General features: G+C 34.7%; 151 protein-coding genes and 1 tRNA gene (1 of these 152 only partly in view). 50 read left to right on the forward strand and 102 right to left on the reverse strand.

Annotated features, from left to right (window positions below; genetic code table 11):
- Together BMX64_RS11330 and BMX64_RS11335 are read right to left on the reverse strand one after the other, a co-directional pair.
- Positions 1-395, reverse strand: the 5' portion of a protein-coding gene (locus tag BMX64_RS11330; RefSeq protein WP_091171919.1) for a GTP cyclohydrolase. 724 nt of this gene lie to the left of the window's left edge; only the first 395 of its 1,119 coding nucleotides appear in the window; the start codon lies at positions 393-395; the stop codon falls past the left edge of the window.
- A gap of 21 nt (positions 396-416) precedes the next feature.
- Positions 417-1,352, reverse strand: a complete 936-nt coding sequence (locus BMX64_RS11335; protein WP_091171921.1) for a transporter — start codon at positions 1,350-1,352, stop codon at positions 417-419.
- A gap of 124 nt (positions 1,353-1,476) precedes the next feature.
- Here BMX64_RS11335 and BMX64_RS11340 point away from each other — a divergent pair, with 124 nt between their 5' ends.
- From BMX64_RS11340 to BMX64_RS11360, 5 genes are all read left to right on the forward strand, one after another.
- Complete coding sequence (locus tag BMX64_RS11340; protein ID WP_091171923.1) at positions 1,477-1,758, forward strand: DUF4834 family protein; 282 nt, start codon at positions 1,477-1,479, stop codon at positions 1,756-1,758.
- 48 nt (positions 1,759-1,806) lie between these two features.
- On the forward strand, positions 1,807-4,212 hold the full coding sequence (locus BMX64_RS11345; RefSeq protein ID WP_091171925.1) for a YfhO family protein: 2,406 nt from the start codon (positions 1,807-1,809) through the stop codon (positions 4,210-4,212).
- Positions 4,213-4,276: 64 nt separating this feature from the next.
- Complete coding sequence (locus BMX64_RS11350) at positions 4,277-5,566, forward strand: glycosyltransferase family 4 protein (protein ID WP_091171927.1); 1,290 nt, start codon at positions 4,277-4,279, stop codon at positions 5,564-5,566.
- Positions 5,567-5,608: 42 nt separating this feature from the next.
- The gene (locus BMX64_RS11355) at positions 5,609-7,069 is read left to right on the forward strand and encodes a lipopolysaccharide biosynthesis protein (protein WP_091172197.1); all 1,461 of its coding nucleotides are present in this window, start codon (positions 5,609-5,611) and stop codon (positions 7,067-7,069) included.
- 195 nt (positions 7,070-7,264) lie between these two features.
- Positions 7,265-7,564 carry a hypothetical protein gene (locus BMX64_RS11360; protein WP_091171929.1) on the forward strand — a complete coding sequence of 100 codons (300 nt, stop codon included), beginning with the start codon at positions 7,265-7,267 and terminating at the stop codon, positions 7,562-7,564.
- Positions 7,565-7,568: 4 nt separating this feature from the next.
- On the opposite strand, the gene uvrA is transcribed toward BMX64_RS11360, so the two are convergent.
- A complete protein-coding gene (gene uvrA / locus BMX64_RS11365) occupies positions 7,569-10,364 on the reverse strand; it encodes an excinuclease ABC subunit UvrA (RefSeq protein ID WP_091171931.1) in 2,796 nt (931 codons plus the stop codon).
- A 186-nt stretch (positions 10,365-10,550) separates the two neighbouring features.
- Here uvrA and BMX64_RS11370 point away from each other — a divergent pair, with 186 nt between their 5' ends.
- The 9 genes from BMX64_RS11370 to BMX64_RS15725 all read left to right on the forward strand — a co-directional run bounded on the left by BMX64_RS11370 (position 10,551) and on the right by BMX64_RS15725 (position 25,730).
- The gene (locus tag BMX64_RS11370) at positions 10,551-13,352 is read left to right on the forward strand and encodes a helix-turn-helix and ligand-binding sensor domain-containing protein (protein WP_317614720.1); all 2,802 of its coding nucleotides are present in this window, start codon (positions 10,551-10,553) and stop codon (positions 13,350-13,352) included.
- A 237-nt stretch (positions 13,353-13,589) separates the two neighbouring features.
- Positions 13,590-16,637, forward strand: a complete 3,048-nt coding sequence (locus BMX64_RS11375) for a SusC/RagA family TonB-linked outer membrane protein (protein WP_091171934.1) — start codon at positions 13,590-13,592, stop codon at positions 16,635-16,637.
- Positions 16,638-16,648: 11 nt separating this feature from the next.
- Positions 16,649-18,130, forward strand: a complete 1,482-nt coding sequence (locus BMX64_RS11380; RefSeq protein WP_091171937.1) for a RagB/SusD family nutrient uptake outer membrane protein — start codon at positions 16,649-16,651, stop codon at positions 18,128-18,130.
- Between the two features lie 19 nt (positions 18,131-18,149).
- Complete coding sequence (locus tag BMX64_RS11385) at positions 18,150-19,745, forward strand: PKD domain-containing protein (RefSeq protein ID WP_091171938.1); 1,596 nt, start codon at positions 18,150-18,152, stop codon at positions 19,743-19,745.
- A gap of 89 nt (positions 19,746-19,834) precedes the next feature.
- Positions 19,835-21,478, forward strand: coding sequence for a family 16 glycosylhydrolase (locus BMX64_RS11390; protein ID WP_091171941.1), 1,644 nt, complete (start codon positions 19,835-19,837; stop codon positions 21,476-21,478).
- 72 nt (positions 21,479-21,550) lie between these two features.
- Complete coding sequence (bglX, locus tag BMX64_RS11395) at positions 21,551-23,851, forward strand: beta-glucosidase BglX (protein WP_091171943.1); 2,301 nt, start codon at positions 21,551-21,553, stop codon at positions 23,849-23,851.
- Between the two features lie 6 nt (positions 23,852-23,857).
- Complete coding sequence (locus BMX64_RS11400; protein WP_091171944.1) at positions 23,858-24,613, forward strand: glycoside hydrolase family 16 protein; 756 nt, start codon at positions 23,858-23,860, stop codon at positions 24,611-24,613.
- A 335-nt stretch (positions 24,614-24,948) separates the two neighbouring features.
- Complete coding sequence (locus tag BMX64_RS11405; RefSeq protein WP_091171946.1) at positions 24,949-25,533, forward strand: RNA polymerase sigma factor; 585 nt, start codon at positions 24,949-24,951, stop codon at positions 25,531-25,533.
- Positions 25,534-25,586: 53 nt separating this feature from the next.
- A complete protein-coding gene (locus BMX64_RS15725; RefSeq protein WP_167543057.1) occupies positions 25,587-25,730 on the forward strand; it encodes a hypothetical protein in 144 nt (47 codons plus the stop codon).
- A 110-nt stretch (positions 25,731-25,840) separates the two neighbouring features.
- Here the strand turns inward: BMX64_RS15725 and BMX64_RS11410 are convergent, their stop codons facing one another.
- Positions 25,841-26,491 (reverse strand): endonuclease III domain-containing protein, encoded by a 651-nt coding sequence (locus BMX64_RS11410; RefSeq protein WP_091171948.1) that lies wholly within the window; start codon positions 26,489-26,491, stop codon positions 25,841-25,843.
- Positions 26,492-26,580: 89 nt separating this feature from the next.
- Here BMX64_RS11410 and bcp point away from each other — a divergent pair, with 89 nt between their 5' ends.
- Complete coding sequence (bcp, locus tag BMX64_RS11415; protein WP_091171950.1) at positions 26,581-27,033, forward strand: thioredoxin-dependent thiol peroxidase; 453 nt, start codon at positions 26,581-26,583, stop codon at positions 27,031-27,033.
- Positions 27,034-27,220: 187 nt separating this feature from the next.
- On the opposite strand, the gene BMX64_RS11420 is transcribed toward bcp, so the two are convergent.
- A complete protein-coding gene (locus BMX64_RS11420; RefSeq protein WP_091171952.1) occupies positions 27,221-28,681 on the reverse strand; it encodes a TonB-dependent receptor in 1,461 nt (486 codons plus the stop codon).
- A 94-nt stretch (positions 28,682-28,775) separates the two neighbouring features.
- Between BMX64_RS11420 and BMX64_RS11425 the strand changes: the two genes are divergently transcribed.
- Together BMX64_RS11425 and BMX64_RS11430 are read left to right on the forward strand one after the other, a co-directional pair.
- Positions 28,776-29,540: an MBL fold metallo-hydrolase gene (locus BMX64_RS11425; RefSeq protein ID WP_091171955.1), complete on the forward strand. Its 765-nt coding sequence runs from the start codon at positions 28,776-28,778 to the stop codon at positions 29,538-29,540.
- An 11-nt stretch (positions 29,541-29,551) separates the two neighbouring features.
- Complete coding sequence (locus BMX64_RS11430; RefSeq protein ID WP_091171956.1) at positions 29,552-30,052, forward strand: hypothetical protein; 501 nt, start codon at positions 29,552-29,554, stop codon at positions 30,050-30,052.
- Between the two features lie 58 nt (positions 30,053-30,110).
- On the opposite strand, the gene BMX64_RS11435 is transcribed toward BMX64_RS11430, so the two are convergent.
- From BMX64_RS11435 to BMX64_RS11450, 4 genes are all read right to left on the reverse strand, one after another.
- Positions 30,111-30,758, reverse strand: a complete 648-nt coding sequence (locus BMX64_RS11435; protein WP_091172199.1) for an alpha/beta hydrolase — start codon at positions 30,756-30,758, stop codon at positions 30,111-30,113.
- A 5-nt stretch (positions 30,759-30,763) separates the two neighbouring features.
- Entirely contained in the window at positions 30,764-31,123 is a 360-nt protein-coding gene (locus BMX64_RS11440) for a hypothetical protein (protein ID WP_091171958.1), read from the reverse strand.
- Between the two features lie 4 nt (positions 31,124-31,127).
- The gene (locus tag BMX64_RS11445; RefSeq protein WP_091171960.1) at positions 31,128-32,381 is read right to left on the reverse strand and encodes a dihydroorotase; all 1,254 of its coding nucleotides are present in this window, start codon (positions 32,379-32,381) and stop codon (positions 31,128-31,130) included.
- A gap of 122 nt (positions 32,382-32,503) precedes the next feature.
- Positions 32,504-34,432, reverse strand: coding sequence for a BatA domain-containing protein (locus BMX64_RS11450; protein ID WP_091171963.1), 1,929 nt, complete (start codon positions 34,430-34,432; stop codon positions 32,504-32,506).
- A 182-nt stretch (positions 34,433-34,614) separates the two neighbouring features.
- Between BMX64_RS11450 and BMX64_RS11455 the strand changes: the two genes are divergently transcribed.
- Positions 34,615-35,727 (forward strand): lactonase family protein, encoded by a 1,113-nt coding sequence (locus BMX64_RS11455; protein ID WP_091171964.1) that lies wholly within the window; start codon positions 34,615-34,617, stop codon positions 35,725-35,727.
- 60 nt (positions 35,728-35,787) lie between these two features.
- On the opposite strand, the gene BMX64_RS11460 is transcribed toward BMX64_RS11455, so the two are convergent.
- From BMX64_RS11460 to BMX64_RS11495, 8 genes are all read right to left on the reverse strand, one after another.
- The gene (locus tag BMX64_RS11460; RefSeq protein ID WP_091171966.1) at positions 35,788-37,140 is read right to left on the reverse strand and encodes a DEAD/DEAH box helicase; all 1,353 of its coding nucleotides are present in this window, start codon (positions 37,138-37,140) and stop codon (positions 35,788-35,790) included.
- Positions 37,141-37,229: 89 nt separating this feature from the next.
- Complete coding sequence (locus BMX64_RS11465) at positions 37,230-37,601, reverse strand: response regulator transcription factor (RefSeq protein ID WP_091171968.1); 372 nt, start codon at positions 37,599-37,601, stop codon at positions 37,230-37,232.
- A gap of 11 nt (positions 37,602-37,612) precedes the next feature.
- Positions 37,613-39,781, reverse strand: coding sequence for a DUF4838 domain-containing protein (locus BMX64_RS11470; RefSeq protein WP_244273288.1), 2,169 nt, complete (start codon positions 39,779-39,781; stop codon positions 37,613-37,615).
- Between the two features lie 69 nt (positions 39,782-39,850).
- A complete protein-coding gene (locus BMX64_RS11475) occupies positions 39,851-41,122 on the reverse strand; it encodes a YaiO family outer membrane beta-barrel protein (RefSeq protein ID WP_167543058.1) in 1,272 nt (423 codons plus the stop codon).
- The gene (locus tag BMX64_RS11480) at positions 41,119-42,561 is read right to left on the reverse strand and encodes a glycosyltransferase family 2 protein (RefSeq protein ID WP_091171972.1); all 1,443 of its coding nucleotides are present in this window, start codon (positions 42,559-42,561) and stop codon (positions 41,119-41,121) included. The genes BMX64_RS11475 and BMX64_RS11480 overlap by 4 nt, the downstream gene beginning before the upstream one ends.
- A complete protein-coding gene (locus BMX64_RS11485) occupies positions 42,561-43,622 on the reverse strand; it encodes a HEAT repeat domain-containing protein (RefSeq protein WP_091171973.1) in 1,062 nt (353 codons plus the stop codon). The genes BMX64_RS11480 and BMX64_RS11485 overlap by 1 nt, the downstream gene beginning before the upstream one ends.
- A 71-nt stretch (positions 43,623-43,693) precedes the next feature.
- The gene (locus BMX64_RS11490; protein ID WP_091171977.1) at positions 43,694-44,458 is read right to left on the reverse strand and encodes a TIGR02757 family protein; all 765 of its coding nucleotides are present in this window, start codon (positions 44,456-44,458) and stop codon (positions 43,694-43,696) included.
- A 138-nt stretch (positions 44,459-44,596) separates the two neighbouring features.
- Entirely contained in the window at positions 44,597-45,259 is a 663-nt protein-coding gene (locus BMX64_RS11495) for an ABC transporter ATP-binding protein (RefSeq protein WP_091171979.1), read from the reverse strand.
- A gap of 247 nt (positions 45,260-45,506) precedes the next feature.
- On the opposite strand from BMX64_RS11495, the gene msrA reads away from it, so the two are divergent.
- Both msrA and BMX64_RS11505 read left to right on the forward strand, forming a co-directional pair.
- Positions 45,507-46,055, forward strand: coding sequence for a peptide-methionine (S)-S-oxide reductase MsrA (gene msrA, locus BMX64_RS11500; protein WP_091172202.1), 549 nt, complete (start codon positions 45,507-45,509; stop codon positions 46,053-46,055).
- A gap of 47 nt (positions 46,056-46,102) precedes the next feature.
- Complete coding sequence (locus BMX64_RS11505) at positions 46,103-46,402, forward strand: hypothetical protein (RefSeq protein WP_091171981.1); 300 nt, start codon at positions 46,103-46,105, stop codon at positions 46,400-46,402.
- A gap of 16 nt (positions 46,403-46,418) precedes the next feature.
- Here BMX64_RS11505 and BMX64_RS11510 read toward each other — a convergent pair whose 3' ends face one another.
- The 5 genes from BMX64_RS11510 to BMX64_RS11530 all read right to left on the reverse strand — a co-directional run bounded on the left by BMX64_RS11510 (position 46,419) and on the right by BMX64_RS11530 (position 50,604).
- Positions 46,419-46,721: a DUF6787 family protein gene (locus BMX64_RS11510; RefSeq protein ID WP_091171983.1), complete on the reverse strand. Its 303-nt coding sequence runs from the start codon at positions 46,719-46,721 to the stop codon at positions 46,419-46,421.
- Between the two features lie 32 nt (positions 46,722-46,753).
- Positions 46,754-47,188, reverse strand: coding sequence for a DUF6146 family protein (locus BMX64_RS11515; protein ID WP_091172204.1), 435 nt, complete (start codon positions 47,186-47,188; stop codon positions 46,754-46,756).
- A 120-nt stretch (positions 47,189-47,308) separates the two neighbouring features.
- A complete protein-coding gene (locus tag BMX64_RS11520; protein ID WP_091171985.1) occupies positions 47,309-48,259 on the reverse strand; it encodes a D-2-hydroxyacid dehydrogenase in 951 nt (316 codons plus the stop codon).
- Positions 48,260-48,381: 122 nt separating this feature from the next.
- On the reverse strand, positions 48,382-49,452 hold the full coding sequence (gene serC / locus BMX64_RS11525; RefSeq protein ID WP_091171987.1) for a 3-phosphoserine/phosphohydroxythreonine transaminase: 1,071 nt from the start codon (positions 49,450-49,452) through the stop codon (positions 48,382-48,384).
- A 93-nt stretch (positions 49,453-49,545) separates the two neighbouring features.
- Positions 49,546-50,604, reverse strand: coding sequence for an acyl-CoA reductase (locus tag BMX64_RS11530; protein WP_091171989.1), 1,059 nt, complete (start codon positions 50,602-50,604; stop codon positions 49,546-49,548).
- Between the two features lie 138 nt (positions 50,605-50,742).
- Here BMX64_RS11530 and BMX64_RS11535 point away from each other — a divergent pair, with 138 nt between their 5' ends.
- Entirely contained in the window at positions 50,743-51,093 is a 351-nt protein-coding gene (locus BMX64_RS11535) for a 4Fe-4S dicluster domain-containing protein (RefSeq protein WP_091171992.1), read from the forward strand.
- Positions 51,094-51,161: 68 nt separating this feature from the next.
- On the opposite strand, the gene BMX64_RS11540 is transcribed toward BMX64_RS11535, so the two are convergent.
- Entirely contained in the window at positions 51,162-51,698 is a 537-nt protein-coding gene (locus BMX64_RS11540) for a hypothetical protein (RefSeq protein ID WP_091171994.1), read from the reverse strand.
- A gap of 153 nt (positions 51,699-51,851) precedes the next feature.
- A complete protein-coding gene (locus tag BMX64_RS11545; protein ID WP_091172206.1) occupies positions 51,852-54,614 on the reverse strand; it encodes a TonB-dependent receptor in 2,763 nt (920 codons plus the stop codon).
- Between the two features lie 300 nt (positions 54,615-54,914).
- Between BMX64_RS11545 and ychF the strand changes: the two genes are divergently transcribed.
- From ychF to BMX64_RS11570, 5 genes are all read left to right on the forward strand, one after another.
- Positions 54,915-56,009, forward strand: coding sequence for a redox-regulated ATPase YchF (gene ychF / locus BMX64_RS11550; RefSeq protein WP_091171996.1), 1,095 nt, complete (start codon positions 54,915-54,917; stop codon positions 56,007-56,009).
- Positions 56,010-56,335: 326 nt separating this feature from the next.
- Complete coding sequence (locus tag BMX64_RS11555) at positions 56,336-56,866, forward strand: NADPH-dependent FMN reductase (protein ID WP_091171998.1); 531 nt, start codon at positions 56,336-56,338, stop codon at positions 56,864-56,866.
- Between the two features lie 121 nt (positions 56,867-56,987).
- Entirely contained in the window at positions 56,988-58,853 is a 1,866-nt protein-coding gene (locus BMX64_RS11560) for a DNA topoisomerase IV subunit B (protein ID WP_091172000.1), read from the forward strand.
- 13 nt (positions 58,854-58,866) lie between these two features.
- Positions 58,867-59,973: a PDDEXK nuclease domain-containing protein gene (locus BMX64_RS11565; RefSeq protein WP_091172002.1), complete on the forward strand. Its 1,107-nt coding sequence runs from the start codon at positions 58,867-58,869 to the stop codon at positions 59,971-59,973.
- Entirely contained in the window at positions 59,973-62,666 is a 2,694-nt protein-coding gene (locus BMX64_RS11570) for a DNA gyrase/topoisomerase IV subunit A (protein WP_091172004.1), read from the forward strand. Before BMX64_RS11565 ends, BMX64_RS11570 begins: the two co-directional genes overlap by 1 nt.
- 35 nt (positions 62,667-62,701) lie before the next feature.
- Here BMX64_RS11570 and BMX64_RS11575 read toward each other — a convergent pair whose 3' ends face one another.
- From BMX64_RS11575 to murQ, 5 genes are all read right to left on the reverse strand, one after another.
- Complete coding sequence (locus BMX64_RS11575) at positions 62,702-63,475, reverse strand: TerC family protein (protein ID WP_091172006.1); 774 nt, start codon at positions 63,473-63,475, stop codon at positions 62,702-62,704.
- 25 nt (positions 63,476-63,500) lie between these two features.
- Positions 63,501-63,875 carry a DNA topoisomerase IV gene (locus BMX64_RS11580; protein WP_091172009.1) on the reverse strand — a complete coding sequence of 125 codons (375 nt, stop codon included), beginning with the start codon at positions 63,873-63,875 and terminating at the stop codon, positions 63,501-63,503.
- Between the two features lie 83 nt (positions 63,876-63,958).
- The gene (locus BMX64_RS11585) at positions 63,959-64,531 is read right to left on the reverse strand and encodes a pentapeptide repeat-containing protein (RefSeq protein ID WP_091172010.1); all 573 of its coding nucleotides are present in this window, start codon (positions 64,529-64,531) and stop codon (positions 63,959-63,961) included.
- Entirely contained in the window at positions 64,531-64,752 is a 222-nt protein-coding gene (locus BMX64_RS11590) for a DUF6095 family protein (RefSeq protein WP_091172011.1), read from the reverse strand. Before BMX64_RS11590 ends, BMX64_RS11585 begins: the two co-directional genes overlap by 1 nt.
- Before the next feature lie 73 nt (positions 64,753-64,825).
- Positions 64,826-65,641 carry an N-acetylmuramic acid 6-phosphate etherase gene (gene murQ / locus BMX64_RS11595; RefSeq protein WP_091172013.1) on the reverse strand — a complete coding sequence of 272 codons (816 nt, stop codon included), beginning with the start codon at positions 65,639-65,641 and terminating at the stop codon, positions 64,826-64,828.
- A 211-nt stretch (positions 65,642-65,852) separates the two neighbouring features.
- Here murQ and BMX64_RS11600 point away from each other — a divergent pair, with 211 nt between their 5' ends.
- A complete protein-coding gene (locus BMX64_RS11600; RefSeq protein ID WP_091172015.1) occupies positions 65,853-66,995 on the forward strand; it encodes a helix-turn-helix domain-containing protein in 1,143 nt (380 codons plus the stop codon).
- A gap of 156 nt (positions 66,996-67,151) precedes the next feature.
- Positions 67,152-69,542, forward strand: coding sequence for a TonB-dependent receptor (locus tag BMX64_RS11605; RefSeq protein ID WP_091172017.1), 2,391 nt, complete (start codon positions 67,152-67,154; stop codon positions 69,540-69,542).
- Positions 69,543-69,599: 57 nt separating this feature from the next.
- On the opposite strand, the gene BMX64_RS11610 is transcribed toward BMX64_RS11605, so the two are convergent.
- The gene (locus BMX64_RS11610; RefSeq protein ID WP_091172019.1) at positions 69,600-70,268 is read right to left on the reverse strand and encodes a ZIP family metal transporter; all 669 of its coding nucleotides are present in this window, start codon (positions 70,266-70,268) and stop codon (positions 69,600-69,602) included.
- Entirely contained in the window at positions 70,269-71,033 is a 765-nt protein-coding gene (locus BMX64_RS11615) for a class I SAM-dependent methyltransferase (protein ID WP_091172020.1), read from the reverse strand. It lies immediately after the preceding gene.
- A 95-nt stretch (positions 71,034-71,128) separates the two neighbouring features.
- Here BMX64_RS11615 and BMX64_RS11620 point away from each other — a divergent pair, with 95 nt between their 5' ends.
- Positions 71,129-72,304, forward strand: coding sequence for a THUMP domain-containing class I SAM-dependent RNA methyltransferase (locus BMX64_RS11620; RefSeq protein WP_091172022.1), 1,176 nt, complete (start codon positions 71,129-71,131; stop codon positions 72,302-72,304).
- Positions 72,305-72,361: 57 nt separating this feature from the next.
- On the forward strand, positions 72,362-72,598 hold the full coding sequence (locus BMX64_RS11625) for a hypothetical protein (RefSeq protein WP_091172024.1): 237 nt from the start codon (positions 72,362-72,364) through the stop codon (positions 72,596-72,598).
- Between the two features lie 84 nt (positions 72,599-72,682).
- Here the strand turns inward: BMX64_RS11625 and BMX64_RS11630 are convergent, their stop codons facing one another.
- From BMX64_RS11630 to BMX64_RS15920, 4 genes are read right to left on the reverse strand one after another with little or no spacing between them, the layout of a single operon-like run.
- On the reverse strand, positions 72,683-73,516 hold the full coding sequence (locus tag BMX64_RS11630) for a DUF6048 family protein (protein WP_091172026.1): 834 nt from the start codon (positions 73,514-73,516) through the stop codon (positions 72,683-72,685).
- On the reverse strand, positions 73,488-74,009 hold the full coding sequence (locus BMX64_RS11635) for a DUF6452 family protein (RefSeq protein WP_091172208.1): 522 nt from the start codon (positions 74,007-74,009) through the stop codon (positions 73,488-73,490). Before BMX64_RS11635 ends, BMX64_RS11630 begins: the two co-directional genes overlap by 29 nt.
- Positions 74,010-74,046: 37 nt before the next feature.
- On the reverse strand, positions 74,047-75,459 hold the full coding sequence (rlmD, locus tag BMX64_RS11640) for a 23S rRNA (uracil(1939)-C(5))-methyltransferase RlmD (protein WP_091172028.1): 1,413 nt from the start codon (positions 75,457-75,459) through the stop codon (positions 74,047-74,049).
- Between the two features lie 53 nt (positions 75,460-75,512).
- Positions 75,513-75,647: a hypothetical protein gene (locus BMX64_RS15920; RefSeq protein ID WP_262987366.1), complete on the reverse strand. Its 135-nt coding sequence runs from the start codon at positions 75,645-75,647 to the stop codon at positions 75,513-75,515.
- 193 nt (positions 75,648-75,840) lie between these two features.
- Here BMX64_RS15920 and BMX64_RS11645 point away from each other — a divergent pair, with 193 nt between their 5' ends.
- Positions 75,841-76,251: an OsmC family peroxiredoxin gene (locus tag BMX64_RS11645; protein ID WP_091172030.1), complete on the forward strand. Its 411-nt coding sequence runs from the start codon at positions 75,841-75,843 to the stop codon at positions 76,249-76,251.
- 68 nt (positions 76,252-76,319) lie between these two features.
- Here BMX64_RS11645 and BMX64_RS11650 read toward each other — a convergent pair whose 3' ends face one another.
- Positions 76,320-77,012: an SGNH/GDSL hydrolase family protein gene (locus tag BMX64_RS11650; protein ID WP_244273289.1), complete on the reverse strand. Its 693-nt coding sequence runs from the start codon at positions 77,010-77,012 to the stop codon at positions 76,320-76,322.
- A gap of 123 nt (positions 77,013-77,135) precedes the next feature.
- Positions 77,136-78,023 (reverse strand): cysteine synthase CysM, encoded by an 888-nt coding sequence (gene cysM, locus BMX64_RS11655; RefSeq protein ID WP_091172034.1) that lies wholly within the window; start codon positions 78,021-78,023, stop codon positions 77,136-77,138.
- A 392-nt stretch (positions 78,024-78,415) separates the two neighbouring features.
- Between cysM and BMX64_RS11660 the strand changes: the two genes are divergently transcribed.
- Positions 78,416-79,114, forward strand: a complete 699-nt coding sequence (locus tag BMX64_RS11660; protein ID WP_091172036.1) for a DUF1003 domain-containing protein — start codon at positions 78,416-78,418, stop codon at positions 79,112-79,114.
- Positions 79,115-79,149: 35 nt separating this feature from the next.
- Here the strand turns inward: BMX64_RS11660 and BMX64_RS11665 are convergent, their stop codons facing one another.
- A complete protein-coding gene (locus BMX64_RS11665; RefSeq protein WP_091172038.1) occupies positions 79,150-79,428 on the reverse strand; it encodes a DUF2752 domain-containing protein in 279 nt (92 codons plus the stop codon).
- 101 nt (positions 79,429-79,529) lie between these two features.
- Between BMX64_RS11665 and BMX64_RS11670 the strand changes: the two genes are divergently transcribed.
- Positions 79,530-79,712 carry a hypothetical protein gene (locus BMX64_RS11670; RefSeq protein WP_091172040.1) on the forward strand — a complete coding sequence of 61 codons (183 nt, stop codon included), beginning with the start codon at positions 79,530-79,532 and terminating at the stop codon, positions 79,710-79,712.
- On the forward strand, positions 79,705-80,256 hold the full coding sequence (locus BMX64_RS11675) for a Smr/MutS family protein (RefSeq protein WP_091172042.1): 552 nt from the start codon (positions 79,705-79,707) through the stop codon (positions 80,254-80,256). The genes BMX64_RS11670 and BMX64_RS11675 overlap by 8 nt, the downstream gene beginning before the upstream one ends.
- A 142-nt stretch (positions 80,257-80,398) precedes the next feature.
- Here BMX64_RS11675 and BMX64_RS11680 read toward each other — a convergent pair whose 3' ends face one another.
- Complete coding sequence (locus BMX64_RS11680) at positions 80,399-81,346, reverse strand: hypothetical protein (RefSeq protein WP_143056078.1); 948 nt, start codon at positions 81,344-81,346, stop codon at positions 80,399-80,401.
- Positions 81,347-81,550: 204 nt separating this feature from the next.
- Here BMX64_RS11680 and BMX64_RS11685 point away from each other — a divergent pair, with 204 nt between their 5' ends.
- Positions 81,551-82,468 carry an EamA family transporter gene (locus tag BMX64_RS11685; protein ID WP_091172045.1) on the forward strand — a complete coding sequence of 306 codons (918 nt, stop codon included), beginning with the start codon at positions 81,551-81,553 and terminating at the stop codon, positions 82,466-82,468.
- Between the two features lie 20 nt (positions 82,469-82,488).
- Positions 82,489-83,613, forward strand: a complete 1,125-nt coding sequence (locus BMX64_RS11690; protein WP_091172047.1) for a cysteine desulfurase family protein — start codon at positions 82,489-82,491, stop codon at positions 83,611-83,613.
- A gap of 66 nt (positions 83,614-83,679) precedes the next feature.
- On the opposite strand, the gene BMX64_RS11695 is transcribed toward BMX64_RS11690, so the two are convergent.
- The 36 genes from BMX64_RS11695 to truA form a co-directional block, all read right to left on the reverse strand.
- Complete coding sequence (locus BMX64_RS11695; RefSeq protein WP_091172049.1) at positions 83,680-85,896, reverse strand: glycosyltransferase; 2,217 nt, start codon at positions 85,894-85,896, stop codon at positions 83,680-83,682.
- 11 nt (positions 85,897-85,907) lie between these two features.
- Positions 85,908-86,945: a glycoside hydrolase family 130 protein gene (locus tag BMX64_RS11700; protein ID WP_091172050.1), complete on the reverse strand. Its 1,038-nt coding sequence runs from the start codon at positions 86,943-86,945 to the stop codon at positions 85,908-85,910.
- Between the two features lie 50 nt (positions 86,946-86,995).
- Positions 86,996-87,985, reverse strand: a complete 990-nt coding sequence (locus BMX64_RS11705) for an MlaD family protein (protein ID WP_091172053.1) — start codon at positions 87,983-87,985, stop codon at positions 86,996-86,998.
- A 7-nt stretch (positions 87,986-87,992) separates the two neighbouring features.
- Entirely contained in the window at positions 87,993-88,745 is a 753-nt protein-coding gene (locus tag BMX64_RS11710) for an ABC transporter ATP-binding protein (RefSeq protein WP_091172209.1), read from the reverse strand.
- 5 nt (positions 88,746-88,750) lie between these two features.
- Entirely contained in the window at positions 88,751-89,533 is a 783-nt protein-coding gene (locus BMX64_RS11715; protein ID WP_091172055.1) for an MlaE family ABC transporter permease, read from the reverse strand.
- A gap of 297 nt (positions 89,534-89,830) precedes the next feature.
- On the reverse strand, positions 89,831-92,434 hold the full coding sequence (locus BMX64_RS11720) for a cation-translocating P-type ATPase (RefSeq protein ID WP_091172056.1): 2,604 nt from the start codon (positions 92,432-92,434) through the stop codon (positions 89,831-89,833).
- An 11-nt stretch (positions 92,435-92,445) separates the two neighbouring features.
- Positions 92,446-93,444, reverse strand: coding sequence for a sodium:calcium antiporter (locus tag BMX64_RS11725; RefSeq protein ID WP_091172059.1), 999 nt, complete (start codon positions 93,442-93,444; stop codon positions 92,446-92,448).
- 136 nt (positions 93,445-93,580) lie between these two features.
- Positions 93,581-94,414: a universal stress protein gene (locus tag BMX64_RS11730; RefSeq protein WP_091172061.1), complete on the reverse strand. Its 834-nt coding sequence runs from the start codon at positions 94,412-94,414 to the stop codon at positions 93,581-93,583.
- A 199-nt stretch (positions 94,415-94,613) separates the two neighbouring features.
- Positions 94,614-94,901 carry a chaperone modulator CbpM gene (locus BMX64_RS11735; RefSeq protein WP_244273290.1) on the reverse strand — a complete coding sequence of 96 codons (288 nt, stop codon included), beginning with the start codon at positions 94,899-94,901 and terminating at the stop codon, positions 94,614-94,616.
- A 2-nt stretch (positions 94,902-94,903) separates the two neighbouring features.
- Positions 94,904-95,809 (reverse strand): DnaJ C-terminal domain-containing protein, encoded by a 906-nt coding sequence (locus BMX64_RS11740; RefSeq protein ID WP_091172065.1) that lies wholly within the window; start codon positions 95,807-95,809, stop codon positions 94,904-94,906.
- A gap of 75 nt (positions 95,810-95,884) precedes the next feature.
- Entirely contained in the window at positions 95,885-96,457 is a 573-nt protein-coding gene (locus BMX64_RS11745; RefSeq protein WP_091172067.1) for a YceI family protein, read from the reverse strand.
- Between the two features lie 249 nt (positions 96,458-96,706).
- On the reverse strand, positions 96,707-97,768 hold the full coding sequence (locus tag BMX64_RS11750) for a reverse transcriptase domain-containing protein (RefSeq protein ID WP_091172069.1): 1,062 nt from the start codon (positions 97,766-97,768) through the stop codon (positions 96,707-96,709).
- Between the two features lie 483 nt (positions 97,769-98,251).
- Entirely contained in the window at positions 98,252-99,406 is a 1,155-nt protein-coding gene (locus tag BMX64_RS11755; protein ID WP_167543060.1) for a phospholipase D-like domain-containing protein, read from the reverse strand.
- On the reverse strand, positions 99,393-100,496 hold the full coding sequence (locus BMX64_RS11760; RefSeq protein ID WP_091172074.1) for a site-2 protease family protein: 1,104 nt from the start codon (positions 100,494-100,496) through the stop codon (positions 99,393-99,395). The genes BMX64_RS11755 and BMX64_RS11760 overlap by 14 nt, the downstream gene beginning before the upstream one ends.
- A 66-nt stretch (positions 100,497-100,562) precedes the next feature.
- Entirely contained in the window at positions 100,563-101,552 is a 990-nt protein-coding gene (locus BMX64_RS11765) for an NAD(P)-dependent oxidoreductase (protein WP_091172077.1), read from the reverse strand.
- Between the two features lie 2 nt (positions 101,553-101,554).
- The gene (locus BMX64_RS11770; protein WP_091172080.1) at positions 101,555-101,800 is read right to left on the reverse strand and encodes an acyl carrier protein; all 246 of its coding nucleotides are present in this window, start codon (positions 101,798-101,800) and stop codon (positions 101,555-101,557) included.
- Positions 101,797-102,966: a dihydrolipoamide acetyltransferase family protein gene (locus BMX64_RS11775; protein WP_091172083.1), complete on the reverse strand. Its 1,170-nt coding sequence runs from the start codon at positions 102,964-102,966 to the stop codon at positions 101,797-101,799. The genes BMX64_RS11770 and BMX64_RS11775 overlap by 4 nt, the downstream gene beginning before the upstream one ends.
- Positions 102,959-103,957, reverse strand: coding sequence for an alpha-ketoacid dehydrogenase subunit beta (locus BMX64_RS11780; RefSeq protein WP_091172085.1), 999 nt, complete (start codon positions 103,955-103,957; stop codon positions 102,959-102,961). Before BMX64_RS11780 ends, BMX64_RS11775 begins: the two co-directional genes overlap by 8 nt.
- A 19-nt stretch (positions 103,958-103,976) precedes the next feature.
- Positions 103,977-104,249 (reverse strand): zinc ribbon domain-containing protein, encoded by a 273-nt coding sequence (locus BMX64_RS11785; RefSeq protein WP_091172087.1) that lies wholly within the window; start codon positions 104,247-104,249, stop codon positions 103,977-103,979.
- Positions 104,250-104,393: 144 nt separating this feature from the next.
- Positions 104,394-104,654, reverse strand: coding sequence for a zinc ribbon domain-containing protein (locus BMX64_RS11790; RefSeq protein WP_091172089.1), 261 nt, complete (start codon positions 104,652-104,654; stop codon positions 104,394-104,396).
- Positions 104,655-104,672: 18 nt separating this feature from the next.
- Positions 104,673-105,662, reverse strand: coding sequence for a pyruvate dehydrogenase (acetyl-transferring) E1 component subunit alpha (pdhA, locus tag BMX64_RS11795; RefSeq protein WP_091172091.1), 990 nt, complete (start codon positions 105,660-105,662; stop codon positions 104,673-104,675).
- 11 nt (positions 105,663-105,673) lie between these two features.
- Positions 105,674-107,191 carry a trypsin-like peptidase domain-containing protein gene (locus tag BMX64_RS11800; RefSeq protein ID WP_091172093.1) on the reverse strand — a complete coding sequence of 506 codons (1,518 nt, stop codon included), beginning with the start codon at positions 107,189-107,191 and terminating at the stop codon, positions 105,674-105,676.
- A 46-nt stretch (positions 107,192-107,237) separates the two neighbouring features.
- The gene (gene acsA / locus BMX64_RS11805; protein ID WP_091172095.1) at positions 107,238-108,971 is read right to left on the reverse strand and encodes an acetate--CoA ligase; all 1,734 of its coding nucleotides are present in this window, start codon (positions 108,969-108,971) and stop codon (positions 107,238-107,240) included.
- Between the two features lie 57 nt (positions 108,972-109,028).
- The gene (locus BMX64_RS11810) at positions 109,029-109,487 is read right to left on the reverse strand and encodes an OsmC family protein (RefSeq protein WP_091172097.1); all 459 of its coding nucleotides are present in this window, start codon (positions 109,485-109,487) and stop codon (positions 109,029-109,031) included.
- A 31-nt stretch (positions 109,488-109,518) separates the two neighbouring features.
- The gene (locus BMX64_RS11815) at positions 109,519-110,274 is read right to left on the reverse strand and encodes an SDR family oxidoreductase (RefSeq protein WP_091172099.1); all 756 of its coding nucleotides are present in this window, start codon (positions 110,272-110,274) and stop codon (positions 109,519-109,521) included.
- A 12-nt stretch (positions 110,275-110,286) separates the two neighbouring features.
- On the reverse strand, positions 110,287-112,707 hold the full coding sequence (gene ppsA, locus BMX64_RS11820; protein WP_091172101.1) for a phosphoenolpyruvate synthase: 2,421 nt from the start codon (positions 112,705-112,707) through the stop codon (positions 110,287-110,289).
- Positions 112,708-113,269: 562 nt separating this feature from the next.
- A complete protein-coding gene (locus tag BMX64_RS11825) occupies positions 113,270-113,944 on the reverse strand; it encodes a hypothetical protein (protein WP_091172103.1) in 675 nt (224 codons plus the stop codon).
- A gap of 353 nt (positions 113,945-114,297) precedes the next feature.
- Positions 114,298-114,882, reverse strand: coding sequence for a fasciclin domain-containing protein (locus tag BMX64_RS11830; RefSeq protein WP_091172105.1), 585 nt, complete (start codon positions 114,880-114,882; stop codon positions 114,298-114,300).
- 346 nt (positions 114,883-115,228) lie between these two features.
- Positions 115,229-116,296, reverse strand: coding sequence for a calcium:cation antiporter (locus BMX64_RS11835; protein WP_091172210.1), 1,068 nt, complete (start codon positions 116,294-116,296; stop codon positions 115,229-115,231).
- 642 nt (positions 116,297-116,938) lie between these two features.
- A complete protein-coding gene (locus tag BMX64_RS11840; protein ID WP_091172107.1) occupies positions 116,939-117,958 on the reverse strand; it encodes a DUF6414 family protein in 1,020 nt (339 codons plus the stop codon).
- Between the two features lie 379 nt (positions 117,959-118,337).
- Positions 118,338-119,252: a cysteine synthase A gene (gene cysK, locus BMX64_RS11845; RefSeq protein ID WP_091172109.1), complete on the reverse strand. Its 915-nt coding sequence runs from the start codon at positions 119,250-119,252 to the stop codon at positions 118,338-118,340.
- 5 nt (positions 119,253-119,257) lie between these two features.
- On the reverse strand, positions 119,258-120,094 hold the full coding sequence (locus tag BMX64_RS11850) for a serine O-acetyltransferase (protein ID WP_167543061.1): 837 nt from the start codon (positions 120,092-120,094) through the stop codon (positions 119,258-119,260).
- A gap of 279 nt (positions 120,095-120,373) precedes the next feature.
- Entirely contained in the window at positions 120,374-121,159 is a 786-nt protein-coding gene (locus tag BMX64_RS11855; RefSeq protein WP_091172110.1) for a hypothetical protein, read from the reverse strand.
- A 230-nt stretch (positions 121,160-121,389) separates the two neighbouring features.
- Positions 121,390-122,778 (reverse strand): dihydrolipoyl dehydrogenase, encoded by a 1,389-nt coding sequence (gene lpdA, locus BMX64_RS11860; RefSeq protein ID WP_091172113.1) that lies wholly within the window; start codon positions 122,776-122,778, stop codon positions 121,390-121,392.
- Positions 122,779-122,991: 213 nt separating this feature from the next.
- Positions 122,992-124,746, reverse strand: a complete 1,755-nt coding sequence (locus BMX64_RS11865) for an ABC transporter ATP-binding protein (protein ID WP_091172211.1) — start codon at positions 124,744-124,746, stop codon at positions 122,992-122,994.
- Between the two features lie 86 nt (positions 124,747-124,832).
- Complete coding sequence (truA, locus tag BMX64_RS11870; RefSeq protein WP_091172212.1) at positions 124,833-125,573, reverse strand: tRNA pseudouridine(38-40) synthase TruA; 741 nt, start codon at positions 125,571-125,573, stop codon at positions 124,833-124,835.
- Positions 125,574-125,819: 246 nt separating this feature from the next.
- Here truA and BMX64_RS11875 point away from each other — a divergent pair, with 246 nt between their 5' ends.
- Positions 125,820-126,317 (forward strand): metallophosphoesterase family protein, encoded by a 498-nt coding sequence (locus BMX64_RS11875; protein WP_091172115.1) that lies wholly within the window; start codon positions 125,820-125,822, stop codon positions 126,315-126,317.
- Here the strand turns inward: BMX64_RS11875 and BMX64_RS11880 are convergent.
- From BMX64_RS11880 to BMX64_RS11890, 3 genes are all read right to left on the reverse strand, one after another.
- Positions 126,292-127,995: a tetratricopeptide repeat-containing sensor histidine kinase gene (locus BMX64_RS11880; protein WP_244273291.1), complete on the reverse strand. Its 1,704-nt coding sequence runs from the start codon at positions 127,993-127,995 to the stop codon at positions 126,292-126,294. The two genes, BMX64_RS11875 and BMX64_RS11880, sit on opposite strands and share 26 nt — an antisense overlap.
- Before the next feature lie 92 nt (positions 127,996-128,087).
- The gene (locus BMX64_RS11885; protein WP_091172119.1) at positions 128,088-128,750 is read right to left on the reverse strand and encodes a response regulator; all 663 of its coding nucleotides are present in this window, start codon (positions 128,748-128,750) and stop codon (positions 128,088-128,090) included.
- 160 nt (positions 128,751-128,910) lie between these two features.
- Positions 128,911-129,324: a DUF4293 family protein gene (locus BMX64_RS11890; RefSeq protein WP_091172121.1), complete on the reverse strand. Its 414-nt coding sequence runs from the start codon at positions 129,322-129,324 to the stop codon at positions 128,911-128,913.
- 182 nt (positions 129,325-129,506) lie between these two features.
- Between BMX64_RS11890 and rho the strand changes: the two genes are divergently transcribed.
- Entirely contained in the window at positions 129,507-131,279 is a 1,773-nt protein-coding gene (gene rho, locus BMX64_RS11895; protein ID WP_091172123.1) for a transcription termination factor Rho, read from the forward strand.
- A 138-nt stretch (positions 131,280-131,417) separates the two neighbouring features.
- Here the strand turns inward: rho and BMX64_RS11900 are convergent, their stop codons facing one another.
- The 3 genes from BMX64_RS11900 to BMX64_RS11910 all read right to left on the reverse strand — a co-directional run bounded on the left by BMX64_RS11900 (position 131,418) and on the right by BMX64_RS11910 (position 136,268).
- Positions 131,418-132,674, reverse strand: coding sequence for an RsmB/NOP family class I SAM-dependent RNA methyltransferase (locus tag BMX64_RS11900; RefSeq protein ID WP_091172126.1), 1,257 nt, complete (start codon positions 132,672-132,674; stop codon positions 131,418-131,420).
- A 141-nt stretch (positions 132,675-132,815) separates the two neighbouring features.
- Positions 132,816-134,777: a KUP/HAK/KT family potassium transporter gene (locus tag BMX64_RS11905; RefSeq protein WP_091172127.1), complete on the reverse strand. Its 1,962-nt coding sequence runs from the start codon at positions 134,775-134,777 to the stop codon at positions 132,816-132,818.
- Between the two features lie 117 nt (positions 134,778-134,894).
- Entirely contained in the window at positions 134,895-136,268 is a 1,374-nt protein-coding gene (locus BMX64_RS11910) for a hypothetical protein (protein ID WP_091172129.1), read from the reverse strand.
- A 117-nt stretch (positions 136,269-136,385) separates the two neighbouring features.
- Here BMX64_RS11910 and BMX64_RS11915 point away from each other — a divergent pair, with 117 nt between their 5' ends.
- A complete protein-coding gene (locus tag BMX64_RS11915) occupies positions 136,386-137,450 on the forward strand; it encodes a WD40/YVTN/BNR-like repeat-containing protein (protein ID WP_091172131.1) in 1,065 nt (354 codons plus the stop codon).
- Positions 137,451-137,630: 180 nt separating this feature from the next.
- Positions 137,631-138,926 (forward strand): TIGR00341 family protein, encoded by a 1,296-nt coding sequence (locus BMX64_RS11920; RefSeq protein WP_091172213.1) that lies wholly within the window; start codon positions 137,631-137,633, stop codon positions 138,924-138,926.
- A gap of 45 nt (positions 138,927-138,971) precedes the next feature.
- Here the strand turns inward: BMX64_RS11920 and BMX64_RS11925 are convergent, their stop codons facing one another.
- The 7 genes from BMX64_RS11925 to BMX64_RS11955 all read right to left on the reverse strand — a co-directional run bounded on the left by BMX64_RS11925 (position 138,972) and on the right by BMX64_RS11955 (position 144,639).
- Positions 138,972-140,030, reverse strand: a complete 1,059-nt coding sequence (locus BMX64_RS11925; protein WP_091172133.1) for an ArsO family NAD(P)H-dependent flavin-containing monooxygenase — start codon at positions 140,028-140,030, stop codon at positions 138,972-138,974.
- Positions 140,031-140,042: 12 nt separating this feature from the next.
- Positions 140,043-141,089 (reverse strand): ACR3 family arsenite efflux transporter, encoded by a 1,047-nt coding sequence (gene arsB / locus BMX64_RS11930; protein WP_091172135.1) that lies wholly within the window; start codon positions 141,087-141,089, stop codon positions 140,043-140,045.
- Entirely contained in the window at positions 141,089-141,724 is a 636-nt protein-coding gene (locus tag BMX64_RS11935; RefSeq protein ID WP_208858975.1) for an arsenate-mycothiol transferase ArsC, read from the reverse strand. Before BMX64_RS11935 ends, arsB begins: the two co-directional genes overlap by 1 nt.
- 15 nt (positions 141,725-141,739) lie before the next feature.
- A complete protein-coding gene (locus tag BMX64_RS11940; protein ID WP_091172138.1) occupies positions 141,740-142,210 on the reverse strand; it encodes a DUF6428 family protein in 471 nt (156 codons plus the stop codon).
- Between the two features lie 19 nt (positions 142,211-142,229).
- Positions 142,230-142,562: an ArsR/SmtB family transcription factor gene (locus tag BMX64_RS11945; protein ID WP_091172140.1), complete on the reverse strand. Its 333-nt coding sequence runs from the start codon at positions 142,560-142,562 to the stop codon at positions 142,230-142,232.
- 113 nt (positions 142,563-142,675) lie between these two features.
- Positions 142,676-142,936 carry a hypothetical protein gene (locus BMX64_RS11950; protein ID WP_091172142.1) on the reverse strand — a complete coding sequence of 87 codons (261 nt, stop codon included), beginning with the start codon at positions 142,934-142,936 and terminating at the stop codon, positions 142,676-142,678.
- Positions 142,937-143,118: 182 nt separating this feature from the next.
- Positions 143,119-144,639 carry a succinate CoA transferase gene (locus BMX64_RS11955; RefSeq protein ID WP_091172144.1) on the reverse strand — a complete coding sequence of 507 codons (1,521 nt, stop codon included), beginning with the start codon at positions 144,637-144,639 and terminating at the stop codon, positions 143,119-143,121.
- 157 nt (positions 144,640-144,796) lie between these two features.
- Between BMX64_RS11955 and BMX64_RS11960 the strand changes: the two genes are divergently transcribed.
- The 7 genes from BMX64_RS11960 to BMX64_RS15925 all read left to right on the forward strand — a co-directional run bounded on the left by BMX64_RS11960 (position 144,797) and on the right by BMX64_RS15925 (position 151,993).
- Entirely contained in the window at positions 144,797-145,615 is an 819-nt protein-coding gene (locus BMX64_RS11960; RefSeq protein ID WP_091172147.1) for a helix-turn-helix domain-containing protein, read from the forward strand.
- Positions 145,616-145,823: 208 nt separating this feature from the next.
- On the forward strand, positions 145,824-147,128 hold the full coding sequence (locus BMX64_RS11965) for a TolC family protein (protein ID WP_244273292.1): 1,305 nt from the start codon (positions 145,824-145,826) through the stop codon (positions 147,126-147,128).
- 35 nt (positions 147,129-147,163) lie between these two features.
- Positions 147,164-148,216 carry an HlyD family secretion protein gene (locus BMX64_RS11970; protein WP_091172150.1) on the forward strand — a complete coding sequence of 351 codons (1,053 nt, stop codon included), beginning with the start codon at positions 147,164-147,166 and terminating at the stop codon, positions 148,214-148,216.
- Positions 148,217-148,220: 4 nt separating this feature from the next.
- On the forward strand, positions 148,221-149,804 hold the full coding sequence (locus tag BMX64_RS11975) for an efflux MFS transporter permease (RefSeq protein WP_091172218.1): 1,584 nt from the start codon (positions 148,221-148,223) through the stop codon (positions 149,802-149,804).
- A gap of 160 nt (positions 149,805-149,964) precedes the next feature.
- Positions 149,965-150,330, forward strand: a complete 366-nt coding sequence (locus tag BMX64_RS11980) for a hypothetical protein (protein ID WP_091172151.1) — start codon at positions 149,965-149,967, stop codon at positions 150,328-150,330.
- 43 nt (positions 150,331-150,373) lie between these two features.
- On the forward strand, positions 150,374-150,979 hold the full coding sequence (locus BMX64_RS11985) for a DNA polymerase ligase N-terminal domain-containing protein (RefSeq protein WP_091172153.1): 606 nt from the start codon (positions 150,374-150,376) through the stop codon (positions 150,977-150,979).
- 888 nt (positions 150,980-151,867) lie between these two features.
- The gene (locus tag BMX64_RS15925; protein WP_262987367.1) at positions 151,868-151,993 is read left to right on the forward strand and encodes a hypothetical protein; all 126 of its coding nucleotides are present in this window, start codon (positions 151,868-151,870) and stop codon (positions 151,991-151,993) included.
- A gap of 283 nt (positions 151,994-152,276) precedes the next feature.
- Here the strand turns inward: BMX64_RS15925 and BMX64_RS11995 are convergent.
- The 14 genes from BMX64_RS11995 to BMX64_RS12060 form a co-directional block, all read right to left on the reverse strand.
- Positions 152,277-152,361 (reverse strand) — tRNA-Ser (locus BMX64_RS11995).
- A gap of 165 nt (positions 152,362-152,526) precedes the next feature.
- A complete protein-coding gene (ribB, locus tag BMX64_RS12000; RefSeq protein WP_091172157.1) occupies positions 152,527-153,660 on the reverse strand; it encodes a 3,4-dihydroxy-2-butanone-4-phosphate synthase in 1,134 nt (377 codons plus the stop codon).
- Between the two features lie 8 nt (positions 153,661-153,668).
- Positions 153,669-155,102 (reverse strand): LptF/LptG family permease, encoded by a 1,434-nt coding sequence (locus BMX64_RS12005; RefSeq protein ID WP_091172159.1) that lies wholly within the window; start codon positions 155,100-155,102, stop codon positions 153,669-153,671.
- A gap of 8 nt (positions 155,103-155,110) precedes the next feature.
- On the reverse strand, positions 155,111-155,791 hold the full coding sequence (locus BMX64_RS12010) for an outer membrane lipoprotein periplasmic chaperone LolA1 (RefSeq protein ID WP_244200113.1): 681 nt from the start codon (positions 155,789-155,791) through the stop codon (positions 155,111-155,113).
- A 4-nt stretch (positions 155,792-155,795) separates the two neighbouring features.
- Positions 155,796-158,243 (reverse strand): DNA translocase FtsK, encoded by a 2,448-nt coding sequence (locus BMX64_RS12015; RefSeq protein ID WP_091172163.1) that lies wholly within the window; start codon positions 158,241-158,243, stop codon positions 155,796-155,798.
- A gap of 18 nt (positions 158,244-158,261) precedes the next feature.
- Positions 158,262-158,636: a diacylglycerol kinase family protein gene (locus tag BMX64_RS12020; RefSeq protein WP_091172164.1), complete on the reverse strand. Its 375-nt coding sequence runs from the start codon at positions 158,634-158,636 to the stop codon at positions 158,262-158,264.
- Between the two features lie 10 nt (positions 158,637-158,646).
- Positions 158,647-159,144: a thiol peroxidase gene (gene tpx / locus BMX64_RS12025; protein ID WP_091172166.1), complete on the reverse strand. Its 498-nt coding sequence runs from the start codon at positions 159,142-159,144 to the stop codon at positions 158,647-158,649.
- Positions 159,145-159,331: 187 nt separating this feature from the next.
- A complete protein-coding gene (locus tag BMX64_RS12030; RefSeq protein WP_091172168.1) occupies positions 159,332-159,589 on the reverse strand; it encodes a DUF6952 family protein in 258 nt (85 codons plus the stop codon).
- Between the two features lie 133 nt (positions 159,590-159,722).
- The gene (locus BMX64_RS12035; RefSeq protein ID WP_091172170.1) at positions 159,723-160,031 is read right to left on the reverse strand and encodes a thioredoxin family protein; all 309 of its coding nucleotides are present in this window, start codon (positions 160,029-160,031) and stop codon (positions 159,723-159,725) included.
- Between the two features lie 126 nt (positions 160,032-160,157).
- Positions 160,158-160,796, reverse strand: a complete 639-nt coding sequence (locus BMX64_RS12040; protein WP_091172172.1) for a peroxiredoxin — start codon at positions 160,794-160,796, stop codon at positions 160,158-160,160.
- A 140-nt stretch (positions 160,797-160,936) separates the two neighbouring features.
- Positions 160,937-162,547, reverse strand: coding sequence for a glycoside hydrolase family 3 protein (locus tag BMX64_RS12045; RefSeq protein WP_091172174.1), 1,611 nt, complete (start codon positions 162,545-162,547; stop codon positions 160,937-160,939).
- Positions 162,548-162,705: 158 nt separating this feature from the next.
- Complete coding sequence (locus BMX64_RS12050) at positions 162,706-163,980, reverse strand: AmpG family muropeptide MFS transporter (RefSeq protein ID WP_091172176.1); 1,275 nt, start codon at positions 163,978-163,980, stop codon at positions 162,706-162,708.
- 26 nt (positions 163,981-164,006) lie between these two features.
- A complete protein-coding gene (locus BMX64_RS12055) occupies positions 164,007-165,536 on the reverse strand; it encodes a glycoside hydrolase family 10-like protein (RefSeq protein ID WP_091172179.1) in 1,530 nt (509 codons plus the stop codon).
- Positions 165,537-165,916: 380 nt separating this feature from the next.
- Positions 165,917-167,125, reverse strand: coding sequence for an anhydro-N-acetylmuramic acid kinase (locus BMX64_RS12060; RefSeq protein WP_091172181.1), 1,209 nt, complete (start codon positions 167,123-167,125; stop codon positions 165,917-165,919).
- 337 nt (positions 167,126-167,462) lie between these two features.
- On the opposite strand from BMX64_RS12060, the gene BMX64_RS12065 reads away from it, so the two are divergent.
- The 3 genes from BMX64_RS12065 to BMX64_RS15930 form a co-directional block, all read left to right on the forward strand.
- Positions 167,463-170,378: an FAD-binding and (Fe-S)-binding domain-containing protein gene (locus tag BMX64_RS12065; RefSeq protein WP_091172182.1), complete on the forward strand. Its 2,916-nt coding sequence runs from the start codon at positions 167,463-167,465 to the stop codon at positions 170,376-170,378.
- 275 nt (positions 170,379-170,653) lie between these two features.
- Positions 170,654-172,573 carry an amino acid permease gene (locus BMX64_RS12070; protein ID WP_091172184.1) on the forward strand — a complete coding sequence of 640 codons (1,920 nt, stop codon included), beginning with the start codon at positions 170,654-170,656 and terminating at the stop codon, positions 172,571-172,573.
- 684 nt (positions 172,574-173,257) lie between these two features.
- A partial coding sequence (locus tag BMX64_RS15930) for a beta strand repeat-containing protein (RefSeq protein WP_091172187.1) occupies positions 173,258-177,356 on the forward strand: 4,099 nt, incomplete at its 3' end.

The raw sequence follows: 177,356 nt of genomic DNA on the forward strand, positions 1-177,356 counted from the left end.
ACTTTATCTAGATTTGAAAAGCCCATTGGACCTTCAACATATTCTAAATTGTTTTTTCGACCCAATTCATATACTTTTTCTAAAAGTGCTTTGGTAACTTCAATGTCGTCAATAACATCAAACCAGCCAAAACGGACTTTCATCTTTTTTTGGTCATTCACTTCGCTCCAATTGATGATTGCAGCGATTCTACCGACTATTTCAGTATTTTTTTTGGCAACGTAAAAATATGCTTCTGCAGTCTCAAAAGCAGGATTTTTAGTTTTGTCAAATCCTTCGAGTTCTTCGGCAATTAATGGCGGTACCCAATTTTTATTGTTTTTGTATAAAGAAAAAGGAAATTTGATGAAATCAGTTAGTTCACTTTTTGTTTTGGCTTCTTTTATAGTAATCATTGTGCTTTTTAAATTCTATGTTTATCCCTTTTTTACCTTTTTTGCTTTTTTCATCGCTTTACTTTTTGAATCTCCCTTGTCTATATTCATTCTCACTTCTTTATAATTACCGTCATATCGCCAAGAAAAACCTATTCCGCCATAGAGGATAGAGGGAGTGTCTTTAAAATTTGTGCTTACGGAAGCATCAAGTTGCATGTTTTTGTTTAATAAATAGGCAGCTCCACCTCTTAGAATTGAATCGCTATAATAATCACTTTTAAAGCCCTGATTCTCTATGAACCCAGACCATTTGTCATTAAAACCTCTTGTTAAAGTCAATACATAGCCATAACTTGGGAAATCAGTTCCAATATAATCGGCAATAATATTGGTTACAAAAACCCATTTTCCGTCGCCCAAATGATTTTGAGTAATCAACATGATTTTTGGAGAAATCTGACCTTCTGTCGAGAAATAATATGGATTGTCTGAAAAAGTAAGATTAGCACCTGCAAATACGGAGACAACAGGGATTAATTGGCGCCATCTGAAACCGTGATTGGCTTTCCAGCTATAAAGATTTATTTTTTTTTCGTAGTTTTTGAAAGGGTCATATAATAAATACTTTGCTCCTAAAACGGTTTGTTTTAATGCACCTTTTTTAGTTATCATAAAAGGAGCGGTGACTTCTTCATTTTGATATTGTAAGTCAGCAATTAATTCTAGTTTTTCACTAAATAATCCCCATCTTACCATAAAGTCAGCTCCAAATCCATTGGAATCATAATTCAATAAATCATGCTTTTGTTTTATACCATAAATTCCAGTTTCAACTTGTATGACAGATTTTCCTACTGAAAAAGCTGACATTGTTTCTCCCGGTCTATTTGAATTGATTACATCTGTATGCTGACCATAATGAAGACTTGGTATTGCGAAAAGGAGCACAATAAGTAAGGTTTTGAATTTGAACATAGTATTTATTTGAGTTAAAAAAGTAATAACGCTTTTCAAATGTACTATATTTTATTATTTATTTAAGAATGATATTTTAATTTTGAACGTTGGATTTATTATTTTTGAAAAAAATTACATATTTATGCAAACAGCTTCTTTTACTGGTTTTATAAAAGCAATATTCTATATGATTGCTTTCTACTATATTTTCAGATTTTTGGCAAAATTATTTTTGCCTTTACTGGTTAAAAAAGTAGTTGAAAAAGCGGGGCAAAATTTTCAGCAACAGCAGCAATATCAGCAACAAACTACTTGGAAGAAAACCCAGTCTAAGGATGAAATAATTTATAATATAGAGAATACCAAAAATCCGCGCGAAACCAAAAAAGTGGGGGATTATGTTGATTACGAAGAAATAGATTAAATTTGTCGTTATTAACAAGCTTTTTACTCTAATCCAAACTTTTTTAAATTGAAAATAATAAATAGGTTCTATCCGCACGCCCTTGCCATACTTGGTTTTGTTGTAATTTCTCTCCTTTATTTTTATCCCGTGTTGCAAGGAAAACAAATTTTCCAGTCTGATATCGTGCAGTACACCGGAATGGCTAAAGAACAAAATGACTTTAGAGCCACGGATGATATCGAACCGTATTGGACTAATTCAGCTTTTGGTGGAATGCCAACGTATCAATTGGGAGCAAAATACCCACATGATTATATTGGAGCAATAGACGATGCTTTACGATTTTTACCGCGCCCTGCTGATTATTTATTTTTATATTTTCTTGGGTTTTATGGTTTGATGCTCGTTTTAAAAGTGGATCCTTTGAAAGCCTTTTTTGGAGCATTAGCCTTCGGCTTATCTACTTATTTGATTATTATTCTTGGAGTTGGTCATAATGCGAAAGCGCATGCAATTGCTTATATGCCGTTGGTTATTGCCGGATTTATTCTGGTGTTTCAAAAAAAATATATTCTGGGAGGTTTGATTACGCTTTTTGCGACAGCATTAGAAATCAATGCGAATCATTTCCAAATGACCTATTACTTATTGATTTTCCTATTGATTCTTTCCGCTTATTTTTTATATCAGCAAGTAAAAGAGAAGGAATACAAATCCTTGTTGTATTCGTTTGGAATATTAGCAGCAGCAGGAATTTTAGCTATTGGTGCCAATGCTACGAATCTATTAGCCACTTCTGAGTATGCTGATTTTAGTATTCGTGGAAAAAGCGAATTGACTTTCAATCCAAACGGTTCAAAAAACGAAACTACTTCTTCAATGTCTAAGGACTATATCACGGAGTACAGTTATGGAGTGATGGAAAGTTTTAATCTTATTGCACCCCGACTTTTTGGGGGTTCAAATAATGAGGCTGTTGGCAAAGATAGTAATATGTATGAATTCATGATAGGTCAGGGAGTCCCAGAAGATCAGGCAACTGATTTTGTTTCGGGAATGCCAACGTATTGGGGAGATCAACCTATTGTGGCAGCTCCTGCATATATTGGAATCGTAGTATTCTTTTTGGCAATTTTGGCTTTATTTATCGATAAACGCAAAATTAAATATGTATTTCTATCCGGTTCAATAGTTGCGTTAGTTCTCTCATGGGGTAAAAACTTCCCTATTTTGACGGACTTTTTTATTGATTATGTTCCAATGTATGATAAATTCAGAGCGGTATCTTCAATCCAAGTTGTGTTGGAATTGTGTTTCCCCGTTTTGGCTATTATGGGATTGCAGTCTTTCTTCAGATTAGACAAAAAACTGCAATGGAAAGCATTGTATGAAACGACAATTTTAGGTTTAGGAATTATTTTGATTTTATTTTTAAGCAAAAGTATGTTCAGCTTTTCTGGAGGAAACGATGCTTATTTTCAAGAAAGTTACGGTCCCGAATTTGTAAATGCGCTTAAGCTGGATCGAATGAGTTTGTATAGCGCTGATTTATTGCGTTCAGGCTTTTTTATCGTGTTGACATCCGGCGTTTTATGGTTGTTTATTAAAGATAGATTTGCTCAAAATACTGCCATTATAATTGTAGGTTTATTGATGGTGTCTGATTTGTTTTTTGTGGATAAAAAATATGTTTCCGGGAAAGATTTTGTAAGCGGAAGTCAAGTTGAAGTGCCTTTTCAAGAGTCACCTTCGGATACTGAGATTCTAAAAGACACCGCTAATTACCGCGTTTTTGAAGTAGGCGATATCATGGGTGCAAGAGCTTCTTATTTTCATAAATCTATTGGTGGTTACAGCGCCGTAAGACCTAGAAGAATGCAGCAATTGATTGATTATCAGATTTCCAAAAATAATATAGAAGTGCTTAATATGCTTAATGTTAAGTATGTTATCCAAAAAGACAAAGAAGGAAAAGAATTCCCAGTATCAAATCCGGATGTTAATGGAAATGCATGGTTTGTGAGCCAAGTAAAATTGGTCAATTCTGCTGATGAAGAAATGAAGGCGTTGGATAGTTTGGATTCTAAAAATGTGGCGGTTGTAAATAGTAAAGATTTTCAAATTAAAAATACGGCTTTCGTCAAAGATAGTTCAGCGACTATAACTTTAGAAAATTACAAACCTAACTACTTGAAATATGTATCTAACAATTCAAATGAAGGTTTAGCCGTTTTCTCTGAAATGTATTATGGAAAAGGTTGGAATGCGTATATTGATGGAAAAAGTGTAGATCATATTAGAGTTGATTACGTTTTAAGAGCTTTAAATATTCCAGCAGGAAAACAAACTATTGAATTCAAGTTTGAACCTCAAGTGATAAAAACTGGAAGCATGATTACGTTGATAAGTTCCATAGGAATGCTGTTGCTTCTATTAGGCGGGATTTATTTCGAAAGGAAGAAAAAGATTTAAGATTGTTGATTAACGAATTTTGATTTTAGATTTTAAATTATCGTATTAAAACAAATCCTTAAACTTGAAACCGAAGAAAATTTTAATAATTACCTATTATTGGCCACCGGCTGGAGGACCAGGCGTGCAGCGTTGGCTGAAGTTTGTTAAATATTTACCGGATTTTGGCATTCAGCCTGTTGTTTATATTCCGGAGAATCCGACGTATCCTATTATTGATGAAAATTTGGTTAAAGAAGTTTCGGATAAAGCGATTATTCTGAAACAGAAGATTTTTGAACCGTATCAATTGGCTTCTTTTCTTTCGAAAAACAAAACTAAAAAAATCAGTTCAGGAATAATTCCAAATCAGAAAAAGCAATCTTTTCTGGACAAAACCTTTCTTTGGATTCGCGGGAATCTTTTTATTCCGGATGCACGCGTTTTTTGGGTAAAACCATCGGTTGCTTATCTGGAGAAATACATTGTTGAAAATAATATTGATACCATTGTTACTTCCGGACCACCACACAGTCTGCATCTTATTGGATTAGAATTAAAACAAAAATTAGATTTGAAATGGTTTGCTGATTTCCGTGATCCGTGGACCACTATTGGTTATCATAAATCCTTGCGATTGTCTCGTTTTGCTGCTAAAAAACACAAAGCACTAGAATACCAGGTTTTGAATTCAGCCGATACAATTATAGTCACGAGTAAAACCACTAAAACGGAATTTCAAGCGATTACTAGTAAACCAATTGCGGTAATAACGAATGGTTATGATACGGAGCAAGTCGAAAAACAAACTTTAGACACTAAATTTAGCTTAGCACATATTGGTTCTTTTCTTTCTGAGAGAAATCCTTTGATTTTATGGGAAAGTTTGGTTGAATTGCTACATGAGATTCCAGATTTCAAATCACATTTAGAAATAAAACTTATCGGAGCAGTCAGTCAGGAAGTTTTGGAAACGATTACTCAATTTGGACTTAATTCCTATTTGAGTAATTTGGGTTATGTTTCGCATTCAGAAGCGATTGCACACCAGAGAAAATCGCAGGTTTTGTTGCTTATCGAAATCAATTCTGAAGATACCAAAAGCATTATCCCCGGAAAATTATTTGAATATATGGTTTCAAACCGACCAATTATCGCCATTGGACCAAAGGATTCTGACTTTGCAGAAATTATTACGAATACCAATACAGGGGTATTTTTTGATTATTCGGAGAAAATGAAACTTAAAAGTGTAATTTTGGACTTTTATAATCAGTTTTTGGAAGGTAAATTACAATCTAATGGAGTTGGTTTGCAAAACTATTCCAGAAGAAACCTAACCAAAGAATTGGTTGAATTGCTTAACAAAATTTAAACTAAAAAGTGAGGTTTCTTAATGCCTCGCAATGATAAAATAATGGGAATAGTATTAAATCAATCTTTAAAGAATACGATAATTACCTATTTGGGTTTTGGAATTGGCGCCATAAACACACTTTATTTGTATCCCTTTTTTTTAGGAACGGTATTTTATGCTTTAACAAACTATATACTTTCTTGGGCAAATATTATTATGCCTCTATTGGCGTTTGGGATGCAAAATACTTTGGTGAAATTTTATACGCAGTATAAAACGGAAGAAGAACGCTCTCAGTTTCTATCATTTACAGTGCTAATCCCTTTATTATTGTGTATTCCTTTAGTATTGATTGGTTTATTCTTTTTTGAACCCATTTCATTATACTTGAGTAAAGAAAACCCTGTGGTTAAGGATTATTTATGGCTTATTCCATTTATAGGGCTGAGTATGGCTTATTTCGAAATTTTTTATGCTTGGGCAAGGGTTCACATGCATTCCGTTTTTGGGAATTTTGTTAAAGAGGTTGGACTTCGATTATTTTCTTTATTTGCCTTAATAGGAGTTTATTACAAATGGATTACTGTTGTAGAATTTATTTATGTTACAGCTATTATTTATTTTCTGGCTTTTATTATCACGATGTTTTATGCTTTCCGAATAAAAAAACCTGTTTTTCAGTTCTCCATTCCTCAAAATGTGAAAGATGTTTTAGTATATACTTTTTTCATTATTTTATCAGGTAGTGTAGCGGTTATGTTGCTGGATATTGATAAGATTATGCTGAATCAATATATTAAAATCGAGAATATTGCCTATTATTCAGTTGCGACTTATATCGCTTCTGTTATTGCTGTTCCCAGTCGTGCAATGCATCAGATTACCTATCCCATAACGGCTAAATTGATGCATGAGAATAAACACGATGAATTGAATGATTTGTACAAAAAGACTTCTATAAATCTGCAAGTTGTTGGAGGTTTTGTGATGTTGTGTATTTTTGTTAATATCAATCAGTTATATGTAATGGTTCCAAAAGAATATAGTGGAGGAATTCTTGTGGTATTTTTGATTGGTATATCTAAATATTTTGATTTGATTTTAGGAAATAATAATGCTATAATTTTCAATTCAAAATATTATCGAATGGTTTTGTTTTTAGGATTATTGCTTGTTTTTTTGACAGTAGGATTAAACATGTTTTTTATTCCAAGGTATGCCATAACAGGAACTGCAGTAGCTACTTTATTATCTATAACTTTATACAGTTTGGCTAAATTACTTTTTGTTGTCAAACGAATGCATTTGTATCCATTTACAAATCAGACATTGTATTCTCTTGGAATTACTTTTGGAATATTTTTGGTATTTTATTTTTGGGAGTTTCCTTTTAGCCCAATAATTAGCATTGGATTAAAATCAATTTTGGTTACCCTTTTGTATGTCTATATCAATTACAAATTTGTTATTTCTGTCGAAATCAATCAAGCTATTGATGTTGTTTTGAAAAAATTGAAATAACTTTTGGATTAGTTTTTCAACAAATATTTTAAATCGGTTTTCTTTACATTTTCTGTTGCTTTTCAGTTTCTAATATTAAAAAGTAAATATCACTAAAAGTGGGTATTGTAAGATTTTCAAAATGCTGCTATTTTTGCAATTATTATTTAAATTCAATTATCGGAAAAAAAGCTAAGATAATTTACCCCAATGATTATGAAAAGCAAAACCTGCACAAGTGATGAGAATATGATTAAATTTTCATCTATTCTAGATGATAAAACCAGTAATGGATTTGTAGTTTTAGAACGAAACGATAAGTTGCCTTATGCTGTTTTATTGAAAAAAAGACAAAAGGTCGACCATGTTTTCAATTTTTGTATCTTTTGTGTTACTTTTGGGCTTTGGTCCGTAGCTTGGATTTACATTACACAGGTTTCGTCCAAAGCTAAAAAAATACTAATAGCAATTGATGAAGACGGAAATGCTTTTGAAGAAAATTGTTATATGGGGTAATCTTTTATAATTTATCTTTCAAATATTTTCCAGTAACAGATCCCTTTATTTTTACAATTTGTTCCGGAGTTCCAACCGCTAATAATTTCCCCCCATTTTCTCCACCTTCAGGCCCTAAATCAATAATCCAATCCGCACATTTGATGAGATCAAGGTTGTGTTCGATAACAATTATCGAATGTCCTTTGTCTATCAATGCATCAAAGGAAGCTAATAATTTCTTGATGTCATGAAAATGCAATCCGGTTGTAGGTTCGTCAAAAACAAATAAAGCTTTGTCTTTTGTAGCTCCTTTCACTAGGAATGAAGCTAGTTTTATACGCTGTGCTTCTCCACCGGAAAGTGTAGAAGACGATTGTCCCAATTGTACATAACCCAATCCCACATCTTGCAAAGGCTGTAATTTCTGAGTGATTTTAGTCTGTTTATTATCTATAAAAAAGGCAATAGCATCATCAATAGTCATCGTAAGAATATCATGTATATTTTTATCTTCAAAAGCTACTTCCAGTACTTCTTTCTTGAATCGTTTTCCATTACAGGTTTCACAAGGCAATTGTACATCAGCCATGAAAACCATTTCTACATTTATGGAACCTTCTCCTTTACAGGTTTCACATCTTCCACCATCAACATTAAAAGAAAAATGTTTGGCCTGATACCCTCTTATTTTTGATAATTTTTCCTTGGCATACAATTCCCGAATGTCATCATACGCCTTAATGTAGGTCACAGGATTAGAACGAGAACTTCTTCCTATTGGGTTTTGGTCTACGTATTCAATATGTTTAATTTGTGAAAAAGAACCGGTCATTTCAGTAAATTGTCCTGCTTTTTCTCCAACATTTTCTAGCTTTTTTTGCATCGCAGGAAAAAGGATTTTCTTTACAAGCGTACTTTTCCCACTTCCAGAAACTCCGGTAATTACCGTTAATACATCCAATGGAAAAGTAACATCAATATTTTGAAGATTGTTTTCTCGAGCTCCTTTTATTTCTATAAAATTTTTAAATAATCTTCGTTTTTTAGGCACGGTAATTTCTAAATCTCCATTCAAATATTTTGCGGTAAGTGAAGTTGATTTTAATATTTCGTCGTAAGTTCCTTGAGCGACTAAATGTCCTCCTAAAGTTCCTGCTTCCGGACCAATATCTATAATCATATCAGCGGCTTTCATAATATCTTCATCGTGTTCTACCACGATAACCGTGTTTCCTAAATCACGTAAGGAAAGCAATACTTTTATTAGGCGTTCTGTATCTTTTGGGTGTAAACCAATACTTGGCTCATCCAAAATATACATAGAACCAACTAAACTGCTTCCAAGTGAAGTTGCTAAGTTGATGCGTTGCGATTCTCCACCGGAAAGTGTTGCTGAATTCCTGTTTAATGTCAGATAATCGAGTCCTACTTCGGTTAAAAAGGACAAACGGTTGTTGATTTCCACTAATAATCGTTTGGCAATTTGTTTTTCATATACATCTAAATCAATGTTTTTGAAAAAGGTAACCAAATGTTTGATAGGCAAATCAACTAAATCAGAAACTGTTTTTTCATTTATTTTTACGTAGGAAGCTTCAATTCTCAGACGTTTTCCTTTGCAGGAATGACATTTGGTTTTGCCTCTGTAACGCGAAAGCATGACTCTGTTTTGGATTTTATAATTCTTTTCTTCCAGTTCTTTGAAAAAATCATTCAACCCTTGAAAATAGGTATTTCCATTCCAAATCAATTCTTTTTGATCCTCAGATAATTGGTAATACGGTTTGTGAATTGGGAAATCAAATTTGTAAGCGTTATTTACTAATTCATCTCGAAACCAACTCATGCTTTCGCCTCTCCAAGGAAAAATTGCATTTTCAAAAACGGATAAAGTGGTATTTGGCACCACTAATTCGGCATCAATTCCTATAATATTGCCATAACCTTCGCAAACGGGACATGCGCCGTACGGATTGTTGAAACTAAACAAATGAACGTTTGGTTCCAGAAATGTAATGCCATCTAATTCAAAATTATTAGAATACGAATACTTTTTATCGGAGTTTAATTCCTGTAAATAGCAAATTCCTTTTCCTTCAAAGAAAGCAGTTTGCACCGCATCAGCCAATCGATTATAGAATTCTTCTTCTCCCGAAGTTTCGTGATTGACCACAATTCTATCGACGATTAAAAAGATTTCTTTTTTATCTAATGAATCCGGTAAATCGTCTAAACGGACCATTTCATTATTCACTAATATTCGGGCAAATCCTTGTTGCAAAAGGACTTTTAGTTTGTCTTCCAGTTTTCGTCCTTCTTCCAGATGGATAGGAGCAAGAAGCAACCATTTGCTGTCCAATTCAAAAGTTTTTACATCGGAAACGACATCTGTAACGGTGTTTTTTTTGACTTCACGACCGGAAATAGGAGAGTAAGTTCTTCCAATTCTGGCAAAAAGCAATTTTACATAATCGTATATTTCTGTTGAAGTTCCTACTGTAGAACGAGCGTTTGTAGTATTTACCTTTTGTTCGATAGCAATCGCAGGAGCAATTCCTTTGATATATTCGACTTTTGGTTTATCCAGTCTTCCAAGAAATTGTCTTGCATACGAAGATAAACTCTCTACATAACGGCGTTGTCCTTCGGCATATAAAGTATCAAAAGCCAAACTTGATTTTCCGGAACCCGAAAGTCCTGTGATAACCACTAATTTATTTCGGGGAATCGCTACATCTACATTTTTCAGGTTATGTACTTGCGCGCCTTTTATGATGATATTTTTCTTTGGATCTAATTTCGAAAGGTCAACTTGCATAAAAATGATAATTTTTACAAAAGTAATCAATTTTCAACTGACTAAAAGGATTCAACAAGTCACAAATAATCATTAAAAGTGTGGTTGAAAAGTGATTTTCATTCTTGTATAGTTTTTATGTTTTCTATCACCTAAAAAAATAGTATTTTTAAGATTATTTTTGAAAAAATTAACTTCACCATACCATTGAAAACAAAACTATACCTTTTTCTTTTTTTAATGTCCTTTTGTGCTTTTTCTCAAGAATTGCCGCCAATTGTAAAATACGCCTCCACCACTTATGGTGCGGGAAACCAAAACTGGATGATTTCGCAGGATGAAAATCATTATGTTTTTTTTGCCAATAATGAAGGATTATTAGAGTTTAATGGTTCAAACTGGGGATTATATCCATCTCCCAATGAAACGATTGTTCGTTCTGTTAAAGTGATAGGGAATAAGATTTACACGGGTTGTTATATGGAATTTGGTTTTTGGACGCGACAGGCAAATGGAAAACTAAAATATACTTCACTGAGCAAAACAATAAAAACTAAAATTCTTGATGATGAGCAATTTTGGAATATATTGAATTATGATCAATGGGTAATTTTCCAATCCTTGAATAGAATTTACATTTATGATACTAAAACGGGAGGTTTCAAAATTATTGCTCCAAAAAACAATATTACCAAATCATTCCGTACCAAAAATGCAATCTACTTTCAAACCCTAAATGAAGGACTTTTTGAAATAGAAAGTGGAAAAGGACGATTAGTTTCCAATAATCCAATTTTACAAAGCAATAAAATTGTCAATGTTTTCGCTATTGATGAAGGACTTTTGATCCAGACACAATTAAATGGATTTTATAAACTGATAGGAACTGCTTTGACAAAGTTTTCTACTGAGGCTGATTCGGAATTAGCAGCCAGTAGTGTGTATAGCAGTCAATTACTTTCGGATGGAAGTTTTGCTTTGGGAACCGTTTCTAATGGGATTTTTATCTTAGATAATATCGGAAAAATTAAATATCACATCACTCAAAATAAGGGATTGAGTAACAATACAGCGCTGTCTTTGTATGAAGATGCGGATAAAAATCTTTGGGTAGGATTGGATAACGGAATCAATTGCATTAATCTGCAATCTCCAATACAAAATTTTGTTGATGATACTGGAATTTTAGGAACGGTTTATACTTCAGAACTTTACAATGGTAATTTGTATGTGGGAACCAATCAAGGTTTGTTTTATAAAAGTTATCAGAGTAATGATGAATTTAAATTTGTAAATGGAACCAAAGGGCAGGTTTGGTCTTTATTTGAGTATGAAGGTACGCTTTTTTGCGGTCACGATTCGGGAACATTTGTTATTGAAAATGCTGTTGCAAAGAATATATTTTCAGCATCAGGAACTTGGAAATTTGAAACTGTACCCAATCAAAAAGGATTTTTGCTTCAAGGAAATTACTATGGAATTTCGGTTTTGGCAAAAACGAATAACCAATGGGGCTTTAGAAACAAAATAGCTGGGTTTGATTATTCCTCAAAATATTTTGAAATCACAAATGCGTTGGAAGTCTATGTAAGCCATGAATATAAAGGCGTTTTTAGGTTGCAGTTGGATAGTAAATTACTAAAAACGAAGCCTTTTATAACTTATAAAACACCTACAAAAGGAAGAAATGCCAGTTTGACAAAGTTCAATAATACCATATATTATGCGAATAAAGAAGGTATTTTTAAACTGAATGAGAAAACAAAACAGTTTAGTAAGGATACTGTATTAAGTTCTATTTTTGAAAAAGAGGAATATACTTCGGGGAAATTGATTGTGGATAATTCTAACAAAATATGGTTGTTTTCAAAAAACTATATTCATTATTTTTCTTTGAGTAAATTGAGTAGTCAACTGAAACAAAATGTGATTCCTATTCCAGCTTCATTGACCAATTCGATGTTAGGCTACGAAAATATTACTCAAATTTCCAATTCCAATTATTTGATAGGAACGACTGATGGGTATTATATTTTGAATCTTAATGAATTGAGTTTTAAAAACCACAATGTTTCTATAGCCACAATCACAACCAATAAGCTGAATGGAAGTTCCGAAAACCGTTCCATCCAAGAAGAAGGCCGTTTTAAATATGATGAAAATAATATAACCATTAATTATACAGTTCCTGAATTTAATAAATACATTAATGCGGAATTTCAATATTTATTAGAAGGATTTCAAGACGATTGGAGCGAATGGAGCGCAAAACCATCGGTGAGTTTCAAGAATTTGCCTCCGGGCGATTATACTTTTAAGGTCAGAGCTAAGTTTGCAAACTCTACTTTGGAAGACATAGCGGTATATTCTTTTACCGTACAAAAACCTTGGTATTTAACTAATATTGCTCTCCTTGTATATTTAATTTTTATGCTCGTAATGGCTCGATTTATTCATAAGACTTATAAAAATTATTATCAGAAACAAAAAGAGAAATTGATAGAAGAAAATAATCTTTTATTAGAGATTAAAGAGCTTGAAAATGAGCAGGAATTGATGCGCATTAGAAATGAACAACTTTCACAAGATGTAGATACTAAAAATAGAGAATTAGTAGTCTCTACGATGAGTTTGAACAGTAAAAATGAATTGTTAGCTTTTATCAAAGAAGACCTAAAGAAAACGCCGGATGATGGCAACAGAAGCATAAAATCAGTTATCTCTACAATTAATAAAAATATTACTGAAGGGGACAGTTGGAGTGTTTTTAAGGAAGCTTTTGACAATGCGGATAAAGATTTTTTAAAAAAAATGAAACTGGCTCATCCTTCCTTAACTCCAAACGATTTGCGATTGTGTGCTTATTTGCGATTGAATCTTTCGTCCAAAGAAGTTGCCCCTTTATTAAATATTTCTGTACGAAGTGTGGAAATAAAAAGATATCGTTTGCGTAAAAAAATGGAATTATCGCATGAACAAGGACTTGTAGAGTACATTTTAGCTGTATAGTTTTCTCGAATTTCTATAAATAAAACTATACATTACCACAACATTAACGTTATTGTTGTGGTTTTTTTGTTTCTAAAAAGAAATTATTTTCTTAATTTATTCTTAATTTCCTGTATTTTTTGAACTATCAAAAATTAAATACACTTTTTTTTGCATTGTATGTTTTTTGTTGAGGTTCTTTTTAATTTATTATTAGTTCATCCGTTATAATTTTATAATTCACAAAAAACATAAATTATGAAGTCAAACTATCTACTAATCCTTTTTCTATTTCTATCCTCTTTTGGTTATGCCCAAGGATATGATGTTGGAGGACTTGTTAAAGAAGCAGGTTCTGGTTTACCTATACCTGGAGTAAATGTTCAAGTTAAAAACGGAACAATAGGAACAGCGACGGATATGGATGGTCGTTTTTCTATAAAAGGGGTTTCCTCCGGCGCAACTCTAGTATTTACTTATTTAGGATTTAAAAATTTAGAATATAAAGTAGTATCCAATACCAGTGCTCTTTCTATTTCATTACAAGAAGATTCTAAAGTGTTAGATGAAGTTGTAGTAATTGGGTATGGAAGTCAGAAAAAGCGAGAAGTAACAGGAGCCGTTTCTGTTGTAGACAGTAAAACTTTAGAGGCTTTGAAACCAGTTAAAATTGAACAAGCGTTACAGGGAACTGTTTCCGGAGTGAATGTGACTACTACCTCAGGTGCTCCAGGTGCAGCATTAGATATTCGTATTCGTGGAATTGCAACTAATGGTGATAACAGACCATTGACCATTATTGATGGATATATTGGGGAATTAGGTTTATTAAATCCGAATGATGTAGAGTCTATTACCGTTTTGAAAGATGCTCAGGCAGCAATTTACGGCTCTACCGGTGCCAATGGTGTTATATTGATTACCACAAAAATGGGAAAAAAGAATGCAAAAGCAAAAATTTCGTTCAACTCCTATACCGGTTTTCAAGAAACGTCCAGAAAGCTTTCAACATTAGATGCGACTGAATATGCTTTATTACTAAATGAAAGTTATGCTAACGGAGGTAAACCACTTCCTTTTCCAGTTGCATCAGGTTTGGGCAAAGGAACAAACTGGCAGAATGAAATTTTTAGTAAAAGTGTACCAATAATTAGTCATGATTTATCTTTTACAGGAGGTTCAGAAAACGTTACTTATGCAGTTAGTGGGTCTCACTTAGACCAAGAAGGAATTGTGGGTGAAGCAAAATCCGGGTTTTTAAGAAATACAGCCAGAATCTCTTTAGGTGCTGATATTTCAGACAGATTAAAACTAAAAACAAATGTTATTTATACGTATTTCAACAGAAAAACATTACCTGAAGGAGGTAACGCATCTGTAGTAATGAATGCTGTCAATGCTCCAAGGACTCTTAGTCCGTATGATGCTAATGGTGATTACACACTTTTTCCATTATCAGGATTAGGAAATGAAATGATTAACCCGTTAGCGCAAATTGCAAACAGTTATAATGATTATAATTTCAAAAAACTTAATGGAAATTTCGGATTAGATTATAAACTGTTTAAAGATTTTGTGGTTACCAGTACAATTGGTTTTAATACGTCTAACAGCGAATCTAAAAGTTTTGCAAAAATTTTGGATTATGGCGGAAAAGTTTTTGACGTAACAAGAAGTTCGGTTACTCAAAGTACTGTGAATAACAATGATTACTCTTTTGATATTTATGGAACCTATACCAAGAAATTTGGTGAGGATCATAATCTGGTTGCCACAATTGGAAATACTATTTTTAAAGAATACGGTAACGGATTATTTGCCACAGGTTATGATGTGCCAAACAATTCATGGGAATTTGCAGATATTTCATTAACAAAAGGGGCTCCGGCAGCAGGAATAATTCCGGTGAGTTCTTATGTTTTTGACGAGAGAAAACTTTCTTATTTTGGTAGAGTACAGTATGATTTTAGAGGAAAATACCTTTTGTCAGCAATGTTAAGACGAGATTCATCAACAAAATTTGGACCTGGAAATAAAGTGGGTTATTTCCCTTCTTTTACAGCAGGCTGGGTAATTTCTGATGAAGGATTTTATGGAGAATCAAAACTGGTTAATTTCATGAAACTAAGAGCAAGTTACGGTACTTTAGGAAACGACAGAATTGGTAACAATGGTTACATTTCACAATTGAGTGGAGAAGCAACTTATGTTTTTGACGGCGCTTTAGTAAATGGAGTGGCGACAGGACAGATTCCTAATCCGGATTTGAAATGGGAAGAAGCTAAAAAATTCGATGTTGGTTTAGATTTGAAATTATTCAATAATAATGTAAATATTGTTGCTGATTATTTCATTGATACAAGAGCTGATTTATTAATAGTAAACATTCCTACTTCAGGCATAAATGGAACTGGAGCTCCGGGTGCAAGCTCACCAACAGTAAATGGAGGAACAGTTAGAAACTCAGGATTTGAATTTTCAATAGATTATAAAAATAAGCTGTCGGAAAACTTTTCTGTAAGCGTGGGGTATAATGTGACTCTTCTTAAAAATGAAACTTTAAGCACAAATGGCGTACCGTTCATACCTGGAGGTTCATTTGGGATTTCTCAACTTCCACCAGCAAGAATGGAAGTAGGCTTACCGATAGGATATTTCTACGGGTATAAAACGGATGGAGTTTTTCAAAACCAAGCTGAAGTTGAAGCACATCCTTCTCAAATAGCTTTGGGTGCCGAAGCAGCTCCTGGAGACATTCGTTTTGTAGATGCAAATGGCGATGGTGTTATAAATATTAATGATAAAACTAACATTGGAGATCCAATTCCAGCAGCAACAATGGGCTTTAATGTACAATTTAATTATAAAGCACTTGATTTTTCTATGTACACTTTTGCATCAGTAGGAAATGATATGGTCCGTAATTACGAAAGTATTTATGATGATGTGAATCATTTAGATTACGTTTTAGACAGATGGACAGGCGAAGGAACAAGTAATTCAGTTCCAAGAGTAACAACTGCTGCGACTTCTAATAAAGTTTTTTCTGATTATTTTGTTGAAGATGCTTCCTACATAAGAATTCAAAACATTCAATTAGGGTATACACTTAATTCGAATATTGCTGAAAAAATCGGGATATCAAAATTCAGATTGTACACAGGAGTAAATAATCTGTACACTTTCACAAAATATAGAGGCTTCGATCCCGGGGCATCTAATGGACAGCCAATTGGCGGAGGAATCGATGATGGTTTTTACCCAATTCCAAGAACCTACATGATAGGCTTAAACATTAATTTTTAATTTGTATTAAAATGAAAAAGTATATTTATATATCGATAGCAACCCTAACATTGGTTTCTACCCTAACGGTTTCTTGTAGTGATGATTTTGTTGATCGTCCCATAGAATATTCAATTGACTCCGAAAATTATTTTAATTCAAAATTAGAATATGATAATGCATTAATAGGAGCTTATGATTTATTACAGTCTACTTTTATCAATGTTTTGATGGGGGAAATTGCCTCAGATAATACATTATGTGGCGGAAACAGTCCAACAGACGTTCCGGGATACCAACAAGTGGATGATATGATTCACACTCCTGTGAATGCGAATCTAAAACAGTTATGGGATTGGATGTTTGCTGGTGTTCAAAGAGCAAATTACATCCTTGAGTTTAAAGACAAAACAGATTTTGTCGGTAAAAACCAAGTTATTGCTGAAGCTCATTTTTTGAGAGCCTATTATCATTTTGAATTGGTGAAATGGTTTGGAGGAATTCCTATGAATGGAGATAAAAGATTCAGTCCTGGTGATGAAAAAAAAGTGCCGCGTTCCTCAGTCGAAGAAGTCTATGCTTCTATCGAGGCGGATTTAATTTTTGCTTCCGAAAATTTATCAGCTACACCATCACAAACGGGTAGAGCTACAAAAGGAGCTGCTTTAGCTCTTTTAGGAAAAGCGTATTTGTACCAAGACAAATTTACTTTGGCGGCTACAACTTTTGAACGTTTAATTTCAAATTCTCCTTATTCTTTAGTTACGAATTATGATACAATTTTTGAAATGGCGGGAGAAAACGGACCAGAATCTGTTTTTGAAATTCAATATACAGATGTTGAGGGCGGAGATTATGCAAACTTACAATTTTTAGAAGGTAATGTTGCTGTAGGTTTTAATGGACCAAATTCCTATGTAGGTCCTTTCTTTACTTCGGGTAATAATTTCAATCTTCCTACACAAAAAATAGTTGACGCATTTGAAGCTGGTGACAATAGAGAAGCCGTTGCTATTTTAGACATGGCCGCATGGATAGCTGTAAACCCAGGAACGAGTTATACAAAACAAAATGAAGATACCGGTTATTTCAACAGAAAATACATTCCTAGAATAAGAAATGCCAATGCCGCACTGGATTTAAAATTAACGAATCCAAATAATTACAGAGCCATTCGTTATGCTGACGTGCTTTTGATGGCAGCTGAAGCATACAATAGAAGTGGACTGGATGACGCTAAAGCAAGAGGATATTTGAATCAAGTTCGAAGACGCGCTTTTGGAGATTTGAATCATGATATTTCATCTTCTGGTGCCGCTTTGACCGATTTTATTTTAGCAGAAAGAAGAGTGGAATTAGTAGGCGAAGGACATCGTTTCTTTGATTTAGTACGAACTGGTAAAGCTGCTCAGGAAATAGATGGATTTATTGCTGGTAAAAATGAGTTGTTTCCAATACCTATCGAGGAAATTCAATTCGCAAATGGAAATTGGCAACAAAATCCTGGATATTAAAAATTAATATTATTTAAATATGAAAAAGTTAAAATTAATACTAAGTCTTTTTGCTCTAATCCTATTTTTAGGATGTTCTGACGAAAATAATGATATTGATCTGGATGGCATAAACGCTCCTTCAAATGTTTCTGCTTTGACTACGATTACACAAGATAATTCTGGGAATGTTACTTTTTTACCTCGTGGCGAAGGAGTTACTCAATATGAAATTTATTTTGGTGACGCAACTACAGCGCCTGTTTTCGTAAATCCGGGCGGAACAGTTACCCATAAATATGCGGAAGGTAAATTTCAGGTAAAAATTGTAGCAACAACCATCAACGGTAAAAAAACAGAAACTATTCAAGAAGTAACGGTTTCCTTTTTAGCACCAACAAGTTTTGAGCCTGTAATAACTATTGGAAGCAATCTTTCGATTAATGTAACCGCCAAAGCAGAATTAGAAACTTTCTTCCAGGTGTATTTTGGAGATGTAGCGAATGAAGTTCCAGTAGATTTCATGGAAGATGAAGTGATTACGCACACCTATTTAAATCCAGGAACGTATCAAGTAAAAGTGGTTGCACTAAGCGGTGGAATTGCTACGACACAAAAAACGCAAAGTGTAACTGTAACTAATTTATTTGCTGCTCCAGTTCCTACAATCCCGGCAGCAAATGTCATTTCTATGTTTAGCGATAGTTATACTAATGTTACTGTTGATACTTGGAGGACTTCTTGGTCACAAGCAAATTTGGAAGATATTGAGATTAGTGGCAATAAAACTAAAAAATACAGTGCCTTGAATTTTGTAGGTATCGAAGCTACAACAACTCCGATAAATGCATCTGCAATGACTTTCTTTCATGCAGATATTTGGTCTTCAGACTTAACAGAGTTTAAAGTTAAATTAGTCGATTTTGGCGCTGATGGTGCTTTTGGTGGCGGTGATGACAAAGAACATGAAATCACAATCTTAAATCCTGAAAAGGAAAAATGGGTAAGTTTAGATATTCCGTTAAGTGATTTTACTGGATTGACAACTCGTTCTCATATTGCGCAATTAATTTTTGTTGGAGGACCTTCAGGAAATACGACGGTTTTTGTTGACAACGTATTTTTTTACAATCTAAATGGCTCTATAACAGCAGCACCAACGCCAAATGTAGCAGCAGCAAATGTGATTTCTATGTTTAGTGAAGCCTATACAAATGTAGCTGTTGATACATGGAGAACTTCATGGTCAAGTGCCACGCTGACGGATTTGAACATCAATGGAAATGCGACCAAAAAATATAGTGCCTTAGATTTTGTCGGAATAGAAACAACTACAACACCTATAAATGCTACTGCAATGACACATTTCCATACGGACGTTTGGTCATCAGACTTTACAGACTTTAAAGTAAAATTAGTCGATCTTGGAGCCAATGGAGTTTTTGGAGGAGGAGATGACGTAGAACATGAAATAACTATTCCGTCACCAGCAAAAGGTTCTTGGGTAAGTTTAGATATTCCGTTGAGTTCTTTTACAGGATTGACCACGCGAGCACATATTGGACAGCTCATTTATGTGGGTATACCTTCTGGAACTAACACCGTTTATATTGATAATGTTTATTTTCATAATTAATAAAAATAGATAAAATCAATTCATTATGAATTTAAAATGAGTTTGTATAAAACGAGTATCACAACTAGATTTTTTAAAAAATAGTAAAAATGAAAAAAATAATAATAAACATAGTATCTGTTTTTGTCCTTCTTTTGATGGTCAATTGTCAGGAAGATAATTTAGCTTTTGGAGCATTAGATGCACCAACAAATCTTCAGGTTACAGCAGAGTTAATAGGTAAATCAACTGCTTTTCCAAACGGAGATGGTTCCGGGAAAGTGAAATTTACCAGTACGGCAGAAAATACCATTTCATATAAATACGTTTTCAGCGATGGAACTTCTGAGAATTCTCCAAGCGGGATTTTTGAAAATACTTTTGCAACTCCCGGGATAAATACATACACAGTGACTGTTATAGCTTCAGGTAAAGGCGGAGTTGCGACTAATACGACGCTTGAAATAACTGTTTTTAGTGATTTCAAAGATGATCAAGCAGTACAATTCTTAACTGGAGGCGCCACCAGAAAATGGTATTGGGCACAATCCGAAGAAGGGCATTTGGGTGTTGGGCCAAACGTAGCGTGGTCTGATCCTACTTTTGGAACAAAAAATTACTATCCGGATTTTTACTCCGCTAAAGCAAATGAAAAATCAGCTACGTGTTTATACAATAGCGTAATGACTTTTTCTTTAGTTGGTCAACAAATGAAATTTGAATTGGATAACAAAGGACAAACGTATTATAATGGTGCTTTTAAAGGCGGTGGTGATGATGCCTGTTATGACTTAAACACCAGCGGTGCTAAAACAGTAACGTTGAGCAAGTCAGATTCTTTTATAACTAAGAATCCAGATAGTGCCACACAAACCAGAGGTACTACAATGAATTTTGCAGATGGTGGTTTTATGGGCTATTATGTTGGAACCAGTTCTTACGAAATTCTATCAATTACAGATAACCGTATGGTAGTAAGAGTGATTCAGTCAGGAAATCCATTTTTGGCATGGTATCATACTTTTACAACAACTGCTCCTGGGGCGGCTGTAACGCCTACACCAACAGTAGATTATACTGTTTTGAAATTTGCAGATGAGTTTAATGTTGACGGTGCTCCTGATCCTACAAAATGGGGCTATGACCTAGGTGCTGGCGGTTGGGGTAATGGTGAAGCCCAAACGTATACAAACGCTTCTGATAATGTAATTGTTCAAGGAGGGAATCTAAAAATTACAGCGAAGAAATTAGGAACAGGATACACTTCTGCACGATTGAAAACAGAAGATAAATATGAATTCACCTATGGTAAAATTGAGGTAAAAGCAAAACTACCAGTTGGCGGTGGAACTTGGCCTGCAATTTGGTCTTTAGGACAAGATTATAAAACAAATGCTTGGCCAAAATGTGGTGAAATTGATTTCATGGAGCATAAAGGAAATGATCCGAATGTAATTCACGGGACTTTACATTACCCGGGTAATTTTGGTGGAAATGCAAACACAGCTAAAACAACGATAGCAAATGCAGCTACGGAATTTCATATTTATAAAACTATTTGGACTCCAACGACGATTCAGTTTTTTGTAGATGATAAGCTATTCCATTCGTTTGCCAACAGTAGTTCAGTACCTTTCAATAGTGATTTTTTCATGATTTTGAATGTGGCAATGGGAGGAACTTTTGGTGGAGCTATTGATCCTGCTTTTACACAATCTTCAATGGAGATTGATTATGTAAGGATTTATCAATAAAACAGAAAATAGGGAATGAATAAGGGGGTCGGTTCTTTTACCGGCCTTTTAATTGTAACAAAAAGTATAAAGATGAGAAATAAATCCCTGTTAGCATCATTTGCTATAACAGCTCTAATAATTGCAGGTTGTGGCAATAAAATTTTAAAATCAACTGTTTCTTATTCCAAAGAAAATGTTTTAAATACTAAAGTAGATTCGGTTCTCCAACTGATGACTTTGGAAGAAAAAGTGGGGCAACTCAATCAGTATAACGGATTTTGGGATATTACAGGTCCGACTCCAAAAGAAGGTCAAGCGGCCAAAAAATACGAGGACCTGAAAAAAGGTTTAGTCGGATCGATGCTGAATGTAAAAGGGGTAAAAGATGTAAAAGCGTTGCAAAAAATAGCGGTGGAACAAACCCGATTGGGAATTCCGTTACTTTTTGGGTTTGATGTTATTCACGGTTATAAAACTATTAGCCCAATTCCGCTGGCTGAAGCAGCAAGTTGGGATTTAGAAGCAATAAAAAAATCGGCTGCAATAGCCGCTGAAGAAGCTGCTGCTGTTGGACTGAACTGGACTTTTGCTCCTATGGTTGATATTTCAAGAGACGCGCGCTGGGGACGCGTTATGGAAGGAGCCGGTGAGGATCCATTTTTAGGAAGTAAAATCGCCGTTGCGCGTGTTCAAGGTTTTCAAGGCGAAGATTTAGCAGCGACGAATACTATTTTAGCTTGCGCCAAACATTTTGCAGGTTATGCTTTTGCAGAATCAGGAAGAGATTACAATACGGTTGATATAAGCGAAACTGTGTTGCAAAATACTATTTTTCCACCTTTTAAAGCGGCAGTTGATGCAGGTGTGCGAACTTTTATGAACTCTTTCAATGAACTGAATGGAATTCCTGCAACAGGAAATGCCTATTTACAAAGAGAAGTTTTAAAAAGAGATTGGAAATTTGATGGTTTCGTAGTTTCGGATTGGGGTTCTATCAACGAAATGATTCCGCATGGATATGCCAAAGACAGTAAGCAGGCAGCTGAAATAGCGATTAATGCTGGTTCAGACATGGATATGGAATCCAGTGCGTATGTGGAACATTTAGTGGCATTAGTTAAAGAAGGTAAAGTCAAAGAAAGTGATATTGATGATTCGGCAAGACGGATTTTGAAGGTGAAATTCGAATTAGGTTTGTTTGAAGATCCGTATAAATATTGTGATGAAAGTCGAGAACTGGCAACCGTTGGAAAAACGGAATTTCAAGAAGGAGTTCTGGATATGGCCAAAAAGTCAATCGTGCTTTTGAAAAATGAGAAGGAATTATTGCCCCTTAAAAAATCAGGGCAAAAAATCGCCTTAATTGGTGCTTTGGCAAATGATAAAACGAGTCCTTTGGGAAGTTGGAGAATCGCAGCTGATGATAACTCGGCGGTTTCGGTTCTGGAAGGATTACAAAAGTACTCAGGAAATCAACTCACGTATGCAAAAGGAGCTGATGTAACCGAGGGAAGAACGCAATTCATTTGGGAAACTAAAATCAATACGATGGATAAAAGTGGATTTGCAGAAGCTATTTCAGCTGCAAAACAAGCTGACGTAGTAGTTATGGTTTTGGGAGAACACGGTTTGCAATCAGGTGAGGGAAGAAGCAGAACCGATATTGGTTTACCGGGTGTTCAGCAAGAATTATTAGAAGCAATTTATAAAGTCAATCCTAATGTGGTTTTGGTTTTAAATAATGGTCGTCCATTAGCGATTCCTTGGGCAGATGAAAATATTCCTGCAATTGTTGAAGGTTGGCATTTAGGAACGCAAAGCGGTAATGCAATTGCACAAGTTTTATACGGTGATTACAACCCAAGCGGAAAATTGCCAATGACTTTCCCGAGAAATGTAGGTCAGATTCCTATTTATTACAATTATAAAAATACTGGAAGACCAGTAATGAACGAACCTGAAAGTGTGTTTTGGTCTCATTATATCGATGAAAAAAATACGCCTTTGTATCCTTTTGGTCACGGTTTAAGTTACTCTAAATTTGAATATTCGGATTTGCAATTATCATCCAAAACATTTGCTAAAAACGGTAAAATTGAAGTTTCTGTAAATTTAAAAAATACTGGAAAAGTTGCCGGAAAAGAAGTGGTTCAATTGTATATCAGAGATTTGATAGGAAGTATCACGCGTCCAGTAAAAGAGTTGAAAGGATTTGAAATGATCGAATTGCAACCCAACGAAACCAAAAAAGTGGTATTTACAATCGATGAAAAAACAATTGAGTATTTCACTGCCAACAGAAAATGGGAAGCAGAAGCTGGAGACTTTAAAGTGTTCATCGGAGGAAGTTCAGTAACAAAATTGGAAGGTGATTTTCAATATTCAAATTAAAATAAAATGAAAAAAATACTAGTACTATTGCTTGTGGTCAATTTTTCTTTTGCACAACAGAACAAACGAAAACTGGTTTGGGAAGAGAATTTCAGCGGTAAAACGTTAAACGAAAAGAGTTGGAATTTTGAACTTGGCGATGGTTGTCCTAATTGCGGTTGGGGAAATAACGAACGACAATTGTACACGAAACAAAATCACAAGCTTGCTAAAAATAAATTGGTCATTACAGGTAAAAAAGAAGGTGATAAATATACTTCGACACGCATTACTACCAAAGGCAAAAAAGAGTTTCAATACGGTCGTTTTGAGGCAAGAGCAAAGTTGCCAGTTGGTCAAGGAGTTTGGCCGGCTTGGTGGATGTTAGGTTCTAATATAAATGAAGTCGGTTGGCCAAAATGTGGTGAAATCGATATTTTAGAATATGTTGGGAAAGAGCCAAATATGGTTTTTACTTCTTTGCACACGCAGGACAGCCACGGAAATACGATAAATACCAAGAAAACAAGATTTGATGATATTGAGGAAGGTTTTCATATTTACGCTGTAGAATGGACGAAAGACAAGATTGAATTTTTTGTGGATGAAACTTTAGTATACACTTTTCAGCCAGAAAATAAAACAGAATCGATTTGGCCATTCAACCAGCCCTTTTATTTTATTATCAATATGGCAATAGGTGGAAATTTTGGAGGTCCCGAAGTCGATGACACCATACTTCCGCAGGATTTTATCGTTGATTACATCAGAGTATATCAATAATTTGATTTTTTTGAATAAAAAATTGAAACTAAAATAAAGGATTGATTCTAATCTATTAAGAGTCAGTCTTCATTTTGGTTTTTAAGAATTTATTGACATATACTACTCTTTTTGTGCAACGGCATACTATTTGTATGATAAATGTGAAAAAAGAAGAAAAATTTTAACAAATTTTAATTTTGATATGTTAATTTTTATTAATTTTACTTGCATGTTAAAATAATAATTAGTTAAATTTGAAAACTTAACAAACCTAAACACACTTTAGCCTATAATAAAAAACTACTTTTTAGAGAAAACTCTCCAATTTTAATTAAAAACTAAAAAGTATTATTATGGTTAATATACAACTCCCAGACGCGTCATTAGTTAAGGAATATGTCGCAGGTAATGAGGATGCCTTAGCTAAACTAATAAAGAGGCATGAGTCAAAAATATATGGATTTATTTATTCTAAAATCCCCGATAGAGATATTACCAACGATATTTTTCAAGATACCTTTATTAAAGTGATAAAAACCTTGAAATCAAATTCTTATAATGAAGAAGGTAAATTCTTACCGTGGGTAATGCGTATTTCCCATAATCTGGTGGTTGATCATTACCGTAAAACGAAAAAGATGCCAATGTTCAGAGAAACAGAGGAATTTTCGATTTTCTCTATAATGTCCGATGATTCCTTGACGATAGAAAATAAAATAATATCAGAGCAAGTCGAAATGGATTTGAAGAAATTAATAGAAGAGCTCCCGGCAGATCAAAAAGAAGTTTTGGTGATGCGAATGTATCAAGATATGAGTTTCAAGGAAATTTCGGAATCTACAGGAGTTAGTATCAATACTGCCCTAGGACGAATGCGTTATGCTTTGATGAATTTGAGAAAAGTAATTGATAAACACCAAATTGTTTTAACCAATTAACAATATCTTGAAACTTGCTGCGTTGTAATAGAAAAACAAATATGTATTACTTTATGGCAAAAACTTACTCAAAAAAATCATTAGTTTCTCAAACGATGAAACCAAGTAAAGAAACAGTTTCTTTTTTATTAGGCTATTCAAAAGCGTTAACCATAATAAAAATAGACAATAAAAGTTTCGAAATTATATCGAATTAGAATTTATTTGATTCCTAAAGAAATTAATTTTTCTACTTTAATTCGGTACTGACAAATAAAAAAACCACTGATTCTACCTAGAATTAGTGGTTTTTTTGTTTGTCTTCAGTTTATTTTTTATAATATGCATCGAGTACCGTTTTTCGGCCAATCGTTTTGGTAATAATATCCTTTTCTAAATCCCACCCGCGAGCAGGAGAATATTGCCTTCCGTACCAAATAATCTGAAGATGCAAGTCATTCCAGATTTCTTCAGGAAAAATGCGTTTAGCATCTTTCTCCGTTTGGACTACGTTTTTTCCATTGGTTAAATTCCAGCGGTACATCAAGCGATGAATGTGTGTGTCAACAGGGAAAGCTGGAACTCCAAAGGCTTGCGACATCACGACACTGGCCGTTTTATGTCCCACTGCAGGTAATTCTTCCAGAAATTCAAAACTTTGAGGGACTTTCCCGCCGTGTTTATCAATTAAAATATGAGATAAACCATGTATTCCTTTTGATTTCATTGGCGATAAGCCACAAGGTCGAATAATTTCCTTAATTTCTTCCACGGACATTTTGATCATATCATATGGATTATCCGCTTTTGCAAAAAGCAACGGCGTAATCTGATTCACTCGTACATCTGTACATTGTGCCGAAAGTAAAACGGCAATCAATAACGTATAAGGATCCTTATGGTCTAAAGGAACAGGAATGGTTGGATATAACTCTTTTAACGTATTTATAACAAACGTTACACGTTCTTGTTTATTCATTATTGATTAAATTTGATTTGTAAAGAAAAACAATTTCAATGGCAATAGCAAAGTTCAATTTCAATTCAAATAAATAAAAAATATAAATAATGACAACATTAAAAAAAGGAGATAAAGCCCCTAATTTTTCTGGTCTTGACCAAGAGGGGAAATCACATCAATTAGCAGATTATTCAGGGAAAAAATTAGTCGTTTTCTTTTATCCAAAAGCAAATACGCCGGGATGTACTGCTGAAGCTTGTGATTTAAGAGACAATTTTGAACGTTTTCAAGCTAATAATTATGCATTGTTAGGTGTAAGTGCTGATTCAGCGAAAGCCCAAGCCAAATTCAAGGACAAGTATGAATTTCCTTTTCCATTACTTGCTGATGAAGATAAATCAGTAATTCAGGCTTTTGGAGTTTGGGGACCAAAAAAATTCATGGGTAAAGAATATGACGGAATTCACAGAACCACTTTTGTAATAGACGAAAAAGGAATCATCGAGGATGTGATTTCAGATGTAAAAACTAAGGCGCATGCAGCTCAGATATTAAAGTAAGTGTTCAGTAATCCGTTACTGCAATTGCAAATAATAATACAAAAGGACAAAACAAATTGTCATAAATGAATAAAGTCCAGAGTTGAGGTTTTAATTGACCTCAATTCTGGACTTTGTTTTATAATTTGAATCGAAATTTAGCGACTGATTTCCATAGTTATCTGGACTAGCAGCTGACCGGTATTCCTTAATTACTCTCTTTCAAAAGTTTAGTTGGATCATATCCAAAAAGGCGGTGCTCTTTTATGATTTCTGCAATACCTGAAGGTAGCATTGTTTCCCAACCTGGTTTTCCATGATTAATCATGTTTAGTACTTCACGAGAGAAAACTTCCAATATTCCCGGATCGTAATCATCTATGTCCACTACTTTACCGTTGAATTTAAAGAATTTGTATAATTCTTTCATTCTTGGATGTACTTTCAAATTTTCAGAAGTAATAATTTCACCATTTTCATCTAACATTGGATATAAGAAAACTTTCATGTCACGATAAAATAATTTCCCGAAGGCTTCCAGAATTCCACCGCTTAAATGACGATAGTATTTTTCATCAAAAATATCTACTAAATTATTCACACCCATGGCTAATCCCATTCTGGCTTTGGTATAATTAGCAAAATATTCGACTACTTTATAGTATTCTTGAAAATTAGAGATCATTACCGTTTGTCCTAATGCACAAAGTAATTCAGCTCTATCCATGAAATCTCTTTCATCAATCTCACCATCAGACCGTAAGTTGGATAAGGTAATTTCGAAGATTACAAGTGTATTTTCTTTTTCAACTTTATTTTCTTCAAGGAACATTTTTAATGATTTCTCATACATGTCCATGTTCACTTTTGTAACCGGACGAAAACTACCTCTAAAAGCAAGGATATTTTTTTTGTACAAAATAGCTGCAGGGAGTATGTTTTTTCCATCAGGATTGAACATAACCGCATCAGTCATTCCATTTTTGACAAGTTGCAAACTCATCAAACGATTGTCAACATCTGCAAAACGAGGTCCTGAGAAGTTAATCGTATCTATTTCTAATTGGTCTTTGTCTAGGTGGTCGTATAAATAACGTAACAGACGTTTAGGATCATTGTATTTGTAGTAAGCACCGTAAATCAGATTTACACCAAGGATTCCAAGAGTTTCTTGTTGCAAACGAACGTCAGTTTCTTTAAATCGAATGTGAAGAATAATTTCGTTATAATCCTCATCCGGTTCAATTTGATAACTAATACCCACCCATCCGTGTCCTTTGAATTGCTTTGCAAAATCGATGGTAGCAACCGTATTGGCATAACTAAAAAACATTTTGTTAGGATGTTTTTCTCTGCTCAATCGCTGCTCTATAAGATTTACTTCATGGGAAAGCATTTTTTTTAGTCGGCTTTCAGTGACATAACGGCCGTCCTCTTCAATGCCATATACAGCATCACTAAAGTCTTTGTCATAGGCTGACATTGCTTTTGCAATTGTACCTGAAGATCCACCAGATCTAAAAAAATGTCTTACAGTTTCCTGTCCAGCTCCAATTTCTGCAAAAGTTCCATAAATATTTTCGTTCAAATTGATACGAAGCGCTTTATCTTTAATTGAAGGGATTTGTTCGATGATTTTGTCACCTTTTAATTTTATTTCTGTATCCATTTTCTTTTAATATGGCTAATATGTTGCAAAGTTAATGAAATAGGTTTCTAATGAAAGATAATTAACCCTATTTTTGTAAATAAAAGCAATAAAATTGAAGGTATATTTTTTAGGAACTGGCACATCACAAGGGATTCCTGTTATTGGGAGCAATCATCCAGTATGTAAAAGCACTGATTTTAAAGATAAAAGACTGAGAGTTTCCGTTTGGATTTCTTGGGAAAATCATTCTTTTGTAATTGATTGCGGACCTGATTTCAGGCAGCAAATGCTTTCTTCAAATTGTCAAAAAGTAGATGGAATCCTCTTTACCCACGAACATGCTGACCACACAGCGGGAATAGATGATATTCGTCCGTTTAATTTTAAACAGGGAGAAATACCAATTTATGCACATCAAAGAGTGATTCATAATTTAAGAAAACGTTTTGATTACGTTTTTGAAACGGTAAATAAATATCCCGGCGCTCCTTCTGTTGCAACTATTGAAGTAGTCAATAATGAACCATTTTCTCTGGGAAATAAAACGGTAATTCCTATTGATGTAATGCATGGAAATCTTCAGGTTTTTGGATATCGAATTGATGATTTTGCCTATTTAACGGATGTGAAAACTATTGAAAAAAGCGAAATTGAAAAATTAAAAAACTTAAAAGTGTTGGTTATAAATGCTTTACGGGAAGAGCCTCATGATACTCATTTCAATTTGAAAGAAGCATTAGATTTTATAACTTTGGTGCAGCCAAAAAAAGCGTATCTCACACATATCAGTCATATTATGGGGTATCATGAGGAGGTTCAAAAAAATCTTCCGGAGCATGTTTATCTCGCATATGATAATTTAGAAATTACAATTTAATTTTACCTACAATGAAAAAATCATTATTCCTTTATCTTACTATTTTGGCTGTACTCTCTACAGTTTTTACCTATGCGTTCTTGAGTAAACAGGTTGCATTTGAACAAAAAAGGTATGAGAAGACTACAAAAAAGTTAAGAGACAGTCTAAGTTTAGTTTCGAATCAGTTGGCTGATGCTAATTATTTTTCTTTGACTAAAAATGAAAATGCCCAAAATTATTTTGATTCAGGAACTTCAGAAAAAATAATTCAATACGAGAAATTAATTCCTGTTGTTACTGAAAAATTATTAGATTATAATTCCAATCCAAAAGGCAATCCTTACACTGGTCAAGATCAAATATGTGCTAATAAATTTATTATCAATAAAGTAAGAATCCTAAACCACAGATGGATTATTGCTGATTTTAGTGACGGCGAAATTTGGGGAGAAGTTTTATTGAAATATTTTGTAAATGCTGATGATAGCATTTCATTTGAAGTAAATCAATCCTTATTGTATCAGAAATAAATAATCAGTCGCAGTTTTCAGAAATTGTGTCCTGGAAACTGCGACTGATTACTTAAAATTATTTTTCCTGAAGCCAGTTTTTGAAGTCATAAAAGTTCTGTGGAGCAACTCCATGACCAATTGGATATTCTTTATAGGTTATATTTATTCCTAAATTTTCTACTATTGCAGGCGTTTTTCTTGCCCATTCTACTGGAATTACCTGATCTACAGTTCCGTGTGAAGCAAATATTTTCAGATTATTAAAGTTGTTTTTGAGGTAATCCTCAGCTACAATTTCTAAATTTAAATACCCGCTCATAGCTACTACTTTCTGAACTTTTTCAGGATAAGAAAGTGCAACTGCGTAACTCAAAATAGCGCCTTGGCTGAAGCCAACTAAAGCAATTTGTTTCTCATCAATTGGATAATTGGCAATTAACTCATCAATAAATCCAGCTATTAAATCCCTAGAAACTTTAGCTTGTTCGTGGTCAGAAAATTTGTTTTCGTCCGCATCAAAGTTAATGGCGTACCAAGCAAAAGCACCGTATTGCATATCATAAGGCGCACGCGCTGAAATAATGTAATATTCTTCCGGAAGTTCAGTGGCAAATGAAAATAAATCTTCTTCATTGCTTCCGTATCCATGCAATAAAAGGATTAGAGGATTCTTGTCTAATTTTATTTTTGGTTCTCTTATTTTGTATTCTAAAGATAAATTCATTATAATTATGATATGTTTGATAGCCATTTTTGAAAATAAGTTCCCAATAAAGGAACCGGTTTTGTTTCTCCTTTTATGGCGCTGGTAATGCCATAAGACCACAAAACAAGCACGAAAATCCACATGGGAGCTGAAATCATCAAGCTGTCAAAATTGCTGATGATTAATCCCAATGATATGAATGTTAAGGTAAGTCCCAGACCTTGACGGATGTGAAAGGATGCAAATGCATTTTTGTCCTCTGAGTTTATTGACATTGCTATAAAAACGCCGATTCCCAAGATATAACTGGTAATCGCGGCAGTTTTACCGGACTCTGAATTATTATTATTATTATTATTATTATTATTATTATTATTATTCATTTTTCTATGCTAAAATTAATTTTCCTTGATTCACAATTCCGTATACTTTCCCTTTTATTTCAGCACCTAGAAAAGCAGAATTTTTCGATTTGGATAAAATAGATGATTTTGTAAAAATGCTTTTTGGTTCTGGATTAAATAAGGCAATATTTGCTTTTGAACCTTCATTAATCGTTTCTGTTTCGATTCCAAAAGTTGTTTTTCCGGACGTCAATTTATCTATTACAGTTTCTAATGGCAATACAGTCATCAAAGCACCAAAAGCACTTTCCAATCCAATTGTTCCGTTTTTGGCACCATCAAATTCCATTTTCTTGTGTTCAATGTCAATCGGATTATGGTCAGATGTAATCATATCGATTGTGCCTTCTTTTATTCCTTTCAGCAATGCTTTTCTATCAGTTTCAGTTCTAAGTGGCGGCGAAACTTTATAACGGGTGTCAAAACTCTCCAATTTTTCATCGGTTAAAACCAAATGATGTACAGCTACACTACACGTTACATTTAGACCATTCGCCTTTGCTTCTTTGATTAATTGAACTGATTTTTTAGTCGAAATTGTTGGAATGTGAAGTTTTCCTCCGGTATATTCTAACAGAAATAAATTTCGTGCGATTTGTAATTCTTCAGCAAGATTTGGAATTCCTTTCAAGCCTAATCGGGTAGAAACAATGCCTTCATTCGCCACTCCGTTTCCTTTTATATTCTCGTCTTGGGAAAAAGCAAGAAGCAATGCATCAAAATCCTGAACGTATTGTAAAGCGATTTTTAGTAAATTAGCATTATCTAAACTTTTATTATAATCTCCAAAAGCAACTGCTCCCGCTTTTTTCATATCATACAGTTCAGCCATATCTTTTCCTGCGCTTTCTTTGCTCAAAGCGCCAATAGGATAGAGTTGAGTTGCAAATCCTTGTGCTTTGTTTAACACAAAATTCACTTGGGATTGATTGTCAATAATAGGGAAGGAGTTGGGTTGTAGTGCGATTGCTGTAAAACCACTTTTGGCAGCTACAGTAAGTCCGTTTGATATCGTTTCTCGGTCTTCAAAACCAGGTTCTCCAAGAGAAACGCTACTGTCAAACCAGCCTTGTGAAACATGTAAATTATCAAGTTGTATTTCGTCTGCTTTATCTAGATTTGGAAGTGATGTTCCAATTTTTTTTATAAAACCATCAACAATTAAAATATCTGCAGTCTTATTATGAAAGGGACTTTTTGAATCGATAATTTTGGCGTCTCTAATGATTAATTTCATATGTAGATAAATTTGTTTTTTTTAAATGGAATATGGAATTTGCATAGTTGCATTAACTTTTACGACCAAATTACGGTCATGCTCATTTCATCTTTATTTTTTAATTATTGGGCCTTCGTTATTTACTTTACGAATCGTATAATTGCCATTTCGGTTATCAGAAATAACAGTGCAAAGATAACAAACCATTTCCAAATTTGATTATCAGTTCTGTCAGTTTGTAAAGTGTCAAATAGCGATGGGATTGATTCGATTGTTTTATAGTCCGAAAGAATATTCTCATTGGCGGCAGCCAAATCACTTTCGGTTCTGTTGTAATTGAAACTGATGTTTTCAATCCACTCTTTTTTATTGTAAATGCTGAAATTCCCTGCTTGTTCTGGATAATCATTAAAAGTCATTTTGACTTTATTATTCAGAATCTGTTGAATAGGAATAAATTGTTCGTCCAAGCCTTTTACAGTTAAAATAGCGTCTTTATTTAGCGATGCTTCTGTCAAATGCGGGTTGTTATTTCCAATTGTCAAAGCATTTACACCGTTGTTTTGATTGTTCATCGCCATCTTGTAAAATGTAGGCACAATTAATGGAGATTGCTGGAAATTTGAATTTTCGATGTTAATAGGAGCTGCAAAAATTGAAACTGCTGAAACTGAATTTGCTATCGAAGTCAAGAAAACACTTTGGTCCTCATAAGACAAAGCAGCAGGATTTGAACTGGATAATGCAAACGAACTTTTTGTTTTTGGATATTGAAAATTAGTCACTTTATTTTCAAATACACTATTGAATATAGGATGATTGAAGTTGATTTTAGTAATCAATTTTTCTCTGTTTTCTAAAGAATTGAATGTAAGTTTCCCAAAATTTGATATAAAAGAATTCATAGTTGGAATTGAAGTTATCGCCGAAGGAATTACAATTAAATTGCCTCCTTTTTCTACAAAAGATTTTAAAGTGGTTACTAAAGCTTGCGGGATTTCATCCAATTCATTTAAAACAATCGCATCTTGTTCCTCTAGTTTATTGTAATCTAATGCGCTTAAAGTATAATTGCTAAAATTGAATTCTTCACTGGTGTAAATTCGGGAAAGGAAGTTGCTTTTCGCCAGTTCTCCAATGCTGATAATGTTGGTTTTCTTCGTTTTTGAAATGCTAAAATACAACGTGTTATCATAAGACAACCCATTGTCAACTATGGAAAAATAACCATGAAAGGATTGTTTTGGAATCGTAAAGTTTAAGTTTTTTTTCTTTGTGTCCAAAGTTACTATCGTCTTTGCAATAAGCTTGTTTTCATTGTATAACGAAATGGGAATCGGTTTGAAATCATCTCCGTAACCGGATATTTGGACACTAATTTCATAAAAATTTTCTAATGTTTTATTGATGAAAACGCTGTCAATAGAAACATTGTTTTTTTGTTCCGCTTTTGGGATTATAAATAAAGGCGAATCGGTTGCGTCACTATTTTTCAGTTGTTTTTTATTAAGACCAACTGCGTCGGTAATGATAACGATATCCTTTTTAAAAGCCGATTTATGTGCTTTTATTTTTGCCATTATATTATCCAATTGGAACGGAGTGGCGCTGTATTTTAGATTTTGTAAAGCACGACGAACCGACTTTATATCGGTGTTCCAATAATTTTCGGAATTGGTGAGCAAAGAAAAATTTACATTTTCCGGAGTTTCTTCAAGCAGTTCCTGAACAGCTCGTTTTAGCAATTCCCCTTTTTTGCCTTTGGCTTGCATGCTAAAAGAATTGTCTAAAATAATATATAATTCATTGCTGGCATTTTTACTGTCTTTGGATTCAAAAAAAGGTTGTGCAAATGCGATAATAATAAAAGCTAGTAGTAATAAACGAAAGGCTAGAAGCAACCATTTCTTGATTTTAGAGCTTTTTCTGGTTTGTATGGAAAGTGTTTTTAAGAAACGAACATTGGTGAAATATTCTTTTTTGAAACGGCGTAATTGAAATAAATGAACCAAAATTGGAACAATCAACAAGAACAGAAAGTATAAAATTTCGGGATGTTTAAAATGCATTCTGAGGTTGAGTTTACTTCACTGGATTTTATTTTCAATGGAGTTCATTGAATTTCATGAGTCAAAAATACAAATTTGTTGACAGTTTTAGATGAAGTTGTTATAATTTTTCAAAGGAATAAACAATTGACATTCATTATGAATATAATATGTATTTTAGCTTTTCAATATAATTTAAAAACATGAAAAAACCGTTTGCTGTTGTTCTATTAATTTTCATTTTTACAAGTGTTCAGGCACAAAAGAACAAATTCAATTTGCTTATTGGAACCTACACCCAAAGTTGTGATAGCAAAGGAATTTATGTATATGATTTTGATTCAAAAACAGGGGACTTCAGTTTTAAAAATGCCACTGAAAAAGTTATAAATCCAAGTTATTTGACGGTTTCAAAGGAGAATAACTTTATTTATTCCGTAAATGAGTTTGGTGCTGAAAGTACGGTAAGTTCTTTTAGTTATAATCCATCAAGCGGAAAATTAGACTTAATTAACAAACAAAGTTCAAAAGGTACTGATCCTTGTTACATTATAAACGATGATAAAAATGTAATTGTTGCCAATTATTCTGGTGGGAATATTTCTGTTTTTAGTAAGAAGAATGACGGAAGTCTAGCAGAAGCGAAGCAAGTGATTCAACATTATGGAAAAGGGACGAATACGCAAAGACAAGAAGGTCCGCACGTACACATGGTTCATTTTTCTCCAGATAAAAAGTTTGTTGTGTCTAACGATTTAGGGAATGACAAAGTATATTCGTATGCCTATAATCCTAATGCTGAACGTACTGTTTTAGAACTGAAAGACAGCATTTCAGTAAAATCGGGTAGTGGACCAAGACATTTAACCTTTAGTAAAAATGGAAAGTTTGTTTATTTATTACAGGAACTTGACGGAGCTTTAACGGTATTTACTTATTCAAACGGAATATTGAAAAAGATTGATGAGACGTCCATTTTGGCAAAAGATTTCAAAGGAAAATTCAGCGCTGCAGATATTCATATTTCGCCTGACGGGAAGTTTTTATATGCTTCTAATCGTGGTGAAGCCAATAACATTACAATTTTTAGAATTCTAAAAAACGGAAAATTAATATTGAAAGGACAAACCAGTACTTTGGGAAAAGGACCTAGGAATTTTGCAATAGATCCAACTGGGAATTTTCTTTTGGTAGCACATCAATATACCAATCATGTAGTGATTTTTAAAAGAAATAAAACTACGGGAGTACTTACTGATACTGGTAAAAAGCTTGCTTTGTGTTCGCCGGTTTGTTTGGTTTTTACAAAGAATTAAATAGTACGATTCAAGAAAAAAGGCTAAAAATGATTATCATTTTTAGCCTTTTTTAATTTATTATTTATTCTTGTCTTTTCTCTTTTTGTCTCTGGTTTTTAGCATGTTTCTATTTACTGAACCGTGTGTTTTTTTCTTTGTTACACCTGGTCCACCCAAATTGACTTTCTTGTTCTTTTTACTTTTTTCTTGAAAAGCGCCATCACCGTCAAGTTTTTGTTTTTTCATCATAAACTTAATCGGTTGTCTGTCTTTTTCAGGTTCGATTAATTTAGAGGAAACTTCAACTGTTTCTGGGAAAGCTTCGATAGCTAATTCCATATTCATCAGCACTTCTATTTCCACTTTAGATTCCTCTTCACGAGGTGCGATAAGACTTATTGCGGTTCCTGTTGCATCGGCACGACCGGTTCTACCAATTCTATGCATATATAACTCAGGCATTTCGGGCATCTCAAAATTGATAACATGAGTAATATTTGAAATATCCAAACCTCTTGCCATAATATCTGTGGTAATTAAACCACGTAAATTTCCTTCTTGGAACGAAGCCATCGTACTCAAACGATAATTTTGTGATTTATTCGAGTGAATTACTCCAAACTGACCCTCAAAATCTTCTTCGATACGTTCGTGAACCATATCTGAAATCTTCTTGTTATTTACAAAAACTAAAACACGACTCATGTCTTCGTTGTTTTGCAATAAGTATTTCAGAAGGTTTATTTTAGTATTGAAATTTGGAACTTTATAGCTGATTTGTTTGATGTTTTCCAATGGAGTTCCTGATGCCGAAAGCGTAACTTCTTCCGGATAATCAAAATAGTCATTTAAGATAGCATCTACTTCATCTGTCATAGTTGCCGAAAATAGAATATTTTGACGTTTTTTTGGCATCATGGCCAATATTGATGTCAATTGGGTACGGAAACCTAAATTCAGCATTTCATCAAACTCATCGATCACCAGCTTTTGCATTTCTTCAAAACGAATCACATTATCCAGCGTTAAATCCATGATTCTTCCTGGAGTTCCCACTAATATGTCGCAACCTGCGTAAACTGCTTTCTTTTGCGTATTGATATTGACACCTCCAAAAATTCCAATAGTTCGAACCGACATGTATTTTGTCAATTTTTCAACTTCTTCCACAACTTGCACGACAAGTTCACGTGTAGGAACCAGAATTACTATTTTTGGTGTATGACCTGGAGTAAATTTATATAATTTCAATAAAGGCAATAAGTAAGCAAATGTTTTACCAGTACCCGTTTGAGCGATTCCCATCATATCTCTTCCGGACATTATCACAGAAAAAGTTTTTTCTTGAATAGGAGTCGGTGTTGTAAATCCTAAATCGTCTATTGCTTTTTGTACGGATTTAGGAAGATTGAATTGCTCAAAAGTTGTCATTTGCTTAAATTTTTTGCAAAGATAGTCTTTTTGAAAGTAATGCTATAAAATCAAAGAATTTCAGGTTGGATTTTAGTTTTTTGATTCAATTAATGATTTAATAATCGCTTCACTCGAAGTACCAATTCGTTTGGATTAAATGGTTTTGCAATGAAATCATCAGCACCAAGCTTAAACACTTCACTAACGGAATGTTCTTCTTCGCCCAAAGCAGATAAAACTATTATGGGTATTTTTTCAAAATTTTCTTTAACAAAACGAATAACTTCCAGCCCGGATTTATAGGGTAACAAAAGGTCGGTAATTACCATGTCTGGATTTATGGAGTGTATTTGTTCCACGGCACTTAAACCGTCCTTAATAACGCTCAACTGGTATCCTTCCTTATTGAGAATGAATTTAAGGATTTTAACCATCAATTCATCATCTTCTATAATTAGTATTTTTTTGTCGCTATTCATTTCGAGATATTTTATTTTTTATAAAGTTCAATCTCATCAATCATTACCATTGGTTTTTTTAGCTTTCGTTTTCGCCAAACGGGTAATTCTTCTTGGTTTTCTATTATTAATTTTATTTTTTCAAAATTGCTGAAGTTTTTATCTTGTATTTCTATTTGGGATGTTTTGACAGTATAATCTTTAGTTAAATTTACAATTTTTTTTTCATTTATGAGATTCCATTTTTTCTTTTTAAAGCCATAAATTAAAATTTTCTTAGGCAGAAAAATCCAGTGTCTTTGATTGTTTAGAAAATTTATTTTTAGTTGATTAAATTCTAAATTATTGGTTATTAGTTCTATTTCGGGATTGGTTCCATACCAACCGATCCAATTAATATTATAATCAGTATGACCTCTTATTCCATCAACTAGTCCGTAACCTCCTTTTCCAGTAAAACCTTCAGCTGGTGCAGTTAAAAAATTGACTTGCATTTTTTCTCCAAGATGTGTTGTTGTTTCTTTGGCTATTTCTAGCCAATCTTCATAATATTTATCTGGTGATAACCCATCTTCACTCAATTCGTAAATTCCAAATTGATTACAAGTTTCAGCAAATTTGCGAACTCTTTCATTGAGTCCTTTTTTTACCTCTTTTTCACCTTTTTCGTTGATAATAAACATCCCATGTTGGTCTTTTCCATAAAATTTAGATTGTTCAAAAAACACAAACTCTAATGCCAGTCTTAATTTATGTATTCTGGATTCTAAAGTAAGGTCTCCATCAACTGCTTCCAAGGCTTCCTCCAGTAGTTGATCATATTGATTCATTGCCTCGGGGGATAAAAATGTATTTCTGCTTTGAACGGGACCGGAGTATATATCCAAATCAGCGTTAGAATTTTTCTGATTATCGGTTAAAAGGATTAAATATTTTTTGATATTAGAGGCTGCTTTTCCATAGAATCCTCTTAAAAAATCATCTGTAGTTGTTTCAATATTAATTTCGGTATCCCATAAAATTTTTGCTAAAAGATATTGTCTCAATTCCGAAAAATCACCGGGAACATCAGCATAACCTTGCACAAATAGACCTTTAACATTATTCTGTTTAAAAAGTTTGTAATTATCAGAGAAGGTATGAAAGTTTGGAAAAGGAGAAAAATAGTTTGAGAATTGCACTGTATAATCCCATAAATATAGATTAGAAGCTGTTTTTCCCCAATTTTGTAATATTTTTATAAACGGTTTGCTTTGTGAGTCATTTATAATTGATTTCCCACGATTCAATTCGATTGGACAAAATAAAGTATAGATATTAGGTTCTATTTTTAGGCCTGTTGGTGGTTTGTAGGTGTGTAGGTAGGCCAAAGTTGTTATTTTAGTTTTTGGAAAAAGCACGGCAATTTTATTTAAAAAATAGTAAAGAGAGCCTTGAGGTCCACCATGATTTTCATTTAATAATTTGCATTGAGCGCACTCACAATAAACGGCATCATCATTTTGACTCACAGAGTAAAAAGTAGTGTTTGGGTTTTCAGCAATTATTTTTCCCATTTTTTTTGTCACAAGGGCAACAACGGTGTCATTAGTCATGCAAAGTGACTCGGCTCTCCGGTTACCTTCATACAGGGCATAAAATTCAGGATTCGTTTTGAAATATTCTTTTGGCGGTAGAAGTTTATCAAAGGAATGTCCCCAAACGCTGAAGTCGTTTAAATGCCAGTCTAATTTATGCCAATCCCTGAAATCTTCATCGTATGCATCAGGATATAAAATGACTCTATATTCAAAAGATGGTTTGTAGTGTTGCGTTGTGTTTTTTGGAAATTCAACTTTTTTTAATTTTGGAATATAAGTATCTATAGAAGTGAATTTTCTAAATCCCCAGCTTTCCAGTAAGGTGTAAACTGCGTAACGTAATGATTTTTCATTGGGTGCTACCAAAAAAATATCTTTCGAATCACTTTTAATGACAAAACTATTTATGTCTTTTTGGTTTTCTGAATTTGATATTCTAAGGTGAATTGCTGAAGTAGTTTCTTGATTATTGTTCTCAATTTTGATAAAAAAAGGATTCAACAAGCTTTTGTCTAAATAGGATTTTAGGATTTTTGCTGCTGGTTTTGCGTTTTCTTCCGTTATGTGAATAGTATTTTCATTACCCATTTTGTTCTCGATGATAATATTGGATTGCGCCATTGTTTTGAAGTTAATAAGAACTAAAAAAAATAGTGTACAAAATAATTTCAGTTGTTTATTAAACATAGTTTAAAATTTATATTGTAACATTAATGATAGTTCAAGCTCGTTTTGTGTCGAGTTACGAATGTATTCTTGCTGGTTGTACGTGAGTTGAATTCCAGTTACATAATGATTGTTAAACAGTTTAAAATATCCTGCACCAATCCTATATGAATCTAAAGAAATCCTTTCTTTGAACTGGCCTAAAGTGGTTCTTTCTTCAGGAGAGGATCCATAACCGGAGGTCAAAGTTATATAATCAAAACGGGTATCAAAATAATACCGTACCGTTAACGTAACTGCGGGGTAATAATCTTCTTTATCTTTTTGAATAAAGGTTCTTAGATTTACCCAATAGGAATCTATATATTTCCCCACACCAACAACTCCTGTTGTGAATTCAGTGCCATCTTGTGTCTTTAAATATCGAATGCCTAAATCACCTTCCCAGCCCTTTTTGAAATTTTGATAAAAGGAATATCCAAGTCTTAATTTTGGAAATACGGCATCTTCACTATAAGCCACGTTCATGTAGGAATAATTATTTTTGCTGGTAAAAAAATAAGATTCCACTTCATATTGAAAACCATTTGCAATGCTTTGACCGGATGATAATCTATCTGCATAATTTACACGTCCTATCAAAGAACCCCATTGGCGCTCTTTTATGTACTGTAGACTTCCTAAATGCCAAGGACCATACCCTTTTCTGTCGAAAGAGGTGAAACTGTAGTTGATTCCTATTCGATCCGTTCTTAACTTTGATTCTAACTGAAAAAGAAGTTGCGTAATTTGGTCATCATTCGGGTTTTTTAATTGTAATGTTTTTAAATATTGATATTCTTTTTTTCGATCTTTTTGCAATTGATACACTACTAGTTTTTTTTGCTCAAAACCTTTGTCTTCCGGATGTGAAGTAATTGCTTGGTCTATTATGATTTCGGCATTATTGTATTTTTTTTCATCAAATTCTATATTGATCAAATAGTTATATGCGTCTTGGTTGATAGGGTTTTTGTCAATATAATATTTGTAATAATATCTTGCGCTGTCAGTGTTTTTTAATAAATCATAATTACGTCCTAAAACCAGATAATAGTCTAAATATGTGGGTGCTAATTTTTTTCCTAATAAGGCCCTTTGGACATTTTTTTCATAATTCTTTCCATTTTGCATGTCTTTAATTATAACGGTCAAAAGACTGTCAGAATCAATTTTTTGAGCTGCTACTTTTTGATTGGAAACAAAAAATAAAAAAATAAAAAAACAAGCTATATTTAAAATTTTGCTTTGAATCATGATGTTAGTTTTTGAGTAGTTGTAAATCCTTTTCGAATCATTACGCCCCATTTTTGTTCGGTCTGTCTAAAAAAGAACCAATATCCTCTTAATGATGCATAAATGTTTAGTGGATGGTAAACGAAAGGCTCTATCATTGCCATAAAGATTAATACCATTAATTCTTTGTAATTAGCATAACTTTTATACAATAAATCGTCTATCATAATTGAAATAAGTGTAATCAACAAATAAAAGATATATACAAATACACTCATGATGATTAAGTATTCAGTATTTATTTTTTCTGTTATAATACCGGCAATCAATGCTATGATTCCAAAAAATTCTATTATTGGCACGAGAAATTCGAATATCAAAAAGAAAGGTAAGATCATAAATGCTGTTTTTCCATATCTTGGATTAAAAAACATTTTTCGGTGCAGGAAAAGTGTTTGTATAAGCCCCCTTGCCCATCGGGTGCGTTGTCTTAACAGCACTTCTCTTGATTCAGGAACTTCCGTCCAGCATAACGATTCGGGAATATATTTAATTAAAAATTTTAATTTGTTTTCATGCATGTGCTTTCTCATTCGAGTGATTAATTCCATATCTTCTCCTAATGATTTATGCCAATAGCCACCTACTTTTATGGCTATTTCTTTATCAAACATTCCTAATCCGCCAGAGACTAAAAGTAATCCGTTGATTTGGCTCCAAGCCATTCTGCCAAAAAGGAATGAACGAACATATTCTAATTCCTGAAATCTGGGATACCAATCTTTAGGAAAGTGGACTTTATGTAAGAAACCATCTTTAACTTCGCATGAATTTGAAATCCGAATTCCAGCACCAGTGGCTATCACTCTTGTTTCATTTTCCATAAATGGTTTTGCTAATTTAAGTATGGTGTCTCTTTTAAGAATACAATCTACATCGGTACATAAAAACAAAGGATATTTTGACGAATTAATACCAGCATTGGAGCCATCAGCTTTACTTTTTCCATTTTCTTTATCTACCACTAAAAGTTTCGAATAAATAGGATTAGTTGATTTATAATGGCCTCTTACGGGTTTAGTCACAATTTTTTCTTGGTAATAAAAATCAATTTTCACTAATTCAAATTCCGTTATTAATTTGGTTAGCGTATCATCCGTACTCCCATCGTTTATGATTATAATTTCAAATTTAGGGTAGGTTAATGACAGTAGTGATTTTACATTATAAACAATACTAACTCCCTCATTAAATGCTGGCGCCACAATTGAAACTCCGAGTAGATGATTGGATCTGGTGAGAATATCCTCAGAAATATATTTTTGGTATCTAAGATGTTTTAATATAGCATAATAGGATAGAAGCGATAAGAAAATGTAAAGCAAAATATAAGTAACAGAAAAAAGTGATATGAAAACTTCATAAAAATGGATTAGCTGGTATGTTACGTTTTGCATCATTATAAGTAAATTTCTCTTACATGTTTAGTCATTTTCATTGTGTCGTAATCCTTGGCGGCCACAGTATCTAAAACAGTTTTATTTATTTCGTTCAAACAATCAACTGCTTTTAATTTTAGGTCTTTGTCACTTTGTATTTGAATTTCATTCTCTAAAAATGAAACTACTGCCTCATCGCCGATAACCTTTAATGTATCTAAAATTTCTAGTTGAATTTCAATAGATACTTTATTGAAAAGTACAATCAAATCTTCTTTTGCTTCAGTCAAAAAAAGTTCGCGTATGGCTATAATAGCTTCTTTTTTCAAAGAATCATCCTCATTTTGAATCAATGCTATGATTTCTGAGGCTTTATTTCTATAATTATAAAAAACCATTATTTTTAATCCTAATTTTGTAATTGAGTTGTTGTTGGTCTCAATCCATTGATCAATGTTTTTGGGGATTGGAAATTTTTTTTCATGTAAAAGATCCATTATTTTTATGGTATACAAATGCGAAATGGTAGATGGTAATTCTTTAAAACTCTCCATGTAATTTTCAGATAATGATAAAAAAGCCATATTAGCATTAGACCGAATCACGATATTAGGATGTTTTAGATAAGGTTTAATGATGGAATTACCTTTTTTATAATCTAAAGCTTGAAAATGATAAAAGCCTTCACACTTGTTATAGCTTCTAAAATCACGAATTAAGCGCGCAGAATATTTATTAAGGTTTAGTGCTTGATAAAAAAAAAGTATAGGTTCTGATGCTTTTCCTTTTAAACTATGTTTAAATCGGATCATATCATTAATTACGAGTTCTTTACACCAAGATTTATGGAGTGGAATTTCTTTTTTGAACTGCAGTAGTTTTTTGTTGATTGTCTCTTCATTGGGTTTTGAGAGAATCATTTCAGTCAAAAAAATCTCCGCTTTGTTGGTTACAGCCTGTCTGTAAGGTTTATTATATTCGTAATAAATTCGTTTTGATAGTAATACAAGTGTCGATAATACTGTTGATATCAGTAGCAATGGGATAATATAATATTTTAGATATAAAATAAATAAATCCATGATTAACAGTGTTTTATATCATAATATTACAAAATATAAAAAGTTAAAAAAAATAATTTCGACGTACTGCATTAAAATCCTTCGAAAACACCTAATCCAAATAAAGCAAAATCATATTTAACAGGATCTGTGCTATCGAATTCACGAAGTTTTATGTCCAATTCAGACAAGGCTTTTCCATCATTTTGTTTCCGTGTCAAAATGCCTAATTTTCGTGCAACATTTCCGGAATGTACATCCAAAGGGCAGGATAATGAGGCTGGTGAAATGCTTTTCCAGATTCCTAAATCGACTCCCTTATTGTCTTGACGAATCATCCATCTTAGATACATGTTAATCCTTTTTGCAGCCGAATTATTCAGCGGATCTGATATGTGTTTTTGGGTTCTGTACTGGTGTGGAATTTCGAAGAATATTTTCTTGAATTCATGGATGCTTTTTTGCATTGAATGGGTTTCCTGATGTTTATTGAACACTGTTTCTAAACCGCCATGATTGGTGTAAATATGTTGTAAACTTCTAATAAAAGTGGTAAAATCTATTCCGTTGAATGTGCGGTGAACAAAAGTTTCCAATCGTTCCAAATCATTTTCAGTATGTGACATGACAAAATCATACGGCGCATTTCCCATCAAATCCATCATTTTATGGGAATTTTTGATAATCATCGTGCGATTTCCCCAAGCAATAGTAGCGCTTAGAAAACCGGCAATTTCAATGTCTTCTTTTTGTGAAAATAAATGCGGAATTTGTACCGGGTCACTTTCTATAAAGTCGAGTGTGTTGTATTGCAGGACTTTTTCGTCAAGGAAATCTTTAAGTTCTGATGGATTCATTATTGATGATGACTTTGAATACTAATTTATTTTAGGAAGTACAGCTTGTTGTTGTGAGGTATAGCCCAGATAGAAACGGCATCCTTTTTATTTTTTCTTTAAAAATAAAAAGATAAAGTGTATAGCTGGAAATAGCTCCTAGTTACTAATCAAACCGTCTACCATTATTAGTTTTCTGTCTGCCATATTGGCTAGTTCCTCATTGTGTGTAACGATGACAAAAGTTTGTCCCAACTCATCGCGCAATTTGAAAAATAATTGATGCAGGTTCTCAGCAGAAGCTGTGTCGAGATTTCCTGAAGGCTCATCAGCAAAAATGATGGCTGGTTTATTAATCAGTGCTCTGGCCACTGCCACACGTTGCTGTTCTCCACCCGAAAGTTCGTTGGGTTTGTGATTCATTCGGTGCGAAAGACCAAGGTAGGTTAATAATTTTTTGGCTTCAGTCTCAGTCTCTTCTTTGGGTTTATTGGCAATGAAAGCGGGAATGCACACATTTTCAAGGGCAGTAAATTCCGGTAATAATTGGTGAAATTGAAAAATGAAACCTAAATTCAAGTTTCTGAATTTTGATAAGGTTTTGTCATTCATCGTAAGAATGTCTTCATTGTTGATGCGCAACTCAATTCCGTTTTCAACGGTTGGCTTGTCTAAAGTTCCAAGAATTTGTAAAAGTGTTGTTTTTCCTGCACCGGAAGCACCTACTATAGAGACTATTTCTCCTTTTTGAATATGTAAATCAACTCCTTTCAGCACATGAAGTTGATCGTAATATTTATGTAGATTTTTGGCTTGTATCATTTTGAAACTGTTTTTACAAAGAAACAAAGATTTTAATGATTATGAATTGGAACACCAATTATTTTCCTTTGACAAACTATAAACTTTAGTTAACAGAGAATATTCACAACGATTTATTGAATAAATTTGATTCTAAATCATACAAATTATGAAAAAAATAATTGGGATTTTTTTGGCGCTATTGCCTTTTTCATTTTGTGCAAAAGAAAAGAATATTGCTTTGCCAAAAAGTATAGAAACAAAAAATATGGAAATACAAAACGGAATGGAAGTTGCAACCTTTGCGGGAGGTTGTTTTTGGTGTACTGAAGCAGTTTTTTTAGAACTGGACGGTGTAAGTAAGGTAGTTTCAGGATATATAGGTGGAAACACTGTGAATCCTACTTATCAGGAAATTAGTACGGGTGATACTGGTCATGCCGAAGCGATTGAGATTACGTTTGATCCCAATAAAATAAGTTTTGGGGAGCTGTTAGAAATATTCTTTGCCACGCACGACCCTACGACATTGAACCGTCAAGGAAATGATATTGGAACGCAATATCGTAGTGAAATTTTTTATCACAATCCTTTTCAAAAACAATTGTCTGAAGATTATATCGCTTTGATGACGACTGAGAATACGTTTGGAAAACCAATTGTCACTAAAATTTCATCAGCAACGAAGTTTTATGTTGCGGAAGATTATCATCAAAACTATTATAATCAGAACAAAACGCAAGGCTATTGCAGTTATGTGATTACTCCTAAAATAGATAAATTGAAAAAATTCTATCAGGACAAACTCAAAAAATAATTGGCATTAGATTTGTACGTATTCTGGAAAATAATAATCTAAATATTATGACTGAACAAGTGTCCGTTAGTGCAGTAAATAACAAAACCAGAAATCTGGTATTGGGAATTCTGTTTGATGCCATTGGAATGCTTTCGTTTACCGTTCCTTTTATCGGTGAATTTTCAGATGTGATTTGGGCTCCTTTAGCCGGTTTTTTAATGACTTGGATGTATAAAGGAACAATAGGAAGAGTAGGAGGAGTAGTTACATTTCTGGAAGAAATTTTACCTTTTTCAGATTTTATTCCAACTTTTACGTTAACCTGGATTTATAATTATGTAATTAAAAACAAAGATGCCTCGTAATTCGAGGCATTTTTTGTTAGTCGTTAAAAAGAAATCCTAGTCCCATACGTTTCAGCATTTTTTTTTCGAAAGCCCAGAAGAATTTGTACTGTCCAAACAAAAATCCTATCAATACTAATAAGATTTGATAGATTGGAAAGATTAGAATTAACCTAACAGGAGTAAACCAATAGCCTAAATCTTGTTTTGTAATTCCAAGCCAAAAACAAAAAGGTTTAGAAAGCCACGCCGATGCAGATCCGGTTATCGCAAAAACAATAAATATAATGGTAAGTTGAAAATTGCTGTCAATTCCCCAACGTTGTTTCAGTTTGTTCATTTTTATTTATAATGAATACAAATATAGTGACATTATCTGATGGGGACAAAACCAAAAAGTTTTTGTTTGTAGGTGTTTTGAAAATAAATCATGTAATTGTAAATCAAATAATTTACTTCATAACCATAATCAATATTAGGGTCATAATTTATTGTCATTTCATATAAATTTGGATCATAACGTAGCGGTTGCAAAACACGACTGTTCCATTCCATCACATAAAGCTGATTTTTGGTTTCCAAAAAAGATTGCGAATGATACCCTCGTGGGAACGCTCTTGAATTAAGCCATGTATTAAAGCCGGGATCAATGATAATCACCTCGTATTCCAGTTCATCATTAGCAATTCGGACTGTGTCGCCCTGAGCAGCAACAGTTTTTTCAGTGCTTGGAAATGCAGTTTTTGAAGTGGTACAACTTAAAAACACACAAAAAAGGACGATTATAATGTAGTAACTGTTTTTCATGACGGAAAAATTGATATATAAAGTTACAAAAAACAAATGATTGATTGGTAGTGTTTTAACTAAAAAAAAAGAGGCTGCTTTTATCAAGCAGCCTCTCATTAAATATTTAAGAAGGAAAAACTAGCTTAACAAACTAATAATTTGGGAAGCTAATTCAGTACCAATTCTATCTTGTGCTTCTCCAGTTGCAGCACCAATATGTGGTGTCAACGAGATTTTATGGTTCATCAAAATAGCCATTTCAGGAGTTGGTTCGTTTTCAAAAACGTCTAACCCTGCAAATAATACTTTTCCGCTGTCTAATGCTTTTACTAACGCTACTTCGTCAATAACACCGCCACGGGCACAGTTTACAATTCCTACACCATCTTTCATAATGGCAAGTTCTTTTTCGCTGATGATGTAACCATCTTGCGCAGGAACGTGTAAAGTAATGAAATCAGCTTCTTTGAATAAAGATTCCAATGATTGTGAAACGATGGTAGTGGTGATCGATTGTCCGTCAAAAAATTCTACTTTAACATCCACTTGCGGAATAAAACTATCGGCAGCGATAACTTTCATTCCCAATCCTAACGCCATTTTAGCGGTAGCCTGACCAATACGGCCAATTCCAACTATTCCAAGTGTTTTTCCTCTTAATTCGATTCCATTTGCGTAGGCTTTTTTCAAACCATCAAAGTTGGTATCGCCTTCAAGCGGCATATTTCTGTTCGAATCATGCAAGAAACGAACGCCTGAAAATAAGTGTGCAAAAACTAATTCTGCTACTGATTCTGATGATGAAGCCGGAGTATTGATTACGTGAATTCCTTTGCTTTTAGCATAATCCACATCAATATTGTCCATTCCTACACCACCACGACCTATAATTTTCAATCCTGGGCAAGCGTCAATGATATCTTTACGAACTTTAGTCGCACTACGTACCAAAACTACACTTACATTATTTTCGTTTACAAAGTTAGCCACTTGTTCTTGTGCTACTTTTGTTGTTATCACTTCAAATCCACCTTTTTCTAAAGCTAGAATTCCACTTTTTGAAATTCCATCATTGGCTAATACTTTCATTTGTGTTTTATATTTTAAGATTGTAAAATTTAAAGATTTAAAAATTCAATCTGGGTTGTTTAATGTAATGATTGATTAAAAATTGATTTTTCAAATCTTTAAATCCTTCAATATTTTAATTTTTAAATTTTTTTCTCCAAAGCCTCCATAACATCAACCAATACCTGAACACTTTCTAACGGAAGCGCATTGTACATAGAAGCTCTGTAACCACCTACTGAACGGTGTCCAGGCAAACCTGAAATTCCCGCAGCTTTCCACATCGCATCAAATGTTGCAGCATGTGCTTCGTCATTTAATAAGAAAGTAGCATTCATGTTCGAACGATCTTCAATAGCTGCAGCACCTTTGAATAATGGGTTTCTGTCTATTTCTCCATAAAGCAAAGCCGCTTTAGCATTGTTAATTTTTTCAATAGCAGCAATTCCACCAAGGTTTTTCAGCCACTGTAAGGTCAATAAAGACGCATACACAGGGAAAACAGGTGGTGTATTGTACATACTTTCTGCTTTGATATGTTTGGCATAATCCAACATGCTTGGGATTATTCTACCATTTTTACCTAAAATTTCTTCTTTTACAACAATCAGTGTAGTTCCTGCGGGACCCATGTTTTTTTGTGCTCCGGCATAAATCAAATCAAATTTAGAAAAATCTAATTCTCTTGAAAATATGTCAGAACTCATATCACATACAAGTGGCATATCAACTGATGGAAATTTCTTCATTTGTGTACCAAAAATAGTATTGTTACTAGTGCAATGGAAATAATCAGCATCTGCAGGTATTGTATATCCTTTTGGAATGTGATTGTAGTTTTCTTCTTTTGAAGAAGCGACAACCACAGTTTCGCCAAAAAGTTTGGCTTCTTTTATAGCTGCTGCTGCCCAAGTTCCTGTATCAAGATAAGCCGCTTTTCCGCCTTCTTTCATCAAATTATAAGGAGCCATGATAAATTCTAAACTCGCTCCGCCAGCAAGAAATAAGGCGCTGTAGCCTTTGCCTTCAAGGCCTAAAAGTTCCAGAACGATGGCTCTAGCTTCATCCATAACGGCAACGAAGTCTTTACTTCTATGCGAAATTTCTAAAAGAGATAACCCGGAATCGTTGAAATTTAAAATTGCTTGTGCTGATTTTTCAAAAACTTCTTGCGGTAAAATACAAGGTCCTGCGCTGTAGTTGTGTTTTTTCATGGTGTAGTTTATGTCCAAAAAATTAAAGTGCAAATTTCGACAATAGGAGTTTAAAAAGCGTTAATTAATTCGAAATAATTGCACTTTTTTCTGCTATATTGTTAACAAAAATGAAATAGTATCGATGTTATCTGCGTAATTCCATAATCGGGGATTTTGAGTTTCTCCAAAGTCTACGCTGTTTTCTATAGTCTCATCAGCAACAATACATTGTAATAGCTCACTTTCCGACTCTAATCTTGTTTTTAATTCGTTTATATCGTCGTAAAACTCATAAAAAACACTCGAAATAGGCGAAGCATGACTTTGATCTTCTTTCAAGGTCAGAAATCCGTTATCTAGTAATTTGAAATTACTCATCAGGAAAACGGCTTTGTTGTAATCGTAATTGTTGGCGTATTTTTCGTAATGAATGACGTCTTGGTAAGCAAATATCGCTTCAAAAAACGGAACAAAAGAATAACCTTTTGGAACAAAAAGTTTAGAAACATTGCGGCAACCCAATCCAAAATAACGAAAAATATCTTCTCCTAAAGCGGTAAGTTGCTCTTTGGTTTCATTACCGGTTAAAACCGCTACTGAATTTCTGCTTTTTCGAATAATCGACGGTTTATCTTTGAAATAATATTCAAAATAACGGGCTGTGTTGTTACTTCCCGTGGCTATTACGGCATCAAAATTTTCTAATTTTCCCTCTACAAAAGTAATATTCTCAGCTAATTCTGGCTGAACTGCAATGATGTATTTTGCTAGAAAAGGTAATAAATGCTGATCGTTTGAGGATGTTTTTACCAAAACAGTATTTCTTGTAATCAAAACCGAAAGGAAATCGTGAAATCCTACTAACGGAATATTACCGGCAAGAATTAAAGCGACTTTTTTAGGCTCTTGAATTGGAATTGTATAGTTTGAAAGCCATTGATTCAGATTTTCTTCTGTTAATGCTTCTGCCCAAGATTGTATGGAGAAATAGACATTTTCAGGAGTGTACCATCCATTATGCGATTGGGATAATTTGATCAAGTCAACAAAAGCATCAAAAAACGTTTCGTTGTGCAAAACAGCCGGATTTTTTAAAGTGTTATTTTCGGAAAACTGACTTAAAAATTTTCCTAATTCAACAAAAACACTTTTTTTTGTTTCTAATGTCATAATGTTTGCTTATGAATAGTTTTGATTGTAATTTTGCACAAAAATAAGCTATAAAACGTATAGTTAAAAGATTAAAAGAGGAAAGATATGAGAATCTTAAATCCAAAATCTTAATTCCTTAAATCCAAAATTAAAAAGATGGCAATTATTATAACAGACGAATGTATCAATTGTGGTGCTTGTGAACCCGAGTGCCCAAATACAGCAATATATGAAGGAGCAGACGATTGGAGATACAAAGACGGAACAAAACTAAAAGGGAAAGTGATTTTGCCTGATGGTACCGAAATTGATTCTGATGAGGCTCAAACTCCAATTTCTGACGAAGTGTATTACATCGTACCAGGAAAATGTACCGAATGTAAAGGTTTTCATGATGAGCCACAATGTGCGGCTGTATGTCCTGTAGACTGTTGTATTCCGGATGATAATCACGTGGAAAGTGAAGAGACTTTGTTAAACAGACAAGCGTTTTTACACAACGAATAGGTAAAATATCTGAATTTTATGCAAAAAAATCCCGAGCTAGCTCGGGATTTTTTTGTTTTACAACTTTATTATTCTTTAACCATAATGAAAGTCTCTACTATTACTTTATCTGTTTTGTCATCATAAGATTCTAAAACTAGATTTCCGTTGGCATCAAAATAACCAAAAGAAGTTTTATTTTTTGCTTTGTAGATGTAATTGTTATTTGACGTTTTTCTCAAAACGGCAGCTTTTTCTTTGTTTGGTAAATACATATTGTATCCAGTCTCAGCAAGTGAAACTTGATATTTCTGTCCATTTAAATTATAATAAGCAGATCTGTCGACATCCACAATATTTGTAACTCCATTTGCCGTCACTGCAGTAATTGCAGTTACTTGAACAGGAGTATCTTTCATTTCTTTATTCAATGCATTTGAGTCAGCATCTTTTAGTTCAATATTTTGAATTTCTTTTATTTCCTGTGTTTTGATTAATTTTTTTTCGCCTTTTGAATCTTTAATCGTTGTTACAGTTGTTTTTACTTCTGATTTAACATTTTTATTTTGTGCTTGAATATTTAATGTAAATAAAAAAGCAATCATTCCAAGAGTTATAGTTTTCATAACGTTTTATTTTTTAATGTTTTACAAAACAAATTTACAGATTATAATTTATACTATTTTTTTAAATTATTGTAAAATTCACATACGACATTTGCTAAAACAAGAAAAGGGCTGTCTTTCGATAGCCCTTTTCTTAATTATTTTAGGATAAAATTAGAATTTATAGTTTAAAGATAAATTAAACATAGTTCCCAATTGGCTAAAGTGATATCCATCATAAGTCATTTGAGAATAACGTTGGTTGAATGTAATCAAATTAGATTGAGTTTTTACTTGTGCGGCATCGTTTAAAATAGCTGTCCCAGCGGCGTTTTCAGCTTTGAATTTCCATTCAGGAAGTACGTTCAGCAAGTTGTTTACATTCAATGCCAAAGTTAATTTTTCAGTAGCAGAGAAAGTAATTCCTAAGTCAGTTACGATTTTTGGAGTAAATTCGGTTCTCAAATTTGAATCTAAACCGTCTTGTTTGAATGTTGTTTTTCCAAAATAAGTATTGTTTACAGAGAAACCAAATTTTCCAACTTCATAATTCGCTCCTAAAATCCATTTTGTTTCTGGTCTTGAAGTAAACATTAATGCATTTAGTATTGGTCCAAACGAATTGTTAGTTACATCAGAGATTCTTTCATTCTGTAAAGTAACGTTTCCAGATAAAGTAAATCCTAATTTTCCTTCTCCTAAACCAATGTTGTTGTAATTAGCTACCACATCCAAACCCGATGTTCTAGAGTCAAATGAATTTGAAAACCAAGCTACATTACCAAATTGAGTGTCTTGTCTGTCTCCTAAAACAATTCTATCTTCTACTTTGATATTATAATAATCTACGGTAAAATTAAAGTTTTTAGAAGGTTTTGCTCCAATACCTACTGTTATATTAGTTGATTTCTCAGCATCTAATTTTGGAATACCTAAAATACGAGCTTGAGGAGAAACATTATTGATAATACCACTTACTTGAATTCCTTGTCCAGCCACAAATGAATACTGCGCTTTTTGAGTATAAATTTGGTGTAATGTAGGTGCTCTAAATCCAGTTGAAAGCGACCCTCTTAAAGTAATTTTGTCATCTAGAAATTTATATCTTGAACTTAATTTCCAAACTGTAGCTCCGCCAAAATCACTATATTCTTCATGACGAACAGTTCCGTTAATCAAAAAATCTTCAGTTACATCATAAGCAAGGTCAAAATAAGCACCTAAATTATAACGGTTCCATCTACCTGAGTTTTCAGGTCTGTTACCTGCAAAAGAGTCTGCTCCGATACCATCCCAAGAAGCTTTGTCTCCTTCTATTACTTCAAAATTTTCTGTTCTGAACTCAGAACCAAAACCAATACTGATTTTATCTGATAATACTTTAGAGATGTCTAAATTTCCAACGATGTGATTGAATGAAGTTCCTCCAGGTTGAAAAGTAATTGGGCTGTTTTCTTGGTAGATATTTTCTCCATTTTCATCTTGTAAGTCAGATCTGTTCACAGAGTTTTCTACGGAGTAAACTTGTTTGTTTCCCCCAGTAGTAATACTCACGTCAGTATTCCACCCGTTCATTTCAGATTTGTAACCCAAAGTTGCGTTGTAATCGTTCAAGTCTCCTGTAAATGTTGGTACATAACCCTTATATGAAGCAGCCGTTCCATTACCAAAGAAATCAGCAAGGTATGGGTTAGCTGGATCTAATGTTCTCCAGTATGGTGTTCTGTAGTTAGCAAATGAGTTTACTTTTTTATAAACATAAGCTGCATTATAATACAATTGTGTGCTTTCTGATAAATCAATTCCACCATTTATTAAGAATTTAGCAGCAGTCGTTTCAGGAGATCCGTTAATATTTCCTGCATCTGGTTTTTCTGCAAGAAAGTTGTTTATTTGGTTTATTCCAGAGGTATTGTCTGCCATAATTGAAGCTCTTGTAGCGCCATCAACATAGTTATCAGGGTCGTTTGGATCTACATAAATAAAATCTGCATATTCTCCGCCACTAAGGGGTTTGTCATCAGGACCAAGATTGGTTGTGCCTCCATCTACCGTACCGGGTCTGTTGGCTAATTTTACTTTAGAAAAATCTATCGTATAATTTAAAAAACCTTTGTTACCAACTGTGGTTCCATTGTTTAAACTTACTCCTAACATTTCACCATCACCTTCAGAAGTTATTCCACTTCTTACTGTTACAGCACCATTGCCAGAATTCTTTTTTAAGATAATATTCATAACTCCTGCAATCGCATCAGACCCGTATTGAGCGGATGCCCCATCACGAAGTATTTCTACTCTTTCGATAGCGTCAGTAGGAATTGCAGAGATATCGGCACCTGTTTCTCCACGCCCTGGAGACGTTTGTACATAAAGTAAAGAACTTAAGTTTTTACGTTTCCCATTTATTAAAATTAACGTTCTGCTTGGTCCCATATTTCTGATTTCATAAGGATCAAGTAATGAAGTTGCATCATTTACTGGAGTTTGAACCGTGTTGAAAGATGGAATTTTGTACTGTAGCGCTTTGTCAAAAGAAGCTTGTCCGGTTGATGTCAAGTCTTTTGAAGATAAAACATCTATTGGTAGTGCTGATGTCGTATTACTTCTTGGCGCCGTTCTAGTTCCTGTAACTACAACTTCGTCTAGGTTTTGTCCGCCTTCTTCTGATAGGGTAACATTTATAATAGCCTCAGTCGCCATTTTTTCAAATTTAGAAAAACCAATATAGCTGAAAACTAAAATAGCTCCTTCTTTTACTCTTATCTTGTAACTCCCATTCATATCAGTTGAAACTCCATTTTGAGTTCCTTTTTCAATAATGTTTACGCCAGGTAAAGCATTTCCGGTATTGTCTTTTACAACACCGGAAATTTCTTTTTGTGCAAAAAGAAACGAGACGTTTAGTAGAAATAATAATAATGCAAATTTTTTCATAATAAGTTGTGTTTGGTTTTTGTTTGGTTTGAAATCCTTTGCAATATAATTTTTTTTTAACAAAATATTAGCACATCATTTAATTTTTTGTAAAAAACATATTAGACCTGTTTAATCTGTGATTTTTACTTATTTAAACATTTATAAAATCTTATATTTGCAAACTTTTAGCACAGATGCTAAATTTTGAGCTTAACGTGTTATTTGCAAAAAAAAGTATCATGAAATCGTTATGAAATCTGTTTAAAAAGCATAAAGATTTCGATAGAATATTCCATTAAAAATAAATATTATCTACATATGAAAGCAGGGATTGTAGGATTACCAAATGTTGGAAAATCAACATTATTCAATTGTTTATCCAATGCAAAAGCGCAAAGTGCTAACTTTCCTTTTTGTACTATTGAACCAAATATAGGTGTTGTAAATGTTCCGGATTCCAGAATGGAAAAACTGGAGGAATTAGTAAAACCTGAACGTGTGCAAATGGCTACTGTTGATATCGTTGATATTGCAGGATTAGTAAAAGGAGCCAGTAAAGGTGAAGGTTTAGGGAATCAATTCCTTGGAAATATTAGAGAGTGTAATGCTATTATTCACGTTTTGCGTTGTTTTGATAACGACAACATTGTTCACGTTGACGGAAATGTAAACCCAATTCGTGACAAAGAAACCATTGATATTGAGTTGCAGTTAAAAGATTTAGAAAACGTTGAAAAACGTTTAGAAAAAGTAAATCGTGCTGCTAAAACAGGAAATAAAGAAGCACAAACAGAGAAAGCACTTTTAGATAGAATTAGAGAAACGTTACTTCAGGCAAAATCGGCTAGAATAGTAGTTCCTCAAAACAATGACGAAGAAGTTTTAATGGAAAGTTTTCAGTTGATTACAGCAAAACCAGTTTTGTATGTTTGTAATGTGGATGAAAATTCAGCGGTTAGCGGAAATAAATATGTTGATCAGGTTCGTGAATTGGTTAAAGATGAAGATGCGGAAGTAATTATCCTTTCGGTTGGTGCTGAAGCTGATATTACCGAATTAGAAAGCTACGAAGAACGCCAGGTTTTCTTAGAAGATATGGGTTTAACAGAGCCTGGAGCGTCAGTTCTTATTCGTGCAGCATACAAATTATTGAAGCAACAAACCTATTTTACCGCAGGTGTGAAAGAAGTTCGTGCTTGGACCATAAATATTGGATCAACCGCGCCACAAGCTGCAGGAGTGATTCACACTGATTTCGAAAAAGGATTCATCCGTGCCGAAGTTATTGCATACGAAGATTTCGTTCATTACGGTTCAGAAGCAAAATGTAAAGAAGCAGGAAAATTCAAAGTAGAAGGAAAAGAATATATAGTTAAAGATGGTGATGTTATGCACTTTAGATTTAACGTGTAAAGAAGTTATAATGTCCAAAGTCATAAAGTCGAAAGTTAGTAATAGCTTTCGACTTTTTTTGTACCAATTCCAGCTTTCCACTTCAAGATTTTCCCATCAATCTCTTTTTTCTAAGACAAAAAAGGAGCTTCCTTTGGTCGCTCTTTTTCATCAAGAAAAAATAAGATTGATCTGAAAAATGCTTTCCGTTTCACTCTGGGGTAAAATCGATTTGGAGGAAAATGAAATTTTGTTTTTTTTCTTATTTGTTTTCGTAATCTGTGAATCAGTGGCTAATTATTTTGTTGTTATTTTATTTTTACTACTTTTAATAAAAACTAATCATCATGAAAATTATAGTCTTTGGCGCAAGCCCCAGTAAAAACTCCATCAATAAAAAATTAGCGACTTACGCAGCAAATCTTTTTGAAAATGCAGAAGTTGAGGTTTTGGATTTAAACGATTTTCAAATGCCAATTTTTACTGTAGATTTAGAAAAAGAAATTGGTCAGCATGAATTGGCTAAAGTATTTCTTGCTAAAATTGCTACAGCTGATATTTTAGTAGTTTCTATGGCGGAAAATAACGGAAATTATTCAGCGGCTTTCAAAAATATTTTTGATTGGTGTACTAGAATAAGCGCCAAAGTTTTTCAGGAAAAACCAATGTTATTGATGGCAACTTCACCAGGAGCCAAAGGCGGTGCAAGTGTTTTGGGAATCGCAAAAAACGCTTTTCCTTTTTACGGTGGAAATATAAAAGCTACTTTTTCACTGCCTAGTTTTGATGCTAATTTTGATGTAACAAACGGTAAAATTTCAAATCCGGAATTGGATAATCAATTGAAAGAAATTATTAAGAATTTTTCAATCGTTTAATTTTCAATCTTTAAATCTTTCAATATACGAATGTCAATATTATTCTTAATAACTTTGACGTCTGCCTATTTTAAAATTTATCGAATTACACTACATTAGCACCAAATCCACAAATTTTACAATGTCCGAACAAAATCAATATACCGAAGATAATATTCGGTCACTCGACTGGAAAGAACATATTCGCATGCGTCCCGGAATGTACATCGGGAAATTGGGTGACGGTTCTTCTCCGGATGATGGTATTTACATTCTTCTGAAAGAAGTCCTCGACAACTGTATCGATGAATTTGTTATGGGTGCCGGAAAAACTATCGAGGTAACTATTAAGGATAAAACCGTTACCGTTAGGGATTATGGTCGTGGAATTCCATTGGGAAAAGTCATTGATGTAGTTTCTAAAATGAATACAGGAGGAAAATATGATTCTTTAGCATTTAAGAAATCCGTTGGTTTGAATGGAGTAGGGACAAAAGCCGTGAATGCGTTGTCTAATTATTTTCGTGTAGAATCTGTTCGGGACGAAAAACAAAAAGCAGCCGAATTCTCTGCTGGAAATCTTGTTCTCGAAGAAGATATTATTGATACAACGAAACGAAAAGGAACCAAAGTAACTTTTATTCCTGATGAATCAATTTTCAAGAACTATAAATTTAGATTTGAGTATATCATCAAAATGCTCAAAAATTATTGTTACTTAAACAATGGTTTGACGATCATTTTTAACGGTGAAAAGTATTTTTCAGAGAATGGACTGAAAGATTTATTGGAAGAAACCATTAATGCAGAGGATTTAGAATACCCGATTATTCACCTGAAAGGAGATGATATTGAGATAGCCTTAACGCACAGTAAAACACAATACAGCGAAGAATACCATTCTTTCGTAAATGGACAAAATACCACGCAAGGAGGAACCCATTTAGCGGCTTATCGAGAAGCGATAGTGAAAACTATTCGGGAGTTTTATAATAAAAGTTTTGAAGCATCAGATGTTCGAAAATCGATTGTTACGGCGATTAGTATCAAAGTAATGGAGCCTGTTTTTGAATCGCAAACCAAAACCAAATTAGGTTCAACTGATATGGGTTCTGAACCGGGAATGCCTTCGGTTCGTACTTTTGTAAACGATTTTGTAAAAACGAAATTAGATAATTATTTACATAAGAATCCTCCAACTGCGGAAGCATTATTGCGAAAAATTCTTCAAGCCGAAAGAGAGCGTAAAGAACTATCTGGCATTCGAAAATTGGCGACTGATCGTGCCAAAAAAGCGAACCTGCACAATAAGAAATTAAGGGATTGTCGCGCGCATCTTCCGGATACTAAAAACCCTAAAAATCTGGAAAGTACGCTTTTCATCACGGAGGGGGATTCGGCTTCTGGATCTATTACCAAATCACGTGACGTAAATACACAAGCTGTTTTCAGTTTGCGTGGTAAGCCTCTGAATTCGTATGGAATGAGCAAGAAAATTGTTTATGAAAATGAAGAATTTAATTTATTACAAGCAGCTTTGGATATTGAAGACGGGTTAGAAAAATTACGTTACAACAACATCGTGATTGCTACTGATGCCGATGTCGATGGAATGCATATTCGTTTATTATTAATTACGTTCTTTCTTCAGTTTTTTCCGGAGTTAATCAAAGAAGGACATTTGTATATTTTGCAAACACCGCTTTTTAGGGTTCGAAACAAGAAAGAAACAATATATTGCTATTCAGATGAAGAAAGAAAAGCAGCAATAGAAAAACTAAAGCCAAAACCGGAAATCACCCGATTTAAAGGTTTAGGAGAGATTTCTCCGGATGAGTTCAAAAATTTTATTGGAGAAACCATTCGTTTAGATCCGATTATGATGGATAAGAATACCTCGATTGAGCAATTATTGTCTTTTTATATGGGCAAGAATACGCCGGACAGACAGGAATTTATCATCAAGAATTTGAAGGTGGAGTTGGATGTTTTGGAAGAAGTGAAATAATGCAGATTTAACAGTGTCAGAAAATCTTAAAAATAAAGCTTTATTCTCTCAAGTAGTCGCGCTATTGCAAAATGCCCGTCAACAGGTTTTACGCACCGTAAATTCAACAATGGTTTATACCTATTTTGAAATAGGAAGAATGATTGTTGAAGAAGATCAAAGTGGAAAAGAACGAGCTGAATACGGAAAACAATTACTAAAAGGACTTTCTGAACAGTTGACTGTTGAGTTTGGAAAAGGGTTTTCTATTGATAATTTAGAAAACATGAGGAAGTTTTATTTAGCTTACTCAATTTCCGAGTCATTGACTCGGATTTTACAAATTCAAAAATCCCAATCACTGACTGGGGAATTCAAATCTCAAAAAACGCAACCAGTGACTGCGGATTTAAATAAATTTGATTACGAAACATTGTCTTCGTTTTTTAAATTGACTTGGACACATTATGTTTTCTTAATGCGAATTGACAATGAGAAAGAAAGACGTTTCTACGAAATAGAATCTGAGAAATACAACTGGACTGTTCGCGAATTAAAGCGACAATATGATTCAGCTCTTTATACACGATTGGCTTTAAGCCGAGATGCAGCAGGAGTTTTGAAACTTTCTGAAAAAGGTCAGATTATAGAAAAACCTAAAGACCTTATCAAAGATCCATATATTTTGGAATTTTTAGGTTTGCCAGAATTACATCAGTATTCTGAATCGGAATTAGAGGAGGAAATTATCAATAAACTAGAACATTTTTTATTAGAATTAGGTCACGGATTTACTTTTGTCGCAAGACAAAATAGAATTACTTTTGACGATAAACATTTTCGAATCGATTTGGTTTTTTATAACCGAATTCTTAAATGTTTTGTACTGATTGACTTGAAAATAGGCGAATTAAAACATCAGGATTTAGGACAAATGCAAATGTATGTCAATTATTACGACAGAGAAATGCGTTTGGAAGATGAGAATAAAACCATAGGAATTGTACTTTGCCAAAACAAAAGTGATTTGGTTGTAGAATATACTTTACCTGAAAATAATGAGCAAATTTTTGCTAGCAAATACAAAACGATTCTGCCAAGCAGAGAAGATTTAATACAATTAATTTCGGAATCAAGATAATGAAAGACGAAGAAGACGAAAACATATTACCACAAGGTCAAGAAGAAGAAAATACAGCTGGTGAAGATGCTTTTGAAGATATAATTTCTACAGGAGGGCAACATTTTTACGATAATCAAGAAGACGGAAAAGATACTATTACCAAAGTTACGGGAATGTATAAAGACTGGTTTCTGGATTACGCTTCCTATGTAATTTTGGAACGTGCCGTTCCGGCGATTGAAGATGGTTTTAAACCGGTGCAACGTCGTATCATGCACTCTTTGAAAGAATTAGATGACGGCCGTTATAATAAAGTTGCCAATGTTGTTGGACACACCATGCAGTATCATCCTCACGGAGATCAGAGTATTGGCGATGCGATGGTGCAAATTGGACAAAAAGAATTATTGATTGACTGTCAGGGAAACTGGGGGAATATCTTAACAGGCGATGGTGCTGCGGCTTCCCGTTACATTGAAGCGCGTTTGTCTAAATTTGCTTTGGAGGTTATTTATAGTCCAAAAATTACTGATTGGGGTGTTTCTTACGATGGTCGTCGTGCAGAACCTAATAATCTGCCTGTAAAATTTCCATTATTATTAGCTTCTGGAGCAGAAGGAATCGCTGTTGGTCTTTCCACGAAAGTGTTACCTCATAATTTCAATGAGTTAATTGATTCGTCGATAAAAATATTAAAGGGAAAACCATTTACCTTATACCCGGATTTCTTGACACAAGGTATTGCTGATGTGTCTAATTACAATGATGGATTGCGAGGTGGACGTGTACGTGTACGTGCCAAAATTGCACAGCTGGACAAGAATACCTTGGTGATTACCCAAATTCCGTTTTCGACTAATACGACGACTTTGATTGACAGTATTTTGAAAGCGAATGATAAAGGTAAAATCAAAATCAAGAAAATTGAAGATAATACTGCCGCTGAGGTAGAGATCTTAATCCATCTTTTTCCGGGTGTTTCTCCAGATAAAACGATTGATGCATTGTTTGCTTTCACGGCTTGCGAAACTTCGGTAGCGCCTTTGGGCTGTGTGATTGAGGATAATAAACCCTTATTTATCGGGGTTTCCGCAATGTTGAAAATTTCAACCAACAGAACGGTCCAATTGCTAAAAAGTGAACTCGAAATTCAATTGAGTGAATTGGAAGAACAGTGGCATTTCCTATCTTTGGAACGTATTTTTATCGAAAACAAAATCTATCGCGATATTGAAGAAATGACGACCAGAGAAACGGTAATTAAAGCTGTTGATGATGGTTTGAAACCACATACAAAACACTTAAAACGTGCTGTTACCGAAGAAGATATTCTACGTTTATTAGATATCCGAATCATGCGTATTTCCAAATTTGACAGTAATAAAGCACAGGATAAAATCGAATCGTTGGAAGGTGACATCGAACAAGTAAAACACAATTTAGAACATCTGATTGATTTTGCTATTGCTTATTTTACCAAATTAAAAGAGAAGTACGGAAAAGGGCGGGAACGTCAAACAGAGCTTCGTGTTTTTGATGATATCGAAGCGACGAAAGTAGTTTTAAGAAATACTAAATTATACGTCAATAAAGAAGAAGGTTTCGTTGGAACAAGCCTGAAGAAAGACGAATACGTTACGGATTGTTCTGATATTGATGATGTAATTGTTTTTCTGCGTGACGGGAAAATGATGATTACCAAAGTAGACGCGAAAACTTTTGTGGGCAAAGATATTATTCACATTGCTATTTTTGACAAAAGCGACAAGCGTACCATTTATAATATGATTTACCGTGATGGAAAATCTGGGCCTTCTTATATCAAACGATTCAATGTTTCAGGAGTTACCCGTGACAAAGCATACGATTTAACCAATGAAACTGCAGGTTCTCAAGTATTGTATTTTTCGTGTAATCCAAATGGCGAAGCAGAAGTGATTACTATTCTATTACGTCAAATTGGAACTGTCAAAAAACTGAAATTTGATATTGATTTTGCCAGTTTGGCGATAAAAGGGAGAAGTTCGAAAGGAAATTTGGTGACTAAATATCCAATCAAAAAAATAGAATTAAAAGAAAAAGGAATTTCAACTTTATTGCCAAGAAAAGTTTGGTTTGACGATACTGTTCAGCGATTAAACGTAGATGCAAGAGGAGAATTATTAGGAGAGTTCAGACCTAATGATAAAATTTTAGTCATATCGCAATCCGGAAAAATAAAAGTAATTACCCCTGAATTGTCTACGCATTTTGATGAGGATATGATAGTTTTAGAGAAATGGATACCTAAAAAACCAATTTCAGCCATCTATTATGATGGAGAAAAAGAACGTTATTATATCAAACGTTTTTTGGTGGAAACCGAAAACAAGGAAGAAAGCTTTATTACGGAGCATCCTAACTCACATCTTGAAATTGTATCTACAGATTATCGCCCTGTAGCCGAATTGGTTTTTACAAAAGTAAAAGGCGTTCAAAAAGAAAATATGACCGTGGATATAGAATCTTTTATCGCCTTGAAGGGATTTAAAGCTTTAGGAAATCAATTAACGACTGACAAATTGAAACAAGTAAACTTGTTAGCGTCTTTGCCCTATGAAGTTCCGGTTGAGGTAATTCCGGAAGAACTAGAAGTAAAAGGCGAAACGGATGCTGATGATGCTAGTATTCAATTAGATGATGACGGTCAAATAACTTTAAGTTTAGAATAAAAAAAAGCGCTCAATGAGCGCTTTTTTATGAAATATTATTTCTTTTTCTTTCTCATTTTCATATTCAGAAATTCTACAGCTAGAGAAAATGCTATGGCAAAATACAAATAGGCTTTTGGCACTGCACCTACAGTTTGTCCCACTAATACCGCTTCTGATAAGTGCATACTTTCTGTGATTAGCATAAAACCAATTAAAATCAAGAATGCTAAACCTAAGATCTGGATGGATGGATTATTGTTGACAAATGTTCCAACAGGAACGGCAAACAACATCATCACACCTACTGAAATGACTACGGCCGTAACCATGATATACAAAGCGCCTTCCAGTCCGTTAGTCATTCCTACAGCGGTAAGAATACTATCTACAGAGAAAATAAGGTCAATCAATAAAATCTGAAATATTACATTTCCAAATGATTTTGCTGCTGAAGTTTTTAAATCTTTTTCTTCTTCCCCTTTATGATCTACTTTTTCATGAATCTCTTTGGTGCTTTTATAAATAAGAAAAATACCTCCGCTCAATAGTATTAAAGCTTGACCGTTAAAATGAGCAGTAAACCACCCCCAATCAAGACTAAAAAGAGGTTCTTTCATTTTGATCAGTAACGTGATTCCAAAAAGTAAAGCAATACGCATGAACATAGCTAAAAACAAACCAATTTGAGTTGCTTTTTTACGTTTCTCTGGCGGTAGCTTTCCAGTAACTATCGATATGAAAATGATATTGTCAATTCCTAAGATAATTTCAAGAAAAGTCAATGTTAACAGTGCCACCCAAGCATCGGGATTTAAAAATACTTCCATTTTATTTAATTATAAATTATAATACTTAATTGGCAATCTTTGTAACAGTTCCTCTTTGTTTTGCATCAGTGCCAACCATACCAAACTCAAAGGTATATGAATTTTTTGAGGTTGTCAAAATTTTCATACCAATAGCTTTCTCTTCGGCCATGTTTTTTGGATGTAATTTCAGCAAAACATATTCACAATCGTTTACCCATCGTATCGATGCGGTATCAGTCTTTCCTTCAAAAGTTTCAATTTCAATACTATCGTTGCGTTCAAAAACGGTAGTTTTCTTGATCCCGTCAACTTCATATTCAAATTTGAATTTACCGGTTTTAAAATCCTTGCAATTGCGCTCCGCATCATAGCATGACAGTAGCAGTAGTAGTGGGAGGAGGAATATTATTTTTTTCATTAGTCAGGGGTTTGTTTTTTTAATTTTTATAAAGGTTATTAAGGTTGCTTTCTTAATCGAAGGCTTGTGGACTAGAAATCTAATTACACAATTTTAATATCGTATTTGTCCAGAAGACCAATAATTCCTTGTGTCGAAAATTTTGCTTTTTTCATAGGATTGAATTCGGGATCAATTTTAAAATCGGTTGCTTTTGAAAAATCGGCTCCAGCTAATTGCGTATTATTAAAAATAGCACCGTCTAAATTACTGTTGTCAAAAACGGAACTCGTAAGATTGGTCCCAACAAAACTTACTTCTCTTAACGAACAGGAATTGAATTTTGTCTTTGGCATTTTTTTATTGGCAAACGAGGAATAATCCAAAACACATTCTTGAAAACTGACATTAAACAAGAAATCATCACATTCCTCAAATTGAATCCCCAGCAATTTGCAATTTTTAAATTTCACTCCTTTTAAGCTTGCTCCTGATAATTTGGTCATGGCCAAATTACAATCAATAAATTCGCAATCCATGAAGCTACTATAGGAGAAATCACTATTTGATAAATCACAGTTTTTAAAAACGCAATCCTCAAATTCTCGATTGTTTACTTTTTTATCGACGTAAATGATTTTTTCAAATGTTTTTTGAACGTGAATTAGGTTTTCCATTAGTCGTTAAATAAGCTTTTCATAATTGTTTTTAACCCCAAGAACATCAAATACATTGCAGCGATACAAGTAATAATTCCTACCGCCAAAACTAAATAATGCCATATATTTTGCTTATTCATAAACGCATTATGAATCAAGGCAGGACCAATAAATAACAAAGGCAAAGCACCTGCTAAATATTTGATTCCTTTAGATAAAACTTCTTTGTTAGTTGCCATTGTTTTGTTTAAAGTTTAAGATTCGGCATTTGTCGATGTACTCAAAAACGTTTGCCTGTATTCTGAAATCTGTTTATTGAGCTGTAAAATTATCAACAGCTTTCCTTACACTTCCATGCTTTTTTAATAAGTCAGCGGCTTGTTCATAAGAAACGGGAACTTCTCCCATAATCATTTTCACGCCACGATCAACAAGTTTGCTATTACTTAATTGCATATCGACCATTTTATTACCTTTCACTTTTCCCAGTTGAATCATCGTTGCGGTTGAGATCATATTGAGTACCAGTTTCTGAGCTGTTCCGGCTTTCATGCGGGAACTTCCCGTTACAAATTCAGGTCCTACAACTATTTCAATAGGAAATTTTGCCGTTTGCGAAAGCGGGCTTCCTGCATTACAAGAAATACTTCCTGTGGTAATATTATTTTCGTTACAAGCTTCTAATCCTCCAATAACATAAGGTGTCGTTCCTGAAGCTGCAATCCCGACGACGATATCATTTTCATTTATATCGAACGCTTTCAAGTCTATCCAGGCTTGTGTTGCGTTGTCCTCGGCATTTTCTACGGCTTTGCGAATGGCGGTATCCCCACCTGCAATAATGCCAATTACTAAATCGAAAGGAACGCCAAAGGTTGGCGGACATTCCGACGCATCTAGTATTCCAATACGTCCTGAAGTTCCTGCGCCAATGTAGAATAATCGTCCGCCTAGTTTCATTTTTGCAACTATTTCAGTCACCAATAGTTCTATTTGCGGCAAAGCTTTTTCTACGGCAAGTGGAACGGTTTTGTCTTCCTGATTGATATTAGAAAGCAATTCTTGTACTGACATTTTTTCTAAATGTTCGTATTTTGAAGGTTGTTCGGTGATTTTTGTGAAGGTCATTTTTAGTATAATTGGACAGCTCCAAAATTAACCTTTTTTATCACAATCTCGAAATTTTCTATTTTTAGTTTCAGGTTTTAGAAGTTTCAGGTTTCGTTAGTTTTATACAGATGGAGTAATTTTTCCAGTTTTAATTTCTTATCCAGCGAAAGGATTTCAAATTGTTGTCACGTGAACTAAAATACTATATTTGTTAAATATTAAAAGATAAATGGATAGATTAAGCTTACTGCAGGGAATTGGCAGCATCTCAGTTTTTGTTTCTTTATTGCTTGCGTTTTTTTTATTAACGGTTAAAACCGAAAATAAATTGGCCAACCGTCTATTTGCCTGGTTTTTTATTTTCTCTGCTATCGATCTTAGCGGATTTTTTATTGACGCGGGTACTCGTAATGAGTTAAATTTAGAGATTTTTAGATCTACGGCCTGTTTGTTTGGAATGCCTTTATTTTATCTTTTTGTACTGGCAGTCTGTTATTCTGATTTTAGATTAAAGTGGAAGCATTTAGTGCATTTGCTTCCTTTTTTATTGATTAATTTGGTTTTTATTCCAAGGATTTATCTTAGCACAAACATAGATAAAGATAGTTTTGCTGCAACGCTCAATCAAATGCCAGAGATATACCTGATTCAGATTTTAATTGAATTTCAATATGTATTTTATATCGTCAGCGTATTTTTGATTTTGAAAAAGTATAGAGAAATCTATTTAGAAAATTACGCTGATTCGAGTACTGCGACTTATAAATGGCTTTTTCAGATAACCTGTGTTTTTCTTATCGCACATTCTATTGTGGCATTAAAAAATGTATTGCGTTATAGCGGTTTCAGAGAGATATTTCTTTGGACAAATGTACTTGTAGGGGCTATTGCTTTGCTTATAACATGTTGGTTTATCATGAAAGCGCTCAATCATCCCGAACTTTTTAGAGGTGTTAATTCTAAATTACAATTGGCAAAAGATATTTTGCCTGCAGTAGAAGAAAAAACTGAATCTAAAGATGTTCAAGATGATGCTATTTCCAGTCAAATTTCGACATTGAAACAATATATGGCAGAGAAAGAGCCTTTTCTTGATCCGTCACTTACCATTCAGGAGCTTGCCAATCAAATTGATATTCCGGTTCGAGAGTTATCAGTTTTAATTAATCATCATATGGACCAGCACTTTTTTGATTTTGTCAATGAATATCGTATTCAAAAAGCGATGGGTATTTTGAAAGATCAGTCTAGAAGTCAGCTTACCGTTCTTGAAATTTTATACGAAGTTGGTTTTAACTCCAAATCTTCTTTTAATACCTCTTTTAAAAAACACACTAATTTGACGCCTACAGCTTATAGAAACACCTTATAATAAGTGGTTTGTAAAAAGTCGAACTTCATACTTGATAAAGTCGAACTGATTTTCTGAATAGAAATTGGTTCGACTTTTTTTTGTCGGTCGAATTCTGAAAATTTCTAAGGCAACTTTGCTTCAAATTAATCGAAACAAGTTTTAAAATTAGAAATCATGAAAAAAGTAAATCTCCTTGCCTTTTTATTATTGCCTTTATTTTGTTTAGCACAAGAATCATTTAAATTAAAAGGAAAAATAGTAAGCGAAACAATTCCATTAGAATGGGCAGATGTTTCGATATCGAATTCAGAAGGAAAAATTATAGATGGTTCAACCTCTAAACAAGATGGTAGTTTCGAAATCAACATTAAAAAAGGATCTTATAAAATTGGAATCACCCTTTTAGAATTTACAGATTATGAAAAAGAGTTTGCAATAGAAAGTGATCTGGATTTAGGAACAATCATTTTAAAAGAAAGCGCAACCAATTTAAAAGAGGTTATAATTCAATCTAAAAAGAAAACAATCGAGCAGAAAACGGATCGATTGGTTTATAATCTTGAAAACAATGTTACAACAGTTGGCGGAGACGCTTTAAGTGCCATTAATTCGGCTCCCGGAGTTGTCGTTCAGAATAACACAATTAATATATTAGGAAAAGGAACATCCCGTGTTATGATAGATGGACGAATGATTGAATTAGTAGGTGAGGAACTGAATAATTTTCTGAAATCAATTTCGGCTAGTGATATTAAAAATATTGAAATTATCAGCAATCCGCCAGCAAAATATGATGCCGAAGGAACTGGTGGATTGATTAATATTATTATGAAAAAAGGAGTTCGTGATTCCTGGAAAAACACGACTACAGTTTCTTATGATCAAAATAAATATAGTATTTATACTTTAAGAGATAACTTTTTTTACAATAAAAACAAGTTTAGATTTTCTGCCAGCATTAATGCAAAAACAGGTTATTTGAATGCTACAGATGATTTAAAAATGTATTTTCCTGATGGACTTTCGCACATGAAAAGTGCAACAAAGGTAAAAACTGAAAATCTTTCTGGTAAATTGGCTTTAGATTATGATCTTTCAGAACGTACGACTATTGGATTTCAATATTTAAACGATAGAAATAACCCTGATTTTAAATCGGATATTAGAATTGAGGATTACAATAATCAAAATGGATTGGATAATGTAACACTGAACAACAGCTTCACTGATAAAGGATCAAAAAATCAAACGTATAATGCGCATTTGATTACCAAACTAGATTCCTTAAAAAGGAAATTATCTTTTGATGTGGACTATTTCAATTACAGTTCAAAATTCGATAGAAATTTTGTCGCTAATAATTACACGCCAGATATGACATTTGTTGATGTAAATCAGTCGGGAAGAAACATTTCGAATCAGGATATTGACAATTGGAGTTTTAAGGCAGATATGGAACATCCGTTTCCAGCGCTGAATTTGTCTTATGGCGCAAAAATGAGTTTTACAAATAGTGTAAGTGATGTACTTTATTTCAATACAATTACAGGAACTCCGGAATTAGATTCGAACCAATCCAACCGATTTAAATACACTGAAAACAATCAGGCAGTTTATGTAAATGCGGATAAAAAACTCAATGAAAAATGGAATTTCCAAATGGGATTAAGATTGGAGAACACTCAAACAAATGGATTTTCTGAAACAATGAATCAGCAAACAGAAAATAATTATTTGAAATTATTCCCAACATTTTATGCTTCTTACAAGAAAAACGAAAACAATACTTTTAGTTTGAATTATGGAAAAAGAATCAACAGGCCACGTTTTGACTTATTAAATCCGTTCAGGATTTACATCAACAGCAATAGTTATTCCGAAGGAAATCCGTTTTTAAGACCTTCATTTAGTGATAATTTTGAGTTGGCACATTCTTATAAAGAAATTTTGAGAACTAGTGTTTTTGTCAATGCAATTACAAACGGTTATGGAGTTTTATTTACCTCAAACCCGGAAACCAATACACAGATTGTAACCCGTGAGAATTATTTTAAAAACTTAAATTATGGAATAGGGGAAAGTTATTCGGCAAGTTTTGCAGATTGGTGGTCTAGTGAAAATTCATTGTACCTTTTGGGAGCAAAAACAGAATTTATTAAAGATATCAATGCCACACCATCAAACAGTTTACAAATTGATTTTTCGACAAATAATACTTTTTTATTAGGTAAAACCACAAAATTGCAAATCGATTTTATATACACAACACCTTTTAAATCCGGTTTGTATGAAGTAGGATATGCCTCTAGTTTTGATATTGGTTTCAAACAGGATTTGTTTAATAAAACCATCCAGATTGCATTTTTGGCAAATGATATTTTTAATACCTCTTATCTAAAAGATTTTACTTCAGTTATAAACGGTGTAAAACAGGTATATGAGGAGAAACAAAGTAATCGATTTGCGCGTTTATCTGTGGTTTATAATTTTGGAAACAAAAAAATCAATGTACAACAGCGTGATTTTGGAAATAAGGAGGATAATAAAAGAACTGGAGGTAATTAGAAAATTAAAAGCTAAGAAACAGAAATCTCTTTATTTCTGTTTCTTAGCTTTATAAAATTATATAAAATACGCCAACGCAATTCCTATCACAATCATCGAAACCTTGGCAATATTGAACTTGTGTCCTTCGCTGCTTTCGAAAATAATGGTGGATGAAATATGAAATAATATTCCTATTACTATGGCTGTGATTTCAGTATAATACACGTTTAATACTGGTAAATAATCAGATAAAATCGTACCAAGCGGCGTCATGACTGAAAAAGTAATCATGAAGAAAAAAATGGCTTTTTTATTCAGACTTGCATTGATAAAAAAGGTAGTCAGAATTATGGCAATAGGTAAATGATGAATGGCAATTCCAATGGCTAAATCATGATGATGGCTTACAGGGAATCCTTCTAGAAACGCATGTATACAAAGACTTACGAATAGTAACCACGGGATTTGTGTCATTATTTCATGTCCGTGAACATGACCGTGTTCAGCTCCTTTTGAGAAAAATTCCAATATAATCTGGAACAATATTCCCAGCATGATGAAGAGTCCAATGTTTGGGTTTGCACTTTCGTAAATTTCAGGTAATAAATGCATTACCGTTAATGAAAGTAAAAAAGAACCACTGAATGCCAATAACAATTTTAGGTTGGTTTTGTTCTTTGGTCTTATAATCATTGCGACGATATATCCTATAAGTACCGAAAGTAATGGTAAAAGGTAATTCATTTATTTAAAAATCATGATTAGTCGTTCACTATCTGTTTTATGGAATTTTTTTAATTTGTAATCGCCAAATATATCCAACAGATAAATTCCGGCTTCTTCCATTAATACCTCAAAATCTTTTAGGGTAAGGGCTTTTACTTTTTCGGTGAAATGAAATTTTTGACCTTTGTCTTCAAAGTCAATTTCTTTGTAAATATGGCCGTCTTTCAAATAGCGTTTGATATGAAAATCGATACCTTCGACTGTTTTTGTTTCTTCAGGAACCAGAGTTTCGAGGACTTGGGCAACATTCATGAAGTCAATCACGGCAAAACCATATTCGGAAAGGCTTTCTTTGATGGCTTTTAACGTAGTTAGATTGTCTTCGTCATTTTCGAAATAGCCAAAGCTGGTAAATAGATTGAAAATGGCATCGTATTTCTCTTCAAAGGGTTCACGCATATCGTGCACTTTGAAATGAAGGGTTTCATTCGTGTTTTTAGTAGCTTCGGTAATGCTGTTTTCAGATAAGTCAGCTCCTAGAACTGTAAAACCTAATTGATTTAAATAAATAGAATGACGGCCTTTACCACAGGCTAAATCCAATACTGTTGCCTTTTCAGGAAGATTAAGATAATGGGTAAGATTATCCATAAAAACCTGTGCTTCTCTATAGTTTCTATCCTTGTAAAGGATGTGATAATAGGGAGTGTCAAACCAGGAAGTATACCAGTTTTCGGTTGATTTCAGTTGGTTTTCAGTTGGTGGATTTTGTGCTGCAGACATTTATTCTTTTTCAATTAATTTGATTGATGCAAATTTAGTGTATTTTTGCCGAATATAACGATAACAATTCCCCCTTTAGGGGGTAAAGGGGGCAAATGGAAAATAATTATAAAATGATTGCCAAAACCTTTTTTGGTTTTGAAGAAATATTAGCAAAAGAATTGCAAAACCTAGGCGCACAAAACGTGGAGCAAGGGGTTAGAATGGTTAGTTTTAAAGGAGATAAAGGCTTCATGTACAAAGCAAATTTGTCTTTGCGTACGGCTTTGAAAATCCTAAAGCCCATTTATTTTTTCAAGGCAAATAACGAACAGGCTTTGTATAAAGGAATTTCGAGCATGAATTGGTCAAAATTACTGAATGCCAATCAGACTTTTGTGATTGATACAACGGTGCATTCGGAATATTTTAATCACTCAGAATTTGTTTCTCAAAAATGTAAAGATGCGATTGTAGATCAGTTTAGAGAAAGAACTGGGCAACGACCAAGTATTGATAAAGTTCATCCTGATTTAAGGATCAACATCCATATCGATAAAGACCAGGTTTCAGTGGCACTGGATACTTCAGGAAATGCATTGAACCAACGTGGGTACAGAACCGCAACGAATATTGCTCCTATAAACGAGGTTTTGGCAGCAGGAATTCTATTGCTTTCCGGTTGGGACGGTCAAACGGATTTTTTGGATCCAATGTGTGGTTCGGGAACATTCTTAGCCGAAGCAGCAATGATTGCCTGTAATATTCCCGCAAATATTAACCGTAAAGAATTTGCTTTTGAAAAATGGAACGATTGGGATAACGATTTGTTTGATAATATCTCGGACAGTTTATTAAAACGTGTTCGTGAGTTTCATTATACGATAAAAGGCTACGATAAAGCACCAAGTGCGGTTCAGAAAGCCAAAGACAATATCAAAAATGCCAATCTTGACGAATATATTTCTATTGAAGAGAAGAATTTCTTTGATACGGAAAAAACTTCAGAAGGGAAACTGCATATCGTTTTCAATCCACCGTATGATGAGCGTTTGGACATTCACATGGAAGAATTCTACAAAAATATTGGTGATACTTTGAAGAAAAATTACCCAGGAACGAATGCTTGGATGATTACAGCGAACTTAGAAGCATTAAAATATGTTGGACTAAAACCTTCGAGAAAAATCAAACTTTTTAATGCCGGTTTAGAAGCACGTTTGGTAAAATACGAAATGTACGAAGGAAGTAAAAGAACGAAGTTTCAGGTAACCACTGATAGTGCTGAATAGCAATATTCAATTTTTACGTTCGACTTTTGACTTTAAAACTTTAAGACTTAAAAAAAAATGACCAAATTACAAATACGAGCATTCCTTTATCAACTGGGATGTTTTGCAATATTATTTATTTCTGCCAGGTATTTAGTGGAACATTACACTAATTTAACCGGATTTTGGATTCCGTTAACCGCATTTGTTATAGGAACACTTTTGTCACCAAAATTCCATGCGATAAAAACCAAAGATGGAGAGAAATTATTCATGAAGTGGATTTTCATGAAAGGAATTAAGGAAATAGGGTAGTTTTAGTTTACTCTAACAACAAAAAAAATATCGCAAAGAGAACTTTTGTTTTCCTTGCGATATTTTTTTATTCCTAATTCGTAATTACTTTTTCTCAACTTTTTTTGGAACAGCAATAGGCTTTACTTTTTTCTTATAAATAGGAACAAAATAAGTAATGGTATAGTTAAATCCAACACCAAAATCGCCATCGTAAGTTCTGTTGAATCCGGGAATATATAAGTTAGAGAAATTCTCCGGTTCTTTGTTGGTTATCAATCGGTTCAATCGAAGACTGAAACCTACAAACACATTATCAAATACTTTGGCTTTTACTCCAGCCACAACTTCAATCCAACTCGCGGATAATCCATCAAACTTTTTACCGGAAGGAATTACAGGAACTTCTCCAAAATAAGGATTCGCATTATAAATTCTGTAACTGTTTAATTGTTGATTAAAAGTACTGAAACCGTAACGCATTCCTATAGAAATAATGTTTTCCATATCCAGCCAGTTTTCGTAGGCATTATAATCAAAACCCGCTTTTATGTACGATCCTTTGGTGGTGAAATTGACACGGTCATCATCTGTCGTTTTATTTTCATTCCCAAGTTCGGCAGCCAAAAAATATTTTTTAGTCAATCGATAATCTCCCACCAACTCAATTCCCTTGTAATCTTTGTCATAAAGAGCGCGTGTCAGTTTATATAAATCAACACCCACACGTACACCATAACGATCGGTCTTTACTGGAATCGAATCGTTCTTTATAATTTCAGGACTAATTTTGACTAAAGGCAATGGCGCTTCAGGAATAATCTGTTCTGTTTTGGCAGTTTTTGGATCACTTTTGACAGGAGTAGTTTCCTGAGCCTGTACCAAAGTCAACGACAATACGAGACAAATACTAAAAAAAGATCTTAATGTGTGTTTCATTTTCGTTTTCGATGTTACTTTTTTCAACCGATATAAATTTTATCCATTTTTGATTTGCAGCTGTCGCATCAGTATGTGTATATGGATTTGTGGGATCTAATGTGAAAATTGATTTATAACCACAGGCTCTGGAAACAAAAAGTTCCTGTGTGGTATAATCAAATTTTATGAAGTCTTCGTCAATCAATACAGAATTAGGATTTCCTGAATTTAATGTGAAACTATAGGTCGTACTTGTTCCAACAGTTTTTAACGGAATAGAAATAGTATTACCGCTAGTCGTTTGACTGCCATTAAAAAGGATTCCGTCAGTCATTCCTTCGCCAACAACTTTCAGATTAGATACGTTTTTTAAAACGGAAGGATTCAAAAAATCATAAAAACCAATCACCAATAGTGGTGTTGTGGGAGTATTTGCATCGCAAATGTCATCTTTCTCACAACTGGAGAAGGATAGTGCTAATGCAAATACCAATAAAATTATTTTTTTCATATACACTTTATTGTTCCCCCTTTGGGGGTTAGGGGGCTTATCTTCTTTCCAAAAGTACGACATTTTCCACGTGATGCGTTTGTGGAAACATATCCACGGGACGTACACGAGTTACTTTGTATTTTTCATCCATTAAAGCCAAATCACGCGCCTGCGTAGCCGAATTACAACTTACATAAACCACTTTTTCAGGAGCAATTTTCATAATTTGTTCAATTACATCTTTGTGCATTCCGTCTCTTGGCGGATCCGTGATAATCACGTCAGGATGTCCATGTTGTGCTATGAATTCATCGTTGAATACCACTTTCATATCTCCTACAAAGAACTCACAATTGGTAATTTCATTGCGAACCGCATTAGCTTTGGCGTCTTTAATCGCATCAGGAACACTTTCTACACCAATTACTTTTTTTGCTTTTTTCGAAACAAACTGAGCAATTGTTCCAGTTCCGGTATATAAATCATAAACGATTTCATTTCCGGTAAGACCGGCGAAATCTCTCGTTATTTTGTATAATTCGTATGCTTGATCAGAGTTGGTTTGGTAAAAAGATTTGGCATTAATGCTAAATTTCAAACCTTCCATTTCTTCTAAGATGTAATCTCTCCCTTTGTATAATTTAATATCAGTATCGTATAAAGTATCGTTCGCTTTATTGTTCACTACGTATTGCAGCGAAGTAATTTGCGGAAATTTCTCGTAAAGATGATCTAGGATTAATTCTCTGTTGGCTTTGTCATTTTCGAAAAACTGAATCAGAACCATGATTTCACCAGTCGAAGCAGTACGCAACATCAAAGTTCTCAATAAACCTTCATGCGCTCTTGGATTAAAGAAAGTCAATCCATTTGCATTAGCAAAATCTCTCACTTCGTTTCTAATGGCATTCGATGGATCTTCCTGCAAATGACATTTGTTGATGTCCAGGATTTTGTCCCACATTTTCGGAATGTGAAAACCAAGTGCGTTTCTATTTCCTAAATCTTCGGTGCTGTCAATTTCTTTTTCGGTCAACCAACGGCTGTTCGAAAACGAAAATTCCATTTTGTTTCTGTAAAAAAACTGTTTTTCCGATCCAAGAATCGGTTCAAATTCCGGAAGTTCTATTTTTCCAATGCGTTGCAAATGATTTTTCACCTCATTTTGCTTGTAATACAACTGCTGGCTGTATTTCATATTTTGCCATTTGCAACCGCCGCAAACACCAAAATGCTCGCAAATAGGTTCTACACGATGCTCAGAATATTCGTGAAAATGAACTGCTTTTCCTTCGTAATAGGCTTTGCGCTTCTTGAAAGTCTGCACATCAACCACATCACCCGGAACCACATTCGGGATAAAAACTACTTTTCCATCGGGAGCCTTTGCTACCGAAACGCCTTTTGCACCAGCATCAAGGACTTTTATTTGATGAAAGACAACTTTGTCTGTATTTTTCTTTGCCATAGCGCAAAAATAAGCGTTTGAATGGTTTTATAAATTCAAATTGTGAAATATTTTTAATACGAGGCGATTTTTATTTGGGTCCATTCTCGTTTTCCACTGCAAACCCGCATTCCGTAAGAAGGAACACTAAGTCTGTAAAGCGCTTTCTTTAGCAACAAACATAATGAATTAAATAAGAAAAGTAACATAAATTTTAATTTTAAACTTAGACTAGAATTCTTGGAATCAGGATTTTTTCGGACACATAACAAAGTATCAAGTGAAAGAGATTATGACAGTTTCAGTAGTAAAACGAACTTTAAATTTTAGTTAAATTATCATTTGTTTGAAAGTATTTTTTGATAAAAGAACTAAATTTGAGAAAACAGAAAACTGAAAAATATGAAAAGAAATGCAACCGCAGTCTGGAATGGTTCACTGAAAGAAGGAGCCGGAAAACTTACCACACAAACTACCACATTAAAAGATACGCAATATTCGTTCAAATCTCGATTTGAAGAAGGAGTAGGAACAAATCCTGAAGAATTGATCGCAGCGGCTCACGCAGGCTGTTTTACGATGCAACTTTCGGCTTATATTACCGAAGAAGGTTTTGAAATCGAAAGTATCGAAACTAAATGTGATATCGATTTGGTGGATGGGACAATTACCACGTCACACTTAACTGTAGCAGCAAAAGTGAAAGAAATAACAGAGGATACTTTTCAACAATTGGTTACCAAAGCAGAGAAAAATTGTCCGGTTTCCAAAGTGTTGAATGCAGCAATTTCAAGTACAGCAACTTTAGCATAAACAAGAATTTATAAAACAAAAAGGCTCGATTTAATTTAAATCGAGCCTTTTTGTTTCTGTTTAGCAGATCATTTCTTTGCTAAAACTTCCGTGATTGCTTTTTCAGCAAGCGGAGCCATTACCTGATATCCTAGTTTGTTGGGATGTACGCCATCTCCGGAATAAGCAATTTTCAATCCGTTACGTTCATCTTTCATAGCCGAAAAGTAATCAAGATAAAGAATGCCATTGGTACCAGTGTAATTTTTTATCATTTCATTTAAAGCGACCACTTTTTCAGCAGGATTTTGATTGGGTTTCCAAGAGAAATCATACGCTGGCAATACAGAACATAAAATGACTTTAATTTGGTTTGCTTTTGCCAACTCAGCCATCGAAAAGATATTATTGGCAATCATATCTAATGTTGCGGGACCGGTATTGCCGGCAATGTCATTTATTCCTGCTAAAATAACCACAACGTCTGGTTTTAAAGTAATAACGTCTGCTCTAAATCGGATAAGCATTTGAGGCGTGGTTTGACCGCTGATACCGCGATTAACGTATTTTTTTCCGGCAAAATAATCAGGATTTACGACACTCCAAAATTCGGTTATGGAATCACCTATAAAAACTACTCTTTTGTCTCCGGGTGCTGTTGGTTTTAGTTGCGCATTTTGTTCTTGATATTTATTTAAATTCGGCCAATCCTGCGCTTGTAATTTTCCTCCCATAACGATTGATAAAAATAATATGCTATAAACTAATTGAATCTTTTTCATTTGTAATCGGATCTAAAATTTTGAAAACGGAAAAAAAGTGATATTGAATTAAAAAAAATAACCTTCCTTGTTATATTCGAAATATACAGAAAAGGAAGGTTGTTTTTATAACGTCTAATTAATTTAATCAAACAAATCAGAAGATAAATACCGATCGCCACGGTCGCAGATAATAGCGACAATGACTCCAGAATCTAGTTTTTCGGCTATTTTTAAGGCAGCTGCTACAGAACCACCACTGCTCATTCCTGCAAAAACGCCTTCTTCAAGCGCTAAGCGTTTCGTCATGGCTCTCGCTTCTTCTTCAGATACTTCAATGATTGTATCTACTTTTTTGGCGTCAAAAATTTTAGGTAAATATTCTTCAGGCCATTTTCTGATTCCCGGAATTTGAGATCCATCGCTGGGTTGAGCACCTACAATTTGAATCGCAGGATTCATTTCTTTTAAATACGTTGAAGTGCCTATAATTGTTCCTGTAGTTCCCATCGCTGAAACAAAATGGGTTACAGTTCCTTCGGTGTCGTTCCATATTTCCGGACCTGTGGTTTTGTAATGTGCTTTCCAGTTGTCGTCATTTGCAAACTGATTGAGCATGATGTAACCGCCTTCTGCTACTTTTTTATCAGCGTAATCTCTGGAACCGATTATTCCGGTTGCTGCTGGTGTCAAAATTACGGTTGCGCCATAAGCACGCATGGTTTGTGTGCGTTCTTTAGTGGAATCTTCGGGAAGGACCAATTCGATTTCGATATTGAATAATTGGGCAATCATTGCCAAAGCTATTCCAGTGTTGCCACTGGTTGCCTCAATAAGTTTATCTCCTTTTTTGATTTCTCCTCTTTCTAATGCGGAAGCAATCATATTGTAGGCTGCGCGATCTTTTACGCTGCCTCCAGGGTTATTTCCTTCGAGTTTCAGTAAAAGTTTTACGTTTTTATTTTTTATCAAATTAGTAGTTTCTACTAAAGGCGTGTTTCCAATAAGGTCTAATATTTTTTGTGGTCTCATGCTATTTTGTGTTTTAATTGTAGCAATCTGATTACAGAATTGATTACAATACGTATTCGTTTTTGAACAATGTTTCTAAAGTGAGTATTTTAAAAACAGCAACAACAATAGCAGAAAGGAATATTTTTGTAGTTCAGTGACATTTTCATGGGTTTTAAAACGAACCGCAAAGATATTGAACTATTTCGAATTATTTCTTTCTCAAGCATAAAGCTATCTTGTTTATTGAGACACTTTTGTTAAATAAATCGATATTAATTGCAGTGGGAATCGCTGTTTTAAATTTTAAAGAAAAAATAACGGTTACTTATCTGTTTTATTTTCAAGGTATAGGAGCTGATTATTAGTTTTGGTCAAAGTGTTTTTTTAAATTAGCCAATAAATAACAATCGATGAAATCCAATACTACTTTTATAAGCGACATTTCAAAAAAAGAATTTCCAATAGCAGATAAAATTTCGGCTAAAACCATACGAAACCCAATATTGGCGCTTATTCAAAATGATTACCCTGATTTTGATGAGAATAAATTCTTATCAATTGGGGAGTTGAATATGTATCGGGAGAAATATATTTCTAATTATTTATTAGTCGAAATAGGGGAGTTGTCCAATCTGGAAACTAGAGTTATTGGTTCCTTGAACGAAGATAAATCATTGGTAAGCACTGTCGAGGATGAAATTGGTATTCGTACAGTTGGACAAAAAGTTGCGGATAAAGTTGCTGCTTTTGGCGGAAGCTGGAAATTTATAATCCTTTTTGGAGTATTTATTTTGTTGTGGATTTTGGCCAATATTTATATTCTGATGAATAAAGGTTTTGATCCGTATCCGTTTATCTTATTGAATTTAATTTTGTCGTGTCTTGCCGCACTCCAGGCTCCGGTGATTATGATGAGTCAAAATCGTCAGGAAGAAAAAGACCGCGAGAGAGCCAAAAAAGATTACATGATAAATCTAAAATCAGAACTTGAAATTAGAATGCTTCATGAAAAACTGGATCATTTGATTATGCATCAACAAGAAGAATTAATAGAAATTCAAAAAGTGCAAATCGAAATGATGAATGATATTTTGACAAGAATTAAATAATATTTTTTTTCTAAAAAGTTTAAAAAAGTAACTCCTTAGTAGTGCTTAAAATAATAACCTACAATCATAAAAACACCATTTAAAATTGCCGAACCAATGATGATTTTTTTATAATCCCTATTTTTGTCGATAAAATTTAAACCCAAAATTCCCAGAAATAACAAGGTTGTAAAAATGGCTGGATACATCTTAAAAGCACCTCCGAAATCACCTTGCAAAAGCAGTAAAAATCCTCTCTGAAAACCACAGCCCAAACACTCCACTCCAAAGAGCATTTTGCTTAAACACGGCAGCATATATTTTTCTAAATCCAATGGTTTTTGTTTTTACAATTTTACGAAAAAATAAGAAACGGTTGCGATAATAATTGTTGCAATTTTAAATTCATTACTTTTGAAAACTGATATTTAAAAAGATGAGAAAGTTTATAATTCCAATAATGGTTGTGGCAATAATTGTTGCTTTATACGAGCAGGTAAATGCCGAAAAAAATGTATATATAATGGTAATTGCAATTGTAGTTTTCATGATGGGAATGATGCAATTGAGTGCTAAAACGCCAAGTAAAAATCAAGATAAAGAAGACGAAAATGTTTAACAAAGGAGATAAGGTTTCAGTGCTTGACGAAGCGATGAACGGAGTAGTGCTATCAGTCAAAGATCAGCAGGTAACCATAGAAACGGAGGATGGTTTCGTGATGACATTTATTGTCAATGAATTGATTAAAGTAAACGATTCCAGTAACTTACTAGATTCTATCAGAAGAATAAATGTAAGTGAGGTTTCAAAAGAAAAAGAGATTCCAAAACCGCGAAGTTTTGTGAAAGAAAAGAAATCAAAGCATGAAATTCCAGCTCCGGAGTTTGATTTACACATTGAAAAACTGGTGCCAAATAAACGCGGAATGTCAAATTATGATATTTTGACATTGCAGACTGATACGGCAAAACGTCATATAGAATTTGCCATTCGGAATCGCATTCCAAAGATTGTTTTTATCCATGGTGTGGGTGAAGGAGTTCTAAAAGCAGAGTTGGATTTTTTATTGGGTCGCTATGATAACATTGCTTTTCAAGAAGGTAATTATCAAAAATACGGTCAAGGAGCAACAGAAGTTTTTATCAAGCAAAGTGCCATGTAAGTATTATTATTTATATAAAAAAACATAAAAAAAGAATCCCGATTTTAAATGAATTTCAATTAGAAAATTCATTTAAAATCGGGATTCTTTTTGGACTAAAAAACAAACGTTTTAGCGGTCGATTTTTATGTCTTTTCGATCCTTAATTTGTGGTCAATAATTCGCCGTAAATGTAATTATCACCCAAAATAAAATCGCTGTTTCCTTTCTTCATTTTAACTTTTTTGAGTACAACAGTGTGCTTAAAACCGTTTCCAAAAACAGTAGTAGTAACTTCAATTATACCACTTGTATTTGCGATTCCAGCTACTGCAATCCATTCTTCAGTCACTACTGGAGTTGCCGGAAAAGTGGTGTTACAAAAATAGGCATCGGTTACTAAACCGGAGAATAATCGGTAGGTAAGTTTGTTTTTTGTATCGCTTATCAATCCGGTTCTTGGAGCATTTAGCGGTGTTGCTTCATTAACAATCAAAGCAGAATCCACATCAAGAATCAGCGCTTCGCTGCTATTGTAATCGTACAATTGCTTAGAAGAAGGACATTGTTCAAGAGTTTTATTGAATGAAAAAGGTAAAGGCGTAGCACTAATTATATAGTCTCCAAAAGCGAATGTTTCGTAAATTTGTTCTTTCCCATTTCCTTTGTCAAAAGTGATGTTTTTAAACGTAATATTGTGTTTATATCCCGTAATTTTTGTGCTGTTATCCTTTTCGTCTGTCGTTTTAACAGCGGTAGTGTTTATTACTATTTTTCCACCTGTAGCGGTCCATTGTCCTGTGACAATAGGTGTTGCCGGCGGTATTGATTCGCAAATTGTTGATGCACTAACGGTACCATTATAAAAGCGGTAAATCACGCGATTGGCACTGCTGATGTTTAATTCTTGAGAAGTAGTTTCGGTAGGGAACGTAACTCCTGTAGCTTCAAAAATAAGCGCTTCACTGTCTTTCAGTTTGTAAATGATGTTGTTTGTACTGCATTTTTGTGCGGTAACATCTTCAAAATTGATGTCTTCCTGAATTAAATCGCCATCATCACACCCATTTAAGAACATGGAAAAAACCAACAAGCTAAGGACTCTTTTCATTTTTATAGTATTTGTAACAAAAATAGAATTTTTAATTTGTTCCAAATACATTCCCGTTTAAAAATAGATGATTTAACAGGATATTAGGTTTTATATTGGAATAATTTTCTGTAAAGAACAAAAACATGACTGACAGTATTGTCAGGATTGCTGTCATTTAAAGCCAATAGAATTCATTATCTTTGCACCAATTTAATACTGGTCATGAGGCTTAACAAATATTATTCGGCTGCTTTTTTAGCTTTTTTTGTGTGGGGATTTTTTAGTTTTGCTTTAAAACCGTTGCATCATTATCCTTCTTTGGATATTTTGTTTTATCGGGTATTTTTTAGCGTGATTACGATGGTAATGATCAATGTTATTTTTCGAAGAAAAGTAATGCGACAAAATTGGAATCATTTCAAAAATATCTCTTCAAAACAACAAAAAAATGTTGTTTTATTGACACTTGGCGGTGGCGTATTTCTTTCCTCAAACTGGTTTGTTTACATCTACGTGATGAATCATGTCAGTGTTAATGCGGCATCATTGGCCTATCTGATTTGTCCAATAGTAACTACAGTATTTGCCTTTTTTATGTTGAAAGAAACATTAAGCAAATGGCAGTGGGTTGCTGTTTCAATCAGTTTTTTTAGTTGTATTTTGTTGTCATTCAACCATTTTCAGGATATTTTTTATAGCCTTATTACCGCTGCTACTTACGCACTCTATTTAGTGAGTCAACGAAAAAACAACGATTTAGATAAATTTCTGGGTCTTACCATTCAGTTGATTTTTACGGCGCTTGTTCTTTTGCCTTTTTATCCAAAATACAGCGGAGCTATCCCTACGGAACCTCTATTTTACACTTGTATGTTCATGATTGTGGTGTTTTTTACCATTATTCCACTGTTTTTAAATCTCTATGCGCTCAAAGGAATTAACTCTTCCGCAGTGGGAATTATGATTTATATTAACCCGATTATTAATTTTTTACTGGCCATATTTTATTACAATGAGCAAGTAAGTTTCCTTCAATTGTTTTCTTATTTTCTAATTTTGGTTTCGATAGTTGTTTTTAATGAAAGAATTCTCTTCTCCAAAAAACCGAAAGCGATGCCAACAGAAATCGAAGGGCTGTAATAATTTTATAATTTAAAAAAATGAAAAAAGTATATCTCGATAACGCCTCAACCACAGCTCTTCGCCCAGAAGTGATTCAGGAAATGACTAAAGTTTTAACGGAAGATTACGGAAATCCATCGTCAACACATAGTTTAGGGCGTTCTGCAAAAAATATTTTGGAGCTTTCCAGAAAATCAATTGCTAAAAATTTGAATGCTACGGCTCAAGAAATTATTTTCACGTCTTGCGGTACCGAAGCTAATAATTGGATTCTTCGTTCTGCCGTTAAAGATTTGAAAGTAAAACGAATCATTACCAGTAAAATTGAACATCATGCAGTTTTGTACACGGCTTTAGTATTAGAAAAAGAGTACGGTATTCAGGTAGATTATGTGGGAATTAAGCCAAATGGAGAAATTGATATTACACATTTAGTTGAGTTATTGTCGCAAGAAAAAAAGACATTAGTCAGTTTGATGCACGTGAATAACGAAATAGGAACCATTTTAGATTTGGAACGAATAGGTCGTATTTGTCAAGAGCACAATGTTTTATTTCATTCGGATACGGTGCAGTCCATTGGAAAAACAACAATCGATTTACAAAAATTACCGATTGATTTTATTGTGGCCAGTGCACATAAATTTCACGGACCAAAAGGAGTTGGTTTTGCTTTTATTCGAAAAAATTCTGGATTACAACCGCTATTTTTTGGTGGAGAACAGGAAAAAGGATTGCGTGCAGGAACTGAGGCTTTACATCAAATTGCCGGAATGGCAAAAGCTTTAGAACTTTCATACAGCAATTTAGAAACGGATAAAGAGCATATTACTGAATTACGAAACTATCTTATTACTCAACTTGAAATCGAATTTCCAGATTTTGAAATCAATGGAACTGTTGATGGATTTTATACAGTTTTGAATGTTTTATTGCCTTTTTCAGCGGATAAAACAGCGATGATTTTATTTCACTTAGACATGAAAGGAATTGCAGTTTCCCGCGGAAGTGCCTGTCAATCCGGAAGTATAAAACCTTCGCATGTTTTAGCCGAAATGCTTTCTAATGAAGATTTAAAGAAACCAAGTTTGCGTATTTCGTTTAGTCATTTCAATACTATAGAAGATATTGATGTGCTTATTGAAGCATTGAAAACAATATAAAAAAATCTGCTGAAAAGCAGATTTTTTTTGTGGTATTTATATTCTTAGAAACTGTCATTTTTTTATTTATGCATATTTTTCCATGATTAAACGAGCTTTGAAAAAACATAAAGTAGATTCAGCACCTTGATTGATGTTGATGTGTTTGTCTTCTAATCCATCATAGGAAGCGCCATTTTCCGGATTATACATGATTTGTTTTAAATGATTGTTCCCTAAGAACCAGATGAAAGCGAGTTTTAATTGGTCTCTATATTTTTTATTTTGCGTTATTTCATAAAATAAATCCAGTGCAATTATGGTTGTTGCTACTTCAATGGGTTGTTCCCCATAGAATATTCTTTCATTTTGTTTCTTGAACCAACCTCTGTTCGAAATTACTTTCAGTTGCCCTTTCATGAAATAATGGGAAAGCAGAAAGTCAAATGTGATGACTGCAATTTTTTTATATTTCGGATTTTTAGTGACTAAATAACTATACATCATAGCTTCTGGCAGTACATTATTGGCATAAGTCATATAATCTTCATACCAGCACCAATTCTCTGCTGAATTTATTTTGTAGTGGCGTAAAAGTTCATCAGCTAATTTTTCAATATAATTTTTTATTTCGCCGTCTTTGTACGTTTCATGATAGAGGTAAAGTCCTTTTAGAGCATACGCTATGGCTCTTGGTGATTTGAAGTTGTCTATCTTTTTTATCGCTTTGTCCCAGCATTTTACGGCCTGACAAATCATGTCCAGCGGTAGGTTTTGTCTATGGGAGATTACGGTTCCTAAACTCCATAAGGCTCTGCCATTTGCATCTTCCAGATTTACTTCTCCGTTTTGTTTGGTTAGTTTCTTGTTATAATCTTTGTAATTGTCAAACCAGCCATCATGTTGTTGTATGCCTTCGATAAAATTTAGGTAGGTGTTTGCTAGTTTTAAATTCTCCTTATTGGGAAAAGCTTTGTTGTACATCACCATATTGATTAGTGCTCTTGCATTATCGTCTAACGTATAGCCTGATTCAGGATCGGGTTGGCTGAATTTTGAAAACTGAAGAATTCCAAAATCAGTAGTCATCTTTTTGATATGATCTAATTTTATTGGAGGAAAATTGAATCTCAAATCATCCTCTCTATTCGTTAACTGGTCAAATAAAAGGCGGTATTGTATGGCGATATTCTCCCAGTTTGTGGCACGAGCTATAGAAAAAGCATTTTTTGCCATTGCTATTCGTTGCTCTTTATTTTCAATAAGATAAAGGATTGCTTTTTGAAATTCTTTTGGATTATCAAAATTTTTCAGCAGGATTCCATTTCCGTTTACCAATGATTCTACAGCATGCGGTATGGGAGTAGAAATCACTGCACATCCGCTGCTCATAGCATCCGCAAAAGTTCCGCTTACGGTTTGATTAGGATCTTTTGAACTGAACAAATAAATTTCAGATAGGGTTAAAAATTCCAGTAATTGGTCCAATTGAAGATATTCATTAATAAAAATAACATTGTTTTCCAGACCGAGTTCTTTCACGAAAGTTATAAGTGAATTGCGATATTTTTCTCCTTCTTTTTTAATAACTTCAGGATGTGTTTTACCTATGATAAGATAAACAACTTCGGGATGTCGAGCTACAATTTCCGGTAATGCATGCAATACGGTTTCAATCCCTTTATTTTCGCTAATTAAGCCAAAGGTTGATAATACAATTTTGTCTTTGAAGCCATACTTATTTTTTAGTACTTTTTTCTGTTCCCATAGTACAGTATGATTGCCGTGAGGAATAACCATACTTTTAGAAGGAGGACAATTATAATAATCGGTCAAAATTTCTTTTGATTTTTTGGTCAGTACCACCACCTTGTCCGATAAATCAGCAATGGCATAAACGACTTTTTTTCTTTTTTCATCCGGATCAGGGAGCACAGTATGAAAAACGGTTACAATGGGTTTGTTGAGCGCTAATATAAAGGAAAGAATATGATCGCCATATTCCCCTCTAAAAAGACCAAATTCATGCTGAATGCACACTAGTCCAATATCGTTTCGTTCATTTATTTTTTCAGCAACCAACCTGTAATGAACCAAAGAGTCAACCGGTAGAACATAGCTGACTTCTTCAGGATATTGGAATTCCTGTTCCCTATTTTGCAACGCGCATACTTCCACCGGAAGCGTGTCTCCAAAGACAACATCCAATGCATTGACAATATCATTAGTAAAAGTTGCTATTCCACATTCTCTGGGTGGATAGGAGCTTACAATCAGCATTTTTATTCCTTTCTCGATTTTCATAGCGTCATTTTTTAAGGTTGTTTTCTCAATTCGAGAAGTAATTCGTTTAGGTCTAATTTTGCAACTGCAATGTGTTTATCAGCCACACCGTAATAAATGTAAAGGTCATTCCCAAATAAAGCATGTCCCGTTGGAAAAACAATATTGCTCACTTCTCCCTCTATTTCCCATTGTTTTGTGGGTGAAAATAGCGGAAATGGTAATCTTGCAATCTCAATTTTCGGATTGTCCAATTGCAGTAATGCCGCTCTGGCATGATATATTTTTCCCTTTATTGTTTCTTGCACTCCATGGTAAATAAGCAACCAGCCATATTCAGTTTCAATAGGCGGACCGCCGGCGCCAATGTAATTGACCTCAAATACATCCTTGGGATCGAGTACAATGTGATCCACCAGATTTATGAGATATTCTTTCCAAAAAGCTTCCGTTAAATCCTTGAAATCGGTAAATTCCGCAATCTGAATTCCAGGCCAAATCCGATGCAAAAGCATGAATTTTCCGTTTATTTTCCTTGGAAACAACACCACATCTTTATCCCTAAGCAACCTTAATTCATCAGCAACCAATCCTATTTGCGCAAAAAGATTGTAATATTGATGGTATTTTGGATTGAGTTTATTACTGTCACAGTAGTTTACAAAATTTTCATATTCTTGATAATTAACATGTGGCGTTATCACACCGTGCTTTTCAAAATGAATTAAATCCTTTGAAGTCGCAAGCGCTCCCATCGCATTGACTCCATCATAAGCGGTGTATGTAATGTAATAAGTATCCTCAATTTTTACTATTCTGGCATCTTCGACACCGTGTTTTTCATAATCAAAATCTCTAATAATTAATGGTTTTTCATGGCGTTCTGTTACTTTCATGGGACCATCCAACTTGGCGTATCCTATCGTAGAATAATTGCCGTGTTCTACCGCTCGGTATAAAACATGAATGGTGTTTCCTTCCTGATAAATACCGGGATTGAACACGCCATTATTTTCAAATGGATGGTCGGTAGGACTTAGAATTATTCCTAATTTTTCTATTGTAACCATGTTGTAATTGTCTTTTATATAGTTATAAATTCAAATGAATTTCCAAAAAACTATTTTTGTTCTTCCTTTTTCTGTTCTTTTAATTTTGCTTTTTCCTGTTTTCTAAAATATCCCCGTAATAAAAAATTATGTTTCAAGGCTTCTAGATTTTCATTCAAACGCAAACTCGCCTCGTTAACATTTGTCATCGTTGAATCTATTTTCCGAACTAATTCAGGGTCATTCGAAAGATAATTTACTGCTCCTTTACCGTTTTTTATATTTACAATTGTGGTATCTAGGTTGTTTACAACGTTATCTATTTGAGTACTGGTTTGTTTTAAATTCAGTACTATTTTTTTAAGATTATTTGCGACCGCGGTATCTTTCAAAACACCAATGACATTGTCTTTATTTTCTAATGAAGAAATAAGTCGGTTTATTTTTGTGATAGATTCTGAACTTCCTTGTCCTGTAATTTTCAAATAGTGAACGGTTTGTTTTAAATCATTTGCCAAGTTAGAATCCTTAATTAGCAAGCCCACAGTTCCAGTTCCCTGATTAATTTCATTCGTGATTTTAAGTAAATCGGATGTCAATAACGCAGCATTTTTATTGGTTTTGCCAAGGGTGTTCAGCATATCATCAGTGCGAATGCGGCTTAACGTACGAATCTCATCTCCAGGGGATATTGAGGTTGCTTTTTCCTTACCAGGAATGATATTGATAATCATATTGCCCACTAAACCATCTGAACCTATTGTGGCAATTGCATTTTTCCTGATATGCGGGAAAATGGTCTTGTCAATCAGCATATCGACTCTAATCGCCGTATCGTTAATCATGGCTATACCGCGAACCGTTCCCACATTTATTCCGGAATAGCGCACATTATTTCCTAGTTGTAATCCACTGACATTACTGAAAACCGCTGATAATTGATTGGTTTTTCCAAACATTTGTTGCTTATCGCCAATGAAATACACGGCGAGTATAAACAGCAATAACCCGATTATTACAAAAAGTCCAAGACGCAATTTTTGTGATGTCGTTTTTTCCATTTTATTCTTATTTAAAGAAAGCTTGAACTTTCGGATCTGTTGAGATGGACAATTCCTCAAAAGGCCCTTCGATATAATTGATACCATCAACCAATAAAATCATTCGGTTCGAAATCACTCTGGCGCAATCCACGTCATGGGTAATGATAATTGCCGAGGTGTTGTATTTTTGTTGGATAGACATCATCAAGAGCAAAATTTCTTTTGCAGTAATGGGATCTAATCCCGTTGTAGGTTCGTCATACAGAATTATTTTTGGTTGCAGAATCAATGTTCTGGCCAAAGCAATTCGTCGTTTCATTCCACCCGATAGTTCTTCTGGCATTAAATTAATCGTGTGTGCTAATCCCACGTTTTCCAAAGCTTCCATCACTAACGGTGTGGTGTCTTTAATGACTCCAAACTTTTTTTTGTGACGACGCAACGGAAATTCCAGATTTTCACGAACCGTCATCGAATCGTATAGCGCGCTTCCCTGAAAAAGGAATCCAACTTCGGTGCGTAGATCGTCCAGTTCCTCGCGACTAAGTTGCCTAATGTCTTTGCCCATTACAACGATAGAGCCGCTGTCCGGCTGTTCCAGTCCAATCAAGCATTTTATCATCACTGATTTTCCAGAACCGGATTTCCCCATAATTACCAGATTTTCCCCTTCATTCAATACCATATTAAAACCATCCAAAACATGATTGTCACCATAACTTTTTCGCAAGTCTTTGATTTCTATAATTCGGTTTTGATTGGGTGTCGGGATACTCATAATAGTCATAAATCATAAAATATATCGGTAACAAAAACAGCAACAAAGTCAATAATAAACAGTAACATCGAGGTGAAAACCACTGCAGAATTAGCTGCTAAACCCACACCTGCTGTCCCTTTTTTGCAATAATATCCCTTGAAACAACCTACTAATCCGATGGCAAATCCAAAAAAGAACGTTTTGATGGTTGCAGGTATCAAATCACCAAACTCCAATGCATCAAAAACCTGGTTGTAATACAATAAGAAGGAGACTCTTCCTTTGATGTTTTCCACAAGAAAAGAACCAAATATTGCGATAGCATCTCCAAAAAAAACCAAAACGGGTAACATAAAAGTGGTAGCCAAAACTCGGGTTACCACTAAATATTTAAACGGGTTAGTACCGGAAACTTCCATAGCATCAATTTGTTCCGTAACCCTCATCGAACCTAATTCAGCGCCAATACCAGAACCAATTCGTCCCGCACAAATCAAAGCCGTTATAATAGGACCAATTTCTCGAATCAACGAAATACTAACCATAGACGGCATCCAAGAAACAGCGCCAAATTCCTGTAACGTAGGACGCGATTGCAAGGTGAATACCAATCCAATAATAAATCCCGTAACTGCTACAAGAAGCAAGGAGCGATTTCCCATATTAAAACACTGCCGTAAAAACTCTTTGAATTCCATAGGACGTTTAAAAGTTTCTTGAAAAAAACGACCTGCAAAGTAAGAGAGTTCACCAATTTCGAGTAAAAAAGCTTTGAATAATTCCCTTATTTTTGAAATAGTATTCATAAGCAAATGAATTAGTTTTTAACAGAAAATAGCTACTCAAATATATAGTTATTTATCTGATTATCAGTGCTATTAAAAGTGTTGTTTGCCTATTATATTGAGGGTTTTGTCGATAAAATAGCGATTTTTAAAAATAAAGACATTTTTGCAATCGTTGTTTTTATCCGAGTGAATAATTTCAATTCTATAATCGTAAATGCAAAAGTAATTTTTGATAAATCGAAGACATAAAAAATCAAAACAGAAAAAGTCAGTGCTAACCTTTGAAAGGTTACCTGTTATGTTTGATAGCTGACGTTATGGAAAGACAATTGGATTTTCTCTTTTTCTGTTTTTAATCGATTTCTCTATTTCTCCAGACCAAAAAACAATACTTGATACGGCCAAGGTCAGCAGTAACTCATATAAAGTAAGCGGTTGTGTTTTGAAAATTTCATTAAAAAAAGGCATGTAAATAATCATAATCTGCAGTGCAACAGTGATTAGTAATGCTCCAACCATAGGTTTGTTAGAAAAAAAACCTATTTTAAAAATAGAATCCCGTCCGGAACGAATGACCATTACATGTCCCAATTGACTAAAACAAAGCACTGTAAAGGCCATCGTTTGCCAATGCGTGTTTGCATAATGTATGGCATAAGCCTGCATTCCTATGGTGACGACGCCCATTAAAAATCCAACCCACAAAATGTGTAGTGCCATACCGTTTGAAAAAATATTTTTAGTGGGATTTCTGGGAGGCCGTTTCATTATATTGGTTTCTGAGGGCTCGGAGGCCAATGCTAATCCAGGCAAACCATCAGTCACTAAATTGATCCAAAGAATGTGAATGGCCAATAACGGAATGGGTAAACCAAAGAACGGAGCCAAGAATATAGCCCATATTTCGCCTGAATTTCCGGTCATAATGTACTTGATGAATTTCAGGATGTTGTCAAATATTTTTCTACCATGTTTGACTGCAACTATAATTGTTGCAAAATTATCATCGAGCAAAATCATGTGCGAAGCTTCTTTTGAAACTTCGGTGCCGTTGATTCCCATGGCGATTCCAATATCAGCATTTTTTAGTGCTGGCGCATCATTGACACCGTCGCCAGTCATGGCAACAAAATGATTTTTAGATTGCAACGCATTAATAATTCTTAATTTCTGTTCGGGATTGACACGGGCATACACCCGAACTTTCTCAACAATTTTCACGAATTCAATTTGTGTTAATTCAGATAATTCGGAACCCGTCAGCACGAGATCTTCTTCAGAAGAAATGATTCCCAGTTTTTCGGCAATTGCTTTTGCAGTAAGTTTATGATCACCGGTAATCATCACCGGAATAATACCTGCTTCTTTGCACTCCGAAACCGCTTGTCTCGCTTCCTCACGTGGCGGGTCAATCATCCCAACAAAACCAATAAGTGTTAGTTCTGTTTCAATGGCATTTGGGTCCAAATTTTCCGGTAAGGAAGAAAGTGTTTTCATTGCATATCCTAAAACCCGATAGCCTTTTTCCGCCATTTCATTGACTTTGCATTCAAATTCGGGAATATGTGATTTTTGTTCCGCATTCAGTTTTTCAAACAATACGTCAACAGCTCCTTTTGTAATCACGACAATTTCAGCATCAGTATTTTGGATGTCATGTATAGTAGTCATGCATTTTCTTTTGGAATCAAAAGGCAATTCGGCAATTCGTGGAATGATTTTTTCTAAATCAGCACGGTTTAAATTTTTATCGAAAGCAAATTGTACCAATGCGACTTCGGTAGAATCGCCCATCCATTTTCCGTTTTCCCCTTTCGAGACATCATTGTTCAAAGCCATGGCATGAAGCAGTCGGTTCTTTTCTTCAAAAGCGGTATTGTATTTGGTTTCTGCTGTTTCAAAAATTTCCTGCACGGTCATTTTATTCATTGTAAGGGTCCCCGTTTTATCGGAACAGATGTAGGTTACGGAACCCAGCGTTTCCACGGCCGGTAATTTGCGAATGAGCGCATTATTTTTGGCTAATTTCTTGGCACCAAAAGCCAAAGCAATAGTCACTAATGCCGGTAATGCTTCCGGAATTGCGGCTACAGCAAGGGAAATAGAAGTAATCAACATGGTCATTACAGATTCTCCCCGCAACCATCCGATACAGAATATAATGGTACAAATAATCAATATGATTACGGACAAACGTTTGCCAAAAGCGGCTAATCTTTTTTGCAATGGCGTTGTGGTTTCATCCGTTTGAATCATTTTGGCAATATGACCCAGTTCCGTTTGCATTCCCGTTGCCACTACATATCCTATCGCACGACCATTCGTAACCGAAGTGCCTTTGTAACCCATGTTCGTCTGGTCGCCTAGCGCATAATTTCCTTCTGGAAGTTCCTCAATACTTTTTTCTACATTATTGGATTCACCGGTAAGCGCTGATTCATCCACTTTTGTTTGATGGGTTTCAAAAAACCGAATGTCAGCTGGAATAACATTGCCGGCTTCCAGAACCACAACATCACCCGGAACCAAATCTGAAGCCGGAATGTCCATGGTTTTTCCTTCTCGTAAAATGCGGGCATGGTTTGCCGCCATATTTTTTAATGCCTCCATCGCTTTTTCGGCCCGATATTCCTGAATGAATCCTACAGTTGCATTCATAATGATAATGGCAAGAATAATAATCGTATCCGTAACATCCCCAATTATCCCCGAAATTAGTGCCGCTGCAATCAAAATCAGAATCATGAAATCAGACAACTGAGAAAGTATCATTTGTAAAACAGTCTTCTTTTTTGTGTCTTCAATTTGGTTTTTCCCATGTTCACACAAGCGGTTTGATGCCGTTACAGCATCAAGACCGCTTGAAGTTGTGTGCAACAACTGGGTTATTTCTGATAGTGGTAGTAAATGCCAGTTCATCGCTTTGGTTTTTATTTTTTGTAATACAACAGCCCCATCATGAGCACATAAACTACTGCAATTAAAGCAGTGTCAATGGCAAGTTTCCATTTTTTTTCTTCTTTAAAAATAATTCCGATAATGCCTATTGCCGTAATTATAATGGTGCCCATGACAGGAATAATATGATTGGGACTGGTAAACTGAAAAATGGGACCTTTCGTGTACAACATATCGTCAAGCGCAAGAATGGCAATATTGAAAATATTACTTCCAAAAATATTACCAATTGCCAGATCGATTGTTCCCATGCGGATGGCGGCAATCGATACGACCACTTCAGGAAGAGAAGTGGAAGCGGCAATAAATAATGTTCCAAAAAAACTTTGTCCCAAACCGCTTGCTGATGCAAGCGGTTTGCCAAAATAAGGTAAAAGTAAGGCTGCTGCCATCAAAACAACAGCATTCAATGAATAGCGGAGCATTACTTGTTTAAGGGTTAGCGAATAGGAATATTTTTTATCTTCCCGATGGTTGTTTTCTTTCTTTTCATAAAGAAAAATAACGCGAATAGCAATGAAGTAGAATAATAGAAATAGCAGACTGAATTCTCCAATCCATAAGATGGTTCCAAAAAAATCAGGCATTAAGATTGCAAAAGCAACTAAGCTCAAGAGTATAATCCCAAAAGATGCGGCAATGATATGGCCTGTTTGTGCAACGGAAGTCAAGGGTTTTTTATGATCGTAAAACAAATCCATTATGGAAATAATAAGGATATTGAAAGCGCAACTTCCCACAATATCACCAACAGCAAGATCCGGAGCATCCAGAAAAATTACGGAGCTTATCCCATTCATCAATTCAGGCATGGAGGTAACTGATGCCAAGAGAATAATACCCATAAACATTTTTCCCCAGCCCAGCATATCGGCCATTATATCGCCATACTTAGAAAGCCGTGAACCTGTTACTACAATTACTGTTGTTGCAATCAGAAATCCAATACTATCAAGGTATAAAGTATTCATATTGAAATAATTACTCCGTTAGTGTCTCTGGTTTTCCCTAAATCATTGTTTTAATCATCAGGAATACATTGCTATAGTAGGATCTTTTGTGAAAGTATATGCCTTAATTTACTTTTGTTTGGGGAAGAATTGGGTATTATTTAATTGGAATTGTCAGTAATGGAATGGGAACGTGATAGGCCATTTTTTTGGTTACACTTCGGTTAAAAAGACGATTCCAGATTCCTTTTCTTTTTATAGGATTCATCACAATCATATCCGTTTTATCAATCAGGGTTTCCTCTAAAATTGTTTTTGTAACATCTTTTCCGACGGTATGATTAAAAGTGAATTCAAAATCTTTAAAATGATTCTGGATTGTTTTTTTATACTTCTCGTAATCTTCATCTGCGGTAAACAACGTAATTCCCCAATCAATGTGCAAAATGTTAATTTTAGCATCGAAAAGCCGGTTGAATTCTAATAGCGATTGGAGTACTTTCTTGTCTTTTTTAGTATAATTGGTTGCATACATGATTTTTTTAGGCACTTTGAATTTATACTTATTTGGAATTGCCAATACCGGACAAGGAGCGTTTGCTATCACTTCGGCTGTAAAACTTCCAATGAGTTTTTCTTTCAGACCACTAGCACCTTTGGTACCCATAACAATCAAATCGACTTTGCTTTTTTTGCAAAAATTAATGATCTTAATAGCTTCCGGACCTTGATCGACATGAATTGAAATAGAAAGATTGGGGTTTTTCTTTACAATGGAATTCTTCATCGCAGTGAGCCTGTCTGTTAATTTTTTGTGGGCTTCCATATTTTCTTTTTCACTCAGTGAAAGAAGATAAAAACCACTTTCGAAAGGAATAAAACTGTGGTACAAAATCAGTGAAGCATCCCAAAGCACTGCTATTTTTACAGCATAATGAATAGCGGAATCTGCCGGAATGGAAAAGTCTGTGGGTACAAGTATTGTTTTCATAGCTGTAAAAGTTATTTTTTTAGCAGTTATTTATGGGGTCACTTTGGTTGCTTGCGCAAACTTGGTGTAAATGGTGATTTCATAAATTTAATTTTCAGTTAAATAAATAGTAAATTCACTAAATAGTATTACAACTTTTTCTATTTCTGAAAACAGTGAAACACAAACTTTGTCAAGGCAGATTCATTTGGGGTATTTTTTAACTTTCGTACAAACGCAATCTGTTTTTGAGAGCGGTCAATTCATTCTGTAACATATCAATTTTTTGCAACAGATTGAATACGATATCAATTCCTTCTATATTAACATCTAATTCCTGATGCATGTGAACCATTTTTTCGATTTCATGAACCGCATCGGAATCTATATATTGGCTGGTTTCGATTGTTTTTATTTCGAGCAGACCCATTTCGTTGAGGTTTGTAAAAAAAGACATTTCCACTTCATAATGAGCACATAATATTGGTATCGGGATCAAGTTTTCCATGTTCATGAGTTTCTTAGCGTAGCGAGTTCCGTAAATAATTCTTTTTCTTTTTCAGAAAGATTGATGGGAATTTGTATTTGATAGGTCAGGTACAAATCCCCAAATTCTCCTTCTTTTTTATACACCGGAAACCCTTTTCCTTTCAATTTGACTTTGGTTCCGTTTTGGGTTCCGGGTTTCACGGTCAGTTTTACTTTTCCGTCAAAGGTATCTGCGGTAATCTCGCCGCCCAATAGCGCAGTATATAAATCTAAATCCACTGTTGCATAAAGATTATTTTTATCACGTTTAAATTTAGTGTGATTCGCCACCGTGAACGTAATGTACAAATCACCTTTTGGTCCACCACCGGAACCCTCGCCCCCCATACCACTTATTTTTATTTGTTGCCCGTTTTCAATACCGGCGGGAATGTTAATACGAATGTTTTTGCCATTAATAGTCAGCGTACGTTTGTGAGTCGTGTACACGTCTTTGAGTTCCAGATGCAGTTCAGCATTAAAATCCTGTCCTTTGAACTGCGCACTTCTGCGACCACCGCCACTAGAGGTACGACCACCAAACATAGATTCAAAAAAATCAGAGAAATCACCACCGCCACTGAATCCTCCTCCGCCAAAACCACCTTGTTGTCCATTTCCTTGGTATTGCCGTTGTTGTTTGGATTTTTCGAATTCTTCCGCATGTTGCCAGTTTTCGCCGTAATCATCATATTTCTTACGATTCTCCGCATGGCTCAAAACTTCATTTGCTTCATTGATTTCCTTGAATTTTCTTTCGGCTTCCTTATCGTTGGGATTTAAGTCGGGATGGTATTTACGCGCAAGTTTGCGATACGCCTTTTTAATTTCGGCTTCGGTTGCTTTTTTGTCCACTTCAAGAATCTTATAATAGTCTATGAATGCCATTGCGATTATTTTTATGTTGTGGTTATTGGGTTAGGTTTGTAGTATCTGGAAATACAAAAAATGGTTTTTCGATATTTATTGTTTTATAAATTCACTGTCGGCCTTAATTTTTACTTCATCACTAATCATTGGCGCAGGGAATTTTGGACCTATATTAAAATCAGAACGTTTTATGACAGTACTGAATTTAAAACCAGCTGTTGGTGCTTTAGATTGTGGATTTTCAATAGTTCCTCTGTACCACATAGTGATGACTACCGGTTTAGTTATTCCGTGCAGTGTGAGTTGGCCCGTTAGTTTGTATTTATCTTTCTCTGTTTTTTGTATTGATGTGCTTTTAAAAGTCATTTTAGGATATTTTTCAACATCAAAAAATTCCTCACTTCTTAAATGTTTGTCACGCATTTCCACTTCGGTATTGATGGATGCAACATCAGTTGAAAGTTCAAAAACAGCATCACTGAAATCAGTTTTGGAAGTAATTGCGCTAATCTCAAATGTTTTGAATAATCCGGCAATATCAGAGATACCATTATGTACCGTACTAAAAGTTAATTTTGAATGCATCGGATCCGCTTTCCATGTTGTTTGTGCAAACAGAAAAGTAGATAAAAATAATGTTGTGATAATTGTTGTTATTTTTTTCATGGCTTAATATTTTAAAATTAATTAGAGAATATTCTATGAAGAGGTTTAAAATCGATTTATTTTTTTTGATATTGCTAGTATGTCAAGTATTTATGATTATAATTTTCAGAAATTATGTCTTTCAAATTTAATCAATTTTTAGTCGTTAAAACAGTAATAAAACGTTTTATTAGAGGTGATTATGAATTTTAAAAAGCTCCATTTTGGAGCTTTTTAAAATTCATTGCTACAAATGAATTTTTTTCATTCTTATATTGGTAACAATTCATCTTCCAGAGCTTTTAAGTCTTGTTTATTCTTTAGATCAATCAACAAAGATTTGTACTTTATAAATTCCGCATCTTTTGGGTTAATTTGCAGCACAAAATTTATTTTTCCTAACAGGTGTTCCAGATAATTCTTCTGGTCAATCTCCTTATATTCTCGGTGTTCCTCAAAACCAAATTTCTGAATGTAATATAAGGCTTGTCTCAACTCATTTCGTTTGTAAAATACCACTTGGGGCTTTTCATTGACTACCACACCGGTAACTGTTTGGCGCATTCCGGTTGTCATCAGTTTGGTTTTTTTTGCATTGATTCGAAACCCAATTTTTTCAACGGTTTCCGTCACTTTTTGAAGCAATTCATTCTCATCAAAATCGCCAGAAAAACTCATATCATCTGCATAACGGGTATAGCGAATTTTGTGCTCTTTGCAATACGTAGCAATTGCAGCATCGGCCTCTTTAAAAACAAGATTCGAAAGATAGGGACTCGTGGGAGCACCTTGCGGCAAAGTTCCGTTTCGGGTACATAATTTTGACAGGAGTTTTGATACTATTTTAGAATATCCCAATTTTAGGAATTCATTTTCAACTGCTTCAACGCGAATTGACGGAAAGAAATTTTCTAAATCCAGCGTAAAAACTTTGGGCTGATTTTTATGAAATCTCAGGTTTTCCAATAAGGTTACCGTAGGTCTGTATGCTTTCGCAAAAGCACTGCTGGGTACTTTATACAGTATGTTTCTAAGGATCCAGATTTGGATTTCTTTCAAACTGGGAAGTGGCTCAGAAATAAGTCGTTTACCTCCATTTTTTTTAGCTACTTCAAAATCACGGTAAAAATAGTTGGGAAATAGCGATGCTTTTTTCAAATATTCTTTTTTGTAACCCACTAAGCCAGATAAATGTGTAGGATTATAAATCACAGGTACTTGATGCAAATATAAAGCCTCGGCATAATCCAGACAACGTTGAATATCGGTCAGGGAATACTCTGTTTTATGGGCTTCCTTAATAAAGGCATCTTTATAATGTGCAAAATCCATAGAATTAAATTTTTAATAGGATAGAGACTTTTCTGTCCCTATCCCAATTAAGAAAACCGGTTTAAAAGTTCGGAGCTCTGCGGAGAATCTTTTAAACCTGGTGCTTGAAAGAACATTCAATTACAGAACAGTGACTCACGGCTCCGTCGCTAACCAGGGCTAACAAATTTATTTTAAAAATGAATCAAAAAAATAGTTCATCCTGACTAGGGACAAATATTTTTTTACAGTCCAATTTCGGGACTTGTCTTTCAAAATCCTTTTGGATCCAATCCTCTTTCTTTTTGGTTTTTATTCGGTGTGGTTCCATTTTTTATAAATTTACAGTATTTTATAACTATTTAAAAATCAATTAATTATAATATAAATTTACGAAAAATAGTTTAAGATAGACACAAGTTTATTTAATTTTTTCACCTTTTTTACTATTTAAAAATCGAATGATTCTTCTCCATTTTTTTACGCTAAAGCAATTGTATTTAATTAATTATAGAACCGTTTATAAGGAGTATAAGTCACTACTAATTCTACGATTCTGGTGATAGCATAGGAAACCAAGTTGATGAATTTCGTCATTACAGTGGTTTTAGTTTTCAGTGATTCGGGAGTGATGCTTTGGCATTGTGCAATAATTTCGTTGAGGTGCTCCTGAAAACGTGCTGAAAAGGATTCCGAAAGGATTTCGACATTCATTTCCAGACTTCCGTAGGAGCTCAAATTATTCAGGTTAAAAGAACCAATTGTAGACCAATTGCCATCTACTACAGCTACTTTTCCGTGTAAAATGGATTCGTTCCATTCATACAATTCAATGTTATAGTGGAGAAGTTTACCATACAAAAAACAAGTTGCCCGTCTTGTCAGCGGAAGATCTGATTTTCCGGAGAGAATCAATTTGATGACTACTTTATTTTTAGACGCTTTTTTCAAGGCTCGAATAATTCGGATTCCGGGAAGAAAATAACTGCCTACAATGATGATTTCCTTTTTGGCATGTCGGATGGATTTTATATAACCGTCACATATTTCGTTTTTCCCTTTCAACCAGTCATTCTGGAGGATGCGAACGGAAGTATCTTCTTGGATATGAAATGCAGATTTTATTTTTTTATTCCTCAGATGTCTTTTTTTAAAATAAATATCGTGACAAAGCTGTTGAAGCGGTTTGGCTATTTCCCCGTTTATTTGAACGGCGTAGTCCAGCCAAGGTTTTTCGGTGACGGAACCGCGGTATTTATCAGCGATATTTATGCCGCCAACCAGCGCAACTTTTGCGTCAGCGACAACAACTTTGCGATGCAATCTTCGTCCTAGATAAAAAGTGTATGTAGAAAATAAAGGGGCAAAAAAACGAATATTTACGCCACTATATTTCAGTTCCTTGATTAGCTCTGCCGGAAAGGTTAAAGAGCCCAAACCATCTAAGAGTACGTAAATTTCAACTTTGCGGAGCGCAGCTTCTTTTAGTGCGTTGACGATCCTTTTTCCCGTTGCATCATTTTCAAAAAGATACATTTGGAGCTGTATTTGAGATTGTGCTTCGCGGATTATAGTTTCTAAACGGGCAAAATAATCTTCGCCACTGAACACCAGCTCTAAGTTTTTGGCAATATTAAAGCTATCGTTAGTTTTTATCATGCGCTTTATTTGTAGTAACTTCATTAATCAAAATGAACTCCATTAGATTTTCGATATCCAAAGTTCCGGTGACTTCATTGTTTTCCATAACGAGCATTAACCTTGATTTATTGAGTTGTATGAGTTCAAAAACATTTTCCAGAAGCGAATTTGCATCGAGAAAAATTAAATTCCGATCCATAACATTATAAATAAATTCCTCTTCCCCTTTTTTGGAGAGTGCCATTATGATTTGGTCACGGTTCAGTGTTCCGACAGGAGTTGCTTCTTCCATGATTAAAAAATTCTTGTTTTGGCTGTTCAAAACTAATGCTACTGCAGTTTTGACGGTGGCATTGGCATCAATCTTTGGATAGTCTTTCATTACAACGTCATGGACTTTAAACCCTTTCAACATGAATTTCGATTCCGTATAATCCGCTTCAACCTGAGCACCAATGATAACAAAAATACCAATAAAAACTAAAATAGGGGAGGTAAAAAATCCAAAAAGTATAAATCCCAACGCAAGAAATTGTCCAATCCGCGCCGAAATGCGGGTAGCTATATTTCGCTGCATTCTGAAGGATAACAAGGCACGTAAAATTCGACCGCCATCCATGGGAAACGCTGGGATCAAATTGAAAAGTGCCAACCAAAAATTCACTAAAAAGAAATTCAGAAAGAAATTATTGGCATTGACACCGTTTGATAATTCAGTCATGAGTTGTTCTGATGTATCAGGAATGGTAATAAAAATTCCGGTAATAAATGCTAAAGTTATGTTTATCAAAGGTCCTGCAATAGCCACGACTAACTCTTCGATTGGTTTTTCAGGAATTTTTTCGAGTCGTGCTAAACCGCCAATAGGCAATAGTGTGATGTCTTTGGTAATTATATGGTATCTTTTTGCTGCCAAAGCATGTCCTAATTCATGCATTACGACAGTTATGAAAATACTCAAAATAAACACAACCGACCATACGATCTGAGTAGCATTTTGACCAGATCGGTAATTAATGAAAATGATAAACAGAATCAGTAACGAGAATGTCCAGTGAACAAAAATACCTATATCTGCTATTTTTCCGAGTTTAAAGGAGCCTTTCATTTGGTGCTTTTTTAGGAGTTTATTTTGATAAATAATCAAGCTATAAGGATAAATATTCTGTTTTTATCAACTTATTTCATTTTCAGAAATGCCATTATACGTCCAAGCATTTAAATTAGCAATCGTCGTATGGGCAATTCCTGCCAGCGTTTCATTAGTCAAAAAACCTTGATTTCCGGTAAACATGACATTGGGATAGGAGCGTAGTTTCAAAAACAAAGTGTCTGTAATAGGAGCTTCCGTATGATCCTGAAAAAATATCGAATTTTCTTTTTCATAGACGTCTAAACCAACAGCAGCAAGGATTTTGTTATCTAATGCTTCTATTAAATCGTCGGTATTCACAAATTTTCCATGCGCTGTATTAATAAAAATCATGCCTTTTTTGCACAACGAAAAGGTGTTTTTGTCAAACATATATTTAGATGAATCATTCCAAAAAGCATGTATAGACAACACATCAGACAAGGCGCAAACTTCCTCCAAAGTCTTGTAGAATATTGGAAGTTCATTCCGTAACTCCTTGTTTTCTTCAATATCAAAAGCTATGATTTTACATCCAAAACCATGCATAATCCTTGCAAATGCAGCACCTATTTTTCCGGTTCCAATGATTCCTACTGTTTTTCCATGCAAATCAAAACCGACCAAATGATCCATTCGGTAATCTCCAATGTGCATTAATCGCTGTCCTAAAACCAGTTTCCTGTTCAGTGCCAATACCAAACCAACAGCATGTTCAGCCACCGAATAAGGAGAATAAACGGGAACATTTGCCACCTTCATCGCCAGAGATTTTGCCCTTGGAACATCAATTAAATCTGAATGTACAGCCCGCAACGCGATATATTTCACACCGCAGGTATAAAGTTTTTGCAAAACTGTTTCTGAAGCCACATCTGAAGTGAAAAGCGAAACGGCATCAAATCCTTGGGCCAAATGTGCCGTGTTTTCATTCAAATGCTGCTCCGTAAAAACCAATTCATGATTTCCATGGGCCGATTTTTCCATAAATGGCTTATCAAAGCCAAAGATGCTGTAGACTAATACTTTCATTTTTACGGTTTTTTATTTTTAATGTAAGCTGTCAGTGCCTGTAATGTGGCTATTTTTCCGTAATCTTCTTCCGGAATTTCAATTCCTGTTTTTTCGTTCAATGCAACGATAAATTGCAACGAATCAAACGAATCAATATTGAGTGTTTCCCTGATGTTTTCATCTGGTTTTAATGTTGATGGTTCCGTATCAGGTGCAATTTTTTTCAATAATTGAAAAACAATTTGTTTGATTTCTTCTTCATTCATAGCGCTTCAGGATTTTGTAAATGGTTGTTCAAAGCTACTAGAAAACGACTGCCAGTTAATCCATCCGTAGCACGATGATCCCCCGCCAGAGTTACGAAAATTGAAGTCCGGATTCCTAACATGCCTTTCTCCGCAAAGGGTTGTTCTGAAATATTTCCGAAACCAATTATCGCAACCTGTGGCGGATAAATCACCCCAAAAATCATATCGGCACCACCATCGCCAATGTTGGTTACCGTAATTGTAGCGTCACTCAATTCTGAACTGCGTAGTTTCAAGGCACGAGCTCTGGGAATAATATCATTTAAGGCAGCCATGATTTCATCCAGACTTTTTATATTCGCATTGTGAATCGCGGGAACTATGATTCCTCCGTTGCGCAGCGAAACCACAAAACCAATATGAATTTCGTTTTTTAACTGTAAACCGTTTTGCCAAACCGCATTCAATTCCGGGAAATCAGTCAGCGCTCTAGCGGTTGCTTTGATCAGCAGCACAACGGGAAGCAGCCGTTCTTGAACTGATTTCTCTTTGTTTTTGGCTATCAGCCAATCAGTTGCTTTTGCCATATCTAGCTTTTTTTCTAGATAATAGTGCGGAATTTCTCGGTTCGATTTGCTCATTGCCGCAGCTATTGCTGTACGAACCGCCTCAATTTGTGCTAGTGTTTTTGCGTCATCAGGAGGAAATTTTTCCACTTTTGGAAGTTGCTCTTTTTGAGTTGTCAAGGCTAAATCCACATCGTCTTTCGTAATCACGCCATTTTCTCCCGTTCCTTTTACTTGCGAAAGATCGAGATGATTTTCCGCAGCAATTCGCCTTGCCAGTGGAGAAGCTTTGATTGAAAGTACGGTTGTTTTTTCTTCTATAGGTTGTAAGGCAATTGGCTTTTCTGATGTTGCTTTTCCTTTTTTGGTTTCCATTGCTGCTGCGCTGGGATGAATCAATGCCATTATCGTTCCCACAGGGACTTTAGTTCCTTCTTGTATCAGTAATTCTCCGATGGTTCCTTCATCAAAAACCTCAATTTCTATCAGCCCTTTTTGCGTTTCCACTTCGGCGATGATATCGCCACGCTGTACCGTATCGCCTGGTTTTTTCTTCCATTCGATTAGAGTTCCAGCTTCCATATCAGCGCCTAAATTTGGCATTTGAAATTCAATCATGATGTATCATTTTTTTTACAGCATTTACAATATCATTTTTCTGCGGAATCGCAGCTTCTTCCAAATGTGCAGGATAGGGAATGGGAACTTCGACACCGCACAATCGCTGTACAGGAGCATCCAAATCATAAAATGCCTTTTCCATAATTCGAGCACTAATTTCTGACGAGATACTGACCGAACGCCACGCATCTTCAACAATCAAAACCCGATGCGTTTTTGCCACTGATTCCAGAAATGTACGTTCATCCAAAGGTCGCAACACCCGCAAATCAATAACTTCGGCTTCGATTCCGACCAAAGCTAATTCGGCAGCAGCCTCCAGACTTTTATAAACGCCCGTTCCATACGTAATGATCGAAATAGCAGATCCTTCGCGCAACACTTTGGCTTTGGTAATATCAATAAAACCTAAATCTACAGCAATTTCTTTTTCGAGATTGAGCATTAGCGTGTATTCAAACAGCAAGACGGGATCCGGACTTTGCAAAGCAGCACGCAACATTCCCCGTGCATCCTCATGCGTTCCCACAGACAAAATAATTAATCCCGGAATGTGTGCATAAAATGGTTCCCAACTGTGCGAATGTTGCGCTGCCAGTTGACGGCCAATTCCGCAACCCATCCGGATAACCATTGGCACATGAATCTGGCCGCCTGACATGTGCAATAAGGTCGCCGCATTATTCACAATTTGGTCCATGGCCAACAAACTGAAGTTGACGGTCATCACCTCAATAATGGGTTTCATTCCCGCCATAGCCGCCCCAATACCCGCTCCTACAAAACCTGCTTCTGAAAGCGGAACATCCATAATGCGCTCCGCACCAAATTCCTGCAATAACCCTTTGCTTACCGCAAAAGCGCCTCCGTAACGCCCCACATCTTCACCCATCAAAAAGACGTTTTCGTCATTTTGCAACGCTTCGCGAAGCCCTTGTTTCAAAGCCTCGCGATACGTAAGGGTTATTGTGCCGGTACTGTTGTCCATGATGCCATTTGATTAGGGATTAAATAACAAATTGTTTGTTTTTCCAACGTTTCAATGCAGGTAAAATATTCAATGCTTTTTGAACCATATAAATAGGAAGCTTTTTTTTCTCCATATGCATTTTTACGGTATTTTTCATTTCTTCCAAGTTCATATCCGGGTTTTTGAAGTGACTGTCTTCATAACAATACCGGCAATAATCATTTGTTTTTAGGCCGTTATTTTCGGTTCCTTTCGTTTCTTCTGTAGTCAGTGGCATTCCGCAACTTTGACAAAAATGTGTATTTTCCATGTGTGTTGATTTAAATAGTTAGCTTTCTTTATGTAGTTTCTAATTTATTTTTCGTGTACACCATTTTGTCAATGGGTTTATAAGTATTAGATTCAGGCTTCCGCAAAAGGGACTCCGCTCTGGATTCTACTTTGAACTTCTGGATTAATTATTTTTCCAACGTTTCAATGCTGGTAGTATGTTTACCGCTTTTTGAATTGCATATTCATGAAGTTCTAATTTTTTCATTTGATTTTTCACGTTATTTTCCATGTCTTCCAATTTCATTTTTGGATTCTTAAAGACGCCATCTTCATAACAGTATTTGCAATATTCATTGCTTTTTAAACCGTTTTTCTCAGTGCCTTTCACAGCTTCTGTGTCCAGTGGCATGCCACAACTTTGACAGATTATTTTATTTTCCATGATTTTAAATTTTTAGCTTTATGTTTCACTGTAAACAAATTTTGTTAGTTGTTCTAACGGCTCCCATGTTCCTGCTTCCGCAAAATCGACTGCGATAGCTATTTTTTTTTCAATTTTATTTTCAAAAGCAGCAATTTCCTCATCCGTTATCCATTGCTTTTGCAAAAGATACTGTTCGAATTGTGGAATAGGATCTCGTTTTTTCCATTCTTCGACTTCTTTTTTATCCCGATATAATTCTGCATCAAACATCGAATGCGCCCGAAAACGATACGTATTGCAAACTAATAAATATGGCTTTCCACTGCTTCTTACTTTTGCGGAAGCAATATTGGCAGCAGCAATCACAGCCATCAAATCCATTCCGTCCACCGCAACGGCTTCAATCCCGTATGCAGCACCTTTTTTTTCCAGTTCTGTTACAGCATGCGAATATTTTATCGCAGTTCCCATCGCATACAAATTGTTTTCACATACGAACAAAACGGGAACTTCCCAAAGTGCCGCTAAATTCAGGCTTTCGTGAAAGGTACCTTCGGCAGCTGCTCCTTCTCCAAAAAAGCAACATGTAAGGTTCGTTTTTTTCTGTTTTTTGGCTGCCAAAGCCATTCCAACAGCAAGTGGAAGATGGCCAGATACAATCGCATTGCCACCATAAAACCTTTTTGACATATCGAACAAATGCATCGAGCCTCCACGACCTCGGCAGCAGCCTTGCATTTTACCATACATTTCGGCCATGATAATGTCAGGATCAATACCTCTAGCTAGTGCATGACCGTGTTCCCGATAGGTACACAATAAATTATCATCTTCCCTCAGCGCCTGAATTACGCCTACAGCAACCGCTTCTTCTCCAATATACAAATGCAGAAAACCACGGATTTTAGCTTTCGTATATTGCTCGGCTGCTTTTTCCTCAAAACGTCTTATAAGCAGCATTTGATACAAAAAAAGCAATCCTCTTTTGGCATCCATCGGTTGTGGTTCTGTAGTTGATTGTACCATTTTTTATAGTTTTATAATCCAAAAGCATAATAGTAATACGTAGGATCGCCGGCATATTTTCCTTCGAGCATGATGCCGCGTTCTTGTGCTGCAACGGCATCCATAAAGGATTGAACCGATGAAACTACCCTGTTGTTGACTGATGTAATTACGAATCCGTTGCGTATGCCGGTGAATCTTTTTATTTTCCCATCGTATAGTTTGGTGATTTTGAGTCCGTTTTTTACATTATACACTTTTTGGTCTTCCTTAGTAATTGGACTCAACTCAACTCCCAAATCTTTAAGCAATTCTATATTTTTACTTTTTGTAAGTTCTTGGGTTGCTTCCTGTTTTTTCAGTGTGGCAATCAGTTCTTTTTTCTCATTACCGTTTCTGATGAGTGTGATTTTTACTTTTTCACCCGGACGTTTTCGCATGATGATTTCCTGTAATTTTGCAGCCGAAGCGGTTTCTATATTATCAATGCTGATAATGACATCTTTCTCTTTTACACCTGCTTCTTTTACCGCACCATTTACAGTGACGCTGTCAATATAAACGCCATTGGCACGGTCAATTTTTATTTCCTTTGCCAATGTGCTGTTCAAATCGCGTATACTTATTCCTAAAATTCCCCTGCGAACAGATCCAAAATTCATCAGATCATCCGCTACTTTTTTTACAATATCTACAGGAATTGCAAACGCATATCCAGCATAAACACCTGTTGGCGTTGCTATTGCGGTGTTTATACCAATGAGTTTTCCTTCCAGTGTTACTAATGCGCCGCCGCTATTGCCTGGATTTACTGCTGCATCTGTTTGTATGAAGGATTCTATAGCGCCTTGATCGCTTAGAATATTGATATTTCGGGCCTTGGCACTGACAATTCCTGCCGTTACCGTCGATGCCAGATTAAATGGATTTCCTACCGCAACAACCCATTTTCCCACTTCAATAGTATCACTGTCGCCGTAGCGTATAAACGAAAGGTTGCTTTCTTTGATTTTAAGGAGAGCAAGATCAGTTTGAGGATCATTTCCAATAACTTTTGCCGGATAGGATCGTCCGTCGAACAAAGTGATATTTATTTCATCGGCATTTTTTACCACATGATTATTGGTAATAATATATCCGTCAGGTGTGAGAATCACTCCAGATCCGCTGCCAATCACGGTTTCAGAATTATATTTTTGGGACTGTGGCAGTTGAAACCTAAATTCTCTGAAAAAAGGATCGTCTCTAAAAAAATCTTTGAGAGGGTCCGGAATGTTGTAAAATTGATCTTCACCCTCGTATTGAAGTGTTTGTGGTTTGAAACTACACTTGATATGAACTACTCCGGGCATAGCTATTTTGGCTGCCATTCTGAAATCGACATTGCCTGAATATGAAATTTTTTCGGGAACAAGGGCGGCGCTTTTCTGGATGGATTCTATGTCCGTTTCACTATTCTTATTTTGAGCTTCACATCCTTGAAATAGAATAAGAAGCACAAACAGAAAAACAGTTTGGTTTAGTCGCTTTATTTTTTGGAAAGGTATCATGGCTGAAATTCATTAGTAATGATTAATTTTTAAGGATTATTCTATTTTAGGAGGATTCCAATGTTGAAATATCGCCTTCGGGCAAACCGAGTTCTCGGGCTTTTAATAATCGTCTTAAAATTTTACCGCTTCTGGTTTTGGGAATATTTTCCACAAATTCAATTTCTTTGGGAGCCACGGCCGGACCCATTTCTTTTCGGGCGAAAGCCATAATATCCATTTTGGTTGTCTCGTTAGGCTCTTTTCCAGTTTTGAGTACGACGAAGGCTTTTACCATTTCTCCAATGGTGGGTTCCGGTATTCCAATCACAGCAGCTTCCGCCACATCAGGATGGCGCATTAGCGTGCTTTCGACTTCAAACGGACCGACCATGTGTCCGGAAGTTTTGATAATATCATCCGCCCGACCGATAAACCAGAAATACCCATCTGCATCTTTCTTGGCTAGATCGCCGCTGAGGTACCAATCGCCAATGAAGCATTTTTTATAGCGTTCTTCTTCATGAATATATGCTCGAAATAGTGACGGAAACCCTTTTTTAAGAACCAAATGCCCTTGAATTTCAGGTTGTGTGATAAGTGTCAGTTGGTCGTCATTTATTGCTGCAATGGCAATTTCAACTCCGGGCATCGGTTTTCCCATCGAACCCGGTTTTACAGGCATCGACGGATAATTGGCAATCATAATGCCGCCCGTTTCGGTTTGCCACCAATTGTCTAAAATGGGGATACCAAAATTTTCCTGTCCCCAAATCACGGCTTCGGCATGAAGCGGTTCGCCAACACTAAGAATCAACCGAAGATTTTCGAGATTATATATGTTTTTGGGTTTTATATCCATCCGCATCAGTCGCCTGATAGCTGTGGGAGCGGTGTACCAAATGTTTATTTTATGTGTTTCAAGAAGCGAATACCATCGGGTAGCATCAAATTCAGCTTCATCAATAATACTGGTGATTCCATGCAGTAACGGAGCAATAATGCCGTACGAAGTGCCGGTTACCCAACCCGGATCCGCGGTACACCAATAGTGGTCACCTTCATGAAAATCGAGAACATATTTGCCCGTTATGTAATGCGTGAGTACAGCTTGGTAAACGTGAAGTACGCCTTTTGGCATTCCAGTTGTTCCACTGGTAAAATGCAATAAAGCGGGGTCTTCCAGATTGGTTTCCGGAATGGTAAATTCCGTTTCGGCCTCCTCCATGAGCTTGGAAAAAGAACGTATTTTTTCAGAAGCATGTTCAGTTGCATCGGTAAGAATGATATAGCGGAGCGAAGGAAGTTTTTCCAGGATTTGTTTTATCTTTTTTTCGAATAAAAGAGTGGTGGTTACCAGAACAGCTGCATCGCCTTTGCTAAGTCTCTGATACACGGGCTCAGGGCCAAATACAGAAAACAACGGACAAAATACTGCGGTATATTTCAACGTTCCCAAAGCGGTTATGTATAATTCTGGAATCCTGCCAGCAAAAGAAAAAATGCGTTCTCCTCTCTGGATTTTCAATTTTTGAAGTACATTGGCAAACTTCGAGGTTTGTTTTTGTAATTCTGCATACGTGAATTCTTGTAAACGGTTGTCTTTTCGAATAAAACGCAATGCCACCGTATTTTTCAGATGCGTTAATGCATGACGATCAACCGCTTCATGCGCTATATTCAGTCCTTTTCCATTTGGAAGACCATCTAATTCCCGGGCAACATTTCCCCATGAAAAAGTAGCATGGATTTTTTCATAGTCCAAAAGGTGGTGCGTGATTTTATTTTTGATGGAAATCATGGCGAGGCACGTTTAAAAAATGGTGGTTTCGAATAGAAATTTTCTGTTTTTCATTAATTAAAAAGATTCACCAATAGGAAACAGACTTTTCTCTACAATGATTTCGGGCTCTAATCGAATGGGTATTTTTAATGTATTGGAAACCAAACATGCCTTTTCACTCATTTCCACAATACGTTTTGCCCTGTCTGGTTTTTGAGAATAGGGAATAACGACTTTAGGATGTAAGAGGACTTCAGTAATTACGTAAGCACCTTCGACCAAATCAACGGTACAGGAAGATTTGCATTCAAAACTGATAAAATGCAGTTTAGAGTTTTCAGCGATATTCAAAAAAGTACTCATGACGCAACTGTTTATTGATGCGATAAATAAGTGTTCCGGCGACCAGATTCCTTGCATTCCTTTTGGGAAATCAGGAGGTGTGGCGACTTCAATATTCTGTGGTAAAACTGGAGAACTTAAAAGCCCTTTGGTGTTACCGGTCCATTTTAGGTTGACTTCGTACGTGTGCATTTTGATATGGTTTTTTGGTTATTTTTTAAAGTTATTGTGCTGTAAATCCGCCGTCTACAGCCATCACATGTCCTGTTACAAATGAGGCTTCATCAGAGCACATCCACACCACGGCATTGGCTATTTCTTCTGGAAGGCCAAAGCGTCCAATGGGTTCAAAACCTTTAAATCGCTCGATACCTTCTTTTGTTTTTCCAGTCAGTCGGTCAATCATTGGTGTTTGAATGACACCGGGACAAACCACATTTACTCGGATTCCTTGTGTAGCACATTCTAAAGCAGTGGTTTTTGTAAGTCCCACAATACCATGTTTAGAAGCCACATAAGCCGGTAGCCCTGCAAAACCAACCAATCCGGCTACCGAAGCGCAGTTGACGATGGCTCCTTTTCCTTGTTTGAGTATTTCCGGGATTTCATATTTCATGCACAGCCAAACTCCTTTCAGGTTTACACCAATGGTTTTGTCCCAGTTTTCCTCCGAACAATCTTGGGTAGGAGCGGAGGCACCCTCGATTCCGGCATTGTTGAACGCATAATCCAATCGGCCAAATGCGGCAATTGTTTGCGCCACCATTGCTTTTACGTCATCGGTTTTTGAGACATTGCATTTGATAAAAATAGCTTCACTGCCCAATTCTTTGATGAGGTCTACCATTTCATCATTTTCTTTCCAATCTACTACGGCTACTTTGGCTCCTTTTTTGGCGAAAGCAAGTGCAGTGGCTCTGCCAATTCCTGATGCTCCTCCAGTTACTAATGCTACTTTATTCTTGAATGTTGTTTCCATGATTTGGTTTTCTTAGACGATGATTTTTCTCTTTGTTTTTTGTTCTGCTTCCAAAATATTTTCGATTCCTTTTATCAAAGCATCGGGGTTAAATGAGATACTGTCAATCCCTTCATTTACTAAAAACGTGGCGAATTCAGGGATGTCGCTCGGTGCTTGTCCGCACAATCCCACTTTTATTTCGTAGCGCTTGGCAACCCGAATGGTTTCTTTTATCAGGGATTTTACAGCAGGATTTTCTTCGCTGAATAAGTAACTGACCAATGCCGAATCGCGATCCAGCCCCAAAGTGAGTTGGGTTAAATCATTGGAACCAATAGAAAAACCATCGAAGAGTTTAGCAAAATCATCCGCCATCAATACATTGCTTGGAATTTCAATCATCACATAAATTTGCAATCCGTTGATGCCTTGTACCAAACCGTTTTTCGCCATTTCGGCCAATACATGTTCACCTTCTTCGAATGTGCGGCAAAACGGAATCATCAGTTTTACATTGTGAAGTCCCATTTCGTTGCGTACTTTTTTCATTGCTTCGCACTCTAGGGCGAAACCTTTTCGATAAAAATCGCTGTAATAACGAGAGGCTCCACGGAAGCCAATCATCGGATTTTCCTCGTCTGGTTCATAATATTTCCCTCCGATAAGGTTGGCGTATTCGTTGCTTTTAAAATCACTCATTCGTACAATCACCTCTTTTGGATAGAAAGCAGCGGCGACAATCGCTACCGCTTCGGCGAGTTTGTCAATGAAATAATTTTTGGGATCTTCATAGCCATTTGTCAATGCCGCTATTTCCGATTTGATATTTGGATCTATTATTTTTTCAGGTTCGCATAACGCTAAAGGATGGATTTTGATGGTATTCGAAATCGCAAATTCCATGCGCATCAAACCCACACCCTGATTGGGATACTGACTTAATTCAAAAGCTCGTTCGGGGTCGGCGAGAATTAGCATCGGATCTGTTTCCGGCATTTTGAGAGTACTGAAATCCTGTTCTTTTATTTCCCATTTTAATTTCCCATCGTAAACATTCCCTTCTTTGCCCTCGGCGCAGGAAACGGTGATTTCCTGTCCGTTTTTTATAGTCGAAGTAGCATTTCCGCATCCTACAACGGCAAGAGTTCCTAATTCCCTGGCTACAATGGCGGCATGGCTGGTGCGCCCGCCTTTATTGGTTATGATTGCCGAAGCTCTTTTCATGATGGGATCCCAATCCGGATTGGTCAAATCAGTGACAATGATTTCTCCGTTTTGCAATAAAGCACCTTCTTGCGGATTGTTCAGAATTCGGGCTTTTCCGGACGCAATCTTATCGCCAAGTGCAATTCCTTTGGTCAAAAGTGTACTTTTTTCCTGGAGTTTATATATTTCCCGAACTTGTTTGTTTGCTTTGCCGTGAACGGTTTCCGGACGGGCCTGAACAATATACAATTGGTTGTTCAAACCGTCTTTTGCCCATTCGATATCCATTGGTTTTTGATAATGTTTTTCAATTTTAGCACACCATCGAGACAGTTGAATGACTTCTTGATTGGTTAAGGAAAATTGATTTTGTTTTTCCAAACTCGTTTCGGTATTTACGATAGTGTTTTCTGCTGAGTTACTTTCTGATGTTTCGGAATAAATCATCGTAAACTCTTTTCTGCCACATTGTTTTTTCAGCATTGGATTCAAATCCATGTTTTCTAAAGTGGGCTTAAAAACCATCCATTCATCTGGCGTAACGGTACCCTGAACTATATTTTCGCCCAGTCCCCAGCATCCGTTGATGATAATGGTATTTTCAAATCCGCTGTCCGGATCTATGGTAAACGCAACTCCTGACGAAGCTTTATCACTCCGCACCATTTGTTGCACACAAACGGAAATGGCAATATCTAATGTAGCAAAGCCCATATCATGACGGTATTTGATGGCGCGATCTGTAAACAAGGACACAAAGCAGCGGTGTACAGCATCTAATAATTGGTCTGGACCGCTAATATTCAAAAAAGATTGCATCTGACCCGCAAAACTGGCGCTTAGCAAATCCTCCGAAGTGGCACTACTGCGAACCGCCACATTTAGATTATTTATTCCGCATTGTTCACCAAGTGATTGATAGGCTGTGTTTATTTCGTCCCGAATTTCGGAGGGAATAGTTGCTGATAAAATGAGTTTTCTTGCTTTTTCTCCAATAGCAGAAAGATTCGAATACTCTTTGGTATCCAATGACAACAGCAATTCTTGAAGCGGTTGCTCCAGATTATTTTGTTTACGGAATAATCGGTAGGCTTCTGCGGTAATAGCAAAGCCGTTTGGAATGGCGATGCCAATTGGGTTGAGCTGATTGTACATTTCTCCCAACGAAGCGTTTTTGCCACCAACTTCACTAAGGGCTTCAATACCAATTTGATTGAAAAAAAGGATGTGTTTGTAATTTGCCATTTCTTATTTTTTTTAAATAGAAACAAACCATTGTTTTAGGCTGTTAAAATTATAACATTAGAAAAAATAGTGATGGGGCGGGCTTTTAAATTAATCCGATAGTAAATTTTGAAATTCAGCAGTAGGTCTGAAATTTACATATCGTTTGTTAGGTTTAGAGAAGCGAGTAGTAGGAATTCCTTCTTGCTAAAACCAATACTGTAAATTTAATAAAATAAATTTTCTAATCTTAAAAAATACTATTTATTTTAAAGATTAACTTACTGTTTATCAGGATAATGTGTGTTTTGTCGAGTGCTTTTGAAATATTTTTATTTTTAATTGAAAGTATTGATTTTTGGAAGGTTTTTTCAATAGAAAAGTTTTCAAATTCATACGCTCTAATGACCTATTTTTTTAAATAAATGAAGTTAAGAATGCATGTTTTGAATTAAATTTAAAAATAAGGAGTAATGATTTATAAATAAATATCTTCATAAAAAAAGGTAATATAAAATGTGTTTTCTGTTACCATTTTCTTTATTCGAAGTATTTAATACAACGGGTTATATCACTTTTTAACTCATCTGAAATTGCAACTAAGACCACTCCATAAATTTGTAATTTTTGACTCTTTATTTGCACCGTCAAAAATTCCAGATAATCCTGATGCTGTTGAAAATTCGTAACCTAAACTGGTTTTGTTCACTGTGATTACATAAGCACTTTCCATTTCAGCTCTTGTAGATCCAATGCTGATTCCTGCCATTGTAGAAATCCTTGGACTATTCTCTGAATTGCTTCCCACGAACCAACCCGCAAAATACCACTCGGTTTCTGGTGTTTTAGATTCAGATTCTTTTTTCTGAAATACTAGTGTCAGTCCATTGTTCCATGTAGCCATTTTTAAAGGTCCGGCACCGCATTCGGTGTTTATTCCAATAGATTTTGGTTTGGACTGGAGAATGTTATTTACTATTTCAGTCATTTGGTCAAATGGTTTACCAAAAGGGATTTCTGAGGTGGAACCGGTATTTTTATTTACTATCTGCAATGCATTAGAAGTCAGAATCAATCCGTGCGTACTTTTAGTTTCAACATTTGTTGTACTGTCTGGGGTCTTTTCCGTATTTTCTTCAACAATGGAAACAGTGTCCTGCACATTATTTGTTACTGGAATTTTAGATGAATTATTGTCTTTGTTTTGGCAACCGATTAGGATTGCGGAAACAAGAAGTAAAAGAGTAAAGTGTTTCATAAGATGTATGTAGCTGAATTATTTTAAATGTTAGGAATTTCCGGTAATGTCAGTTGATTATTTTAGCCACGAATTACACTAATTTTCACGAATCTTTATTTAATTTCAAAAAAACAGTAAAAATCATTGTGATTAGTGGTTGACTTTTTAAGCATTTATCTCCTGTAATTTTTGATACTAACGGAAAGTTATAAAAAATGATTGCTGTTTTCAAATACAGTTAAACCTGATTCCATTTCAAAGTTAGTCAAAGCTGTTGTCTACGGCAAAAAATGAACTGTTATTTGTTTGTGACATCGCATAAAAAAACCGTTGCACTACTGCAACGGTTTCTTGTAGAATAAGTTAAAACCTTATTTAGGCATAACTACAGTATCAATTGCATGAATAACTCCATTTGAAGCAGCTACATCAGCAAGAACAACTGTTGCAGTTCCGCCGTTTGCATCTGTCAACATCACTTTTCCGTCTTTCAAGCTTAAAACAATAGTACCACCTTGAACAGTTGTAACAGTGTATTTTCCGTTATTTTTGTTGATTGCATCAATTACTGTTGCAGCATCAAATTTTCCTGATACCACATGATACGTCAAAACTGCTTTCAGTTTGTCAAGACTTTCTGGTTTCAATAAACCATCTACAGTTCCTGCAGGAAGTTTGTCAAATGCTGCATTGTTTGGTGCAAAAACGGTGAAAGGACCCTCTCCGCTTAATGTTTCCACTAATCCTGCCGCTTTTACAGCTGTAACCAATGTTGAGAAATCTGCATTTCCTGAAGCTACGCCCACAATGTTTGGTGTTTCAGCAACAGCCATTGTGTCTACTGCTACAGCTGTTGTATCAGCCATATCTGTTGATTCAGCTGGTTTTTTCTCTCCACAAGAAGTAGCGATTACTCCTAACAATGCAAATGCACTAATTGTTTTTACTAATTTCATAGTCAATATTTTTAAGTTTAAATTAAATTAAGATATTCAAAGATAGCTATTTATCTGTTTTGTTTAATATTTTTAACAAATAATTAAACAAATAATAAAATAGCGATTCATTTGTAGACTAGAAATGATTGCAATTATTTTTTAGAATTTAGCAGATATATCGGATTTCTTGAGACATGCAATACTAAAGGAGGAAATAAGCGAGTTTTTTTGAGTCAAGAATAAAATATATAATTAACAATAATTCCTTAGCAGCTGTATACAATATAAAAGCCCCTCAAAAAATAATCTTTGAGGGGCTTTTATCCTATATTATTTTAAAAATAGAATTGAATATTTTTCTAGATCAAGGATATATTATTAGGAATATGAAGGCAAATAAATTGACTAAAAGCACAACTCCATAAACGATATTGGTCCTGCCGCTACTCAGAGACAGCATTACTGTAAATACAGAAAGTGCTAATAAAATAATTGACTTGATACCCAGCCCTAAGATAATTTCGATATCATAAATGAAACATACAACTGCCACACTTGGAATTGTCAAACCAATACTTGCTAGCGCAGATCCCAGTGACAGGTTTAAACTGGTTTGAAGTTTATTGTTTCTAGCCGCTATGATTGCTGCAATTCCTTCCGGCAATAAGATTATAGCTGCAATTACAACTCCAACCAATGATACCGGTAAGTTGCGACTAATAACGATACTTTCGATAGTGGGCGAAAGTGTTTTTGCCAACAATACAACAATCCCAAGGCTTGCTATCAGGAATATCAAACTAATTGTTAATACCCAATTACTAATTATAATAGGTTTTTCATTTTTATTTGTATCTGTTGAAAGAAAATATTCTCTGTGTCTGGAGGTTTGTGCAAACAAAAAGAAAGAATATATGACCAGACAGGCGATAGAGGCAAATATAAGTTGCGGTTTTGAGTAATAGGAACCTTCGGCACTTTCTGTAAAAGTAGGTATGACCAATGTGAAAACTACGATTGAGATCAGTGAAACAAGGGCAATAGTTACGGAATGTTTAGAAAACTTTTGTTCGTGATGTTTTAGTCCTCCAATAAAAAGACACATTCCTACAATTCCATTAAGAATAAGCATTGTTGCAGAGTAAACGGTGTCTCTGGCTAGAGAAACAGCTTCTTTACCACCAGAAAGCATTAACGATATTATTATTGAAACTTCAATTACTGTTATTGAAATTGCAAGTATGATTGTTCCGTAAGGTTCCCCAACGCGATGAGCAATTATTTCAGAATGATGCACTGCTGACATTACACTTAAAATGAGCATTATACTTGCTAATATTTGGAAGATTTCGCTGTTATTGATGATTCCGGAAAAAAATAGAATCCAAGAAAGAGTGGGAATAATAATAGTCCATTGGAGGAATAAACGCATGTTTTTTTGATTTTTTTGAAAGCCGTTAGCGGATACTTTCAGGTTATTTTTGTACAAAAAAAGCACAAAAAATTTTATGTATTTGAAACAAAAATTTGTCTAATATCCTAAATGAGATTGTACGACGATTATTTTTTTGTTCCAATATCTTCAAATATAAATGATTTTTTCCTAGAAAGCATCATTTTTTTTAATATATCAGCGTGTTTTTTATGTTTTTGTGTAAAGAGTATGAGTCTTAGATTGCTCGTATTTACATCTAATCCTTAGCGTAGTTTTGTAAAATGTGCCTGTTCCAAAATTTAAAATAAATCTAATAAAGCCAACTCTAATTCCTTCTCTAATTTGGTCTCCGGTTATTGTGGCTTTATACTTTGTTTATATTTTTTTTTTAAAATAACAAAAAGCCATGAATTACTCATAGCTTTTCGTGTGATTACTTGTGTGCAAAAGTGAACGAAAACACGAAACCAAACCAAAAATACTTCTCAAAAAAAAGAGAACACTAATTCCTCTTGATATTCTCTCTAAAATTTTACGATAAGTGTATAGTGTTGACGGCAGGTACTTCGGTTCCGTTCAACAGGAATTTCATTGTTAGTGCTTCGCACGTAACGAATCTCTAGCTGTTGTATGCTGGCTTTATTCCATAACTACTTCTCGATATATTCCAATTGGACTAATCGCAATTTTTGGATAATTCGGAACAAAAAAGAATTTTTCAAAATTTTCAAATGTTGAAAAGACATTTCTAAAGATTTTATCATAATTAATTGCTTCAGTTAATTCATGGTCTTCATAATAATTAAATTCATCATTTAAATCAACTCTAACATCTTCTTTTTGAGGACATGAAGTAATTATTCCAAAAAGTGTAAGTTTAATATTTGGACGACTTCCATATGTGAAAATTACATTTTCAAAATCTCCGTTTACTAAATATTCACTCTTGAGGTTTGATAGTATTTGAAATTCAGGAAACAAGTCAAATGGAGCTAATCTAAAATTTAATCTGTTTGGTGAAAATGTATCCAAAAATACTTTTACTCTTTCTACAAATGTTTCGTCTAAAAGTTGAGCTTCAGATAATTCTTCGATAGTTTTGTCAAATTTTTTTTCTATTGCTTTTAGTTTAGTTAGTTCTTTCACGTTATTTGCTTTAGCAAGACCGCGTTTTAGTTCACTGATTTCTTTTTTTTGAGCAATTATTTCTGGGCTGTTTTCAAGTGCTGATGAATAAATTAATCTTTGTATATCATTAAAGTTTGTCATGATTTTTTTAAATCTTTCAAAATCTTCAAATGAACACCAACCAGTTGCTTTAATGTATGTATAATTTGGTACTTTTTCTAAAAAGTCATTGAATGAAGTTGTTAATGATAAGTTTAAGTCTTTAAGAATATTCTTTTCATCAAGTTTTTTTTCAACATCATTAAGTAATTCATGATAAAGTTCAATTCGCTCGGTTCTAATTCTTCGGTCTTTATCTGAACTTCCAACACTTCCTTTTAAAATTTTTAAATCAAATCCAAATTCTGAATTCAAACCACCTTCCTCTTCAATCGCTTTTGTTATTTCATTGATTATTCCTCCACTTAATTGACTACTTATTGATTTAGCTTTATCATAGTCAAAATAAATTAAATCTTTTATTGATTTCATTATCTGTTTTTTTAGGATTTTTAAGAAGCTTGCATACAACTTGTATAGGCGGTACTGCGTAGCGTATTACTTTCAAATATACACTTTAAATATTATCTTACAAATCTTCATATGGACTTTTTATTTGTAGGATATTTTTGAACGTACAAGAACATCTATTCAGCAACTGTGCGTAAAGGATGGAAGTGGAGCTCTTTATTGTTTTATCCCGAAGGGTAAAACAATAAAAGCGGGAACAAACAGCCTGACCTTGTTGCGGTACTCAGTAAAGTAATTTATACAATAGCACTGCAACAAGGACACGCCCAAAAAAATAAACACCATAAAAAAAAACCGACTTGTTTTCACAAATCGGTTCCTATTTAAAGAGGTTTTTCGTTTATACAAATAAGCCTTCGATACTTAAATAATGTTCGCCAGTGTCATAGCAAAAAGTCAGGACTTTGGCATTTTCAGGGATTTCTGAGAGTTTTTTAGCCACGGCAGCGAGTGATGCTCCAGAAGAGATTCCTACGAACATGCCTTCTTCTTTGGCTGCTCTTTGGGCATAGGCAAATGCTTCGTCTTTGCTCACTTGGATGGTTCCGTCCAATAGATCCGTATGCAGGTTTGTGGGGATAAATCCTGCTCCAATCCCTTGAATGGGGTGGGGAGCCGGTGCGCCTCCGCTGATAACGGGTGAAGCTTCGGGTTCTACGGCGTAGACTTTCAGGTTGGGGAAATGTTGTTTTAATATTTCGGCACAACCCGTGATGTGACCGCCAGTTCCTACGCCGGTAATCAAATAATCCAGTCCGTCAGGGAACGCTTTTATGATTTCCTGAGCGGTGGTTGTTTTATGAATTTCAATATTGGCAGGATTCTCAAACTGAAGAGGTGACCAGGCATTTGGCATTTCGGCGACTAATTCCTGTGCTTTTTCCAGTGCGCCTTTCATTCCTTTTTCTCGGGGCGTCAAGACAAATTCGGCACCATAAAGGCTCATGAGTCGGCGTCTTTCTATAGACATCGATTCTGGCATCACCAGCACTAATTTATAGCCTTTTACGGCGGCGACCATTGCGAGTCCAATTCCTGTATTTCCGGATGTGGCTTCAATGATTGTGCCTCCTGCTTTTAGTAATCCTTTGGTTTCGGCATCTTCAATCATCGCAAGAGCGATTCGGTCCTTGATGCTTGCTCCAGGATTAGCACGTTCCAGTTTGATCCAAACATTGTGGTTGGCACCAAATAAACGATTGATTTTTACGTGTGGCGTATTGCCTATTGTTTCGAGTATGTTGTTGTATTTCATAGTATTTATATGGAGAAAAAATTAATATCTTTTATTTCCTGCTGGTTTAAAACCGTGTTTTTATTGGATTGCATGACAAACGAATAGGGATTCACACTCTTCGTGATAAACGTGTTTCCGCCTACAATGCTGTGATTTCCTATAATGGTGCTTCCGCCCAAAATAGTGGCATTGGCATAAATAATAACATGATCTTCTACGGTAGGATGGCGTTTTTTTTCTTGCATGCTTTTCTCAACTTGCAATGCTCCCAATGTCACTCCTTGATAAATACTGACAAATTTCCCGATGATTGTGGTCTCACCAATGACAATTCCGGTACCATGATCAATCATAAAAGGAACATCGATGGTGGCACTTGGGTGAATGTCAATTCCGGTTTTGCTGTGCGCATATTCGGTAAGAATTCGCGGCAGTAGACAAGTGGTTCGGGAAGCAATTGCATTTGCAATACGATAAACTTCAATGGCAAAAAAACCGGGATAGGAATTGATAATTTCCTGAATGCAATCGGCAGCAGGATCTGTGTCTAATATGGCTTGTGCATCTTTTTGCATCGAATCATATAGTTTCGGAAGTCCGGTATAAAAAGATTCGGCATCATCCAGAATTTCATTTGCCGTTTTGTCTTTTACAATCTCCGAAAGAATGGCAATAAAATTGGCTTTGTTTTGGTCTAAAAGCAATTCGATTTGGATGGTTTCCAAAGCTTTTTCGGGGAATAATATTTTGAATAAATCATCAATCCAAGTGATGATTTTGGAAGAATCGATGGCTCTTACCCAATTTTTATTTTGGTTTTTATGCAGTGTATTCGAAAAACGGTTGGTTTCAGTATTCATTTATAATGGAATAATATCAGAATTAAACGAGAAAAAAGACTCGAAATACAAATATAGAGCAGAATTGAATAGGTTCATAACCCTGCTGTGTAAATAAATGTTAATATGTTAAATTCCCACAAAATGGATGCTTTGTGTTGCAAATGCTACTATAAAAAAACCGATTGGCGAAAGTCAATCGGATTCCTATTTATGATATCGAAAATGAATTATTTGAATGTTTAAAATGATAAATAGCTTCAAGAATATGGAAGTTCAATAACGAGATTTCGCTACCAATTACTTAATAAAAATCCTGTTTTTTGAATTAATAACTTTACTGTACATGGCGTCAAATGTATACTGTTTTATAAAACCGGATATCTTTTTTAATTCATTGATTTGATGTAAAGTCGAACGTTTGATGGTGCGTGACATTCTAATTAGATTATCAGTATTGTCATCAATTTCCATGGCTATTATGGATTGAATAATGTCTTTTTTCTTGATATGCCCGACCATTCCTTGCTCAGTAATGTCATTAAACTGTTGGAGTTTTTCTGCGATTCTCAAATTTTGAATGCCTTGATACGTATAATTTGGTTGTTTGTCTAAAAAGGTTTTCTTCAAATTCGGGATTAAAGAATCATTTATCCCATTAGATAAGCTAGCGGTTTCCACTTTTATAATCGAAAACTGAATAGCTGTATCTTTTTTGAAATGTAATATAGTATTTATACTTCTCTTACTGGTTACAACACTTGAAAGGTGTTTTCTGAGCGTTGATTGGTGACCAGATATACCAAAGCTATGTTTGAATGTTCCCTCAGTGCAATACGCAAATACAATTGACGATGCGCTCAATGATTCCATACTTAGCGTTACATCATCTGCAAATCTCATGTTAACCTGAATAGAAGTAATACCATTTATGAAGGTTACTGCGTCAATATTTCCCTTAATCAAATCAGTATCAAGTGCTAATTTAAATCCGTTGTTGTTTGAATTTAAAACGCCATCAAAAGAAGTTTCAAGGTCACTAAAAACTTCATTTATTGTTCCGGCATTCAGATAAATATTTCTCATAAGACATCTATTTAAATAATTATAAAGAAAATGGATTTCGTTTAGTTAACTATTTTAATTTATTCAAATTACGGAATAAGGGCTGCATTTTTTGTTACGTAATTCTGTCTAAAACTTTCATAATTCTTATAACTATTTTATCTCTTGGCGAATGCATTAAGGATATAAAAAAATCCGATTTGCTTTAACAAATCGGATTAATATATAATCTGAAATCTTTATTCTAAATTCTATAAGTGGATTACCTCACCATACGCATCAGCAACAGCTTCCATAACCGCCTCACTCATGGTTGGGTGTGGGTGAATTGATTTTAGGATTTCATGTCCTGTAGTTTCCAGTTTACGCGCCACAACTGCCTCAGCAATCATATCGGTAACTCCGGCTCCAATCATGTGACATCCTAACCATTCGCCGTATTTAGCATCAAAGATTACTTTTACAAAACCATCCGGAGTTCCGGCAGCTTTCGCTTTTCCTGAAGCTGAGAACGGGAATTTACCAATTTTCAATTCGTATCCTTTTTCTTTAGCTTGTTTTTCAGTCAAACCTACTGAAGCAATTTCTGGAGTCGCATACGTACAACCCGGAACGTTTCCGTAATCGATAGGTTCTACATGTAATCCTGCAATTTTCTCCACACAATTGATACCTTCCGCAGAAGCTACGTGCGCTAACGCTTGTCCTGGCGTAACATCACCAATGGCGTAATAACCTGGAATGTTCGTTTGGTTGTATGCATTTACCAAAATTTTATCTTTGTCAGTAGCGATTCCTACTTCTTCTAATCCTATGTTTTCAATGTTGGTTTTGATTCCAACAGCCGAAAGTAAAATCTCCGCTTCCAAAACTTCTTCTCCTTTAGCCGTTTTCACAAATGCTTTAACACCTGCTCCAGTTGTATCAATTCTCTCAACAGATGAGTTTGTCATGATTTTGATCCCTGCTTTTTTCAAAGAACGCTCCATTTGTTTCGAAATGTCTTCGTCTTCAACAGGAACTACATTTGGCATAAATTCTACGATGGTAACTTCAGTTCCCATTGAGTTATAGAAATGTGCAAATTCAACTCCAATCGCTCCTGAACCAACAATAATCATCGATTTTGGTTGTGTTGGTAATGTCATTGCTTGTCTGTAACCAATTACTTTTACACCATCTTGAGGTAAGTTTGGCAACTCACGAGAACGTGCTCCAGTAGCTACGATAATATGATCTGCACTGTATTCAGTAACTTTATTGTCTTTGTCAGTAACATCAACTTTCTTTCCTGGTTTTAGTTTTCCAAAACCATCAATTACGTCGATTTTATTTTTTTTCATCAAGAATTGAACACCTTTGCTCATTCCGTCAGCTACTGAACGGCTGCGTTGTACAACAGCAGGAAAGTCTTTATCAAATGATGAAACCGTCAATCCGTAATCAGAAGCGTGTTTTAGATAATCAAAAACCTGAGCTGATTTTAATAATGCTTTTGTTGGGATACAACCCCAGTTCAAGCATACACCGCCTAAGTTTTCTTTTTCTATTACGGCTACTTTAAAGCCTAATTGTGATGCTCTAATAGCTGTAACATAACCACCTGGACCACTTCCTAAAACTATAATATCGTATTTCATTTCAAAGTTTTTTATTTGTTTTTTGTTGATAAATGAATTCGTAAAAACTCATTTCTTTTATGTGTTTTTTTGTGTTTAATTGATTGGGCGAATTTAAGGATTTATTCTGTTTTGAGAAAGTTTCAAAGTAATAAAGTGGCAAACTAACCAATTTTCAGAAATTTACGATCCTCAAACTCTTTAATAAATCTTTGTGTCCTTCTCGGTTAAAAACTAATTCGCTACTGAAAACTGTGAATCGTACAAATTCTTGTAATACCCACTTTCGCGGTTGATTAATTCCTGGTGTGTGCCTTGTTCTACAATCAGTCCTTTGTCCATTACCACAATTTTATCAGCATTGACAATCGTTGCCAAGCGGTGCGCAATCACAATAGATGTTCTGCCTTTGGTAATAGTTTCCGTGGCGCGCTGAATCAATTCTTCAGAATACGTATCTATTGATGAAGTGGCTTCGTCCAAAATCAAAATACTTGGATTACTCACATACGCTCTCAAGAAAGCAATCAATTGGCGTTGACCGGAAGAAAGCATAACGCCGCGTTCCTTAACATCAAAATCATAATTATCAGGTAAACTCATGATGAATTCGTGTACGCCAATTTTTTTGGCTGCAGCCAAAACCTGTTCCCGACTAATTTCAGAATTATTCAAGGTAATGTTATTGAAAATAGTATCTGCAAAAAGGAATACATCCTGCAATACAACCGCAATTTGTTTGCGTAAAGAACCTAAAGTGTAATTCTCAATATTGTGATTGTCGATATAAATAGAACCGCTGTTAATTTCGTAAAAACGATTCAGCAAGTTAATAATCGTAGATTTTCCGGCACCGGTAGAGCCTACAATGGCAATGGTTTGACCGGCACTCACCTCTAAATCAATTCCTTTTATCACTTCTTCATCCGGAATATATCCAAAACGAACTTTTTTGAACTTGATATCTCCTTTAAAAATCGGAGCTTCGATAGTTCCGGTATCCTGAATTTGATCTTCAGTATCTAAAATGTCAAAAACACGGTTTGCTGCAATCATTCCCAGCTGCATCTCGTTGAATTTATCCGCAATTTGACGCAACGGATTGAATAACATTCCGATGAACATCGTGTACGAAAATAAATCTCCAAAAGTGGTAAAATTATCCCCGTTTAATATCTTGATTCCGCCATATAACACAATAAAACCAAGCGTTAATGACGAAATAATATCGGCAATAGGGAAGAAGATGGAGTTGTAAAGAATGGTTTTTATCCACGCTTTTTTGTGCTTGTCGTTGATATTTTTGAATTTTTCGTACTCAATTTTTTCACGGTTAAAGAGTTGGACAATCTTCATTCCTGTTACCCGTTCCTGCACAAAGGAGTTCATATTTGCTATTTGGGTTCGCACTTCTTCGAAAGCGACTTGCATTTTCTTTTGGAAAATTCGGGTGAAGAAAACCAGAATTGGCATTGCCACAATCACAATCCAAGTCAAGGTCCAGTTCATGTAAAACATAAAAGCCAATACGACAACCATTTTCATTAAGTCACTAATAATCATGAATAATCCCTGACTGAAAATTCGGGCAATCGATTCAATATCCGAAACCGAACGCGTTACGAGTTGGCCCACAGGAACGTGATCAAAATATTTCATTCGGAAACTTAGAATATGTTGAAACAGTTTCGTCCGAATGTCTTTTACAATATCCTGACCGAGCCAGTTCGCCCAATAGACAAAGTAAAATTGCGAAAATACCTCCAGTAAAAGCACAATTCCCATCAAGATGACATACATCAATAATCCCTGTTGATCTTGCGTTGCAATGTAACCATCCACGGTTTGCTTCAATAAATACGGACGCAATGCCGCAAAAATCGATAGCGAAATGGCGAAAATAATTACACCATTAAAACGCCATTGATAGGGTTTGGTGAATTTTAATATTCGTTTGAATAATCTGGTATCAAATGCTTTTGCTTTCATATTTTTTGGAGCTGTTCCTGCTATTCGTTGCAATCTTTTATGTTTTTGGCAGCAAAAACATAAAAGGATTTTCACTGCTATCAGGGCTATTGCGTAATGTAATGGTATTCTATTTTGGTTAAATACAAACCATGCGCCGGAACCGAAAAACCAGCATTATCTCGGTTTTTACTTTCTATGATGGCAGTAAAATCAGCCAATGTAATCTTATGTAATCCTATGTTTACTAATGTTCCCACAATTGCCCGTACCATATTTCGTAAAAAACGATTGGCCGAAATTGTAAAAATCAGGTTGCCATTTTCTTGCTTCCAATTGGCTTCAAAAATCGTGCAGTCAAATGTATTTACATCCGTATTTACTTTTGAAAAACACTGAAAATCAGTGTGATTGAACAATAGTTGTGCCGCTTCATTCATTAAATCGACATCCAATTTTTGATGGAAATACCAGCTTTGCTCTTGCGAAAAAACATCTTTGAATGAATTGATATGATATTCGTAGGTTCTTTTTGTGGCATCAAAACGAGTATGCGCTTCATCATGTACCGGAATAATGTCATAAATAACAATGTCTTTGGGCAAATAAGAGTTGAGTTTGTGTACTAAACTTGGAGTGTCCAACGATTTGTCAAAATCAAAATGAGCATACATCTCTTTCGCATGAACTCCGGTATCTGTTCTTCCGGCTCCCATAAGATTGATGGTTGTATTCAATAGCACAGAAAACGCTTTGTTCATTGTTTCCTGAACGGAAGCAGCATTGGGTTGGTATTGCCAGCCGTGATAATGGGTTCCGTTGTATGCTAATTTGATAAAATATCTCAAGTGAATTTTTTTGAAGCCACAAAGATACTTATTAATTTTTTTGCCACGAAGTCGCATTGGTGCAAACTTTGCTAAGTTTCGATTTCATTTTTTATTTGGAATTTGAATGTTTATTTTTACCACAAAATCCTAGCCCTGATTGTAACGGAAATCCTTTTTAATCGCCTTTTCGGCGGATAAAAAGATTGAAGTGGAAAGCGGGAAATAGCTCCAGATTGCCTCAAGCGTTGCAATGATAACATAAATATGAAAAAAATACTTCTGCTTTCCGATACGCACAGTCACATTGATGATACGATTTTGAAATATGTCGTGCAGGCTGACGAGGTTTGGCATGCCGGAGATATTGGTGATTTGGCCGTGACTGATACTATAAAAAAGCTAAAACCGCTACGTTGCGTGTATGGGAATATCGACGATGCCAAGGCGCGAATGGAATTTCCATTGCACAATCGTTTTATGTGTGAAGGAGTGGATGTTTGGATTACGCATATTGGCGGTTATCCTGGGAAATACAATCCCAATATTAAAGTGGAGATGGAATCGAATCCTCCAAAATTATTTATTTGTGGCCATTCGCATATCCTGAAAGTTATTTTTGATAAAAAACATAATTTATTGCACATGAATCCAGGAGCCGCTGGAAAAAGTGGTTTTCACCAAGTACGTACCATGTTGCGATTTGTTATTGAAGGCGACAAAATCAAGGATATGGAAATTATTGAGATGGAAAAACGGGTGTAGTTATTTTTTTTTGATAGGTAATAGGCACTTCAATAGTAACAGTTGTTCCTGAATTGAGCTTAGAATTTATTAGAATGGTTCCTTTTAGATTGTTTATTCGGGCTTTGATTTGGTTGATTCCGAAACCTTCCAGAATATAAAATTTATCGTTGTCAAATCCTTTACCGTTATCCTCGATTTTGATTTGGAGTGAATTATTGTTTTCTTGAATAGTCAAATTTGCCTGAGTGGCGCGGCTGTGTTTTATAATATTGTTTAATAATTCCATTATGATAAAATACATTTTCATCTCAAAATTTTCATTGTAACGTGTTTTTGTAGGCACCACAATATAGTAGTTAAATTGAATTACCGAGTTAGAGTTTTTTTCGCATAAATCTTCTAAGGCATAAAATAAACCAAATCGTGCTAAAAGGGTTGGCATCAGTTCATGAGATAAATCCCTTATTTGATCGTGTGCTTCTTCTAATATGGCTTTGGTTTTTATGATTTCTTCTGCATTAGTGTGGTTTTTAGAGGTAAATGCATTGAGGTGCAACCCTGCAGAGGATAATAAAGCACTGATGTTATCATGTAAAAACGAAGCGATTTTTTTTCGTTCTAATTCTTGTCCGTTGATAGAGGCGTTGATCGTATTTTGTTGCAGTTGACTTTGTATGTCTTTAATTTTATTTTTTTGTTTTAGCTGTGTATTTTGAGAATAGAGATAAAAAAGGATGGACAATACCAATAGGATTCCGAGTAATAATATAACAATTTTTTTGTTTCTGGATTGCTCTTGTATTAGTATAGATTCTTTTGTTTTGTAGTCATTTCCTATTTTGTCGATTTCTCTTTTATACTCGTCAATTTGAAGATTTATTCCGACAACATTTGCTTTGTTGAGTTTTTCCTCGATATTTAATTCATCTGTAATTTTATTGTATAATTCAAGGTTTTTATACGCATTTTCATAGTCGTTTTTTTTTAATAAAAATTTAGAGAATTCATAATGCGAATAGGATAAATCAGATTTTTGATTTCCTTCGGTTCCTAGTTTTATCGCATTTTGGAAAAAAACGACCGCCTTTTCAGGGTTGTTTTTATAGCTGTGATACATCCCGTTGAGCATGTTGAGTGCAACAATAGTAGATTCGTCTCCGTGTTTTTTGTGGTATTTATTGATGAATTTTAAATGAGGAAACCCTTTTTCAAATTGGCCAATATCAAAATAGGCCCAAGTCAGGTTGAGATTGGTAAAAACAATTTGCATGGAATCCTTCGATTTTTCGCTGTATTCTAAAGACTTTTTATAATAAAAAATTCCTTTTTCGTATTGTTTTTTATCAAAGCAATAGATGTTTCCTATATTGTTATTCAGCCAATTTTTTAACTCATCATTGTTGGTTTTATTAGCATATAAAAGTCCTTTTTTATAGTAAAAAAAAGCTTTGTCGAACTCTGCTAATCCATCAAAATTAGCTCCAATCGTGTTGTATACGGATGCAATAAGATTATTGTCATTAATAGCGATGGCATACTTTAAAGCAAGTCTTGATTTTATTAAAGATTTTTCAAAATTTCCGGCATCCATATCTTTTAGTGCCTCATTTGATATTTGGGTAATCTCCTTTAGTGTGTTTTTTTTTTCTTTAGCAAAAGAGGGGATATTGAAAAAATGGATTAGAATTAGTATCAATATAAAAATTCGATGTGGAGCCATAAATAATGTATCTCTATTTAAATGTATTGTTTTGAAAAGCTAAGCTACTTAAAGTCTGAATTATAGATTTAGGATTTTACTAAATTATTTCTCAAGGCATATTTGACAAGACTAATCGAGTTTTTTGCATCTAATTTTTTCATTATATTTTTCCGATGCGTCTCAACCGTGTTGGTACTGATAAATAACCGATCACTGATTTCCTTACCACTATATTCCAATGAAATCAATGTGATGATTTCTAATTCCCTTTCGGTTAAAATCGAATTTGGATTTGATTCTTGTCTGTTTAGTTTTGGATTATCTTTAGTGACTGTACTAAATATTTTTTCTCTGACGGATTTACAAAAATATTCTTCTCCTCTGGAAACGGTTTGTATTGCTTCAACTATATTATCTCCAGCACATTTTTTTGTAAGATAGCCGCTTGCTCCAAGTTTCATGACTTCTTTTATTATTCTTAAGTCATCGTGACTGGATAAAATAATTACTTTACAAGGAAATCCTTTTTCTGAAAATTCCTTAATGACTTCAATACCATCTTTTTCGGGCATGTTAATATCCAGAATAAGGATGTCAGATTTGTTATCGGTGACTTCATTAAAAATACTACTGCCATTGAGTGAAAACCCTACTACTTCAAAGACAGGAATGGTGTGCAATAAAGTACGAATGCCATCAATAAGAATTTGATGGTCATCAGCGAGATGAATTCTAATTTTTTTTAACATATCGTAATTGTTATGTCAAATTTATGAAAAATAAATAGGCAGGAGGCTCTTTTTATAAGATTTTTATTGTTTTTTTATGAAACGTATATTTTAGGATACAAAAAAACCCGAATTGTTACATTCGGGTTTCCTTCGCACTAATAAACTAAAGTTTATAGGTTTACCTCAATCTGTCCACAGATTTTACAAGATCCTCATCCTTTTTGATAGCCTTATTAGCCAAGACTAATAATACGATAGCAATTACAGGTAGAAACATCCCAATACCTTTCTCCGAAACAGCGGGTGTTTCTCCAGATAGATTTAGTGAACGATATACAAACAATCCTAATAAAATCAAATTTAATATGATATTCAATCTGCCAATAACAAATTGATTTTGTCTTTTTTTATAGGAAACAATACTCAGTAACGTCAGCGTAGTGCTCAATCCCAATAGTATCGTATACACTTGGCTTTGCATGAAATAATACGCTGTATCATCACTCATCGTCCATAACGGAATAAAAAATAGCAAGATGCCGGTAACTACAAAAGCAAGTAGTAAATAAATGGTTTGAATTCTTTGTATCATTTGTTAAATATGTTTTACAAAAATATATTTTCTTTTTTAAAAATACTATTGTCTGATTAAATTTTATTCGTATTATTGCATCATAATTCCGTAAGCACTTCATACTGCGGTTGATTCAATTTAAAGTTCACTACCTATCTTTTACATTATTTCCAAAAATTAATTAAACTCATAGAACATTCATGTTTGATATTTCTGCATTAAAAGAAATGAAGCTTTCTGAGCTTCAAGAAATAGCTAAATCAGCTAAAACCATAAAATTTAACGGTGTAAAAAAAGAGACTTTAATCAGTCAAATTTTAGAGCATCAAGTGGCTGACGCTGATCCTACATTGGATACAAAAACAGAAAGTAATCTGGAAGACGATAAACCTAAAAGAGAAAGAGCTAGAATACTGCCTGTGAAAAAAGCAGCTATTCAGAAAACACCAAAAAACAATCTTTTCGAAACGGAAGAAATCAAAGCAGATACAAGTGTTGACGCTGAAAATACTTCTACTGAAGCATTACCTGTTTCTAAAGAGGAAGAGCTACCTTCAACTCAAGAGCTTGAATCAGGTGAAAAAAAAGTGGGTAAGGTAATTAAGTTTAATAAATCAGCTTACGAGAAGAAAATAGCTTTAAAAAAGGATAAAGAAGAAGGAAAAGAAATAGCAAAAGAGACTGATGCTACAGCAGAAATCACAACCGAAGAAAAAGTTGATGTTCCTGTTCCTACAAAAAAAATAAATCCAAACCAATTACATAAGCTGAATCCAAATCCAAACGGAAATGGAAATCCAAATCCAAATCCAAATTTCAAAAATAAGAAAAGCAATTTTGCCGCTTCTGATTTTGAATTTGACGGAATCATAGAAAGTGAAGGCGTTCTGGAGATGATGCCTGATGGGTATGGTTTCTTGCGTTCTTCGGATTATAATTATTTGGCTTCACCAGATGATATTTATTTATCGACTTCTCAAATCAGGTTGTTCGGTCTTAAAACTGGAGATACGGTAAAAGGTGTGGTTCGTCCACCAAAAGAAGGAGAGAAATTTTTTCCATTAGTTCGAGTTTTAAAAATTAACGGACACGATCCTCAAGTGGTTCGTGACCGAGTTTCATTCGAACATTTAACGCCAGTATTTCCATCAGAAAAATTCAAATTGGCCGAAAAACAAAGCACGATTTCAACCAGAATTATCGATTTGTTTTCACCAATAGGAAAAGGACAACGTGGAATGATTGTGGCGCAGCCTAAAACAGGTAAAACCATGTTGCTGAAGGAAATTGCCAATGCAATTGCGGCGAACCATCCTGAAGTATACTTAATTGTTTTATTGATAGATGAGCGTCCGGAAGAAGTCACAGACATGCAACGTAGTGTGCGTGGTGAAGTAATCGCTTCAACATTTGACAGAGAGCCGCAAGAGCATGTGAAAATTGCAAATATCGTTCTTGAAAAAGCAAAACGATTGGTAGAATGTGGTCATGATGTGGTGATTTTATTGGACTCGATTACGCGTTTGGCGAGAGCGTATAATACGGTACAGCCTGCTTCGGGTAAAGTATTAAGTGGAGGTGTGGATGCGAATGCATTGCAAAAACCAAAACGTTTCTTTGGAGCGGCACGTAATGTAGAAAATGGCGGTTCATTAAGTATTATTGCTACCGCATTGACTGAAACGGGTTCTAAAATGGACGAAGTTATCTTCGAAGAATTTAAAGGTACTGGTAATATGGAATTGCAATTGGATAGAAAAATTGCCAATAAACGTATTTTCCCAGCAATCGATTTGACTTCTTCAAGTACAAGACGAGATGATATGTTATTGGATCCAAAAACATTGCAAAGAATGTGGATTATGCGAAAATACCTTTCGGATATGAATCCGGTGGAAGCAATGGATTTTATTAATGATCGTTTCAAGAAAACGAAAAATAATGAAGAGTTCTTAATTTCAATGAATGATTAATTATAAAGGTTCAAAGTTTTTTTAGTTTAATGTTTAAGGTTAGAAAAAGATTAAACTGAAAAAAAAATAATTACATAAAAAAAGTCCTCGAAATTTCGAGGACTTTTTTTGTAAATTATAGAGTGTAAAATCTAATTTTTATTCTATTTCTTTTTGTACTCTTTTTTCTTTCTGTTCTACACTTTCTTTACGTTCTAACAAAGCCATGTAGAATCCGTCAAAACCTGACTCTGAAGCCAATATTTTTTGGTCTTTTATAAAGTTGAATTGTTTACCAATGTCAGTTGTCAAAAAGCGTTCTACCTGTTCTTGATTTTCCGATGGTAATATAGAACAAGTCGCATATACTAATTTTCCTCCTGGTTTTACAATTTTAGAATAACTCTCTAAAACTTCCGATTGTACTTTACGGATATTATCAATAAATTCCGGTTTCAATTTCCATTTAGCATCTGGGTTTCTTTTCAAAACGCCTAAACCGCTACAAGGCGCATCAATTAAAACACGGTCTGCTTTTTCGTGTAGTTTTTTGATGATTTTTGTAGAATCAATGATGCGGTATTCAATATTGAAAGCACCGTCTCTTTTGGCTCTGATTTTTAATTGCTTCAATTTACTTTCATACAAATCCATAGCGATTAATTGTCCTTTGTTTTCCATCAAAGAAGCAATATGCAATGTTTTTCCACCTGCACCTGCACAGGTATCAACCACGCGCATTCCTGGTTTTACATCAAGAAAAGCAGCTACTAATTGTGAGTTTGCATCCTGAACTTCAAAGAAACCTTGTTTGAAAGCGTCAGTCAGGAAAACATTCGCTCTTTCTTTCAGTACTAAAGCATCGGGTTGATTTTTCAACATTTCAGTTTCAATGTTTAAATCCATCAAAATAGCACGTAGCGCTTCTCTGGTCGTCTTAAGGGTATTTACTCTTAATATTACTTTAGCAGGTTGGTTTTGAGCTGCTATTTCAGTTGCCCAAATTTTCTCCCCTAATTCTTTAACGCCTAATTCATCCATCCAGTCCGGAATAGATTCTTTCAATGCTCTCACTTTAGAAAGTTCGTCAAAACGTCCTTTTATTTTTCGTTCCGGAGTTCCTTCCAGTTGTCGCCAATCCGGAATAGGATATCCTCTCAATACTGCCCAAACAGAGAACATTCTCCAAAGATTATCTCTGTCAAAAGGTTCTTTTACTTCGGCTATATCTGCGTATAATCTTTTCCAACGCACAATTTCGTAGATGGTTTCGGCAACAAACTTTCTGTCAGAGCTTCCCCAACGTTTGTCTTTTTTTAAAGATCTGGCAACTACTTTATCCGCATATTCACCTTCGTTAAAAATGGCGTTTAAAGCATCTATTGTTGTGTAAACTAAATTTCTGTGTAATCTCATTTTAAATAATTGAGGTGCAAAGGTACTATTAATTGATTGAATGTTATATTTTTAATAATGAATGTTGTTTTTAAATTTTTCGACAAAAAAAAAACACTGTATTACTACAGTGTTTTATGGATGATTTTAAAAGCAAAAAAGTTATTTTACTCTTGTCAATCCTATATTTTCAGGAGCATGAAGTACCATTGGAAATTTCTCCACTTTTACGGAACTGCTGTCTAGACCAAAGGCTCTCTCTTCGGATAAACTTAGTTTTTTAATGAAGAAATAGGAATTCATAATTATTTTTTCATGCCATCTTAAGTCACTATCATTAGAAAGAAACTTTTCAGATAAGACAAATTTGAAATCACCTATGATATTGTTTTTGTTCAAAGATTCATATCTGCTGGTTATATCTACTTCTCCTTTTTTTACCATGTCTCTGATTACTTCTCTAAACATCAGGTTTATTTTGGTAGGCTCTCTAAAACCAAGATTAAAGTCTACACGATACAAATCATCTTTGACAATTTCGGTTACTTTATATTCGGTTTTGTAAGGTTCTGTTAGTATATTCACGTGAACAAACCAGTAGATGTCGGCTCTTTTGGGTCTTTTTTGCAAAATAGAATACATTACTTTTTCTTCTATTTCATCTGTTCTTCCGGCATTGGTCATGTAAACTAAATGCGTGGCATATTTAGGTATCGATAAATCGGCACTTAATTCAACAAGCACTTTTTTGTAATCCTCAATTTTAACGATTTTGGTGTAGCTTTTATTAATTTTCTTCGCCAAATACCAAATGGTCATTATGCTGATTAAAGTAATTGCTATGAAAAGCGTTACATAACCACCGTCAGCGAACTTAGTAATATTAGCAGCGAGAAAACTAAATTCTATGGCTAAATAAATGGTAATCAACGGTATGATAAAATATAATTTTACTCTTTTCATGATTAAATAAAAATTAAGTAAAATAGTGGTCATAATCATACATAAGATAATGGCCAGACCATAAGCATGTTCCATATTGCTGGATTCTTCAAAATGCAATACGATTCCAACACAGCCAAAAAACAGTAACCAGTTGATTGATGGAATATACAACTGCCCTTTTAATTCAGTAGGATATTTGATTTTTACTTTTGGCCAAAAATTCAATCGCATCGCTTCATTTATTAAGGTAAATGAGCCACTAATTAAGGCTTGCGAAGCAATTACAGCAGCAAGAGTTGCTATTACAATTCCTATAGGTTGAAACCAGTCTGGCATAATTAAGTAAAATGGATTTCCATTTTTTCCACCCAAACTTTGCAATGTTTCTCCTTCATGCTGAATTAAATAAGCCGCTTGTCCAAAATAATTAAGTACTAAGGCAGTTTTTACAAAAATCCAGCTGATTCTAATGTTTTTTCGTCCGCAATGTCCCATGTCAGAGTACAATGCTTCCGCGCCTGTTGTACAAAGGAATACAAATCCTAAAACAAAAAAGCCTTCGGGATGAATGGTCAATAAATGATAGGCATAATAGGGGTTGATGGCTCTAAAAACATCAGTATGTTGTGCTATTTGGATACATCCCAAAATAGCAAGCATTCCAAACCAAATCAGCATCATTGGAGCGAAAAACTTACCGACTAATTTGGTTCCAAATTGCTGTATAGCAAAAAGTACGAATAGAATAGTTATTACAATTGGAATTGTATTTATTTCGGGATAATAAGTTCTAATCCCTTCTACAGCAGAAGATACAGATATTGGAGGTGTAATGATTCCGTCCGCTAATAAGGCACTTCCTCCTATTATTGCAGGGACTATCAGCCATTGAATTTTTGTTTTTTTGACCAAAGCATATAATGCAAAAATACCTCCTTCACCGTGATTATCAGCACTTAAAGTTATGAGTACATATTTGATAGTGGTTTGAAGGGTAAGTGTCCAAAATACACATGATATGCCACCTAAAACAACATCCGCGTTTATGATATGCTCGCCTAATATGGCTTTCATTACGTATAGTGGTGATGTTCCTATGTCACCGTAAATTATTCCTAATGAAATTAATAAACCACCTAATGTCCATTTACTATGCAGGTCTTTGTGCGATGCGCTCATGTAATATTTTTAAAAAACTTGTCAAAAATACACTTTTAAAATAAATTAGAGCTTTTTATCCAATAAAAAAACACGGCTATCAAAGCCGTGTTTTTTAGTTTCTTTTTTAATATATTTTTAGGATCTTCTATTGTCGTTTCGGGAAGAATTCCCTCTTTGACTTTCTGTTCTTTGCGGCGCTGATTCTCTTGAAGAATTTCCTCTGCTTTGAGATTCTGCTCTTTGTGGGGCAGCTTGTCTTGACGGGGTTGTTCTGTTTTGAGAATAATCTCTCTGGGAATTTCCTCTTTGCGGTGTAGCCTGACTAGAAGGATTGGTTCTGTTTTGAGCATAATCTCTTTGAGTATTCCCTCTTTGCGGTGTTGCCTGACTAGAAGGATTGGTTCTGTTTTGAGAATAATCCCTTTGAGAATTTCCTCTTTGTGGCGTTGCCTGAGTAGAAGGACTAGTTCTGTTTTGAGAATAATCCCTTTGAGAATTTCCTCTTTGCGGTGTTGCCTGACTAGAAGGATTGGTTCTGTTTTGAGAATACTCTCTCTGCGAATTCCCCCTTTGTGGTGCTTCCTGACTAGAAGGATTGGTTCTGTTTTGAGAATACTCTCTCTGCGAATTTCCTCTTTGTGGTGTTGCCTGATTAGAAGAATTAGTTCTGTTTTGAGAATAATCTCTTGAAGATCCTGCTCTTTGTGGTCCAGCTTCTCTAGATGTAACGGCTCTTCTATTAGAATAACCAGTTTCATTTCTTGATCCTCTTCTTTGGTCTAATTCATATCGGTTCGTTACATTAGCGTTTCTTCTTGAAAAAGAATAGTTCGGGTTTTGTCTTTCATAACCATTTGAGCGTCTTGAATTATGTAATACTACAGCGCGATTACTTCTTCTGTTAGTAACATAATTGTAATTGTTGTTAATGTTTAAACTGATATTAATGTTATTTCTATATCGGAACACAGGGAACGGATTCCATGCATAATAATAGGAAGGATAATAACCCCAATTCCAAGTGGAATAATATGGACGATAATTAGGTGACCAGAATGAAGCATAAATTACAGGAGTACTGTAATAAACGGGCTCATAAATATAATTTTCACCATACATGAAAACATCTCCTACTACTTGAACATGAATTTTATTGTTTCTGTCTTTTTCAACATCAATTGTAGCCACATCTTGGTAGACATCGTCATCAATTACGGATTGGACTATGATTAAGTGTGTTCTATTTTCTACTGTTTCAATAACCCGTAAATAATCAACTTCATTATCATTATTCAAATCTAAATTTGATATTTGAAGTTCAGGATCATTCAGCCGTCTTTCAAAATCCTGCAGGTCTCTAGATTCGCCAAAAATAGAAGCAACAGCTCTCAAATCAAGATTATCGCTGATTTCGGCATTCATGGCATTTACTGATGTTCTATCTTGCGCTTGTGTTTGTGTTGCGAAAACAGAAGTCAATAGACTCAATAATAGTAGTTTCGTTTTCATAATAAATTGGATTAAGTTTTCCCTTTTTTTTCAATATCCAATTACTGTGCCAATTAATATTAGTCTCTATTTGTATTTGTATTATTAATTGTAAATTAGCCCTAAAATGTACGAAAAATGAAAAATATTTTTTTAATTCTATTAGTTTTAATTGTGTTTGTGTCTTGTAAAACAGGTGTTTGTGATTATAAAAATTTAAATAAAGTTAGTTTTCAATCTGTTACAATTGATACACTATTCCAAGATAAAATAAGTATCAGAGCGATTCAAATTGATAAAAATAAAATTTGGTATGCTGCTGATAAAGGAAGATATGGTTTTTATAATTTGGATACCAATCAAAAAATGGAGAACAGAATTACCAAGGATTCTTTAAAACTTGAATTCAGAAGCATTGCCCAAACAGCGAAGCATATTTTTATTCTGAATGTTGCAAATCCTGCATTGTTGCACCGAATTTCAAAAGACGGAAAGGAAACAAAAATAGTGTACCAAGAAAATCATGAGAAAGTCTTTTACGACAGTATGCAATTTTGGGATGATAAAGAAGGTATTGCAATGGGAGATCCAATTGCTGATTGTCTGAACATCATTACGACACGTGACGGAGGGAATTCATGGAATAAAATCCCGTGTGATAAATTACCAAAAGTGATGGAAGGCGAAGCTGCTTTTGCGGCCAGCAACACAAATATTGTCATCAAAGGAAACCATACGTGGATTGTTTCCGGTGGAAAAAAATCAAGGGTTTTTTATTCCTCTGATAGAGGAAATAGCTGGTCAGTGCATGAAACTCCAATTGTACAAGGAAAAACGATGACCGGAATTTTTACGGCTGATTTTTATGATGCAAATAACGGATTTATAGCCGGAGGCGATTATGAAATCAAGAATCAGAACTTCTCTAATAAAGCCATTACTACGGATGGTGGAAAAACATGGAAGCTTACGGCTGAAAATCAAGGTTTCGGATATGCTTCCTGTGTGCAATATATTCCTAAAAGCAACGCTAAAGGGCTTTTAACTGTAGGTGCTTCAGGGATTTATTATTCTTTTGATAGCGGTGTTTCATGGAAACAACTATCAACGGATTCCACTCTGAACACAATTCGTTTTATAGATGAAAATACCGCTTTTGCTGCAGGGCAGAATAAAATGATTCGAATCCATTTTAAATTCTGATTAAAATAGCATTAACATCAATTAGATTTGTATTTAAAAATTATTTAAGGAATTGGTTTTTTGAAAATATACAAGTATTACTATTTTAAAATTAGTTATCTTACTGACTTCATTGATAAGAGGAACAATTGGGATTTTGTTTTTGAAGGTAATCTTGAAACAAGAAATAAACAAAGAAGCATGAATAAAGTAGTAAATTTTATTGACTTACATAGCGGTGAAGAAGACAAAAAGAAAGTCTTGGATAATGTAACGTCAAACATTTCTTTCCGAGGATCAAATTTATGGATTTTGGCTTGTGCAATTGTAGTGGCTTCTGTTGGACTGAATGTGAATTCAACCGCAGTAATTATTGGAGCCATGCTAATTTCCCCTTTGATGGGACCAATTGTTGGTGCCGGTTTTGGTTTGGGAATTTATGATTTTAATCTGCTAAAAAGATCACTTAAAAACTTGCTTATTGCCACGGTAGTGAGTTTGGTGGTTTCCACTGTTTATTTTTATTTAAGCCCTTTCAAAGACACACAATCGGAACTTTTAGCAAGAACATCACCTAATATTTACGATATTTTCATTGCTTTTTTTGGAGGGCTCGTAGGAGTAATAGCCATCACAAGGGTAGAGAAAGGAAATCCTATTCCCGGAGTTGCCATCGCAACGGCTTTAATGCCACCTTTATGTACGGCGGGTTACGGATTAGCCTTGGGGAATTTTAAATTCTTTTTTGGTGCTATGTATTTGTATACTATTAATTGTGTTTTTATCTGTATTGCAACCTTTATAATTGTCAAATATTTAAAATATCCAATTGTTAAACAAACCAATTTAAAGACAGAAAAGCGAGTAAAGTATATGATTTCTTTTTTGACTTTAGCTTTGATTGTCCCAAGTGTTTTCTTTGCATATCAGCTTTTTCAAGAAAAAAAATACAAACAAAAGGTAGAGCAATTTTTAAAATTAGAATTTATTGATAAAGGGTTTACTGTTCTGTATAAAAAAACGCAGTTTACGTCAAATCCAAAAAAAATTGATATTGCTTTTTTACGAAAAAGGTTGGATAGGGATGAAATAAAAGAACTTAACGGAAAATTGAAAACGTATGAATTGAATAATACGGTTTTAAATATTATTCAAGATACAACTGATCTAAAGCAGGATATTTTGAATGAAATTACGTTTAACAATAAAACCATGAGCGAAAAAGATTTGATTATTGCCAAGCTGCAAAGTCAAATTACTTCTTTAAAATTCGATAATAATGCTATCCTGAATGAAACACGAATACTGTTTCCCGAAATTGAGAATATTGCCATTGCGAATCATGTTTTTAATGAAAATAAGACCACCAAAAAAGTGATTACAGTAGTGCTTTATGAAAGTAAAAAAGATATAAATACTGCCGACAAACAAAAATTGATTGCATGGCTCAAAAACAAATTCAAAACGGATGTTGTTGAAATTTATAAAAGGCAATAAATTCGGTTAAATTACTGTAATGAACTGATTTTATAATAAACGGATTTAGATTTGCTGTAAATATTCTTTGATTTCGTTACAGGTTTGTTTGGCATTTCTGTTTATTCCAATGAGTGTTGCTGATGCGTAACCAGTCCAACTGCCGTAACCCGCCAGCCACAATCCGGAAATTTCAGTTGCTTTGCTTTCTTCGGTTTTTACGATGCCGCGTTCATCTGCTGAAACAATATTTTTCAAAAAAGAGGTCGCATAACCAAAACCGGTACACCAGATTATCGCATCAAAATCTTCTTTGGTTCCGTCAGACCAAATCACACAGTTTTCGTACATGCTTTCAAAACTGCCACTTGAAATTAGAACTCCTCTCAATCTAGCTTCTTTTACTGGTGGCACCATTACAATATTTCCCAAATCATAATTGGCGGCATTAAATGGTTTTCCTTCTTTTTCAGCATTGTATTTGGCGGTTGCTACGTTAAAAAGATAAAACCCGTCTACTTCATCCGGTAAATATTGTGGTGGTTTTCTGGTAGACCATTTCACGGTGGTAACTTTAGAAACTTCGGCTACAATTTGCGCACCTGAATTTCCTTCACCAACAACTAGAACATTTAAATTCTTAAACTGTTCTGCATTTTTATAATGGGCGGAATGGATTTGAATTCCTTTGAAAGTTTCTATTCCTTTAATCTTTGGAATAAAAGGATTGTTCCAAGTTCCCGTTGCCGCAATAATTGCTTTTGAAAAATAGATTCCTTTAGTAGTATGTACTTTGAATATTTTATTTTCAGAAGTTATGTTTTCCACAGTTACGGAGCGCTCTATTGGCAATTCGTAACGCTTTTCATATTGGCACAAATAATCAATTACTTCTTGCTTTAAAGGAAACAGATTTTTAGATTTTGGCATAAGCCAACCCGGCAAAGAACTGTGTTCGGCTGGAGAAAAAAGAGTCAAACTATCCCAAGCATGAAGCCATGCACCTCCACACTTTTCTTCTTTGTCCAAGATTAGAAAGTTGAGTTTATGGCGTCGTAAATAATACCCGCAAGCCAATCCGCTTTGTCCGCCACCAATAACAATAACATCCAGAATTTCGTGCATTGTAAAGTTACTTTAAGTTGTTTTAGTGTAATATTTTTTCTTTAGCCAAAAAGCAACATTTACCAAAATTATCAAAGCAGGAACTTCTACTAATGGCCCAATAACTCCTGCAAATGCTTGTCCGCTATTGATACCGAAAACGCCAATGGAAACAGCGATTGCTAATTCGAAATTATTCCCGGACGCAGTGAATGAAAGCGCAACGGCATCTCTATAATTAGCTCCGATTTTTTTAGAAACAAAAAACATCAGGAAAAACATAATGGTGAAGAAAATGACAAGTGGAATGGCAATTCTAATGACATCCAGTGGTAAGTCAACAATCATTTCACCTTTTAAACTGAACATGACTACGATCGTAAAAAGCAACGCAATCAAAGTAATGGGAGAAACAAACGGAATAAACTTTTGATTGAACCATTTGTCACCAATGAATTTCTTAATGGCATAACGGCTAATTACTGCTAATGCAAATGGAATCCCTAAATAAATTCCAACTGTAGTAGCAATTTCAGCAATCGTAATATTTAATTCCAAGCCTTTTATTCCAAACAAAGGTAGCATGATTTCCAAATAGAAATAAGCATATAAACTAAAGAAGAACACTTGAAGCAAACTATTAATCCCGATTAATCCCGCTGTTAATTCCCTGTTTCCCTCGGCTAATTCATTCCAGACAATTACCATCGCAATGCAGGGCGCAATCCCAATTATGATTAAACCCATCATGTATTCTGGGTAATCTTTCAAAAAGAAAGTGGCCAATGAAAACATTAAAAATGGACCAACAATCCAGGTGATGAAGAAAGAAGCGGTCAGTAATTTTGGCTTTTCAAACATTAAAGGAATTTTTGAAAAATCAATTTTAGTCAAAGGTGGATACATCATTAAAATCAATCCAATTGCTAGGGGAACATTAGTCGTTCCGCTTGAAAACGAATTAATAAAACCGCTGCTGGACGGGATAAAATAGCCAATGGAAACTCCAATTGCCATTGCCAGAAAAATCCAAAGTGTAAGGTAACTATCGAGAAAATTTAATCTTTTTTTTGCGGCCATTATTTTGATTTTATTTGAGAGAATACATAAAACATTTCGGTTGCAATTTGCAAACTGCGTTCTTGATATTTTTCTGCTTGTTGAGGCGTATTGTCAAATGCTTTTGGATCTTCAAATGTGATTGGAATGCGAATTTCAGCACCTGCAATAAATGGACAGCCGCCATCTGCTTGCGAACAAGTCAATATCGCTGCAAATTCACTCTTTGGATTAAAATCATCATCATACGTTTTGGAAAAACCAATAATTGGATATTCGTTTTCCCCATATTTTATGGCATAAATAGGATTCGTTCCAGCCGCAATAGTTTTGATTTTAAATCCTGATTGCTCCAATGTTTTTGCCGCCATAGGAAATAAAGCTGTTGCTTCGGTACCGCCAGAATAACAAAATACATTTTTTATAGTATAAAATGCAGCCGCTGTTTGTGCCCAAACTTGTGACAAATGGCTTCTTCTGGAATTGTGAGTACATATCAAGTTCAACCGAATTTCTTCTTGATTCGATGCTTTTGCTTGAATAAAATCAATAAGCGGCTGCAAAACGATTTTACGTTCTGCCGAAATGCTTTCGAAATTAAAAGAAGAAATTGTTTTTGTAATTTCTGGAAATAGGATGGTTTTGGTTAGCTCCATTTTACAGTTTTAAAATTAGCAACAACCTCCACCTGGAGTGCAGCTATTGGTTTGACTTGGGATTTCGGATAACTTCACTTTTTGTTTTTCTGCAGGAATTCCGCATTGATCTTCTGCCAAACAAGCCGTTTGTTTGTTTAATAAAGTAAATACTGTTCCGTTGAAACCAATGTCGTATTTACCAATAGTTTCTGCTTGAAATTCAACTTCCACCTCGTAATCTTCAATGCCTAATACTTTCTCAGATAATTCAATTATATCCAATAATTTTTTTGGTTTCAGACGGTGTTCAAAGTCATTGGCATCCCATAATTGAAAGTTTACCACGGTTTCTTTTCGAACTTTCCCACCGCAATCAATGAAGTTTTTGGTAATTAAACCCACTTCAGTTACGTGAAAATGTTCAGGAACATAAGCTCCGTTGGGCAATACAAAAGCAACGTTTTCTAACGTGCTTAACTCTTTTTTAATTTCTGATAATTTCATGATTTGTGTAATTTAAAAATTAACAACATTGATTTTTCTTGTTTTCTAAATAAGCATTGATGTGCTGAAAAAAGCCTTTTATTTTATTAAAACCTTCTTCGTTGAGGCAATAGCAAATGGCATTTCCTTCAAAATTGCCTTTTATAAGTCCAGCATTTTTTAGTTCCTTCAAGTGCTGCGAAACGGTAGGTTGGGCCAGAGGCAGTTCGTTTACAATATCGCCGCACACACAACTGTTTACTTTGATGAGGTGCTGAATAATAGCAATTCGGGCTGGATGACCTATGGCTTTCGCCAAAGTTGCCAATTCGTTTTGCTCGTCTGTAAAATGTTCTGATTTAGTAATTCCCATCGTGATATATTTATATTGCAATATTACGATATAGTTTTATTATAAAAAAATTAAATGGTTGTTTTTTTGAAAAAAACTATAGTGTAGGCATCTTTAAAATTAACTTATGAAAATTAAAGTTCGAATAATCCTTTAGGGATAGCATGAAAACCAACTAGTTTCACTCTATTTTCAATAACACTTATGGGAATCATTTTGGAGGTATACACTGTAAACTCTCTTGGGAAAATATCAGTATTCAAAAGGACGTCTTTAATTCCGTCTAATTCTAAAAGGCTGGACTTGATTTCTAATAAATCTAAATCTTCGATCGCATTTGTTCCAAATATTTTACCATGATTTCCCGGAATTACATTGTCGGTAATTATGCTCATGATTTTGTTTTTTAAGATTAGTAAAACGGTTTTAGCAGAATTTAAGCAGTTTAAAGTTAGTTATTTATGTTTTAAAAACATAGAAAAATAATAAAATTTTTAACTTTTAAAAATAATTTGATTCAATAAAAATATCCCTAAACAAAAAGTATGTTTAGGGATGTTTAAAAAAAATATAATTACTAATGCTTGGGTAATTCAACTGAAATATTTTGTTTCATGCTACCGGTTTCAACATATCTGGAGTGCAGTTTGAAGGCTTCTTCTAAAATGTGAGGCGTATGTCCACCGCGCAAACAAGCCCGATTAAAATAATCTGATAATTCGTCTTTGTATTCTGGATGCGTGCAATTTTCAATAATAACTTTGGCGCGTTCTCTGGGGGCAAGTCCTCTTAAATCGGCAATTCCTTGTTCGGTGATTAAAATATCAACATCATGTTCCGTATGGTCTACATGCGAAACCATTGGTAAAACATGAGAAATTGCATTATATTCTTTCGAAGATGATTGCGTAACAAAAATGCTCAAATACGCATTTCTAGCAAAATCACCCGAACCACCAATACCATTCATCATATTAGTTCCAGAAATATGGGTAGAATTGACATTGCCATAAATATCAAATTCAATGGCTGTGTTAATTGCTATAACACCCAATCTTCGGATTACTTCGGCTGAATTGCTGATGGTTTGCGGTCGAAGTAGAATTTTGTCCTTGTACTTTTCGAAATTATCAAGAATGTGTTTATAGCAATTTTCAGAAACGGTTATGGAAGAAGCCGATGCAAAATCTAATTTTCCGCTGTCAATTAGTTCAAAAGTGCTGTCCTGCAAGACTTCGGAATACATTACTAAATTTTCAAAATTTCCTTTTGCAAAGCCAGACATTACCGCATTAGCTACTTTTCCTATTCCCGCTTGCAACGGCATCAATGATTTGGTTAAGCGTCCTTCTTTAATTTCATTTTCAAAAAAAGCCAGTAAATGATTGGCAATGGCAGCCGTTTTGGGATCTATCGCAGTTACTTGTGTCGGACTATCAGGAATTTCTGTGAAAACAATTCCAATGACTTTGTCAGGATCAATGGTGATGTAATCGGTTCCAATTCGTTCATCTGCAGCTGTAATGTTTAAAACGTCTCGATTGGGATAACTTTTTGAAATATAAATATCATGAATCCCTTTGAATTCAAGTGGTATGGAAGTATTTATTTCGATGATGATTTTACTCGCCGCATGCGCAAAAGTAGCTGAATTTCCAACTGAAGTTGTCGGAATTACATTTCCATTCTCATCAATATACGTAGCTTCAATTACAGCAATGTCAATTTTTGGAAGGTGTTTGTTTTCTAATAATTCGGCCGTTTCACTTAAATGTTGGTCTATAAAAAGTACTTTTCCTTCGTTTATTTTTTTTCGTAGAGTAGCATCAACCTGAAACGGCATTCTCTTGTATAAAGCATCATTATTAGCCAAATCTGCATCAGTGGTATGCCCTAAAGAAGCACCGGTAATTAATGTGATTCCAATAGTTTCTGATTTTGCTCTTTCGGCAAAAGCGGGTAAAACGGCTTTACTGTCACCAGCTTTTGTAAATCCACTGGTTCCGATAGTCATTTTGTCTTTGAAAAATAAAGCGGCTTCTTGTGCAGAAATAACTTTGTCTTTGTAACTTTGAAATCTAATTCTATCCGACTGCATAATTATGTGTTTTTAATAAAAAAATAACCAAAAATTGATGTTTTGATAATGAATTAAATCAATTTTTAGATTTTGATTTATATCATATACAATTTTAGTGAAATTAAGAATTGGACAAATATCATAATAAGTCATATAAATATTCATTTCAGCCACAATGGGTCCATTCGAAACTTTAGAAGAGAAATATTATATTAAAGAGGTTGATACCGATAAAAAAAGTATTTATTGCCACCATGATTTGATGGGTGAATTGTTAATTCCAACTCACAAGCATGAAAAAGCCCAAATGCTCTATTCTGAAGGTGGTATTGTTCACGTTACCACCGAAACCAAATCTTATTTTCTTCCTGCGCGTCATTTTATCTGGATTCCAGGCGGAATAAAGCATAGTATTCATCCCAATTCGGAACATGTCATGATGCGGAATTTGTATTTTCCAATAGATTCAAATGAAGATCCTTTTTATCAAAAAGAAGGTATTTATCCCATTAACGATTTATTGTTACAAATGATGCTTTTCACAAACCGATGGAACGGAAATCTAAAAAAAGGAACTAGAAATTTCAGTATTGCCAATGCGATAAAAGCCATTTTACCAGAAATCTGTCTGACTAATTTACCGTTATCATTGCCTTTGCCAAAGGATATTCGCCTGAATAAAATCATTAGCTATTTAGATAAAAACTTGGGAGAAACTATTTTGTTCTCTGATTTAGCCAATCGATTTGGATTTAGTGAGCGCTCTTTGTATCGTTTGTTCCAAAAAGATTTAGGCATGTCATTCATTCAATATTTCACGATTCGTAGAATTTTAAAAGCAATAGAATTGTTACTTGAAAAAAAACTATCTGTTAGCGAAGTGGCACAAGCTGTGGGATATAGTAGCGTTCCAACTTTTAGCAACACATTTTTTAAGATTTTAGGACAACGTCCTTCGGATTATTTAAAAGGGATTGAAATATTAAAAAAGTAGTTTTTCACAGCACTCATTTTCTGAAATCGTTATAGTGAGTGTCCTTGTTTTATAATTGTCTGAAATGAATAAATAGTTGGCTTTTGTTGATTTTACGGCATAGATTAAATTAGGGAACTTTGTATTCTATTCCTTTATCTATATTATGTTTCTTAAAAATCAGGTTTTTTTGAACCAATCGAGAATTAATTTTTCGAAAAATTACTTGTTGCTATTCCTCTTCTTTCATGGAATTACTTCATTACACGCACAGCAAGTTTCCTCAATTTCTTTGAATGATGCTTTAAAAATTGCTAAAGAAAATAACAAGACCATTCAGAAATCTCATATCGAACAGCGAATCTCAGAAAAAGAAATTGCCGTGACAAAAAATCTTCGTTTGCCGGAAATTAATTTTAATGCGATGTATTCCCGATTATCTGACTTGACAGAATATGAAGGCGGTTTTTTCTCAGACAAACATACCTACACTCCAGAACCTGGGACCTTACTATATGATGCGGTTACAAAATTTGATGTACCGCTTTATGCTGGTAATAAAATCAATAATGCGATTAAAAAGTCGAAAGAGGAAAACGAAATTGCCAAAATTAAGATAGAAAAGACTGAGAGTGACATTCAATTACAGGTGATAGCTACTTTTTTAAGTATTTATAAAATGATAGAACTCCAAAAAATCATTGGCGAAAGTATTAAAGAAGAACAGGAACGATTAAAGGAAGTGAAAGCTTTTAAAACCTTTGGAACGGTTACTAAAAACGAAGTGTTGCGTTCTGAACTGCAATTATCGGACAGGGAACTTAATTCATTGACAAATAAAAAAAATATCAGGATTGCGCTTCAAGAGTTAAAAACAGTTTTGCAGTTGCCCGAAGAATCAGAAATTGCTATTGATACAACAGGCTTACTCGATATTGCTCCGTTGAAAGACTATGATTTCTATTTTAAAGAAACTCTTCAAAACGAAGAAATGCGTATCGCAAATAGGGAAGTGGACGTTAAAAAAACAGAGTTAAAAATGGTGAAAGGGAATTATTATCCGAAGGTGAGCTTATTTGGAAATTATAATCTAAAATATCCTGACTACATGTTGTTTACGCTGAATCGTCCTTATCTCTATACCATAGGACAAATAGGAGTAGAGGCTACTTATAATTTGTCGGGTTTATATAAAAATAAAGCTAAAGTTCAGGTTGCCAATTTAAAAGTGGATTTGCAAGAAAATGAATCGGAGCTTGTGAAAAATGAAATTGTGGATAAATTGTTTAGAAAGCATACTCAATATCAGGAAATACTGGACAAGTTACCGGTTACAGATAAAGCATTGGATTTAGCCAATGAAAATTATCGCATTGTAAAAGTAAAATACCTTAACCAACTGGTTTTGATTACGGAAATGATCGATGCGGATAATGCGTTGCTTCAGGCAAAATTCAACAAAGTTTCCACTAGAATAGATATGGTTATGAAACAGTATGAATTGCTCCATACGGCAGGATTACTCAACAAATAATAATTCAATTTAATATAATTTAGTTTCAAATTTATATGGTAAAAGTTCATAATTCGTCAAGAGCACATCGATCATTTCATAGATTAATTACCGTGATTTCCGGTATGCTGGTTCTCGGCGGAATTGTTTTAGGGATTTGGTTTTATATTTTTAATAAAAATCACGAAGAAACTAATGACGCCCAGGTGGATCAATATGTTACGCCAATTATGGCCCGAATTACAGGTTATGTTACTGAAGTGCGTTATAATGAAAATCAATTTGTTCACAAAGGCGATACGTTATTAGTAATTGACGATAGGGAATACAAAGCGCATTTAGACATGGCATTGGCCGATGTTGAAAATGCAAAAAGCAATAGCATTGTGATTGAAAAAAATGTCGCAACAACTTCTAATGTAACTTCCGTTAGACAATCGCAGTTACAAGCTGCAAAAACAGAAGTTTGGAAAACAAAACTGGAATACAATCGCTACAAAGGATTAGTAAGCCAAGAAGCAGCTACTGAACAACAGCTTGAAAAAGTAAAAGCGGATTATGAATTAGCACAAGCGCATTATCAGGAAATAGCTAACACGATTCAATCGGCGACATTGAACACATCTGAAGCTTCGGCTAAAATTCCAACGGCTCAGACGGTAATTCAGTCCAAGCAAGCGGTTGCTGACAATGCGACTTTGTATCTTTCTTATACCATAATTACCGCTCCTTATGATGGTTGGGTTGGTAAAAAAATCATGCAACCAGGGCAAATGATAAAAGAAGGGCAGACCTTAGTTTCTATCGTTAGCAAGGAAAAGTGGATTACGGCTAATTTCAAGGAAACACAACTGCAAAATTTATCCATTGGCCAGGAAGTAGAGCTAAAAGCAGATGCGATAAGCGGAAGAGAATTTACAGGAACTATTGAATCTTTATCGCCAGCCAGTGGCGCACGTTTTTCACTATTGCCTCCTGATAATGCAACTGGTAACTTTATAAAAATAGAGCAAAGAATTCCGGTTCGAATAAAATTAAAAGAAAGTGATGCACAAACGGACTTTCTGAGAGCCGGTATGAATGTTACCGTTATTGCCGAACACAAATAATCCAATGTCAAAAACAAGTATTTTTAAATCTTGGGTTCCTAATTGGGCCATTATTGCTATAATATTTTTCTGTATGTTGCATTCCATGGTTTTATTGGGAGTATATACTTCTAATGTTACGTATGCAGCGAGTTTTTTGGATGTAGAAGTCGAAGATTTGCAGTTTTCAATGTGTGTGACGTATGGGACATTTTTGGCTACATTACTGATTGAAAGCAGGTTTTTTAAATTTTTTCCAACCAAAAAATATTTCCTGGTTATTTACAGTCTGGCAGCCTTAACATTTATTTTGACCGCTGATACTGAAAATTTCTCTTTGTTTATTATGTTACGAATGGCCGAAGGTATCTTGATGGCATTGCCAGTTTTGCCTTTACGACAGTTTTTGATTGCTCGGTTTAAGTCAAAAAATGCCGTAATTATCGCTTTTACGCTTAATTATGGCGCTTTGATGCTGGCTTCTCCTTTTATAATGAATATTGCGGTTTGGTTGCTGGAGAATTACGATTGGAAATATATGGCGTATGGTTCGGCTTTTTTCCAAATTGTTTGCGTGGCTTTGGTCATGATTACTTTTACTAACAATCGCTTTCATAAAAAAATGCCGCTGTATCAGATTGATTGGGCCAGTTTTATTTTGGTTCTTACAGCTATTTTGTGTGGCAGTTATTTTGTGGTTTATGGGCAAAAAAAATATTGGTTTGAATCGCCTCAAATTGTGATAGCACTTATTATTGCCTTAATGACAGGAGGTTTTTTTATCGCTCGCCAAATGCTGGTAAAACGACCTACTTTTGATATGAGAGTCTTTCGCTACGCGAATCTACGAACCGGATTGTTGTTGTCAGTGGTTTTTTATATTGCCCGATCAACGTTGAATATTTGTCACAGTACGATGGCTGTAGTTTGGAATTGGGAACCTTCTAGAGTGGCTCATGTGCAATATTTAAATTTAACAGGAAACATAATTGGAATGATTTTGACTGTGGTGTTTTTGTCTAAATCCGTAGCTTCGCGTTATATATTTATAATCGGATTTTCAATTTTTGCGCTATTTCATTTCTGGTTTACTTTTCTTTTTGTGCCGGATGCTTCCTTGTCAGACATTGCGATTCCGTATATGTTACAGGGCGTTGCTGTCGGAATAATATTTGTTCCGTTAGTCTTGTTTACCGTAGCTGCTGTTCCTACGCATTATGCTCCGTTTGCAGGAGTAGTTGGAGTTGCAGGCCGTTTTTGGGGAAGTATAATGGGTTTTGCGATAATTCAAAACGCAGGGTTGTTTTTGCAAAGTACCCATTTTACAAAATTCAGACAATTTGTTCTTCCGGAGAGTCCAGAAACGCAAAGGCGTGTCGAACAACTTACCAGAAATTTTATGGCTAAAGGCTATACTTTGGATGACTCCAATGCATTAGCGATGAAACAAATTATTAGTTCAGTTTCAAAACAATCAGTTTTACTGTCCAATATGGAAATCTTTACCGCTATTGCTTATCTAATGGTTATTGTGGTTATTTTTCTATTGCTTAATCAGTATTTAAGACAAACATTTGACCTTTTTAAAAATAGAATTTGGGGTACCTAAAAAGGTGTACTATGGTTTATTTAAACCTTTTTGGATTGAAAATCTCTTTTTAGCACTTTGAAATCCTTGAATAATTTGATTTTTTATATATAAATATAAACAGCATTTCTATTTAAAATGTTTAACTTAGTATATTGAAAATCAATTAAATAAAGGTAAAATGAATAATAGAAACGATAAATTGAACTTTGACAAAAGAAAACCGGGGAAGAAAGATAAAAATAAAGTACCAGATTCTCTTTTGTACCCTCCAAGCGAAGATATATACAGTCAATTTAAAAAAGAATCGGATATAGATCCGGAAGATATTTCTAAAAATAAAGTGCCAGTTGAAATCAATAATGCCACAGAATTGAATGAAAAAAATTTTGAGGAGGATGTTTCTGGTGGAGATTTAGATGTACCTGGCTCAGAATTAGATGATGAAAAGGAAAATTCCGGAAATGAAGACGAGGAAAACAATCATTACAGTATCGGTGGTGATGATCACAATAATTTAGAAGAGAATTCTGGGGATAAAATTTAGTAGATAGGTTTGTCGTAAATTTTAAATGCTAAACTGACTAATTATGTCTTTAAAGGAATACAATCAAAAGCGTAATTTTAATTCTACAGCTGAACCAGAAGGTGAAATTAAGAAATCAACATCCGAATTAATTTTCGTTGTGCAAAAACATGCGGCTTCTCATTTGCATTATGATTTTCGCTTGGAAATGGATGGAGTGTTAAAAAGTTGGGCAATACCCAAAGGACCGTCTATGAATCCCGCTGATAAAAGATTGGCTATTATGGTGGAAGACCATCCTTATAGTTATAAAGATTTTGAAGGCACTATTCCAGAAGGCAATTACGGTGCTGGAAATGTTATTGTTTGGGATAATGGAACGTATACTTTAGCAGATTATAAAAATACAGGCGATCTGGAAACTAAATTGAAATCTGATTTACAAAAAGGGCATCTTAGCTTTAATCTTAGTGGGAAAAAATTGAAAGGCGAATTCGTATTGGTAAAACTTAAAACAAAACAGGAAAATACATGGCTTTTGATAAAGTCAAAGGATCAATATGCAATTGATGAAGATGTTTTGCAACAAGATAAATCGGTACTTTCTGATATGACTTTAGAAGATTTAGAAAATAAACCTAAAAAAATACATAAAATAGAAAGTTTTTAATTTACCCGTCATTTAATCTTTAGCAACAAAAGCTACAGATTGAGAAATTTTAAAAAAAATGAGATTGTTTTAGCAGTGGCTTTAATGGCAAGGCCATGTGTATTATTCTTATTGGATTTATAATTAAAAAAGGATTTCTTTTCAATAAATTTCTGCTAAGTCTGCTGAAAGTTATTTTCAATTTCTTAAATTAAAGAGTTAAATTATGGTACAGGTAATGGCTGTTTTTTTATTAATTTGGAAACATAATAATTTGGGAAACCAGTTATAATTTAGAACCTTTCCATTGTAATTATACATAGGCGTTATTTTATAAATAGTAGAATCAGACATAACAGCACTACTCCTTTTTATATTTAGTAAATGAAATTGTAAAACATTATTTTGTATTCGAGTAGTGGGATTGTATCCAATACACTGTGTTTCTCTGTTTATTGGATTTTCTACAATTATTCTATAGTAATGAACGCCTAAATCTTTTGAAAACTGTGCATTTGAAACAAAAATAAAATGTAGCAAAATTACTGTCTGAATCAATTTTATTTTCATAATTTATAGTTGTTAATTTATTTCGATATTAATTTGACTGTTAGGTATTTAAGTGTAATTTTTAAAGTCATATTTTTGGCTTTGTAATTAATAAATTTAGAAATTTTATTTACCAGTTACAAACAAAAACGACTAAAGGTTAGGTATTTACGTTTATTTGCACTGTGTGTTAAGTATAAATTCCAATTTAAAGTGGTTACTAGTTTTGGAGTAGAAAGACCACCATTTTTTTTGTAAAATTAATCCTTGAAGACTACTGACTTTAAATGTTGTTAGCATCATTGGACATACGAAACTAACCAGCAAAGAAAGTTAAGAAATAAACCTAAATTTTAAACTATGAAACTAGTCCGCAAAGTTTATGACAAAGCTTTTAAAAAAAAAGCAGTTCAATTGAGTGAGAGAATAAATAATTCAGAACTTGCCATAGAGGTAATATTACATTCCCATAGTTATGAAGTTTAAAAAGCCTAGGCTTCGAGTGAACAATCTCTATAATTTTGAGTGTGACTTATTCAATAATTTGAAACGTAATAGTTTTTTTTGCTTACCTGAAGTAGACAAGCCAAGGCTTAGTAATATTATCATGTTTGATAATCTTGGGAATTGTGTAAATTGATTTCATTTTAATTTGCTTAAAAATTAAAATGTTCGCGAGGGACATTAAATCAATCGTTAGAACATTTCTGTTCCCTTTTATTTAAAAAAAAACGGGAAGTCACTGTTTATAGTGCTTCCCGAATTTTTGCGGAGAAAGAGGGATTCGAACCCCCGGACCTGTTACAGTCAACAGTTTTCAAGACTGCCGCATTCGACCGCTCTGCCATTTCTCCAGTATGTTGCTTTCATTACCTGATTGCGAGTGCAAATATAAGAACCTTTTTTGGTTATGCAAATCTATTTTTAGAAAAAAAGCATCTATTTTCTACACTAATTTTTAAAGGTTTCATTTTCTATGCTTTAGACAAAAAATAATTTATAAAAATTTTAAAAAAACTTTAATACTTAACATATTCTTTGATTTCTAAGCCATATCCAATCATTCCAACGCGTTTTGTTTGCTCTGTATTGGATAGTAAACGGATTTTTGAAATGTCTATATCATGTAATATTTGAGCACCAATTCCAAAATCTTTATTGTCCATCTTTATTTGTGGTGCTTTGAACTCTCCTTTGGTCTGTAGGGCCTTCAATTCTACAATTCGATTCAGTAAATCTATAGATTGTGCTTCCTGATTGATGAATAATACAGCACCTTTGCCATCCTCATTGATTAGTTGAAACATGTCGTCCAATTTTTTGTTAACATCGTTCGTTAATGTACCTAAAATATCATTGTTAACTAAAGTAGAATTAATTCTGGTTAATACGGATTCGCCAATATTCCAAGTTCCTTTGGTTAAGGCAATATGTATTTGTTTGTTAGTAGTTTGTTGATACGCTCTTAGTCTGAAAGTCCCGAAACGAGTCTCAATATCAAAATCTTCTTTTTTGACAATCAAACTGTCGTGCTGCATTCTATATGCCACAAGAGCTTCAATTGAGACTAATTTTAAATCGAATTTTTTAGCCACTTCTACTAATTGAGGAAGACGCGCCATTGTTCCATCTTCATTCATGATTTCCACAATTACTCCGGCTGATTTGAATCCGGCTAAACGTGCGAAATCAATTGCTGCTTCTGTATGGCCAGTTCTTCTCAATACACCGCCTTGTTTAGCAATTAAAGGAAAGATATGCCCTGGTCTTGCTAAATCATGTGGTTTAGTTTCTGGATTTACCAGTGCCAAAACTGTTTTAGCTCTATCTGCCGCAGATATTCCTGTTGTTACGCCGTTTCCTCTTAAATCTACTGAAACCGTAAAAGCAGTTTCCATTGGATCCGTATTATTAGTCACCATGACATGTAGTCCTAATTCTTTACAACGGCTTTCGGTCAGTGGTGCACATATCAATCCTCGACCGTGTGTAGCCATGAAATTGATCATTTCGGGTGTTACTTTCTCGGCTGCTGCCAAAAAATCTCCTTCATTTTCGCGATCTTCATCATCAACAACTATAATGATTTTTCCTTGGCGAATATCTTCTATTGCTTCTTCAATTGTATTGAGTTGTATTTTATTTAGGTCCATTTGTGTAGTTAATTTTGTGATGGAAATATTTTTTTAATTATTTTTTGGAATGGAGCTAAAATGACATCCATATTTATTAATCCAATATCGTTTGTAGCTCTGTAAGTCAATAAAATAGCTAGTGGCGTTAGTATAATCGAGGACAACCAAGCTCCCATAAATGGAGTCATTCCACTTTCTTGCGCGACTCTTTTTCCAAAAGTATTTATAAAGTGAAAGGTTATGAAAATTAAAATTGCAAAAACAATTGGAAGTCCTAATCCACCTTTTCTAATAATTGCGCCCAAAGGAGCACCAATAAAAAACATTAGAAAACAGGCGTATACAATTACAAATTTATCGTAAAGTGCCAGTATATGTTTGTTGATATTTTTTTGTTTATTTTCCAATTCGTTTTTAATTGTGTCAATCGAATAGGAGACACTGGTGACATTACTACTGGCTATTTTTAAAATATCTAATTTTTGCTGATCAGTGTATAATGTCAAAATATCATCTGGAAATGGCTTGTTTTTTTCTTTTTTCAATATTTTTTTATTGTCTGGAATTCCGATACGTACATTACTGTTTTCCGAAAAGGATAGGATATCAGTTTTAATATTTTTATTTAATGAATCTAAAGTGTAGTTCAATTCAGTAACGGTAAGCATCGTATTTGTGTTAGCGACACTTTCATCGGTCACATCAGTTTTATTCAATTCAGATAAATCGATGTTGATGATGTGTTTTTTAAAGGAACTTTTTGCAAAAGGCATTTTGCTGCGGTCTTCATATTTTTTTGGAACAATATCTTCGTAATAATAACCATTATTCAATACTAACTGTAAAATGCTGGATTGTTCACTACTAATCAATTCACCATCTTTGGCTTTGATAACCGTTTTACTGCCATCACCAATGTTTGATTTTTTGTGAATTGTAATTCCAGTGAGGATGTTTCCATTGTCTCCTGTTTTTTTATTGACCTTAATATTATAAAAACCAACATCATTAAATTGACCTTCGGCAATGGCCAAAGCCGGTTTAACCTGTGCAATGTTTTTTCTGAAATTGATGAATTTGTATTCAGCATAAGGAATTACATTGTTCGAAAAGAAAAAGGCTACGATACTTAATAAAATGATGAATACAGTCAGACTTCTCATGGCTCTTTGGAGTGAAATTCCGGAAGATTTCATCGCTGCAAATTCATAATTTTCAGCTAAATTACCAAAAGTCATTATGGAAGACAATAAGATTGAAAGCGGTAGAACTAATGGTACAATTCTAGGCATAGAAAAGGCCAGGAATTTAATAATCATTAACAGATCTAAATCTTTCCCGGCCAATTCGGATATGAATAACCAAACGGTTTGAAGTATAAATATAAAAAATAGGATTACAAATACCGTAGTAAATGTAGTCAAAAAGGTTTTTAATAAGTATTTGTCAAGAATTTTCACCTAATGCATTAATCTAATTTGTTGATGTAGTAATTTGGATATTTACTCCCCGCAAATGTAAATTGATTTTTTGACAAAGGTTGGTTGGTTTTAAAAGAATTAACCGTTAAAGTTGTTTTTGTGCCTTTTTTGCCCATTTCTATTAAGTTATAGATATGTTTAGTCTGAACATCAATTCCCAACAATACTTCTTTTCTTTGATCTTTAGAGTTTATTGGAACTAATTTGATATATTGAATTTTTCGACCTTTTACATTCTGTAAAATATCCATAGAATATTTATAACCTGAATTGAAAAAAGTTAACATTTTAGAAGGTGTAATAGCATTATCGTCTTTTTCATTAACTGTAGAAATGGTGATTTCTTCATCTTCCGGAACGATAGTATATGTTTTTTTACCATCAAAAATTTTAGTTACTCCCATGAAATTTAATACATACTGATTTCCTTTCATCGTCACATTTCCTTTGCTGTCCTGATTGATATTTTCTTTAGCATTATTTAAAGAATATTTAAAATCAATTGCAATATTATTATAGCTTTTAACTTTTGCGGTGACCTGATCTAAAAGGTCTTTTGCTTTTTTATCTTGTGCTTGTATTGAAAAACTAAAAAGTAATAAAGACGCAATTAAAAGAAATCTTTTACCCAGGCTCTTAGTTTCTGTATTGTTTTTTTTGAAATTCATGATTTTATTTGTTTTGTTCATTGTTGAAAAATTGATCAAGAGAACTCATGTCAAGAATGTTTACACTACGTGCTTTACTTCCTTCAAAAGGACCAACAATTCCAGCTGCTTCCAATTGATCGATTAATCGACCAGCTCTGTTGTATCCTAATTTTAGTTTTCTTTGTAACAATGAAGCTGAGCCTTGTTGTGCATTCACAATTATTTCAGCAGCTTCTCTAAACAAAGTATCTCTATCTGAGATATCCATATCAAGATTAATGCCACTTTCTTCCCCAACGAACTCAGGAAGTAAATAAGCTGTGGCATACGCTTTTTGTGAACCTATGAATTCAGTGATTTTTTCCACTTCAGGAGTGTCAATAAAGGCGCATTGTACCCGTACAACATCATTTCCGTTGGTGTAAAGCATGTCACCGCGTCCTATCAGTTGATCCGCACCTTGTGTGTCCAGAATGGTTCTGGAATCAATTTTTGAGGTCACTCTAAAAGCAATACGAGCAGGGAAATTGGCTTTTATCAAACCTGTAATTACATTTACAGATGGTCTTTGTGTCGCGATGATTAAGTGAATTCCAATGGCTCGCGCCAGTTGCGCCAATCGGGCTATAGGAACTTCAACTTCTTTACCGGCAGTCATAATCAAATCGGCAAACTCATCGACAACAAGAACGATGTAAGGTAAAAATCGGTGTCCGTTTTCAGGATTCAATTTTCGAGCTTTAAATTTATCGTTGTATTCTTTGATGTTACGCACCATAGCATCTTTCAACAAAGAATAACGGTTGTCCATTTCCACACAAAGCGAATTCAAAGTATTCACCACTTTTGCATTGTCCGTAATAATGGCGTCATCCATGTCTGGAAGTTTTGCTAAATAGTGTCTTTCAATTTTATTAAAAAGTGTTAACTCTACTTTTTTAGGATCGACCAAAACAAATTTAACTTCGGCTGGATGTTTTTTGTACAAAAGAGAAGTCAGAACGGCATTCAAACCAACAGACTTTCCTTGTCCGGTAGCACCCGCCATCAATAAGTGAGGCATTTTGGCTAAATCAACTACAAATGTTTCGTTCGAAATTGTTTTTCCAAGAGCGATTGGCAATTCCATTTCGGCTTCTTGAAATTTGGCAGAGCCAATAACACTTTTCATAGAAACCATCGTTGGATTCTTATTGGGAACTTCGATTCCTATGGTTCCTTTTCCAGGAATAGGAGCGATAATACGAATTCCTAATGCCGAAAGTGATAACGCGATATCATCCTCCAGACTCTTGATTTTTGAAATACGAATTCCTGCTTCTGGTACAATTTCATATAGCGTAACCGATGGTCCAACGGTTGCTTTTATCTGTGCAATTTCTATTTTGTAATTGCGAAGCGTGTCTACAATTCTGTTTTTATTTTCTTCTAATTCTTCCTGGTTTATAGTAATTCCGCCTGTAGAATATTCTTTTAATAAGTCAATTGTAGGGAATTTATAATTGGATAAATCCAAAGTTGGATCAAATAATCCAAAATCAGCCACTAATCGTGAAGCTAAATTTTCCTCAATAATATCTTCTTCCGGAGCAGTTTCTATTACAAAAGTATCTGCTGTATTTGAAATAATTTCTGGAGTTGCTATTGGTGTTACTTCCATTGCAAGCGGTTTAGCAATAGGGTCTCTATTAATATCAGATGAATTACTAATAGTTGGTTTTAATGCTTCTTTGTTGATTTCGAATTGTGAACCATTTGTTTTTAAATGTATTTCATCAACTTCTTCTTCCGCAACAGCAAATTCCTCTAAGTTGTAACCACTTTTACCATTATTAATCGGACTAGTTGCTAAATCTGTTTTGAGTTCTTTTTTAGTGTTGTCAAAAAAGGATTGGATACTTTCAGGAGAAAGTTTGATTTTGAAAATTATATAGATGATTAATCCAAACAATAAAATTAATAAAGCTCCTGTTTTTCCAGTGTAATCTTGTAGGAATAAATTCAATTCATATCCAATTGTACCTCCCAATTCTGGAGCTGAAGTAGCAAAAAAACCAAATAAAACGGATAAAACAATAATTACAAACAAGTCCCAAAACCAAATATTCTTTAATTTTTTTAATGAAATAGCAAGAATTAAATACATTCCGGTTAGAAAAAATAACCGTACAAATATAAATGCGGCAAGTCCAAATCCTTTGTAAACAAGCAAATCAGCCAAAAATGCGCCGAATTTACCTAGCCAATTATGAACAGTTTCTGATCGATCTGTCAATTGTTGAACAGCGCTTTGATCTTCTTGTCCATAAATGAAAAAGCTTACAAACGCAACTAATAAAGCGATGGAAAATAAAACCAATAAAGAACCCAAAACAATTTTGTGTTGTTTGGTTATTTTTACTGGAGTATTTAACGCTGCTTTAGTGTCGTTTTTTTTATTTAATGGGGCTGTCTTTATTGTCTTTGCCATTCTTGATTGTAATAATACCTAAAAAAATATAGGTATATATATGATTAAACCTATCACTATTGCCGTTAAAGCAGCAAAAAATACCGCTCCCGCAGCGATATCTTTGATGAAACCAATTCTCTCATGATAATTGGGATGGATAAAATCAGCTATTTTCTCAACGGCAGTATTTAAACCTTCAATGCTCAATACTAAACCAATAGCTAAAGTCTGAAAAAGCCATTCGGTTCTAGAAATATCAAAATAAAACCCTGCAATGGTTACCAAAATTCCTAAAGAAAATTGAACCATAATGCTGTGTTCCGTTGTGATTAATTTTAGGGCACCTTTTATAGCATAAGAGAAACTTTTCAATCTTCCGGTAAAGAAAGTATTGTCTTTTTGAAATTCCATCAAAATACGATTAAAGTACCGCTAATGCAGCTTCGTAATTTGGCTCATCTGCAATTTCAGCAACTTGTTCGGTGTGGGTAATTGTCCCGTTTTCATCAACAACAATAATAACTCTTGAGTGTAATCCAGCCAAAGGTCCGTCAGTGATTTCCAATCCATTTGTTTTACCAAAACTTCCTTCTGAAAAATCAGATAAGTTAACAACATTTTCAAGTCCTTCAGCTCCACAAAAACGTTTTTGGGCAAAAGGTAAATCTCTTGAAATACATAAAACAGTTGTGTTGGCTAAAGTACTGGCGCTTTCGTTAAATTTTCGAACTGATGCAGCACAAGTTCCAGTGTCTACGCTTGGAAAAATATTTAAAACTAGTTTTTTACCTGCAAAATCACTTAATGAAGCTACCGAAAGATCTGTTTTAATTAATTTAAAATCAGTTATTTTAGAGCCTACTTTTGGTAATTCTCCTGAAGTGTGAATTGGATTTCCGCCTAATGTTATTGAAGCCATAATGTTTGTTTTTTTCTGAGGTTCAAAAGTATGAAAATTATTTAAGAATAAGACCTCAAATAGTGGTATAAAGTTTACCGTTTTGGTACAAATTATAAACTTTTAAACGTCAATGTGTTTAATTAATTGTATAAAAAAACGCACTCGTCGCGGAGTGCGTTCTTAAATATTGTATTGTAATTTCTTTTTATTTGTCGATAGAACCTAAAACACGTTTCATGAAAGTGTTTAAAGCTTCTTTCTTATCAGTTCCGGTTTTTACCAACTTGTTGACTTCTAAAGCGCCATACATATTAGAAATTAATTCTCCGATAACATCTAATTCTTCATCTTTCAATGACGAAATTTCAGTCATAGCTTCCAGAACTTCGATTGTTTCTATGATGTAATCTTCATCATTTTCTTCTATAAACTGCGTTAAATGCTTAATTACGGGTAATTTCATATTTTTTTAAAGTTTAAAGTTTAAGATTTTTAAAAGGTTAAGGTTTTGAGCCGCTGTTACATTATACTCTGTAAGTTTAGCATTAAACTTATTTATAAAGTCAGGTAACTTTAAACTTTAAACTAAGAAATCATTAAACAATTTCGTTCACTAATTCAATTAGCACTTCTTGCTTATTAGTTTGTGTTTCGTTTACCAATTTACCATTCACAAAAGTGGCAAAAGTTGGCAAATTACTCACATTAGCTAATTTTCTGGATTCTGGAAAATTTTCAGCATCAACAAGAGCAAAAGTGATTGTTTCGTTTTCAGAAGCTAATTTTTTGAATTTTGGCTTCATAATTCGGCAATTTCCGCACCATGATGCCGAAAATTGAACGACTACTTTTTCGTCTTTTGCAATTAAATCCTGTAACGTATCTTCGGTTAATTCGATTAACATAAGTTTGTTTTTTAAGGTTGAAAGAGGCAAAGGTTCAAAGAGACAAAGTTTTTAGAACTTCGTGAATTTTCACAACAAAAAACCTTTGTTGCTCAGGACCTCTGAACCTTTGTATCTTTATTTTAATTAGTTTAAAGTCAAGTATTCAGCAGTACTTTTTCTGTCAGCACTCATTGCTTCTTTTCCAGCTTCCCAGTTTGCAGGACAAACTTCTCCTTTTTCCTGAATGTGCGTGTAAGCATCTACCATACGTAAATATTCGTTTACGTTACGACCAAGTGGCATATCGTTTACACTTTCGTGGAAAATTTTTCCAGTTTCATCAATTAGGTAAGTCGCTCTAAAAGTTACATTAGAACCTTCAACAATTACAGAATCAGTTTCTTCAGAATATTCCGTTGAATCGATATCAAGAATTCCTAAGATGTTAGATAAGTTTCTGTTAGTATCAGCAAGAATTGGGTAAGTAACACCTTCAATTCCACCATTGTTTTTTGGAGTATTTAACCAAGCAAAGTGAACTTCATTTGTATCACAAGAAGCACCAATAACAATTGTATTTCTTTTTTCAAATTCTGGTAAAGCGGCTTGAAAAGCATGTAATTCAGTTGGACAAACGAATGTGAAATCTTTTGGGTACCAAAACAAAAGAACTTTTTTGTTGTTTTTTGTAGCTTCTTCAAAAATGTTGATTTTTAAATTATCACCCATTTCAGAAATAGCGTCTACTGCAATACTTGGAAATTTTTTACCTACTAATGACATTTTATTTACTTTTTAGTTATTTTTTTGATGGTGCAAAAGTAGGTATACAAAAGATTAATTGAAATAGTATTTGATTATAAATATTTATTTCAAAATAGGGAATTACTATACTATTATTTTTAAAAGATTTAAACTATTATTTATAAGAAGTTAACTTCCACAGGAAGAGTTCCTTTGCATTTTGTGTTTTCTAAAAGTTGTTCGGCTGCGGTTTCCTGAAATTCTGAAAAATCCTGATACATTTGAATAATTTCTGAAGCATGTTTTAGATTCGGAATAATTTGCAGCACATAAGGATTCCCAAAAACATACAAAATACATTTTTTGGTGGTAAATAAGTTGCCTAAAAATTGAAGTACGGAATCTTCAATGTCAAAATTGTTTAAAGGTTTTGCCTTTGGAACAAATAAAGAAATGAGTATTGTGTCAAATTTATTCAGTTCTTTTTCTAATTCATTCAAAACGGATTCACCTCCATTTTCATAATTAAATTCAGGTGAAGGCAAATCAGCAGCTAAACTTTTGAAAAATGTATTATCTGTGTTTTTATAAAGGCTTATTTTGGCAAGCGTGTTGCTTTTATTCGCATCAAAAACAGTTTTGGAATTGTTACTGTCTTTAATTTTTGTAATCGAATTTTGAGCAATTTTTAAGTTTAATCTCGAAGTAGTTTCAAAATCAAAATCACTTTTGGAGAGGTTTGGCAAGTCAAGATTTCCGTCTGTGATTCCCACTTTTTGTTTGCACTTCCAAATGCGTTGAAAACTAGCTTCAATTCGCTCTGCAGTTGCATTATTTAGGATTTCCTGGATTCCTTCGGGAACGTTTTCTGCAAAGCATAACACATCATTTCCAGCATTAAAAGCTTCCCATTCCAGTTGCCCTTTTTGATCGTATAATGTAGAAACGCTGTGCATGTTCAACGCATCCGAAATTACTAATCCATCATAGCCTAATTGCTTGCGTAAAAGCGTTTCGATTACGGATTTTGATAATGTTGCTGAAGTGTCTTTTCCATCGTTTAAAGCGGGAACAGCTAAATGACCAATCATAATCGAATCCACATTATGTTCGATTCCTTTTATAAAAGGAACCAATTCATTCGCTAATAATTCTTCGAGAGTTTCTTTTAAAACAGGTAATCCTAAATGCGAATCTACATTGGTATTTCCATGTCCGGGAAAATGTTTGAGACAACCCAAAATCCCTACGTCATTCATTCCTCTGAGATATTCCAGCGCAAAATCAGCTACTTTTTCTTTGTTTTGACCAAAAGAACGGTACCCAATTACAGGATTATTCGGATTGTTATTGATGTCTGCTAATGGCGCCAAATTATAATGAATCCCAACGGATTTTAAGTCTAAACCGATTTGTTTCCCAACTTCGTAAACCAAATTTTTTTCATTGTCAGGTAAAGCGCCAAGTGTTATTGCATAAGGATAGTGTGGAGTTTTTTCGACACGCATCGCTAAGCCCCATTCGGCATCAATGCTCATTAATAACGGAGTTGTAGCGCAATTTTGGTATCTCATGATTAGTTCCTTTAAACGTTGGGAACTATCATCATTCAGAACTATTTTTTTCTTAGTTTCATAGTTCGTTGCTGCACTGGCTCGACTGTGAAAAAAAGTCAATCCGCCTATATTGTGTTCTTTGATTAATCGTTCAGTAGCCTGAATATTTTCTTCGGTATCATTGATAAAAACGGCTGGGAAGAAAAATTGTCCTATTTTTTGTTCTAATGTCATTTTGAAATGGATATGGTAATAATTTTCAACATGTAGTCATGTAAGTCAAATTATACAGAATAAATAATAAAGAAGAGTAGTTACAAAAACAGTTGTTTTGTGAGAGACTTACTTAAATAAACTTATATGACTTATATGCTAAAAAAAAGCTAGTTTGTTTATTCTTGTTCAGATTTCTTTCCAAAATCGGCTGGGAAAATCAAAAATCGGGATAAAATCAATCCTGGAATGGTTGCCAAAAACACCCAAATAAAGAAATTTCCATACCCCAGATATTCTTGGATATAACCGCTCAACATTCCCGGAAGCATCATTCCTAAAGCCATAAATCCGGTTGCAATAGAGTAGTGGGATGTTTTTGATTCGCCATCGGCCACATAAATTAAATACATCATGAAAGCAGCAAAACCAAATCCATACCCAAATTGTTCCGCAATTACTGTTAAATAAACATAGACAACGGAACCAGGGTGGAAATGCGAAAGCAAAATAAATCCTATTATGGGTAAATGCATGGCTAAAATCATGGGTAACATCCATTTTCCTAATCCATCTCTAGAAATGACAATCCCGCCCAAAATCCCTCCAACAGTAAGTGAAATTACGCCAAAAGTTCCATAAATCACACCGACATCCTGAGTGGTTAAACCCATTCCGCCTGCAGCTATTGGATCTATTAAAAAAGGAGTCAGCATTTTTAACAGTTGCGATTCCCCTAATCTAAATAACAGAATGAAAGCCAAAACTAGACCAATTTGTTTCTTTTGAAAAAAAGTAGCGAAAACGGCTCCGAAACTCTTATTTGGAACCAGTTCAGTTTTGTTTTCAACGATTGTTGTTTCTGTTTTTGGTGTCGAGAAAAAATTATAAATTGTAATTATTGCCATAATCAATGCTACGACAATCATTGTATACGACCATGCTTTTTGTTTATCGCCATATTCTTGTTCGAGGTATCCTGCAATTACCACGATTAGTCCATTTCCGGTAAGCATCGAAAGTCGGTAAAATGTACTTCTAATTCCTAAAAAAAAGGATTGTTGTTCTTTTTCTAAAGCCAACATATAGAATCCATCACTGGCGACATCATTAGATGCGGAAGCAAATGCTGCAACCCAAAAAACAGCCAAGCTAATGACAAAAAAATTGCTGAAAGGAATCGTTAAGCCCACAATCAGAAAAGCAATGGAAATTACCAATTGCATGCTTAAAAACCACTTTCTTTTAGTCGAATAGAGATCAATAAATGGACTCCACAACGGTTTAATTACCCATGGTAAATAGAGTAAACTGGTATAAATTCCAATATCTTCATTGTTAATTCCGAGGTTTTTATACATAATCACCGATACCGAAATAATAATGGCATAAGGTAAGCCAGAGGCAAAGTTTAAAACGGGAATCCAATACCAAGGTCTATTGTCTGTTTTCATTTATAGCGAATTATATTCAATTAAAATTATAGTGTAAAGTTGACAAAAGTTGCTTCACTTTCATTACCATAAAAATCTATGAATGTAATGGCGCAGGAATTATTTTTATCTAATTTGTATGTTGGAATTACCACTTCAACGGCAGTTTTTTCACTAAAGGCAATTTTGTTGATGATTTGACTCGGATCATTTACATCAATTTGAGTTTTGAGTGTAGATCCATAAACCATTACATAACGCACTTGGCTGTTCTCCGGATAATTGACATTAAAACTGGATGAAATCGGGTTTTTTACAAGTGAATTTACCGTAGGAATAACTGCTACTTTTTTGACGAAATTTGGAACAACATACGGAAGAGCAGGATATTTGTATTGGTTGTTTTCTAGTAATTGAGTCACACTTTGATTTTTATTTAAAAATGATTTGGCACTAAAAAAAGCATTTCCCTGAATGTTTTTATAGGATCTGGTGACATCTATTTGATTCGGAATTTCATAAGGATTATTCCATCTTTTGTCAGAATCGGTGTTAATTTTATAGGTTCCGTTTCCAATATATATTGCAGTATTCGTTGAGTTTTCGGACCACCAACGCAATAGTTTTGAATAGGATGCTTTAGGATGATCCATACTCCAATACAACTGTGGGACAAGGTAATCAATCCATTTATTTTCCATCCACGTTAAGGGATCAGCAAATAAATCATCATAATTTGTTTGTCCAGATTCCGTTTCTGAACCTCTGGGATCCACTGATTTATTTCTCCAGACTCCAAACGGGCTGATGCCAAATTGTACCCAAGGTTTTATGTTTTTAATCGAAACCGAAACATCTTTTACAAAAGTATTTACATTCGAACGTCTCCAATCGGCTAAACTCATTCCATTTCCATATTTTTTGAATGAATTAGCGTCATTAAATAATTCTCCTTTTATTTTGTACGGATAAAAATAGTCATCAAAATGAATGGCATCAATATCATAGTTGTGAACGACTTCTTCCACAACAGTCAATAAATGTTTTTGAACTTCAGGTAGTGCAGGATCATAATAGTATTTTCCACCATATTTAATCATCCATTCCGGATGTTTAAAATAATCATGTTCTGGACTTAAAAGCGTTGTGTTATAGTCCATTGTAGCACGGTATGGATTTAACCAAGCATGAAATTCAAATCCGCGGGCATGAGTTTCAGCAATCATCCACGCTAATGTATCAAAATAAGGTTTGGGTGCCTGTCCTTCTTTTCCAGTCAAAAAACGGGACCAAGGCGCTAATTTAGTTGGATAAAAAGCATCACCAACGCTTCTAATCTGAACAATTACAGCATTATAATTTAGTTTTTTGTACGCATCTAAAATCTCAATATAATCCGCTTTTTGTTTGGCGACATTATCAGTGCTGGTTTTTGGCCAGTCAATATTTACCACAGTAGCAATCCATACGGCTCTAAATTCATTTTTTGGATTTGTTGCCAGTGCTTGTGCATTACCATTCCAAAAAGAAAGTGAAAGGAATGCAATAAGCAAAAGGGTGTGCTTGTAATTTTTCATTAGAGTCTTGTTTATAAAGTATTCAAAAATAGTTTTTTTAGTGAAATTTACCAGTTAAAATGGTTTTAAAATTTGACTTGTTTATTTTGTACAATTTCTTTGCCAAATTATTTGTATCCGCTACAAAAAGTAAATTGGGACAATATTTTAGGGGATATACTTTAAAAATTAATTTGTTCGATAGCTATTTCTGGTTTTTTAATCTTAATTGAGCTCAAAAATCTTGCGGTTATTCCTGAAAATAAAAATACAATCATGGACTTACTCACCAAATTAAAAACAAATTAGTCCAATTTTTATAGTTTGCAATACCTCCAGTTTATCATACAAAGGAGTTTGTTCAGAGTGATTTATTATAGTTAAAAAAATGTCTTTCTTTTTTAATTGGGAAATGATATTTTCCCCATAGAAACTGAAGGGATTCCTTTACGGGTGCCAAAATCTGAGCCTCCACCCGAAATCGTTTCGTTAGCTAAAACAGCGAATAATACTGCTTCTTTTGCATCACCAGAAATACCTAATTCATCAGTTGTAAAAAAATGGCAAGGCAATAGTTCTTTTAACCAATTAACTAATAGTGGATTATGTGTTCCGCCGCCTGACATATAAATAGAGAAATTTTCTAAATCGTATTTTGTATTTGCTACAGCATACTTAATTGCTTCGGCTATAGTTACGGCGCTAAATCTTGTTAATGTCGCTAATAAATCAGGAACCGAAATATTTTCCGTGTTGCTTTTGGCTTGAGCCTCTTTAACATAGTCGATATTAAAAAGTTCTGGACCAGTAGTTTTTGGGAAAGAATCTTTAAAAAATTTATCTGCTTTTAAAGTCTCTAAAAGGGATTGATTTACAACACCAAGTTTTGCAATTTCCGCATCTTTATCATAAGATTTTCCGGGGTAAAATAGTCTGATACACGCATCAATTAAAGTATTTCCAGTGCCGGTATCCGTTACGAAAACCTCCTCGGGGTTCATATTTGAGGGTAAATAGGTGAAGTTTGCAATACCGCCCATGTTTAACATAATGCGATTTTCGCCTTTTTTTCCAAAAATAAAATAATCACCGTAAACCGCCAAGGGAGCTCCTTCACCACCTGCTGCAATGTGTTTTTGTCTGAAATCGGAGAGGGTTATTATTCCTGTTTTTACAGCAATGTGATCGCCATCACCAATTTGCAACGTACCATTTGGGAATTTTTCTTGCTGATGCGAAATTTTTGGGAGGTGCAATACTGTTTGTCCATGTGAAGCAATTAAATCGACGTCATGACTCGATATATTCCAGTTTTCCAAACAATTTAAAACCATGTTGGCATGAAGTATGCCAATCCATTCATTCAATAATACAAGATTGTGGAAATCAATATTTTGTTTTGCAAAAACTTTTTGAATTTCAGTTTTTATTTCTTCGGAATATTCAACCGTGTCAAATTTTAGTAGTGTAACTTTTGTGTTTTCTCCGGCACCTGAAACCTCGCATAAAGCAACATCGAGGCCATCCATTGAAGTGCCTGACATAAGACCAATGATCATTCGGGTGGGTTTTTGAGCAATTTTATACAGTAATTCTAGATTTACATTCATGATTCAATTTTTAGCGTACTATTTTGTTTTTGGATATCATTTAAATAGTGGAATATTTGTATTGGATTATTAAAAAAAGTTGCAAACTTGAATAAAAGCAAGTTTCTGTATGGATGTATTACTAAAATAAATTGCATAAACTTTTTAGCAAAGTACAAATTAATTTTAAATGATTAATAATGATCTAATGTGTCAATAAATTTATTTTTCGGAAACCGATAGATACGACTAAGAATCAAATATTTTAATTGCATCAATGGGTTTTATTACTAATATTATTAAATTATAATTCACGATATTTTATATTTGTGAAAATAACAGCAATTTACGCCACTACATGTCAATCACGTCTCAACTAGAACAATTATCCCAGTCATTAGAAGGAACACTTTTTTTTGATGATCTTCATAAAACATTGTATGCCACAGATGCTTCCGCATATCGGATTATGCCGGTAGCTGTAGCGATTCCAAAATCAGTGGAAGATATTGTGAAAATTATTCGCTTTGCAGCAAAAAATAAGATTTCAATTACGCCCAGAACTGCCGGAACTTCATTGGCTGGTCAAACAGTGGGTAACGGAATAATTGTTGATGTTTCGAAACATTTCACCAAGATAGTCGCTTTTGATTCCTTGAAAAAAACGGTTACCGTGCAGCCGGGAGTAATTCGGGACGAACTGAATTTGTACTTAAAAGAACACGGATTGTTTTTTGGACCCAATACTTCGACTTCAAATCGCTGTATGATTGGTGGAATGGTGGGTAATAATTCATCGGGAACCACATCGATACGTTATGGTGTGACCCGAGATAAAATAGTGGAAATTAAAGCGGTTTTAAGTGATGGGACTTCGGCAGTATTTAAAGAAATAACTTCGGCGGAATTCATTGAAAAAACAAAAGGAAACACGCTCGAAAACTCCATTTATAAGACTATTTATGACGAACTTTCAAATACAGAAAACCAAAAGGAGATTATAAAGGAATTTCCGAAACCTGAAATTCACAGAAGAAATACGGGTTACGCGATTGATTTATTATTGAAATCGGAGCTTTTTGGAGGAACGGAAAATACGATAAATTTAGGGAAACTCCTTTGCGGAAGCGAAGGAACTTTAGCATTTACCACAGAAATCACGTTGAAAGCTGACGAATTACCACCAACGAATAATGTTATGGTGGTAGCTCATTTTCATACCATTCAGGAAAGTTTAGAAGCGGTAGTTACTGCTATGAAACATCATTTGTATACGTGTGAAATGATGGATGATACGATTCTGAATTGTACCAAAACCAACAGAGAACAAGCCAAAAACCGATTTTTCATTCAAGGCGAACCAAAAGCGGTTATCATGCTTGAAGTGGCCTCTCATTATAGTATGGAAGATGCCGAAGTGCAAGCAAATGAGTTGATCTCCGATTTGGAAAGAAACAATTTTGGGTATGCTTTGCCAAAAATTTACGGCGCTGATATTGATAAAATAAATGAGTTGCGAAAAGCAGGTCTCGGACTTTTAGGAAGTATTGTCGGCGATAATAAAGCGGCAGATTCTATTGAAGATACCGCTGTTGAGTTGAGTGATTTACCCAATTATATTGCCGAATTTTCAACGATGATGAAAAAACACGGACAAGAGGCGATTTATTATGCACATGCCGGCGCCGGAGAATTGCATTTGCGACCAGTGTTAAATTTGAAAACAACAGAAGGGCTACATCAATTTAGAAATATTGCAACCGAAGTGGCTATTTTGGTCAAAAAATACAGAGGTTCGCTGAGCGGGGAACATGGAGATGGAATTGTACGAGGCGAGTTTTTGCCTTTTATGATTGGAGATAAGAATTATGAATTGCTAAAAAGAATCAAACACGCCTTTGACCCTAATACCATTTTGAATGTAGGTAAAGTTGTAAATGCTTTCAAAATGGATGAAAATCTTCGGGTGGAAGCGGGCAGAGTGGAACCGGAAATACAAACGATTCAGGATTTCTCAGACAGTATGGGGATTTTGCGTGCTGCGGAAAAATGTAATGGTTCTGGCGATTGCAGAAAATTACCTTCGGCAGGTGGGACTTTATGTCCAAGTTATCGTGCGACCCGAAATGAAAAAGATACGACGCGTGCCAGAGCCAATGCGCTGCGAGAATATCTGACACATTCAGAAAAAGACAATAAATTCGACCACGAAGAATTATATAAAGTATTTGAATTGTGTGTGAGTTGTAAAGCTTGCGCCAGCGAATGTCCCAGTAATGTGGATGTGGCTGCCTTAAAATCGGAGTTTTTGTACCAATATCAAAAAGCAAATGGATTTTCATGGCGCAATAAAATATTTGCTTTTAATGCGAAATTGAATGGTCTGGGAAGTATCACTCCAAGGTTCACGAATTTCATGGTGAATTTGCCTTTGGTAAAAAAAAGCATGGGAATTGCTTCTAAAAGAGAAGTGCCGCTTTTGGCTCCAAAGACGTTCAGGAAATGGTACGAGAAAAATTGGAATCAGGCGCCAGGTGATTCTTTTGTAAACGGAAAAGTATGTTTGTTTTGTGATGAATTTACTAATTTTTATGAAGTCTCGGTTGGAATCGATGCGTATGAATTATTGACAGCCTTAGGATACGAAGTAATTCTGGTGGACCATGAAGAAAGTGGAAGAGCTTTTATTTCGAAAGGTTTTCTCGAAGAAGCAAAAGCAATTGCGAATACAAATGTGGCTGTTTTTTCGGATTACATTACTGCAGATTTTCCTTTGATAGGAATAGAACCTTCGGCAATATTAACATTTAGAGACGAATACATTCGATTGGCTGACGATAAAGAAAGTGCTGAAAAATTAGCCAAAAATGTATTTACGATTGAAGAGTTTTTTAAAAACGAGATTACAAAAGGAAAAATTTGTGCAGAACAATTTTCTGAGGAGGCGAAAACAATAAAAATTCACGGACATTGCCACCAAAAGTCATTGAGTACGATGGAAGCGACTTTTGCGATGTTGAATGTACCGAAAAATAGTTCGGTTACTATTTATAATTCGGGATGTTGCGGCATGGCAGGTTCTTTTGGATATGAAAAAGAACATTATGAAATCAGCATGCAAATGGGAGAAGATACGTTGTTTCCAAAAATTAGAGCCACTGAACCCACAACGGCTATTGCAGCAGCAGGAACGAGTTGTCGGCACCAGATTTTTGACGGAACGAGTAGAAAAGCATTGCATCCGGTGACAATTTTAAGGAGTTGTCTGAAATAGTCAGTAAAAAATGAAGACATTTATCAGAAGCGGAAAAATCTCTTTTAGTTTTATAGTATTTATTTTTTATAGTACTGAAATTGATTTATTTGACTTTTTAAATCAATAAATAAATCATTTTAACTGAATTAAAAAATAATAAAAAAAAATAGTTGGAGAAACAGCAATAGTTCAATTTGTTTTATACTTTTGATTTTTGAAGATTATTTGCATAATATCTAACATAAAAACATATAATTTACAGTATATTAATTTTTAATGATAAAATTTACAATATGGCGTTAAAGGGTTTATTTAGAAAAAAAACAGTACAAGATATATTAAAACAAGTTGAAAAAAATAATGCTGATGGACATAACGCTCTAGGTAAACACTTAACTGCACGAGATTTGACCGCTTTTGGAATCGCCGCAATTGTAGGAGCAGGTATTTTTAGTACCATTGGAAAAGCAAGTGCCGATGGAGGTCCTGCGGTTATCTTTTTATTCTTATTTACTGCTATTGCGTGTAGTTTTGCTGCTTTTGCTTATGCTGAATTTGCTTCAATGGTTCCTGTTTCCGGAAGTGCTTACACGTATTCGTATGTAGCTTTTGGCGAAATTATAGCTTGGATTATTGGTTGGGCCTTGATTATGGAATATTCGGTTGGTAATATAACGGTCGCCATATCTTGGAGTGATTATTTTACTGGTTTGCTCGAAAGTGGTGGCCTTCATTTGCCACAATGGGTTCAGATGGATTTTTTGTCTGCTTCCAGAGGATTTGATGACGCCACGGCACTGATGCAAGGCGGAAAAGAATATGCTAACTTAAGTCCTGCTTTGCAAGATGCTTATACGGCTTGGACAACTTCACCAGTTATTGGTTCGTTTCATTTTGTTGCGGATCTTCCTGCATTATTAATTATCGTTTTAATTACCGCATTGATTTACCGCGGGATGAAAGAGTCCCGAAATGCAAGTAATATCATGGTGGTTGTCAAATTATGTATTGTTCTTTTAGTAATTGCTGTTGGTGTTTTCTATGTAGATACTGCTAATTGGGATCCATTTGCACCTAATGGTGTTACAGGAGTTTTAAAAGGAGTTTCGGCAGTGTTTTTTGCTTACATCGGTTTTGATGCTATTTCAACAACAGCGGAAGAATGTAAAGATCCACAACGCGATTTGCCAAGAGGAATGATGTGGGCCATTATTATATGTACCATTTTATATATTGCAATAGCACTAGTATTAACGGGAATGGTTCCTTATGACCAATTGAATGTAGGTGATCCATTGGCTTTTGTATTTGAAAAATTAGACCTAAAATGGATGTCGGGAATTATTGCGGTAAGTGCAGTTGTTGCTATGGCTAGTGTTTTATTAGTTTTCCAAATGGGACAACCGCGTATCTGGATGAGTATGAGCCGTGATGGATTGTTGCCAAAACGTTTCTCAAAAGTGCATCCAAAATATAAAACGCCTTCGTACGCTACAATCGTGACTGGTTTTGTGGTAGCAGTTCCGGCTTTGTTTTTGAATTTAACATTGGTTACGGATTTGTGTAGCATTGGGACTTTATTTGCCTTTGTACTGGTTTGTGCCGGAGTTTTAGTGTTACAAAATAGAACCGATATTCCTCGTGGAAAATTCAAAACTCCTTATGTAAATTCAAAATACATATTGCCAGTTTTCATTATTATTGGATTAGTATTTGCTTTTGGTTACAATGAAAAAGCGACTATGAATTTTATTACCAATGAAACTCAAATCAATAGTTCAGCGGATATTATCACATCGTTAAACAAAGAAGAAACTCAAAAAGTATACGATTATTTAGTACGTATAGATGCGAAAAACAGCACAGATGAAACGCCGGATTTAGAGCATTTATTAAGTCAATACCAAAAAGATGATGCAAAATATTCCAGTATTATAGCTGGTTTGCCAATTGCTGATGCTGTGAAATATGAAAGTGGTTTTAGTTTATTTAAACATAAAATTCCAATGTGGATTTTCCTAATTGTTTTAGCTGGATTATCGGTTTGGTCTTTTAAATCAAATTTATCATTGATTCCATTATTAGGCTTAATTTGTTGTTTGTATATGATGGCAGAATTAAGTGTTTGGAACTGGATTTATTTTGGAATTTGGCTTTTAATTGGATTGGTGATTTATTTTAGCTTCAGCCGAAAAAACAGTAAGTTGAATTAAAATATATGAAATCATATAGATGTATTAATTACAAGTTTAAGGCTACAAAAAAACTGACTAATCGTATTGATAGTCAGTTTTTTAGTTTTTTATAAGGCGGTAAATAGCTACAAGTGAATAAATTATATTCTATTTAGCGTTTAATTAGCAATTTAGGTCTTCTAAATTATGTTTTTTACCGAATAAACAATACATTTAATCGATTAAGGGTCTCAATTCCTCTTTTTTTTTTTTGATTTATCTTTTTTTTTATATAAATACATACATTTGCATGATATTAAGCAATTAAACATTTGTTTTTAGGAAGATTTTTGTAATCTTTAGTATTGGTTATTGTAAGTAATAACTAGCTTTTATAAAACAGATTTAATATATAAAATTCAATATATGAAGAACTTTACTTTTATTATCTCTTTTACCTTATCTTATTTTGCATCTATTGTAAACAAATATTTTGATAATAAAATTTTGTTCTATTTGTACTCAAAACAAATGTGTTATGGATTTTCCAATGAATTAGTAATGACTTTTTTTACTAATTACCAAACAATCAATAATTATCCACGCAAGAATTTAGTCCTTTTGAATGGTCAAATAAATTAGACGTATCAAAAAAACCAAACCTATTTTTTTTTCGTAAATAAATAATTTACCTAGATATTATTTTACAATACACACTGATATATGAAAAACTCTACCCACTTAAAAAATGTTTTTTTTAAAACTTTATTGCTTTTCATTTGTTTTTATTCTACTCAAGCACAGGTTTGTGGGACACCCGGAGCTGATGGACCTGTTGCGATATCAAATTCTATAAATACGTATTATCCAGTTGGAGGTAATATAACTTTAAATGCAGGAGCTCAATCCATAGTATTGGGGGCGGTACCACCAACAGATATTTATAATAATAGTTTTGGTTCAAATCAAATTTCTACAGGAGATTTGATCTTGATTATACAAATGCAGGATGCAGAAATAAATTACAGTAACAGTACTAGTTATGGTTCAGGAACTGCGACTAGTAGTCCTGATAATTTGGGAGGTACAGGATTTACAAGTCTTGGAAATACGGGTGTTTTTGAATATGTTATTGCTGTAAATAGTGTGCCTCTTACAGGGGGGAATTTTACGTTTAAGGGAACTGGTACTGGTGGTGGAGTTCTTAATAGTTTTTATAATGCTGCTGCAACGACTACACGAGGTAAGAGAACATTTCAAATTGTAAGAGTACCTCAATATTCTAATTTAACCTTAACTTCAAATATAACGACTCCGCCTTTTAATGGTTCTACAGGTGGAGTTATAGCTTTTAATGTTTCCGGTACGTTCAATTTTGCTGGATTTAAGATTGATGGAACTGCAAGGGGTTTTAGAGGAGGTTATAGTCCTCAAGCTGCCTCAAATGCTAATAATTCGACAACTTATGTGGGCAATGCCTCAAATACGGCTATTTCCGGAAAAGGAGAAGGAATGGCGGGTACGCCTAGGTATATGTGGGATGGTTATAATCAGGTAGATAATGGTGTTGAAGGAATGCCGGGGGGATCTTCTGGTAGAGGGGCTCCTGCTAATGCCGGTGGAGGCGGTAACGATCATAACGCCGGAGGTGGTGGTGGTGGTAATGGTGGCTACGGTGGTTTAGGAGGCTTGGGTTGGCAAGGCGGCGGCGGTAGCCTTTCTCCATTGACAGGAGGAGGAAGACCTGGTTTTAGGTCTTATCTTACGACTACTCCATTCCCAAGGATTATTATGGGCGGCGGCGGTGGTGCTGGTGATGCTAATAATGCTTCTACAGGTGTAAAAGGTGGTGTTGGAGGAGCAATAATTCTTATTAACGCGGGTACTGTTCAGGGAAGCGGCTCTATTTTGGCTAATGGAGGAAAAGGAGCGCCGGGTGCTTTTTCAGGCTCACCTGATGGAGCTGGAGGAGGAGGAGCCGGAGGAACGGTATTATTGAATATTGCTAATAATAGTACGGCAACTATTGCTATCGAGGCAAAAGGAGGAGATGGAGGAAATACAGAAAATGATAGCGGTGCTGTATTGCCACATGGCCCTGGTGGTGGTGGTGGTGGTGGAATTATTAGTCATAATCTTTCGGGTACGGTAACAATCAATGCTAACGTAACTAAAGGTTTGGCTGGTAAATCAAATGCAGGAAACGGAAATTCTCACGGTGCTATAGATGGAACGGACGGTTATGTATCAACTTTTGTTACTAGTGATATACCGCCAAATCTTCAGATTAATTCAAATTGTTTCCCCTCTCTTGATACCAAAGTAAAATCGTTGTCAACGACTGCTATTTGCAGTTCGATTGATGAAACGGTTTCTTATGAGATCGAGATAAAAAATACAGGAAGCGGTAATGCTGCAGATGTTGTCCTGAACTTTCTTTTTCCGTCAGGTATCGGATTCGATTCTGCTACGGCGACTTATTCGATTGAGGCTTCAGGACCTACAGGGGCTTTAACGAATACGAATACGGCCAATAATCCCGTATTTGGCAGTTTTAATATTGCTAAAAATGGAGTAGTTACCATAACCTTAGTAGGAAAAATAACGGGGACACTTGCTGCCGGGACTTACAATTCTAGCGCACAGGCTTTATACCTTGATCCGACCCGCACAACTGCTAATTCGAACAGAAAAATAACGGCATTCACAAATGCCTATGGTGGAGCAAATACAAAATATGAAGGAGCCAGTCAGGCTAATGTCCCGGGAACAAATTTTGATGGTTCCATCTCAACTGTTGATAATGTAACAATTGTATCTTTGCCGGGAACACCGACAACTACTGTAACGCAGCCAACTTGTACTACTTCAACAGGAACTATAATGGTAGCTGCTCCTGCAAATGGTTCAGGGATAAGTTATACCTTAAAAGGAACCAGTCCGGTAACGGCATCAATAAGCAATGCAATAGGTAATTTTTCTAACCTGGTAGCAGGTACTTATGAAGTGACAACCACGAATGCAAATGGATGTACTTCGCTTGCAACTACCAAAACAATTAATACTGTTGCTGGAGCACCAACCACCACAGGGGTTTCTATTTGTATAGGTGAATCTGGATCGTTAACGGCCTCGGACGCATGTGGTTCAGCTGCTCAGAATGCTCTAACGGCTTCGGGTACAGGAGGGAAGTCTAATGATGTAACTTATGGAGGGCTAGGGAATACAAATATTTTAGTGAATTTCCCAACTTTGCCTAATGGTGCTCTTGTAACAAGTACTGTTACAACTATTACGTTTGAGTCTAATGGTAACTCTTGGCGAAATGAATTGATGGTTAGAGTAACTCCTCCAATAACAGTAGGTGTTATGCAATCTAATTTGCAACCTTCTATGTTAGGTTCTAAAGGAACCGTGACTAATGCTTCTTTCGGTACTTGGGGAACAGGTAATCCATCGGGAAATTGGCTATTTGAGTTTAGAGAAACTTTTGATGATGGACCAAATCCTGATGCTGATATTTCAGATATAACTATTACAGTCAATTATACATTTCCAGGTTCCATAGAGTGGTATTCAGTAGCTAGCAATGGCTCTGTATTGGGTACTGGTTTGTCATTTAATCCGGTTGGGGTTGCTGGTTCAGGTTTGTCAAATACAAATTCTGCAGGGACAACTACTTATTATGCGGCTTGTGCCGGTTCAACTTGTAGAACGGCGACTAATTTTGTCATTATTGCAAAGCCAACCATTACGGGAACAAGCCCGGCATCAAGATGTGATGCAGGAGCGGTTACTCTGGGTGCTGCGACATCATCAGGAACCATAAACTGGTATGATGTTGCTTCGGGAGGAAGTTCATTGGCAACAGGAACGAGTTTTACTATGCCAAGCTTATCTGCAACTAAGATATATTATGTTGATGCAACTGATAATGGCTGTACAACCACAAGCAGAACTGCGGTTACAGCTACGGTAAATACTAGTCCAACAATCACCTCGACAACAGAAGCTTCAAGATGTAGTACAGGGACGTTAACTTTGATCGCCTCAGCATCATCAGGAACAATTAACTGGTATGCTGATCCTGTAGGAGGAAGTTCATTGGCAACAGGAGCGAGTTTTACCACACCCAGCCTATCTGCATCTACAACCTATTATGTAGGAGCCACCACGACTGCCGGATGTAGTTCAGTATCAAGAATTGCTGTTGCCGCCGTTGTAAATACAGCTTCGACAATTGCATTGACCAGCGGAACACAAAATCCGACAGTATGTACTGGAACGGCAATCACAACTACGGTTTATACTTTTGGGGGTAGCGCTACTAATGCTACGGTAACAAATTTACCAGCAGGCTTAGCATCAGCTGTAAATACAACAGCCAAGACAGTAACGATTAGTGGTATTCCAACAGTAAATGGTGTATATACAATAACAACAGTCGGTCATACATCACCTTGTACGGCAGCTACAATTAACGGAACAGTAACAGTAAGTGCACCAATCGCCCAAACAGTAACCGGAACCAATACGGTTTGTATCGGAAGTACAACCACTTTCACGAGTACCACGTCAGGAGGAACTTGGAGCAGTGCAACCCCAGCAGTAGCTACAGTTAATGCAGTTACAGGAGTTGTAACCGGAGGTACAGCAGGAAGTAGCGTAATCAATTATAGCGTCACCACAGCAGGAGGTTGTGTCAATACAGGATCTCAAACAGTAACAGTAAGTGCGCCAATCGCCCAAACAGTAACCGGAACCAATACGGTTTGTATCGGAAGTACAACCACTTTCACGAGTACCACTTCAGGAGGAACTT

Origin of the sequence: Flavobacterium sinopsychrotolerans, assembly GCF_900110375.1 — a bacterium.
GTDB lineage: Bacteria > Bacteroidota > Bacteroidia > Flavobacteriales > Flavobacteriaceae > Flavobacterium > Flavobacterium sinopsychrotolerans.

Bases quoted from the DNA above. Each gene is read 5' to 3' on its own strand.
- BMX64_RS11815 (WP_091172099.1), bottom strand. From the start codon at position 110,274: ATGGAAACAACATTCAAGAATAAAGTAGCATTAGTAACTGGAGGAGCA.
- BMX64_RS12030 (WP_091172168.1), bottom strand. From the start codon at position 159,589: ATGAAATTACCCGTAATTAAGCATTTAACGCAGTTTATAGAAGAAAAT.
- BMX64_RS11885 (WP_091172119.1), bottom strand. From the start codon at position 128,750: ATGTTAAAAAAAATTAGAATTCATCTCGCTGATGACCATCAAATTCTT.
- BMX64_RS11610 (WP_091172019.1), bottom strand. From the start codon at position 70,268: ATGAATTACCTTTTACCATTACTTTCGGTACTTATAGGATATATCGTC.
- BMX64_RS11380 (WP_091171937.1), top strand. From the start codon at position 16,649: ATGAAAAAGTATATTTATATATCGATAGCAACCCTAACATTGGTTTCT.
- ribB (WP_091172157.1), bottom strand. From the start codon at position 153,660: ATGGACCTAAATAAAATACAACTCAATACAATTGAAGAAGCAATAGAA.
- BMX64_RS11950 (WP_091172142.1), bottom strand. From the start codon at position 142,936: ATGAGCATAATTACCGACAATGTAATTCCGGGAAATCATGGTAAAATA.
- BMX64_RS11660 (WP_091172036.1), top strand. From the start codon at position 78,416: ATGAAATCCAATACTACTTTTATAAGCGACATTTCAAAAAAAGAATTT.
- BMX64_RS11800 (WP_091172093.1), bottom strand. From the start codon at position 107,191: ATGATACCTTTCCAAAAAATAAAGCGACTAAACCAAACTGTTTTTCTG.
- BMX64_RS11925 (WP_091172133.1), bottom strand. From the start codon at position 140,030: ATGCACGAAATTCTGGATGTTATTGTTATTGGTGGCGGACAAAGCGGA.
- BMX64_RS12020 (WP_091172164.1), bottom strand. From the start codon at position 158,636: ATGGAATTTCAAAAAGACAATACTTTCTTTACCGGAAGATTGAAAAGT.
- BMX64_RS11470 (WP_244273288.1), bottom strand. From the start codon at position 39,781: ATGGCGCAATCCAATATTATCATCGAGAACAAAATGGGTAATGAAAAT.
- BMX64_RS11975 (WP_091172218.1), top strand. From the start codon at position 148,221: ATGTCAAAAACAAGTATTTTTAAATCTTGGGTTCCTAATTGGGCCATT.
- BMX64_RS11465 (WP_091171968.1), bottom strand. From the start codon at position 37,601: ATGAATAGCGACAAAAAAATACTAATTATAGAAGATGATGAATTGATG.
- BMX64_RS11360 (WP_091171929.1), top strand. From the start codon at position 7,265: ATGAAAAGCAAAACCTGCACAAGTGATGAGAATATGATTAAATTTTCA.
- BMX64_RS11505 (WP_091171981.1), top strand. From the start codon at position 46,103: ATGACTGAACAAGTGTCCGTTAGTGCAGTAAATAACAAAACCAGAAAT.
- BMX64_RS11690 (WP_091172047.1), top strand. From the start codon at position 82,489: ATGAAAAAAGTATATCTCGATAACGCCTCAACCACAGCTCTTCGCCCA.
- BMX64_RS11785 (WP_091172087.1), bottom strand. From the start codon at position 104,249: ATGGAAAATACACATTTTTGTCAAAGTTGCGGAATGCCACTGACTACA.
- BMX64_RS11910 (WP_091172129.1), bottom strand. From the start codon at position 136,268: ATGAAAACGAAACTACTATTATTGAGTCTATTGACTTCTGTTTTCGCA.
- BMX64_RS11985 (WP_091172153.1), top strand. From the start codon at position 150,374: ATGTCTTTAAAGGAATACAATCAAAAGCGTAATTTTAATTCTACAGCT.
- BMX64_RS11855 (WP_091172110.1), bottom strand. From the start codon at position 121,159: ATGAGAAATATTTATCTGAATGCCGGAACAATAAATGAAGTTTTTAGT.
- BMX64_RS11835 (WP_091172210.1), bottom strand. From the start codon at position 116,296: ATGCGTTTATTCCTCCAATGGACTATTATTATTCCCACTCTTTCTTGG.
- arsB (WP_091172135.1), bottom strand. From the start codon at position 141,089: ATGGCCGCAAAAAAAAGATTAAATTTTCTCGATAGTTACCTTACACTT.
- BMX64_RS11605 (WP_091172017.1), top strand. From the start codon at position 67,152: ATGAAAAAAGTAAATCTCCTTGCCTTTTTATTATTGCCTTTATTTTGT.
- BMX64_RS11645 (WP_091172030.1), top strand. From the start codon at position 75,841: ATGAAAAGAAATGCAACCGCAGTCTGGAATGGTTCACTGAAAGAAGGA.
- BMX64_RS11825 (WP_091172103.1), bottom strand. From the start codon at position 113,944: ATGAAACACTTTACTCTTTTACTTCTTGTTTCCGCAATCCTAATCGGT.
- BMX64_RS11900 (WP_091172126.1), bottom strand. From the start codon at position 132,674: ATGAGATTACACAGAAATTTAGTTTACACAACAATAGATGCTTTAAAC.
- BMX64_RS11510 (WP_091171983.1), bottom strand. From the start codon at position 46,721: ATGAACAAACTGAAACAACGTTGGGGAATTGACAGCAATTTTCAACTT.
- BMX64_RS11915 (WP_091172131.1), top strand. From the start codon at position 136,386: ATGAAAAATATTTTTTTAATTCTATTAGTTTTAATTGTGTTTGTGTCT.
- BMX64_RS11570 (WP_091172004.1), top strand. From the start codon at position 59,973: ATGAAAGACGAAGAAGACGAAAACATATTACCACAAGGTCAAGAAGAA.
- BMX64_RS11700 (WP_091172050.1), bottom strand. From the start codon at position 86,945: ATGGTTACAATAGAAAAATTAGGAATAATTCTAAGTCCTACCGACCAT.
- BMX64_RS11450 (WP_091171963.1), bottom strand. From the start codon at position 34,432: ATGCATTTTAAACATCCCGAAATTTTATACTTTCTGTTCTTGTTGATT.
- BMX64_RS11540 (WP_091171994.1), bottom strand. From the start codon at position 51,698: ATGAAAACTATAACTCTTGGAATGATTGCTTTTTTATTTACATTAAAT.
- serC (WP_091171987.1), bottom strand. From the start codon at position 49,452: ATGAAAAAACACAACTACAGCGCAGGACCTTGTATTTTACCGCAAGAA.
- BMX64_RS11435 (WP_091172199.1), bottom strand. From the start codon at position 30,758: ATGAATTTATCTTTAGAATACAAAATAAGAGAACCAAAAATAAAATTA.
- ppsA (WP_091172101.1), bottom strand. From the start codon at position 112,707: ATGGCAAATTACAAACACATCCTTTTTTTCAATCAAATTGGTATTGAA.
- BMX64_RS11685 (WP_091172045.1), top strand. From the start codon at position 81,551: ATGAGGCTTAACAAATATTATTCGGCTGCTTTTTTAGCTTTTTTTGTG.
- BMX64_RS11670 (WP_091172040.1), top strand. From the start codon at position 79,530: ATGAGAAAGTTTATAATTCCAATAATGGTTGTGGCAATAATTGTTGCT.
- BMX64_RS12035 (WP_091172170.1), bottom strand. From the start codon at position 160,031: ATGTTAATCGAATTAACCGAAGATACGTTACAGGATTTAATTGCAAAA.
- BMX64_RS11850 (WP_167543061.1), bottom strand. From the start codon at position 120,094: ATGAATACTGAAACCAACCGTTTTTCGAATACACTGCATAAAAACCAA.
- BMX64_RS12070 (WP_091172184.1), top strand. From the start codon at position 170,654: ATGGCGTTAAAGGGTTTATTTAGAAAAAAAACAGTACAAGATATATTA.
- BMX64_RS11720 (WP_091172056.1), bottom strand. From the start codon at position 92,434: ATGAACTGGCATTTACTACCACTATCAGAAATAACCCAGTTGTTGCAC.
- rho (WP_091172123.1), top strand. From the start codon at position 129,507: ATGTTTGATATTTCTGCATTAAAAGAAATGAAGCTTTCTGAGCTTCAA.
- BMX64_RS11625 (WP_091172024.1), top strand. From the start codon at position 72,362: ATGACCAAATTACAAATACGAGCATTCCTTTATCAACTGGGATGTTTT.
- BMX64_RS11695 (WP_091172049.1), bottom strand. From the start codon at position 85,896: ATGAAAATCGAGAAAGGAATAAAAATGCTGATTGTAAGCTCCTATCCA.
- BMX64_RS11810 (WP_091172097.1), bottom strand. From the start codon at position 109,487: ATGCACACGTACGAAGTCAACCTAAAATGGACCGGTAACACCAAAGGG.
- BMX64_RS12050 (WP_091172176.1), bottom strand. From the start codon at position 163,980: ATGAAAACAGACAATAGACCTTGGTATTGGATTCCCGTTTTAAACTTT.
- lpdA (WP_091172113.1), bottom strand. From the start codon at position 122,778: ATGAAATACGATATTATAGTTTTAGGAAGTGGTCCAGGTGGTTATGTT.
- pdhA (WP_091172091.1), bottom strand. From the start codon at position 105,662: ATGGTACAATCAACTACAGAACCACAACCGATGGATGCCAAAAGAGGA.
- BMX64_RS11680 (WP_143056078.1), bottom strand. From the start codon at position 81,346: ATGAAAAGAGTCCTTAGCTTGTTGGTTTTTTCCATGTTCTTAAATGGG.
- BMX64_RS12040 (WP_091172172.1), bottom strand. From the start codon at position 160,796: ATGTCATTAGTAGGTAAAAAATTTCCAAGTATTGCAGTAGACGCTATT.
- BMX64_RS11830 (WP_091172105.1), bottom strand. From the start codon at position 114,882: ATGAAATTAGTAAAAACAATTAGTGCATTTGCATTGTTAGGAGTAATC.
- BMX64_RS11770 (WP_091172080.1), bottom strand. From the start codon at position 101,800: ATGAATGAAGAAGAAATCAAACAAATTGTTTTTCAATTATTGAAAAAA.
- BMX64_RS11600 (WP_091172015.1), top strand. From the start codon at position 65,853: ATGGATAGATTAAGCTTACTGCAGGGAATTGGCAGCATCTCAGTTTTT.
- BMX64_RS11460 (WP_091171966.1), bottom strand. From the start codon at position 37,140: ATGACAACTTTTGAGCAATTCAATCTTCCTAAATCCGTACAAAAAGCA.
- acsA (WP_091172095.1), bottom strand. From the start codon at position 108,971: ATGATTTCCATCAAAAATAAAATCACGCACCACCTTTTGGACTATGAA.
- BMX64_RS11790 (WP_091172089.1), bottom strand. From the start codon at position 104,654: ATGGAAAATAAAATAATCTGTCAAAGTTGTGGCATGCCACTGGACACA.
- BMX64_RS11445 (WP_091171960.1), bottom strand. From the start codon at position 32,381: ATGAAATTAATCATTAGAGACGCCAAAATTATCGATTCAAAAAGTCCC.
- BMX64_RS12065 (WP_091172182.1), top strand. From the start codon at position 167,463: ATGTCAATCACGTCTCAACTAGAACAATTATCCCAGTCATTAGAAGGA.
- BMX64_RS11865 (WP_091172211.1), bottom strand. From the start codon at position 124,746: ATGAAAGCAAAAGCATTTGATACCAGATTATTCAAACGAATATTAAAA.
- BMX64_RS11760 (WP_091172074.1), bottom strand. From the start codon at position 100,496: ATGAAAGGCTCCTTTAAACTCGGAAAAATAGCAGATATAGGTATTTTT.
- BMX64_RS11400 (WP_091171944.1), top strand. From the start codon at position 23,858: ATGAAAAAAATACTAGTACTATTGCTTGTGGTCAATTTTTCTTTTGCA.
- BMX64_RS12060 (WP_091172181.1), bottom strand. From the start codon at position 167,125: ATGAATGTAAATCTAGAATTACTGTATAAAATTGCTCAAAAACCCACC.
- BMX64_RS11385 (WP_091171938.1), top strand. From the start codon at position 18,150: ATGAAAAAGTTAAAATTAATACTAAGTCTTTTTGCTCTAATCCTATTT.
- BMX64_RS11375 (WP_091171934.1), top strand. From the start codon at position 13,590: ATGAAGTCAAACTATCTACTAATCCTTTTTCTATTTCTATCCTCTTTT.
- BMX64_RS11740 (WP_091172065.1), bottom strand. From the start codon at position 95,809: ATGGCATTCATAGACTATTATAAGATTCTTGAAGTGGACAAAAAAGCA.
- BMX64_RS11515 (WP_091172204.1), bottom strand. From the start codon at position 47,188: ATGAAAAACAGTTACTACATTATAATCGTCCTTTTTTGTGTGTTTTTA.
- BMX64_RS11495 (WP_091171979.1), bottom strand. From the start codon at position 45,259: ATGATACAAGCCAAAAATCTACATAAATATTACGATCAACTTCATGTG.
- BMX64_RS11440 (WP_091171958.1), bottom strand. From the start codon at position 31,123: ATGAATAATAATAATAATAATAATAATAATAATAATAATAATAATTCA.
- BMX64_RS11590 (WP_091172011.1), bottom strand. From the start codon at position 64,752: ATGGCAACTAACAAAGAAGTTTTATCTAAAGGAATCAAATATTTAGCA.
- ychF (WP_091171996.1), top strand. From the start codon at position 54,915: ATGAAAGCAGGGATTGTAGGATTACCAAATGTTGGAAAATCAACATTA.
- BMX64_RS15920 (WP_262987366.1), bottom strand. From the start codon at position 75,647: ATGTTACTTTTCTTATTTAATTCATTATGTTTGTTGCTAAAGAAAGCG.
- cysM (WP_091172034.1), bottom strand. From the start codon at position 78,023: ATGAGACCACAAAAAATATTAGACCTTATTGGAAACACGCCTTTAGTA.
- BMX64_RS11730 (WP_091172061.1), bottom strand. From the start codon at position 94,414: ATGAAAACAATACTTGTACCCACAGACTTTTCCATTCCGGCAGATTCC.
- BMX64_RS11620 (WP_091172022.1), top strand. From the start codon at position 71,129: ATGGAAAATAATTATAAAATGATTGCCAAAACCTTTTTTGGTTTTGAA.
- bglX (WP_091171943.1), top strand. From the start codon at position 21,551: ATGAGAAATAAATCCCTGTTAGCATCATTTGCTATAACAGCTCTAATA.
- BMX64_RS11970 (WP_091172150.1), top strand. From the start codon at position 147,164: ATGGTAAAAGTTCATAATTCGTCAAGAGCACATCGATCATTTCATAGA.
- murQ (WP_091172013.1), bottom strand. From the start codon at position 65,641: ATGACCTTCACAAAAATCACCGAACAACCTTCAAAATACGAACATTTA.
- BMX64_RS11710 (WP_091172209.1), bottom strand. From the start codon at position 88,745: ATGAGTATCCCGACACCCAATCAAAACCGAATTATAGAAATCAAAGAC.
- BMX64_RS11615 (WP_091172020.1), bottom strand. From the start codon at position 71,033: ATGTCTGCAGCACAAAATCCACCAACTGAAAACCAACTGAAATCAACC.
- BMX64_RS11725 (WP_091172059.1), bottom strand. From the start codon at position 93,444: ATGAATACTTTATACCTTGATAGTATTGGATTTCTGATTGCAACAACA.
- BMX64_RS11420 (WP_091171952.1), bottom strand. From the start codon at position 28,681: ATGGATACAGAAATAAAATTAAAAGGTGACAAAATCATCGAACAAATC.
- BMX64_RS11340 (WP_091171923.1), top strand. From the start codon at position 1,477: ATGCAAACAGCTTCTTTTACTGGTTTTATAAAAGCAATATTCTATATG.
- BMX64_RS11475 (WP_167543058.1), bottom strand. From the start codon at position 41,122: ATGATTCAAAGCAAAATTTTAAATATAGCTTGTTTTTTTATTTTTTTA.
- BMX64_RS11355 (WP_091172197.1), top strand. From the start codon at position 5,609: ATGGGAATAGTATTAAATCAATCTTTAAAGAATACGATAATTACCTAT.
- msrA (WP_091172202.1), top strand. From the start codon at position 45,507: ATGGAAATACAAAACGGAATGGAAGTTGCAACCTTTGCGGGAGGTTGT.
- BMX64_RS11580 (WP_091172009.1), bottom strand. From the start codon at position 63,875: ATGAAAAAAATAATATTCCTCCTCCCACTACTACTGCTACTGTCATGC.
- BMX64_RS11765 (WP_091172077.1), bottom strand. From the start codon at position 101,552: ATGAAAGTATTAGTCTACAGCATCTTTGGCTTTGATAAGCCATTTATG.
- BMX64_RS11750 (WP_091172069.1), bottom strand. From the start codon at position 97,768: ATGGATTTTGCACATTATAAAGATGCCTTTATTAAGGAAGCCCATAAA.
- BMX64_RS11840 (WP_091172107.1), bottom strand. From the start codon at position 117,958: ATGAAATCAATAAAAGATTTAATTTATTTTGACTATGATAAAGCTAAA.
- BMX64_RS12055 (WP_091172179.1), bottom strand. From the start codon at position 165,536: ATGAAAAATTACAAGCACACCCTTTTGCTTATTGCATTCCTTTCACTT.
- BMX64_RS11405 (WP_091171946.1), top strand. From the start codon at position 24,949: ATGGTTAATATACAACTCCCAGACGCGTCATTAGTTAAGGAATATGTC.
- BMX64_RS11905 (WP_091172127.1), bottom strand. From the start codon at position 134,777: ATGAGCGCATCGCACAAAGACCTGCATAGTAAATGGACATTAGGTGGT.
- BMX64_RS11530 (WP_091171989.1), bottom strand. From the start codon at position 50,604: ATGACATTAGAAACAAAAAAAAGTGTTTTTGTTGAATTAGGAAAATTT.
- BMX64_RS11545 (WP_091172206.1), bottom strand. From the start codon at position 54,614: ATGAAAAAATTTGCATTATTATTATTTCTACTAAACGTCTCGTTTCTT.
- BMX64_RS11490 (WP_091171977.1), bottom strand. From the start codon at position 44,458: ATGAATCCATCAGAACTTAAAGATTTCCTTGACGAAAAAGTCCTGCAA.
- BMX64_RS11410 (WP_091171948.1), bottom strand. From the start codon at position 26,491: ATGAATAAACAAGAACGTGTAACGTTTGTTATAAATACGTTAAAAGAG.
- BMX64_RS11980 (WP_091172151.1), top strand. From the start codon at position 149,965: ATGAATAATAGAAACGATAAATTGAACTTTGACAAAAGAAAACCGGGG.
- BMX64_RS11335 (WP_091171921.1), bottom strand. From the start codon at position 1,352: ATGTTCAAATTCAAAACCTTACTTATTGTGCTCCTTTTCGCAATACCA.
- bcp (WP_091171950.1), top strand. From the start codon at position 26,581: ATGACAACATTAAAAAAAGGAGATAAAGCCCCTAATTTTTCTGGTCTT.
- BMX64_RS11955 (WP_091172144.1), bottom strand. From the start codon at position 144,639: ATGCAGTCGGATAGAATTAGATTTCAAAGTTACAAAGACAAAGTTATT.
- BMX64_RS11945 (WP_091172140.1), bottom strand. From the start codon at position 142,562: ATGGGAATTACTAAATCAGAACATTTTACAGACGAGCAAAACGAATTG.
- BMX64_RS11960 (WP_091172147.1), top strand. From the start codon at position 144,797: ATGGGTCCATTCGAAACTTTAGAAGAGAAATATTATATTAAAGAGGTT.
- BMX64_RS11935 (WP_208858975.1), bottom strand. From the start codon at position 141,724: ATGGAGCTAACCAAAACCATCCTATTTCCAGAAATTACAAAAACAATT.
- BMX64_RS12010 (WP_244200113.1), bottom strand. From the start codon at position 155,791: ATGAATTTCAAAAAAAACAATACAGAAACTAAGAGCCTGGGTAAAAGA.
- BMX64_RS11585 (WP_091172010.1), bottom strand. From the start codon at position 64,531: ATGGAAAACCTAATTCACGTTCAAAAAACATTTGAAAAAATCATTTAC.
- uvrA (WP_091171931.1), bottom strand. From the start codon at position 10,364: ATGCAAGTTGACCTTTCGAAATTAGATCCAAAGAAAAATATCATCATA.
- BMX64_RS11635 (WP_091172208.1), bottom strand. From the start codon at position 74,009: ATGAAAAAAATAATTTTATTGGTATTTGCATTAGCACTATCCTTCTCC.
- BMX64_RS11920 (WP_091172213.1), top strand. From the start codon at position 137,631: ATGAATAAAGTAGTAAATTTTATTGACTTACATAGCGGTGAAGAAGAC.
- BMX64_RS11480 (WP_091171972.1), bottom strand. From the start codon at position 42,561: ATGATGCAAAACGTAACATACCAGCTAATCCATTTTTATGAAGTTTTC.
- tpx (WP_091172166.1), bottom strand. From the start codon at position 159,144: ATGGCTTCAATAACATTAGGCGGAAATCCAATTCACACTTCAGGAGAA.
- BMX64_RS11775 (WP_091172083.1), bottom strand. From the start codon at position 102,966: ATGATTGAATTTCAAATGCCAAATTTAGGCGCTGATATGGAAGCTGGA.
- BMX64_RS11390 (WP_091171941.1), top strand. From the start codon at position 19,835: ATGAAAAAAATAATAATAAACATAGTATCTGTTTTTGTCCTTCTTTTG.
- BMX64_RS11535 (WP_091171992.1), top strand. From the start codon at position 50,743: ATGGCAATTATTATAACAGACGAATGTATCAATTGTGGTGCTTGTGAA.
- BMX64_RS11455 (WP_091171964.1), top strand. From the start codon at position 34,615: ATGAAAAAACCGTTTGCTGTTGTTCTATTAATTTTCATTTTTACAAGT.
- cysK (WP_091172109.1), bottom strand. From the start codon at position 119,252: ATGAAATACAACAACATACTCGAAACAATAGGCAATACGCCACACGTA.
- BMX64_RS11890 (WP_091172121.1), bottom strand. From the start codon at position 129,324: ATGATACAAAGAATTCAAACCATTTATTTACTACTTGCTTTTGTAGTT.
- BMX64_RS11675 (WP_091172042.1), top strand. From the start codon at position 79,705: ATGTTTAACAAAGGAGATAAGGTTTCAGTGCTTGACGAAGCGATGAAC.
- BMX64_RS11560 (WP_091172000.1), top strand. From the start codon at position 56,988: ATGTCCGAACAAAATCAATATACCGAAGATAATATTCGGTCACTCGAC.
- BMX64_RS15925 (WP_262987367.1), top strand. From the start codon at position 151,868: ATGAAACTAGTCCGCAAAGTTTATGACAAAGCTTTTAAAAAAAAAGCA.
- BMX64_RS11575 (WP_091172006.1), bottom strand. From the start codon at position 63,475: ATGGAAGTATTTTTAAATCCCGATGCTTGGGTGGCACTGTTAACATTG.
- BMX64_RS11755 (WP_167543060.1), bottom strand. From the start codon at position 99,406: ATGATAAAAACTAACGATAGCTTTAATATTGCCAAAAACTTAGAGCTG.
- BMX64_RS15725 (WP_167543057.1), top strand. From the start codon at position 25,587: ATGGCAAAAACTTACTCAAAAAAATCATTAGTTTCTCAAACGATGAAA.
- BMX64_RS11430 (WP_091171956.1), top strand. From the start codon at position 29,552: ATGAAAAAATCATTATTCCTTTATCTTACTATTTTGGCTGTACTCTCT.
- BMX64_RS11780 (WP_091172085.1), bottom strand. From the start codon at position 103,957: ATGGACAACAGTACCGGCACAATAACCCTTACGTATCGCGAGGCTTTG.
- BMX64_RS11715 (WP_091172055.1), bottom strand. From the start codon at position 89,533: ATGAATACTATTTCAAAAATAAGGGAATTATTCAAAGCTTTTTTACTC.
- BMX64_RS11735 (WP_244273290.1), bottom strand. From the start codon at position 94,901: ATGGAAAACTTGATCCCGATACCAATATTATGTGCTCATTATGAAGTG.
- BMX64_RS11650 (WP_244273289.1), bottom strand. From the start codon at position 77,012: ATGAAAAAGATTCAATTAGTTTATAGCATATTATTTTTATCAATCGTT.
- BMX64_RS11705 (WP_091172053.1), bottom strand. From the start codon at position 87,985: ATGGAAAAAACGACATCACAAAAATTGCGTCTTGGACTTTTTGTAATA.
- BMX64_RS11630 (WP_091172026.1), bottom strand. From the start codon at position 73,516: ATGAAACACACATTAAGATCTTTTTTTAGTATTTGTCTCGTATTGTCG.
- BMX64_RS11520 (WP_091171985.1), bottom strand. From the start codon at position 48,259: ATGAAAGTATTAGCCAATGATGGAATTTCAAAAAGTGGAATTCTAGCT.
- BMX64_RS12045 (WP_091172174.1), bottom strand. From the start codon at position 162,547: ATGACATTAGAACAAAAAATAGGACAATTTTTCTTCCCAGCCGTTTTT.
- rlmD (WP_091172028.1), bottom strand. From the start codon at position 75,459: ATGGCAAAGAAAAATACAGACAAAGTTGTCTTTCATCAAATAAAAGTC.
- BMX64_RS11555 (WP_091171998.1), top strand. From the start codon at position 56,336: ATGAAAATTATAGTCTTTGGCGCAAGCCCCAGTAAAAACTCCATCAAT.
- BMX64_RS11485 (WP_091171973.1), bottom strand. From the start codon at position 43,622: ATGGATTTATTTATTTTATATCTAAAATATTATATTATCCCATTGCTA.
- BMX64_RS11875 (WP_091172115.1), top strand. From the start codon at position 125,820: ATGAAAAAAATACTTCTGCTTTCCGATACGCACAGTCACATTGATGAT.
- BMX64_RS12015 (WP_091172163.1), bottom strand. From the start codon at position 158,243: ATGGCAAAGACAATAAAGACAGCCCCATTAAATAAAAAAAACGACACT.
- BMX64_RS11940 (WP_091172138.1), bottom strand. From the start codon at position 142,210: ATGAAATTATCAGAAATTAAAAAAGAGTTAAGCACGTTAGAAAACGTT.
- BMX64_RS11745 (WP_091172067.1), bottom strand. From the start codon at position 96,457: ATGAAAAAAATAACAACAATTATCACAACATTATTTTTATCTACTTTT.